Raw genomic sequence first — 204,403 nt, 5'->3', positions numbered from 1 at the left:
GCTTCGGGATCACCTCTTCTGGACCGTGCTTCTTACCCTTCGGCATCCTTCTACCTCCTCAAAGGTCATGTCCTCGACGCCCGGGATTATCCCAAACGGCGTGGACTTATTTGAAGGGGCTGGGTCAATGAGATCAACGGCGAATTCGTATGGGCGGATTCAGCGGGCAATGAGATCCACTTCTATGACTTCAGCAGCAGCACACCGGCAGGCAGGGAAGGCGCCTTCAAGTCGCTGGTCAGCCCTAGCGGGCTCGTGACGCAAGTCACGGCGTGGGCCACCGATGGAGCGATCCAAGAGATACGCCGCGAAGACGCCAGCTCCAATGAGGTTGAGTCTTGGCTCTACAGCTACCTGGGCTCCTCGGATCCAAATGAAGGCCTCCTGTCGAACGTCCAAATGAGGCAATCGGACGGCAGCGGCGGCTGGGATATCGTGAGACAAGTCAGCTACGAATACTACGAGAATGCAGAAGACTACGGGAACCTGGGCGACCTCAAGTTTGCGATAATCGAGGATGGTAGCAGCGTCGTCCTCGACACAAACTACTACCGGTATTACACGCCGGGAGAAGCCGGCGGTTACGTCCACGGGCTCAAGTACGTATTTGACGCTAAGTCGTACGCCCGCCTCACGGCCGACGTGGGCGACCCGACCCTCGCCAGCGACAGCCAGGTTAGCCCGTACGCGGAGCAGTACTTCGAGTACGACGAGTACACCAGGGCCACCTTGCACGCCATCCAGGGCGCTGGCGCAACGGCCTCGGGGGGAATCGGCGAGTACACCTACGAGTACACGGTCAACAGTGAGTTTTCTGACGACTTCAACGACTGGGCCTACAAGACGGTCGAGACCCTCCCTGGCGGCAACAAGAACACCTTCTACACCAACGCCAGTGGCGCTCCCCTACTCAAGGCCTTTGAAGACGTAAATGACTCTGGAAATCCCGGGCTCGAAGGCGAGGAGTGGCTGACATTCTACGAATACGACTCCGACGGACGCCAAGTCATGCAGGCAATGTCGTCGGCGGTGACCGACTACGAGATCGATGGCAATAACGACTTGGTAGTAACGCTCTCGTCTAGCACGGGCCTCATTCACTTGACCGAGTACTACACGAGCACTACCGCTACCGACACGACCTCTGGCGGCGTTGCCAGCTTCTTCAAGGCGAGTAAAGTGCAGCAGGGCACGAGCGGCACACCTGTCTTGGAGCAGGCTCAAGACTACTACGTCCAGACCGAAAGTGGACGGACGAACGTTGTTCTGGCCTCTGATGAGGTCTACCGCAACACCAATGGCACGGGCGCCGAAACGACAAGCTACGCCTACACCTGGTTCACGGACACCGTCGCGGTCGAGTCGATTGCCGTTTCCCTCCCGGTGGCGAGCGCATCGCAGAATGGCTCCGGTTCGGCGGACGTCACCACGGCGTACCTGGACGAGTATGGACGCACGGTGTGGACCAAAGACGCCGCTGGCTACCTCTCGTACACGGAGTACGATCCGGTCACGGGCGCCGTTGTCAAAATGATCGACGATGTCGACACTGCCAGCACAAGCGACTTCAGTGACTTGCCTAGCGGATGGCAGATCCCGACGGGGGGCGGCCTGCATCTTATTTCCACAATGGAAGTGGACGGGCTGGGTCGGACAATCAAGCTTGTTGACCCGGTCGGAAACGTCACGTACACCGTCTATGATGATGACGCCCATGAAGTTCGCGTCTACGAGGGCTGGGACGCTGCCTCCTCAAACACGACCAGCCCGATCCAAGTCTACCGAGAAGATCGTCCCGGCAGCTACACGGAATCACTCACCTATATCTGGGATGATGCGGGCGGCGTGCCTGTCGACATGCAGGCGCGTCCGACGGGCGCTGAGACGCTCTCCGATTCTCGTGCGACAATCCAGTCGCTGTCGCGGACCCTCTACAACGCCGCGGGGCAAGCGGTCGCGACGCGCGACTATTCCAGCCTCGATGGCGTTACCTACTCGGCGACTCCCGATCTAGGCGTGAAGGGCGCCAATTATCTGGAGTCAGAGGGCGCGTTTACTTCCCGCGGTTGGATGGTGTTGATCGCCGACGCAACAGGGACCAGCAATCACTTGTTCTACGATGCCCTGGGACGACTGGCGCAACGATGGAAAGGGACCGACGATGTGCCGACAACCGACTACAACGGTGACAGCACCCTTGACCGAGAGGACTTTCGCTACTGGGTAGAACAGAACCCGAACGCCGTAGAAGGCCCCGCGGGGACCTCCATGTATAAAGCGGCGCTCAACATCTACGACTTTGATCAGGCGGGGGGCGACTCGAATCAGACCGAAACACGGATCTATTTCGACAGCGGCGCCAACGACTTCTACACTACTTACTACGAATATGACTGGCGCAACCGCCTAACGGGTACGCTTGAGCCCGACTATGTGGCGACCGTGTTGACGCTGGACAACCTGGGCCGCACGACCGAGAGCCAGGTGTTTGGAGGCTCTTCGTACAGCTCCAACGCCATCGTCACAGGGGACCTGCGAGACCAGATGGAGTTCCTCTACGACCAGCAGGGCCGGCTCTACGAGTCACGCGACTACGAGGTCACCGTAAACTCCTCCACAGGCGCCGGAACAGCTGGCGACTACCTCCCGACAGATACCTGGTACGACCCGCGCGGTTATGTCGCCAAGACAGTTGTCGGCGCGGGCACCTTCCAGAAATCCAAGTACGATGGGGCCGGCCGGATGGCGGCCGCGTATGTCAGTTTCGATGCCGACGAAAACCAGACCGACTACTCCGCGGCGCTTAGCGTCGCTGGCGACACCGTTATCGAGCAAGCCGAAAACTGGTTTGATGGGAACGCGCGGATGGTTGCTGCGACAACTTTCAAGCGGCTGCCGACGGATTCGACATCAACGGGAGCATTGACCGCCCTCAACTCGTACGCGTCGACGACGGCAAACTGGTTCGACGATGCGGGACGAGTCACGCATCAAGTTGACTACGGGCGCCAAGATGTTGTGGGAGCGCAGGCGACTGATTTCTACGACGTCTACGGCGATCTCATCGACACCAACTCGAACAGGCTGCCGGACGTGGTAGAGTCTACCGCCCCGGAGCCCAACTCCTCCGACAACTACCTCGTCACCAAATCGGTTTACGACCCGCGTCTGAGTGACGCCGGCAGGATTGAGCGCCAGGTTGACAACCTCGGCCGCATCTTTGAAACGCAGTACGACCTCCTGGACCGTCCAATCCGCGAGATCCGGAACTACAACGACGGCGCCGTCGTTGAGACCGACACGCGGCAGGACATCACAACTGCGTACGAGTACGACACACTCGGACGCCTCGCTACGGTCACCGCCCTCAACGCCAAAGGGAGCGGCGGGGGCGTCGTCAGCCAAGCAACTCGCTACCTTTACGAGTCGCCCACCAATGCGTTCGTGCGGACGGGAGAGGTATCTGCCGATGCAACGGACGTGCTCACGCAGGATCAGAACACACTGGTGTGGTCGATCACTACCGATAACGGAGATCACGTCACCACGACCTACGACTGGCTGGACCGTGCGGTTACGGCCACCGACCAACGCGGCGTCGTCCACGCGTACAGCTACGACGCGGCCGGCCGCTTGTCCGACGACACCGTCACAGATCTGGGGATCGGCGGGGAAAACGTCGATGGCTCGATCCGCCGAATCGCCTACGCCTACGACGATCTCGGCCGTCAGCAGTCGATTACTAGCTACGGCGATACAAGTGGCACGCAGGTCGTCAATCAGATCGAGTACGCCTACGACGGCTGGGGGAACCTGATTGAAGAGTGGCAGGCTAACGACGGCGCTGTCAACACTTCCACAACGCCGAGCGTTTCCTACGTCTACGATGACGGCGCCAGCGCGGGCGTCGCAGCCCACTTAAGACTCACCGACTTAATCTATCCGAACGGCAGGACGGTTGAGTACGGGTACGGCAGCTCTGGTTCGATCGATGACGTGCTCTCACGCGTCGCAACGATCGGCGACGGGACCAACACGCACGCGGCGTACGAGTATCTCGGCTTGGACGCCCTGGCAAGCGAAGATTACGAGGAGCCAGAGGTCAAGCTCGACTACTCAGCAAGCAACTTCGATGCACTCGACCGATTCGGCCGGGTCGCTGATCAGGTCTGGAACGACTATGGTTCCACTCCGAGCGTGCTCGACGAATACAACTACACGTACGACCGCGCTGGAAACCGCACGGCCCGCGACAATGCCCTGCAGTCCTCTCTTGACCAAGCTTATGAGTATGACGACCTCGACCAACTCGTGTCGTTTGAGCGAGGCAGCGGCTACACGCAGGACTGGGGACACGACGCGCTGGGCAACTGGAGCAGCTTCGACGACGACGGGACCGTCCAGACCAGACAGAGCAACGCCGCCAATGAGATCACCTCCATCAGCGCCGGTGCCGCTACGCCCGCGTACGACCGCGCCGGGAACATGATCACCACTCCCAAACCTGGCAACGAGACTACCGGATTGACGCTGGAGTACGACGCATGGAACCGTATTGTGTCGGCCAGCGACGGAACGACAACCGTTACCTATGAGTACGATGGCCAGGACCGGCGGATCGAACGGGTCAGCGGTGGAACCGATGAGCATTTCTACTACGATGGCGAGCAGGTCGTCGAGACGCGACTGCCGGATGGCCAGAGTGTTCTTCAACCCCACCGGCAGTACGTCTGGTCACTGCGTTATATCGACTCGCCCATCCTGCGTGACAGCTATTCAGCCGGCGTGCTTGTGTCGGGGGACCGACTCTACTACCTGTCCGACGCCAACCACAATATCACGGCCGTTGTCAATGCTGCGGGCGTCGTCCAAGAACGCTACGACTACGATCCCTTCGGCAGGGTGACCATCTATGATGTCAACTGGGCGAACCCGACATCGACGTCGTCCGTTGGCAACACCCGATTCTTTGCCGGCCAGAGCCTGGACGTCACGACCGGCCTCGTCTACGCCCGAGCTCGGTGGTACAGCACGAGCATCGGAGGGTTTGTTTCCCGCGACCCGATGGGGTTTGCCGCGGGCGACATGAACCTGCACCGCTACGTCGGCAATAACTCGGTGATCTACGTTGATCCCTCGGGGTTGTACGGAATCGGCACTCGCAGTGCAATCGGCGGTCTGGCGGGGGCTTCATCCGGTCTCGCAGCAGGTTTTGCCGCCGGCGGAGTCATGGGGGGACCTCCGGGAGCCGCAGCTGGAGCCGTTGCCGGCGCCATTGGGGGAGGCCTCGCTGGCCTGCTGGCAGGAGCATTTGCCTCCCCCAAAGCATCCTTCGGCGACATTGCTGCAGAAGGGCTCATGGCAGGTTTGATTGAAGGGATCGTCGGGGGAGCATTTGCCGGCGCGTCGGCAGCGCGCGCCGCTGCCCGAGCAGGACACGCCCCCCCAAGCACTCGCGGCGGATTCTGCTTCGTCGCTGGCACCCCTGTTCTGCAGCACGCAGACGTGGGACGGTTAGCCGAGACCCACCTTGTGCAGGTGGAAAGCGGTACGTCACACAACTCATCGATGGTCTTGGCAGTTTCGGCGACAGTTATCGCAGTTGCCGGCGTAGGTCTACCCGAATTGCACAGTCGCAAGCCAGAGAAAACTAACTCAAGCAGCAAAGCTCGCCGCCGTCAGAATTCCAGGAAGGCCCCCTTAAGGCCACAAAGTGCTGAAGCAATGGCAGAGCCGTCGAATATGCCAACCTCCGAGCGAGTTGAAGAAACTGGAGTAATAGTTCCAGGATTTAAACCGGGCTGCATTGCGTCTGAAAAGTCGTCGCTGCTTAGCCGGGCTCGCATTAAGGTTGTGTGGTTGACCTGCTGGCTATTGCTTGCTGGATTCTTCGCAATACCGTGCTTCTTCGCCGGTGATCCCGAACCAGCTATTGAGCCAACACCGGTCGCCGCATCAGTCGCAGAAACGACTGCTCCTATCGAGCAGATACAGGTTGGCGATCGAGTTACAGGCGTTTACTCGGCCGATGAGCTTGCAGGTCACACTCAGGTCGACCCCACAACGTGGCGGAAAGTACGGCTTAAGGCTGAAAGCCGTTGGGAAGATGGCACAGTCGACTTGGTGCATGTTTCGACGTTGCAGCCACCTGCCTGGGTCTCAGCACACTCGGCTGAAGTCGGCAATACCGTTCCATTGCCACTTGACCTCTTAGAGATGGGCCTTCCCGAGAATTTACAGGCCGTGGTAGTCGCCAACGAGCCCTGTCCACCAATAATGGACGGCCCTGGTCGGGTGGTATTGACTACGGTCGACCACCTCAACGACGACCTCTACGAACTTACGTTTGCCGATCAAGATGGCAAGATTGAGTCCGTTCGCACAACCGGATCTCACAAGTTCTTTCGATCAAACGACGATGCGTGGGTGTCGGCACGCGAACTCCTGCGTGACGATTTCTTGGACGGTCCCGATGGCCAGCTCCAAGTACAGTCACTTGCGCAAGTTCCAGGAGTTCACCGTGTCTACAACATGGCCGTCGAGACTGACCATGTTTATCGGGTTTCGATGCTTGGAGCACTCGTGCATAACAATGGGTGTGCCCAGCCACGACCGGATCCTGTCACTGGGAAACCTCGCAAGCCTCCTGGATTTAAGGCCGATCCGTACAACAACGTGACAGCGAAACCAAGAACTGAAGGAAAATTCCTTGACGATGCGGAGCGATTTCTGGGCGATGGCTATACTACAGGCAAGGACGGTTCCCTCTATTCGGCTGACGGGATGCGGCGAGTTCGCTTTTCAAACAGCGACTTGGCAGGACACCCTCGAAGCCCCTATGCTTCAAGTCGTGGTCCACATGGACATTTTGAGTTCAATGGAGGGCGGAATATTCACATTCCGTTAGTACCATGAGAATCGAATGTAAAATACCCGACGATCATGTAACGAATGACATACGGTGGCTAGGTGCGGAGAAGGGGGATGGAGGCTATTTTCTATACCAGTACGTAAATTCAGAAGGACCGTGCAAATGGGATAGCTTTTACCAATCCCTCGAAGATCTCGCAATTGACTGCGAAGAGATATGGGGAATTGATCCTGCCACATGGAGCGATTTAGGACCGTTGAATGACTAATCGATCCGTGCCGCGAGGACGCAGCCGATCTCAAGGCCGCCGTGACTCTCTCAGGTGAAAGCTTGTATTGCCTTCACCAAGACAAGTGATAGCGACAAGGACAAGAGCCCCTCTCAGAACTGGACTTTGCCCGTGGCTTGGCTCTCGAACAGCGGATAGTCGATTACCGTTTGGCGTTGCAGTAAACCGCCAGCCACTGTGCTGACTGCCCCTCCCTGATTCATCCAATTCCTCAATGGCCATGCGACGCCTTGTCCGATCATTCTTCGTCGCCGCCAAGCCCATTGGTTCTCGCTGCAACATCGACTGCACCTACTGCTATTACTTACACAAGCAGGGCCTGCTTGCCGACGACTCCGCCAGCCCAATCACCGATGGGTTGCTAGAGGAATTTATTCGTCAACACGTTGCCGGTCAGGATACCGACATCATCGAGTTTACGTGGCACGGTGGAGAGCCCACGCTCTTGGGTCTCGACTTCTTCCGCAAGGTCATTCGGATACAAGCGAGGCATGCTGGCGACAAACACATCGAGAACGACCTGCAAACCAACGGCTTGCTGCTCGACGACGAATGGTGCGAGTTTCTGAAGGAGAACGAGTTCTTCGTCGGCCTTAGCATCGACGGGCCCAAGCATCTTCATGATCGCTACCGCGTCACGCGGGGCGGCGCCTCCACGTTCGACAAGGTGTACTCAGCAGCTCGCCTGCTTCAGCGGCATAACATACCGTTCAGCGCTTTGGCGGTCGTGAACGCCGTCAACGCCCGGCATCCCGAGGACGTCTACCGGTTCTTGACCGAAGATTTGGGCTGCCACTACATCCAGTGGAGCCCCTGCGTAGAGCCACGAGACTTTCATGCCGTGGCGCCGGGCCACTGGAATCAGGACTCCATGCCACCAGTTGGCTCTGAGGCAGCAAGGCCAGGCCGCTCGACCTCGGTCGTGACAGATTGGTCGGTGGACCCCGACGACTTCGGTGATTTCCTCTGCCGCACGTTCGATCTATGGCGTGAGAACGATCTTGGCAGAGTCTACGTGAACTGGTTCGAGTCGGCTGTCGGGCAATGGATGAACAAACCCGCCCAGCTCTGTACAATGGCTGAAACCTGCGGCAGATGCGTCGCGTTGGAGAAAGACGGCGCGGTTTACTCTTGCGACCATTTCGTCTACCCCGAGTACCAGATTGGAATGCTCAGCAAGGACGGGCCTCAATTGGCCGACATGGTCTACTCGCCAGAGCAGCGAAAGTTTGGCTGCAACAAACGCGACACACTGACGGACCACTGCAAGAAGTGCGACTACCGCTTCGCCTGCAACGGCGACTGCCCCAAGAACCGCTTCACCAAGAGCCCGGACGGCCAGCCGGGACTTAGCTATTTGTGCCCCGGATTGAAGCGGTTCTTCGCCCACGCGGATCCTCACCTCCGTCAGATCGCCGCCCAAATTCGACAGCTTGGCGATACATCCCATCTGGCTACTCCACTCCGTTGAAGAACTGACCGCGAAAGCAAGGTCTTCGTGCAGCGGTCAAGACACCGACCGCAGCTTTACGCTCATACAACCTATTGAAGATGCATTGACTTGCGCGGCGTGGGTTTGCGGTTGAGCTGCTGAAGTAGTGAGCACCATCGCTCGTTTGCTGTGGGACATGCTGAGGACAGACCACTGACTCGAGTAACCAAGGCTCAGCTGCGGTGGATCAGGACAAGGCAAGACCGCTGCTCAACGACGAATGCAGCAGCGGATTTTGATACTGAATGCAGCCGGGGAGGGCGTAACCTCCCTGGGCTTTCCGAGCACAGTTCAGTTCGCGTTGCACTGATAGTTGCACCGCAGGCCGGTTGCCGATGCCTTCTGTTGACGCGGGAAGTCAGCCACTTGCACGCAGCCTGACGCTTGCCCTACCTTAACTGCCCAATCTACGCGAGAGTGTCGGACCGACGCATCTTTGAACGGTCTTGCGGCATAAAGCTGATCAGTAGCTCTGACGCTCGAAGTCTTGCTCGTCTGCCATGACGAGGCACCAAGACATCCCGGTGTGAGGGATATAGAAGTAGTGTTCCTGTGTGAGTAGCCGCCGACCTTCATGTTCGGCCCAGGAGTATAGTGCCCCGTTCGCTTTTGACTCGCGGTATCCGCCCCCTGTTTGAGAATGCCGAACGAAGGACTGAAACTCCTTGCCTACCGCACGCTCACCGCGGCGAACTCCCCACACGCCCTGACTGCGCAGCGACTCGGAGGCCCAGCCGAAGAGGATCTCATCGCCGCGGGCCGCCACGGTCAGACACGGGAAGTCCGAGAGCTGTGTCCAGCGGACTAGCAGGCCCGTCAGCGAGACGCTGAACAGGTTGCGCACTTCCTTGATGCGTTCGATTGTCGGGAAGTTCTCGGCGTTTACAAACCGTCGCAGCAGCTGTTTGGGCATCAGCAGGCCCGCGGCGAACGCATCGGCCTCCTGCTCGATCTGACGGTCGGCCACGAACTCGGTGAAGGAGTCGTGCGCCCGACGGCTCGTCACCAAGCGCCTTCGGTGCTCTGGCAGGTAGAAGTGGCCTAATTCGTGAGCGACCGTGAACAAGACCTTCGAGTGGTGCTTGCCCTGATGCGGCCACCGATCGTAGCAAGTGTTGTAGGCGATCAAGAACCGGCGACCGAGGTAGCGTATCCTCCCATCAAACGCGTCGCCGAAGTCATCGCCCTCGGCATGGATCAGGCGGCGCTCCCGCCTCACCACGTCGAAGGGATCGATCGGCGGGGTATCGCACCCAAGAGCTTCGGCCACCGCTTCTCCCTCCAACGTTGCCCGCTCGCGCGCGGCGTGCGCCAAGCGCCATGGATTGCTACTTGGAACCGCCACGCTCGCCCCGTTCTTCGTTCGGACCAGTTTCGCCGTCTTCGCTGGGTTCTTCCATCGCCCGCTGCTCCATCTCCCGGAGCTTCGCTTCCAAATCCTCCGACAGCGGTTCACCTGGCGCGCGGAACATCTCAACGAACTCGTTAGCGGCCGCATCGTTCGTGTCGCACTCATAGGCCTCAGCTACCGGTTCTTCCCAGGCCATACGCCGCTTGCCGAGCACCTTCAAGAGAATCCGATCGGTTCGCTCTGCAGTGTCGTCTCCGCCAAGCGCTTCGAGCATCCGCTCGATCTCCGCATCGTTCTTCGGGTCGAAGCCAGCCGGCACAATCACTCGATGGCATAAGGCGTCTAGTCGCTCGCCTTGCTTGTTGTTGCTCATATCACCCTCACCAGAAGATCCACATTGTGCCCCTGTCTACGAAGCTCCGCCTCCACCGCGGACTTGGCGCGATGCTTGTACTGTCGAATCGTGCCCGCAGGGATCGGGACCCCGCCGTTATGCTCCTCTCCCAGCCGCTGTCCCAGCAGCCCGGCATCCAGCACGTAGTCACCGGCCTCCGCGTAGGCCACCAGCACCGCTTTGTGTAAAGGGTTCTTCAGCCCGTCGACGGCTTCTCGCACGTCACGCAGCAGCTTCTTGCTCGGAGCTGGCGCTACGTCCTCCGCAGCTAACTCCTCGCAGTAGGGCGGAGGGACGACAGCAAGCTGCTCGGTTTCCCACGCGACCTCCTTAGCTCGCATCGCGAGCCACCTCAGCCGTCCTTCGACGTAATCTAGCCCTACCCGTTCGGCGATCCGGTATAGGTACGGCCGCAGCGGCCGGTCAGGGTCGAAGTTCGCCCTCGCCTTCCAGAGCCTGCGCACCGCTTCGGCCACTATGTCCTCAGCGTCGGCCGCGAGGGAGGGGAAGCGACCGCGGATCGCCTCTTCAATTGGCGCCGTCAGCCGGATGAGGTCGGCCAGGCACGACTGGTCCCCTTCCAGGAGCCGTAGGGCGATATCGACCTCATCTGGCGGCTCTTCGACGGTTGGGTTCATAGGGAAGCCTCTGGTGACCGCGTGAACAATCGGCGGGGGCACCGACCTATACGAAGGGCCGTTACAGCCGGCCCGAAGTGGCGAAAGCTTCTGATTGTAACGGCGCTTCGTAGTAATAGGAGAGATAGGCTCTCGCCATCGTCGTACGCCCCACAGAGAAGAAGACCCATGTCCAAGGAAAACTGCGGCGGCTCGGCACGGCCCGCCATCTCGGACCCGAAAACCGTGCCCGTCAAACCCCACCATCGATCCCTGCCGGGCGATCAATGCCACGGACCCGGGAAGCCCGGCCCCAAGTCGGTCGCCGTGAAGGGCCGCAAACGCTCGAAACCCTAGCCCAGGGATTACCTATGTCGGTCAGCTACATCAAAGAATGGGTCAAATTCTGCCTCTGGGGACAGGCGGGCGGGCGGTGTGAGTATGAGGGCTGCAACCGCCCGCTCTACCGCGACGACGTCACCCAAGCAGAGTTCAACTCCGCGTACATCGCCCACATTGTCGCGGATCGGCCTGGAGGCCCCCGTGGAGACGCCATCCTTTCGGAGAAGCTCAAGGGGGAACTGGCCAATCTGATGCTGCTGTGCGCCGACCACCGTTTGGTCGACCGGGTGGATGTCGACGGGCACCCCGTCGATCGGCTCCGCGAGATGAAACGGCGGCACGAGGAGCGTCTTGAAATAGCCGGCGGTGTCGCCGAGGCGATGCAATCCCATATTCTCTTGTACGGCGCCCGGATCGGCGAGCACCAGGCGCCGCTCAGCTACGAAGAAGCCGCGGCTGCTCTCCTACCCGACCAGTACCCCGCGACGAGGCAACCCATCGCGTTTGGACTACGTAACAGTTCATTCGAGGACCGGGAAGAAGAGTACTGGACGCTGGAGGCGGAGCACCTCCGCCGCAGTTTCGCGGCGCAAGTCACCCCGCGCATCGCCAGCGACGAGATCCGTCGGCTTTCAGTGTTCGGCCTCGCGCCGATCCCACTCCTGGTGCTCCTCGGCAGGCTTCTCTCTGACATCCCACATGCCGAAGTGCGGCAGCGCCGCCGCGAGCCGCCGACTTGGGTCTGGAACGATCAGGCGTCTCCGGTGAACCACAGCGTCAGCCAGCGCTGCGCCGGAGTTTCTGGCCGCGTCGCGCTGCTACTGGAATTGTCGGCGCATATCCGTTCCGAACGCGCCCTCACGGTCGTTGGGGAGGACGCGGCCGTGTGGTCGCTGTCCCACGCAGCGCCCGGGAATGACTATATGCAATCCGCCGCCCACCTCCAGGACTTCCGCCGGGCCATTCGGTTGGCGTTCGAGCAGATAAAAAACGAACACGGAGAGGCGGCTGAACTGCACGTCTTCCCGGCGGTCCCAGTGTCGGCCGCCGTCGAAATGGGTCGCGTGTGGATGCCGAAGGCCGACCTACCCTTCCTCGTTTACGACCAGAATCGGTCCGTCGATGGCTTCCGGCCAGCGCTGCGGATCGCCCAAGAAAACTGAAAGGATTCCACAATGCCCGACAACCGGATGCTGATCGTTGACACGCTGCTAGTCGAGGTCGCCAGGGAACTTGACATCCCCCCCTCGAAGTACCGCGAAGCGGTGGAACGGTACGAAGCGGTCGGACGCTGGCTCGAAGAGGGGGAGTATCACGGCGCGACGGGAGAGACGCGCGTCTACCCACAGGGGTCGTTCCGGCTCGGCACGGTGGTCCGCCCGCTGCCGACCTACCAGTCCCCGGAGTACGACATTGATCTGGTCTGTGAACTCAAGATCCCGAAGGGGGCGACTTCGCCCTCCGTCGTCAAGCGGCTGGTTGGCGACCGCCTGAAGGCGCATGGCAAATATCGGGACATGCTCGACGCCGAGGGGAGACGTTGCTGGACGCTCACCTACGCCGAGGCGGACGGCGTAGGCTTCCATCTCGACGTGCTGCCGTGCGTTCCCGACCCGTCCTACCACGCCGGAGTCCAGCCGCGCCACAGCGAGCAATCGGTCGCGCTCACCAACCGCACCGCCGACGTTTACCGCTGGGGCGGCACGAACCCCGCAGGCTACGTCGATTGGTTCTTCGAGCGGCAACGCGAGGTATTTCTCGCGGTCGCGGCCCGCTCGCGGGCGTCGCTTCAGGCGCGCCACCCAGACCTATTCGCTCGCGTGGACGATGTCCCCGACCAGCTCGTGCGGACTCCGTTGCAACGGGCGATCCAGATTCTCAAACGACACCGTGACGTCCGCTTTGACGGCCGCGATGATGAGTGTGACAAACCGATCTCGATGATCATCTCGACGCTGGCAGCCAGCGGGTATCGGCAAGAACCCGACGTGTACTCGACGCTCGCGAGCTTCGTCCACAGGATGCGGGACTACCAGCAGTCCGGGGCGATCCGCTGCGACGCTGACCAGTGGGTAATTCCCAACCCGGTGAACCCAGAAGAGAATTTTGCCGATCGCTGGAACGAGCCGGGCAGCAACAAGGCGGAAGCGTTTTTCCAGTGGGTCGAATGGGTCCAAGAAGACATCGACGACCTCCTCAACGTCACGTCTCGCGGCGAACTTGAAACGAAGCTCCGGGGCGTCTTCGGCGACCGCCCGGGCAGCGCCGTGGCAAGCCGATACTCCGGCCCACTGCCGGGCGCCCAGCAGGCGCCGATCTCCGCGTTCGGCCGCGTGCCGCGTGCCTGGTTGCGCCTCGACGCCCCACACCGGCAGCCGCCAAAGTGGCGAATGCGACCGTTGGGTCACCGAGTCGAGATTCGCGCCCGCTACTTCCGGAACGGATTCCGCCCGACACGGTTTGGCAGCAACGGCGCGCCGCTCCCCAAGCGGGTTGACCTCGAATTCCAGGCGATCACTGACATCCCAAAGCCCTATGACGTTCACTGGCAGGTGGTGAATACCGGGAAAGAAGCAACAGCGGCCCAGCAGCTACGGGGGGATTTTTACCGCAGCGATGCCAGCGGCAGGAAGCGGCATGAATCGACGCAATACGCTGGAATGCACTGGGTCGAGTGCTTCGTTGTGAAAGGCGGCGTGTGCGTTGCTCGTAGCGGGGAGTTCGTCGTCAATATTGAGTGATTTGCATTCGAATTGATTTCCTGGGTGGCTATCAGGAATCAGACAGATCACACCAATACGATTCGTTGGGCTTTGAGTTACAGTTACGGCTATTTACTTTAACATCTATAGAATAGGAATATTGCAAGAAGGGCATGCCATGAACAGTCTAGACGCAAACGATCTTCTTCCTGGTGACGTGCTGCTCTACCGTGCATCGAATGCCTGGAAGAACGCGATGTCGGTGCTGATCCGCAAGCTGGATGGAACGGAAGTCAGTCATGCCGGGTTGTATCTTGGCGACGAGCAAGTTGGCGAGTCGCTCATTATGGGCAACCCAGGGCTGCACCCAAATCCGCTGCACTACAGCATTGCCGGTTGCGACTGGGTAGAGGTGCGTAGGCTAACCTCCACTCATGAGCTAGGTGCGGTTCTTACAGCGGCAAATAGGCGGCTTTCTGACGGGAGCCGCTACGGCTTCGACCAGATCTTGTTGGTCGCGGCAATCTGCGTAGCGCACAAGGTCAACCTCGGCGATGGCCTCCTTCGTAAGATCATTTACGGCGTGCTGCATAGAGCCAACGAGTTCATCCGTCTGATCAGTTCTGAGGGCCGCGAGCCGATGATCTGCTCAGAGTTTGTATACCGCGCGTACGACGAAGCTTTACTAGAGGACGATGATGTCTACTCCCTCGCAATCCTCTCGCAATCGAGGCGAGAGCCCCGGCGTCGTTGGGCCGGGCGGCGGATTCGGGAGCGGTTGTTTGCAGCTCGGCCGGAGACCGAGATTCCAACTATCGAACCGGGTAGCTTGTTCGCACGGATTCTGGATGAACCCGAAGGGCCAGGAGAGTTGCTTTATGCGACCGCGGCTCCCGTGGATGTGTCCGAAGCTGAGTTGGATGCGATGATCTACGAATGGACGGGAGAGCAGGTGCCCTTCATGGCCGGCTCGGCGGCTGGGAATGCTGTCGCGACGGCTAACGAGAAAGCACCAGAGGTCTCTGAAACCCAGGTGGAAGCATTGGCCCGAGAGTTTGTCTCGTCTATCGCCGACGCCCCATTCGTTGACAATGCTGACAGAGAGTTCCGCTGCACCGCGCCCTTGTCCGCTTCGCCAGCCCAGAAGGCCTTGGCCGTCATCGCTGACTACGTAACACCTGGCGATTTGCTAAATAGCCCAAGCCTTGAGACGATTGGTCGGTTGTATCCCTGATCTCCGTCGATGTGGATTCTGGCGACGAAATCCAGATTCCCAGTCGTTTTCAACCTCAGAGTTTTGTCCTCAAATACGCGCAGGACGTAAACTTCTGCGCACTTTTCCAACCACGGCGCTGGCGCCGGCGAATGCTTACTGCGTTGCCGACCTCCAGCTGTCCTGATAAAGGGGCGGGCGGCAGAAGCCCATGACGGCAACCCGAACACGTGGTGACCTCATGCTCGCAACAAGGGATGGGCGGCGATCCGAGTACCGCTGCCAGACAGCGTCAGCCAGTTCTTGTCTGCCTCTGACCGAGCAGCACGAACCGCACCGTGGCGACTCCTCTCACTTCTCTTTTTATCAATCCTTCCCTGCTTCCTTACACGACCGCCTTCGGTAGCCGCACCTCCGCCATGCCGTCAGGACGGCGCAGCCTGAGTTTCGGCTTCATCTCGGGCGTCACATGGGCGGCGCCCTCAATCCCGCGTTCGACACCGAGCCGCCGGTAGTCACTGGAAGTCCACTCCCGTAGCCACTGATCCGCGCTGGGCCTCACCACGATGGCATCCCGCTCTTCCTGCAGGGCGGTGACGACAACCTCTGCAACCTCGTTCGGCGCTATCCTCACCAGCTCAGCCCCCCTGGCGGTCGAGATGAATACTCCGTGCAGGCCGTTCTGTGGGTTCGTGGCCGGGAACTCGTAGAACTGCGAGGGCATAAGGGCGTCTTTGACGACGCGTTGCTCGGTCCGACTCTCAGCACCCAGCAACCTGGTGGAATCCGAGTGGTGCACCTCGATCGTCTCGTGTTGGCCAATGACCTTGGATGCCCACTCAGCGGACGCCTCCCCCGACATCCTAAGTAACGCAATATTGCTGCACTGAGCGACGACCTCGTTGGCGGTCTCCTTGCCCGCGACCAGCCGAAACCCATCGATATCTTGAAAGCTAAGCACCAGGGCGGCGCCGCGTGAGCGGCCCTTGACGGCAAGGCGGGCAAGCTTCCCGCTGTTGAGCACACCGCCAGCGAGACGCACTTCGTCGAGCCAGAGCCATGTCCTTCGGTTGGCAGAGTTTCCCTGGAGATCAATTTCCTCGGCGATGACGGTAAACATCAGTTGATTCACTACATCAAGTGAGGCTGATGCCGTCTCGTTGTCGCCCAGCAGCAGAATCGAGCTGCTTGATAGCCACTCCCGGAGGCTTATCTTGTGCTCACACCGCTGCCAGAGGGCGGCCACGGCCGAATAGTACCGCATCTTGCTGGCGACTGTGGACGCCACGGCGTAGCCGGTCCGGTCGTCGCCGAGGAAGCTCTCAATGACGCCCCTCCCCTGTCGATCTCGACTGAGCACACGCTCCATGGCGCTTCGGGTCGTAGCAGCGTTGACGAGATCGGCTAGCGTCCAGTCGCTTCCTGCGTGCCGCATGAAACTGGTAACAACGCCGTCGACGACCAGCCGGGCAGCGTCCGTAAAGTACCCGTTGGCGCCCCCTTGCTCTTGCTTGATGAGCGCCGCAGCCAGGTTTAGCGCCCTGGCAGGTGAGGTGATGTCTTTGCCGATGTCCCAGGCGACCGCCTTGGGCCAGTCGTTTCGCTTCTCGAAAGGGTTCAAGCTGTAGAGCGGGGCCGTGACTCCGATCCGCCTAAGATAGGCGGTCGACTCTCCCTTGGCGTCGTAGACGAGTGCCCGGTGGTCGCTGCCGGGCTTGATCCGCAACAGGGGCTCTCGCATCAAGAGCCGTTGCACCTGACTCTTGCCGCTGCCGGTGGTGCCGACCACCAGCGTGTGCTGCGTTGCGGCCGATTCGGGGAGATACGCGTTTCCCCAGCGAAGTCCGGTGCTCTTATCGCCTGCGACTTTTTGGGCGGGGTGTTTACTGCGGAGCAACCGGCCCCGGGAGTATGCCCTGATACGGAGTTTGCGGGCGATGGGCCGTGCGCCCAGGACGCTGACGGCCAGCCCCAGCACAAACAGTCCACTCACCCACTCCATCACTCTGGCTCCAGCACATACTCACTAGCCATCTCGTTCTGGCGGGACTCGTTCATCATCGCCGCCAGGCAATCGATCGACTCGACAGCCGAGAGATGCGAATAGACAAACGTCTTGTCTCGAGCACGGCTACCGGCCACGTAGCTGGTCTCGAGTGCTGTCATGACGTCGCCGGTTAGAAACAAAGTGTGCTCGGCAGTTTTTCCCTGGGAGCGGTGGATTGACTTGGCGTAGTCGAGCGTGACGCCAGCAAACTCCTCCGTGTCGATTTCGATTTCGAAGCCGCTCTCGAGCTTTACCCACAGGGTTCTTCCCGACGCTCCAACCACTTCGCCCCGCTCACCATTGCGAGCTCCTAAGAGCCGGTGGTTCCTGGTGATCGCCACCCGGTCGCCGAGTGAGAACTCCAGCCCATCCAGCTCCAATCGGTAGTCGCCAAGCTCTCCCCGCCGCCGCATGACTGCCTGCAAACGCCGGTTGAGATCTCGAACATCCTCGTTCATGCCGCAAAGCACCGCTACTTCCCCAAGCGGTACTGCTTCCTCAAACACAAATCGTTCCCAGTCGCCAACGAGTTTCTCCCGAGTCGACTCTGCCTCACGCTCGATTGCCACCTGGCCACGCCCGAAGAGTTCTCGGAGTGCGTCCTGCGCACGTCCCGAGCGCAGGTCTCGTACGACCTGCCTGGCGTAGGCATCTCGCTGCCTGACAATCTCACCGAGCTCGGTAGTGCCGATTGCTTCGCTGATAGCTCGAAACGGAGCGCCAGCGTCAACGGGTTGGAGCTGAAGCGCATCGCCCACCATCACGAGCTTGGCTTTAGCCTGATCGACGCGGCGCATGAGCTCGGCAAGCTGGCGGGTGCCGACCATGCCGGCTTCGTCCAGCACAACAACCGTTTCGTCGGTAAGCCTGGCGTAGCCGTGATTAAGATCGTAGAGCAGTTTGTGAAGATGAGTGGACTCGATGCCCGCACCTTCCTCCAGCCCTTTGGCGGCGTCGGCGGCAAGGGCTGTGCCGACCAGTGTATAGCCGGCTGACGAGAGCACCTCGCGCGTCACGCCCAGCATGTAGGTCTTGCCACTGCCGGCAATCCCGGTGATGGAAACGCAGTCACTGCCGGTGCAGATCGTCCGCACGGCTTCACGTTGGTCCCGCCTGAGGGTCGGGTAGCGAACCGCAACAGAGGCGACCTCGCTGAGCTCGACCGCGTGGTCGCTGCGGTGACTGATCGTCAGTGCTCGATTCAGTGTGTCTCTCTCTAGCTGGAGCATCTCCCTCGTGGTAAACGTCGCCAACCGGTCCTTGTCCTGAAGCCGCACAACCTCATGTGTGTTGCTGAGCGTCAGGTCGATGGCCTTCAGCACACCATCGATCCCTGGGCCAGTGGTCTGGGCCTCAATCGCGGCTCGCTCCATCAGCTCGTTCCGTGTGAATCTGGCTCGGTTCTGCATCACCATCGCAAGCGACTGCCTGGCCAGCTGCTCGGCTGTCTTTGCCGGCCGACGGTCGGAAAGCGATTGCGTCATCAGGGCATCCGCGTCGGCTCGCGACCAGCCATGCTCGTGGCCAAGCTCTAGCCAAGCCTTGCTTAGGGCCTGCCACGAGAACGTCTCCTTCTTTCGTCGGGTACTAAGATTTGCCTTCTCGGCCGCCCGGGCGCCAGACAGGCCGTGCGTTCGGAGCCATGCCTCAATCTCCGACCGACGCTTGCTCATGGCTTCAAGAAGTACGATGGGAACGCCCCGAATTTCAAACCAGCTTACCGGCTCCTTCTTGCCGGGCTTGATCGGTCGGTAGGTCTCGATTCCCCGTTCATTCCTTAAGAGAGCTGCCAGCTCGGCTCGAAACATCGAGCCTAGGGCAACCTTCTTTCTTCGTTCAAAGAGCGTTCGGGCATCCAGCGTTCCAGCCGTGCCGTCGCCGCGGATAACAACGTTGGCCAGAACACAGTGGTAGTGGACGTTGCAGTCGGGCGCCTCGCCCGGGATGGCCCTCGCCGTGTCGTGCTTGAAGATCGCGCCGATCAGCTTCCCTTCTTCGACCACGGCCCCGTTTCGCCCCCGGCGGGTCTTTCCGCACTCCGCCTGCACAAGCTCGAGCGTCCGCTGGAGGGCCTGCTCGGCAATCCGGTCTAGCTCGGCTCGTTTCTCGTCAGAAACCTGAGACCACAGAACCGAGTAGCTCTTGGGAACCGAGAACGTAAGATCGAAACCGGCTCGCCGCTTGAGCTGATCGCCGTTTCGCTGCTGCACCAGATCCGACTGCCCATCAGGTGACCTCCCTTCCAGAAGATGTGTGAACGAAGTCAGATCGATGTCGCCACTGAGCCCGAGTGCGGCGGCGCCTGCTCCAAACCAACGCCCTGGTCGCTTGCCGTCGTTAGAGTAGTAGTTTCCAACGATTCCTTCTTGCTCAGAGAGCGAGGCGTAGTAGGCCACGGCGTCGCCGCCTCCAATCTTGCTGATCGATAGCATCGCTAGTCGCCTCCGCTGACCAACGCGTCGCTAAAGTCTCGCCGCAACCGGATCGTCTCATCGAACACCGACTGCATCATCGACTTGAGGTCCAGGTACCGGTGATCGGTAAACGCCACACCGGCAATCCGGAGGTACTGGCTTGGGCGGATACCCGCCTTCAAACACTCCTCGGCGATCTTCTCGGCCTGTCCCCTGGTAAAGCGGATGGTGACTTTCTCGCACTGCTCAACTAACGACTTCTCGCTCCTCTTAGCCATCACGCCCTCCCCACTCTTGATCAAACCGGTCAAGGGCATCGACAAGCGCCTGCTGCACGAACTGCTTCTTGGCGACCTTGCTCCCTCTGGCCTCCATGTGAAGAAGCGCGACCTTCAGCCGGAAGCTCGTCTTGGTCGGGATGTCGACGCTGAGGGTGACGGCGTCCTCGGACGGCGGCGGGGTTGGCAACAGCTCCGAGGGGCTGCCAGGTTTATCGGGCTTCGTTCTCGAGGTCTTCTTGGTGGTGGTTTTCTTTCTCGCCATAGCAGTGAATACCACAGCCCAGGCCGCTACTCAAACACTCTCGCTCTCCCACTTCAGAGCTCGCTGCCGGTCCTGTGAGACACGCCAGCAGCCGACCACCGAGAAACTAAGGGACCACGGAAACCCAGAACCAAGGTTCCCTGGCTATTGGGATCCAACCTTGGGAATCGGAAACCAGGGTTGCCCGGAACCAAGGTTTGAGGGAAAGCCGCGCGGCGGCTTCCGGATCCCCACCAAAGACAAGAACACACCCGTGCATCTTCGAAGCGACAAGCCGGGCAAACGCGTGAGGGTTCGTGCTGGCGCCTGGGCATTCCTCGCGCGCCCGAAATGCCCAGTTACTGTCGCAGCTTGGACCTGCCGGCAACGGGCGGCTGTGCTCTTACTTGGGCGCCGGTCGACCTGCGCTCCCGTATTACTTGTGTCGCCTACGGCGACGACGGTGCAAGAAGATTTGCGTAGCGCAACCGATGCCGTAGTATCGGGGGATGGAACCTGACCACCACAGCACCGTATTCCTCGACATTGAGAGAGCCGGCAGAAAACGCACCTCCCCGATCATCGAGCTCGCCGCCATAGCGGTTGTGTCGGGAAGCTACCAGGAAATTGACCGATTAGAGACTAGGGTGCAGTTCTCGGCCAAGGATTCCGAGGTCCGGTTTTTGGGGCTCTCCAAGTTCCGCCCCTCGGTCTGGGAGCAGTACGCCATCCCAGAAGAAGACGCCATCAAGAAGCTTGCCCACTTCCTGAGAAAACACGCCACCGAAGAGTTCACCTCGAAGAATGGCAAGGCCTACCGGCTCGCCAAGATCGCCGGGCACAACGTCGAGTTTGACGCCGGGACTCTCAGGGCCTGGTTTCGACGCCACGGCGAGTTCTTTCCTGCTAAGCGAAGCGTTCTCGACACCCGACAGCTCAGTGAATGGTTCTTCTCGATGAACCACCAGACGATCGACCCGCCCGCTGACCACCGGCTTGAAACGCTCGCGGAGATCTTCTCCCTCAAGGCCCGGCCGACGCACACCGCACTCTCTGATGCGCTTGCTGCTGTGGAGCTTGCCCGCACCATCGCCCACTACACCCGCGTGGGCATTCGTGCCTCCGAGGCCGCATAGGGATTTTTTTGCTTAGCAGCGGCGCCTGTGGCCTACTAGATGAAACATGCGAGCAAGCAGGAGGAACGAACACCTATGGCACAGCGAAAAACAACCATCGGCGACATGATTCTGGTGGGGGCCGTCGCCTACCAGCTCTATTCAAGGATCTACTACGGTCAGGTCGAGTACTACGCCGAGATCGGCAGGCCCTACACCGATAAGGCTACCGGACGGACAAGCATCATCCCCCAGATGAAGGCGGTGGCAACTAGGGACTTCCTGGCGGCCGCCGAGCAGGCGGCGACGAAGCTTGAAGAGCTACGGGCCGCACAGTTCAAGCACGGGCTGGCCACCAACGCTCAAACCATCACGCCGATTAAAGTTGCCTCTTGCCCGCCGAGTGACTCCGAGCCGGACGATGTACAACAGCCGCTGTCTCTAAAGCTTGCCTGACACAGCTGCCCGCCCGCTGGGGCGCTCAGAGCCCGTCAAGGCTGACTCTGAGAGCCCATGCAGAGTGGAAGCTGACAAAGGTTCTGGGAGACTTCGCAAATGCTTCCCGTAGGGAAGAGAAAGCGAGTTCTCAAATGGCGAGTTTTAATCGCGTTGTGTTGTGTGGCAACTTGTGCTCCGATCCGGAGCTCCGCTTCACACCCCGAGAGAAGGCGGTTGTTGACACCAGTATCGCGGTCAACGAACGCTACAAGAAAGGCGACGAGTGGATCGAGACCACCACGTTTGTGGACCTGACCTTCTGGGGACGGACCGCCGAGGTGGTAGATCAGTATCTCAGGAAGGGCAGCAACATCCTTGTCGAGGGGAAGCTGCGATACGAATCCTGGGAGGATAACGATGGCAAGAAGCGGTCAAAGGTCAAGGTGGTCGTCGACCACATGACGATGCTCGGAAAGCCTCAGTCAGACTCGAGAGAGTCCGGCAGTCAAGAGGCCACCGAGCAGACAACGAGCGTTTAGGCCGCCGCCCATTCGGTGGACAGTGCTATCCCGATGTTTCTCAAGAAGGTTCCCGTGCCCATCCACTCTGCATCGGGCCTTCTCTGCTGTCGATGTCACCAAGAGATTGACGAGTCAAACAGTTTCTTAGTATCTGCTGCTTGCCATTGTCCTGCCGCCAGTCAATGGCGTAGCCATACTTAGGCGATGGCCGCCCTTGCATGTGATGAACGCGATTCAGCCAACTTGCTTGAAATGCAAAGAGGACTGTGTTAGTGGTTCCCGTACGACGTTCAAACTTCCAAGGAGGCACCAGTATGGCGACCACGAAACAATTCCGAATCTGGCTGTTGGCAGCCGCGACTCTCTCATGCTCTTGCGCGACCGCACACGCTGCTAGCCTAGAATGTCGACTGGCTCTTGAGGTCACGAACGTCCAAGGGCAAACCACCCGCGTCGCTGAGATTCCCGGGCCGCGGCTCCCACTGCAGGCAAACAAGCTCTCACTCGACGTCGTCTCATTAGGGGACGATGAACTATCCGGGTCGAGGTTCCCCGGAGTCGTTACAGCCGCGGTCGCGTTCAACCCGTCCGCTTCTCGCCGCCGCAACCCGTTGGATGTCGCCCTATCCTACTCAGCGGACGGCGACGGATCGCAGAATGGGCCGATACTCGCCAGCTCGGTCGGGAGGTTCTCGCTAGGACCAGACATTGCACTTACTTCGATGCTCCCAACCTTCCGCCCCGGCGTGACTGAGATTCAGATGCGATGCAGCGTATCCCGACGCAACAAGGCCTATCCGAGAAAACGGCCTGGCTAACTGTACGGCCGTTCTGCAAGGCAGCATCTTCAGTTGCACTCACATTCACTCCAGATCCAATCACCAACCCCCAACACAAGCTAGCACGATGCGAGCACTCACGCTATTGACGTCGCTCGGCCTTCTGACGCTTACGCCGTACTGCTCGGCGGGCGCGTTGGCGTTGAGCGGGCCACAGGCGCGTATCTTCATCACCGATCAGACCGACTTGGGCAATCTCTTGACCGTTGAAGCGAGAGTCTTGTTCGACGACACATTAGGGAGCTTTGGCATGCTGTTCAATGAATGGCAGCTGGGCGTGGAAGACAAGCAGATCCGCCTGGGCCCCAGCCGGCAGAGGGCTTATATGCTCGGCCTGACAGCTGGGAACTTTGACACAACTGTAGAACTGCAGAGGGACGCCTGGCACCACGTTGCGTGGACTTCCAATGGCGTCAGCGAGCACTGGTACATCAACGGCCAGCTCATCAGCAGTCGAGCACTGACCGGAACCAACGTCCGGGACAGCCCGCAGGGCCTTCCCAGGATTGGGAGCATAAGCAGAGATGATGCGCTGCAACCCGCCATGAACGGCTATGTCGATTGGCTACGCATCACCAAGAACAACCTCTACTCGGGCGACTCCTTCTTGCCGCCGGGTGACAATGTCTCGGCTGTTGGTGGCACCGTCCTTCTCTACAATTTCAATGACGTCGGGGCCGAATCGATCTCCAATGAGGCTGGCGCCGCACACCAGGGTACACTTGATAGTTTTGCTCAGATTGTCCCAAGTCCGAACGCGCCACCGCTGGGTGATCTGACTGGCGACGGACAGATTGGAGTCGCAGACATCTCGGCAATCACGTTGGCGATCAGGAATCCCGATGCATATAGTTTGATGTACCCGGGCGTGGATCGTGAACTCGTCGGCGACCTCAATAGCGATCACGTGCTCGACGAGCTCGACCGGGACGCCCTCGTCGGCTGGCTGGGAGTAGGGCACAAAGGTGACTACAATCTTGACGGACTGGTTGACACCTCGGATTACGTTGCGTGGCGGGCATCGTACGGCTCTTCCCTTGCGCTCGACGCCGACGGCAACCAAGACAGCTTTGTTGATGCTGCTGACTACACGGTCTGGCGAGACAATCCATTGTCGTTGACCGGGAGCCCACACGACATCCCGGAGCCTTGCTCGGCTTGCTTAGCATGCATTGTCGGTGTGGTGTTGTGCCGGCCACCTACTCGCCACGCCTTCTGCTCTGCAGCTTGGTAAATATAATGCAGGCGTATCGATCCCTCCACGGCGGGCTTCAGTGCACGAGCCCTCGGCGGTTGGTCGTCGACCGTTGAAAGGCCCGCATAGAGAACACCTCCCCTGCCGTCACATTCCTCGTGGGATAACTTAACTTTCGCCTAGTCACGCTGGCAGACCGTTCTCCGCCAGTGCCCGAGAAGCGCCGCCTCCAGGTACGTCGCGTAGTGCGGCATCGTCTCTGGCTTGGCGGTCCGGAGCGACTTTCCATAGGCAGAGCTGGCGGCAATCGCTTGCTCTCGAAATTGTTCGTAAGCCTCTTCGTCTAGCGACTGAATGAACGCGCCAAACCGTTTCCTCTCTCTTTGCATCGCACTATCCTCGCTGGCCTCTAGTCGCTCGGTCCGTTTTGCCTTGCGAGCGTCAGACGCCGCCGATGCTTGCCTCCTTTTCGCTACCGCTTCTGGTGAAACGTAGTCGTCTCGAAACTTGTACGCACTGTCCGCGACAATGCACTGGTGCAGCCATCCGGGGCCTACCTTCTCGCCACAATCACGCCGGTGGTCATAGTTGGCGATCGCCTGCCGAACTCGTTCCCTGTTGTCAGCGGTAACTAACTTTGCCGCCCCACTTACCCCACGGCGACGCAACTCGCCCACGAGCGGATCGCGAGGCTGCTGTTGCTCGGCGCCAATGGCGTGGTAAACGACCTCGGCCTGCTGGCCCCGGCCGACATACTCAGCCCGGCAGAACCCTTTTCGCTCCAGCTCGGTGTGAGCTTTCTTGAGCGTCGCCTTGATCTGGCCGTTGTGGTTCTTGTCGCTCATGCCGATCTTGTTGACCGCAAAATGCTTAAGCCCCATCCGGATACTCTTGTTGTGGTAGAACCGCTTGCCAAGGAAGCGGTAGGCGCGACGAGATATCGCGTGCTCAAGTCCAAGCAAGAAGTCGTAGTCAAGGTTTCGCAAGTTCCCCGCTTGAAAGCTCTCCCACATAAAGTCTCCCCAGACAAAGAACGCCTTCTCGGGAAGCCCCGTTTCACGGTCGCGGCCGCTTGACTGCCACCGGTCAAGGATCCCGACCACGTCTCGCACCGGCTTGCGTTTGCCCTTGTGCCAGTAGGCGCCCTCAGAGACCACCGAAACCGTTGAGTACCGGTCAAGAGCGCGGCGAAGTCTTGCGTAGGCAGGCCCGTCGGTACTCCACCGCATGGCCCGCAGAAACGATGCTGGTTCAAAGTCAACTCTCCGGCTATCAAACCCTGCGTCCTTAGTTGCCCGGAGGCACCCCATCAGCACCTCGTCATCTACTGAGGTGGGAAGCCCAAAGGGCGCCTGCCCAAGTACTGTGACCCGGCGAGCGGACCGCTCGCCGGTGCTCGGGTCGATGCCCTCGTCTTCAAAGACGAGTCGGTCAACGCCAGCAGGCGCCCGCTCGCCGATGGTGCTGAGCGGAAACTCAGCCAGATTCATCTCGTCCGAAATGATGTGAGTGTTTCTACTTGCTCGCACTTGCCTCCTAAATGTGGTTCTCTAGTTAGTCAAAAAGAGCTCTTCTAGATCTCTACTCTTTCTAGATCTCTAGATAAGGGCCTTCTAACCCCGCGAAGTCGCTGCCGAATCGGGGGCGTTTGGTCGGTCGTTTAACGACAAACCGTCGGTCAGATAACGATCGACTGTCGGTCGATTAACGGGGCAACTGTCGGTCAGTTAACGTCCCCTGTCGGTCGTTCAACGTTCCCGAACTGTCGGTCAGATAACGTCGTGGTCCTACCGACGCCAACCCACCGAGCCTCAACTGCTTTAACCGCCTTAAAGCTGACCATAGACCGGATTGAACTGTGGTGGCAAGAACTGATTGCTGGCGGGAACCTTGGCCAGCTCCACTCCCACGAGCTAGCCAGAGAGTTCGAGTGGCATCAGCCGATCCGCCGAGGCCCGCTGTTGCCTGCCACCGGAATTTCAGCGCCCATGAAGCTTCAATGCTCTCGATCTGGGCCGTCGCCTGTGTGGCCGCTAGTGAGCGATATCTTTCGAGCCTACCTCACCCCTAGGTCGACGATCGATCGTCTCGTCAGCGCGACGCCAGCGCCCTTCTCGCGCCGATGGTAATCGAGGCAATCCCTCACCAACTCACATTCTTCGTTGACCGCCGGTAAACTACGCGCGTTCGTGCTTGGGTAAGAAATCTCGCTGGCGCGCGCGTTCAAAACCAGCTGAGCACTTGGTCGCGAAAGTATCTTGCCAGTTTGTCAGAGGTCGTGCTAGCGTCGGTTCATGAACGAGAAAGTTAAGAACGAAAGTGGGCGCCCCTTCGTGATCGGCTTCTGCAACGGCAAGGGCGGGCCAGGAAAGACAACGCTCGCTCTGAACTCGGCGGTTGAGCTCTTTGACCAGGGCCGCAGCGTGGCGTTTATCGACGGAGAGGAAGGAGGGATCAACGCCGGGGCGTTGAATCGCTTCGAACCGCGGATTGAGATCCGGCGAGCTAAGACGGCGTTTGAGATCGACGACGCCATCCAGGAGCTAGCTCTTGAGCACGACATTATCCTGTTCGACGCCCCGGGTCAGACCTCGGGCGAGGAGGTCGCAACCATTTGCACGGTGGCGGACCTGGTTGTCGTGCCTATCAAGCTCTCGCTCAAGGACGTCCGAGGCAGCAACTCGGTGCTGCGGATGATCCGGCGGCTCCAACTGCGCCAGAACGGCCAGCCCGAATCGGTCATTGTGTTCAACGAGGTGCGACCGCTGGGGCAGGGGAGAAGAAGCCGGAGTGCGGTCAACTACCGGAGGCAGCTTGTCGAAGCCGGGTACCAGGTCGCCGAGGCAGAGCTTCGCTACTACGAGTGGCACCGGATGTGCGAGTTTGTAACTCGGAACCCCAATGCCAATCGGGTAAAGAGCAGCGACAAGTGTGCGATGGACATCGCAGCGTTTGTCTACGAAGTGATCGTGCAACGTCTAACGCAACCGGGGAAAGCAGCCAATGAGTAACAGTTCCGCCTACAATATCATGGGAGAGATTGACCCCGTTGAGAAACTTGACGACATCCAGTCTCGCCTTGAACAGCGACGCCTCGATCGCAACGCGAAAGCGAATGCCAAGCCTGCCTCGACGCAGGCTTCAGGTGTCGACGGGGACTCGAACAAGCCAACAGATTCAGAACCTGACAAAGAGGCGGCCGCCAAGAAGCGAGCCGCTGACGCCGCCAGGAAGCGCCGGGAGGAAGAGCTCCAAAGGCAAGAGCAGCGTCAGCAAGCACTTGCCGAGAGCCGTTGGGTAACCGCCGGCCACAAGGTTCGTGAGAAGCGGGTCGAACACCTCGAGCGGATCTTCTACCGGCTCAAATCTCAAGGTGAATTTACCGGGAACAAACAAGAGTTCTTTGACGAAGGGCTCGCAATGCTGGAGGAAAAGTACTCCTCAAGTATTGTGCCATCGAACTGAATCTTTGAGTCCAGCTTGAAGAGATTTCTTTCAAGCGTATCGCTTTCGATAGGTCAAGTATGCCAAGACTCCGATAACAGCAACTGGAATCGGAGACCTTGCTAGGATCTCTTCTGGATCCAAATACTCTTGAGAAAACCAACTCCAACGAGTACCCGAGGGAACACGACCAGGAGGAGGGGACGAGATAGTCCCCCTTTCTTGCAGTAGAAGCCATTCTCTGGCGCCGCATTGCTGAAACGCTGGCCACCAGCAGTCATGCCCAAACCCTGGTGTCTCAGTCAACGCGCATTGCCCACCGTGCGATTGGACCGAGTAGACTGTTCGTCGATCACCCGTAATAGGAACCGCGTTGTCGCGTTTGGAGTGGAAAGCCCAAATCGGGGTTTTGGAAAGTTCTTTCGCCGAACTGAAATCGCCTCCGCCGGACCCGAGAGGCAACACGGCGGCAAATCGCTCTGGGAAACGTTCCGCCAATTCCCACGCTGCACTACCACCGCTCGAGATACCTACTACGGAAATGCGATCAGGGTTTATCGGTTCACTCGCTGACACTTCATCAACGATCTCCATGACAGTTGTCAACACTTCCCCTTCAACCGTAGGGTCACCCACCCAAAAAGATCCTGCCGGGCACTGGGGAGCAAGCACGTAGAACGGGAACTCGCCGAGCTCGTCGGGATCCCAATACATAGTGTCATCCATATGGGCGACATGCGATCGATTGTCGTCGCCGGGCTCGGCCCCGTGGCCGTGGAGCCATAGAACCAGCGGGTAGTCCCTGTTATCGCCCTCCGACGTCCTTGGCGGGAACAGGCGGTAGGGCAGAACACGCTTTTCACCACGTGGGCCTCTGTACTCATGGTAGGCTGCCAGCCCCCACTCGATGCTCCATTTTTCTGCGGCATCGTCTGGGGCCGTCGCGAATGCGTCGCTCACTGCGATAAGGCAGACGAATGGGACCACCGATAGTTGACTGACTGGGCGCATGTAGTGATTTCCGGATACCTGGTTAGGCCAGCGCCTACGGAGAGTTGTCCGACGTGACAGTCAACGTGTCCCTCCGGTTCCCGAAGGCCCGGAACGCCTCCGATTCCACGCTATAGGAGATCGCTTGAACCGAGCCGTCACAGAAGAGCACATGCATCGAGTCTGGGTGGGCGCTGCCAAAAGGGATCCCCCCGGCTGTCGTTTCCTCCACCGACGTGTCGCGGCGTGGTTGATATCGGGTGCTGGCCGTCGTGTCGAGGTCATCGCCATTCCAGCAAGGCTGATCGTCGTTCCCGTTCCAGCCCGCCTTGTACGCCTCGATCGTGATCGGCTTCTCTCCAGCAAAAATGGTTTTGCTGAGGCCGTCAGTAACCTGCGCGAAAGAGAATGGATGGCGCTGGATAACAACCCCGGTCACGTCTTTAACCGAAACTTCTCTCCGGTCGCCGGCCGTCATAAAGTTGAAAAACCCGTCGCCCTTTTCTGCACTCTCGGGATTTGGGCCTTCGCTCCAGTAGACGAACGTGTCACCGACGTTTGCGGCGTAGTCCATCCGGGCGCACTTCTCCGACTTGGTCGCATTGTACCAGTGCATGTCGGGAGCACTCTCGTCGATGTCCGAGATGGGAGGGCCAACATTCGGCGTCGCCCGCGGGAGCCGTCGGGAGGGGCAGTAGAGAAGCTTGACAGGTGTGGCGGCCAATTCAGCGAGTGCGTCACGTTTAGCCTCGCCACGCAATCCTGCGCTGATATCATGCGCAGTCTGGTTCTCCATGTAGGGCAGGAGCTGGTACGCCCAGCTGCCAGGCTGTTTCTCTCCGTACCCGCGGTCGGGATCGCCAATCCACGCCCATCCCCACCCTGCGGTCGGCATCGCCGAGTGGGTATCGTGGTGCATCTGGACCGCCAGACCAAGCTGGCGCAGGTTGTTCTTGCAAGCCGCTCGTCGCGCGGCCTCCCGGGAAGACTCAACCGCCGGAAGAAGTAGCTGCACGAGCACCGCGATAATTGCAATCACGATGAGAACTTCTACGAGGCTGATCGCGTTTCGACATTTGGTGCCCATAGGTCGGTGCTCCCAAGAGTATTGGTTGATGCCCTGTGGCCGGCATCTGCCGAGCACCAACGAGGCAATATGATCGCTACCGGGCCGACTCGAACTGTTGCCCGGCTGGGACTAGCCGAACAGAACCGTCTCCGTAGGCAGTAACACAACCACCCGGGTGGGGGCCACCGAGTCCGACTGCATCGCCCCCGGAGTCGAGTGACGGCACCCCCTCAACGCTTCTCGCGAGATCTGAGCAACTTCCCACATAGGCGGAAAGCTGGTCCCCCTCGGCATTTCCATCCAGGTAGTGCGACGGAGAAACAGTCTTCTCCGCCACAAACACCGATTTGCTCAGACCTCGTTGGAGTTGGATCTCGCTAGCTATCACCTCAGAACGTTCGTGGGCGATCGTTGTGCTAACCGCGTAGTCCGTCTTCGCAACCGCCAATGGTGGGTCGGCGTTTTGCAGCTGCGGAGGGCCTGCGTAGGGATAGAGTGACGCGGGCCTTCGGCTCGGGCAGTGCAAGACATTGAGCGGAGACGCTAAGAGCGTTGAGGCGGCGAGGCGTTTGTCCTGTGCACTAGCGCCATGGCCCAGGTCTCGGACCTCTTGAGCCTCTAGGTAGACGAGCACATTGTAAATCCAGCCCCCGGGCTGCTTCGGCGAGTATCCTCGATCCGGATCTCCGACCCAGTCCGGGCCCCACCCCCCTGTGGGAAATGTCCCGTGAGTCTGCTCGTGCAATTTGATCGCCAGTGCGAGCTGTTTCAGGTTATTAGTGCAGGTGGAACGCCGAGCAGATTCGCGTGCCATCTGAACAGCTGGCAACAGCAACCCGACAAGCACTCCAATAATCGCCAGCACCACCAGCAATTCAACAAGGGTGAAGCCACTCTGCAGCCGCATTTGAGCGTGTGGGTTCCGCATGGCTAAGGCCCCAAACATTCTTTCATTGATACGGGCACAACTCTAGAACCCTCTTACGCCCTTCGGCAAGTTAAACGAAGTACGCGAAGATTTGCAATCAAAATCCGCCCACCATTTGCTGCCCCAATCAACCGCCACACTAGGCTACCTCGGTGAGGCACGCTCACTTTGCCACCTCAGCTTCAAGAGGGACCCGTTTGCGGTGCGTGAGCAGCCAGTCGAACAGCGAGCGATCGGAGTAGACATCGTCACAAATAGCGTGGCCCATTCCAGGGAGTATCGAGAGAGTGACTTCTCCACCGGCGTTGGTGACCGCCTCTGTCATTAGCGTAGTTTGTTCGAGAGGAACGACCTTGTCTTGATCGCCGTGGAACGCCCAGACCGGCGTTTGGGCCAAGCTCTCAGCTTCGTCTGGGTTGCCGCCGCCGCACAATGGAGCAAATGCGGCAAAGAGGTCTGGATAGGCGGCTGCCGCCTGCCACGTTCCGAATCCCCCCATGCTGTAGCCCGTGAGATAGATCTTCTCCCGTTCTATTTGGTGTTGTTCGACAACGTGCTCGACTAGAGACCGAACCATCTTTGGGTCAAAGGACTGATTTTGGGGGCATTGGGGCGAAGCCAATATAAATGGAAGTGGTTCGCCCTCTCGTGCCAATCGTGGGGGGCCTTCGCTCGCCACAAGATCGAGGTCCCTGCCTCGAAGCCCACTGCCATGCAAATAGACGACTAACGGCCAAGGCTGCCCTTCTGGGGAGTATGCGTCGGGGAGATAGAGCAGGTATTGCGTTCCAGTTGCGGATTGCTCATCCATGAAATGTTGCTCGACCTGCCAGCCGGCACGCGGCCGGTTCCGCCAGTCATTCACATACGGCCAAGCAATTTGAAGGAAGAGGCAAGCTAGCGAAGCTGCGAGCAAAATCTCGAGGACGGGAGTTTCTCGTCCAACTCTTGACCTTCGGCCGTCAGGCCCTTCACCAAGGCCCGGACTAACCTTCCCGTCTGGCGTTCGCAACGAAGCTTCCTTAAGCAATCCCATTAGTTCAGGCTGCTCGACGATCCACTAGGCGAAGCTGAATCAGAGGAGCCCGTCTAGCTGGTGGCCTAGATCGTCTGCTTCTTGCGAGCTTCTTGCATCCTCTCGAACAGCTCTCTCTGGCTCTTATCGTCGAGATCCTTCCAGTCGCCTCTTCGGACCCGCATCGCAAGCGGCCTCTTTCGACGACGAATTCTCTTGGAGCGTGGTTGAGCACGCCAACCAGCAACTAGTTCTGGTCCAAGCCGGATTCCAACTAACCCTAGAATGATCAAGCCGTTGAGAAGCAACCAAGCCGACCGGCTCCAATTGCGAGTATCTATGGCAAAAAGAAAGCTTCCCCAAAGCGAAGGGAAAAGCTGAAGCATGAGGGAGAGAATTGCCAGAACCAAGAGCAGCTCTAGTTTGCCGATGCCAGCTCGGGTGTCTCGGGCATTTCGACGGCGGTGTTGAAATGATGAAAACACTTCGTTTTTTTGTTGACGCCGCAATCTTGACTTTGTACACAGAGCATACGGTTCTTCGCAGCTCAAGTCAAGTTTGTTTTTCAGAGTCCGCTCGCCCTTGAGAGTGGTGGTCGGATTGCCCAACAGCACTCTTTCGCACACTCTCGATCCTCGACCCTGGTGAATGGCTACACGGGCTGCTTGATTCCCTTCCAAAATGTCCAGTGTGAGGCAGCCAGGACAATTGCTTCGAGACGAGCAAGAACAGCCCGACGAATCCGCAAGCGATAACATCGCGTCAGGCGTTAAATTTCGAGAGGTTTCACCAGCCATCGAGTTCATGTGCTGGGTGGTTGTGGCGTTAGCGCCGCTACTGCGGCTCGTGAACGGCCCACCGGTTACAGATGATCAAGCAGCCATCCAAGCAGCGCTCGTGATCCTTTCGGCATCGGGCGCTCTCGTGCTGAGATTGTACAACTGGTGGGTCAAGCCTCCGCAGGCCTAAACGAGGTTTTCGTGTATGCCTGAGTTCGCCGCCAGCAACCCTAACAAGGCGTTCCCAGATCGACTCCCATCGGTGTGGACGGCCGTCCGCGTGCCGGTTGGCGTTTTGCTGATTGCCTCTGCGCTTCTCAAGGCGACCTCGCCCTGGGAGTCGGTGTTGCTGGAGTCCGCGTACAACGTGCCCCAGTGGGCTATCTTGCTGGCTATTCAGGCAGAGATCGCCCTGGGGGCCGCCCTGCTATGGGGCGCCTGGCCCAGCCAGACGCGGCGAGCCGCCCAAGCCACGTTCTTGGTGTTCGCCGCGTTCTCTGCGTACCGAGCGATTATTGGCGCCGAGTCGTGCGGCTGCTTCGGCCTGATCAAGGTCAACCCGTGGTGGACGCTGGGACTAGATGTTGTTGTGTTGGGCGCACTAAACCTTGGCAGGCCGGAAACCGACCGTCGCCACCCGCGCGCGACCCGTCTCGCGGTTGTCAGCTACGCAGTTGTTGGCGGCCTATGCCTAGCGTTGGCAGTCTTGGTCGCCCCCAGCAAGGCTCATGCAAACCCGCTGCTGAAAGACATCGGCGGGATGACGCTGTTAGAACCGGAGGAGTGGGTCGGCCGGCCCTTCCCGCTAAGCGAGTTCATTGAACCGTCTCGCCAACTCGCTACCGGCGAGTGGGTTGTGCTGCTCTATCACCACGATTGCCCCAAGTGCCAAGCGGCCCGACCTAAGTACGAGGCGCTGGCTGCCCAGAACGCAGCTTCCGCAGGCCCGTTCGTGCTACTCGTCGAGATTCCGTCGTACGGCACGGACCAAGCGATGCCTAACCCTAACTATGCAAGGCTCACCGACCGCCGCGAGTGGTTCGTGCAGGCGCCAATCGAAATCACACTCCGCGATGGCGCCGTCACGAACGCCTCGCTTGATCTGCCAAGTATCCAGCATGCCATCCCCTGAACGAGTACAACCAGATGCGGAGGCGGGCACAACCCTGGCTGCAGCTTCGGTCTCGGTCATCGTGCCGGTCTACAACGAGTCCGGCAAGGTGGTCAAGGCTATCGATCGCCTGCTTGCGTTGGAGTGCGTGACTGAAGTTGTCGTCAGACGCGGACCCGGAGTACGCCCCGGAAGAGATCCCCCGGCTCGTCGAGCCACTGCTTCGATTGGAGGCGGACGTGCTCTACGGCACCCGGTTGGGGCGCGGCGACCGCCAGCAATCTCCCCGCGAACGCTTCTTTGCGAATCAGGCGCCGACTTGGTTCTCTAATCGATTCACGGGCCTGTCGCTCACCGACATGGGAACCGGCCACGAGGCGTTCCATAGCGAGTTGATCAATGAAGTGAATCTCTGTGACGATCGGCTTGGTTTTGAACCGGAGCTGACGACTAGGATGGCCAAGCTTGGCTGGCGGTTTGCGGAGCTCCCCGTGAGCGACACTCCGTGATTCTACGCATAGGGGAAGAAGATCGGCGGACGCGACGGGATTCGGGCGTTGAGGTGCATCGTGCCTTATCGGTACTGGAACTAGCATCAATCTTATGAGCAGCTTGCAAGCCAGCTTCCATTGCCTCGCCCAGCTACTCGATAAGCCGCGGATCGCATGGCGGGTGGTACTCGGGCTGCTGATAGTGCACACGGGCCTGTTGATGTACAGCGCCTTCGTGCACAGCCCCACGCTCAACGAGCCGGGACATTTAGTGGCCGGCCTCAGCCACTGGAAGTTCGGGCGGTTTGAACTGTATCGGGTCAACCCGCCACTCGTGCGAATGGTGGCCGCGCTTCCCGTAATCGCGGTGGGCTATGAAGAAGATTGGTCCGGGTTCTACGATGGCCCCGGCGCTAGGCCCGTGTTTGGCATGGGCGAGGACTTTGTCGCCGCCAACGGCCCGCGGACGTTGTACCTGACGATGATCGCCCGCTGGGCGTGTATCCCGTTTAGCTGGCTGGGCGCGATTGTCTGCTACCTGTGGGGGCGAGACCTCTACAGCCGATCCGCGGGACTGGTCGCCTGCTTTATCTGGTGCTTTGAGCCAAACATCCTCGCCCATGCGTCGCTAATCACCGCCGACGCCCACGCTACGGCGCTAGGTCTTGCCGCCTGTTACACGTTCTGGCGATGGCTCAAGAAGCCCACCTGGGTGCAGGCAGCGCTGACGGGCGTGGTGCTTGGACTGGCTGAGCTGGCCAAGACAACGCTTATACTGTTCTACCCGCTCTGGCCGCTGCTGTGGCTCGCCTACCGCTGGCAGGACCGCGCGGCCATGACCGCTAGGGCATGGGCTCGCGAGGCTGGCATGCTCGCGATTAGGATGGCAATCGGTCTGTACGTGGTGAACCTCGGCTACGGTTTCGAGGGCAGCTTTACCCAGCTCAACCAGTTTCAGTTCGTAAGCAACCTATTCACCGGCGAAGCCCCCCCGGCACCCGAGACCCGAATCTCAAACCCCGCCCCCACCACCCGCTTCTCCAACACCTGGGTCGGCGAGCTACCCGTCCCCGTTCCCAAGAACTACCTGCTCGGCATCGATATCCAACAAAAAGCGTTCGAGCGCAACGGCCGCCCCTCGTACCTGCGGGGCGAGTGGCGAAACAACGGATGGTGGTATTACTACCTGTACGCGGGACTTATCAAAGTCCCCGTAGCAGCGTTGCTGCTCGCGTTTCTCGCGGCAATGCTGTGGCTGAAACAGCGAGTAGCGCCGACTGCCGATAGGACACTGCCGAAAGCTCCCCGCGATGAACTGGTTCTGCTATTTCCAACGTTGCTCATCTTCTGCGTCGTAAGCTCTAAAACCGGCTTCAGCGAACACTTTCGTTATGCGTTACCGGCGTTTCCGTTCCTCTTTATTTGGATTGGGGGCATATTCCGCGACTCAGATCGTAATTCTCTTCACACAGAATTTGACAGAGCGAAAGAGTACGCTCTAATAACCTCACGTGCGGCCCGCCGCCTTCGAGTTCCGCTTCGATGGATCACACCCGCCGTGATGCTCGCCTGGCTCAGCGCGAGCAGCTTGTGGATTTATCCACACAGCCTGAGCTACTTCAACGAGACCGTTGGTGGACCACTGAATGGGGCGAAGCATTTACTTGGGAGCAACTTAGATTGGGGACAAGACTACTACTATCTCGAGAGCTGGTGTGTGACGAATCCCGATTTACGCTTGGACCTAACGGAGAATGCCGTAACCTATCACCCCGCCGACTGCTTCATAGCGATCAGTAACGCTACTTCCTATTCTCTGCTGTGCGATTTGAAGGATGTAGCCGTACTGCGTGTCTTGAATGCTTCCGCTATTACACGACTGAATATACTAAGTGAGACCGGTACAGAACCACGTAATCGCCGACGAGGTAGAGCGTTAAGGTCCCAAACTGGTTATGGCTTAACCGTGCTTGCGCCTTGGTCGGCTACAGGGGAATACGGGATCGCGGATTGAACTAGTACATTCCACGCAACATGTTGAGCGGCCCTCCCGCGCCACTTGTGTTGCTAATCTCCAACTTGGAATCCGAAACCCAGGCTACCTCGCAATTGGCAGGAAAGGGGTCCTGAGGTTCCTGCAAGGGCAACTACACGATTATCGCGAGCCTGACAGATGACGCGTGCTTGGGAGTCAACTGCGATTTTGGCGTTTGTTGTCGCCTTATGGAGCGGTTACGGACTCCTGCAGTCAGACAATGGGAATTCGCCTCAATTGCAGGGATTGCCCGCACAGACTTCAATACATTTGGGATCGCTAGATCCTGGTGCAACGTTATCCGAGACCTTATTCCTAAGGAATGGCTCTCAAAGCACGTTGCAAATCAGCACGATTCGAACGAGCTGCGGGTGCTCTGAAGCGACTGCGACCACAGACTCCGTCCTTCCTGGCCAACTACTCACCATTAAGTGTGCGTTTGATATCGGTCGAAGAAGAGGTCAATTCTCCACGTCGATACTGATCGACTACAAGGTGAGTGACAGAGTACCGCAGCAGAGAAGCTCAATCCTCGTTAGCGCCGACATCGAAGATGATTACGCATTCCAACCGCACGGTGCCATCGCCTTCAGCTCGCATTCGAAACAACGAAAAGTGCTTAGGATTGAATCACTGATCGGAACAGATGCACCAACTATCCTACGCTGCGAACCTCGCAATACGTGGATTAAGGCTGCTGTGCATCCCTCCAATCCGAATTTGCTCACAATCGAGTTTGATCCTAGCGATTGGCCCGGCACTCCGTCGCATTCGGGCGTTACCGTAGTCACCGACAACACGAGACAGCCCACCGCAGAATTGCCGGTTGAAATTCTTCACAACTGAATCCTAGGCAAGTCGCAGCTGCTGGTTCGGTCGACCAGCCTAACCAAGGGAGGCCAAACAAATGGCAACAACCTCTTATGGCAGAAAGAGCGGTTCTAACTTTCGATTGGCCTCCATCTGGATCACTGCATGCTGCACGCTTCAACCGTTGACAACCCTGGGGAATCCCAACTGCGACGGCACCTATCCAGCCCAATACACTGACTGCCCCGGAGCGGGGGGGAGGCGGCACTTGTGACTCTACAAACTATGACGAGCCTTCCTGCAATCAGGCTATTATCACTGTTATTTCGGGAGGAACGTGGGATTGCCTCTCTCCGGGCCCTGGTGAAGACAAGTGCACAGAGAAGTGTGAGAGAATTGGCCGCGTTACTTGTTATCAGTACTACAAATGCGTTTGGCAATCTGGACAGTGCGTGCAGGGATTGCCCCTCGTAGATCCGGTAACTGGCGTACCAGAGAAAGAGTATGAGGACGCTTACGGCGCCGTAGCGTGCACTAATCCATGCTCTTGAATTGCCGTCATATGCTGCGACTACATCGCCCAATGACGCCAACTCCGCCATATGCAGGATTCCCAGCTCGGCCGAGAGCCGGTGAACCACTAGTAATTTAGGAGATTCGCGTGCTTATTCGAACTGAACACTTTCAAAGAGCACTTTTGACAAGTCTTGCCACTTTACTTTTCCTAGCGACTCTGGCTGCACCGCTTGTATCTGCTCCCTGCTGTGACGGCACTAATCCGGCTCCGCTCGCTCCATGCGGAACGGCAGCTACCTGCTCGGGGTCGACCCCCGAAACCTGCTCGGGAGCAATGAATACCCGACAGCCCAGGCACAACTCGTGCGTCGGTGGAGGCGATATTACAACGGATAGGTGCGAAAACATAGGAAACGGGATTTGCGAGACTTGGTACAATTGCACTTGGACTGGAAATGGGTGCGGACAGGGTACGCCATTGATAAATCCAGCTACGGGCAAAGCGGTTGTCACTGGGACTGCAGTATACGCCACTGTTGAATGTGTAGACTGCACTGCCTAACTCAAGGCTGCGACAGCACTTTCTGCAATGAATTGCGATACGCCTTGCCCACGCAGGAAAGGTGTAATGCGTCGAATGAACTGATGACGATGATCGCTCGTTTTAGTTGCCGGGCGACGCACAAGTGCTGATCTGCTTCCACAGTGCTGACTTAAGACACTTCGCAAGAATCGATTGATGAGTAGCCCTGACTCCTCCAGGCCATTATCGTCGACACTCACGCGACTCGCCTGCAGAAACACAAGAGTGGTTGTGATGGCGAGTCAGTGCGATCTTCGCATGGGTGTTCTATCTGCCTTTCTCATGACCTGTATTGGGGCGTCCATTGCCCAATCAGATGCGATTGACGATTTAGTCGCATACCGAGACGAGTTGTACGAGTCAGGAACTGCATTAGTGGAAGTAAGGGACAGGCTCGATGAGAACTCGATTGTCTTTCAACACAGTGTTTTCTTCGATAAGAGTAGAATTCGTTTTGACACGCGTGCAACTTCTCCACTCATGGACGGCTGGGGCCCATGGGACCGAAAGGCACTGACAGATCAAGTCTTCTTGCATGACCCGGGACAGGAGTTGCTGGTGGAGCGAACGTCGGCGGAATCTGTAAATCAACCATTCCTCAATCAGTATATGTTCGACCCACGTGGGATCGGAACAACCCTCGACGGGGTCTATTCGTTGCGGGCGCGTTTCCCGTATCGCAACATTCGCGACTTCCTTGGCATCCCGAAGGTTGAGTTGTCTCCAAACGATGCGAGCAAGGACGGTAGTGTTAGGCATTATGAATTTGGAACCAAGGCGAATGGCCGGCTGACAATCACAATGGATGATAGATTCGACGGCCAGCTCACCCGAGTGGAGAGAACATGGCGTGCTGCTGGGCTCGATAAGCTGTCGCATGCCATTATTGAGACTTCTTATCAATCAGTGGTGGGCAATAACACCACGAGTTGGTTCCCCCTAAAGTCACACACGGTGGTGAGGTATGGTGATAAGATTACCCAAGACATGGAAATTGAAGTAAGTAGAGTGTCTTTAGGCAAAACTCCCCCCGAAGCGTTCACACTAGAGGGCTTCAACCTTCCTGAGGGGACACGCGTCGTTGATTCGACGTCAGGGCGAGCGACTGGCATGGTTTGGGAGGGTGGCACCTTACGGCGAATGAACTCAGATGACACTGGCGGGCGAGATGCCAGCGATGCCCTGGGCAGACCTGGCGAGACGCCTCAGCGCCACAAGGTACTTCTAGTCATTAACATCCTTGCTTGTGTCGTACTAACTTTATTGGCGATCATGAGAGCAAAGATGAAATTCTATCGATAGTTGACTCGGCTCTTATCGTACAGAAAGTGTTTTTGCCGTTACTTCATCTTACAGGAGCGACCTGTACTGCCACTGCCTGAAAGGTGTGGTTGAGCATTCCTAAACCTTGCGATCGAGGTGGATTCTCGAGAGGTTATCATCGGGGTTTATCGGTGGCACCAGCGTCCCGAGTGGGCACACTCACTGTTGGCAATAAGAACAGAAGGCGGCATTCCATTTGGCCTTGTCGAACAATCACTTGCCGGGCCGCTTAGAACGCCATTGGACAGGGTTTCATCTCCTCGCGACGGAGCGAACGTTGACAAGCTCCTGGGTGGCGGGCCGCGCGACTGGCAAGGAGTACAAGGTCAGGAGTTCGAAGGCTTACCACAAGTTGCTTGTCAGCCGCAGCGACGTGACGCTGTGGCTGGAAAAGGACGTGAGCCTCGGCTAGGAGCGTTAGAATGCCGAGATGCGGGGGGAGCCCCGTATACCTTCAGCGACGAGGCAATCCATTGCCTGCTGTCGCTGCACGAGATGTTTTCGCTGACCTACCGTTAAACCACAGGTATCGGACGATCGCTAGTGAAGCTGATGGGCGTTGGCATCGCGATCCCCGACTACACCAGCCTGCAGAAGCGGGCGGCGAACTCAGGCCTATCCGAGGTTCTCGTAATGCCTGAGTTCGCCGCCAGCAACCCTATCAAGGTTTTTGCCAATGAATCCTCATCGGCGTGGGCGACTGCCCGCGTGGCGGTTGGGATTCTGCTGATTACCTCAGCATTTGTAAAAGCGACATCGCCCGGGGAGTCGGCGCTGCTGGAGTCCGCGTACAGCGTGCCCCAGTGGGCTATCCTGCTAGCCGTCCAAGCAGAGACCGCCCTGGGCATAGCCCTGCTGTGGTACGCCTGGCCCCGCCAATCGCGACGAGCCACCCAGACTGTGCTGTTGGTGTTCTCCGCGTTCTTTGCGTACCGTGTGCTTGGCGGCGCCGAGTCATGCGGCTGCTTCGGCCTGATCAAGGTCACCCCTTGGTGGTCGGTCGGGCTCAACGTTGTTGTCTTAGGCGCGCTGACGCTTGTCAGGCCCGAAACCGAGTTTCGCCGCCCTCGCGCAATGCGTGTCGCGTTCGCCAGATACGTCGCGTTAGGCGGCCCGTGCCTCGCGTTGGTTGCCCCCAGTGGGGCGCAAGCAATCCCGCTGCTTAAAGACGTTGGCGGGATGACGTTACCAGAACCGAAGAAGTGGACTGGCCAGCCCTTCCCGCTAAGCGGATTTCTCGAGCCATCCTAACAATTTGCTGTGGGGGAGTCGGTGGTGCTACTCTATCGCCACGATAGCTCCAAGTGCGAATTAGCTCGCCCAAAGTACGAGGTGATTCGCGCCCAGAACGCGCCGTCGGCCTGCCCTTCAGTGCTGTTAGTGGAGGTTCGCCCTACGGCTCTGGCCACAACTTTCGACGCCGGAGGTACGCAAGGCTAACCCATGACCGCAAATGGTTCGTGCAGGCGCCGGTCGAATTCACTCTCCGCGATGGCGTCACAACGAACGCCTCGTTTGACAAGCCGAGCATCCAGAATGCCAGCCCTTAAACTAGTACAATCTGAAACAGAGACCGGCCCAACCGTCGCGACAGCTTCGGTCTCGGTCATAGTGCCGGTCTACAACGAGTCCGGCAAGGTGAACGAGGTGGTCAACCGCCTGCTTCCGCTCGATTGCGTGTCCGAAGTGCTCGTGATTGATGACGGGTCGAGCGATGGCGGCGTGTCGGCGGCGGCTGACCCCTCCGGTGATCGCCTGCGGGTGTTTCGTCACGAACAGAACCGAGGGAAAGGGGCTGCCATCCGCACAGGGCTAGCCAACTGCCGTGGCGACATCGTCGTGATCCAAGACGCAGACCTGGAGTACGCCCCGGAAGAGATCCCGCGGCTCGTCGAGCCACTGCTCCGATTGGAAGCGGACGTGGTCTACGGCACACGATTCGGGCTCGGCGACCGCCAGCAAACTCCACGCGAACGCTACTTGGCTAACTGGCTGCTGACCTGGCTCTCCAATCGCTTCACGGGCCTATCGCTCACGGATATGGAGACCGGCCACAAGGCGTTCCGCCGCGAATCGATCGACGAAATGAAGCTCTGTGAAGATCGGTTTGGTTTTGAACCAGAGCTGACGGCAAGGCTGGCCAAGCTCGGCTGCCGGATTGCGGAGCTCCCGGTGAGCTACACGCCGCGATCCTACGCCGAAGGGAAGAAGATCGGAGTGCGCGACGGGCTTCGGGCATTGTGGTGCATTGTGCGTTATCGGTATTGGAACTAACGGCAATCAATGAGCAGCCTGCTAACCAGCTTCCAGAGGCTCGGCCAGCTGGTTGACCAGCCGCGCGTCGCGGGGCGGGTGGTGGTCGGGCTGCTGGCGGTCCACACAAGCCTGCTGATGTACAGCGCGTACGTGCACAGCCCGACACTCAACGAGCCGGGGCACCTAGTCGCCGGCCTTAGCCACTGGAAGTTTGGTAGGTTTGAACTTTACCGCGTGAATCCGCCGCTGGTGCGGATGGCCGCCGCGTTGCCCGTGATGGCCGTGGGCTACGAAAGCGACTGGAGCGGGTTCTATGAAGGACCAGGTGCCCGCCCCGTCTTTGACATGGGCAAGGATTTTGTCGCTGCCAACGGTACACGGACGTTCTTCCTGACGATGATCGCCCGCTGGGCCTGCATACCGTTCAGCTGGCTGGGCGCCGTCGTCTGTTATCTGTGGGGACGCGACCTTTACGGCCGAACCGCGGGACTCATCGCGTGCCTAATTTGGTGCTTCGAGCCCAACATCCTGGCCCACGCATCGCTAATTACCGCCGACGCGCATGCTACCGCATTGGGGCTGGCGGCCTGCTACACGTTCTGGCGATGGCTCAAGACGCCCACCTGGGCACAAGCAGCACTGACCGGCGTCGTACTCGGGCTCGCGGAACTGGCCAAGACCACGCTGATCCTCTTCTACCCCCTCTGGCCGATGCTGTGGCTCGCCTACCGCTGGCAAGACCGGGCAACCATGACGCCTCACACGTGGGGCCGCGAAGCGGGCATGTTGGTCTTGCGGATGGCGATTGGACTGTACGTGGTGAACCTCGGCTACGGATTCGACGAGAGTTTCATGCGGCTCAAAGAGTTCCACTTTGTGAGCAAACTGTTCACCGGCGAAGCCCCTCCGGACTCCGAGACCCGAGAACCGAAACACGAGTTCACCAACCGCTTCGCCAGCACTTGGCTCGCCGACCTACCAGTCCCGTTCCCCAAGAACTACTTGCTGGGCATCGACACTCAGCAGAAGGATTTTGAGAGTTATGGTCGGCCTTCGTACTTGCGAGGGGAATGGAGGGACCGCGGGTGGTGGCACTACTATCTGTACGCAGGCCTCATCAAAGTGCCCCTGGGCTTGCTGACGTTAGGGGGAGCCTGCATTTTACTGTCGCTTTGGGGAGTTCATCCTGCCCCCGCTCGCGACTCTCTGCTTTTGTTGACACCTGCGATAGTCGTCCTTTGCGTCGTGAGCTCGAAGACTGGCTTCAGCGAACACTTCCGGTACGTGCTGCCTGCTTTCCCCTACGCATTTATATGGATCAGCGGAGTTATTACTGCTTACGGCTCCCGAATCTTTGAGAGAAAACTTGACAAATCGAACCAAGCCGCTCGAATAGAGGGCAATGCGGTTAGCCGGGCCGACACTTGCGTGGGCTCGGTTGTTTCCACTGGGCTGCTCGTCTGGTTGAGCTCTAGCAGCTTATGGATCTACCCGCACAGTTTGAGTTACTTTAACGAGTCGATTGGTGGGCCGCTGAATGGGGCAGAGCACTTGCTCGGAAGCAGCGTCGATTGGGGGCAAGACCTTAGGTATGTATATTGGGACGCGTGCTCGATAGACGCAAGCTCGCGCCTTAGCGTCGGACGCCTTGGAAGCTTAAGGACGCCTGGACTTTTTCGTTGCCCGTGTCACCAAACCCCCGCCCCTTTAGAGGCACAGGCGGGGCAGTACTGTAGTGTCTACTATATACACGGTGGAGGCTGGGACCCCTGGTGCAGCTCCAATGCATCCCAGCTACGCGAACTCCTAGAGCAACAAGAAAGTGCCCTAAATCGCAAACGAGTTAGCTATACCGTTGTCTACCCTCTTCTTCAATCCAACTCCAAGTAAGTGTGCCGCATACTATGTGAGCGTTGTTGAGGCGCCGGAATGTTGTCGCATCGTATATCTTCCCAAAGGAGCTCTGTTCATGTCCGTGAACTCCCTATTCGTACTCTTGGCTGTCAGCTCGGCTTTGCTAGCCGGACAGTTGTCGCCTTCTCTGAGTCCGGCTCAGGCTCTCCCGAAGGCTGCACAAGCCCTAATTCAAGGTGGGACTTCAAACTGTTATGCGAAGGACACCGACGACACGGCATGCGATGGCGATGAATCGTGCGTCTACCACGAGTTCGGCCCCGAAAGCCCTTGCGCGGCCGGTGGTCCGTGCAACTTCCACACCCAACATTCAGGCATTGACAAGGCCTACTGCAAAGCGGTCGGGACAGGCAAGAAGTGGTGCACACCATCCATTCCAGAGACTTGCACCAGAACTCGATCTTGCGCAGAGGACGAAGGTGGCGCATGCACAGAACACTGCACTTCTTGGACGGACAACGAGGTTCCTACTGATGTCTTTCTTTACACATCTTGCCCCACCGGCTAGTTACTCCAACGCAGCAAACCTTGCGACGGTGCCAACGGCGACCTCGAACTCACCTCCGTCCATGCGCGCGTGGTCGTGCGGCAGCGTCTCCGAGAACTACAGATCGTTGTCCCAATCAAGCTATGCCTGCGTTTATCCCACTCCAACGGTTGAAGGGGCTAGATCCTGTTTCAACCTGGCAGGAGTTTCGACAACGCTGATGACCTAAGGCTTTGAGTTGCGCCTGAGTGGGACCGCCGTGGAAGGGTGTCTCGTGGATGCACAATGCAAGTATCCGAGGCTTGGCATTCAGCTGTCACATCCCAGGCTTCATCGCCTTATTTGAATTGAAAAGAATCGTCGAGCTCGTTGCTTCGGGAGCAAGCGAGCACTACGCATCGTTAGTACTACCGCTATTACCCTGTGAGCTTAGCCGCCAGGGCGGCACACCAGGGACGCCGCGCTAGAAGCTCCGGAGAGCGAGTCCGTATCTCCATTCCTGGCTTGGCCAGGCAACGCCCCATCTGAGTCAACCACCCGGCGAATACGGCTCGCCTGCTGGCAATTGCCGCGTAGACGACTGCGACCACACTCCCCAAGGCTCTAGCAGATGAAAAACCCCAGGTCGATAATCTTCCACACTTATCTGAACTATCATCACGATCTATTTCAGGCACTCTTCGCAATTGCGACGCTCGTCACCGCATTCTCAAACGCCGCGAGTGCAGCCAACGGGGGGGATGAACTTCCGAGCGCGGGTGCGATTATGGACAAGGTTGAATCACGCTTCCCACTTGTCGACAACCTCCAAGCCGACATAAGGTGGCGCTACACCGAACTGGATAAGCCAGTTGAGGTCTATACCCAAAGACTATGGTCTGACTCGTTGGGCCGGTTTCGGTCCCGAGTCACCAAATCCATTGAAGGGATCGCACAAGAGCTTCGCACATACGACGATATTTTCGACGGAGGCACGAGTTACTTGTCTACCTTCCGTGCGGATGTACCGCACCATGGGGTCATTGGCGTAGACAGCAATGGGGATGAGCCGGCAGGAGAAATGGGGCTGCTAAGTACGGCAATTTACAATGGCAAGGGGGCGGATGGGCAAGATCTAGTGATGACCAGACTGCCCAACGCCATTGATTGGTGCTCTGACAGTGCGCGGAAGTGCTTTGATAAAGCTATACGGAACGGCGCTGAAGCCACTGTAACCGAGTCACATAACAAAGACTTGAGCTGCCGAGAGTATGTGATCGAGTTCACCTCAAAAGGCGTCGGTTCCTCCAAGGGCTACAATATCCGGTTCTCAGTTGCACCGGATAGGGGATACTTAGTTACAGGCTTTCATCGGCGAGCCCTGGGCAATGGTACGGATATTCACCAAGACCTCACTAAGTTGAAGAAGACTGGGGGGGTTTGGATGCCATACGGAAGCCGGTCACGAACCGTGAACTCAGCGAGCTCCAAGGAGTGGTTCCGGTGGGAAGCCGACTTTCAAAACCTTGTCGTCAACTCCCCGATACTTGATGACGACACTTTCTCGTTTATCGGAGCCCCGGGCTCCGTCGTCTTTGACCACCGGTACGATGTGCGATACCGCGTGCCACCTAGTGGCGTACGCACCGACCAGCTTGCTGCGGTTGCCCTTCGCGTATCAGAAAATGACCCGTCAATGCCGCCGTTAACACATAATCCGTTTCCACATGGACTTGAAATAAACTCAAATGCTGATTCAGAAGCCGGGAATCGACCAAACCATACTCTTGTGGCCATCAACGTCGCAGTAATAGTACTGCTACTAGTAGCATTAGTCTATAGATTGCAGAACTAGGTACAGATCGGATCGCAATGCCAGATCGATCGATAGCCCACTATTGACCAGGCAGCTTCCGTACGCATTCAATCGTTTCAGGAGAGGGCCTGCGTGAACTTGTTGGTATCCTTGGTGCAACTCGTGGGAGCAATCACGATCCCTCTCTGCGCTCCTGTTGCCTTGAGAGCAAACGAGGAGAGATTTGCAGAGAGCCATCCAGACCAATCTTGCGGGCAACAATGCCTTGCATTAATCGCTGGCAGACTGGGCCGCGACCTGCCTCTCAAGAAAATCGTTTCCATTTGCCCCTCAGGTCCTCAGGGCGCGAGCATTGCAGCTCTGAGCAAGTGCGCAGATACCGCTGGACTTCACAGTCTTGCAATCGCGCTGCCAGCGGATCGCGTTAAACTCATTGGAACCCCGGCGATACTTCATCTTCAGAATGACCTTGGTGGGCATTTCGTTGCAGTCTTCCCGAGCCGTCACAAAGGAGACCTTCACTGCTGGGATCCAAGGACAGATTCCATGGAGGTGATATCGACGTTGCCAAGGTCTTTCACCGGCGCCGCGCTTCTGATTTCAGACAGCAAAGTCAGCATTGCAGACTTTACACAACGCGCCGATACTCTGTCACTAACCTTATGGTCAGCCGCCGGGATACTGCTCCTTTGGCGCGTTCTCCCGCTCGGCATTTGTCGCGGTCTTGAGCTGGCACGCCCCAATCGTCAGCCTGCGGCGGTTCTAGCATCGCTGTCTTGCGCGATTGGCGTAAGCGGCTGCACCATGGAAATTGGTAAGGAGATCGAATCGCAAGGCAGTGGCGAGAGGATCGACCTGAGCCAGCCGGTTGAGTCTAGTGACATCGATTTTGGTGAGGTGATTGCGGGAACGGCCGCTAATAGAGTAGGAAAGATTGCTTGCGACAATAACAGAACGTGGGTCGTTAAGAAAATCAAGACCAGCTGTGCCTGCACTGTTGCAGAGTTGGATACTGGATCTGAACTATCGCAAGCAAACGAGATTTGCTTCTCCATAAGCTTGAGGGACGCCACAACGCCAGGACGATTCGAGTCGACGATATTCGTACTACTCGAGAATGACCTAGGCGAGGCTAAAGCGTCGCAGTTTAGAGTATTCGGCAGAATCGTCAGACCTATCACGTCAGTTCCCAGTGTAGTTTCTCTAATCAATAAGAGTCACGCCTCGGCGGTGCTGCGATTCTCCAGCAAGTTCCGTGGAGCCAAGATCGCCAAGGTGGATTGTGATCATCCCTACATTACCGCGCGAGTAGCGGAGACGTCTCCCGACGCCGCCGAAATAGAAGCAAGCCTAGACCAGATGTGTCCAAGTGGCGACATTTATGGATCTATCACAGTGCACTTCTCTACCCCTGCATCGCCACCGCACTCGATAAGAGTAATTGGACGCAAAGAGTCACCATTTAGAGTAATGCCCCGACGACTACAGGTCACTAAACGCATCGGCTCGAGAACGGGGCAGATCTTGCGCAAACTTCAGGTGTCTCGAGAAGATGGAGCCCAGTTTAGTATTAGGCAAGCTCAAAAGCAGCCAGGAGTAGCATTGGTTGCAGATGAATCGCATGCCTCAAATAAATCTATGCACAACCTTGTTGTTGTGATTGACCCGTCTGCTTCGGTACAGCAGAGGCATCTAGTACTTGCATGCGACGACACAAATGACGCTTGCATAATTGTGCCAATTGTTTTTGAGAAGTGATTTGCTGAAGGTTTGCGGTAACTCCTCACCCACCTGCAGCAACGCCACTGGCGCGATAGTCCACGACTTTCGGACAGCAGCTGTTCAACGACTGTTGCAAGTAGGCTTCCCAGGCCGGCTGAAGTCGAGCGTCACGTTACTGAAGTACGACCACCAGACAAGCGAATTCAAGACGAACTCTGGCCCGTTGCCCGCGCGGATCGACCTTGGCGCGGCGCCACGCTGCTTGCGAACAGCCTCAAGCACCGCGGCCGCGTCGTCGCCGCTGAGTCCGTGATGGGCGCGGTGGGGGTTGTGGTACCCGAAGTAGTCCGCCAGCACCCGCCGCAAGTGGCCTTCGCCAAGTATGATCACGTGCTCCAAGGATTCCCGCCGTACCGAGCCCACAATTCGGTCGACGTACAGATTCTGCCTGGGACTGTGTGGAGCCGTGGTGCGACCTTCTATCCTGATCGCCGCGACTTCCACCGCCAGGCAAGCCTGTGGAACCAACGCGGCTCGACGGGTCCAGTAAAGTGCTCGTCCGAAGATCATAGAAAGCAGTGACTTGATAGCCGGCCAGTTGAGCTCTCCGGCGTACTTCGCGGGCCTGACCGCGGTCACTTGGCTACGTTCGAATGCGGCGCCCCCCGTACGCCTTCGCGTCATTGGGTTCTCTCGGCGTCGCATATGCTCCTAATTGTTGGAAGCGGGGCACCTGTTCAGTAGCGACCGCGAGAGTCTTCTGGTCTATTGGCGGTAAAGAATCCGGTACAGAATCGTGCGGCACAGTACGCAATTCTGGCCAAAAAGAGGAATACACTCGCGAGAGGGAGTAGTCGCAGTAGCGTTGTAAACTCTTCTACGACTGGTGCTTAGGAATACTCGGACGCGATTGCAACTCGCGATGGTCCTGACCTCATAATCCCTTGGTCGGGGGTTCGAGTCCCTCCCGGGCTATTTGCGTCTCAGCACGCACCGCTTCGCAGGCCGTCACTTAAGTCCGCAATTTGCAGGGGCTTGGGAGGTTCCTTTTGCAAGCTCTCCTCACACCGTCCCGAGTTGGGCCAGTCTCAGTCGCAAGCTCAAGGCGACCGCCCGCGTGAAGGTGGCGAGCGGACAAGTCCTGCAACTGCTGGCCGAGCCGCCCTTCGTGCCGCCGCCCACCCGGACGGCGACATCGGCAAGAGCCACCAGCTGCGGGCGTGGAACTACTGGATGATGAGCCAGCGGTCAGGCACGCTCTCGTACCAGGTGTTCGCGGCCGGGTTCTCGCTGGCGGTATTCCTGCTGTTCTACGTCGGCTGCGACCTGTACGGCTGGCGGATTGGCGTGCTCTGTACCTTCGGCGCCAACGCCCTGGCGGCCTACGTCCTGCACATGATGGTCGACCACTCGGTCAAGTCGTTCATGCCGCGCGACGCCCCTGAGTGGTACATGTGGGGCGGGCGCGCCGTGTTCATCGGCGCTACGTACCTGCTGGTCCGCAGCCTGGAACTGCGGGCCATATACCTGAAGCTGTAGCACGTATGCTTCGACACGCTGGCTACGCTCTGGCGCGTTGTAGGTGTTTCGCTGCGAAGTGCACCTATCGGCGAGCACTATTTGACTTTTCGTCTGGCAACGAAACCTGCGTCGGAGAGACAGAAACGTTATTGGGGCTCGGCATACGCGCGCCAAGCTCCTTGCGCCACTCGCGCAGCGCAGTGTGCATTGACTGCAACCGATCCGGGCACTCGTCGGCAAGGTTGTTTGCTTCACCGATGTCGTCGCGCAGATTGTACAGCTCAACGTCCGAGTCGTTCTCGTTCTCCCCAAACCACTCGATGAGTTTCCAATCTCCCATCCGCATCGCGCCGCCTGGACGTCCCCCCTGATTACCGTAGTGGGGGTAGTGCCAGTATGCAGGCGGGCGCTGACTCTCCTCCGCCGCTAGGGACCCGGCAAAGCTCACACTGTCGAGGCCCTCCGACTCTGGCACGTCTAGCTCCGCAAGCGTTAGAAGCGATCTGTAGAGATCGCAGCCGGTCACCACCCGTGATGAGACAGCGCCAGACACGGACTCACCGGGCGGGCGGACGATGAGAGGAACGCGAATGCCACCCTCGTAGAGCCAGCCCTTGCCCGCGCGGAGGGGCTTGTTCGTGGTCGGCCATCCTTGCTCTGCAGAGATGCCGATGTCCCCGGTCGCAAGCCCGCCGTTGTCGGACGTGAACACAACAATCGTGTTGTCCGCGACCCCAGCCTCTTGGATCGCGTTAAGCACAACCCCCACCGCCTGGTCCATGGCCTCCACCATTGCGGCGTAGACGGCGTGGTCTTGCCTCGCCCTCTCTGTGCCGTCGAGGGTCTGCACCATCTCGATTGCATCGGATCGGGAAAACTTCTGCTCATACTTCTCCAGGAGGTCTTTGCGGGCTACGAGTGGAACGTGGACGGAGTAGAAGGGGAGGTATACGAAGAACGGCTTGAAGCGACGAGCATGGATAAACTGCGCGGCCTCACTGGCGAGTCTGTCGGTGAGATACTCTCCCTCGGGGCCGTCGGAAAGCCTCGGGTTCGCGTAAGGAGAGTAGTACTGCTTCCCGCCAAAAGGCCCACCCTGGGACCACCCGCCAATATTCACGTCAAACCCTTGGTACTCTGGCCAGTGACGCTCCCCGCCCAGGTGCCACTTGCCGGCGTGCAGCGTCGCGTAGCCGGCGTCGTGCAATCGTTCGGCAAGCGTTATTTCCTCCAGCGGTAAGTTGCCGATGTAGGGCGCCGGCTTGAGCGGCGTGTCTCTCTTCCAGTTCTCTGGCTGAGGGTCGCCGATGTGAGCCGTTAGGCCAAGACGGGCGGGGTTCTTGCCCGTCATCAAACTAGCGCGGGACGGCGAGCACACGGGGCACGTCGCGTAGGCATCGGAGTAGCGAACGCCCGATGAGGCTAGCTGGTCAATGTGTGGCGTCTCGTAGGAGTCACTTCCATAGCACGCGAGGTCCTTCCAGCCGAGGTCGTCCGCCACAATTAACACGATGTTCGGCGGAGACGCTGCAATCGCCGCCGCGCCCGCCAAGACGGCTGAGACTGTAACCAGGGTTCGTAGAATCATCGCCGTTGAGCACGTATGTGGTTGAGAGTGAAGCCGGGGAGGACCACGCCGGACCCCGGCGTGGTCCGCTATTGGGGGCCTGGTGTGGGCTACCTCGACCTGCGCCGCTGTCCCACCAACGTTCCCGCGACCATCAATGACAGCAAGGCCGCTGCTGGTTCTGGGATGGCTGTTATGACCAGATTGTCGATGTACCGGTGGACAAACTGGTTGCTGCTGAAACTCACCGTCCCGAAGCTCGGGCCCCCTTGCACGGAGAAGGAGTAGGGGGACCCACCGTCGATACTTACAGCCCCATCGATCGTGTCTGCTGAACCGTAGGCGCCCGGCATTTGCGGAACGAAAGTCAACAGCACGGAATGTTCCGCGAGTGGGTCGCCGTAGTCGACCGGACCTTCGCTCCCCGTTGCTCCGAGGAACACCCCGTCCTCGAAGAACTGTGTGTTACCGGTGTTCCCGCCGACGCCTTGCTGGAACAGCAACGCGAATTCGGAATCTGACGTGTTGGCGGCGGAGCCGAAGGCGTTCACCGTGGGGTCAAAACCGAGCGCGACGCTGATGAAGCCTCCCCCCGATCCGCCCGCGCTGACAGGCGCGAACCTGCCAAAGTCAAAAGCGACGCTGAAGCCGTTGGGGGCCTGTGCAAGAGCGTCGTAGGTGGTCCGCCCAACGCCCTCGATGAGCGATGCCAGGTCACCGTCTGTCACGGCGTTTGCGCCGCCCCCTCTGCTTGGCCCAACCAACCACGCGGCGGAGTTCGAACCGCCCAGCGCGTTGTCGTTGGAGCCCCAGTCGGCGAAGTTGTTGGGGTCCGCGGGCTTGCCGTTTGGATCGCCGCTCCCTTCCACCCGGTTGAATGAATCGGAGAAGAGAACTCCTGCCTGGACGTCGGGTGCGGTAGACCAGAACGCCGCCGTAACGAGTGCAAACGCGATGAGGTGCTTCATTAGACTGTGACTCCCAAAGAGAAGAACATGGTGCAGAAGAGCCGAGTAGGATTCAGGGGCCGCGGCCTAGCGCCCGGGGACCGCCACAGAGGGCGGCAACCCCGACGAAGAGCAGCAACGAGGTGGGCTCCGGAACCTGGGATGCATCGAGGCCACCAAGCTGCGAGGCGCCGGCGGCATAGTTGTCGCGCCAGAGTTCGTAGTCGGCTTGAACCACTGTCCCACCGCCTGTCCCATTGCCATTGAGCACCGACGAGTCGCCCCCGAGGTTGTCGCGCCAGACCGTGTAGTCCGCGGCGTCGACGAGGTTGTCGTCGTTGAAGTCTCCCGGCAGGCCGGTCGCCGTGCCCAGCGCGGTAATGATTACATCATCGATGAACGCGCCGCCTGAATTCGACGACCAAGCCACATATCCGGCGAAGTTGGTCAAGACGTTCACCGTGTGGGTGGCCGCGGCAACGTCGGTCCCGTCAATCGACACGCTCACCGTGAGTTCGTCGCCTGTATCAAACCCATCCGGAGCCAGCACAGTGACGAGCGATGTGAACTCAGCGGCGCCGTCGCCGGTAACGAAGTCGATGTTCCCGGGCGGGTCGAGCTTGTCGCCGCCGAACTCGAAGACCTGCATTCGAAGGTCGGCGAAGTCTCCCCCCTGGTAGATGTAGGCGTGCTCGCCCGCGTCATTGCTCGTGACCGGAAGGAACGCGGCGCCGCCGCTGGTGGACGCGATCAGGGCGGGGTCGGTCCCGAGCGAGAAAGACAAGAATCCTCCGGATGACCGGCGCCCCTTGAACTCGACCGTGAATCCGCCGCCGGCCAGGACGTTCGGGTCCGTCGCTAGGTTGTAGTCGACCGCCGTCACTCCAAACCGAATCACCCCCTCGTTCTCACCATTTGCCGGGTCGTCGGTGTCCTGCACTGTCTGGTCGACTCCGCCGTCGGTCGGCGGCCTGCTAGGCGTCGTGATGTACTTCTGAGTGATTGTTCCGCCGAGGGCGTTGTCATTCTCGCCCCAGTCGCTGAACGTGTCCCCGTTGGATGGGTTCGCGTTCCCGGTCGTCCTTTCGAAAGTGTCCGACAACAGCACCAACGGCTGAGCGGACGATACCGGCGCAAGCAGCATGCATGTGCACAGCACAGTGAGTGGGCGATAGATGGAGAGGGTCATGGTGTACCTTGCTAAGTCCTGTTACGCGGTCTCAGAAGAGCCTGGGTGCGCCCACCTGCGGGCGCCCTGCTGCGCGCACACGCTGTTGGCGGCGGCGCCTAGGGTAGTCGGGATGGCTCGCCGTCGTCTCGAACCGCAAGCCGCTGATAGGTGGGATGGTCGATCGAGTCCACTACGAAGTGCACCGACGCGTCGCACATGCTGACAACGACTCCGCCGGCATGCCTGCTTCGAGCTGCCATGTGCATCAGACGTTCTTGCGTCGTAGGGCTGCACGGCAATCCAAGGTCCGGCTGATCGGCGCACGTCCCCCGATCCCCCTTCACGTTCTTGTCCTGCCCTGGGTAGGGCGTGGTAAGACCGTTTGGTGGAAGGTACGCGGTAACGTGGTACGAGCCCGGCAGGTGGTTCCAGATGCGGCCCCGACGGTCCACCGCCCCAGGGGCCGTCGGGGCTTGGAGCATCTCCAGCATGAGGAAGGTGTGAGACGTTCCGTCTGTGATCTGAGAGAGCTTTGCGCCGAAGTTGTAAGAAAAGGGCGCGCGTCGGCTACCGGGCCCAGACTCCCGCTCGGTAGCTGAGCTGTAAACGATGCTCATGGGAGCGTCAGCCGCGGCGCCAATCTCAAGCCGCTCGTCGTACTGATCGAAACCGAACAGCGACCCCCAGTTGACGCCGTAGTTGCCCTTGGCGTCGTCGAACTGGTCCGACGTAGCGCCGCCGCCGGCGGTTGTCGCCGTCATCCGCTGTCCCTGGTCGCTGGGGCACTGGTAGGTAGGCATCGGCGATCCCAGCGCTTCGAGCACCGGCACCGGCTGGTCGTCCCAGTCGAGCGCACGGTCGTACTGTGAGAACCGCGGCCCCTCTTCCAGGTAGCTCATGAGGAAGACAACGTTGGGAGTGAATCGGGGTCCCGGCGCCGAGTTGTTCTCGCTGGCTCGCCATTGGTTGCCAGGCGCCAGGCGGTTGTTGGTTGACTCGTAGTTCATGTGCGCCAACCCGAGCTGACGCATGTTGTTCATGCAGCTGCTGCGTCGTGCTGATTCTCTCGCAGCCTGGACGGCGGGGAGGAGCAGAGCGATCAGGACGCCGATGATAGCGATCACCACTAGCAGCTCGACCAGCGTAAATGCGTCGAATCGCTGGCTGCCAGCTTTCCCGCCCCGCTGTGGCGAGGACCAAAGGGTGGGGCGTCCGTGCTTGGCGAACGCCTCCGTACCGAGTTCGGCAAGAACCCGCGATCTGAAACACGCCTGCAGAGAGTCCATGTCCGCCAGCCCTGAGTAGTTCGAGGAGAAAACCGCAAGAAGAGGCGTCAGGAGCCCGTCCGCCTACTCCGCTGGAGTACTACTCCGCGTGGGCTAGGCGATCTAACACGAATATCAAGACAAAGCCGTTTTTCTTTGGTTTCGAGAATCCGTGTTAGATTTGGGCTCGCTAGTGGAGTCTAGGAATGAACCTCCTTGTCGACCACCAGCGTGGCTGGGGCGCCGACGCCCGAGAAACCGAAGAACGCAGGGGAAAATGGCGGGAAGCGGAAACCACGACGCGTTCGTTATGCAGATGATCGCCGTGCAGACGAGGCTGTACGCGTACGTGCTATCGCTGGTGCTCGATCGCGAAAGGGCGTCTGAGATACTGCAGCAAACGAACCTCGTCATGCTTGAGAAGGCCGGCGAGTTCGAAGAGGGAACCAACTTTTCCGCATGGGCGTATCGCGTCGCGTTCTACGAAGTCCTTGCCGACCGCCGCAAGCGGAGCCGAGAGAAGCACCTGTTTAATGACGAGCTGCTTGCACTTGTGGCGTCCCACTCGTCCACCATTGGCGACTCGTTAGACGATAGGTCCGTAGCGTTGGAAGACTGCCTCTCGTACCTTCCCGATAGGCACAGGCAGTTGATCACCCAGCGGTACCGGCCCGGCGGCAGTGTAGCTGCCCTCGCCGAATCCCTCCGCAAAACGCCTGCGGCCGTGTCGACGTTGCTCTACCGCATCCGGAGTGAGTTGCTCGAATGCACCCAAAAGAAACTCAGCCACGCGCGAAGTTGAATGGATAATCGAATCGAAATGCGGTCTGCGGTCCGGGTCCGTGCCTCGCAGGCGTGCGACGGCGTTTTAGATGACGACGGACGCCGCGAGCTTGCGGAACTCCTGTCCCGCGACGCCTCACTCGTGGAAGACTACGCCGCCTTCGTCGCAACGGACGCGTTGGTTGAGATCGCCACGGGCGTGCGGACTCTCGAGATGCCAGAGTCCGTCACGCCCCAAGGAGCGGCTCCGCGAGAAGAAAGGGCCAGCCGGGTGAAGAACGACATTGCTCGGCGAGGTCCGTCGCCTGGCTGGAGTTCGGCCCTCCGCGGGTTTCGCTCACAGTGGAAGCCCCTAGCTGTCGCCGCGACGCTTCTCCTAGGGGTCGTCGGGTGGCGCCTGACCCTGCCGTTCGCACACTTTGTAGCGGTTGACGACGCGCGTTGGGAGGGCGGCGAGACCTACGCAGTAGGCTCACAATTGGGACGCGGGTGGTTGACGCTTGAGCAGGGGAACGCACGTCTAACCTTCGAGAGTGGCGCTATGGTTTCGGTGCAGGGGCCCGCCAGGTTTCGCGCACGGTCCAGTAACGGCGCGGAGATCGAGTATGGCGTGGTGTCCGTCCGGACGCCCGAGAGTGCCTCGGGGTTTCGACTCAAAACTCCGGACTACACGGTCGTCGACATCGGCACCGGTTTCCGTGTGTCGGCAACCGAGTCGGGGGCCTCGCACCTTCACGTAACGGAGGGGCGGGTCGAGGTCTACCCGGGTGGGTCGCCTGAGCCGCTGCGTCTCTCAGCGGGGCAATTGGCGTCCGCAGCGGGTCCGGGAACGCCGCTATCGGTTGTGGACCGAGTCGACCCTGTCTGCAGCGAGAGCGCTGAATATGAGGCCGAACACCCGGCTTCCTTGGCCTACAACGCGTACGATCACGATGACCGCATCAAGGTATTCTTGGAAAGCTACCGCCGAGAGCTCAGCGGTGTCGTGAGACTCAACTGCACAGAGTCTGGTCGTCACAACCGGTTTGATGGCGTTGCCGCACGTTTAGAGCCAGGTGAGGTTGCGAGCACCTACCTAGTCCACTCCGCGCCCACAAGGCGTAGGCATATCGTAGAGGGCAAGATCACGTTCCCCGGTAGGATACTTGGCGTGGTCTGCAGCTCCGATGGGTTGAACGCCACAAACGAATCTCTCGGCGCCGGGTGGTCACTCCAGTGTGCGCACCCTGAGAGGGGACTCGAGTCGACGCCGAACCGCAATGGCGATTACATCTGGATAAGCCCGGACCGTCGATCCCTTTCCGTGGTTCTCAAGACAGAATCAATCGATCAACTGCGGGTGCTCGTGGCGGAGTAGCGCTACTCCTCGGCGGTGCGGACCCAGCGTAGACGTCTCCAATCGCCTACCCCCGGATTCTCCTTGCCGTGACTCGACTGCAGCGGGCACTACAGATTCTCTCTCTGTCCCTGGCGGCCTCGGGCGGTCTGGCTCACGCTTCGACTGGATGGGAAGCAGAATGGATCACGGCGGACACCCCGTCCGAGCCGAACTCCTGGCAATCCTTTCGCAGGAGCTTTACCCTCCCCGAGAAGCCCGGGCGCGCCGAGGCGAAGCTTGCCTGCGACTCGAAGTACTGGCTCTGGATAAACGGCAGGCTGGTTGTCTTCGAGGGTCAGCTCAAGCGTGGCCCAAGGCCGCAGGCTACCTACTTTGACCGTGTCGATATCGCAGAATACCTGCGTCGTGGCGAGAACTGCGTCGCCGTGCTTGTTGGGTACTTCGGCAAGGACGGCATGTCACATCAAGACAGCGGACAGTGTGGGCTCGTATTCCAGGCCCAGATTGACCATCGGCAGTTGTTCTCAGACGACAAGTGGAAAGCTGTCCGACACCCCGCCTACCAGCAAACCGATCCGCCTCACCCGAACTGGCGTCTCCCGGAGTCGAACCTTCGATTCGACGCGCGCCTTGACATGCAGGGCTGGACGGAAGGCCACTACGACGACTCCGAGTGGCCAAGCGCCAAGGCTCTAGGGACCCCGCCAGCTAATCCCTGGGGCGCGCTTGTTGAGCGTCCCGTCCCTCAGTGGCGATTCTCTGAGCCGCGGAACTACGAGAACGCCGATTCGTTCCCTAGCGTAAGCACCGGCGAGCCGATCATCGCGCAACTGCCATACAACGCCCAGGTCAATCCGATCTTGGACGTGGAGGGGAGTCAGGGCGACAAGATAAGGATACAGACGGACAACTACCGGGGCGGCAGCGAGCCGAATGTCCGCTCAGAGTATCTTGTGCGTGAAGGACGGCAGCATTACGAGTCGCTGGGGTGGATGAACGGTCACCGCGTCATCTACGAGGTCCCCAAGGGAACCAGGATCTACGGACTCAAATACCGTGAGACCGGCTACGACGCCAATCTTGCCGGCGCGTTTACATGCAGCAACCAGCGGCTCAACACACTGTGGAAAAAGTCGCAACGGACGCTCTATATCAACATGCGCGACACGTACTTCGACTGCCCCGACCGGGAAAGAGCCCAGTGGTGGGGTGACGTAACGCTTGAGCTCCAGCAGGCGTTCTACGCCCTCGACCGACGGAGCGACAGGCTCGGCAGCAAGGCGATCAGGGAGTTGGCTGCCTGGCAAGAGGAAGACGGAACGCTGTTCTCACCGGTCCCGGCCGGCAACTGGAACAAGGAGTTGCCTCTGCAGATGCTGGCGTCGGTGGGAAGGTACGGGTACTGGGAGTACTACCGCCACTCCGGAGACATCGACACCATCAGAGCCGTGTACCCATCGGTCAGGCGGTACTTGCAACTCTGGCAGCTTGGCGAAGATGGGCTCGTGATCCAGCGCAAAGGCGATTGGACCTGGGGCGACTGGGGCGCCAACAAGGATATGCCGCTGCTCTACAACGCCTGGTACTACCTCGCACTCGACGGACTGCAGCGGATGGCCAGCCTGCTCGGCGACCACAAAGCCGCGGCCGAGTGCGCGAAGAGCAAGGCGCGTCTGCATGCGGCGTTTCATAAGACGTTCTGGACTCCCCAAGGGTATCGATCCCCGGGGCACGCCGGTCCAACCGACGACCGCGGGAATGCCCTGGCTGTCGTGTCAGGCCTGGCGAGTCGAGCCAACACGGAAGTCCTCACTAAAGTGCTTGTCGAAGAACGGCACGCCAGCCCCTACATGGAAAAGTACGTTATTGAGGCGCTGTTTCATCTTGGAGAGGGCGACTCCGCGGTCTCCCGGTTGCTGGATCGGTACGGACCTATGATCGACAGCCCGATCACGACGCTCTGGGAGGGGTGGGGCGTGGGGGAAGCCGGGTACGGCGGTGGCAGCTACAACCACGCCTGGAGCGGCGGCCCGCTGACGCTGCTGTCGCAGTACGTAGCCGGCGTTGACCCGCTTGAGCCCGGTTACGCAACGGTACAGATATCACCGGTGCTCGCTTCTCTCTCCGATGTTGAGTGCATTGTTCCCTCGCCACGCGGCCGCATCGCGGTCTCCTTCAAAGACTCAGACCGGACCACCTCTGTCAGCGTCCGGCTTCCAGACGGAGTAACGGCCATGCTGCGATTGAACCGCGACTGGGTTGGCCTTGTTGACAGGGAAACGAGCGAGTCCCTCGAACCGCTCGCCGGTACGTCAATTGGCGGCGCTCGCATTCGGGACGTTGACGACAATCAGATCACCATTGAGATCGGCTCCGAGGGGTTGGAGGCAAACCTAGTCCGCGGGCCACGAGACTGATTGCCTGCACATACTTGATCACGCGTGAAGAACAGCGGTCCAGCGGTAAGAGATTTCTAGATGTGTAAGCCGCCTAGACCTCGAGAGTCCGTGGAAACATCCCAAACCCACGCGGCTGAATGTGGCAGACTGCTCGTGCGTCTGATTCTATCCGGCGCACAAGGATCTCGTCTGAATCGACGACTTCGTGGTGGATCTGTCGGCCGATGGCCACTTGCTTCGGATGCTGACTCTAGGCAACGCGTACCCACGGGAGTGGCTGGCACTTGACGTCACGAGGAGGCACATGCACGGCGACGCACTGCTGGCCCTCGAGAGAATCGACCCTCTGCTGAAGGTCCAAGTTTCCACTGTCGCACGCACCATTAAAGTCGCGAGATGAAGCAGCAGCTCGCCAATGACCCACTCGCGGACAGTTTCCTCGCTCGCCCCTCCCTTTAGGGGTACTAGGTTAACGTGTGACCCCCATTGGGTTCGCACGCCTTAGTCAGTCGGATGGAATTGAGCGACACTGGTGAGCCGACTCGAGCACCACTAGGATTTCGGTTCGCACCGCAGCGGGAAGCCCGGGCCAAGGTTGCACAACGGTCCTGAGATCAGGGTCCAACTCAGGACCGCCGAGTCTTGGTGCTGCGCCGGGCGCTGCGCGAGACCGCGCACCGCCATCTTTCCCGGCGTCTAGGAGGTTCGCGGATTGACCTCATAATCCCTTGGTCGGGGGTTCGAGTCCCTCCCGGGCTATTTGGGAAACGCCTGCAAGTGTCAATGCTCCCGCCACTCTGGCCGATATGCCGGGGTGAATGCGTGCATCCTGCGGTACGCCTGTCAGGTTCAAGCGGGACTGGTAGATGGCTGGATGCCCGTCCTGCGCAAGGCTTGGCCGATGGCGACTGGCGCCCCTACTAAGCTGAGTCTCACCGGACCATCTGCAAGTAGCCTCTGAGCGGATGCTTACATCGCCTTGAGGATGCCGGCGCGGCCGCCGAGCCCCGGGAGCCACTGGAGCGTCATGTCGTCTTCGAACGGCTTGGCGGCGTCGGCCGCTCGGCGGAGGAGGTCGCCGTTGGTGTAGAACACCGCGGGGACGATCAGGATGTTCTTGCGGTTCTGCTCACGAAGCTTGGCAAGCACACCCTCCAGTGCGTGGGCGCCGCCGAGGGTCGCGATCCGCACGCGGTGGAAGCGGCTCTGCGCGGTGAGCGGGTCGTTCTCTTCGAGGGCGAGCCAAGCCGCGCGGTCGCCTTCGTCGGCGTCGTCTGGCAGCAGCAGGACCGTTGTGCCGCCGAACGGACCGGGACAGGGGGGAAGAACCCCTTCGACGCTCGCCGCCGCGGGAGTAATCACCGTAGGCAAGAGGTCGGCGCCGGGGGCTACCGCCGGGGCTGGTGTCACGGTGACCCGCTCGCCCGCTTGCTCATTGAGCCAGTCGGCCTGGATACGCGCCCACAGGAACTCGCGCGGCGAGTCGGTGGTGACCGCGAGGACGCGGGCACGCGGGTGTGTCGGCGATTCGCGCGGGTCCAGCCCCAGGCTGGTAGCGATTTGCTTGTCCAGATCACCGCCGCGAAGCATGTGGTCTGGCTGGAGCGCCACGATGCTCGCGTCGACCTCTGCGTCGCGGTACTGGCTGATCTCGCCCTGCCACCAGTTCTTACTCTGCTGGTCGGCAACGACGGTCAGCGACCGCCGAGGAAGCGATCCCTCTGCGTAGAGCTGGGGGAGCACAAGAGGCAAGTCCTTCAACCGAGACGCGTGCCGAGGACGGACTGCGATGGCATCCAGCTGCATGGTGTCGCTGCGGGAAGCGAGCACGGCGGCTACCGTACCTCCGGCCCCCTCGCCCACCACGCAGACCCGCTCGGCGTCGACACTGAAGTGGCGGTTGAGGTAGGCCCAGATCTCTTCTACGCCGCCAGCCGCCGCGGCGACATCTTCGCTGAAAGAATCGGGCCAGAACCAGCGGCCGCCAAGGGCTCTGTCGGCGTCAACCGACTTGTAGGGGGGCTGAACAACGGCGATCATCGCCTGATCGCCGTACCGGTTCCGGCAGAAAGGCAGCACTTCCTTGGCGGACAGCCCTTCATCGGGAAGCCAGATCAGGAGCGGCGCCGATTCGGATTGGTCTTCGCGGTCTGGCCGGTGGAGGGCGTACTCCAGCTCCGCGCTCAGGCGGACCGAACGCACGCCTTCCTCAGCGTTCGACGCCCTGACCTCGACGTAGGCGATATAGTCGGCCAGCGGTAGGCCGTGATGAACGGCGGTTGTCGGAGATGGGGCGGGGGCGATCGCTACCGTCGTGACCTTTGCGTCTGGTTCACGGACTGCTGCCTGGTGCACGGCGCCCTCCCAGTAGGCCGAGTGGAAGCCTCCGTTGATGTGCAGCACCAGATGGTCAGGGTGGGACCGCAGGGCCTGAACGCAGGCGTCTCCCATCGCGTTGTCCCACAACGACTGAACGGAGAAGAGACGGTCCTCGGGGTTGGCCGTCATGCCCATCGCCGCGTGGCCGCGGGTGGCGTTGTCGACCCTGCGCCAGTAGTCGGGCGGGTTGGGGTGGAACTCGGCCGGGACGAGCCGACGCTGGTCGTCGGAGAGCGTCTCCGCGGCCGCGGCGCCCTGCGACGCGAACTGCCGGAGCAGCGACTTCGGGAAGTTTGATCCTACTATTGGCGCGCCTGCCTGCTTGGCGCGCTCAACGAGCGGCCGGTACGCCTCGTGGTAGTTATGCCAGAGCGCGGCCGCTCCGGCGAACTGCTGCTCGTCGATCCGGCCCGCCAGGTAGTCGTCGAGGCTTGGCTGATCGTCGCGGGTGAACATTTCCATGGCGAGGACCACCTTGCCACCCCTGCGGCGGAGCAGCTCCTCAAAGATGTGCAATTGCAGGCGGTGAGTGGTCTCGTCCGTGTGCGACTCGCCCACGAATACGATGTCGGCGTCCTGGACACGCTCAAGCATCGCCCCCATGGCGATCCGGTCTCCGGATCGGCCATCCCGGATCACTGTTGCGTCTTCAATGGGCGCCGCAGCCCACGGCGCCACAGACGGCTGCGAGAATGCCGTGCCGGCGCCAAGACCAACCACCAAGGCGATAGTGAAGAGCGCGGAGCGGTACGGTGTAAGTGGAATGTATGACATCAGGGCCTTTCGGCGGGCTGGCTGGGGTGCTCGTTGCCTCGTAGGTCGGTGGGGTCGCAGCCTGCCGCCCGTGCCTTCTCTTGTGGATAGGATTGCCCGCCCGTCTGCGGGGAACGTGGCAGATTGTTCAGGATTGACTGAGCTACCGGTTTTTTCAAGGAGAGTGCCTGAGCCTCGGGTTCGCCGTCAGGGCGGGATGGTGCGGCGCTGGGCTCCTACAGCACATGAGCTTCTTCGGCGGCATGCAGCCGGTGCTGGTGGTTCCGCGGTTAGCTTTGGCAGTGGGTTTGTTGACGGCGTTGCAGTTTGCGGCCCTAGTGGCGGTCGCCTCCGCGGTCAGCTTCTGGCGCACGCGTCCGTTGAGGGTCCTACAGAAGAGACGGAGCGCGCTCTAGTAGTGGCGCGGCGTTATCTCAACTAGACGTAGCTCTTGGCGCCCACCAAGCTACCGGGCATCCAGAGCCATCAGGTTGGCGGCACACACGGAGCCTCGTTTCAGAGCGATGACTCCGCCGACGCGATCAATCGCACTCTGCCGGTTGACATCGCCCGGCCCATCTAGCTATAGTTCGCCTTCGCTCGGTTGGCCACAACCTGTTGTGGTCTCGCAAGAGGGAACCCGGTGCAAGTCCGGGACTGCCCAGCAGCGGTGAGCGGGAACGAACGTCGCAACGATGGCACTGGCTCCGCCTGAGGAGCTGGGAAGCCGCGGCAAGTAGACGGTGAGGACTCTGAACGAGTCCCACCACGCCCGCGAGTCCGAAGACCTGCCGAACGGATACGCCTGGCAATGGTTGCCGGGTACTAATGCGTCCGAACCTTCTAGGGAAAGGCCGGTCGGTATGCTCTGTGCGCGTCTCTCGCTGAGGCGGCAGGAAGTCGCCGCCATCTAGCCCACCCGTGCGTCTATGACGCCCTGGGTGTGTTTCCTCCGTACGCCAGCCGCGGTCCGCTGCTGCGCGCTCGGCCGCCTATTGCCCGCAAGGTTCGCTCGCCCATCCCACGCGAGTAGGAGTCGTGCCGTGACCATTGCTGCCCAAACCGAACTCTCGATCCGTAAACGCGACGGCCGGACCGAGGCGTTTGACCCTCGACGAATCCACCAGGCGGTCACGGCGGCGATGCGCGCCGGGCAAGGGGCCTCGGCCGACGACCCGGTCGAGTCGGCCCTCGACGAGGCGGCGTCGCGTGTCGCGGCGGGAGTCGTTAGTGAGGTGGAGTTCGTCGCTTCCCGCGGCGACGGTTCGGTCGACGTCGAGCGGGTCCAGGACCTGGTGGAGTCGCAGCTGATGCAGGAGGGCGAGTTCCGGGTCGCCCGGCGGTACATCCTCTACCGTGAGCAGCGGTCTCGCGCACGGGCGTTGCGGGCCGAATCGGAGATCGGCGATCGCCGGACGGTGTCGATGCGGGCCGCGGGCGGCGACCTCCGTCCGGTCGACTTCCACGACCTGAAGCACCGGCTGTTTAGGGCGTGCCGCGGGCTCCCGGAGTGCTCCGCCAACGAGCTGCTCGGCGACACGGTCGCGACAATCTACGACGGGATCAGCGAGTCGGAACTGGAACGGGCGCTGGTCATGGCGGCCCGTCAACGCATCGAGCGGGACCCGGCGTACAGCCAGGCGGCCACGCGACTCTTGCTCGACATCGTCTACAAAGAGGCGTGGGGGCGGGTCCCCGAGCCCACCCACGATGCCCCGCTGCCGCTGTTCCCCGCCACCGAAGGGGAAGACGAGACCGCCACTTCGTTCCCAACAGTCTACCGGGGAGGGTTCAGCGGGTATCTCCGTGACGGCGCCGATGCGGGGCGTATCGACCCGCGGCTACTCGAGTTCGACCTGGATCGTCTCGCAGGCGCCATCCGCCCCGAGCGCGACCGCGACTTCCAGTACCTCGGCGTCCAGACGCTCTACGACCGCTACCTGCTGCACATCGATGGCCGCCGGATCGAAACGCCTCAGTACTTCTGGATGCGTGTGGCGATGGGCCTGGCTCTCAACGAGCAAGAACGTGAATCGCGGGCTATCGAGTTCTACGAGCTCCTCTCGACGTTCCGGTTCGTGAGCGCCACGCCGACGTTGTTCAACTCGGGCACGCTGCACCCGCAGCTCAGCTCCTGCTACCTCACCACGGTCGACGACGACCTGCAGCACATCTTCAAGTGTGTGCAGGACAACGCGATGCTCAGCAAGTGGGCCGGCGGGCTCGGGAACGACTGGACCCGCGTCCGCGCGACCGGCGCCCACATCCACGGCACCAACGGCAAGAGCCAAGGGGTGATCCCCTTCCTCAAGGTCGCCAACGACGGCGCCCTGGCCGTCAACCAAGGCGGCAAGCGCAAGGGCGCCATCTGCGCTTACCTTGAGCCTTGGCACCTCGACTTCGAGGAGTTCCTCGAGCTCCGCAAGAACACGGGCGACGACCGCCGCCGCACGCACGACATGAACACGGCCGCGTGGGTGCCGGACCTGTTCATGCGGCGGGTGCAGGAGAATGGAGAGTGGACGCTGTTCTCGCCGAACGACGTTCCCGACCTGCACGACCTGTACGGCGAAGCCTTCAAATCGCGGTACGAGCACTACGAGCAGCAGGCGGAACTCGGCGAGATCAAGCTGTTCCGCAGGGTCGAAGCGTCCAAGCTGTGGCGCAAGATGCTCTCGATGGTCTTCGAGACCGGCCACCCCTGGCTGACGTTCAAGGACCCTTCCAACCTACGCAGCCCGCAAGACCACTCCGGGGTAGTCCACAGCTCCAACCTGTGCACCGAGATCCTGCTCAACACCAGCAACGACGAGACCGCGGTCTGCAACCTCGGGTCGATCAACCTGGTGAAGCACACCGGGCGGGAAGGCGTCGATCGTGGGCTGCTGGCGGACACGATCCGCACCGCGGTGCGGATGCTCGACAACGTGATCGACATCAACTACTACCCGACCGCCGAGTCGGCGAACGCCAACCGCCGGCACCGCCCCGTCGGCCTCGGCCTGATGGGCTTCCAGGACGCCCTCTTCGTCCGTCGCATCCCGTACGGGTCGCAGCCGGCGGTCGAGTTCGCCGACGAAGTGGGCGAGCTGATCGGCTACCACGCCATCCTGGCGTCGGCCGAACTGGCGGCCGAGCGAGGCCGGTATGGCTCGTACCAAGGCTCGAAGTGGGACCGGGGGCTGCTGCCGATCGACACCATTGACGCCGTGCACTCGTCGCGCAACGAGGGGGAGCACGAGATGGACCGCACTTGCCGGCTCGGCTGGGCGCCCGTGCGGCAAGCGGTCGCCGCACATGGCATGCGGAACAGCAACGTGATGGCGATCGCCCCGACGGCGACCATCTCGAACATCGCCGGGTGCGCGCAGTCGATCGAGCCCACCTACCGCAACCTCTTCGCGAAGAGCAACCTGTCTGGCGACTTCACGATCGTCAACGCGTACCTGGTCGCCGACCTGAAGCGGCTGGAGCTGTGGGACGACCAGATGATCGACGAGCTCAAGCACCACGACGGAGAACTCGGCCCGATCGACCGGGTCCCGGAGGAGGTCAAACGGCTCTACCAGACGGCGTTCGCGGTCGACCCGCACTTCCTGATCGAGGCGAACAGCCGCCGCCAGAAGTGGATCGATATGGGGATCAGCTTCAATCTGTACCTCGCGAACCCGAGCGGCCCCGCGCTGAGCGACATGTACGCCAAGTGCTGGCGGAAGGGGCTCAAGACGACCTACTACCTGCGGTCGCTCGCCGCCACCCAGGTCGAGAAGTCGTCGATCGACGTCAACCGGCACGGGGTGCAGCCCAAGTGGATGAAGAGCCGTAGCTCGTCGAGCGAGATCGTCGTCCAGCGCGAGCCGACGCCCTCGGCCTGCAGCATCGACGACCCCGAGTGCGAGGCCTGCCAGTAGGCCTGCCGCGTCCATCGGCGCGGCAGGCTATCTTCACGCTACCCAGAACAACACCACTCTGCACAAGGAAGTCCCGACTATGTCCTGTTGCGACACCACGCCCTCCCAGCCGCACGACCTGTCCCGCCGCATCAACGCCGACGACAAGCGGCTGATCAACTGCAAGTCCGTCGACGTCAACCAGCTCTGCCCGATCAAGTACCAGTGGGCGTGGGAGCACTACGTCAACGGCTGCGCCAACCACTGGATGCCGACCGAGGTCCCGATGCAGCGCGACATCGAGCAGTGGCGCAGCAACGCCTTCACAGACGACGAACGCCGCGTTGTGATGCGGAACCTCGGCTTCTTCTCCACCGGCGAGTCGCTCGTTGGCAACAACATCGTGCTGGCGATCTTCCGGCACGTCACCAACCCTGAGGCGAGGCAGTACCTGCTCCGCCAGGCGTTCGAGGAGGCGATCCACACGCACACCTTCCAGTACGTGTGCGAGTCGCTCGGCCTCGACCAGCGTCAGGTCTTCAACATGTACCACGAGGTCGACTCGATCGCCGGCAAGGACGACTTCGTGATGTCGCTCACCGCCGACGTGATGGACGACGGTTTCCGCACCGACTCGCCCGAGAACATCCGGCGTTTCCTCAAGAACCTGATCGGCTTCTACGTAATCATGGAGGGGATCTTCTTCTACTCCGGCTTCGTGATGATCCTCTCGTTCCACCGCCGCAACCAACTGACCGGCATCGGCGAGCAGTTCCAGTACATCCTGCGGGACGAGTCGATCCACATGAACTTTGGGATCGACTTGATCAACGGCATCAAGTCCGAGAACCCCGGCGTCTGGACCGAGGGGTTTCAGCAAGAGGTGCTGGAGCTGATCGACAAAGCAGTCGGCTACGAGGTCCGCTACGCGGAAGACTGCCTGCCACGCGGCGTGCTGGGGCTCAACGCCGAGTCGTTCGACGACTACGTCAAGTACATCGCCGACCGCCGCTTGGAGCGGATCGGCCTGCCGCGGCAGTACAACACTCGCAACCCGTTCCCCTGGATGAGTGAGACGATCGACCTGGCAAAGGAGAAGAACTTCTTCGAGACCCGCGTCACAGAGTACCAGTCCTCCGGAGCGCTCCAGTGGTGAGGCCGTACTTCGCCGCCCCGTCTGTCTGCCACTTATGATTGGCGGGCGCTACGGTGTGCACGGCGCAGTCTTCATGGGCAATCGGGGCGAGCGTGTGGTCGCCGATGTGGTCCGAGGAGTGCTGCCGAGCCGCGATATCAGCGGTGTTGGCCTACGGGCCAGCCGCTAATTGAGATCGTCTCAACGACTCCCACCAAGAGGGCGGCGCGTCGGGCCGAGGCGACCAGAGGGACGCGGGCGCCGTTCGCTAGCCAAGCAGCAGCCGCGGCCCATGCTCAGCCCTGCCGCGATGGCCAACGTAAGCAGCGCCGGCGAGGTCGGTTCGGGGACTGGTGCGAGAGCGAGGTCGAGACTCGTGGCGACCGAGCTTCCGAAGTGGGTTCGCCAGGTCGTATACTGGGCGTCGCCAATTGGGCCTCCGTCAGGGTCGTTCGGCAACGTGCCCGCTCCGGCGCCCAGGTTGTCCCGCCACACGGTGTAGTCGGCGGCGTCGACGACGCCGTCGGAGTTGTAGTCGCCCGGGACGGTGGCCTCGGGGCCGAACTCGAGGTGCAGGATCGCGGTTGCGGACGGGCTGCGACTCAGGCCGGAGACATCGATACGGACCTCATCCTCGGTGAAGAGGATATCTTCCGGCGTCAGTCCGAACGTGCTTGAAGGATCGATGTTGACCCCGACGATCGGGGGCAGGTTGTCCGCCGCGTCGGAGAACACATAACCGTTGAAGTCGCGGGTCGAAAATCGCCCGCTGCCGGCATTCGAAAAATCAAACACAATCGAGTCGCTGCTAGTAATGTCGAAGCCAACGTCGACAGCCCGTAGCGACGAGGGCCCATTGGGCTCGAAGAACTGCAACCCGGCGATGTTGTCGAACTCGACTTGGTCGTCGACCACCTTATCCACCGTCTCGGAGAAGAACACATCGACTCCTCCCTGGTTGGTTACGAGCTGGAAGCGGAGCGACTTGCCGAAGAGCACTCCCGCCCGTGAGTAGGACACATCAAGGGCTTCGTAGATCTCACCAAGATTCGTCCCGAGGGGGTCGAGGTCGCCGCCGGTGATGCTGACCCGGTCGTAGGCGTTCTCCGAGACAAAGCCCAGGAAGCCGTCGTCGAACCCAGAGTAGAAGTCCTTGATGGCAATGTCGCCGTCGGGCGTTGATATCTTGATGCCCAGCCCCGAGGCGGCCCCGTCGAAGAACTGACCGAACGCGCGGATCGGCCGGTTGAACCTATGGTCGTAGCTGGCGTGATCGGTCAACGGGAAGAGTTCGCCGTGGAACTGGCCAGCGTCGATGAACGCGTCGTCGGCGACGCCGCTGTCAACTCCGGTGACCGCTATGCCGAAGTCGCCGTTAATCGGCAGCAGACCGTCTGAGGGCTGCATGTCGAAGACCGAGAGCCCGTCGAAGGTTTCTGTGGTGGGGGTCAGTCCGATGCCGCGGACCGCCGATTCCCAGGCGGCTTGATCGGTGAAGACGGTCAGCTGTGCGCTGGCGGCGCCGGCCATCGAGACGAACGCCGCCAGCATCGCCGCGACGCGTGCAGAATTGAATGCCATTGCTTCCCTACTTGGTTCCAGGATTCGCCGTCGCGTGGGCCGGCGGCGATTGAGATCTTAGTCCGCGGATGAGGCGCCAAGAAAGGAGCGGGACAGGCGATCCGAGCACGACGAATCCCCTGCCCCGCTCCCGACACAACTACCGGGGCCGGCGACGGCCCATGAGTCCGCCAACCGCCGACAGGCAGAGCACGGCCAGCGAGGACGGCTCGGGGATCGCCCGCGGCTCGCCGAAGATAAAGTCGTCCATCACCACCGAGTCGAACGCGTCGAGGCCGCCGACAATCGACACCCTTGCGACAACCGCCTCGTCGAACGACGCCCCGAGGAACGACATCCCGGCGTTGTCGCCCTCGAGCACCGACCGCGTGAGCAGCACGTTGTCGTAGGCGTCGTAGAAGGTCATGGTTGTGCTGTCCGGCGACTCGACGTCGGTGAACACCACACCAAGGCCGGTGGAGAGCGCGGGCGTGTCCGGGTTGGCCGGGTCGTAGAACCGCACGTCGAACGTGGCGCCGCCAATGGGGGTAAACAGGCGTTCGGCACTGAAGAACGTGAAGCCCGCGTCGAAGCCGAACTCAACCGGCTCGCCGCTCGCGGCGGTGCTGCTGAGCTCAAATCCGGTGGTGTCACCAGTCGGCAGGAACTCAATGCCGCGGGCGCGGGGGAACGTGTCGGCGTTGAAGAAGTCTCCGGGGAACGGATTCGGGTCGCTCACGGAGTCGGGGGCGGCGTCCCAGTTGACCTCGCGGCGGCCGCCCGGGTGGTTGACTGGCTCGGGGGCGTTGAGCTCGCCCAGATCGGCACGGAACGCGTCGACCGTGGCCTGGATGCTGGCGGCGTCGGGGCCGTTGACTTCGCGGATCAACTCGGCCGACGCCGTTGGGGTGGCGCCAACGGCGGCTGCCAAGGCGATCAGGGCTGCGGTTGGGTAGGTGCGCATCGTCATTCTCTTGCTCCTAGGGTGGTGTCCTTGGGACACTGGGGGCACGCTTGCGTGCCAGAGGGGGTGGGACTCGCTGCGTCTTGTTGGGCGAGCGTGCCTTCGAACTACAGGCCAATGTCACCGGCGAGCGGGCCCATTGCGGTGGTCGAGAATTTTCTCAGTTTCGGTTTCAACGCGGACCGCCGCAGCGGTGGCTACGGTGCACTGACCGAACCGACGGACGTTGCACGGCCGCAGGTGAGGAATAAAACTATTGGCTCGACCTGCGCGTTCCCTCTATGCTGGACGCGGCCTTCGCAGACTCGCCGGGGCCACCACGCCCGCCGACGACCTCCCCGTCCCTGCCGATGCCGCCGCTCTCCCGCGACGAATTCACCGAGCTCTACCTGGCCGCCCATCCGAAGCTGTGGACGGTGGCAGTGGCGGTGATTGGCGATCGCGACCTGGCCGAAGACGCCCTGCAGGACGCGGCGATCACGGGCCTCAAGAAGCTCGACTCCTACGAGCGGGGCACCAGTTTTGCCGCGTGGATGTCGCAGATCGTGCGGTTCACCTCGCTGAATTACCTCCGCAAGCGAGAAAAGCGGGATAGAACGTCCGACCCGGAACATATAGTAGAGGCGACGGCCGCCGATCCCCACGATCCGTCCACGCCCGCGGAGCCTGCATCGACCCACGCCGCAGGAGCGTTCGACCCCGACAAGCTAGGAATCGACGACCGACTGGCGGCAGCGCTTGTCACCCTGCCTGCGGACCGTCGAATCTGCCTGCTGCTGCGGATTGTGCAGGCGCTGTCGTATGACGAGATCGCTGAGATGCTCGACATACCCGCCTCTACCGCTATGAGCCACGTCCACCGCGCCAAGGCGGCCCTGAAGAATCAACTGTCGGCCGCCGCCCCGACCGAAGAGGGGGCTGCATGATCGACCCCCGCCAACAACACGACGACCTTGCGACCCGCTTGAGCGACGGGCTGCTGACACCCGAGGAGCAAGCCCAGATCGTCCAGCGTGCCGAACGAGACGCCGACCTGGCCCGCGCCCTCGAACAGGACGCGGAGGTCGACGCTGCGCTGCAGCGGGCGTTCGCCCCACCGCCGCCGGTTTTCCCGGTACTAGACGACGAGCCGCAGTCCAAGGCTACCCCGGCGGCCGACCCGGTCTCGCCGGCGACCGTCGAGCAGGAGCCCATCCAGGCTAAGCCACGTTCGCGGGGGCGGTTGGTCTGGTACGCCACTGCTGCGACCCTGGCGTGGGCCCTGTTCGGGTGGCAGTGGCTCTCCCGCCCCGGCGGGCCCGAGGTGGCGTTTGTCGAGCGTCCCTTGTCCGAGGTGTACGAAACCAGCATCCGAGAAGGTTTCCAGCCGTACTGGATCTGTGACGACGAGGCGGTCTTCGCCGAGACCTTCCGCCGCCGCCAGGGCGTGCCGCTGAAGCTCGGAGAGCTCCCCGAGGATCGCGTCATGGCCGGCCTGTCGTACCTCGGTGGGCTGAGCGACAGCTCGACCAGCATGCTCGCGCACGTCGACGGGAAGCCGGTGATCGTGGTGGTCGACCGGCTCAAGAACGACTGGCGCCCGCCCGTGGGGCACGATGAACAAACCGGCCTGAACGTGTTCCGCGTCGAACGCGCCGGCCTGGTGCTTTATGAGGTAACTCCGCTCGATGAGCCGATGCTGCTCCCCTACTTCCGGCCGCTCACTCCAGCCGGTGGGAGGGACAATGCCAACTAACCAACCGCGGCAGGCCGGATTCACGCTGGTCGAGTTGCTGGTCGTGATCGCCATTGTCGGCGTCCTGGCCGCGCTGCTTCTGCCAGCCGTGCAGGCGGCCCGCGAGGCGTCCCGACGGTCGTCCTGCAGCAACAACCTCCGGCAGCTTGGCCTGGCGATCGCCAACTACGAGTCCCGCAATCGCCGTTTCCCGGCCGGCCGCTGCGGCTGCGCAAAGAACCCGCTGGCGCCCTGGCCGGGCAACGTCTGCCAGCGGGTCAACGAGTCCGATCGGCTCAATGGGGCGAGCGGCCTGGTGTTCCTCCTGCCCGATCTCGAGGAGCAGTCCCACTTCGACGCGCTCGCGCCGGCCAACGGCGGCCTGTGGAACGACAACCTCAACGACCTCACCTGGTACAACACCGCGGGCGAAGGAAAGCTCGAAGCGCTCCGCCAGACGCCCGACCTAATGCGGTGCCCAACCTCCCAATCCGAGGCGTTGTGCGAGGTCTACCCGCCGACGCTCGTCGCAACCGGCGACTACGCGTTCTCGCAGGGGACCCTCGGGCCCGACGCCGAGCTGGCCCAGGCCATCTACAACAACGACGGCGTCTTCATGTACGCCCGCACCAGGCGGATAGCGGAGGTGACCGACGGGCTGTCCCACACGTTCTTTCTGGGCGAGGTGACCCACGCCGAGACCTGGGTCTCGACCAACGTGTGGACCTATGGACGGCACGGGGCAGACACGCTGCGCAGCACCCGCAACCCGCTCAACGAAACGCCGGGCGCGGGCGTGGTCCGCGAGCGGCGCAACGCCGCCTTCGGCAGCTGGCACAGCAGCGGCGCCAACTTCGCCTTCGGCGACGGGCACGTCGCCTTCGTGACCGACGGGCTCGACGCGGTCGTCTACAACGCCGCCGCGGCAATCGCCGACGGCACGCCGCTGGGGGACTTCTAACAGGGCAATCGCCTGTTGGCCCGGCATCCGGTGCTACGACTGTCCAAAGGTCCGAAGCCGGTTCCGCCCGTCCCCCGGCGGACTGCGCGGTTCGGCTAGACAGGCTCAGCGTCGGGCCAGAGGGTGACGGCGCGAAAACCAGCGAGCTGCTCGGCGTTCCCGACGGTTTGGTCGACGAGTTCGACTACCAGTACTGGTCGCACCAGGACGGTCAGCCGGTCAGCTCCGGCGCCGCCGCTCCGTTTCGGTTTCGCCGCTTGTCGCACCACCGCCATCGCTCGCGGTGCCCCCCCGATCTCTTACACGGTCGGCGTCGTAGCCTGGTGGCCGCCCGCGGCGCCTGCGGACTTCTGCTTCTGCTAGAATGGGGATTTACCGACTTTCCCACCCCGCGGCGGAGGCTCTCGCTCGATGAGGCGGTGGCTGAAGAGGCTGGTCATCCTTGTGCTTGTCCTGGGAGCGGGGTACGCCGCGTACCTGCCGGTCTCGGCAAAGATGCGCGAACAGTCCAAGCCCAAGTGGCGCACGGCCAAGGTGACCCAGGGGCGCATTGTGTACGATGTGCGGGCAACAGGGACCATCGAGCCGGTGCTCAAGGTGTCGATTGGGTCGTTCGTCTCAGGACCGATCACCGACCTCTACGCCGACTTCAATCAGGAGGTGCAACAGGGCGACCTGCTCGCCCGGATCGACCCGCGGCTGTTCGATGCGGCGGTGGCCCGCGACCAGGCTTCGCTGGACACGCGTCGGGCAGACGTGCAACGGGCCACAGCGCTCTACAAGCAGTCGGTGCGCAACGAGCAGCGGGCGGTCGCGCTGCGGGACGAGAACGAAGACTTCATCTCGCCGCGAGAGATGGACTCCTACCACTTTGAGCGGATGTCGCTTGAGGCCCAGCTGCGGGTCGCCAAGGCCGCGGTGAAACAGGCGGAGTCCGCGTTGGAGACCTCGCAGGCCAACCTGGCCTACACGGAGATCCGATCCCCCGTCGACGGAATGGTGATCAACCGATTGATCAACCAGGGGCAGACGCTCGCCGCCCAGTTCCAAACGCCCGAGCTGTTCCAAGTCGTGCCGGACATGGAGAAGAAGATGCACGTGATCGCCACGATCGACGAGGCCGACGTCGGCAGCATCCTGCAGGCCAAGGAGAACGGTCTGCCGGTGGAATTCAAGGTTTCGGCCTACCCGGACGACGCGTTCGAAGGCGAGATCGAACAGATCCGCAAGAACGCGACGACAACCGAGAACGTCGTGACCTATCCGGTGGTTGTCGCGGCGGCCAACCCCGAGCTGAAGCTGCTGCCGGGCATGACCGCCCAACTGTCGTTCCAGGTGGATGAACGCGAAGACGCGATACGGATCCCCAACGCCGCGTTACGCTTTTACCCACCGAACAAGTCGCTCGTGCGAGAGCAGGACCGCAAGCTGCTGGACGGCGCCGATGACGAAGAGGACAAGGACCTGGACGACGCCCACCTGACGGAGGCAGAGCGAGCCGAGCTGCTCGACAAGCGGAGCCGACGCCACGTCTGGGTGCAGGACGGCGAGTTCCTACGGGCGGCGCCGGTCAAGATTGGGCTCTCCAACTGGAAGTACACAGAACTCGTGGAAGGCGATCTGAAGATCGGCGACGAACTTGTTATAGGTCAACAGACGGGCGAGCAGCCGTAGCCAAGCAACTGTCTCCGCCGCTTGACGGGAGCGACTGATCACGTTCGGCGATCAATGAGAGTCTATGAACCTGCTGGTCACCATCCGGATCGCGCTGCGGGCGCTCGCCAAGAACAAGATGCGGGCGGCGCTGACCGTGCTAGGCATCGTTATCGGCATCGCGGCGGTGACGACCATGGTGTCGATCGGCCAGAGCGCCGGCCAGCTGTTTCAGGGGTTGGTGCAGTCGCTGGGGACCAACGTGATGTGGGTTACTCAGGGCAGCCGCAGCGTCGACGGCGTACGAACGCAGGGCGTGCCGACGCTGACCGCTGAAGACGCGCAGGCGATCAGCGAAGAGTGCCCTGCGGTGCTGGCCACATCGCCGCTGGTGTGGACCGGCGGGCAGGTGATCGTGGGGAACGTGAACTGGAATCCCAATGAGATGCTCGGCGTGGGCAGCCAGTACCTCACGGTGCGCAATTGGGAGTTGAGCCGCGGCGACTTCTTCTCAGAACAGGAGATACGCTCCGCCGCCAAGTCGTGCGTGATCGGGCACACGCTGGTCGCCAAGCTCTTTCAGACGGCCAACCCGATCGGCGAGGAAATCCGCGTCAAGAACATTCCGTTCCGCGTCGTAGGCGTGCTGGCTGCGAAGGGGTCGAACATGGTGGGGCAGGACCAAGACAACGTCCTGCTCATGCCGCACACCACGGTCCGCCGCCGGCTGCAGGGCTCGTCGTTCAACACGGTGGGGGCTGTGATGGTGTCAGCGCGGCGGCCCGACCTGATGGACCAGGCAGCGTTCGAGATCGGTCAGCTGCTGTACGAACGCCACCGTATCCCCCCGGGCGACCCCGCCGACTTTGAGATCCACTCCTCGCAGGAAGCCTCCGACTTCCTCAATACTCTGACCGGCTCGATGACGCTTCTGCTGGCGGCGATCGCGGCGATCTCGCTGCTCGTGGGCGGGATCGGCATCATGAACATCATGCTCGTGTCGGTCACCGAGCGGACCCGTGAGATTGGCATCCGCATGGCAGTTGGCGCCAGGGGACGCGACATACTACGGCAGTTCCTGGTCGAGTCAGTCATTCTGTCACTGCTCGGCGGGATTGTCGGCGTGGCGCTAGGCATCGGGGCGTCGGTCGGCGTAACAAAATTGATCAACGCCATCCTGAGCGGCGAAGACTGGCCGGTCGTGATCTCGCTCACGGCGGCGGGGGTCGCCCTGCTGTTCGCCGCCGCGGTAGGAGTCTTCTTCGGGTACTACCCGGCGCGGCGCGCGAGCCGACTCGACCCGATCGAAGCACTGCGTTACGAGTAGCCCGACACCCTCACGGTTCGGGCAGCACCCCGGCGGGCTGGAGCATCCGCGGTGCGGGCGACCGCGGCAGTTCTTCTGGCCAATCGTCCGGGAACGGCTCGGTCGGCGCGGGCGGGTCGAGCGGCGGCAGCACGTCGCGTTCCCGGCGCCTCAAGTCGCGTAGCGGCTCCAGCGGGTCGGCGAGGTCGAAGTACTCCTCCGAGGGCCTGTCGCCTTCTGGGTAGACGTTCTGGTTGTCGCTCGGCGGGTTCGCCCGCGGGTAGCACCTTCCGCTGCCCAGGCAGCCAAGCGGGCCGATCGACCGATACCGCTCTTCGTAGAAGAACACGGCGTGGGTTTCGAGGATGGTGCCCGTCTGCACCTGCAGATTCGCCAGCTCGATGTTGTACAGCGCCAGCAGGTCCGCTTCGGCGCTGACGGCGTCGCCCCACGACACGATCGCCTGCAGCACAACGATGTACTGCGTCAGCCCGCCCTGGTAGCGTGCGATCTGGAACTCGAGGTTCTTGCGCGCGGCGGCGCGGGTCTCGAGGGTGGCCCGGTACTGCTCGTAGAACTGGTCGAGGTTCTGGAGAGACTCCGCCAGGAAGAAGCTCGCCGACTGCAGCCCCTGGTCAAGGTTCGCGCGGTCACGCGCGATAATCAGCTCTTGCTGGCGCAGCTGCGCCCGCGCGGCCCTCAGGCCGATGGGGACCGAGAAGTTGATGCCGAGCGTCCAGCCCGTGTTCTCCCCCAGCGATGAGTAGACCCGATCCCCCACCGGCATCACGCCTTCCAGCCCGTTCCACCGGTAGTTCGCCACCGCGTTCAGCTGAGGCAGCGCGCCGTTGCGGGCCTGCAGCAGGCGTTGCTGATCGGCTTCCAGGATGAGCTTCAGCTCAATCAGGTCGGGCCGGTACTGCTCGGCCATGCCGAGCAGGTCCTCCCACCCGAACTGAACCTGCTCCGTCGAGGGCGGCGTGCTGGGCGTCACGCGACGCTGGAGCGTCACGGGCAACCGGAGGATGCTGCGGAGCGCTGTCTCGCGTCGCACGACCTCGGCCTTCGCCGCAATCAGCGCCGACCGGAAGCTCGCCAGCGATACCTTCGACTGCGCCACCTCGCCGGCGCTGAGCAGATCGGCGGCTTCCTGGGCCTCGGCGAGCTGGAGCGCGAACTCCAGCTGCGTCACCTGCTGCTGACGCGCCCACAGCACCGTGCGTGCGCTGACCAGCGACCAGTAGGCCTGGATCACATCAAACACCATGCCCTGCACGCTGCTCTTGTACTGGAAGTAGGAGCGCTCCACGTTGATCCGGGCGAGAACGATCGGCGCCTGGTTCACCGCGATCCCGCCGCCCTGCAGCAGCGGCTGCGTGTAGCTCAGGTCCAGCGCCGTGCTGTTAGACGGGTTGAGCGGCGCCGGCCCGGGGACGCGGGTCGTGTTGTCGGCCACGCCGAAGGTCCACACCCCGCCGGTGAGATTCGACTTGGAGAGCGCGAAGTCTAGGTCGTACGCGTCCGACTGCGAGCCCGCGATGAGCGTGCGTTGGGGATCACCGGGGTCGATCAGCGCGAAAGGGTTCTCCGTGCGGTTCCAGAAGTTGTCGACCGCGACCGTCGGGTCGAAGCGCCCCTGCGCGACGTCGATCTCCGCGTTGGAGATCGCGGCGTCGTAGATCGAGCGGCCGCTGGACACGGCGGCCACGCCGGCCAAAACGCGGACGATCTCCGAGTTGCTCAGCGAGGTGCGGATCGCTTCGTCGAGCGAGAGGTTCCAGACGGGCGCGTCCCACCGCGGGGCGGAGACCGTTGGCGGCGGGGGCGTGTCCGGCAGCGCCGCCCGCGGCAGCTGAGTGGGGTGGCGGACCCGCACCGTCCGCTGCTCCGGCTTGATCCAGGGCAGCAGCCCATCGCCCGAGCAGCGCGTCCCACCCGCTAGCAAGCAGCCCGCGGCGACGAGCAGGCCGAGAATGGGGCGGAGCGGGACCATGCCGTTGGTTTCGGCCCCGGGGCGCCGGCTGTATCAATTCTGACCGTGGTAGCGGCGCAGCTTAACTTTCCGACTCGTCAAAATGGCGCGATTGCAGGGAATGCATGGCCTCGGCGAAGTCTGACGTGTCGGTTGTGACCTCACCGTCGCGGAGCACAATCTTTCGGCGGGCGTTGCGCGCCACCTCGGGGTCGTGAGTCACGAGGATAACCGTGAGGTTTTTCTCGGCGTTGAGCGACGAGAACAGCTCGATCACCTCGCGGCTGGTCCGCGAGTCGAGGTTGCCGGTCGGCTCGTCCGCCAGCAAGATCGACGGGTGGTTCACCAGCGCCCTCGCGATCGCGACCCGCTGCTGCTGACCGCCGGAAAGCTGACTTGTGGTGTGGCCGGTGCGCTCGCCGAGTCCCACGCGAACGAGCTCCTCCTGCGCCCGCCGGTGTCGCTCGGCCGCCGGGATCGAGCGCGAGTAGAGCAGCGGCACCTCGACGTTCTCCAGCGCTGAGGTGCGGTTGAGCAGATTGAAGTTCTGGAACACGAAGCCGATCTGCTGGTTGCGGATGCGGGCCCGCTGGTCGCGGGACATGCGAACGATCTCCTGGCCGTCGAGCAGGTAGCTCCCACCTGTGGGCCGGTCGAGGCAGCCCAACGTGTTCATCAGCGTCGACTTCCCAGACCCCGACGGGCCGATCAACGCGACAAACTCGCCCTGCTCAATGTCGAGCGACGTCGGACGCAGGGCGTCGACCTTCACCTCGCCCAGGTCGTAGGTTCGTGAGATATCGCGTAGGCAGATAAGGGGCAAGTCGTCGGGCATGGCTGCGTCACGGTGGCTGCGGAGGCCCCTATGATAGCACGGCGGAGGCTGACTCGACTTGCGCGGGCGAGTGTACGGGACGCCTCCTCCGTCGGGGCGCGAACTCAGCGGCCCAGGAACACGGCGATTGGTTCGAGCGGCTCGTGGCTCTCGCAGATGAGTTTCGCGACCAGCAGGCAGGGGACCGCCAGGAAGATGCCGCCCACGCCCCAGCACCAACCGCCCAGGAAGATTGCCACCAGGATGACCACCGGGTTGAGGCTGACCGACTTGTGGAGCATCACGGGCGTTACCAGGTTGGCCTCGACGCCGTTGGCGATCAGGTAGACCGCCGGCGCGAGCAGCGCGTGGCCGAGCGTGCTGAACTCCGACGCGGCCACGACGAACACCACGCACGATCCGATGATCAGCCCGGCGAATGGGATGTAGTTGAGCAGCGCCGCCAGGCCGCCCCACAACAGCGGGTGCGGCATGCCCACCAGCCACAGCCCCAACGCGATGACCACCCCCAGCCCGAAATTGATCAGGGTAATCGTGCCGAGGTAGGTGGAGATCTTGTGCTCGATCTCCTTGACCAGCAGGACGGTGTCCCACTTCTCGCGCCAAGACTTCTTGACCTGCACGAGCTTCTCTAGGAACCGGTCGCCCGACGCCAGCAGGAAGAACAGCAGCGACAGGGTGATGCCTAGCGAGGTCACGAACCCGCCGGTGGTGTTGAGCAGCTGGCTGGTGAGCGCCGGCTGCTCGACGCGGACCGACACGGGCGGTTTGACCGCGCCGTCCTTCTCCGACATGGCGGTCAGTTCGGCGAGCTCCTGCCCGGCTTCCTGGATCACACCGAGCGGACCCTCGACGCCGCTTAGCTGCTCGCGCACATTGCGCAGGCTCTCGGGCGCCTGTTCCAGCCAGTGGTTGGCGGGCTCCCAGAGCAGGCGGGCGCCGACCAGCAGCACCACGGTGAAGGCGGAGAACACGATCACCGCCGAGGCGAAGGAGGGCAGGCCGGCGTTGGTGAGCCGCTTCCTGACTGGTTTCAGCACCAGGCTCATCAGCACGGCCATCGCCATCGGCAGCAGGATGGCGCGGGCGAAGTACAGCATGTGCACCACCGCCAGCATCAGGAGCAGCACCAGGCAGATCCTGATCCCGCGCAGGTTTTGAACCAGCCGGACCTGGGCCTCCCCCAGCTCGGGCGGCGGCGGCTGCTGCGGGGCCGTGTCTCGCCGTCTGATCGGTACGGGCGCCGAAGTTTCCCGACCGCCAGCGACCTCGGGGTCTTCGTGCATGTCGAGACCTCATCGACCAGGAACCACGGTTGCGGGGCGGCCCTACAGGTCCGCGAAATCCGTCCCAAGCCCCATCCGCGTGATTATAATCGCAAGCTAGTAGCCCCGCCGCCGGGCCGTGTCGGGCGGGGCGACGGAACCCACCGCGGCGGCCGCGATTCTACCGAACCACGCGGCCCGTTTGCCATAGCCGGAGCCTACCGATGCCGGAGCAGGACCAACTACGAATTGGCTGGGACGACCTCAAGAGCAAGGTCCGCGACGCGTGGTCACAGCTCGGCGAAGAAGACCTCAGCGCCTTTCAGGGCGACCTGCAGCAGCTGGTCGGCTGGATCCAGCAGCGGACCGGTCAGTCGGGCGAGGAGATCGCCAACTGCCTGGCCGGCCTGGACGAGCGGTTCCGTCCCGTGCTGAAGCAGTTCGCGAGCGCGGCACGGGAGTGCTACGACCACGCTTCGACCGCCTCGGCCGAAACGGTCGACCGGCTGCGCGAAGGGGTAGAAGTCCGGCGGGCCCGGGCGGAGTTGGCGGTCCGCAAGCACCCGATGGAGTCGGTGGCGGTGGCATTTGGCGCCGGCGTGGTCGCCGGCGCCTTGGTGGCGCTCGTCCTGCGATCGAAGTAACCGGGGATCAGGTCTGTGAGCAGCCCCAACCATTCCAGCCACGCCGACGCCGTTCCGCCCAACGGCGCCCCGCGGCCCGACGCCGACCAGATCCGGCAGCGGATGCTCCACCTGCGGGACGACCTGCAGCGTGAAGTGGCCGGCGTGTCGCGCGGCGTGCAGGACGCTGCGCACTGGCAGTTCTACGTCAAGAAGTTCCCCTTCGTATGCGTCGGCGCGGCGGTGCTGGCGGGGTTTGCGCTGGTTCCATCACGCCGCCCGGCGGCCGTGGTGGCGACCGACGACCAGATCAAGAGCCTCGCCGAGCAGGGTAAGCTGCACGTCATCTCCGACGCCCCGCCACAGAAAGAGGTCGGGCTGTCCCAGAAGGCGGCGCTCGCCCTCGGAACAATGCTCGCACGCGAAGGCGTGGCGTACCTGGGCAAGGTGATCTCCGCACAGACGCGCATCAACGACTAACCACCCCGTGTCCCCAACCGCTGGCATGACCCCGCCCCCAACCCAGAATCCGACCGCCACGGACGCCGCCCCCAAGCCGGCGCAGCAGCGCCTCAGCCAGCTGCAGGGCGCTGTTGGGCAATGGATTGGCCGCCAACCGCTGGTGGCGATCGGCGCCGGGGTTGTGATTGGCGCCGCTATCGGTTGGCTGGTGAAGCAGAAGAAGTGAATCACCAAGACAGCAACGACGACACCGGCGGCTCGAAGCCGCGGCTGGCGCAGACGCTGCTCGAGATGGGCGAGCTGCAGCTGATGCTGCTGCGCGCCGACGCGGCGGCGGCGACCAAGGCGAGCTACGCCGCGATCGTGATGGTCGCGGTCGCCGTGTGCCTGCTGATCGCCGCCGCGCCCGTGCTGCTGCTGGCAGCCGCGGCCTGGATCGAAGAAGGCTTCGGCCTGTCCCGGCCAGTCAGCCTGGCCGCCGCCGGCGGCGCGGCCGCGGTCGCCGCCACGTTGCTGCTGCTCGCCGCCCGCCGCGCCGCGGGGCGAGGTTTGTCCATGCTGTCACGCACCCTGGACGAGCTGGCCCAGAACCTTGAGAGTGTGAAGCGTGGGCTGGCCGACGCACGTGACGACGCGCCGCCCCCGAACTCCCCCCGTTAACCCCGTCCATCTGCCACAGGGTCCGCCATGCCCGGCAACCACACCGCCAACGACGCCACCCCCAAGCAGCCGGCCGCGTGCCCAGCCTCGACCTGTGACCTGCAGCCGGTCCCCGACCTGGTCGACTACCTCCGCGAGTACGCGCGGCAGAAGCCCGAGGTCGCCGCGGCGTGGTGCCTGGGCGTTGGCTTCGTGCTGGGCTGGAAGCTGAAGCCCTGGTAGCGGAACGTCGGCGCCCGCGGGCTACAGCTGCTCTGCCTCAAACGTGTTCCCGCCGAGCATGTCGCCGCTCTGCAGGCCCTTGTAGAACCAGCGGACGCGCTGCTCGGAGGTGCCGTGCGTGAACGACTCGGGGACGACATACCCCTGCGCCTGCCGCTGCAGGCGGTCGTCCCCGATCGCGGTGGCCGCGTCGATCGCCTCGCGGATGTCGCCCGGCTCGAGCACCTGCCATTTTTCCTGGGCGTGGTGCGCCCACACGCCGGCCAGGTAGTCCGCCTGCAGTTCGAGCCGCACCGACAGGCGGTTGTACTCGACCTCCGACAACCGCCGCCGCTGCGCCTGCACCTGCTCGGAGATGCCCAGCAAGTTCTGGACGTGGTGGCCGATCTCGTGCGCCACCACGTACGCCTGGGCGAAGTCGCCCGGGGCGTTGAACTTACGCTTCATCTCTTCGAAGAATGAGAGGTCGAGGTAGACGTTCCGGTCGAGCGGGCAGTAGAACGGGCCGGTGGCCGCGCTGGCGAACCCGCACGCCGACTGCACCTGGCCGGTGAACAGCACCAGCGTCGGCTTGGTGTACTCGGCGCCCTGCTCCCGGAACAGCGCGGTCCACACGTCCTCGGTGTCGGCCAGCACCACGCGGACGAAGCGGGCGGCCTCCTCTTCCTCAGGGCTGAGCTGCACATCGGCCGCCTGCTGCTGGGGCTGCCCGACGTCCAACTGCTCCATCACCTTGGCCGCCTGCTGAGGGTTGCCGCCAAGCAGCGTGATGGCGAGGACAATCAGCAGGCCGATCAGGCCGCCGCCGATGCCTACCGCCTTGGGGGACATCCTCCGCCGGTCCTCGACGTTGGTGCTCTCGCGACGTCCTTCGGTTCTCATGTATCAGCGCCTTCGTAGCGTTAGAGTTGGACTCGGATGGTCTGTTCCCGCCGCGCGTCCGGGTCGACAACGCGGAGCGAGACGACGCCGCGGGCCTTCCCGACCGCCGCGGCGAGGTCGTTGGGGTGGAGCAGGGGCGCGCCGTCGGCGCTGAGCAGGATCATGCCCGCCCGCACCCCCGCGCGGTCGGCCGGGCTGCCCGGCTCAACGCTTGCCACTTTGACGGCCGCCTCGGCGTCGTAGAAGGTCAACTGGCCGGCAATGCCGATCTTGCCGGGCTTGGTCGCCGGCGAGGTTGGCGTTGTCGTCGTGCTGGGCTCCGGCGTCCGCGGCTCGTCACGCGCCGACAAGCCCGCGCTCTCTACCTCAACCGGCACCTCACGCCCGGTGCGGATGTCGCGGACCATCAGCGTGAGCCGCTGAGGGCGACCGGGAAGCGCGTCGGCGAAGTCATCCACGCCACCGACCCGCGACTTCCCCACCGCGACAATCACATCAACGGGCTCAAACCCGGCCTGCGAAGCCGGCCCACCCTTGGTGACCGATGTCACCTCGACCGCGCGGCGAAGACCCGCTCTAGAATCCTTTACTTCTAGGCCCAGCGCTGTCCGCACGCGGTCGGCGGGAGATGCCGATCGAGGGGCTTTGGCGTCGTCTCCGGGGCCCGTTGTGTTGGCGGCGACGGCAGAACGCGACAACTCGACGGTCGCGGTGCGGCCGGTATTGACGTCGATTACGTTCAGCTCAACCTTGCCCGGGCCGGCGTCGAGATTCCGCACGTCGGCGGCCGAGGTGAGCGGCCGGCCGTTGATGCCGACGATGACGTCGCCCGGCTGGAAGCCGGCCTGCTGGCCGACGCCGCCCGGGCTGACCCGCACGACCTCCAGGCCCAGCCGCCCCCCGACGAGCTTCGCGCGGCAGTTCATCCCAAGCGCGTCCACGCTGGCGGGCGCCCTGCCGAGGCTGGGTCCCGACCGGGGGCCGCTCCCTCGGTCATCGCGGGTGGCCGATTCGAGCCCACCGCCCGCGGTGGTCCACGCGCCCGGCCCGGCCGAGCTTATCTTCGCCCGGGCCGCGCTGCCGGCGGCCGGCAGGTCGGCCAAGCCGAGGCGGTCAATCTGCACGTAGATGATGTCGCCGGGCGCGGGCGGCCGCGCGCCGCCCGCCGCGGCCGGGCCTTCCAACGCCACGCTGCGGACCTTGATCTCCGCCAGCCGGATGCCGTCGCCGCTCTCGAAGTACCGAGTGACCGATCCCTCCACCGCCAGCTCTTGGGCGTGGACGGTCGACAGCCGTGGTCCGGCGATCAGCAGCAGGCCCAACCAGACGTACAGCGGCGGCGCGAAACGGTGGCGTAGCGGCATGGCGGGCGGCCTCTCTCCGGACGGGGTGACGCGTCCATTATTGGGGCCGCGGGACTCGCCACGCAAGCACGCGACGCCCCTACCGACTCTGCACTGCCGACGCCTCTGCGCCCTCGATCAGGCTGATCGCTTCGCCGCCACCGGCGATCCCGGAGAACGTCAGCTCCGCGTTCTGCGGACCCTGCACCCGCACGGGCGTGGCGGTTCCGGCGCGCCAGCGGAAGTCGTCGACTGCCAGCCGCCGCGTGTTGTAGACGTGCAGCGCCGGGCCTTCGTCGCACAGCACTTCAACGCCCCGCAGTTCGACGCCGACAGCGTCCATGCAGACCATGCCGCGTTTGGCGGTGATCGAAACATTCTCCAGCAGGACGTCCTGCACCGGCATCTCTGGCAGCCCGGCGAGCAGCACCGCGCGCTCGGCGCCCCGGCAGGTGACGTCGCGGATCGAGATCTGGCGGAACCGCGGCGTGGTGTCGGTGACAGCAGGCGGCGCCGAGCCCGCGTTGCGCGTCACGAGCCCCTGCTTGTCGAGCGGAATGCCCGCCTCGTAGTGCATGTCGAACAGGATCGCCTGCTCGGCGATGTCGATCATGTTCACGTTCTGGATGTCGACATTCGTGACCAGGCCGCCCCGGTCACGCGCGCTCTTGAATCGCAGCCCCACGTCGGTGCCGATGAACGTGCAGTCGCGCACCCGGAGGTTGTTCATTCCGCCCAGCTCCTCGCTCCCGATCACGAAACCGCCGTGGCCGTGAAACACGGTGCAGTCCTTCACCAGCACGTTCTCCAGCGGCTTGCCGGGGTTCGACTTCATACACAAAGCGTCGTCGCCGACGTCAACCCGCGCGCCGATGATCTGGACGTTCTTGCACGAGTGCAGGTCGATGCCGTCGCCGTTCTGGGCGTACCAGAAGTTCAGCACCGTGACGCCGCGGATCGTGACATCCTCACAGTCCGAAACGTCCAGGCTGAACGACGGCGAGTTGCGGAACGTCGCGTTCTCGATCAGCACCCGCCGGCAGTCGTCCAGCCGCACCAACCGCGGGCGTTTGACTTTGGTGTGCTCCTCGGACGGCCACCAGATCTCTTCGTCGTCGGTCAGCACGCCGCCTTTGCTCAGCAGCTTCTTCCACTGCTTGTCGGTCATCTTGAATTCTTTGACCGGGCGCCAGTAGTCGCCCGCCCCTTCGAAGACGCCGGACCCCGTAATGGCGACGTTCTCGAGGTCGGCGCCCGAAATCAGGTGCGCCACCTTACCGTTGGGCGTCCGGTAGTGGTCGAGGTCGCCCGAGAACAGCACCACGGCGCCCTGCTCCACGTGCAGGTCGATGTTGCTCTCCAGCTCGATCGGACCCGTCTTCCAGACCCCGCGCGGCACAACCACCCGGCCGCCGCCCTGCGATGCGACCGACTTGATGGCCTTGGCGAACGCCTGGGTGTTGAGCGTTCGGCCGTCGGGCTTCGCGCCGAAGTCGGCGATGCTCACCCGGCCGCTGGGGATACTGACGGCCCGCACCTCCGGAAGCGTGAAGTCGGCCGCGCCCGCAGCCCAACCAAGGGTGGCGGGCAGGGTGGTCACGAGCAACGCAGCAAGCAGAGGGGCCTTCATGCCGGAGGGTCCTTTGGTGGATGAGGCGGTGGAGGAGAACCGGCCAGGACGACGCGCGCCCGCCCGGGCGTCGGGGACTAATTATGCACAAGTCCGGTGGAGAAGTCCGCGCGGCTGCAATCAGCGGCGGCGACTTTGCGAAGGGCCTGATCGGCCGATCGGGATCGCGCAAACAGGACCGATTTCCACCCCCGGTTTGCGAACCATCCGCCGGCGTGCTGCGTTGATAACCAAGAAAGGTCGCGCTCACCGCCAGGGAGGCGGTGTGAGGCAGCGCGGCCGGTCTCGCACCCCCGCCGCGGCCCCTCCGCTACCGGCACGCGCCGGTGGATACACGGCCACGCGGCCCACTGCAGGAACAGTAGACATGACAAATACAGCTACCCTTCGACGCCGCGCCGCCGCGGCCGGATTAACACTCTTACTAGCAGTCGGCGTTTCGCTCGGCGCCGCCGGCCGCCACGCCACGCAGGACAAGTCGACGACGCCCATCAACAGCGCGGACGTCGCGTCCGCCAAGAGCCTTTCCAACGCGTTCCGCGCCGCGTCCGACAAGGTGCTGCCAGCGGTCGTTGCGATCGAGAACCGACCCAAGCTCGCACAGTCGGGCATGCGTCAGGTCCCCGACATGTCCGACCGCTTCGGCGGCCGCAACCCGTTCCAAGGCACGCCGTTCGAAGACTTCTTCAAGGGCATGCCCGAAGGGCAGGTGAACCCTCAGTTCCGGCACCTGCCCAACGCGGGTCCGATGGGGATCGGCTCGGGCGTGATCATCGACCCGTCCGGCGTGATCCTGACCAACAACCACGTGGTTGAGGGCGGCGGCGAGGTCACCGTGCGGCTCAACGACGGACGCGAGTTCAAGGCCGCGTCGGTCGCCACCGACCCCAAGACCGACCTGGCTATCGTCCGCATCGAGGGCGCTAAGAACTTGGTCGCGGCCGAGCTGGCCGACAGCGACCAGGTGGAAGTTGGCGACTGGGTGCTCGCGCTCGGTCAGCCGTTCGGCCTGGAGAGCACGGTGACCGCCGGCATCGTCAGCGCCACCCACCGCGGCATCGGCATCACCGACCGCGAGAGCTTCATCCAGACCGACGCCGCCATCAACCCCGGCAACAGCGGCGGGCCGCTGGTCGACCTGGACGGCCGCATCGTCGGCATCAACACGGCAATCTCGTCCCGCTCGGGCGGCAACAACGGCATCGGCTTCGCCGTGCCCGCCAACCTGGCGAGCTGGGTGGTCAAGCAGCTCGAGACCGACGGCGTCGTGCACCGGGCGTACCTGGGCGTCGGCATCCAGCCGGTCACTCAGGAGATCGCCGGCCAGTTCGGCGTCCGCCCCCGCGAGGGCGTGGTCGTGACGCAAGTCTACCCCGACACGCCGGCCGCCAAGATGGGCCTCCGCGAGGGTGACGTCATCACGCACCTCGACGGCGAAGAGGTCGGCTCCGCCGGCGAGCTGCAGCTGCTGGTCGAGCAGACCGAGCTCGGCAAGACGCACCCGATGAAGGTCGTCCGGGACGGCAAGTCGCTCAAGCTCGCCTTCTCGCCCGAGGCCCAGCCCGAGAGCTTCGGCGCCCGGGTCGGCCAGCGGTCGAGCCAGCTAGAGTCGCCGCAGGCCAAGCCGTCCGCCCTCGGCATGGGTCTGGACAACCTCACCCCTGAGGTCGGCAAGCAGCTGGGGCTGACCGCCACCGAGGGCGTGGTGGTGACCGAGGTCGACAACGGCTCGCGGGCCGCCGAAGCGGGCATCCAGCCCGGCATGGTCATCCGCCAGATCAACCGCCAGGAAGTGCAGAACGCCGACGACGCCCGGCAGCTGCTCTCCGACGCCGACCCCGACGAAAGTGTGCTGCTGCTCGTGCAGACCGGCGCCGGGTCCCGGTTCGTAGTGATCGAGCGGTAGCTTCGGGGATACCCGCGGCCAACGATGATGTTCCTGAGAGACCGCAGCGGCGGGGGGATTCCTCCGCCGCTGCTTTTTTGCGCCCTACCGCATCCCGGACGCCGCTCTCCCGCTACGGCGCACTTCTCAACATCAATCCTCCACATTGACGATAGGGTTTGGTCCAGTTAGAGTGGTCATTTGGTGCGGCGAACCGGCCGCGTCGCGCTGCTTAGGCAGTGGATCACTCCCCTTCGGCGCCTGCGAAACAGCGACATACATCAATGAATGCTTTCTGGACTAAATCCCTCTGCGGCCTGGCCATCGTGATGCTGGCGACGCCGAGCTCGTTCGCGATGCTCGCGGTCGACTTCAACAAGACCAACACCGCCGCCAACACCCAAGCGGGATTCGTCGGTGTCGGCGTTGGCGGGGCGACCGTCACGGGTTCTAGTGTTGGATCCAGCGTGAACGTCAGCCTTGCCACCAACCCCGGTGGGGCCATCGACGACCGCGACCGCGACGCCGACAACGGCACCACCTCGCCCTCGCCGACAAATCTCTCCAAGGACTTCGTGTTCGGCGTTCGTGGACAGGGCTCAAACTACCTGGACGTGATCCTCTCGGGCGTCGACGCGGGAACCTACACGTTTACCGGGTATTTCCACGATTCGTTCCCGGCCAACGACAGCGTCCGCGACGCGACGATGGACGTCGATTTCCGTGAAGGGATCAACTCGTTCACCGATGCGTTCACCACCGCCCGCACCGACGACAGTATGTCGCCGATCGGCGAAGGGTCGTTCACCTTTACCTCAACCGGCGGCGACCTCACCTTCCGGATCGCGTCCGACAAGAATGGTCACCTGATCAACGGATTCACCCTCGCCGCGGTGCCCGAGGCCGGCGCTTTCCTGGTCTGGAGCGTGCTGAGCGGCGTTGCGGTTGTCCGGCACCGTCGCAAGCGGTCGGCCTAGTCGCCTTTCGACGACGAGCGAACCAACAAGAACGCAGCCGGGACTCCCCGGCTGCTTTTTTTGCAGGTGCTGGTTTCACAGCCGTGTGGGGAGTTCTCGATGGCGTGGCACAGAATCTTGCCAAACACCCCATCCTTCCAATTGACTGCGGTTATTCCTGTAACTAAAGTGGACCCTACATCTAGATAAACTGCTAGAAATATGCCGGGAGAGCCGCACGCTCCCCGTCGACTAAGCTGTTGCACCATTTGGAATCCAACATGAAGAGTCTGTTCAAGGCAAGCGTCTTCGCCGCTGCATGCACGCTGATTGGGGCCTCGAGCTCGTTCGCGATGCTGGCGGTCGACTTTGGCACCTCGACCTCCCCGGTCGAATCAGGCTTCACGGGCGTTAGCTCGGTCGGCCCCTCTGGCATCGGAAGCATCGGCGGCAGCCCGGTGAGCCTCAGCATCACGACCGGCACCACGCCTGGTACGTTTGGCACTGGCGACAAAGGTGGCCCGGACGCGCTCAACCGTGACTGGATCAAGTCCACCACCAGCAGCAACAGCGCCGGTGACTTCATCGACCTCGTGCTGTCGGGCGTTCCCGCCGGCAGCTACACGTTCACCGGGTTCTTCCACCTGACGGACCCCAGCACCGGCCAGTACGCGAATGCCGAAACGCTGGTAGCACTCGACGGCGCCCCCAAGCTGAGCGTCGTCCGGTCCGAAGGCACTGAGACCCCGGCATCCGGGTCGTTTAACTTCAGCACCGACGGCTCCGGCGACCTGACGTTCAGCGTCACCCTCGCCGACGCGAACAAGCGGCCGGTCCTGATCAACGGCTTCACCCTCGCCGCCGTGCCCGAGGCCGGCGCGTTCCTGGTCTGGAGCATGCTGAGCGGCGTCGCCGTGGTTCGCTACCGTGGCAAGCGGCGTGCTTAGAGACCCCAGCTGACTACCAACAAACGCGGCCGGCCTTGGCGCCGGCCGCGTTTTTTCTTGCGCTCTGGCTTGCGGCACGTACGACTAGAATTTGCCCCGAACTACGCCGCAACCAGCTCCCGAACGAATCGTCCTAGCCGATCCAGGACATTTGTTTGACCGCGGGAAAGCGCGTATCTATAGTAGGGTTTGACTTGTAAAAACAGGCGAATTGCACAGCCTGGCCAACCACAGATTCGACATCCATTGTAAGTATTGGCTCTACGGGAAATCAGCATGAATTCATTATCCAGGGCGTGCGTGTGTGGCCTTGCGATCGTACTGACGGCCACCACAAGCTCGCTCGCGATGCTCAAGGTGGATTTCAACGACGCGTCCGGGCCTTCGCCTACCTACTCGGACTGGACCGGCGTCACCCTCCCGGGGGCAACCGGCATCAACGCCGGATCGGTCGGGTCGAACATCCAGGTCATCCTGAACACCGATCAGGGGATCGCAGGCGTCGGCGCCGATGACCGCGACCGCGGCGCCGCCAACAGCCCGGCCCCCACAGCGCTGTCTCGTGACTTTATCTTCGGCATGGGCGGCACGGACTACCTGGAGGTGCTGGTCTCGAATGTGAATCCGGGCACGTACACGTTCACCGGCTACTTCCACGACACCAACCCGCCAGCCGCGCTCGTCAACAACGTCGAGACCGACGTCTACCTGAACGGCACGGAGATGATCAGCGACCTCGCCCGGTCGGATGGCAACGAGCCGATGAGCTCCGAGTCGTTCACCTTTACGACCGCCGGCGGCCCCCTCAGCTTCCGCGTGGTGGGCAGCCTGATCAGCAACGGCAACCTGACGGCGCACGTCATCAACGGCTTCACGATCGCCGCCGTCCCCGAGGCCGGCGCCTTCCTGGTCTGGAGCGTGCTTGGCGGCGTGGCGGTGGTTCGCTACCGCGGCAAGCGTCTGGCCTAGCCGGCGAGCCCTCAGAGTCTACGATCACCGAACGCGGCAGGAGCACTCCTGCCGCGTTCGTCGTATGTACGGGCAGAAAGTTCTTCCCGGTCGCCCTCCGACCCGGTCCGGCGTCCGGTGCCCAAGCCGGGGGGGCCCGCGGGTCAACCGCGTCAAATCCGACGCAACCCCACCCGCTGCCCCAAGAGTCTGGCGTCGCGGCCGACCAAACACTTGGGCCGGATTGCGGGCTGTGTACGATAGAGTCTGACGCTCCCCCATCCGCTCGGCCGCCGGCCAGAGCCCCCGCGCCCCGCCCCCCAGTTCTTGATCCCCATGCCCCGACGTCGTCGCCAGTCTGGCGTTTTCGGTTGGTTCGCCGACCTGTGGGCGTGGCTGCTGGACTTGCGCGACCGCGCCGGTAGTCGTATCGGCAGGCGAGCCAGGGACCTCAGCTACGGCTTGATCGACGTGCTGGGCAGCTTCGAGGGCCTGGAAAACGGCGTGCGTCGTGGCGTGATGCGGGTGCTGCGGCCGATCGGCCGGATGGCGCAGGCGACCGGGTTGGGCGACCTGTTCGCCTTCCTGTTCGAACTGCCCGGCCGCGTGCTTGGACGCGTGCGGTCGGTCGGGCGCTCAGCGGCGCGTCGGGTAGGCTTGGGGGGCGTGCTGGAATCGTTCGGCCGCTTCTTCGGGCTGCTGCTCACGCCGTTTACCGCCCTGGCCGGTTTCGCCTACGCGTGGGCCGTCACGCGCAACCGAAAAGACATGCTGCTGGCGATCCCAGCCGTGCTGATGCTCGCGCCGTTTGTGTACGTTGGCTTCTCGGCGTCGCTCCGCGGACCCGGGCCGGTCGCCGCGCGGTACCAGAAGGCGATGCGCGAGGCCCGGCAGGAGGGCGACCACCAGGTTGCGGAGCTCTACCGCGAGAAACTGGTGCAGCTGGGCGTCGACAACAGCCGCGCAGAGTACATCGAGGCGATCAAGCTGGTCGAAGAGGGCGACGTCGCCTCCGGCTACGAGGTGATGCAACGCCTGGCGCCGCCCGACATCCCGGGCTACGCCGCCGCCCACTACTGGATGGCGCTCCGCCTGCTCACCGGCGAGGACCTGGGAGAGGTCGAGGAGACGCCCCCTACTGAAGAGGGCAGGCTCACTCTGGCCGAGCGGCACCTTGACCGGATTGTCGAGCTGGGCGGCAACGCGCCGCAGGTCAGCATGCTGAGGGCGATTGTCTACGCCCGCACCGATCGACCGCAGCAGGCGAGCGACGTGCTCGAGCCCTACGCCGACCAGATCTTCGCCGCCGCCGCCATGCGGCTGCGGATGCTGGTGCGGCTGGGCGACGACGAGGCGGCCACCACTCAGGCGCAGGCCGTGCCGCGGCTGTTCGCTTCACTCGGCCTGCCGGCGAGCAAGCTATCGGCGGACGAGCACCGCAGCCGCGTCCTGGCCGCCACGCTGCTGAAAGATGAGCCGCAGAAAGAGCTGACGCTCATCGACTGGCAGCAGACGTTCCCGGACGACCCGCAGCCGAACCAGCTGCTCGCGCAGCTGACCCGCGAGCGTGTGCAGTCCACGCTCGACCAGCAGTCGTTCGACCCCGAGGCGCTCGTCGAGCGGCTCTGCCGCGCGGAGCGGCTCGGCAGCCCCCGCGCTTGGGTGGCGCTGCAGCTGCGGGACCTGATCGAGAACCGTGAGACCTCCGCCTCGTGCCGCGAGGCGTGGGCCGGTCTGCTGGGGTCGCCGGACGCCAGCGAGCCCCTGATCGAGCTCGCCGGCACCACCGCCGCGCTCCGCGGAGAGATCCTCCAGGCCCGCAAGGCGTTCCAGCGTCTGGCGGCGGACGGCGACGCGCCCGCCATTGTGTGGAACAACCTGGCCTGGACGCTGCTGCAGGAGCCCCGCCCGATCCCCAGCGCTGCGCTAGAAGCCATCGCCAAGGCGATCGAGCAGGAGCCCGACAGCCCGGTCTACCGCGAGACCCGCGGCCAGGCCGAGGTCATGCTGAAGCGGTGGCGGCCCGCGGTCGCAGACCTCAAGTACGCGCTCGAGGAGTTCCCCGACAACCAGCTGATCCACCTCGGGCTGGCGCGCTCCTACGAAGCGCTTGGTCAACGCCAGCTGGCCGCCGATCACTGGGAGCGTAGCGGGGGCCGGCGTCCCCCGAACCTGCTGCGAGAGCAGTAACCCCCCGCTTCGCGACAGCGGCAGGCTGCCCGCCTCGACCATTGGCGAAGCTGCCTGATGCTCGCGCCGCGGGGGTCTCACGCCCGTCTCCCGCCGGCCGCCGCCTCCGGCCCGGTCGTGTGCTAGTCTTTCGATGGCAGTTCGGGCACTGCGGCAGGGGCGATCTATGCACACCATCGCGGACACAGAATCCTTAAATCCGGTAGAACGCGCGGTCGTCGAGCTGGCGGCGGCCAACCGGGGCGCGTTCGAGGTCAGTTCGCGCTCGGACACCAAAGGCCCCGCCATCCGGGGGGGCAAGAAGAAGCTCTTCAAGCCGGACGACCTCGCCTACGCGAGGCGGTGCTGCGACGCGATCCCGCGGCTTATCGAGCTGCAGCTCGTGCGCCACGCGTCCGGCAAGAACGGCTACGAACTCACCAACTTCGGCTGGCAGCTCAGCCGTAAACTCAGCCAACAGTCCCGGGCGGCGAGCCTGGCAGGGAGCTCTATGTCGATCGACGTCACGCAGCCCATCACGTCCGCCAACACGCCTCAGCAAGAGGAGCGGCCGAATGCAACGCTGAACCTGGCGCCGGGCGAGTCGCTGCTTGACCAGCTCGAGGAACGCGTCGCGGAGGAGACCGCCGACGCCCAGCCGACGCCAGGCAACCAATCGCTGAGCATCCGCCCCGGTGAGCTGGCGCGGGAGATCCTCGGCGAGTCTGGCGGCGACCAGCCGCCGCAGGGGGGGGCGACGCTGAACCTGTCCTCCGAGGCGCCCTCAAGCGACAACGCGTCGCTCAGCTTCCGCCCCGGAGAGTCTGCCCGCGACCTGCTGCGCGAGTCGGACGCGGAACTGCCGCCGCGGGACGGCGCGACGCTCAACCTGTCCAGCGAAGACGACGTGTTCGACCAACTGCAGCAGAAGGTCGACGCCGCCACGGCCGAGGCCGACGCCAGCCCCAACATGACCGTGGCGCCGCCGCCCAAACCGGCCGCCCCAGCGGTGGGCGCCGACTCCGCGCCCACCTGGCGGACATCCAAGAGCAAAGACGCCGACCTGCTGTCGTCGCTGGGCCTGAACGAGGGCTTCCGCCCCGAAGAGCCGCGCACCCTGGAAGAAACCGGCCTCAGCATCGCCTTCATCGACGACCTGGTGCTGAAGGTGGTGCAGAACGCCGGCTCGATCTCGGGACGCGAGATCGCCGAGCACGTCTGCCTGCCGCTGGCCGTGCTGGAGGACCGGTTCGCCGAGATGCGCAAGCGGCGGACCATCACGCCGACCGCCTCGGCCATGCTGGGCGACCACGTTTACCAGCTCACCGACGAGGGCCGGCAGCGGGCCGCTGCCGCGATGCGCGAGTGCGCCTACGCCGGCGTCGCGCCCGTGCCGCTGGACGACTACGTCGACTCCGTGCAGGCGCAGACCATCCGCACCGAGAAGCCCAAGCGCCCGCAGCTGGAGAAGGCGTTCTCCGACATCAACGTCGAGCCGGAGATGCTGGCCCAGCTCGGCCCGGCCATCAGCGCCGGCAAGGGCATGTTCATCTACGGCCCGCCCGGCAACGGCAAGACCACCGTCGCGCAGCGGATCACCAAGTGCTTCGGCCAGAACATCCTGGTGCCGCACGCCATCGTCGAAGACGGCCAGATCATCAAGTTCTTCGACCCCTCCTGCCACGAGCCGGTGCAGTCCAAGGCCGGCAGCCTGCTCAAGGCGAGCGAGCACGACCGCCGCTGGGTCCGCATCCGCCGGCCGACGGTGGTGGTCGGCGGCGAGCTGACGATGGACAGCCTGGAGCTGAAGCACGACCACCTGAGCCACGTCAGCGAGGCCTCGCTGCAGCTCAAGAGCAACTGCGGCAGCCTGCTGATCGACGACTTCGGCCGCCAGCGCGTCAACCCGACCGAGCTGCTCAACCGCTGGATCATCCCGCTCGAGAACCGGATCGACTACCTCGGCCTGGCCAACGGCAAGAAGATCGAGGTGCCGTTCGAGCAGCTGATCATCTTCTCGACCAACCTCGACCCGACCGACCTGGCCGACGACGCGTTCCTCCGCCGGATCCCGTTCAAGATCGAGGTCGGCGCGCCCAGCCGCGACGAGTTCATCAAGCTGTTCGGCATCTTCGCCAAGAAGCTCAAGGTGGACTGCCCGCAGGAGTCGCTCGACTACCTGCTCGCCACGCACTACGACTCCTGCGACCGCCCGTTCCGCCGCTGCCAGGCGCGCGACCTGCTGGACCAGGTGGCGCACTACTGCGAGTACAACGAGCTGGAGCCCACGGCGGTTCCGGAGATCCTGGACCACGCGGTGAACAACTACTTCACCGTGATGGCCGACGAGTAGCGCGCCCGGCGCTGCGGCCGCAGAGTCGACCGCCCGTTTCGCTCGCCGCCCCCCCGCTCCGCGGGGGATCCTCTTGGTCACGGCGGCCACGTTGATTGGCCGCTACGCCTTGGGCGACGACAATCCCCCGGCAGAGCCGGGGGCTACGAGTCGAACCGCGAGCAAGCGGGTGCTCCGACGCTATGCCGAGTCCAATGACCGAAGGAGCGCTGGAGATTGCCTCGGTGTTTCACGCCGGTGCAGGTTACATCTGGGCTCAAATTCGCTGAGGTTGGGCACACCTCGGCAAGTTTCGTGGCTAGGCGTAACCAGCGCAGGACGATGTGGCTGAGGCAGGTTTGCAAGCTTTAGATGTGTCATTGAATCGGCCCGGCTCTAGGGGCTATTCGACCGTGTAGTTAATAGGGTTGTGTCCGTCCCACGCCATAGAGTTGCGAAACGCGTCTTCGAGTTTAGAGTACCATCCTGCGTCCACTCCCATGCTCAGGTGCTCACCCGCGATAGATAGCAATCCCCATGGGCATGACGGCCCAAATCCTTCTTCGCAGTAGGCAATGCAAGTGTTTGATGGAAGATGGTCAGCCACAATCCAACAGGGGTGCTTTGTTCTCTTTTCGCCATAATCCCAGTCTCTATACTCGCATCTCGGTTCTACTAGTAATGGTTTCAGTGAATTCAAGACGGCAGCATCTGAAATAGTGCCAAATTCCGATTCGAGCCTACTGCCAACTGAATTACTGTCCATGGGAAGTCCGAATACCAGAAGTCGTGTAAGTGACATCCGTTAGATCAATTAGACATACGAATGTTTGTTTGCGGCAGGGATGTATTCTAGCTCAGGCATTCAATCGGCGAACAATCCAAAAAGGCACAAGCGTGACACGCCGACGCGTACTTGGAGGCACACGGTAAACTACTGAGGTTGCCACAACCTCGGTCAGATTCAGGATCACCGAAAGTGCGCAGGAATCATCGTCCTGTGCAGATCCTCGCCGAAAGCGACTGCTAAGCGATCAGCTTGCACCCCGGCTCACGGCGTGCACGCCGAGGCAGGGCGTTGGTCAGTTCCTCGCCCCGATTCTCGTAGAAACCGGCCACCTTACGTGGTCCAATGAGGGGTGGCCTTTGGCGTTCTTTCTCGGCGGGGCGTGCTCACATCGGGCAGCGTCTGGGGTCGCTGCTGCGCGGTTGATTATTCTGTCCAGGGGCCGCAGGGTTTTGTCCGATTGGTCCGCTGCGCCGGCCGCGATCGGACAAAACCCCGTCGGCCTGCGCTGCTGCGACTCACGCAACCGGTTAATTTAAGAGCACTTAGGCCAATCGAGGGGAGGATTACGCCCTGAGTTTTGTCCACTCCGCTCGTGTTTTTGGACAAAACGAATCGGACGAAACGCCGGGCCGTAGCGGACGAGGGTCCGACAGGGACTGCTGACCCTTGCCCGAAGAACCGGGCGCCTGTGCACCGCGGGTCGTGGGCCACGCAATGGATGATAGAAGGAGCGCAGCGGTCCCTCGGCCGTGCGCTGGCCAACGCCGCAGCTAGACGGCGGTCTCGCACACGGTGGGCACGTCCTCGCACGGGTCGACGGCCGGGGGGCGGGACTCGGGGCGGGCCAGCGGCACGGCGAGGTCCTCGACGCGGCCGACTGGCGCCTGCCGGCGGTAGGCGCCGGCGTCCACGGCGGAGGTGTACAGCTCGGTCACCGCGTTGCAGGTGATGTAGCCAACCGGCAGGGCGTCTTCTACTACAACGAGGGTTTCGGTCTGGTGTTCGGAGAAGGCATTGAGCACGTCGCTCAGCGCGGCGCCAGCGGGGCAGGTCCAGAACTGATCGGTCACGAGGTCGGCGTCGTCCACGGCGGTCCGCGTCAGGGCCGACCGCTGGAGGAGCGGCAGGTTCACGACGCCCGTCACGGCGCCGTCGGCCCCGACAACCGGCACGCAGTCGGGCAGGGTCTGCTTCTGGTCGGCCGCGCGGCGCAGTTCGTCCAGGCGGGTCGGCAGGCGGTCCTGACCGATCGCCAGCGGCAGCGGCGCCATCACGTGCCGCGCCGCGACGCTCTGCAGCAGGGCGCCGTTCTCGACGCGGTCCCGCCAGGCGTCCAGCTCGGCCTCGACGGTCGCGACCTCCAGCACCCGCCCACCGCCGTAGCACGAGGCGTACTCCAACGCCGACTCCGCCCGCTGCAGCAGCTCGTCGGGCGGCAGGTCGGCGTCGCAGCGGGCGACCACCGCCGACAGCGAAGGCCGGGATCGCGTCTCGCGGGCGATGGTCTCGCTGGAAGAGAAGGCGCTGACCACCCGCTGCACCGCGGCCTGCGCGTCCTCGAGGCTGCCCCCACGGAACAGCACGCCAAACACGCCGGGCGCCGCCGTGGCTACTTCCGCCTCGGCGCCGAGCTGCTGGTGGACGCGGCGGCCCAGCGTGTTGAGCAGCCGGTGGGCCGCGTGCTGGCCGTGCTCGTGCACAATCACGTCAAAGAAGTCGACCGCCAGCAGCGCCAGGACAGCGTCCGACGAGTCGCCGCGGCCCAGCGCGGCGGTCAGTCCGCGGCGGGTGAGCATCCCGCCTCCGGGCTCAGCCACGGCCGCCTGCTGGAATCGCCGCTCGAACTCCAGCCGGCGGGCCGCGGTGCGGACCCGGGAGAGCAGCTCGCCCGAGTTGACCGGGTAGGCGATGACGTCGTCGACCAGGCCGAGCAACGCGTCATCTACCTGGGCGTGCTGGTCGGCGATCGCGATGCGGCACGAGTAGCCCGCGCCGCGGGGGCCGAGCGTGGCGAGGTCGTCGGCATCGGTCTCCCGCAGGTCGAGCAGCGTGACGCCGGGACGGGTGGACTGCTGCCAAGCCGCCTCTTCGCTCCAATCGGTCGAAGCGGTCGCGCGGTACCCGAAAACCGAGAGGGTCCAGGCCGTCTCCTTTAGGAATGCGGGGTCGGTGGAAACGATCGTGACGTCGATAGCGTTTGGTTCGGAAGCCACTGCTGCCTCGCAGATGAGAATGTGCGTGTACGGTCGCCAACGAAAACCTAGCATTCTTTTTCCCTTCGGCCCGACCGCTCCGCCGACCGCCGCCGTGTGAGCTAGGGTTTCGATGGGAAGTAGGGCAAACAGTAGGCACAGCCGGTCGCGACGCGTTGTCGTCGTGCGCTGGGGCGCTGCTTCCGACGCGATTCACAGGAACGGCGCCGATCAGCCCCGAGGCAGACACCCCGTGCTACCGAAGCTGAATTCCGATAGCGAGAACCGCCCCCGGTTCGAGTACTACCCGCCGGGCAGCTCGAAGCTCCGCACCGTGATGGTCGAGCAGACGCCGTTCATCATTGGGCGGGGCGAGAACTCGGGGCTGGAGATCAACTCCACCAGCGTGTCGCGCGAGCACGCGCAGCTCGAGCGGACCGCGGGCGGCTACCTGCTCCGCGACCTCGGCAGCACCAACGGCACCTGGATCAACGGCGCACGCATCACCGAACAAACCCTGCACGACGGCGACGCCGTGCGGATAGCGGACATCTGCCTGACGTTTGTCTGCTCGTCGCTGGGTCGGCTGCAGAGCATGGTCACCCAGCCGCTGGCCGCCGGGCCGGCGCCGGCAGACACCGCCTCGACCCCCGCGCGGGTCGCCGCGGCCCGCACGCTAAGCGAGTCGCTGCTGCGGGTGTCGCTGCCGCTGCGGCGGGAAGAGGTTCACGAGCTGCCGTTCCGCGACCTCGTCGCGGTGAAGGTCGGCGTTGACCAGCCGCACGCCGGGCTGCTGGAGTCGGTCGACTCGCCGGACCCTGGTTCGGTTGCGGCCCGCTTCCAGGACGTCGCGTGGCTGCTGGCCGCGCAGCAGTCCGCCGGCCGGGCGCCCGGCGCCTGCACGCTGCTCAAGCTGGAGCGGCGCGGGCGGCTGAACGGCCAGTGCGTGGCCGCCTTCCAGCAGGCGCAGCTGTCGCTGCCCGGACCCGGCGCGCTGGGCGTCAGCGTGCCGTGGGAGTGGGTCAACGACTCGCCCCAGGCGCTGCGGACGTGCGAGTCGCTCCGGTCGGTGGGGGCGAGGCTGTCGCTCGAGAACTTTTCTGGCGGCGCGCGGTGCGTCGAGTCGCTGGCCCCGGCCACGCCCGACTTCCTGACGCTCGCCCCCGAGGTGGTGCGGGACATCGCCACCAACCAGCGGCGGGCGCAGCGGCTAGAGATCGTGCAGGCCGCCTGCGAGGAGGCGGGCGTGCGGCTGGTGCTGCCGGGCGAGGCGTCCGCCGAGGACAGCCAGGCGGCTCAGGAGCTGGGCGTCACGTGCGGCGTGGCGGGATCGCTGGAGGCGCGTGAGTCGGCCTTCGCCAGCGAGCAGGCGTTGCTCTGATCGTGGCGGGCGGTAACTTATCGAGGGGAGCATCTGCATGGCGACACAGTGCGCGCCGAACATCGAGGTGCCGGAGGGCTACGCGCTGGCGGACCGGCTGGGCGCCGGCGGCTACGGCGAGGTCTGGAAGGCCACCGCCCCAGGCGGCGTCGAGAAGGCGATCAAGGTCGTGTTCGGCCACTGCGACGAGGAGCTGGCCGAACGCGAGTGCAAGGCGCTCGACCGGATCCGCAGCGTGCGGCACCCGTTCCTGCTGTCGATCGAACGCTACGAGGTGGTCAATCACCGGCTGGTGATCGTGACCGAGCTCGCCGACCGCAGCCTGGACGCGCGCTTCAAGGAGTGCCGCGCCGCCGGCGAGCAGGGCGTGCCGCGTGACGAGCTGATCAACTACCTGGCCGACGCGGCCGAGGCGCTGGACTGCCTGTCCGAACGCTACTCGCTGCAGCACCTGGACATCAAGCCGGAGAACCTGCTGCTGGTTGGCGATCACGTGAAGGTGGCCGACTTCGGCTTGGTGAAGGACATCGCGTCGCAGACGCTCAACTCGCTGATTGGCGGCATGACGCCGCTCTACTCGCCACCCGAACTCTACGACGACGAGCCCTCCCCCTTCAGCGACCAGTACAGCCTGGCGATTGTGTACCAGCACATGCTGACCGGCGAGGCGCCCTTCTCCGGCCGCACGCCCGCCCAGCTCGCCAAGCAGCACATGCAAGCGGCACCCATCCTGACGCCGCTCGACGAGCACGACCGCCAGGTGGTTGGCAGGGCGCTGTCCAAAGACCCGGCGCACAGGTTCGTCAGCTGCCGGCAGTTCATCGCCGCGCTGCGGGGTGAGGTTCCGGCGGGGGCGGCGCCGCCCGCCGCGCCGGCCCCTGTCCAACCGACGCCGGGTTCCTCGTCCACCGAAGAGACGAAGTCCGCCGCGTCGCTCAACACGGCGCCGATCGGCGACCGCAAGCCGCTGCCCGCCGCGCCGCCGCCAGCCGCCCTGCCGGCCGCGGCCAAGAGCAGCGCCCGACCCAGGACCAGTTTCCCGGCGGTCTCGCCCGACGTGATCGACCAAGCGCCGCCGCAAGGCGTCGGCCCGGCCGAGGCCATCTCGACGCCCACGCTGGTCGTTGGCCTGGGAGGAGTCGGGGGAGCGCTGCTGGCCGCGTTCGCCGAGCGTGCGGCGCCGCCGGGCGTCGCCTGCCTGGCGATTGACACCGACATGGACGCCCTCAAAGCGACCTGCCGCGCCGCGTCGGAAGAGGCCCTCGGCCGCGATGACCTGCTGCACACCCCGCTCCGCAGGCCGCGCGACTACCGCGACGACTCGCAAGACCTGCTGAAGTGGCTCAGCCGCCGCTGGCTGTACAACATCCCGCGATCGCTCACCACGCGCGGCTTCCGACCGCTGGGCAGGCTGGCGATGGTCGACCACGCCGAGCAGGTGCTCGAGGCGTTGTATGTTCGCCTGCAGCGGCTAGCGCAAGGAGCCGACGTCGATCCGGTGGAAGTCCAAGTGGTGCTGCTGGCCGGCGCGAGCGGCGCCACCGGCTCCGGCACGGCGATCGACATCGCACAGGCCGTGCGCTCGGTCGCCGCCGAGCTGGGCGTCGGCGTGCGGGTGCGTGGCGTGTTCGCCAGCACTTTCCGGCCCGAGTCGCAGGACTCGCTCGCGGCGTCCAACATGTACGCCTTGCTGGAAGAACTGCACCACGCGCAGCGGAGCGGCAACCGCGGCGAAGCGACGCCCAACGGCCCGGCCTCGTTCTACGAGCGAGACACTCCGCCCTTCGACGAGCTGCGGCTGGTCGACCTCCCCACCCGCAACGACGCCGCTGCCCGCCAGCGGGCGATCGCCAGCGTCGCGTCGCTGGTCCGTCTGGAGTCGACGCACAACGCCGTGCCGAATACGGCCTCTTCCCAATCCGGCAAGGGCGTTGCGTTCGCGCACCACCGCTGCCTGGACCTGGACGGAGTCCGCGAGGCGCTCGTGCTGCAGCACAACCTGCAGCGGGTCCGCGAGTTCTCCCGCTACTGCCTTAAGGCCGACAGCGGCCTGACCGACCCGGCCGCCGAGCCGTTCGGCCGGTACGCGAACTCACGGTTGGCGGGGCGGCTGCTGCAGTTGATCGAACCGCCGCCCGAGGGACTCGACGCGGCCAAGATGTCCGAGGCGGCGCGACTGCGGGCCGAGCGGCTGGAGTTGGCCGCCGCCTCCACTCGCGTGCTCGAGGCCTGCCTCCGCGACAACGGCGCCGACGAGGCCTCCGGGCAGCTCACCGGCGAGTTCGCGCCCGCCTACGGCGAGCTGCTGGAAGAGCTGGCCGAGGGCGTCGCCCGACATGAGGACGCCGAGCACTTCTGCGGCGAGTTCCTCCGCTCGCGACTCCCCGAGCGGCTCGCGGAGCGATCGGGAGGCGGCGCCGGCGAGCGCGTGCTGTCGGTCGTCCGGGAGTTCTTGGCGATGAAGCCGCCGCTCAACTGCGGGCACCACCGCGTCGCGTTGCTCGTGGGCGACTCCCCGTCTACGGACGCGTTGGCCCAGGCGGCGCCGCTCGCAGGCCCGCTGCCCGCGCCGGGCGCCGGCGACCAGTTGCTGCTGCTGGGCTCGGGGATCACTCCGCTGCAGCTCGGCGCACGGCTGGCCGAGAGCTTTGCCGACATCGAGGACGCCGCCAGCCGCCTGCACGCCCGCGACGACATCGAGTGGCCCGGCCTCCGCTAGGTCACTCCTCGGTCGAGATCGTGATCGTATCTCCCCGCGTCAGCGCGGGGTGGGGCAGGACGAAACCGTCCAGCTCGCGGCCGCCGCTCTCGACACGGACCACCCGGCGGCCTCCGCCCGCCTTGCGGATCGTGGCGGCGCTGTCGCCTAGCTGGATCTCTACCTTGTCGAACAGCGGCGCCGACACGACAAACTCGGGGTCGGCCGGCGAGAACGGGTAGAAGCCCATCGCGGCGAACACGTACCAGGCAGACATCTCACCGGCGTCGTCCATGCCGGCGTACGCCAGGCCCTCCGGGCCCATGCCGTAGAATTTCTGCATGATGTGGTCCAGCACCCGCTGAGACTTCTCCGGCTTGCCGATCAGTGTGTATAGGTACGGGTAGTTGTGGTCCGGCTGGTTGCCGTGGCAGTACTGGCCGAGGAAGACCGACATGTTGTACGCCTCGCGGCCGGTGAACGGCGTCGAGAACAGCTTGTCCAGCTTCTCCTCGAACGCCGCGGGCCCGCCGTACAGCGCAACCAGCCCGGGCACGTCGTGCGGGGCGAAGAACGTGGACTGCCAGGCGTTCGCCTCGCGGTACATGTACTCGTAGAACACCCGCTCCGGGTCGAACTCCTTGATCCATTCGCCGCTGGCCAGCCGTCCCCGCATGAAACCGGTCGACTCGTCAAACACGTTCTTGTAGGCGCCGGTCCGCTGCATCAGCAACCGCTGGTTGTCGGCGTCGCCGAGCGCCTCGGCGAGCCGCGCCACGGCGTAGTCGTCGTAGGCGTACTCCAGCGTCTTGGTGACTCCGGCGTTGGCGACGGTCTCCAGCACCGGGTCGGCCACGTCCTGCTCCGGCACGTAGCCTTTGTCGATGTAGGCCAGCACGTGCGGTCGCGTGCGGTTCTCCAGCGTGGCGTTCCGCAGCAGCAGCTCGTACGCCCGCTGCGCGTCGAACCCGCGGAGCCCGCGGAGGTACGCGCCGGCGATGAACGGCGCCGCGTGGTCGCCATGGAAGAAGGTCGGCATGAAGCCGGAGGGCTCGGCGCGGTAGATCATCGACCGGATCACGTCGCTCGTTACGCCGGGCGAGAGCATCTCCAGCAGCACCAGCTTGTTGCGGTAGTCGTCCCACAGAGAGGGCATCGTGTAGTAATCGAAGTCCAGGTTCTCGCGCTCCCCGCCGTGCCCGGCGAAGTCCTGGTTGACGTCGCTCCGCAGGGCGGGCCAGAGGAACGAGCGGTACAGGCACGAGTAGAACAGCCTCCGCTGCCGCTCCGTGCCGCCCTCCACACGGACCTTGCCGAGCAGCTTCTCCCACTCGGCGGAAGCCTCATCGCGGACCGCTTGGAACGACTTGTCGGCCACCTCGTGCTCGAGGTTCTGCCGGGCGTTCTCGACGCTAACGAACGAGAAGCCGATCCTAAGCTCCAGCGGGCCCGTGGCGTCCTGGAAGTGCACGACCGGCAGACGGCGGCGGCGTTCCTGCAGCGTTTCGATACGGTCGATCGGGTGGTTCGCCACGGCGTAGAAGTAGACGCTGTCGCCGGTCCGTTGGAAGCCGCTAAAGGCGTTGGGCCCATCCTGCTCGAGGTCCCACTCCCGCACGCGCTCGTTCGAACGCGACAGGTTGGCCAGCAGCCGCTTGCCCGCGTCCTCTTTGAAGGTGTAACGGTGCACCGCGCATCGCCGCGTGGAGGTGAGCTCGGCGTCAACGCCGTACCGCTCCAGGTACACCTGGTAGTAGCCCGGGTGCGCCGACTCGTTGTCGTGGCTGAACGGCGAGGCGTAGTCACGCGCGGTGTAGCCGGTGGTCGCCGGCAGCAGCGGCACGTGACACAGGTTCCAGTGCCCCTTGCTGGTGTGGGCGAATCCGTAGATGGTCCCATCCTCGTACTGGTACCCCGACCCGCTGCGGAACTGCGTGACCGGGGTCAGCTGGACCATCGCGTTGGGGACCGACGAGCCGGGGAACACCTCGCCGCCCCACACCCGGTGGGTCGGCTCGTAGCCGATGTCCTCCTTGTCCCACAGCGTAGTCGTGCCCAGCAGCGGGTTCACATAATCGACCAGCCGTTCCGGCGATGCGGCCAGGCACGGCCCAGCAAATAGCACAATAAGAACGGGAAGAGGCTTCATCAATACTCCTGGGGCGGGGCAGGGGAAGGCGGGAACAGCCGAATCGGCGTTTGGCGTCGCGGGCGCGGTCCGAACGAGTCGACCGGCGCACTTCTCACCAGGAAGGCGGGGAGTTTTGACCGGTTTGTTTTGTCCGAAAACACGCGCGAAGCGGACAAAACTCGGGACCTACTTCTCCTAGCCTTGCCGCAAGTGCTTTTTTCGAAACCGGTTAGGACGATCTCACCCGGAAGGGGCTGCTGGGTTTTGTCCCTTTTTGGGGAGCGGATCGGTCAGAACCGCCTCCTCGGGTCGGCCCGGTTCCTAGCGCACCGGCGCCTACTGCCTGACTGTGGGCAATTCCATTAGATCGCACGACCCGGCCGTTTTCCACCAAGAACCAGGGACAACCACCGAGTAGTGGCCCCTTACTGGACCGGCCTGAACAACCCCTTGGCGCAGCGGCGGCTTGAGTCAGAGCAGAGATGGAGCGCCGCCAAACTCGACGAAGCCTCACAGAAACGCGTTACTCAACATCTTCCGCGGCGACCGCCGCCTCGATGGCCGCGCGCAGGCGGGCCTCGTACTGGGCGCCGCCCCCCACAAACACGTTAGCGACGCGGCCGTCGCGGCCGATGACCACCGTCTGCGGGATGCCCGAAACCTGGTAACGCTGCGCGGCCACGCCGTCACGGTCTAAGGCGATGTGGGGCTTAAGCTGCAGGCGGTCGAGCGCGGCGGTAATCTCCTCGGCGCCCTCCTGCAGGTTCACCGCCACCACCTTAACGCCGCGGTCGGCGAAGTCCTCTCCCACCTGGTCCACGACCGGCATCACCTGCATGCATGGCCCGCACCAGCTGGCCCAGAAGTCGAGCACCAGCACCTCGCCCCGGTAGTCTTCGATCTGGAACTCCTTGCCGCCCTGGTCCGCGCCGACGCTGTAGAACGGCAGCTTGAGCGGCGGCGCCGGCTGGCCCACCAGCGGGAAGTTGGTGGACGCGTCGCCCGCCTCGGAGTCGGCGGCGTCACGCGGCGCGGGCGCGTTCTGCATCTTCCAACGCTGGTAAGAAAGCTCCGCCCGGGCCTGCTCGATGCGGTCGCCCAGCAGCAGCATGTCGATGCTGTCGACCGCGACGCTGCAGGCGGCCAGCACGTCGCTCTCGCCGATCAACAGCGTCTGCCCGCCCTTGCCCCGCTGGTTGTCGGCGGCCGGCTGCTCCTCGAGCCGATCGAGGTAGAACGTCAGGCGTACGCCGTCGCGTTGCACCGCCTGCACGCGGGGGCGGTCGCGCTGCGGCGGGGCGTCCTGGGCGTCCGCCCCGTCGGACGGATTGTCGGGCGGGTCGAGCCAGATGATGCGGGCGATCCGCGACCGTTCGAGCGTCGCCTCCTCGAGGCGGACCTCGACCACCGCGTGCTCGTCGGTCAGCGACCGTAGTCGGCAGCGGAGGTAGTCGCCCTTGGTCGACACCAGCAGGTGGGTGGGCGGGTCGTTCTCGCGAACGCGGGGCAGCGTGAGCAGCTTGTCCCGCTGCGCGCTGGTCATCCGCCCGTCGACGCCGTCGGTGACCAGCTCGATCGCCTTGACCCGGTTGTGCGGGGCGAAGTCGGAGTTGGAGTACGGCGAGCTGAAGTGGACCCCCTCGTCGTCGATCCGGTTGACCGTGCAGGGCAGCTTGTCCCCTACGCGGAGGTACATCACGGCGTCCTGTCGCTCGGGCGCCGCTGAGGGCTCCGCCGGCTGGAACGAGAACACCGACGCGATGGCGCCCAGCACGCCGCGTTGCCGCTGCTGCGGCGCGGGCGCGGCGGCGCCCATCGCCTGCGTCGTCGGCTTGGGCGGGGGCTCGCGGAACAGCAGCCGGCCGGAAACGTTGTCTAGGAGCGGCGCCGCGTTGCGACTCCCCTCGGGACGCCACATCAGGCACGACGCGTCGCCCCGATCGGCGTGATCTTCGGTCCCCGCCGACAGCACGCCGACGGAACGCGAGTCGTCCGTTTCGAGCCTGGGCAGCGACTTCCTCTTGGCCGCCGGCGCGCCGTCCTCGGGGAGAATGCTGGCCGAACGAACGGCGCGCACGTCCGCCAACGACACCACCAACTCCTCGTCTAGATTGGGGCTGGCTATCCGCAGCCGCTCCTGCTCGACGCCCCGCGCGGCGCCGGTGATCCTCAGCCCGTTGTGCAGGTTGACGCTCAGCACGGCGCCCCCCGGCGCCGCTTCTTCGGAATCTCCGCCTGGGAACACGATGCTCACCACCTCGTCCAGGGCGACTTCGGTCGCCTGCGGCTCGGTCGGGTCGACCTCGTCCTCACTGGCTTCGGCGTCGTTGTCCGACTCATCGCTGGCGGGCTCGTCGGCCGCCGGGGTAACAAGCAGGCGACCCTGCTCGGGTCGGTAGCCGGTCAGCTCACCGTGCACGGATTCGCCCGACTTGAGCGTCACGCGGGGCTGGTCGCCGCGGACGCTTGCCGGCGGGGCGCCGTTCCACGGGCTCACCGCCAGCCGGTCGAGGCGGATGTCGCCCTCTCGGTTGGTCAGCTTGATCCCGCTGCCGAACCGCACCGTGCGTCCCCCCACGCCAAGCTCGGCGAGCTGCTCGCCCGCGGGCGTGGTGACGGTCAGCCGGTTGGCGGTCTGGTCGAGGTACAGCCGGAGCTGGACCCGGCCCGCCCCCGGCGCCAACTCGCGCAGCGGCGCCAGGTCGGCCGCGGGGGCGCTCTCCTGCACGGCAACCAAGTGCCCGCCGACGGTCTCGATGCGGAAGGCCTCGGTCTGATCCTGCTTGCTCTCAGCCGGCGCGCCGGGAGCGTTGAGCGGTTGGGCCTCCTGCACCTTCTTCGGTTTCCCATCGCCGCCCTGGATCCAGACCTCGAATATGCCCAGGGCGGTGCTCGCGGCTTGCTTGGTGACGCCCAGCTCGAGCGAGAAGTCGGCGCCGCGTTTCCACGACAGCTCCACCTCGATCAACGCGCGGACCGGCAGCTTTACGTCTCGGCTGGCGGACGCGTGACTAGCCGAGGTAGACAGGCCGCCCACGGCGTACTGCCAGTCGCCCTCATCGCTGGGGTCCCAGGCGGAGAGCTGGTCTGGCCCGATGTAGAACTCGTTGGCGTTCTGCCCGCCATCGCCCTGAGCGGCGCGGACCAGCCCGCGGACACGGCCGCGGGGGATACGTAGCTGCTGCGGCGGGTCGGCGCCGTTGAGCGTCGCCGACACCGTGAACCACTCCGGCGAGAGGTCCACCAGGTCGCCCACCACGACATCGCCGCCGGACAGCTCAAACCGGAAAGCCCCTCGCGGCAGGACCGCGTCGCGGGGCGGGGGCAGCGTGGCGTACGCGACCGACTCCCAGCCGAACTCGAACGGCTCGCCCACGAACCCGGGCCGCCACCGGATGACGCCCGGGTCGCCGCCGTCGAGCCACTCGCCCTGGTAGTAGTCGCCGCCCGAGAGGGTCAGGACCCCGGTGGGTCCCGCAGCCGCAAGGGCGACCGGCGCGGAGGACAGGGTGGTCAGCAGGAGGCAGCGCAGGATTCGTGGCACGTCGGGTCACCGCTCGTAGATGGGGAGGAACCGGTAGTTGAGCGCCAAAGCCAAGAGCGACAGCTGGGTGCTGGTCTCCGGGCCGAGCTGCCCGGGGAAGGCGCCGTCGTCCCGCTGCGAGTCCTTGAGCCGCCGCACCAGCAGCTTGTTCCACTTCTCCCAGGCCTCGATGTCGCCCTGGAAGAGCGCCTGGGCCTCGTAGTAGTCGGTGTACTGCTGGTAGTGGCCGGCGCCGGTCTTCTCGAGGTTCTGCTTGAGGTGCTTGAGCGTGGCGTCGTACTCCGGCAGGTCCTTGCGCCGCGCGACCGAGTACACCAGCGTGGCGATTGAGATCCGGGCGAGCGACTCGTCGAACCCGGAGCCGAACCCTCCCGAGTAGCCCACCATGCCGTTCTCGCTGGTCATGTTCGAGAAGTACTCGATGGCGCTGTTGACGGCCTTGTCGGGCACCTCGATGCCGGCGTTCCGCGCGGCCAGCAGCCCCATCAGCACGGCGCCGCTGACGGAGGTGTCGGCGTCGTTGGCCTGGGGAGAGTACCGCCAGGCGGAGGTTGGGTTGCCCTGCTGCGAGGTCAGCGCGCCGCGCACCGCCAGCTCCAGCGCGGCGCCGATCGATCGCTTCTCGCCGCCGCCGGCGGGCCAGAGGTCGCGGTCGTCGACGGCGCCGTAGGCCTCGGCCAGGCCGAGCATGGCGAAGCCGTGGTGGTACATGCTGCCGCCGAAGTAGCCGGTGTTGGCGTCCTGCTGCTGGATCATGCTGCGCAGCGCGCGGCGGAGGTGCCCGCTGTACACGCCGAAGTTCGGGTCCTCGCCCGAGGCCAGCATCGCCATCACTGCCATGCCGGTCGTGCCGGCGCCCTGGTAGCTGCCTCCCCAGCCCCCCTGCTCGGTCTGCACGCCGGCCAGGTACTGCAGGCCCCGGTCGTACATCTCGCGGACGTCGCGCGGCACGGCCTCGCCGTGCATGGCCAGCGGCGGCTGCGAGAATGCCGGCGCAGTGCACACGGCGAGCGCCGCCGCGACGCACCACTGCCACGCGAGGCGTGGGTTGATTCGCGGAACGTTCATTCGTCGTCCTCCCTGTAGGGGCGGACCCCCTGGCTCTCCAGGTGGCTCTCGTAGCCCCGGCCCGTCTGCAGCGCGTTGGCGACCCCCTCACCGACCGGGCCCTCGAGCAACTCTACAATCTCATGCCGCCGCACGGTGCTCGCCTGGTGCATGATGTAGTACTGGTCGGTCTCGCCGAACCGGTTGGGCGGCAGCGTGGAGCCCTCGATCAGCCCGATCAGACCTTCCCGCTGACGCGTGGTGAGCGGCAGGTGCTCCTCAAGCATCATGACGTAGGCCTGGATCAGCGCCCGGTAGCGGTAGGCCCGCCGCTGGTTCTGCAGCCGGCGGTGCGCGGCGAGCTGCTCCGGGTCGAGCGTGCCGCGGGCCACCCGACTGACCAGCGAGTCGGCGCCGAACAACCCGGCCTGTGCGGCCTGCTGCAGCGGCTGGATCATCTGCCAGACCTCGTTGAACTCGTCCTGCCCCGGCTTGGTCTTGATGTAGTGATCCTTGACCTGGTTGTACCGCTGGAAATAGCGCTCGATCTCCATCTGGCCAGCCAGGCGGAGCTTGAGCTCCTGCGCCTCCGTCAGCGTGCACGACTGGCCGAGCTGCTCCAACGCGAGGTCGAGCTTGTTGCCGAATACGTCGCGCTGCCCCTCAACGGACTGCGCGGTCTGGAACACCCAGTTGTCGAACTGCTCTGGCTGGACGATCCAGTCGTTCTGCTGCTTCGGCTCCTCCACGATGTCGACCCAGCCGTCGTCCTCACCCCGTGCTGTCGGGGCAAGGACCACGGCGGTCAGCGCCAGCGCGATCGACCATCGGAGGCTGCTGATCATGCCTCGGCCCCCCCATCGGTTGACTGCGGGCGGGCGGCGTTGCCCCCCCGCGGCTGGTCCTGCTCAGGCCGCGGGTCCTGCGGCTCGAACGGCTGTACCTGCAGGCCGCCGTGCCCCATGAACCCGTTGTCGCCGAAGAACACCGGTCCGTGCCGCTGCGCGGCTTTCCAGACGCTCTTCTGGTTGGCGTTGAGGTGCGGCACGATCACTTTGTCGGGGAGCTGGGGCAGGTACTGCGGGCTCTGCAGCAGGCCGCGGACCGCCACCTCCCACGACTCTTGCCAGCTCTTCAAGAGTGACGCGTGAACCGCGTCCCGCTGCTCCTCGGTCAGGCTCAACTGCTTATCGATCGCGCTAACCAGGTTGGTGGCCGCGGCCTGGCGGCGGAACTCGCGGCGGTCGCGGGCGTCCTGTTTGTAGAGGGCGAGCTGGTCCTCCGTGAGGTGCTCGGCTATCGACTTGTCCAGCTCGTTGCGGACGGCGTCCCACGGCTCGGACTGGCCCTGCATCTGCGCCATGCCGTTGATGACAACAATGCCCCGGTTGATCTTGCCGGCCGCCATCTGCTTGGCATACTCGCGGACCGCCTTCTCCAGCGCCGCCTGCGAGCTCTCCAGCAGCTGCTCCTGCTGCTCGCGTGTCGGGTTGCAGACTTCGCGGAGGGCGTAGAGGTGGCCGCTCAGCTTCGACATGTAGATCGGCCGGTACTGCTGCAGCAGCGCCTTGGCCTGCGCGTTGAGTCCATCGTCGTCTTTGCCCTCGACGGGTTGCTCTTCTGCGGGCGCCGCCAGGGCGGGCGCCGCATAGACATCGAAATCCACGGCCCCTTCCAGGAAGAGAACGTCTTCTGCGTCGGCTCCCCGGCAGCAGGCGATCGCGAGCAGCACCGCCAGCACCCCGAGGCGCCGGTCGGTTGCGGTTGAGAGGGCTTGGATCATTGCACGCCCCCGGGGTTGTCGAGCCGGCTGAAGTACTCGTCAAGGCCGGCGCGGAACTCCGCGGGCAGCTGCGGGCCGGAGTCGCCACTGACCTGCGTGACGCCGCGGTCCTCGCGGACCTCCTGCTCGTTCACGCCCTGTCCGACCAGCGCCAGGGCCGGCGTGTCGGTATCGCCGCCGCCCCCGCCGCCGGGAGAGGAGCCTCCGCCACCCCCACCGCTCGGGTTGAGCTTCTTGGACCGCAGGAGCAGCTCGATCGCCTCGGTCTCGGCGGCGATGGCCAGGCTGCCGGTGTCGGGCTCGGCGAGGATGTCGGTCGCGTCGGCCATCACCATCGAGACGTTCAGCAGCAGCTTCAGCTCCTTGGAGAAGTGCTGCTGCGCGTCCTCCAGCTCGAGGATCCGCTCGCCGAGGGCCACCACCCGCTGCTCGAGCTCCATCTGCGTGATGCTCAGGCGGCTGGCCTCCTCGCCGTAGGCGGCTTCTTGGACGGCCGCGCGGGACTGCTCGGCGACGCGGGTCTCTTCCCGCAGGCCGATCTCGGCCTCGAGGATCCGCATTGCCTCGAGCACGATCGACGGCGGCAGGCTCTCCGGCGAGGCGCCGCCCGGGCACTCGCCGGAACAGGCGGGGTCAACCAGGTCATCGGCCCAGCGGTCGAGCGTGTCGGACCAGAACTCGCCCTGGGCGATCGCCAGCCCCTGCTTCTTGGGGATGTCGTCCGCCACGCGGCGGAGCCCCTGCAGCACCTCGGCCTCGCGCATCTCGTCGAGAACAAGCTTGAAGCGGGCCATGCGGCGGCGCTCGTAGTAGGCGTGCATGTCGTCCATGATGTACGAGACCTGCAGCTCGCTGTCGGCCTGCCGCTCACCGGCGTTCTTCAGGGCCTTGGTCGATTTCTCGCCGAACCGCTGCTTGATCATGCCGAACGTGTTGGGCAGATTGAGCCCCAGGTCGCCGGCGATCTGGTACTGCTCGCGCGAGGCGGCCTTGAGCCGCTTGACCAGCGTGCTGCCCTCAAGATTGGCGAGGATCTCGTTGAGCTCGTCGGCAATCTTGCTGAACTCGGCCAGCAGGTCGCGCTGCTCGGTGACGGCCTCCTCCATCTTTTGGCCGGCCGGGTTCTGCGCGGGCGGCGGGTCGCCTTTCTTCGGCGAACCGGCGACGGTGGTGACCGGCAAGGTCAGCTTGGCGCCGGAGTTCTTCTTTTTGTTCCCGCCCGCGGCGTCGTCCTGGCTGTCGCTGGGGCCGCGCTGGCTCGACTCCCGGTCCGCGATCGTCGGCGCCGCCGGCTTGGGCTTCGAGTCCGGGTCCATCTCCGCGGGCTTGCCGCCGGAAGAGTCGCGCGACTTGCCGGCGTGCGGCGCCGAGGGCTGCCCGCTGCTGGCGACCTTGGGCGCCTGCGACGACTCTTTCAGCAGGTCGGCGACCGACGGCATCCGGTTGGCCGAGATGTCGTCCAGCAGCTTGAGCATCTCCGCCCAGCGGTCGATGTGGCCGACGCCGATCTCTTGGTTGCGCGAGGCCTCGCGGACCAGCTCGGCGCCGGCGGCGGTGAGCCGGCGCAGCCGGCGGCCGTTGGCCTGCTCGGCCGCGGCCTGCTTGTTGATCCTCTGCCGGGCGTCGTCCTGGTCGAGCTGGTCGGCGGCCAGTGCTCGGAGGGCGCGGTTCTCCTCGTACAGCTGCATCTCGCGGTCGCGGACCTCCAGCGCCTGGCGGTGCCACTTGCTGAGCTGCTCGGTGATCCAGATCGCGTGCTGATCGGCCGTCAGCACGTACAGCACGTGCGGCGGCGAGTACACGCGGCCCCGCTCGGGGAAGTAGTCCTCCGTGAACGCCCGAACCTCCAGCGGCTGCGGCGTGATGCCGAGCGACTTAGCCGAGAACACGCCCTGGGCGTCGAGCGTCTCGGCGTGGTGGTCGCCGGCGGCGAGCAGGCGCTCACCGTGGACCGGTTCGCCGCGGGACATCGGCAGGCTGGTCCACTGGAAGCCGACCCGCTGCACGCCGAAGTCGTCCCGCGCACGGACGGTAAAGTTTAGGAGCTCCGACTCCAGCACCACCTCCTGGGTTGGCAGGTTGTCGACGATCAGCGCCGGAGGCTCGTCGGCCAACGCCGAGACCGTGAGCTGCAGCGGGTCGGCGCCCGACAGGCCGAGCTCATCCACCCACGCCAGCTCCGTCTGACGCGACTCGTCGACCAGCATCTCCGGGACGCTGAACGACGCGTCGCGCGGCTCGCGGGCTGCGCCGTCGACGGTGGCCGACTTGAGCGCGCGGCTGGCGACCGCGTCCACGCTCAGGCGGCTGCCCCTGACGAGCGATATCGCGCCGCCGCGGATCTCCTTCTCGATCGGCTCGTCGCGGCCCAGGTAGTCGGGCAGTTTGACGTGGGCGGTGAGCCCCGTCAGCTCCGGCCGTACGGTCGGCTTGACCCATACGCGGTGGGTGGCGTCGCCCACGCGGACGCGCATCTGGTCCTCGCCGATCTGCGGCGGCAGCGCCAGCTCGTACCGGTCGTCCGCCAGCGACGCGCTGACCGGCCGCTGCTTGCCGATGCGGGCCTCGGCCGACTCGGGGCGCCACTCCGTGGCCTTCGTGAGCGCGACATCGAGCTGGAACGGCTCGCCGTGCGCAACGACCAGCTCGGCCGGCAGCGGCTTCACCGCGGTGAACGTGTAGCGGGCCGTGCCGCCCCAGGGCTGCAGGAACCGCGCCCAGGCGTTGCGGGCGGCGGCCGGGTAGGACGCCAGCAGGCCGATCGCGACCGCCGCGAACAACGCCGCCAGCCCGCCCCACAACACCCGCCGCGACGGCGGCGTGGCCTGGGCAAAGTCGCTCCGCGCAGCGTCCTCGGCGGTCTGCTGGATGGCGGCGCCGACCAGCCGGTGCGAGCGGTGCTGCTCCGCGCGGTTCTCGGCCAGCTCGATCACCCCCAGCAGCTGATCGCCCAGGCGTGGGAGCCGGCGGCTGAGCAGCCGCGAGAGCTGAGCCGGCGTCCGCCGCCGCCACACCCAGCGGTGCAGGAACCACGGCAGCACCGCGCAACCGGCCAGCGCAGCGGCGAACACCGCCGCCCGCACCGCGGCCGGGGTGTCGAACAGGCGGTCGAGGACAAACACCGCGGCGTAGGCGCAGCCCACGGCGAACAGCGCGATGGCGGCCGCCTCGGTGAGCTTCAGCGCCCAGACCCGCCGGCGGTAGTCTCGCAGCTGCGTCGCGAGCGAATCAGGGACGACCAGTTTGTCATCATCCGTGTTCATGATTGTCGCCGCTTGTTAGGTTGCCTTGGGAAAATCCGTAATCGTCATCAGATCAGCCCCACCGCTTTCCGCAAGACCCAGAACACGCCGAGCAGGGTCACGATCGCCGCGGCGACCAACGGGTTGCTCCAGAGCTGCAGCCGGCGGATCGTGGGGGGCGGCTCGGGCAGGGCCGTGAGCCGCCGGATCGCGTCCTCGGCCTTGTCGATCGCAATGGTCTTGCCGCGGCTGACGCGGGCGATCTCTTCGAGCACCTCGATGCGGGCGGGCTGGCCGATCTTCTCCGCCAGGTCCCCCTGCACGTAGAACGAGGCCTCGAGCACGGCGCCGGTCTGCTTGGCGCTGAGCGTGACCTGGTGCTTGCCGGGTTCGGCGCTGGTGAAGCGCCCGCTGAACGCGCCCCACTCGCCGCCGGTGGACTGAAACCGCACGGTCTTGGCCTTGCCGGAGGGGGCCGTGATCCGCGCGACCACTTCGCCTTCGGCCAGCGGCTCGCCCGAGTTGTCCATCACATTGGCGTTAATGGTTAACGTCTGCCGCAGCTGCGGCTGGTCCGGCGAGTAGTACAGCCGCATGGTCTCGCCGCGGGCCATGTTCCGCTGGTACGCCATCCACCGCACCACCTGGCCCCAGAACCGGTAGTGGTACTTGTCCTCCACGCCCTTGCGCCACCGCCAGGCGCCGTCGGTGCCCATGAACAGCACCTTGCCGGCGCCGAAGGTGCGGGTGGCGAGCAGCGGCAGCCGGCCGTACTGGTTGGAGGCCGACTCGTGCACGCACAGCACCTCGCTGCCCGGCCGGGCGCGGAGCACCGGTGCGTACCACTGGAAGCCGGGCAGGCCGGCCCAGATCTCGGCGTTCTCGTCGCGGGTATCGGCCAGCTTGGTCAGCAGGCTGCGGCGGCCGGTCTCGGTAAGCTGGAAGTGGTTGGGCGTGCGCGACCCCCAGCCGTCGGGCTGCGTGGGATCGAGCTGCACCGGGTACAGGTCGGCAAGCTCGGTGTCCAGCAGGCTGATCTGCCGGCCCTGCCAGCCGGGCATCACGACCAGGCCGCTCGCCTGGTGCTCCACGAGGCCCTTGATCAGCCGGCACTGCTCGGTGGTGAGCTGATCGGCCGAGCAGCCGACGTCGCCCAGGAACACCACGTCAAACTGCGCGAGCTCGTCGAGCCCGGAGGGGAACTCCTTGATGTAGTCGGCATTGCCGCCACCTTGTTTCGTTAGGCCGGGGTGGAACAGCAGGCACGACACCTCGACGCCCGGGTCGCGGGACAGGGCGTTGCGAAGGTAGCGGTACTCCCACCGCGGGTAGGACTCGACCACCAGCACGCGGAGCTTCTCCTCGCGGATCGCGATCGGGGCCGACGCCTGGTTGTTGGTGAGGATCTGCTCGTCGCCGTGGTCGGGGATCGTGACCGTCAGCGTGTAGTCGCCGGTCTGCTCGGGCTTCCAGACGATGGTGTCGGTCGAGCGGCTCATGGCGCCGATCCGCACCTGCTTGTCGATTGTCTGACCGGAGGAGGTCTTGAGCTGCACGCTGGCCAGGTAGTCCTGCGGCAGCGAGCTGTCGATGGTGATCGGGATCCGCACCTGCTTCCCAGCGATGCCGAAGGTGGGCGCGTCGAGGCTCACCAGCTCCACATCGGGCAGCCGCGTGGGGCTGCCGATCGGGATCGTGAACACGGGCGTTTCGCGCAGCCGCAGCCGCGTGGCGGCGTCGACCGGCGGGGCGCCGGCGTTCCAGTCGCCGTCGGACACCAGCACCACCGCCCGCAGCTGGTCGTGCTGCGTGACGGCGTCGGCCAGCGGCGCGTGCAGGTCGCTGGAAGTCTGGCCCGTGGCGGACGAGAACGGCGTCAGCACCACATTGTACTGCGAGGTCAGGTCGGACCAGAACTGGGCGTCGGTGAGCGACTCGATGCTCTCGGCGCGGGTCGCCGGCTGGCCGGGGCGGTCGGCGGCGACCACGTCGCGGGTCTGCATGCTGACCGAGTCGTCCCACAGCACGGCCACGGTCGGCTTGCTGTCGGGCCGGAACTCCTCGATCCACTCCGGCTGGTTGAACAGGATGGCCGCGGCGATCACCAGGCCTAGGCGGAGCAGCTCCAGCAGCGCGATCGATCGGCGGCCGCCGCTGCGGCGCCAGGCGAGGAAGCCGAACGCAGCGGTCGCCGCGACCGACAGCACGGCCAGCGCGATGGTCACCGGCCCGGTCTGGAACAGCAGGGAGCTGGTAGAGCTCATGCGACCTCCTCCAGCGCCGGCTTGGCGGCGGTTGGCGGCGCCTTGACCGCGGACACGAACTGCGAGCTCGGCTTCGTGACCCGCGGCAGGCAGAGCCCGGCCTCGATGGTCAGGGCCAACATCATCGCGCCCAGGAACAGCCGCCAGATCTCGTGCACCAGCTGGTTGTCGCCGCCCGGTTGCGTGTCGACCTGGTCGAAGTCTAGCCCGGCAAACAGCCGCTCAACATCGCCCTCGGCGAGCGGGACCGGGTGGTCCTCCGCGAGCGGCCGGTTGATGGCGGTCAGCTTGTCGCCCGCGGCGTAGACGCCCTGGTGGTGGCGGTAGGCGGTTGAGAGGACCTCCTCGCCGGCAGGCGATGCGTCGCCCGCCACGCGGCGCCAGTCCTCGCCCGCGGCGGGCAGGGCGGGGCCGGCCGGCTGGCTGCGGGTGTCGCCGAGCACGCGGAGCCCCTCGGCGATGGCCCGCTGCATCGCCACGTACAGCACCACGCCATCGGCGGCGAGCGTGGAGTCCGTCGGCGCGGTGGAGGTCGCCAGGAAATAGACGCCGCCCGCATCCGTGGGCGCCCGCGCCAGCAGTGGCGCGCCGCCCGGAAGGCTCGCCAGTGTGCTGCACTCGCCCTCGAGCGAGCAGTACCGCGCCACCTTCCAGCGTCCGACCGGCAGGGCGGCGCCGCTCTGGGTGTTGGCGAGCAGGTCGTGATCGCCCCGCCAGTTGTCGGGCGTCAGCGGCTGGGGCGGCTGGCGCCAGGCCTGCCACCGCACGCCGAATAGCTGCTCGCCCGCTGGGTCGGTTGGCGGCAGCAGCACGAGCTGGCCGCCGCGCTGGACGAAGCGGGTGAGCTGGGCGGCGGTCTTGCCGGTTGGGATCTCCGCCGCCCAGACCACCAGCGCCAGCTCCTCCCAGGCGAGCGTCTGCAGGGAGTCCGGCGGGAAGACCTCGGCCTCGGCCAGGGCCGCGTTGGGGGAGATCGATGCCGCCAGCGTCAGCGGACGCACCTCGTCGGCGTTGTCGGCCACCACTACCGTGCGGCGGACGGGCGGCTCGTCGAACACGAAGTACGCGCTGTCGTCGGCCGGGTTGGCGTCGGCCGGCAGGCTCACGCGTCCCCAACCGCGCTGCGTGTCGCCGGCCAGCGGGATGCGGTGGTCCTTGAGCTCGAAGTTGGCGCCGACCAGCTCGATCTGCATCTGGGTGCGGGCGCCGTCGATCTCGAACTGCAGCGGCAGGCTGACCGGCGGCAGCTCGCCGGTCCCCGACGCGTCACGGGTGACGACCGCCGACAGCAGCAGCTCGGCGCCGCCGGCGGCCTCGACGCGTCGGGCGTCGGTGACGCGGACCGCTAGGTTCGCCGCGGCGGCGTTGGCGGTCGAGTCGTCGGCGTAGTTCAGCAGGTGGAACCGCACCTCCTGAGGGAACTCGACCAACGCGTCTCGCAAGGATGCCCACCGCCCGTTGTCCCGTTGCCAGTCGTTCTCACTGAGGTCCGACGCGATCCACACTTCGGTGCGGCCCGGGTTGTTGGTTTTGATGTAATCGTAGAGCGTCTGCATCATGGCCGGCAGGTCGGCCGATGAACTGACGCCGGTCGCGTCGGGCGACTCGAGCAACGCCACCGGTGACTCGAGCTCTTGTGGAGCCGCGGTCGCGCTGTCGATCAGCACCCAGCGGTTGGAGCCCAGCGTGCCGAGCGCGTCGGCCAGCTGGCGGCGGGCCGAGTCGAGCTTCGAGACCCCGTTGGTCTGCGCCTGCATGCTGGGCGACCGGTCCAGCAGCACCACCGTGGTGTCCGCCTTGCCGCCGGCGGTCAGCGCCAGCCAGCCGCTGGCCAGCGGGCGGCTGATGGCCACGATCAGACCCACGATCGCCAGCACCCGCATCGCCATGATCAGCCACTGCCGGATGCGGGCGAAGCCGCGCGACATCTGGTTGGCCGACAGCAGGAACTGCATCGCGCCCCACTCCACCGTGCGGTACCGACGCTGGTTCACCAGGTGGATCAGGATCGGCAGGCCGGCGATCGGCAGGGCCCACAGCAGCCATGGCTGGAGGAAGCTCATCTGGCGCCGGCCCTCTGCGTGCGTTGCACCAGGAACCGCATCAACGCCTGCTCGTACGGCTGGTCGACGCGCACGGCGTGGTAGTCGACGCCCGTTTCGAGCACGGTGGTCTTGAGCCCGGTCAGGTAGGCGGTGAGCGCCTTGTGGTAGCGGTCGGCGATCTCGGTCGGCTCCGCCAGGATGCTGGTCCCGCCCTCCATGTCGACAAACCGCATCGGCCGATTGAAGTCGAAGTCCAGCTCCTGCTGGTCCAGCAGGTGGAACACGGCGAGGTCGTGGTTGCGGAACCGCAGGTGCTCGAAGCACTCGCGCAGCTCGCCCGGCTCGACAAACAGGTCGGAGATCACCACCACCAGCGCCCGCTGGCGGATGGTCTCGGCCAGCTCGTGCAGCACGGGCACGAGCCTGGTTCCGCCGGCGGGGCGGATCTGCTCCAGCGTGTCGAACACGTGCCGCAGGTGCGCCGGGTTGCGGCGGGCGGGCACGTCGGTCACCACCTTGTCCGACACGCAGCTCAGGCCGACCGCGTCGCCCTGCTGAACTGCCAGGTAGCCGAGCGTCCCGGCCAGCCGGCGGGCGTAGTCAATCTTGCTGAGCCCGCCGTTCTGGTGCGACCCGAACCGCATCGACCCGCTGGTGTCGACCACCAGGCAGCAGCGGAGGTTGGTGTCGGCCTCAAACTCCTTGACGTACTCCCTGCCGGTCCGCCCCAGCGCGCGCCAGTGCAGCCGGCGGAGGTCGTCGCCGGGGACGTACTTGCGGTACTCGGCGAACTCGACGCTCGCACCGCGGTGGGGGCTGCGGTGCTTGCCGGAGACATTCCCCTGCATCGCGCGGCGGGCCATGAGCGGCACGCCCGCCAGCCGCGCCAGCACGGCGGGCTCCAGGAACGATCGCGATTGGTCGTCGGCGGGCATAGAACCGTGGAGGTCCTGGGACGCGGGGGCTATCGGTCGGTGTCGGCTTCCTCAACGAGCCGGCGGACGACGCTCTTGGCGTCGAGCCCCTCGGCCTGGGCCGCAAACGTGGTGATGACGCGGTGCGTCAGCACGGGCGCGGCCACCTCCTCCACGTCCTCCAGCCGCACCATGTAGCTGCCGTTCAGGGCGGCCCGTGCCTTGGCGCCGAGGATCAGGTTCTGCACCGCGCGGGGGCCGGCGCCCCAGGCGACCAGCGGCTTCAACCACTCGGGCGCGTCGGGGTGGTTGGGACGCGTCCGCCGCACTAGCCGCGCGGCATAGGTGTAGATGTGGTCGGGCACTGGGATCCGCCGCACCAGATCTTGGTGACGGATGATCTCAGCGGCGTCCATCAGGTGGTCCAGCGTCGGGAGCGCGTCGCCGGTGGTGCTGCGCGCGATATCGATCTCTTCCTGCTCGCTGGACGGGTAGTCGAGCTCGATCAGGAACATGAACCGGTCGAGCTGCGCCTCGGGCAACGGGTAGGTGCCCTCCTGCTCGACCGGGTTCTGAGTGGCCAGCACCAAGAACGGGGCGTCGAGGGTGAAGGTCTTGCCGACCGCGGTGACGCGTCCCTCCTGCATCGCCTCGAGCATGGCGGCCTGCGTCTTCGGCGGGGCGCGGTTGATCTCGTCGGCCAACACAACATTGGCGAACACCGGACCGTGCACGAATTCGAAGGTGCGGCGGCCGTCGCCCGTGTCCTGCAGGATGTCCGTGCCGGTGATGTCCATCGGCATCAGGTCGGGCGTGAACTGGATGCGGCTGAAGCGGAGCGACATGGTCTCCGCGAGCTTGCTGACCAGGAGCGTCTTGGCCAAGCCCGGCACGCCCATCAACAGTGAGTGCCCGCGGGCGAACAGGCAGACCGCCAAGAGCTCGATCACGTCACGCTGGCCAACGATCACCCTGCCCAGCTCCTCGCGCAGGCGGCTGTAGGCTTCGCGCAGGTGGTCGACGCCCTGGACGTCGTCCTCGCTCAGCGTGTGCGGAGCGGAGTTGCTCACCGAGGCCGGATCGTACATCTGAGTCATAGGGCAGGACCGGGAGGAAGGAGGGTGAGGTGTGTCCGCGGGGGTAGAGGCGGGCCCTGGCCTGCGACCGGGCAGTCGTCAGCGTTGCGCGCCACGCAGCTCCTTGCGCCGGATGGCTGGCGCCGGCCGGGCATGCCCCCTGTATAGACGATTCGAAGCCGACTTTCACTCTAATAATTAAGAGAAGACCGGCCGCTACCTTGCTTCGTTTGCCAGGCTCCTCTTATTCGCCAGCCGACCCAAAATCTGGTCCGCCGGATCGCGGTTCTCGGGAGTTTTTGCAAGCAAGTGTCACGGAGAAAGTACTGGGCATACGCACCGTGGATCGAGAAGCCTCCCCCTCGGCCGCAGCGCGGATAGGGTTCAGACGCACCCCAGCAGCCGACGGTTCTCAGCCGGCCGAAAGAAACAACGAAAAAGCCCCGACGCCCCTCTCGAACGGGGGGGACGTCAGTCCAACTGCTTGCAGAACCGTCCGACGCTGATCGACAGCGCCACCAGGCAGCACACCGTCAGCCCGACAACCGATGGCAGCAGGTCCAGCAGCCCTGCGCCGCGGAGGATCACACCGCGGAGGACCTCGATAGAGAAGGTCACCGGGATCGCAAACGACAGCCAGTAGATCGGCAGCTATCGGCATCCATCCACGGGGGAACTCCTGACAGCCGGATCCCCGGTGCGCGGGCTGCACTTGTTCAGCGACAGTCACTGCGACGACAGTTGCAACGCACCCGCCGACAGGCGATTCGCCCCCAAACACGTTGCGTCCGGCCCCTTGTCACGCGGCGCGGCGCAGCCGGCCGATCGTCGACGCCCGCACCCGTTTGAACTCGCGTTGGAGCTTCTGGCGGTAGAACTCGTACCCGAGCGGCAGCACGCCCTCGGGCCGCTCGGGGCGCCAGTCGCGCCACTCGGTGCGTCGGACCGCGCGGTAGAAGTCCTTGCGGAAAGGGTGGTCGCAGAAGTAGTGCCACGGCTTCGTGGGCGAGCAGTAGTGCACGATCCACGGGTCGCGACGCAGGTTGCGGAACGCTTCCTCACCCAGCGGGCTCTCCCGCCAGGAGGGGTAGGCGAAGGCACCGGCGGTCTGGTTCCAGCGGGGGTCGAGCGCCCGCCACTGGTCGGACAGCACCACGTTCAATCCGTACTGGTCCCACCACAGCACATGGTCGCGGTTCGCCTCCAGGCAGTCGAACACCCGGCCGCCAACGTCCTCGCGCCGCCAGCGGGCGGCGTCGATCACCAGCAGGCCCGAATTAAAATACATCGCCTCGGGCCGCAGGCCTAGCTCGCGGTAATTGGCGACCGGCCGCGCCGCCGACAGGTAGGGGTGGCGGCGGGGATAGTCGGCGGTAGCGAGCTCGCTGTCGATCCAGGGGGCCGTCATCTCCTGCACGGCGAGCGCCAGGTCGTCCCCCAGTGGCTCCGCGTACAGCTCTGTCAGGTCGCGGCGGATAAGCATGTCCGCGTCGAAGTAGATCAGCTTGCCAATGTCCCCAGGCAGGCACTCGGGGAGCATGAGGCGGAGGTAGCAGGTCGTGCTCACATGATCGCTGACCGGGAGGTGCTCTACTGCGCCGATGTCCGGGTCGACCCACTCAATGCAGACGCGTGGGTCTTGCCATGACGCCTCCAGGCGGTCGCGGGTTTCCGGGGAAAGGCCGCCGTCGATAATAAACAGACGCAGCCGCGCGTCGGCGCTGAGCGAGTCGATCGCCGACCGCACCGTGACGGCCAGCGGCAGGGCGTAGCCCTCGTCGGCGCCGGTGGCGGCGACCACTTCGTTGTTGGTAGCGCTGAGCATGGTGGTTGTCCTCGGTGCGGTTCGGCTTGATGGTCGCGTCACGCGGCGGCCCTGGCGGGCGGAACAGATGAGGCGGCTGGCGCGACGCCCCGCGGTGGGGCGGGCAGGTTGTCGTTGCCGGACCACCCCTTGGTCGCGGCGTAGCGCGCAGCCTTCAGCAGGTAACCGATACGCCCGGGCCGCAGACGCCAGGCCTGCAGGTACAGCGGCGCCGCCCGCGAGCGGGTGGCCGAGGGGTCCGCCTGAGTGTGGTTCTTGGCGTGCATCATCGCGGACACCGCGTACGACGCGGCCACGGCGCGGCGGGCCTGCCGGTCGCTGCCGCCGGGCATGTCGAGGTGCCAGCTGGAGAGTGTCGCGTACTCCTCGATGGTGCCGGCGATCTTTTGGGTTGTGGCGCCCTGGTGGCTCTTGCGGTACAGGCAGTGCACGCCGCCCACGCAGCGGAAACGCTTGGCGAGCTTGGCCGCGCGGAGCATGAAGTCCGCGTCCTCGCAGAAGCGGAAGTCGGTGCGCCACGCCCCCACGTCCTCGATCACGCTCCTCCGCACCACGGTAGCCGAGGGGGTCACGAAGCTGCGTCCCAGCAGCGAGTGCGGGAACCGGTTGACCTCGTCGTGATTGGGGCCCCAGAAGCCCAGCATGTGGTCGGTGCCGTCCTCGAACATCGCGGCGGCCGAGTACGCGACGTCGTCGCCCGAGTCGTTGAGCGCCGACACGCAGGCGTGCAGGTGGCTGGGCAGCCACCGGTCGTCGCAGTCGAGGAACGCCACGAACTGGCCGGCGGCGAGCTCGAAGCACCGGTTCCGGGTGTATGCGGCGCCGCGGGACTCGGAGTTTCGCTGGAAGTGAACGCGGTGGCCCGGGTGGGCGTCGGCGAACCCACGCACGATCGACTCGGTCTCGCCATGCGAGCCGTCCTCGATCACCAGCACCTCCCAGCGGTCGTACTGCTGCGCGGCGATCGAATCGAGCGCCGCACCGATGTACGCGTCGCCGTTGCGGGTCGGAATAACAACCGACACCAACCCCTCAACCGACGGGGACTCAAAGTGTAGCGTGTCCACGGTATCTCCCGTTTGCGTCTTGCGGCTAGAGGACCCAGACGGTGCCGCCTAGGCGGCTGGGGCCGCCGCACTCGTCGACAATCTGGATCACACCCGGGAACTTGTCGCAGTAGTCGTGGCCCGCGATGATCTTGGCCCCGACGCGCTGCGCCCACTCAATGTCCTTCTTGGTCTCGACGTAGTCGTGCATGGCGTCGAGGAACACCATGGCCGGCGCGGGGCCGTCGTACTCCTCGAAGTACTTGTTCTTGTCCTCGCGGAGCTGCTGAACGTCGCCGGACTCGATCAGGTAGTAGAGCACCTGCCGGGCCAGGTCGTGCTGGACATCGGGCAGCAGCCCCCAGGGGTTCCAGCAGTAGTTGTCGACCGTGATGATCTTCTGCTCCGGCGCCTTGGCCAACGCCATGTGCGTCGCGGTGACGCCCAGGAGGGTGCCGATCTCGATGATTGGGCCGGGGTGCTGGCGCGACTCGCGGGTCAGCGTCTTGATCAGCTCGACGCCCTCCGGCTCGACCGTGCAGTCCAGCGGGTGGAAGCCCTGGATGCCGGCCATAACCTGCGGCGCGGGAGGCGGCGCTACGGCGGGCGCCGTGGCGCTGATCCGCCGGCGCAGCTGCCGGAACGGTCGGACACACTCCCGCACAATCTTCTGTGGCGGGGTGAGGGTAGCGCTTGTTGAGACGCTCATTCGGAGTTCCTTTCCTTGGCGTATCGCCGCGTGTCAGGCCGCGTGCAGCGTGCCCATGTCAACCTCCACCGCTCGGCCCGATTCCATCCGGACCACCCGCGTGGCAAGCGACAGCGTGCTCTCACGGTGGGTGATAAAAACAATTGTTCGGTCATGCCCGTACTCGGCGAGCGCCTCGTGGATCTGGCGCTCGCTGTCCACGTCGATCTGGCTGGTCGCCTCGTCCAGGATCAGCACCTCCGCGTCCCGCAGGAACGCGCGGGCGAGCGCCAGACGCTGCCGCTGGCCGCCGCTCAGGCGGCGCCCGTCGGTGCCGATCACGGTCTGGTAGCCCTCGGGCATCTCGCTGATGAACTCGTGGGCGCGCGCCATCCTGGCCGCGGCGACGACCTCCTCGTCGGTGGCGTCCCACCGCCCGTAGCGGATGTTGTGCATCACGCTCTCGTTGAACAGCTCCGCCTTCTGGCCGACCACCGCGAACCGTGACCGCAGGTCGGCCAGCGCGAACAGCCTAGTCGTGCAGCCGTTGATCAGCACGTCGCCGCCGGTCACGTCGTAGAAGCGGCAGATCAGGTTCACCAGCGTGCTCTTGCCCGACCCGTTCACCCCGACGATGGCGATCCGGTCGCGGTCGTGGATGGTCAGGTTCACGCCCCGCAGCACCTCGGTGCTTCCGTCGTAGCTGAACACGGCGTCGCGGAACTCGATGGTCTTGATCCGCCCCACCTGCCGGGGCTCGCCCTCGGGGTCGCGGATCCAGTGGTCCCGCTCTAGCAGCGGGTAGATGATGTTGGCGGCGGCCATGCCGCTGTTGATGCCGGCGATAACGCGGGACAGCTTCCGAAGCGGGTCCGCGGCGCCGATCAGGAACCCCAGGAAGACCGTGACCGCCGGGACGCTAAGCGGCGCCGAGGTCATCGGGATCCCGAAGATCGAGGTCTCCTGGTTGAGCACCAGGTACGAAGAAGTCAGTAGGCCGGTGCACAGCATGCCGATCCCGAGCAGCTCGGTCAGCGGGCTGGCGAGCGCCGCGTAGAACCTTGCGACCAACGCGATCTTCTGCATCTCGCCGGTGGAAGCGTGGAACCGGTCGCGCTCGAAGGGCTCCATCGTGTTCGACTGGACCGCTTGGTGCGACCCCAGCACGTCGAGCGCGATGTGGTAGAAACCGAGCGAGCGGTCGAGCATCTTCGTCGACAGGCCGCGCACCTGACGGTTGAGCCAGTAGATCAGGCAGGCGGCGAGCGGCGCCAGCAGCAGCGACGCCAGCGTCAGCCGCCACGAGATCATCATCGCGCCCACTAGGCACGACACGATCCTCAATGGCTCGTTCACGGCGCCGCTGAACACGCTGGTGATCCCGTGCGCAAGCATGTCGGCGGTGTGGGTGATGTGCGCCTGCACGCCGCTGATCCCGTAGGCCTGAAAGCTCGCCGGGTCGAGTTCCAGCGCCTTGTTGAACACGCGGCTGCGGATGTCCCGCACGATGCTCTCGGACACCCACCCCACCAGGATCGCGTTGGCCAGCACCAGCGCCACCCGGAGCAGCGTGCCCAGGAAAACCAACGCGACCACCCAGGCAATGGTTTCGAAGGGCTTGTTTGGCAGCCAGGCCGCGACGTTGTCGCGGACCCACTCGGCCGACGCGACCGACGCGCGGTTAACCTCGACCTCGACCCCCAGCTTGTCCGCCTGCAGGCGCAGCGCTGGGCGTTCTGCGGCGGGCGCCTGCTGCAGCTGCACTTCCACAGCGGCGAGCTGCTCCGAGTTCTCCGCCAACGCCCGCTCGGCCTCGGCTAGAGCCTCCAGGTTCCACTGCTGGGCGGACTTGCCGCTTAGGGTGGTCTCGATCAGGGGGAAGAGCGCCGCGATGTTGGCGCCCCACAGCGCGGCCACCAGCAGCGAGCAGGCGAATGCCCCCACTAGGTACGGCCACAGCCGCCCGCCTTCTTTCAAAGCCTGCAGGAAGTACTTCATCGGGCAGCAGCGGGAGAGCCGGATCGCGGTAGGAGAGCGGTGGGACGGCCGGGAATGTTCCAGAACTCGCCGCTGGCGTCAACGCCGCCTGGCGGCAATCTGCAAGCGTCCGCAACGAGCGCCCGCCAAGACGCCCCACCTATCGGTCTTACCGCCCTGCCAACAAAAACAGCGGCCCGCCTAAGGCGGGCCGCTGGGTTGGATCTCAGGGAGCTCGGCCGCGAGGCCAGCGGTGCTAGCTCTCGGGGATGACCTCGCCGTCCTGGCGGTTGGCCTGGAACCGGTGGGCGTCGGGGTCGATGTTGTACGAGACCGTCTGCACCGAGCCGTCGCAGAACACCATGTTCAGGCCGCCGGCGTGGGGGCTGCCGAAGGCGACGAGCGGCCTAACGGCGCTGTCGCCACTCGGCGAATCCTGGGCCGGTTGCCAGTCGGCATCAACCGAACCGGAGTAGAAACTGGTGATTCCCGGCCTCCAGGCAGTGCGTTGATTGTCCCACTCGTAGCCCGCGTACATTGACTGATTGTCGCCATAGCGACCGTTGTTCGACACGATATCGTTGCCGTCGTAAGCGTCGCTGGGGACGTACTTTTCGCCCACCAAGTAGGTGTGCGAGGTGCCATCAGACACCTGCCGCAGCTTGGTCTCGCTGTGGTACCCGATCACGCCCGACTGGAAGTTGTCGTTAGGCGAGGTTCCCCCGCGGCGAGCTGCGATCTCTGGGCTTGTTGTGTTCGGCCAGTCGAAGCCCGACGCCGCTGCCAATGAGGTCGGGGCGGGGATATTGTTGCCCGAGAAACCGTCCACCGCATGCTTCTGCGAGTCCCCGCTGTTGCCCGCGTAATCGCCAAGCGCGACGGTCTTGCCGCTGATGAATGTAAATTCGGGCGCCAGCGAACCGGACTGAACGCCGATCGCGACCGTGCGACGACTTGGGCAGTTGAAGACGTCGATCGGGGTTGCGATCAGCTGAGTGATGGCGTCACGCCACTGCTGAGAACCAACGGTTGTGTTCTTGCCCAGATCGCGGAGCGAGTTCTCTTCTAGGTAGCTGAACACGCTGTAGTACCAGCTGCCCGGCTGATCTTTTCCATAGCCCCGCGTTGGATCGGCGTAGAACTTTCCGCCCCAGCCCCCGGACGGGAAGTACTTGTGCGTGTCAACGTGAAGAATCGACGCGAGGCCGATCTGCTTTAGCTGGTTCTTACACTGCGTCCGACGGGCCGCCTCGCGGGCCGCCTGCACGGCAGGCAGCAGCAGAGCGATCAACACGCCGATGATCGCGATCACCACCAGCAGTTCGACGAGGGTGAATGCCGGCCTGAACCGCTGGTTGACTGATGAGTTGATAGATTGGCGAGGCATAGCAGACAGCTTTCTTGCTCCGGATAAATGCGTGACCCGCGGGACACGTGAACGAACCTCCGCCCGAACTCTGTAGTGTCAAACTAACCCGCCGGGGAGAGAATCAGCAAGACAATAGTTCGTAAGCATTTCTCACTTTCGCGCACACACCAAAAGCCGTCTAGCCCCTGTTGATTCGTCGTTCGGCGTCCCGAATCGAGCCTGCAGGGAACCGAAAACAAACCGCACGGGCGCTCGCCTGAGCGCCCGTGCGGGCGAGTGCAAAAACTAAGGCAGCCGAACGGTTAGCGGACGCGACGACGCACCGCCGCCAGGCAACCGCCGATTGCGACCAGCAGGCCGGTCGCCGGCTCCGGCACGTCGATCGACGACACCACGACGTTGTCGAAGATGCCGAAAGTCAGGTCGGGACGCGAAGTCACCGACGAGAATAGGTCCGCGTAGTACAGGCCGATATTGCCATCGGACGTGTAGGGCTGGTCGATTCGGACGATCTCACGACGCGTACCGTCGGGCTTCTCCAGCGTCACGATGGCCCTGCCCGCGTCGACATTCGTGTTGATCTCGAAGGTCACCCATTGGAAGCCGGGGCTGCCTGCGGTTCCGGGCGGGAACGAAAGTTGGAGCTGGCTCCCCGGAGGAGCGACCCCGGGCAGGAAATTGGCGTAGTGGCCCACAAACCCATTGCGGCTGCCGCCGGTCATGTCCTCGTTGGCGAGGAACGAGCCGTCCGCGAACGCGCGCCAGTCGCTGCCGGAGCCGCCATCGTTGGTGGCGATGATCTGCGCGCCAACGCCGATATCGGCGGAGGTGTCGTCGTAGCCCACGCCGCCGCCGATGAACTCGGTGGTGCCGGCGGAGCCGCCATTGATCCGCTCGTCAACGTCGTAGTTGGTCCAAGTGTCAAAACGCAGCTGGTACGAGCCCGAGAAGCTCTGGCCCGTCGGGTAGAGGGTGAAACCCGCCGCGGCAGCCGAGCCGCTGTCGGTGTTGGCGACCGCCTTCACTCCCGAAGTGGCGGTGTCGCCTCCCTGGCTGTTCGGCGCCTCAGGGATTCCGTCGGCGCTGTAGTCGTAGCCGAAGGTGGCGGCGTGGTCGCCATCACCGAACGAGTTGATGCCCCAGCCGGCCCCGCTCGCTAGCTCGTCTCGGAACAACTCGGCCGCGTCCGCCGGGGCCGCCAAAAAAAAGGTCAGCGACGCCAGAGTCGCAAACCTCAGCGATGTGCTCATCATTAGAAACTCTCCCAAAAAAGACTTAACAAGGAAGTACGCCTGCAAAGGTGAAGCCTTATCTCCGTCGTTTGATCCCCATCAGCGACGACACCAGCAGCAGCACGGCGGCCGCCGGCTCGGGGGCGACGCCGGTCCCGGCGGCCGCGGACGACGAAGCGCCGTAGTTGTCGCGCCAGACGTCGTAGTCGCCCGAGTCGATGACCCCATTGCCGTTGCCGTCGGCGCCGTCGCCGGTGGCGACGCTGTCGCCCAGCGTGTCGCGCCAGTTGGTGTAGTCGGCGGCGTCCACGACGCCGTCGTTGTTGTAGTCGCCCGCTAGGCCTACCCCGGGCTCGGTCACGATGAACGAGCCGTCAGAGCCGGTGATCGCCAGCGTGTTGCCTCCCGGGCTGAACACCTGCAGCAGCTCCGAGATGTTGTTCGTCACGTAGACGTTGCCGGCGGCGTCCAACGAGATAGGCGCCCGGACATGCCGCGACAGCTGCCCTTCGATGTCGATCGACTCGATGTTGGTGATGAAGTCGTCGCTGGTGTCGCCGGGGGTGCCGTTGTCGTCGACATCGATGACGGGCAGGCCGTTCTCGTCGAGCGGGATCACCAGGATGCCGCCGCCGCCAACGACGCTGCCGGCACCCAGGAACGGGTTATTGCCGTCGCCGCCATCGATATCGTCGTCGGTAAACTGCTCGGCCAGGTGCACGTACATCTTCGAGCCGTCCGGCGCGATGGTCAGCGACCCGAACGAACGGAAGATGTCCTGGATTCCGCCGCCCAGCTCCTCCACGTTCGAGTTGTTGCCGTCCAGGTCATTGTCGATGGACCACTGCTTCGACGCGAACTCGATGGTCGGGCTCATGCCGTCGACGCCGTCCGGTGTGACGATGATCAGCGACGACTCGTTGCCGTGGGTGCGGGACTGCGTGAGGTAGAACTTGTTGAACTGCGGCTCGTAGTGGGCGTCGTGGTAGATGCCGTCGACGCTGATGCTGAACCAGAGCGCCTCGTCGACGTCGATCGCTGTGGATGCGATCTCTAGGGCCGGCGCGCCGTCGTAGTTGGTCTGCGATCCGGCGTCCCACCGCCACACGCTGTAGGCGTCGTCCGAAGAGGTGAACGAATCGCCGTCGATATCAAGGTCCTCGTCAACGCCCCAGATTGTCAGGTCGACGCCAACCGTGCCTGTGACCATCGGCTTCGACTGAATCGAGCCGTGAACCTCCTCGTTGTTGCCATTGAGGAACAGGCCGGCCGCCCGGTCGCCGTCCTCGAACCGCAGCACCAACCCGCCGTTCACCAAGTTAGGGTCGGCGTACTTGAATCCGCCGTGCTGATCGGAAAAGTCCGACGCGATCAGGTTGCCAGAGTCGTCCAGCGCGATCTGCCAGGGAGACGAGCCCCCATTGTTGGCGGTCGACCAGCCCGTCGGGAGCTTGGCGAGCGACGCGTCGTTCGCGTTGGTCTGGGCGGCGAAGTTGTTGGCCAGATCCACACTAATCAGGTCTGCCGACAACGAGTAGATGCCCTCGCCCATCGCCCGTTGGGTGACGTTGGGGATCTCGGCGACCGGCAGGGGGTGCGAGATGTAAACAGTGCCGAAGTAAGGACTCGATGGGTCCTGGTTCACTACGACGCCGTTGGGGCGGAAGTAGTAGGTGTGCAGGTTGCTGGCGTCCGATAGCTCGGTCCACGCCTTCGGGGCGTCCTTAGCGACCTGAATCTCGAAGTCATTGAAACCGGTCATGTCGAACGTGTGGCGACCGGCCGCGGGGCTGCTGAGCGAGACCGGGTTGGCGCCGTCGCGGAGAATCGTGATCGAGTCCGCCGACTCGTTCAGGACGAACTCCCAGCTGTTGCCCGACGTATTGCGTACTTGGGAAGCGTAGGGGACCGCGAGCACCGCGGTAGAAGAAAGCAGCAGGACCAGCGCCGCGTTGGCTGTTAAGAGTCGCGCACAAACCATGTGATACTTTTCCAGGTTGGTCGAAGGTGCTGTCATGAGGCGTTACGCAAACTGCGGCAATGGCGGTAGATAATTCGCAGATTGCCCATACGTTGGTTCAAGTTAACAGCTCCGCCAGAATCTCTTGAACGCATTTGCGTACCGTTTTCGCTCAACCGCGCAGCGGACGGCTGTTGCGCGGAACTCCGCAGCGTTCCGGACGGCAAGCGGGCTCGGCCAAGGTGGTTGACCGCAATCAGCGGAAGCTTCGCCGTAGGAGCGCTCCGCCGCAAATTGGCCCACTCTTTTAACCGCACACATGCGGCTAAACGCGACCCTCCGCAGTTGAGAACCGGCTCGCCCAAGACGACTCAAAGCAGGTCGAACTATTGAGCATCACAAGACGCGTGGCCAGACAACCGTGAGCCGACGCAGTGGTCGTTGCTGGTTCTGCATCGACGGGTCGTCGCCTCCGGGCAATACGACCGACGCGTCGACTTGAGGTTCGTCTTTACTACTCATTAGTTCGCGTTGGTTGTGCAGCAGCAGTTGCTGGGGCTCCGAAAGTATCGGAGCGGGCGGTCGCTCCGCAGGTTGGTCCGACCGCCCGTCGAGTGTGGCGCTGGCGTCGGGTTGGTTGGCTCTGGAAAACAGGGCGAACGCGGCGTCGGCAGTCTCTGACAGCGGTGCCTCACGCGGATTCCTTTCAGCCGGTTGGAAGGCCGGCGCCGCCACGGGGGCCTGCGTCGCGGTCGCGCCGTAATTTCTCCGCCAGAGGGCCAGGTCGGGCTGATCAACTACTCCGCTATGGTCGCCGTCCGCCGAGAGGTCGTCGGTCGAGCCGAGCGTGTCCCTCCACACCGTGTAGTCCGCCGCATCGACCGCGCCGTCGTGGTTGTAGTCGCCCTCGAGCTCTCCTCCGAAGAACAACGGCGGCGTGGGCGGCGTGTCCATCCCCGCGCCCAAGAAGTAGCTGGGGTGCGGCGGCTGATTGTAGTAGATGTTCTGGGTCGCGACCTGCTGCCGGTACTGCGAGTCGTGCATGAGCGTCGGGACCCGCATGCTCGCTGCGATCGTGGTGGACCAGATCTCCAGTGCCGAGTTGTCGCTGCGGCGCCAGATGACCTCCTCGCGCCAGTCGCCCAGTATGTCGGCGGACAAGGCTGGGGTCGCCTTGGTGCCGTTGTTGCTCGACAGCCCGGCGGTGCTGTTGATGCCCGAGTTGGCGAACGAGACAAGGTTTTGCCGGCCCGGGCTGGCCCAGTCGTACCGCCACTTGGAGATCGTCGTGCCGTCGAGCAGTTCGCGGAGCGGGTCGGCGTCCCACCAGACGGCAAAGTTGTACTGGATGTTGGCGGGCGCGGGGTAGATGGCGCCCTGCTGCACGTTGTAGATGGTCGGCGTGCCGTTGACCGAGTCGTTGATCGAAGCCCAGAACTCGAAACCGGGGTAGTTGGGGTCGATGTCGAACGCCACCCCGCGGCCAACGTCGCCCGTGGCGGGGATGCCGTAGAGCAGCTGGCCGGTCATCGCGTCGCGGTAGTCGCCGCCGGCGTCGCCGTACTCGCCGGGGTTCTCGTGGGGCTCGAAGATCTCCAGTCCGGGGTTGTCCGGGTCCATGTCCGCGACGTGCAGCGCGTCGCCGTGGCCGCGGCCGGTGCTGTACAGCCCGGCCCCGTCGTGGTCGACGACCATCGCGCCCCACACCACCTCGTCGAAACCATCGCCGTCCACATCGGCTACGCTGACCGCCTGGTTACCCTGGCCGACGTACTCCGGGTTCGTGTCGCGTCCGGTCCCCTCGGTCGCGGTGAAGGTCCACCGGTCGGTGAGCTGACTGTTGCGCCAGTCCCACGCGACCAACTCGGTCTTCGACCGTCCGGCCTGCCCGTGGTAGATGCCGCGGCCGGTGACCAGGCTGGGCCGCTGGCCGTCGAGGTACGCGACTGTGTACTTGTGTGTGGTGGACCGGTGCCCGTAGCTGTCGCCCCAATCGGTGACGTCGCCGCGGGCGGGCTGGAGCGGCGTGGTGGCGAGCACGCCGCCCGTGAGCCCGTCGAAGACCGTGAGGAACTCCGGGCCCGTGGTGACCCAGCCGTCCGGGTTCCGCCAGTCGGCGTCGGGGTCGCCGAGCACCTCGCCCGTCCCGGAGACCGTGCCGTCGGACGTGTTCATCGCGACCTCGGCGCGGCCGTCGCCGTCGAAGTCGTAGACGATAAACTGCAGCGAGCTGGCGATGGTCTTGAGGTTGGGCCCCACGTCGATCCGCCACAGGAGCGCGCCGTCCAGGTCGTACGCGTCGACGTACATGTTGGCCGACAGCTCAAACAGGTCGGCGGGCTCGCCGTTCCACTTGACGATCACCTCGTAGTCGCCGTCACCGTCGAGGTCGCCGACGCTGGCGTCGTTCGCCGTGTAGTAATGGGTGACCCCGTCGGAAGTGGTGACCGGGTCGGGGATCTGCAGCGGGATCGTCAAGTGCTGCTCGATCTCGGCGTTCGCGGGCACGAGGTACGTCTTGCTGGCGGGCAGTTCGACCCCATCCACCACCGGCCGGACGTAATACGCGTTGGAGGTCGCAAGATTGGCCGAGGCGTCTACGAAGTCGGTCGTTTGGGTCAGCGGGAACGCGTTGAGCTTTACGCCGCCGGCCCGCGTGGCGCGGTACACGTTGAACGCGACGTCGGCCGGGTCGTCCCCCAACAGCCGCCACCCGAGGTACACCTCGCCGGACGAACGCCGCAACGCCACCAGCCCCCGGTCCAGCTTCTCCGCCTGCCGCGGCAGGACAACCGGATCCTCCGGGTAGGGGTCGTCGATGGGGTCGTCTTCAAACTCGAGCACCAGCTGGGGTCGGAGCGCCTCGTCCGTCGCCTCGCGTGACGTGTAGCCCCAGCCGCGCACCGCGTCGGTGTCGACGTGGGTGACGAAGGTCGCCAGACCGCCATCCGCCGCGCGCGACTGCAGGAACGCCACGAGGTCCGGGCCGGTGACCTCCTGCGCGGCGCCGTCGGCGTTCACGACGCTCTCGAACACCCCCGCGCCGCTCTCCTGGTCCAGGTTGAACAGCCGCGTCAGGTCCAGTGCGCCGCCCGCGTACTCGCCGCCCGGGTTCCCCTCGGCGAGCGTCGCCTCGCTCCAATCCTGCGGCGTGTTGCCGGCCCGCGCGGTGAGGCCGTACACGTCGAACCGGTCGGTGACGATGGTGTCGTTGCGGCTGGCGCCGGTCTTGTACAGCCTGAGCGTCGCGGCGGTCAGGGAGTCGAGCGAGAGACCCGACAGGTCGAACCGGACGTACGCCGCGTAGTCGCCAGTGGAGCTGTTGGCCAACACGTCCAGCACTTCCGCGGCCCCGGCATTGGCGCCCGCCCGCGTGTAGGTGTCGGCGTTTGACGTGAGCGTCGTGACGCTGAGGACCCGGCGCTCTTCGAGCCGTTCGATCCGCAGACGCCGGGCGCGATGATTAATCAAGACGGTTCTCTACTCACAGACGAGCGGCGGGAGCGTGCGGTCCGCTGCAACAAACAACTGCTAGCCCTTCATGATAGCTGCCGCCCTTCTGCCGGTAACTTCGTTGGCTGCAAGTGGTTGTCGAACACCCGCAATCACGCCCTGAATAAACCGCACCCTATCCACGCCACACGCCCGTGCAATCAAAGTAGCCCGCAGCCACCTCAATCGTTAGATTGCGGCGCCGCCCCATTCATCGCTCGAGGCGGAGCCCCGCACCCCGCCGCCCCGCCGATGCTCTGCCGATCGCTCGCCACGCTGCTGCTCCTCGCCACATCCGCGGCCGCCGGGCCGTACAGCGAGCTGTTCGTGTTCGGCGACAGTCTCTCCGACACCGGCAACACCAGCTACTACACCACCGACGGGCCCTGGGCGTGGCTGGCGCCAGACACGCCGGGCGACGCCTACTGGCAGGGGCGTTTCTCCAACGGGCCGGTGTTCACCGAGTGGCTCGCCGAGGGGCTGGGCCTAGGCCCCCTGACCTCCGACACGTTCGGCGGCAACAACTTTGCGTACGGCGGCGCGTACACCTCGGGGTCGCCGCTGGGGCAGAACCTCTTTGTCGACGACCTCGACGACCAGATCGAGACCTTCCTCGGCGCCCGCACCCCGACCGCGACCTCGCTGGCCACGGTGCTGATCGGCGCCAACAACTTCCACCTCGGCGAGCAGACCAATGTCAGTGTGCCCGCGGCCCACGTGGGCGCCGCGTTGGCCGACCTGGCGGCGGCGGGCGTGCAGAACTTTCTGGTGCTCAACCTGCCGTGGCTCGGCCTGACCCCCGCCCACCAGGACGAGGCCGCCGAGTGGAACCAGCGGTCGATCGACTACAACGCCGAGCTGGCCGCCACCTACGACGCGTTCGAGGCGTCCCACTCCGGCGCTGCGCTCTTCCGGCTCGACCTGGCCGGGCTGCTCAACGATCTCATCGCCAACGCCGCGACACGCGGGTTGGTGAACGTCACCGATCAGGCGGCGCCCGGCCTGTCGCCGGGCGACAGCGGCTACGACCTTTCGCGGGTCGTCGACGACCCGGACACGTACCTTTTCTGGGACGGCCTGCACCCGACCGCCGCCGTGCACCGCCTGCTGGGGTACGCCGCGGTGAGCGCGGTGCTGCCGACCGGCGACTACAACCGAGATGGACAGGTCACCGCCGCGGACTACGAGGTGTGGCGCGCGTCGTACGGGTCGACCACCGACCTGTACGCCGACGGCGACTTCAACGGCCGGGTCGACGCCGCCGACTACACCCTGTGGCGCGACGCCCTGGGCGCCGCGCCGGCGACCGCCGCCGCGCCCGAGCCCACCGCCGCCGCACTCGCGGCAGCGTGCGCCCTGCTGGCCACCGTGCGGCGCCTAATCTGAGCGCCCACTAGAAGAATTTTGTCCCTTTTGGCGCTATCGATCCTTAGGGACAAAAGTCGGGCCCCACGACAGGCGCCGACATGCGTTTCGCCCTTGCATAGCAGTATTTCCTGTCATCTGCTGCTCCCAGCAGATCCGACTTTTGTCCACCCTTGCGCGTCAATAAGGACAAAAGTCGGAGCCCCACCAACCACCAACCACCAACCACCATTCGACCACACCGGGTGGCCGGTTTCAGCAACGAAATCACTGGAACGTGAGCGTGCCTAATCCGCTAGGCAGCCGGAGCTGGCGCCCCACCGGTGGCAGCCCCTGCATCACTCTTCGTACACCCGCGCCATGGCCGCCGGGGCGGACGGCGCCAGGTAGGTGCGGCGTGCGACCTGCCGGGGCGCCTCGGCCGAGTCGCCGCTCGGGGCGTACAGGCTCAGGCCCTGCCGGCGTCCCACGGCACGCAGGTCGTGCAGCAGCTGCTCGATCTCCAGGTGCACCTGCTGCGTCTGGCTAATGACCAACGCTTGGGCGGCCAGCAACGGACGCACCTCCGCCTCGCCGCCGCCGTTCTCGGCCCAGGTCTCCGCAGCGATCGTCGATACGATCGTGTCGAGCAAACCGTCGACGGGACCTCCGTACCGACCAGCTCGCAGCGAACGCTCCACCGCCAGGAAGTCGCCGATCGGATAGACCCGTGTCACGAGTTTGGTCTCGGCCTCTTCCTCGGTGGTGATTACGAGCAGCTCGTTGCGGAAGCACCACGAGAGCTCAAGCTGGGCGAGCCCCTCCTCCAGGAACGCCCGCAGGGTCACCTCACGCATCGACGTGGTGAGCGGCTCGTCGGCCCCGATGCCGAGGTCGTCGAGGGCCGTCTCGTCGATCATCACACGTACGCCGAGCTGGCGCGACAGCGACGCCGCCACATGCTCGAGCGGCGTGTCGTTGACTTCCACCGTGACCCGTTCGGCCAGCAACTGGTGCAGCCCGCTCCAGTCGACATCGGAGGCCGCGGGGGTCGGCGCCTCTGCCCAGAGCGAGGTCGGCGGCGTTCCCATCAGTGCTAGCGCCATTGCGGTCAGCAGGTTAGCGTAAGGTTTCATGTTGCGCCGGCTACAAGGTAGGAGAAAGAGGGTGGGCAGTGCTGCAGTGAGGCGGCTAGGGCGTGTGGTCGGTTCGCCGCGTGGCGAACAAACTATTGCCGCGACGCAATAGTCCGACCGGTTCCGGTAGAATACCCCACGCGTCGACGCTTTTCCCACCGACCTCCCGCTCCGGAGCGACCGCCTTGACCCGCACCCGCCCTCGTACTGTGTGTCTCCCGCTGCTCTGCGCAGCCGCCGCCTGGCTGGCGGCCGCGCCGGCCCCGTCCGTGGAGCTGCCGATGAAGCGGGTTGTGGCGTTCAACTCGGGCGTGGCGTTCTTCGAGTACGCAGGGACCGTCACCGGCGACCAGACCATGACGCTGTCGTTCGACGCCCGCGACATCAACGACGTGCTCAAGAGCCTGGTGCTGCTGGACCTGGACGGCGGCCACGCGTCGGCCGTCACGTACGACAACCGCGAGCCGATCGCCCGCTCGCTCGAGGCGCTGAGCGTCGACCTCCGCGCAAACGCGGGGCTGGCGGACCTGCTGCGTCAGCTGCGTGGCCACATCATCCAGCTCGCCGACGAGAAGCAGACCCGCGGACGCATCGTCAGCGTCGAGCGTCGCCGCGTGCCCGGCGGCGACGAGCCGCTTGAGCAGGACGTCCTGCTGCTGAGCGTCAAGGGCGTTTTGCGGACCTATGCCGTCGAGGGTCTGCCGGGGCTGCGGCTGGCGGACGAGCAGCTCAACGCCGACTTCCAGCGCGCGCTCGAGCTGCTCGCGATGCGCAGCAGCTCGGAGACCAAGCAGGTGACCATCGACTTCCGCGGCGAGGGCGAGCGTCGCGTGCGGGTTGGTTTGATCCAGGAGTTCCCCGTCTGGAAAACCAGCTACCGCCTGGTGCTGGACGACGACGACAAGCCGCTGCTGCAGGGCTGGGCGATGGTGGAGAACACCAGCAACGCCAAGTGGGAAGGCGTCGACCTGGCGCTGGTCAGCGGGCGGCCGATCTCTTTCCAGATGGACTTGTACGAGCCGCTCTACGTCCGTCGCCCTATGGTCAAGGCCGAGCAGTTCGCCGGGCTCGTCCCGCGCGTGCACCAGGGCGCGTTCGACTCCGACCCGTTCGCCGACGCCGACGCCGACCCCTTTGACGCCCGTCAGCTCGACATGCCGGCGAGACAGCGGGGCGGCGGAGGATTCGGTGGCGGCGGGTTTGGTGGCGGGGGCGGCGCCTTCGGGGGCAGCGCCGGGGTCAACCTGCCCGAGGAACGGGACCTGTCACGCGGCATGCAGTCCTCCCAGCAGACCGCCGCTGTCGGCGGCGAGGTTGGAGAGTTGTTCCGCTACCAGATCGCGACGCCGGTCACCCTCGATCCGGAGCACTCGACGATGCTGCCGATCGTCAACAGCCAGGTCCAGGGGGAGCGGCTATCGATCTACAACGCCGCCGTGCACAGCGTGCACCCGCTCCGCGGGCTGCGGCTGACCAACTCGACCGACCTGCACCTGGCGGCCGGTCCGATCACGGTGTTCGACGGCGGCGAGTACGCGGGCGACGCGCGGCTGGGCGACGTGCCTGCCGGCGAGCAGCGGCTGCTAAGCTACGCGGTTGACCAGGAGTGCGAGGTGACCACCCGCCAGCTCGACGCGGTCCAAACGTTGGTCGACGCCCGCATCGTGGGCGGGGCGATCGTGCTGAAGCACCGCACGGCCCGCGACCACGTCTACGCGGTGAAGAACGCCGCCGACAAGCCGCGGACCGTGCTGATCGAGCACCCCGTCGACCCGCTGTGGGAGGTGACCATGCCGGCCAAGGCGGCGGAGACCACCCGCGACTGGCGACGCTTCGAGCTGTCGGTCCCCGCGGGCGAGACCGACACCCTGCGGGTCGGTGAACGGAGCGTCAGCGAGCACTCGGTGGCGTTGTCGTCGATCAACGATCGGCTGCTTGCAACCCTGTTGGCCGACGACGCGGTAGGTCACGAAGTCAAGCAAACGCTACGCGAGTTTGCCCAGCGTCGGCGCGAGCTCGCCGCGGCCCAGGCCGCGTTGGCGGCCACCACCGGCCGTCTGACCAACATCGCTTTGGAGCACAACCGCATCCGCAAGAACATGCAGACGCTCGACAAGACCAGCCAGCTCTACCGCCGGTACGAGGAGAAGCTGGGCGCCCAGGAGACCGAGATCGAGCGGCTGCAAACCACCTCCCGCGAGCAGCAATCGCGGATCAACGAGTTGAAGCAGCAGCCGAACTGAGCGGCCCCGCCGCTACAGCGTGAACCGGCTGACCTTGCTCTCCAGCCGCTCGGAGGTCTGCTGCAGGCTCTCGCACCGCGCGGAGATCAGGCGGCTCCCCTCGGACGACTCCTCGGACGCCTGGGCGACGCTCTCCGTGGCGGCGGACACCTCGCCGGCCATCTGGTTCTGCTGCTCCGCCAGAGTCGAGACCTGCTCGATCTGCCCGTGCAGGCTCTGGATCCCTTCGATGATGCGGGCGAGCTGCTCGGCCACGGCGCGGCTGTGCGACACGCTGTCGGCCACCGCGCGGGACGAGGCCTCGAGCATGCCGCCGATGGTGGCGGCCGACTGGTTGCAGCGCTGGGCCAGCAGCTTGACCTCCTCCGCCACTACGGCGAAGCCCTTGCCGGCGTCGCCGGCGCGGGCCGCCTCGATGGTGGCGTTGAGCGCCAGCAGGCTGGTCTGGTCGGCGTTCTCGACTATCTCGGCCAGGCCGACCTGGATCCGCGCGGCCTCGGCCTCGAGCTGCGCCATCGACTCGTTGGAGGCCCGCACGGTCGCCTCTCCGGCCGCGGCGACCTCGCCCGACTCGACCGCCGACCGGACGAGCTGCTGGGTGTTGGCGCGGACCTGCTCGATGCTCTGCAGCAGGCCGCGGGTGGTGTCTCGGATCATCTCGACCGCGGCCCGCTGGCCGTCCATGCGGCTCGAGACCCGTTGCGACTCGGCGCCCGCCTCGGCGGTCTCGCTGCGCACGACGCCCGCCTCGACGGTGATGTCGGAGATCAGCCCGCGGAGCTCGCCGAACATCGAGTCGACCGCGTCGCGGAGGTCGCAGAGCTGGACGATCTCCTGGTCGTCGCCGGCGGCGGTGGTCAGGTCGCCGGCCGCGCCCCGGTTGAGCCGGGCGCGGAGCTGGGCCACGTCGTTGTGCAGGGCGTCGGTGGTCTGCTGCATCCGCGCCGACGCGACGGCGCCGTCCCGCATGACGCGCAGGTTCTGGGCGGTGACCAGCAGCAGCACGGCGTCCTCGAAGACCACCCAGCAGGCGTGCTCGATCGCCAGCCACAGCGACGGCGAGCCGATCCCGAAGATCGAGAACGGCATCAGCAACCCGCGGCCGACGTGGTCCACGGCCGCCACCAAGGTGGCGATCAGAATAGTCCAGGGGTCGCGGTAAGCGGCCAGGAACGCCAGCGAGACAAACACGTGGAAGTGGGCCTCGCTGCGGCCGCCCATCAGGTGGATCAGCAGCGCCGAGACCATCAGCTGGCTGGCGGCGAACACGTACCGCGTCAGCCGCTGGCCGGGGCGTAGGAAGCCGAGCGTCGCGGGCCCCAGCGTGATCAGACCGCCCAGGATCAACGCGGTCCACACGTGCGTGTGCACCCAGGACTGCGCGCCCTGCCACGCGTGCGACGAGTAGTAGAACGCCGTGGCGATCAGGCCCGCGTACTGCAGCACCATCAGCCAGGAGAACAGCCGGTCGGCGTCGCGACGGCAGCCGTTGAGTTGTTGGTCGTAGAGGCTCTGCTCGAGGTCGTTCATATCTCTTTAGCTCTGCCAGCAAGTCGTTGTAGTTGCGGCGCACTACCGCGGGTCCCTAGCCCTCCAAGCGGCATCCGAAGACAGGAAAGGTGTGCACACCGGTCGGCGGGTCACCGGACTCCGAGAGCAGCCGATCGACGGTCTGCCGGCCCTCGTTGGCGCCCTCGTGGCCCCGTCCGGCCGTGATGCCGCCCGAGAAGCGCAGGCGGCCGTTTGCGTCGTATACCAGGCACTGGCCCGAGGTCGCTGCGTCGAAGCTCCGGCAGACCTTTCCGCCGGGGTCCCACGCGGCGTCGAGCAGCGGGTGCTGCTGGACCATGTCGACGGTTGGGCTCGCCCGCCACTCGGCGTCCGCCCCCTCGGGCTGCCAGAACACGACCGTGGCGCGCAGCGCGTGGGCCTCGACCACGTGGGTCAGCTCGGCGATGCTCGCCCGCGTGCACGAGCAGCGGGGGTGCGCAAACAGCAACACACGCGCCCGGCCCGCGGCCCCCTCAAGCGTGCCATCGCGCCAGGTCTGCGGTCCGTCGGCGAGCTCCCCCGCCCGGGCGCCGTAGGTGTGGAGGTACCCGAACCCAATCAGCACGAGGGAGGCCCAGGCGCCGACGATCAGCACTTCGTTTCGTTTTCTCGCGGCACGCTGCTTCACGCGACCTATTCTCGACCGAGGAGTCTTCTTTCTCGCCCCGGTTTACTGCTGGCGACACGCCGTCCGGGGTCCTGGCCCGCACTCTCTGGCGGGGCCTAGACAAAATTAGGTCACCCACATCGCCGTGGTGGTTTCTGCTCGGCAGAAAGCTGCAGCCTGCCGCAAACCGCCGGTTGCCTGAGTCGGGCGGCGGAACAGCCGGTCCAGCCCGCGCGAAGCGCAGCAGAAAAGGCGCCCGCCCGCCGGGGTCCGGGGAAACTCGGACCGCCGGCAGACGGGGCGCCACCCAACTCATCTCAACAGGCGCCGCGCGTCACCGCCAGGTGAGCACGCGGAACACCCCATCGCCGTTGCGGATCCGCTCGGGCATGCTAAGCAACCGGTCGCGGTAGACGCTCAGCAGCACGGCCGCCGTGAAGAACGACGCCCCGCCAACCATCATGTACACCGCGACGCTCTGCAGCCGGTCCGGCACGTCGATCAGCATCACCAGGCTCACCAGGTACGCGGCGAGCGACGCGGCGCCGACCAGTGTGGTCGAGCGGACGCGGCACAACACGCCGGCGCCCAGCAGCCCGAGGCCGACCCCCAGCACGCCGATCTCGTGGATCATCACCCACGCCCAGTGCGCGTGCTCGGCGTCAAACCGGTTGGAAATCAGCCCAAACACCAGCGGCCCCGCGGCGAGCACGCTCCCCGCGAACAGGTTGAACGTCACCGCGCCGCTGGGGCTGTCGGTCTCGCGGCGCCAGCCGAGGTGGCCCGCCACCAGCAGCAGCCCGCCGCAGGCGGCCAGCAGCAGCTCGACCCGCTGGCCGAACGTCAGCAGCGAGAGCGAGTTGACCACCAGCACGCCGAACAACGCGTGGCAGCCCGCCAGCGTGAACAACGCCCGACGCGGCGCCGACGTGCGGGCCATCGCCCCGGCGAGCACCGCCACGGCGGACTGGCCAACCATCAGCCCGGCCAGCTCCCACACGGTCTCGCCGGCGGCGAGGCGGTTGAACGTGAGCAGCACCCCCGCCACGCCGCCCAGGCCGGTCAGCAGGTAGCCGATAAGCTCGAGGCCCGAGTGCGAAGAGGGCTTGCCGTCGGCCGGCGCGGCGCTCAGCAGCCGCCCGCCCGCCAGGCAGACCAGCCCCATCACGCTGCCGGCCAGCATCGGCGCGTAGGTCACCAGACCCGCTACCAGCAGCCACTGCCAGGCCGCGGCCCACGCCGACACCGCCGCGATTGCAGGCGCAACTGCGTTGCCGCGTCGCCGGTCGTCGCGGGCCATCGAGGCGAGCGCGAACAGCCCGGCGGTTTCCGCGAAGAACAATCCGATCATCAGTCGCGACCCGGCCGCGGCGCCCGCCGGCAGCAGACCCAGCACGACCGCTGAGGCCAGAACCAGCAGCGTCGCGCCGGCCACCTGCGCCGCCTGCCGCCACGCGGACCGCGCGTAGGCGTCGGTTGCTCGGCCGGCGGCAAGGTGCACCGCCACCGGCGCCGCCGCCAGCAGGGCCAGCATCGTAGCCATGGTCCCGACGCCCGCCAGCATCAGCCCGCCGGCGCCAGCCAGCACCGCGGCGACGGCCGCCGTCTCGAGCGCGAAGGACGCGCCGGCGTGACGGCCCCGTTTGAACTGCATCACCCAGGTGGCGGTCGACGTGCCCGCCACGGCCAGCATTGCGCCGACGTACCAGGCGTCGATCTCGAACGCCGGCAGCACGCCCGGCTGGAACACGCCCCGCACAAACTGCGCGGCGCCCAGCAGCAGCGCGGCCAGCGAGAACAGGTTGGCCATCACGCCGGTCGCGGCGCCGATCTGGTCCACCGCGGCGCCGGCGTTCGGCTCGGCGTCGGGGTCAGCGTCGGCGCGACGCAGCCGCAGCGCGGCGCCGGTCGCGGCGTTGGCCGCCAAAGCGGTCGACGCCAGCACCACCACCAGCAGCTGCTCGGTGAGCGGCTGGGCGACCAGGTCCAATGCGATCACCTCGCACCACAGCAACGCCACGATCCCCGAGTACGCGTAGCGGGCGCCGCCCTGATGGTTGAACAGCGAGTAGAAGTAGGTGTAGGCGCCGACCAGCGCCAGCCCCAACGCCATCAGCTTGACCTTCGCCACCGCCGCCACGTCGGGCGCCTCGAACAGGCCGAGCTCGGCGAACACCGGGTCGTAGAGCCGGCCGACGAGCCGACCCACCAGCAGCACCGCCAGCCCAACCGCCATCACCACGTGCCCGGACTGGAAGAACGCCAGGCCGAAGCGCTGGCGGCTAAAGGGCCCGTCGCCGGGGGCGAAAAGCCGCTCGGCGTGCACGCACGCCACGCCGATCACCACCAGCAGCGCCGACGGCGAGATGATCTCCCACAGGCGGTCGACCCGCTGGTCCGCTAGGAACAGCAGGCCGGTCATCGTCACGCCGCCCACCAGCGCGTACACGAACGCCGGGTCCTTCAGCAGCCTGGCGATGCCGGCGTACAGCGCGCAGATGGCCAAAGCGGGCGCCCACAGGTGGCCCCCGTCCTTCAGCGTGATCAGGCCCTGCGCGTCGTAGAACCAGAGGTTGAGCGGCATCACCAGGCAGGCCAGCAGCGTCACCGCCCGGCCCGCGGTTTGGTAGGGCGTGCGCAGCACGACCGCGGCGCCAGCGGCCAGGGCGGCCAGGTTCGCGCCGCCCAGCAGCGAGGCCACCACCAGCTTGTTCTCGAACACGCCGACCGACCACAGCCAAACCACCAGGCCGATCACCAGCAGGCCGCCGCCGCAGCTCATCAGCGCGTACAGGCTGCGTGGGTCGAGCAGCATCTCGGCCCAGCCCCGTTTGACGGGCGCCTCCTTCGGCGCCTGCGGCGTGGACGGCGGAGGCGGCTCGTACGGACGCCCAGCGCGGGCCGCTGTGATCCTCCGCTCCACATCCCCCACCATCAGCCCGGCGGCGCCCGGCGAGATCCGCTTCGCCCCGTGCTGGCGGCGGATCTCCCGTTTGAGGAACGAGAGCACCTGAAGCTGGGCGACAACCTCTGGGCCGCGGTTCGTGGCGGGGCCTTCGATCGACAGCAGCTCGCTGTAGTCGGTCGTTGGGTCGAGCCTCTGACGCCAGGCGTCGTAATCCTCGCGGACCAGCTGCAGTTGCTGTTCGTCCAGCAGCCCGTCCTCACGCCAGGCTGCAAATCTCTCTTCCGCGGCGTCGATTGCCGACAGCAGGTCGGCGGCGTTCGCACTCATGATGGTTCCCCTCAAGCAATGAAATGGAGTTGGGCCGCCCGCCGCCTGCTCCGGCAACTTTCCGCGCGAGCAGCGTGGGCACTCGCGTGCAAAGCAATGCCGGCGCCAACCGGCCAGCCCAGCTGCAAACGCCTGATACCGTGATACTTACGGCCGAAGCCGAAAACTTAGCTCTTCAGGTGACCGCACCCCGCGTGTACAACGGATGAATGCAGGCAGACATTCAATGACACCCCGACCCTCCTCGCCATGCCCTTCCTGTCCGCCGATGAACGCCAGTTCCTGGAACCCCTCGCCCGCCTGGCGTACTGCAACCCGTTTACTCCCGAGCGGCTCGAGCTCGAGCAGGCGGCGCTGGGCGACCAGTACGAGGTCGAGGAGCATGTCGCCTGGAGCCGCACCGCTCCCGAGCACACCGAGCGGCCGAATGTTGCGCGGCTGACAAAGCGCGCCGACGAGCTCTCCACCGCGCTCCGCGGCCGCCTGGCGGACGGCCGGTCGGCTACTTCCGACGAGCTGCGGCTGTACGAGGACCTGGTGATCTACGCGCTGTACTACCGCTGGATCGCCACGCTCTCGCCCGCCGGTGTCGGCGGTCACAAGTCGGCGGTGGCGTCGGCCTGGGAATCGTTCAGCAAGGAGTACCAGCACTTCCACCGCGTGCCCGGCCTGCCGGCGCCCGAGTCGACTCCCGAGCACCTGTTCGCGTGCCTGCTGCAGGTGCGGCGGGCGTTCCGCGGCATCTTCGACTGCATCCTGGGCGGGTCGATGCCGGCGGCGCGGCTGCGCGCGATGGTGTGGCAGTCGATCTTCACGCACGACATGCGCCGCTACCGCCGCGTGCTTTACGACCGCATGGCCGACCTGTCGACGCTGGTCACCGGGCCTTCGGGGACCGGCAAGGAGCTGGTCGCACGGGCGATCGCGCAGTCGCAGTTTGTCGCCTTCGACCCCAAGACACGCAGCCTGCGTGGCAAGCCGGACCAAGGGTTTGTGGCGCTCAACCTGTCGGCCTTATCGCCGACGCTGATCGAGTCGGAGCTGTTCGGCCACTGCCGCGGCGCGTTCACCGGCGCCGCCGGCGAGCGTTCGGGCTGGCTGGAGGGCTGCCCGCCGCACGGCGCCGTATTCCTCGATGAGATCGGCGAGCTCGACCCGGCCGTGCAGGTCAAGCTGCTCCGCGTGCTGCAGAACCGCACCTTCTGCCGGCTGGGCGAGTCGGCCGAGCGGACCTTCGTCGGCAAGGTGATCGCCGCGACCAACCGCGACCTGGCGGCGGAGATGCACGCCGGCAGGTTCCGGCAGGACCTGTACTACCGCCTGTGCTCGGACCGCATCGAGACGCCGTCGCTCCGCGAGCAGGTGAACGACCGGCCCGAGGCGCTGGCCAGCCTCGTGACGCTGATCTCCGAGCGGGTCGCCGGCCCCGAGGCGGAGCAGCTCGCCGCGGAGGTGCAGCAGTGGATCGCGGACCACCTGCCGCCCGACTACCCGTGGCCGGGCAACATCCGCGAGCTGGAGCAGTGCGTCCGCAACGTGCTTGTCCGGCGGGAGTATGCCCCACGCCCCAACCACCAGACGCGCAGGCCCGAGCTGCCGGGGTGGCTGGCCGGCGCCGACGCCGGCGAGCTGACCGCCGACGAGCTGCTCCGCCGCTACTGCACTGCGGTCTACGCGCGTCTCGACAACTACGAGCAAACCGCCAAACGGCTCGGCCTCGACCGCCGCACCGTGCGGAGCAAGATCGACCAGGACCTGCTAGCAGAGCTTCGGGCCGGCGCGGGCGACTGACCGCGCCGTCACAGCCGGCAACACCAGCACATCCCCACGTCTGGCCTACGGGTTGTGGCCATCGTTGCACCGCTAGCTCATACTGACGGGAGTCCCTCCGACTCCCCCCTCCTTAGTCCCACCGCATGGACCGCCCCCCCATTCATCTCCGCGTGCTCGACGGGCTGCGCGAGGCCGGCGCCCGCGTGGTCGACGTGCGCGAGTGGGTCGCCGAGAAGTGGGACCACGCGTTCGGCACGTTCTTTGATTCGCTGCTCGGCGTGTTCGACAGCTTTGAGTCGCTCGAGTCAGGCGTGGCGCGGCTGGTGCAGATCGTGTTCTGGCCGATCACCGCGACCGCACGCCTGCTGAGGATCGACCGACTACTGGGGTTCTTGATCCATCTTCCGGCGCTGATCGCCTGGGGCGTCTTCGCCGGGCTGATGCGCGCCGCCGAACTGGTGCACATGGACGGTGTGCTGCAGCGGGTCGCCGATTTCATGTACTGGCTGACCACGCCGGTGCGGGCGGTCTTCTCGTTCGTGCACGCCTGGGGCGCCACCCGCAGTGCGCGCGACCTTGCGCTGGCGACCCCGGCGCTGCTGATGCTGCTGCCATTCGCGTACGTGGCGATAGCCGGCAAGGTGCAGGGCCACGGCACAATCGCCGAGCGGTACCGCGAAGCGGTCCGCGATGCCGACGAGCAGGGCGACTACGAGGTCGCCGACCTGATGCGCCGCAAGCTCGAGCAGCTTGGCGTCAGCACGAACCGCAGCGACTACATCGCCGCCGCCCGGCTGGAAGAGCAGGGCGACATGGCCGGCGCCTACCAGAAGATGAAGGGCCTGGCGCCCGCCGACGCGCCCGGGTTCATGCCCGCCCAATACTGGATCGTTCAGAAGCTGCTCGCCAACGAACTCACCAAGGCCGAGGAACCGGAGCTCGCCGACCCCAATCGGCGGCTGGAACTGGCGCTCGAGCGGCTGAATCAGGTCTCCGCCGCGACCGGCCAGAGCGAGGCCCTCGCCCTCACGCGGGCGTACATCCTGGTTGAGCAGGGTCACCCAGACCAGGCGCTCGAGGCAATCGGATCGTACGGTTCGGCGTCATTCCCGGCCGCGGCGATGCGGCTACGCATCCTGGCCAAGTCTGGCCGGCAGCGGGACGCGACCGAGCAGGCGCGGCTGGTGCTCCGGCTGTTCGATGAGCACCAACCGGCCGAGCCCTCCGCGGACGACCATCGCTCCCGGGCGCTGGCCGCGGCCGTTGCTGGGGAAGACCAGCACGCCGAGCAGGCTCTGCTGGATCTGGTCGCTATCGAGCCCGATGACCCGCAGGCGCGCCAGCAGCTTAGCGTGGTCAGTATGCGGCTTGCCCAGCGCACGCTGGGGTCCGACTCGTTCAACGGCCGGCGGCTCGCTGAGCGGGTGGTCCGCGCTCAGCGTCTGGGCGCCCCGCCCGAGGCGGTCGCCTCGGCGCTGCAGTCGATCGTCGCTCAGCGGCGGCGGTCCGACGCGCACCGCGAGGCGTGGAACGAGCTGCTGGCCGCCCCCGATGCGGGCGCCGAGCTGATCCACGCCGCCGGCACCATCGCCGCGTCGGCCGGCGAGATCACCCAGGCCCGCAAGGCGTTCCGCCAGCTCACCGACGCGGGCGACGCCCCGCCGGTGGTGTGGAACAACCTGGCCTGGGCCTTGTCCCAGGAGCCCCGCCCCGAGTACGCCGAGGCGCTGGTGGCGGTCAACCACGCCCTGGCGGCCGAGCCCAACAACCCCCGCTTCCGCGAGACCCGCGGGCAGGCCTACCTGCACCTCAAGCGTTGGCGCGAAGCGCTCGACGACCTTGAGCACTCGCTGAACGCGATGCCGGACTCTCCGGGCGTGCACGCCGGCCTTGCGACCGCCTACGAGGCGGTCGGCGAGACGCAGCTTGCCGATATCCACCGCCTGCACGGCGCCAAGTAACCACTCCTTCCTCCTCCGCACTCCACTCCGCCATGCGCCCTCTTAGCCGAGCCAGCCTCTTAACCCTCCTTGTCGTCGCCGCTTCGGCCGCGTTCCCACTCCAGGCGAATGCGGCACTTCAACCCGACGAGGTCGCCGTGATCGTCGCCCGGGGGAACCGGGAGTCCGAGGGACTGGCCAAGTACTACTGCCGCGAGCGTGGGGTGCCGGCCGCCAACCTCTGTGAGGTCGACGTCCCCTCGACCGAGGCGATGGAGCGTGAGCACTGGCGGTGGGCCGTGCGGCCTGAGATCCAGAAGTGGCTCAAGGAGAACGACCCGGATCGCAAGATCCGCTGCCTGGTTACGACCTGGGGCGTGCCGCTGAAGGTCAAGCCCGCCAAGCCGGACGAGGCGGCCGCGCGGTACCTGGCGCACCTGCAAGGCGAGCGCGCCGGACGCATCGAGAAGCTGAACGAGGTCGCCGCCGAGCTCGACAAGCTCGGCGCCGACCCGTCGCAGGACGGCGGCGCCTCCGCGCTGCTCGAGGGGATGGGCGGCGGCGACTCGCTGAAGCAGCTCGAGCAGCGGCTCGAGGCGTCGCTCCAGGCGGCCCAGGCGCGGCTGGCCGGCCAGACGGGCGAGGCGGGCGTCGCCGACAAGACGAAGCTGCAGCAGCTCGCCGCGCTGACCGCCGGCGCCGGTGTGCTGTTGCAGAGCATGGGCCAACAGCTACAGCAGCTGGCGCAGGGAGATCAGACGCCGCCGCTGCAGGCGGTACAGCAGTTCAACCTGCTGCGGGGCAGGGCGTCCGGCTTCGCCGAGATCAAGACGCTGCTCGACCAGCGGGCCCCGAGCTACGAACGCGACGAGCTGGCCCTGACGGTCGTGCAGCAGAACACCGGCCTGCTGGGCGCGGTCAAGTGGCTCGACGAGGCGATCAGCACAGCGGAGAAAAACGAAACGGGCTCGTCGCTGGACAGCGAGCTGAGCCTGATCTACTGGCCCGAAGACTACCAGCTGCTGCGCTGGCAGCCCAACTACCTCCGCACGACGTTCGACGGGTCGCAGCTCCGCGAGACCTTCCCCACGATGATGGTCGCCCGGCTCGACGGCCCCGACCTGAAGACCGCCAAGCGGCTGATCGACGACGCGATCGCCGTTGAGAAGGCGGGCGGCCTGCAGGGCAAGGCGTACTTCGACGCGCGGGGCCTGGCCGAACGGGAAGGGCCGCCGCTAGAGACCGGCAGCTACCCGGACTACGACCGCGCGCTGCTGGTCACCGCCGAGGGGATGAAGACCGTCACCAACGAAGCGGGCGAGCCGAGATTCGAGGTCGTGCTGAACGAAGCGCCAGAGCTGTTCGGCCCCGGCGACTGCCCCGACGCTGCGCTGTACTGCGGCTGGTACAGCCTGGGGAAGTACGTCGACGCGTTCGATTGGCGGAAGGGCGCAGTCGCGTACCACCTCGCGTCCGCGGAGGCCCGCACTCTGCATGAAGAGAATGCGAAAACGTGGTGCAAGAGCTTGCTTGAGGATGGCGTCTGCGCTACGGTGGGTCCTGTCTACGAACCCTACCTGGTCGCCTTCCCCCGCCCGAACGAGTTCTTCGCCCTGTTGACCAAGAGCGACCTGACGCTGGTCGAGGTCTACTACCGGACGAAGCCGTTCAACAGCTGGATGATGGTGCTGGTGGGGGACCCGTTGTATCAGGCGCAACCTCCGAGGTAATCACTCGCACGCTTTCGTTCGTGCTGCGGCCGTATCGAGAGCAATTGAGCTGATCTACCGAATAGAGACTGGTCTACCACTCGCAATGAAATCTACACTCGCCTGCGCCACTGCGGCCTTCGCTCTGGTACTTGCCGGATTGGCTACGCCCGCAAGTGCAATCTTGGTTGTCGACTTCCGGAATCCGACAGGTGACGACTCAGGCACCTTGGGGGAGTTAATGGACCTAGAGTCTAGCGGTACTTTTTTGGTGCCTGATGGCAGTGGACTAACTGTCACTATCGAGAGCATCTCAGTCGTCGAAGGTGCGTCACGTGTGAACGGGAATAACTCTAGCTTTGGGGTCGAGAGCTTAGATCGAGCAGAGGACGATTCCGATCAATTCGATTCCTCACTGCTAGAATCACTCACACTTTCATTCAATCGCGCGGTGAGTATCTCGCGTCTGGACTTCGTTGGCTTTTCTGGGAGCGACTCATTCGACTTCTACGGCACGTCCATCGACGTGAATGACCTTATCGGCGACCAGGAGTATGATCTGTCCTCGATGCCGATGGTGCTCGCCGCGAACCAGGCGTTCACCATGAAAGCCACGACTGGCAGCGTTGGCTTACAGGACATCACCCTCGCCGCCATCCCCGAGCCAACCGCGTTCCTGTTCGGCGCCCTCGTCGCCGGCTGCGTCGGGATGGCAGCCACCCGCCAGAGACCCGCACGGTCGTCCGCAACAGCGTCGGCGGAGCCGCTCTCGTAGCCTTCCGGACGACGCTGGCAGTGCTGAATAGGCCGGATTTTCGCAGAATCCTGCCTTTCTTGTCTTGCGTCGTCCAACCCGCCAAGCGAATATGAAGTCACTCTGTATGCCTTCCGCGCGGGCCCTCCAGCCCAGGCATTCGGTTTCCAGAACCGCCTACCTCGATAAGACCACTCTGTAATGAATAAGTTCCTGCTTGGCTTCGTCGCGGCGCCGCTGCTTGCTGCCCAGGTCGCCCACGCCGACCTGGTGCCGTTCTCGCTGACATCCGGTGGGACCGTATCGGGCGCTTCCTACACGAAGACCGAATCGCACAGCTCTGGCGGCGTCTCGTTCGACGCGACGCTGACCGTGCTGGGATCGAACTCGATCGACCAGAAACCCGGCGGCGCGATCGCGGGCCTGGGGATCGTGGGTAACGGCCCCAACGCGGTGTCGAACGGCGAGGCCCTCTACTTCACCATGACGGTGTCGAACATCGTCGGGGGCGACGTGTTCTTCGACGGGTTCTCACAGATCGACCTCGATGTTTCCACTGGGACTGGCGCGCTGAGCAACGACTTCAGCTTCGGCAGCACCGGCGATAACTTCCACACCATCACGACCGCATCGGACGTGGTGAGCATGAGCGGCGCCCCGCCGCAGAGCTTCTTCGCGATCGCCGCTCCGAACGAAGGTGCGGGCAGCGCGTTCCGCGTGCGGAGCATCACGGGCTCGTTCAGCGTGCTCAACATTGCCGCCGTGCCCGAACCGACCGCGTTCCTGTTCGGCAGCCTGGTTGCCGGCGGTGTAGGGATGGTGGTCGCCCGCCGGCGTCCGGCCCGCAAAGACGCCTAACAAGGGTCCGCAACTCGAACGACCAAGGCCGCCTCAGCCCTCCGCTGAGGCGGCTTTTTTTGTACCGGTTAACAGGCCAACCCAGCCCTTCTTCGCGGTGATCACCGCAGCGGTTGGTCGCATGGATATCCGCAACGCTACGCATCGCGATGGCGGCTGAGGGTGCGGTTAATCCAACCGCCACAGGCGGCAGTGCATGCTCGCCAGATTCCGATTGGGAGGGCTGTTCCATCCAACGCCTGACGAAGGCGAAAATATCGCCCAGAACTGCGTGCAGACCGTTTGTGCGCTACGCCGCAGCTGGTTACAAAGGATAGATCGGGCGCTCCGGACAACGGCCGCCACGACCCCGCCGACGCACCTCCTGCCCCACACCTTCCGCAGCCGCCTCTATGACTTCTCTCGTGAGTTCGCAGCAGGGACAGTTTGACCCCGTGCCGAACGACCAATTCGGCCCCGGCCCGAGCTCCCAGGCCCCGCAGTCCACCGACCTGTTGGCGCTCGCGTGGCGCGGCCGGTGGCTGATCCTGCTGGGGGTGCTGATCGGCGGCACGGCGTCGTGGGTTTACCTGCAGCGGGTCACCCCGCTGTTCCTCAGCCAATCGCGGATCTACGTCGAGCGTTCGCTCCCGAACCTGCTCGGCGCCGAGTACCAGGTGGGGCGATCCAACTCGTACCTGTTCACACAGGCGGAGCTGATCCGCTCGACCGGAGTGCTGGCGGCCGTCGCGGAGAGCCCCGAGGCGGCGAGCATGGAAACCTTCCGCGGCGTCGAGAACCGCGTCGCGATGCTGTACGAGGCGTTGTCGGTCGGAGTCGGCCAGGACGACGAGATCATCAACGTCGGACTGGAGCTGCCCAACCGGTTCGAGGCCGCCCAGCTGGTGAACGCCATCGTCGACGCCTACATCACCCAGTACGCCGAGAAGCGCCGGAACGACACCGTCGAGGTGCTCAAGATCCTGCGCAGCGAGCAGGAGCGTCGCGACGCGGCCCTGGCCGAGGCCCGTCAGGACCTGACCGCCTTCCGCGAGGCCAACCCGGAGCTGTCGGTGCAGGTCGACAACCAGGACGTGGCGAGCGACCGGTTCAGCAGACTGATGAACGAGCTGAACCAGACCGAGTTGGAGCAGCTCACCGCCAAGGCGGAGTACGAGCGCGTGAAGCAGATGGCGGCGTCGCCCTCGCTGCGTCCCATGCTGCTCGACACCGCGCTGGACGCGTTCGGCAGCAAGTCCGACCTCGACCGCGACCTCGAGCGGCTCCGCAACCAGGCGCAGGACCTGGAGCTCGCTTTGATGACCGAGCAGAGCAAGTGGGGCGACGAGTACCCAACCGTCAAGTCGATCCAGCGTTCGCTTGACCAGGCCGAGCAGCGCATCGTCCAGAAAGAAGCGGACATCGCCAAGAGCAAAGAGATGGCGCTCAAGGCCTACGCCTTTGACATCAAGGAACGCTACGAGTTCCAGACCAACAAGCTGAACGAGCTGCGCAGCCGCTACCAGGAGCAGTTCGAGGAGGCCAAGGAGTCCAGCGCCAACTCGCTGAAGCTGATGTCGCTGCAGGAGGCCTACGAGCGGGCCGTGTCGCAGGCCGATGTGGTCGAGCAGCGGATCAAGGAGCTCGACCTGACCACGCAGGCCCCGGTCAACGTGAGCATCATCGAGACCGCCTCGGTCGCGCCCGACCCGAGCTACCCCAGCCGGCCGAAGTTCCTGGGCGCCGGCGTGATGCTCGGCGCGCTGTGCGGCTTCGGCATCGCCTGGCTCCGTGACATGCTCGACCACCGCCTCAAGTCGGTGGACGAGATCCAGGAGGTGCTGCAGCTGCAGGTGTTCGGCGCCATGAAGCGTCAGATGGGCCGCCTGGGACGCGAGGAGCTGGGCAAGCTGGTGCACCTCCAGCCCCGCTCAACCTCCGCCGAGGCGTTCCGCACGCTCCGCACCGCGGTCCACTTCGGCCTAGCCGGCGACGACTGCAAGGTGCTGGTCGTGACCAGCCCCTCGCCCGGCGACGGCAAGTCCGTGATCGCCAGCAACCTGGCGATCGCCACCGACCAGGCCGACCGCCGTGTGCTGCTGATCGACGCCGACATGCGTAAGCCAACCCAGCACTCGATCTTCGGCGTCGACTCGAAGCAGGGCCTGTCGACTATGCTGCGGGAGCGGCGCCCGGTAGAGGACTTCATCATCCCCAACGCGTTGGGATCGCTCGACTTCCTCCCGGCCGGCCCCTCGCCCAGCAACCCGCTGGAGCTGCTCAACAACGACTACCTGATCGAGGTGCTCGAGCGGCTCAAGGCGCGCTACGACCGCATCATCATCGACTCGCCGCCCGTGATGCCGGTGGCCGACTCGCGGGTGATCGCCGCCATGAGCGACGCCGTGCTGCTGGTGCTCCGGGCGGAGAAGTCCACCCGCAGCCTCAGCCTGGCCGCCCGCAACGAACTGTGGCGTGTCCGCACGCAGCGGCTGGGCGTGGTGGTCAACGCGGTGCCGCAGTCGCGCGGCAGCTCGTACGGCTACGGCTACGCCTACGGCGGGTACGGGGCCTACGGCGAGATCGCCTACGGGCACGAAGAAGACGCCACCCTCAGCAGCCGCAAGAAGCGGCTGATCAAGTCCCGACCGGCGCCGGCGGAGAGCGCAACGGTGGTCGAGCAGACCTGATCCGCTCGGCATGGACCCCAACGACGCGCTGCCACAGTGGCTGCCCGAACAGCGGACGAGGCTGGCGGACTCCGACTGCCGCCGGATCGTTGACGTGCACTGCCACTGCCTGCCCGGGCTGGACGACGGTCCCGACTCGCTCGAAGACTCGATGAGGCTGTTGTCCGCACTGGCGCGCGACGGCTTCACCACGATTGTTGCGACGCCGCACCAGCTCGGCCCCTACGACCGCCGCAACCCGGCCGGGCGGGTGCGTGAGCTTATCGACGAGGTAGCGTACGAGGCGGCCTGCAGGGGCATCCCAATCGAGCTGCGGCCCGGCGCCGACGTGCGGATCGACGAGCGGCTGCTCGATCTGCTCGACGCAGGCGAGCTGCTGACGGTGGCGGACCAGGGCCGGCACCTGCTGCTCGAGCTGCCGCACGAGCAGTTCCTCGACCCATCTCCTCTCTTCCTTCCGCTCGCCGAGCGGGGCGTGCAGACCGTGATGACCCACCCCGAACGACACCGCTACCTACGCCGCAACCTGAGCACCGTCGAGCGGTGGGTCGACCAGGGGGCGTTGATCCAGGTCACCGCCGGGAGCCTGGTGGGTGACTTCGGCGAGGGCGCCTACAACGCGGCCTGGGAGCTGGTGGGCTGGGGGCTGTGCCACGTGGTGGCGACCGACGCCCACGACGACCAGCGCCGCCCGCCCCGCATGAACGCCGCGATCACCGCGCTCCGTGAGCAGGCGCCCGAGTGGGCGGTGCAGCGGATGGTGCACGAGAACCCCCACCACATGCTTGTTGGCGACTGGGTCACCGCCGGACAGATCAGAGAGGACGGGTCCTAGCCCATGCCCAGACGCCACCACCAATCCATCGCGGGCGGACTGCTCGGCGTGCTCGACGAGTTCGTGCCGGCCGGCAGGCTCAGCAAGGCCCTGCTGCTGCTGATGGCCGTGCTGCTGTTCTTCGAGACCATCGCCTACGGCGCTGTCGAGGCCTGGAGCGAGCTCGCCGCGCTGACGCTGAGCGGTCTGATCGTGGCGGTACTGCTGGTGCGGCATGCGCTGGACCGTGACAGCCGCGCGCCGACCACCTGGCTGTGGGTCCCGCTTGGTCTGTTCGTCGCGCTCGCGGTGCTCCAGGCGGCGCCCCTTCCTGCAGGCTGGTCCGGCGCGCTGGCGCCAGGGACGCTGGCCCGCAAGCAGGAGCTGCTGGGGATCGGCGAGCTGGCGTCGTCATCGCTGTCGTACTACCCCCGCGAGACCTGGCGACTCGCACGCATGATGCTGGTCGGCGGCGCGCTGTTCGCCGCCGCGATCACGCTGGGCCGGGAGCGCGGCGGCGTCCGGCGGCTGCTGGCGTTGGTGTTTGTCGTGGGCGCCGGCGAGGCCGCCTTCGCAATCATCCAGATCATCGCCCAGGCCGACTGGGCCTACGAGGCCGCGGGCCGCCCGCCGCGGCCGGCCGCGACCGCCGGCACGTTCCTGAACTACAGCAACTTCAGCCAGTTCATCAACCTGGCGATCGGCGCCGGCCTGGGCCTGCTGCTCGTCCGGACCGAACACCGCAGACGGCTGACCGGCCGGAACGCCGGCTGGGAGGACTTCTGGCGCACCGAGGGTTGGATCGTCTGCGGGCTCGCGGCCTGCTGCCTGTCGGTGTTCACGTCGATGAGCCGCAACGGCGTGCTGTCGATGGTCGTCGCCGGCGGCTGCTTCCTGGTCCTGCTGCAGCGGCGCCGGTCGTCGAGCGCCCAGGCGTGGGCGCTGGTCGCAGTGCCGGTGTCGGTGTTCGTCGGTCTGTGCGTGGTGGGGTTCGACCTGGTCTACGATCGGCTGGGGACCCTTTCGGAGGGCAGGTACTTCACCGACCGCTGGCAGCTGACCCTCGACACGCTCCGCGCATGGCAGGACCACCCGGTGTGGGGCATCGGCCTCAACGCGCACGAGTACGCGTTCTCCGGCTACGACACCACCGGCGCCCTGGCCATCGCCCAGACCGCCGACAACGACTACGCCCAATTGCTGGAAGAAACCGGCGTGGTCGGCGCTGCGCTGGTCGCTGCGGCGATCGGGATCGTCGCGTGGATGATCCACAAGCTCACGACGGACCGCGCCGCCTCCGCCTCGCTGGCCGCGTTTGGGGTGGCGTACGCGCTGATCGCGGTCGCGATCCACTCCTGGTCGGACTTTGGTCAGCGGATCCCCGCGGTCTTCTCGCTTACGGCGATCCTGGTTGGCGTGCTGGTCGCGGCCGACCACCAGCGCCGCATCAGGCAATCCGATGCTTCCCCGACACCACAGCCAACGACCGGGCAGAGGAAGACCCAGGGGCTCATCGCGGCCGGCCTGCTGCTGCCCGCCTGGGGTGTGTCGCTCGCGGTCGCGTACATGGCCGCTCAGGCGGAGGAGTCGTGGGCCGGCGCGTATTACCAGGAGCGAGTAATCGCCGCGAAGGACTGGCAGGGCTCCGTCGACGAGTACCGGTTCCTGCTAGAGTCTGCCGAGTCCGCGGCCGCGCTGGAATCCAACAACGTCCGCTACGCGTACCGGCTGAACCTGTACCGCTGGCAGGCCATGCTGTGGGCGGGCGGCGGCGCCAGCCCCGACACCTCGGACCCGGAGTTCGTTAAGGTCACCGCGGCCGTGGCGGACGCGCTGGCGCGGTCGCGCGAGCTCTGCCCCACCTTCGGCCCGGCGTACACCCTCGAGGGGCAGCTGCGGTACTTCATCCTGCAGGACGCCGAAGCAGGGAGGCGTCAGATCCTGCTCGGCGCCGAGCTGGCGCCGCAGGATCCGACCGCGTTGTTCAACGCCGGGTTCGTCTACGCGCAGGAGGGCGACCTCGAGCGGGCCTACCCGCTAATGGAGCGGCTGGTAGCGCTCCGCGAGTCGTACTTCCCTCAGGCGGCGCGGGAACTGGTCGTGACGCTCGGCGCCCCCGAGTCGGCCGAGTCGCTGTGCGGCGACTCGTACAGGCGGCTCGAGGCCCTGGCCGAGCTGTACGAAGAGCAGGGTGGATCGCTGGCCGAGCGAGCCGATCCGCTGCGCACACGCGCCATCGAACAGCTCGAGGCGCGGGTCCAGAACGGCGAGGCCACGCCGGCGGAACTGGCCCGCGTGGCCCAAGCCTCGTACGATCTGGGCGACGCGACGCGGGCTATCCAGCTGCTCCGCCGAGCGCTGGCCGCCGACTACAACAACATCCCGCTCAGGATGCGGCTGGCCGGCTGGCTGAGCGACGACGGCCGGCACGACCAGGCCCTGCACGAGGCGAAGATCTGCCTGCGTCTGAAACCGGGCGACGCCCGCGCCAAGCAGCTCGTAAACCGGTTCTACGACCTCGCCAACAGCCGGCCCCAGCCCGCCAGCTAGCCGCACTCATAGCGGTTCTAGAGGGCCCTCAAGTCCGCTCTCGCGGCGTCTAGCAACTGTCGCCGGAACGGGTGCGCCTCCTCGCCACCTGCTAGCACACGCCGTGGGCGCCGGCATCGCCGGCAGCCGGCAAAGTTTCCCTAACCCACACGGTGCGCACAGTCGATACAGCCGTTACAGGCACGCGTTGCGTGCGGATAACGCCCTACCATTCATCTGCTGTGTTGACCCATGAAGCGACCCACGGCTACTGCAAGCATCCTGTTGCTGTGCTGCTGCACGGGCTGCCTTTCGGTCTGCAACAACGCGTACAGGACGCTGATCAAGGAACCCAAGGAGTTCAGCTGGCGCAAGGACCGCTGCGAGAGCCGCACCCTGTACGCCTCGTGGGCGGCCGGGGCGTGGGCCGAGCAGCGTTCCAACGGCACGCCTTGCCAGTCGGCCGACTTCGCGTTGGGCTTCCAGGACGGGTTTGTGGAGTACTGCTACGCCGGCGGCTCGGGCGAGCCGCCGCCCATCCCTCCTCGGCCCTACTGGAACTCGCTTAACCGGGTCGCCCCGCTGGACAAGAGCGCGTACGAGTGGTTCGACGGCTACCGACTTGGCGCCCGGGTCGCTCGCACGGGCGGCTACCGTGACCAGGCCGTGGTGCCGGCGTCCGCCAGCCTCTGCTCCAAGGGCGGCGGCATCCACAACGGCGAAGCCTGCCCGTGCTCTACGGGCGAGCCGGCTTACGCACCGCAGCCGGCGCCCCACGCGGAGCCCGTCCCGGCGCCCGCACCCGTTTCCGACGGGCAGGCCAAGCCGGACGACCTGATGCTTCCGGCGCTCACCGACCCGGCCCACGAGGCCGCCGGCAACGGCGCGACCGCCGCCCTCTACGAGGCGATCATGCCGGCCAAGACGTCGCCGATCGGCCCGCCGCGGCCCTCGGCGTCTCCCGTGGCCGCGCCACAGGCCGTCCCTAGCACGGCGCAGCGTCAAGCTGTGAACCCGCGGGGCGCCGCGTCGGCCCAGGCGACATCGCCACGCTTCGGTAACGAGTTCCTACGCTGATATCCAATGGCGCGCCGCCGCCACCGTCGAGGCACAACCAATATGTCCGCCGCTCCCAACCACCTCCGCCGATCGATCAGCCCAATGCGTGCGTGCATGCTGCTGGCGGGCGCCGTCTGCTTACTTCACGCGGGCTGCGCCGCGGTGACCAACCCTACGGCCAACGGCATCCCGGTCCACGCGCTGCCCGAGGAGTTGCTGGCAGAGTCGAAGGAGGGGTTCACGCCGATCGACCTGACGCTGCTCCGCGTGCCGCCGCCGGCGGTCTACCAGCTGGACGTGGGCGACACGCTCGGCGTTTACGTGGAGGGCGTGGTCGGCAACGCCGAGACGCCGCCGCCGGTTAACATACCGGACTCCACCGAGAAGGCGCCATCTATCGGCTACCCCTTCCCGGTCCGCGACGATGGCAACGTCTCCCTACCGTTGGTCGGCAACGTCCACGTGAAGGGGATGACGATCGAGCAGGCCGAGGCGGCCGTTGTCGACGCCTACCTCAGCCAGAAGATCCTCCAGCCAAACGACTACCGCATCATCGTGTCGCTCTTGCGTCCGCGCACCGTCAGGGTGGTCGTGGTCCGAGAGGACGCCCGGGCGCGGTCGGTCACCTTCCAGAACAACGCCCTGGTAGGGATCGGGGGGAACTCCACAACAATCGGCGGCGAGCAGAAGCCGTCCGGCGAGATTGTCGAGCTGCCCGCCTACCAGAACGACCTGCTCAACGCGCTGGCTCGCACCGGCGGGCTGCCAAACTCCGACAACAGCCGCGACGTGATCATCTACCGCGGCGAATGGCACGGCGACGGCATGGCCGAGGCGCCATGCCGTCCACTATGCCCCAGCGACGACCCGCTCATCGACGGGCAGCGGATCATCCGGATCCCGCTGCGGACAAAGAACTGCGAGTCCGTGCAGGTGCCGCGGGAGGACGTCGTGCTGCACGAGGGAGACATCGTGGTCGTGCGTGGCCGCGACTACGAGACCTACTACACCGGCGGCATCCTCCCGTCGGGCGAGCACCAGCTGCCCTTCAACCGGGACCTCACCGTGGTCGAAGCGGTGCTCAGGGCACGCGGTCAGCTCCTCTCCGGCGGCCTCACGACGAGCAACCTCAACGGCGGGTCCGTGCTGGCCGGCATGGGCAACCCTTCGCCGAGCCTGCTCGCAGTGCTCCGCAAGACGCCGGGGCAGCAGCAGGTGATGATCCGCATTGACCTCAACGAGGCGATCCGCGACCCGCGGCTGAACATCGTGGTGCAGGCAGAAGACGTGCTGCTGATGCAGGAGAACACCGACGAAGCGTTCGCCCGGTACTTCAAGGATCAGGTGCAGTTTGACTTCTTCTTCCGCCTGCTGAACCGCAACGACGCTCAGGGCGGCGCCAGCCTGATCGCCCCGTAGCGACAAGGCGCGGATCGGCACCGTGGGCTCAGCGTTCAGCGTAGCGACAACAAAAAAGGACGCCGTGGAATCCACGGCGTCCTTTTGTTTGTAATCGCGTTGAGCGTCGGCCGGCTACGACCCGAAGGGCGGGCGTGGCGGCGGCGAGTACGGGCTGCGGTAGGGCAGCGGCTTCTGCGGCCGGCCGGTCGCGGAGACCGGGTTGTCGATCGGCTGCGGCGAGGCGGTGACCGATCCGGTGCCCGACCCGTCCGTGTCGCGAGAGAAAGAACCACGCAGTCCGGTCGACACCGACGGGCTGCGGAAAACGTCAAGCCAGCTCGAGCTGCTGCCGGGGCGGCTGATCGAGAACGGATTGAAAAACTGGCTGCGGCCGGCGTTGTCGGCTCGGGCCTCCGCGGCGACGCCCAGCGCCAGCACAGCGGCGGCAATGAGTGCCGTGGGGAAAGTCTTCATGAAGATTACCTGAGTTGCTTCTTTTCTGCCTGTCGCTTCCGGCTGGCAAACCAGCTCTTCCGCTCTACTCTAGCCTAGTTCCGCCGCCGGGCCGCCACAAGTCCGGCGCCGGCTACCAGCAGCAGGGCCGCGGCCGGCTCGGGCACCGGCTTCGCGTTGGTGGTCTCGAAAACGTTGAAATTGTCGAAGTAGGCCGTGCCGGTCAGGCCCATGTAGTAGTCCGTGTTGTCAGCGGAAATCGCCGAGATGTTCGCGTCGGTGAACAGCGAGGTCACTCCGTCTACAAAGCCCTCGTCGAACTCGGCGCCGGTCAGCACCAGCGAACCGTCCACGGTGGCCCGGTAGGTCATCGAGTTGTAGTCGAGGATCAACTGATAGCTGTGCCACTCGTCGAAGCTGACCACGGTTCCCGTCGGGGTAAAGAAACCGCTGCCGGCTTCGCTGTACAGCACGTCGCCGGTCTGGGAGTCCACGCCCAGGTAGCCGATGCGCTTCTGCGTCGTCTCGTTGTCGTAGGCCGCCACGCCGAAGTACGGGCCGAACGGCGTCTGGGCGCCGCCGGTGGGGGCGTCCGCGAACTCAACCAGCATGTCCCACTCGATGCACACGTACGGGAAACCCGGGTCGGGGTAGCCCGACTGCTGGATCCCCCAGAACGCGTCCGGGCCGTCGCCCTTGTCCACCCGCACCGCCTGGCCGCCGTCGGCGAACACGGCCGACTGGACGGTGGCCGAGCTCCCGGCTCCGCCGCTCTTGGCCCACTGATCGGAGCCAAAACCGCCCGCGATCGAGGCAAACTGGCCGTCGAGCTGACCGGTGCCGTTGAAGGTCGTCGAATAGTCCGGGGACTCAAACCCCTCTCCGTCGACGATCGAGAATGTCGCTGCCTGAAGCGAACCAACGCTAAGCGCGACCACGACGGCCACCGGAGTGAACCAGTTGAATCCCCGAGACATTAGCGAACCCTTCTAGATGCTGAATCTTAGGTGCAATCAGGCCCGATCTGACGGTCCTGACATCGTTTTGAGGCTGCGCACGCGAATCCGCGCACTCCTCAAAACTAATCAGCACCTTCGGACTGGTCAACTGATTTCTCGGGTCGGCGCAAGCATCGCGATTCTCCCTTCGCGTAGAGCCCGCAGGCCGCTAACCTGCACCCTACGCCCCAAATGCTCGCTGCGGATTACCGCCCGAGTATACTGAGGGAATCACCTTTGACGTCAGCAGCCTAGCGCCCCGCCAGCGGCCCCCCGCTCCCAACCTCCCGCGACGAGACCCACCGTGTCGATTTGCCTAAGAGTAGTATGCGCCGTCGTCGTCTGCGGCTGCCTCGCCATCCGTGACGCGGTCGCCGCCACGACGATCGTCAACTCGGGAGGGTTCGAGGGCTACTCGCTCACAGACCTGGCCGGCCAGTCCAGCAACGCCGGCCCGTGGCTCCAGGCCCACACGCTCAGCGAGGGCGACCTCTCGACCGCGGTGGTTCAGGACTCGGTCTTCCACCCGTTCCCCGATGGCGGTTCCAAGGCGGTGCGGGTCGATCGCAAGGCGCAGGACGACGCGTACTGGGCTGTGCTGAACGAGTCCGATCCGCTCACCGACGGCGACCTGATCATCATCGAGTGGGACATGAAGGTGGAGCCGTCCGGCGTAATTGACGCGTTCGGCCCGTTCTTCGGGGTCCAGGCGATCGACGCGTCGCCATCGCCGCTGCTGCTCGGTTCTGTGGGCGTGGACTCCGCCACTGGAGAGATCCTCTACCAGGAGGCCGACACCGGAATCCTGACGCCCATCGACTCGGCGCTCGGCATCTCGGTCAACAACCAGTGGCGCCAGTTCCGTATGGCGATCGACTACACGAACCGGGCCTACCAGGTCGTCTACAACGGTCGGTTGATCCTCACCGAGCCCATTGTCGATGAGGGCGCCCTGGGATTCACCGACGCCGACATCACCGCCATCGCCGCCGGCGGCGACAGCGTCTCGCAGAACGCCGAAGGCACGGCGTACTTCGACAACTTTGTGGTCGTGAACCTGGCCCGCGTGCCGGGCGACTACGACATCGACGGCGACGTCGACGCCAACGACTACGCCGTGTGGCTCGACGAGTTTGGGAAGTCGACCATCTCGGGAACGGGGGCCGACGGCAACGGCGACGGCGTCGTCGACGCCGCCGACTACACCGTGTGGCGCGACAACTACCTCCCGGCACCGTCGGCTGGACCTTCCGCCGCGCCGGAGCCCACGGCGCTGGCCCTGCTGGGCATCGGCGTGGCGTACGCCTGCCGGCGGCGGTTCCGCTAGCCGGTCCCAGCCACCTGCCTGCACTTGAAGTCTACGCCCGCACGCGGCGCCGCCCTAACACGCCGCACAGCACGCTCACCAGCCCGCCGAACAGAAAGCCGCTGGGCTCGGGGACCGCGGCCAGCGCGGTGGAGAACCTCGCACTGACGGCACCAGCCAAGTGACGGTTGCCGTTAAAGACCGGCCCGGCGACCGAGTAGAAATCGGTGAACCCGGTAGACGGCAGGTTGACCTCACCTTCCCCATCCACCGCAACCGGCGTCGCGCTGTTCGGTACAGCCAGCGTGGGCGACACAAAGATCTCGGCGCCGCTCTGCACGTTGCTGTAGCTGATCGACGAGAAACCCAAGAAGTCGATGTCGCCTCCCGAGACGTTGTCGACGATCAGCGAGAACCGCAGGTGCTCGCCATTTGATATCAGGAAGGTTTGATCCAGCCCTCTGATGCCGAAACCGGACGTGCCAGGATCGCTGAAGCCGGTGATTGCGCTGCTTCCCTGCACGGTCAGCGTGGCGTCGAACGTCACGCCGTCGATGGCCAACCCACTCTTTGTCGACACAAACCGCGTGCCGTTGTCTTGCAGTGAGCCCGCGCTGAGCAGGAGGGGAAAACTCTCGACTAGATCTGCCCGACTAAGTCCCTGCGTGGCGAGCAGGAACGATAGCGCAACAGGAAACAGAGCTACGTGCTTCATCTCGAGGACCTGACTGAATAGATGGATAAGATCCCCCTCCTGGGTTCTCGATGAGGCTGAGCGGTCGGCCGCACAGCGGTTCCATCTAAAACAGCGGCCCGCCGCAGATCAACAATAAAGTGGCAAATAAAGGCGCATCACTACAAGAAAAGTCTAGCGACCTGCTTTCGAGAGCCTGACGCGCCGACTACTCCGCGAGCCCCAGCTCGACGACCACCGGGTAGTGGTCCGACGGGACCTGGCCGTTGATCTTGTCGGCCACCACGCGGGCCGATTTGACGCGCCACTCGGGGCTGACGAGCACCCAGTCGATGAACGGACCATCCGCGCTGCCGCGGAAGCCGTGGAAGGTGGCCGGGCGGGGGCCGCTGGCGTTCGCCAACCGCCATGCGTCACGCAGCCCGGTCTGGTCGGAGGCAAGCCGCCGCAGCGCCGCGTTCTTCGGGTCGGCATTGAGGTCGCCCATCACCACCGCCGGGGCGTGCGGCTGGTCGCGCTCGGCGAGGTGCGCGGCGATCGCGGCGGCGCTCTTCTCCCGCGACTCTTGCGACTGATGGTCCCAGTGCGTGTTAATAACGTGCACCCGCTGGCCGGAATCCTTGTCCTGCAGCTCGGCCCAGGTGTAAACGCGCGGCAGCTTGCCTCGCCACGTGATCGAACCGGGCCGCGCGGGCTGGTCGCTCAGCCAGCGCGTTCCCGAATCGATCACGTCGAAGCGCGAACGCCGCAGCAGGATGGCCGAGTGCTCGCCCTTGCGTCGCCCGTCGTCACGCCCCACGCCGACCGACTCGTACTGGGGGAGCTGCTCGCCAAGGTAGTCGAGCTGGAAAGCGAGCGCTTCTTGCACGCCCACGATGTCGGCGTCGGCGCGGCGGATCGTCTCGACCACGGCCTCGCGGCGGTTGGGCCAGGAGTGCTCGCCATCGTTTGCGGAGCCGTAACGGATGTTGAAGGTCATCGCCTTCAAGGTGGGCTCATCCGCCGCCGCGTGCAGGGAGCAGGCGGCGAACAGGGCAAACACGAAGCAGGCGGTTAGGGCGCGCATCAGCAGGGGCTCCGCGGGTTTCTCGGGGGATGAACCACGAGTCTAGCGGTGCAGCGAGCAGCTGCCAGAGTCGCACTCCGTTTTGCCCGCGATCAGGTAGCGGTGGCGGGAGATCCAGCGGTAGACGGGCCGTGCAATGAGCATCATGCCCGGCAGGTACATCACCGGCATCAGCCACCACAGGCGGCGGAGCCGGTAGGTGAGGTAGCGGAACGCCTCGGGGCCCCAGTGTCGGCGGCCCTGGCGGTCGATCAGGCACATCTCTTCCAGCAGCCGCTCCTTCGGCAGGTCGGGCCAGCGGCGGGCGACCTCGGGGTCGTGCAGCGAAATGTACGAAAGCTTGTCCTGGCAGTCCCACCACTGCAGCCGCTCAACCTGGGCGCGGCAGAAGTTGCAGTGCCCGTCGTAGATCACCACCTCCGACTCGGGGCGGTCGGCAGGCGACGGGAGCGTGCTGGCTTCCGGTTTCGCGTCCGCGGCGGGTGGGGCAGGGGGCGCCTGGAGCTCGCTCATGAAACCACAGATTTGGGAGGGGGATGGGCTACACGATTCTACCCCACGCCTTCGGACGGGCGAGCCGCTCCTGCCGGTGGCGGCGGATTGCGGCTGCCTGGGCCCCAGCTAGCGATCGATGGCTACCCTTAGCTCGGGCTCGCCAGGCGTGCCTTCTCTGTCGTCACACGCGAATGTTGTAGAAAACGGCCAGGCCGCGCGGTCCAATGGAGGGTGCTCACTTGTATACACCGCCGCCTGCCGGCGGGCGTGTCGCCCAGAGAGAGGAATGAGGCGCGGAACAAGCGGTTTGCTCGCCATTGCTCCATCGGACGCGATCGTACTGTCCGATTGGTGCGCCAGAAACGGACAAAACCCCCGACGGCCCTTACCGAGCCTTTTGACGCAATGGCCTAATTCAAAAGCACTTAGGAACTAACCGGGCGGCAATATGCTCCGAGTTTTGTCCCCTCCGCGCGTGTTCTTGGACAAAACGAATCGGACAAAACCCTGCCGGGTCGCCACCGATGGAGGGCAGATTGCGTTGCGGGCTTGCAACGGGTGTGACGTCTAGAGAGATGAGAAGCGCTCGGGCCGGGAAGAACGGTCCCGTCGGGCTCGAATAATCGTGATTATCCGGTCCCCAGCGGGGCGGCCGGGCGTTGAATACCGGTGCCCCCCACACTTCGGGCCCGTATAATCGACCGCTGGAATCGATCGCCACTAGGAGCGAAGGTCTGATGGACACTCTGCACGCCCAGGTCAAAGCCGCCCACCGCCGGCTGGTCATTGAACAGTTTGTTGGCCGGCTGGTGTGGTGCCTGTTCGGCACGCTGCTGATCGCGGCCGCGGCGATCGCCGCCCCAAAGCTGGTGGTGATGGAGGATCTGCCCTCGTACTGGGCGCAGGCCTGGCTGATCGGCGCCGGGGCAGCAGGGCTGATCGCCGCCGGGGTGTGGACCGCGGTGCGGCGGCGGAGCTCGCTCGAGGCGGCCATCGAGATCGACCGGCGGTTCGGGCTGCGCGAGCGGGTGGCGAGCAGTTTGTCGCTCCCCGAGGACGCGCTCGACACGCAGGCGGGCCGCGCGCTGGTGAACGACGCCCTGCACAGCGTCAGCCGGATCGAGGTGGGCGAGAAGTTCCACGTGCGGCCGACGCGGGCGGCCTGGCTGCCGCTGGCGCCCGCGGTGCTGGCGTTCTGCCTGATGGCGTTCGTTGGCAACAAGACGGCGCTTAGCACCACCAACCAACCGATCTCGCCCGAGGCGCAGAAAGAGCAGACCAAGAAGTCGATCGAGGACCTCCGCAAGAAGCTCGAGGAGCAGAAGAAGGACGCCGAGAAGAAGGGCCTGGAGGACAAGACCGGCGTGCTCAAACAGGTCATGGAGGGGACCAAGAACCTGGACAACAAGGACCTGTCCGACCGGAAGAAGTCGACGGTCAAGCTCAACGAGCTGTCCAAGCAGCTCGAGCAGCGGCGTCAGCAGCTGGGCGACAAGAACGCGCTGCAGAAGCAGCTCGAGTCGATGAAGGACATCGGCGCCGGCCCCGCCGAGAAGGCTGCCAAGGCGATGCAGCAGGGCGACTGGAAGAAGGCGATCGAAGAGATCAAGAAGATGCAGGACCAGCTCGCCAAGGGAGAGATGGACCCCGAGCAGGCCAAGCAGCTCGCCAAGCAGCTCGATCAGATGCAGAAGAAGCTGCAGGCCGCCGCCGACGCGCACAAGCAGAAGATGGAGGACCTCAAGAAGCAGATCGCCCAGCAGAAGCAGCAGGGCAACCAGCAGCAGGCCGCCCAGCTTCAGCAGCAGCTCAACAAGATGCAGCAGAACCAGCCGCAGATGCAGCAGCTCCAGCAGATGGCGCAGCAGATGCAGCAGGCGCAGCAGGCCATGCAGGAGGGCGACCAGCAGCAGGCCGCCCAGGCCATGCGGCAGCTCGCCCAGCAGATGCAGCAGATGCAGCAGATGGACGCCGAGATGGAGATGCTCGACGGCGCCATGCAGCAGATCGAGATCGCCAAGCAGCAGATGGGCTGCCAGCAGTGCCAGGGCATGGGCTGCGAGGCCTGCCAGGGGATGGGGCAGGGCATGGGCCAAGGGATGGGCCAGGGGCAAGGAGAGAAACCCGGCATGGGGATGGGCAAGGGGCAGGGCAGGGGCCCGCGTCCCGACGAGGAGAACCCCACTAACCTCCGCGACACGCGCGTCAAGCACGACCCCAAGAACGGCGCGTCGATCATCACCGGCGAGGTTGAGGGCCCCAACATCAAGGGCGACGTGATGCAGTCGGTCAAGGACGACCTGTCCAGCGGCGTCGCGCAAGAAGCCGAGGCGCTGAACGAAGAACGGCTACCCCGGCCGCAGCGCGACCACGCGCAGGAGTTCTTCAGCAAGATCCGCGAGGACCTGTAGCCCTCACTCCGGTGCGCCTGACAGCACACCGGTCGAGTGGCCCGCCGGGTCGGCCCTACTTATACTGAGGGTCGACACGCCCCGCTGCTGACACCTCGACCGACTCCCCCGATGGCGACCCCGGTGACACTTCCCCCCACAGGATGGTTGTGCGCGTGCATCGCGCTGCTAACACTCGCCGGCGGCGCCGCGCAGGCCGCCCCGGACGATTCCGCTGAGCCCGCCGCGGCCGAGCCCGCCGTCCGCGCCCCAGCGGATGAAGAAGTCGCCGCCGCCCGCGGGGAGCTCTCCGCGGTGCTCAACCGACTAGAACGGCGGATGGGCGCCGGCAGCCCAAACGCCGAGGCGTGGAAGCGGTACCTGCAGTGGGACGCGCTGAGCCGCTTCGCCAGCGGCGAGCCCGACGCGCAGCTAACCAACCTGCAGCTCTCGATCGACCGGCTCACGTCCGGCGAACCGGGGCTGGAGCTGGACGAGTTCCAAGGCGTCGCGACCGCGGCGCAGCGGCTGTTCGACCTGCTGCTGATCGGCACGCTGCCCGACGCCGAGTCGTTCGCCGCTACCCAGGCCACGCAGCTCGACAGCCTGCTCGCCGAGCAGCCGCAGCTGCTTGACCCGCGGGCGAGCTTCGCGGCCGAGCAGCGGCTGGACTTCTTCCGCGGCGCCCCCGGCGGCGGGCGGCGGGCGGAGCGGCTCGCACGCCGCTTCGGCGAGCCCAACCTGTTCCTGGACGCCTCGGAAGAACTGCTCGCCCGGCTGGCCCGCCGGCCCGTCCACAACGTCGGCCCGGTGCGCGAGGTGATCCTCGGCACACGCGTGACAGGCACGGGCGACACGCACGGCTCGCTGAGCGTCGCGACGGTCGCGTCCGCAGACTCGGCGCGGCTGCGGGTCTCGATGACCGGCGCCACGAGTTCCCAGACGGTCGGCGTGAACGGGCCGGCCGTGATCCACAGCGACGGCACGACCACCTTCGCCGGCAGCAAGCTGGTGGAGATCACGCGGGAGGACTTCTCCGCCGCGCGGTCCGTGTTCGACGCCACGACCCACACCTGCACCACCGGCATCTACAAGAAGGGGGGCGGCTTCGGCGAGCGGATCGTCAGGGCGGTCGCCAAGCGGCGTGTGGCCGAGCAGAAGCCGCAGGCAGACCGGATCGCCGGCGACCGCGCGGAGCTGCGGCTGCAGTCGGAGTTCGACCGGCAGGTGGAGCAGGAGCTGGGGGTCGCGCGCCGCAACTTCGAACGGGAGTTCCTCGCGCCGCTCAAGCGGCGGCACGCCGAGCCACGCCGGCTGGACTTCCGCACCAGCGATGACCGGCTGCACGTCGGCATGCTGCAGGCGACGCGCGGGCAGCTCGCCGCCCCCGACGCGCCCCCCACGGCGCCGGCGGACGACCTCTCGCTGCGGCTGCACCAGTCGGCGGCCAACAACCTGGCGTCCGCCATCCTCAGCGGCGCGACGCTGTCGCGCGACTCGGCCGACGAGCCGACGAAGCTGAACGTGCCCGTGCCGGACTGGGCCAAGAAGCTGGCCCGTCAGTCCGCGCAGGATACCGAGCAGGCGACGCCCGCTGAGTTCAAGCCGTGGCGGCTCACGTTCCGCCGCAACCGCCCGATCTCGTTCCGGTTCAGTGAGGACGAGGTCGAGGTGATCATCCACGCGGCCCGCGTCGAAGCCGGCGGCGACGAGTTCCGCGGCTGGGACATCATCCTGCTGTTCGAGCCGGCCGAGGCAGACGGCCGCACCGTGCTGGCACGGAAGGGCGAGGTGGACGCGCTGCCCACCGCGTTCGACCCGCGCCGCGGCGGCCGACTCAACTCACGGCAGGTAGGGTTCCGCAACAACCTCAAGGCGCAGCTCAACAAGCAACGCGACGGCGAGGAGGGCCTGCCCGAGATCGTCGAACTGGGGCCGATCGAGCTGCGGGACGGCCGCGGAGAACTGACGGCCAACCGGCTCAGCTCCACGGCCGGCTGGCTGGCGCTCACTTGGCTGGCCCACTGACGCCTGCTAGCCGGCGACGATGGCCGCCCGCCGCGACTCGACCAATTCCAACAACGCCTTCTGGGGGTCGGCGAACTTTTTGAGGCCTTCCTCCATGAGCGTCCGCTCCAGGTGCTCGAAGTCGACCTCGCGGTCGATCTCGGCCAGCACCTCGTCGGGCGGGAGCTGGTCTACCTTGCGGGTGAAGGTCTGGTCGCTGTTCTGCACGGCCTCGTTGGTGGCCGGCGGGTTGGTCTGGATGTCGCTGCCGGCGAGCGCGTCGACGTACTTCCAGGGCGGGTCCTCCGGCTTCTTCGTGCCGGTGCTGGCGAAGATGATCTCCTGGTCGAGCTTGGTCGGCTTGTCGGCCCAGAACTCCTGGTTCTTCTGCCACAGCCGCTTGGCGTTGACGATGCCGACCTCGCCCTGCGCGGCCGGCGAGAGTCCGGCGGCGTGCTGCTCGGTATAAACATCGATCCGCGAAACAAAGATGCTGTACACGCTCTTGAACGCGTCGAGCGAGCCCAGCCGCTGCGCGCCCCGCCAGGCGGCGTCCCGCGCCTCCTCGTACTGGCGCTCGCTGAAGATCAGCGTCACGTTGAGCGTCACGCCGGCCGCGGCCAGCTCCTCGATGGCCGCCAGCCCGGCGGGCGTGGCGGGGATCTTGATCATGCGGTTCTGGCAGCCGGCGGACCATTGCTTGCCGAGCTTGATGTAGCGGGCCGTACGCTCTTCGGTGGAGAGCGGGCAGTCGGTCGCCTCGAGCAGCGGGTCGAGCTCGAAGCTGACCCAGCCGTCGTTGCCGCGGGTCTGCTGCCAGACGGGGAGGAACTCGGCCTGGGCGTCCCGGACGATCTGGTCGGTGAGCCGCCAGGCGGCGACCTCGTCGTCCGCGTCGGCGTCGGCCAGCAGCTTGCCGAGCTGCTCGTCGAAGGCGCCGGTCTTGATGAGGGAGGAGATGATGATCGGGTTGCTCGTGGCCCCGGTCGCCCCCAGCTGACGGTTCTCCTTCACCAGTTGCGGGTCGACCGAGTCGAGCCAAAGCTTGGTGCCGGACTGGATCAGAGATTTGATGGGGGTGGTCATGCTGGCTCCCTGGAATTGATGACGGCCCGCGGGCGGTGCTGGCGCCAGGCAAGCCTTGCCGGATGCGCCGGTTGTCGCGGTTCCTCGGATTCTAGCGGTAATTCCTGAACTAGGGCCTGCCGGAGGTCGATGAACAGTCGCAGGCAGACGGAAGTATCCGCCTGCCTCTGGGGGGAAATCAGCTCCCCGCCCGCCGCTGTTCGCCAGGCCCGCCTGCGACCAGTGTAGCCGGTGCGGGGACAAGCGAGGAGGTCCGACAGGTGACCAACACCAAAGGCGTTGCAAGACTGCTTTCACTGATCTCGATGTCCCTGCTGTTGGCGGCGGGGGCGGCCCGAGCGGAAGAGACTCCGCCGCTGCCGACCGAGTTCTACGAGGAGGTGCCCCAAGGCGAGGCGCCCAGCATCGAGAGCTACGTGCACAGCGAGTCCTCGATCAGCGGGATCACCTCCGATGCGCTGAACCTCTGCAACACGCCGGCGGTCCCGGAGAGCTCCGGCACCTGGCTTCGTCGCGGGTGGTGGTCGGCCGAGATCGACGCGATCATCTGGGTCCGCAAGTGGGACCGGCAGAACGCCATCATGGGCGTCGACGACACGCCGTCGCTCCGCACGCTGCGTCTCAACCGCACGTCCCCGACGGAGGCGTCCGCCCGGCTGAACCTGACGCGGTTCCTGTTCCGCGACGCCAACAACCGCGACCACCGGTTTGAGTTCAACGTGATGGGCGGCGGCGAGCTGGTCGAGACCTGCCACCTCGACTCCGTGGACCCGAACTCCATCTCCGTGCCGTTCACCGTCGACAAGGCGGCCGACGCCAGCTTCGACGGAGCATCGAGCATGGACATCACCTACGCCAGCCGGCTGAACTCGTTCGAGCTGAACTACACGGTCACCAGCCGCATGGACCGCGACCGCATGGAGCTGCAGCCCGACGGCCGCTGGGTGCGTCGCGCCAACCCGGGCCTCACCTACCACGGCCTGGCCGGCCTGCGGTACCTGGACCTGACCGAGAACGTGTTCTGGACGGCCGACGACATCATCAATGTGTCCGGGCCGGTCGCGTTCACCGGCGAGAACGGCCTTTACAAGGTCGAGACCAGCAACGACCTCATCACCTTTCAGGTCGGCGGCGGGTGCACCTACGACGCCGACCGCTGGAGCCTGACCTGCTTCACCCGGGGCGGACTCTCGCTGAACGACGCCAAGGCGAACGCCCTCTTGAGCTACACCGACCCGGTCACCGGCGACGTCCGCACCGACGTCGGCTTCAACAACAGCGAACGCATGGGCTCCATGCCCCTGGTGCTGCAGGGCGGGATCCTGGGACGCTACCACCTGCGGCCGAACGTGAGCATCCGGGCGGGCTACGAGTTCCTGTACATAACCGCCATGGCGCTGGCGCCCCACCAGGTGAACTTCACGCCGAACGATGGCAAGGTTGGCACCACCGCCAGCCCGTTCATGCACGGCCTGACGCTGGGCGGCGAGTTCTACTGGTAGACCTCGCCGGTTAGGCTGAATTCGCAGCCGGCGCCGGGATTCGGGAGGGCGCTTGCGGCGTAGACTCCCGCGGTGGAAAGGCTTAGGCTGGTAGTCTGCATCGCCCCGCCCGTCAGGCGGGGCAGCGCCCCTACCGCCTCGCCTGGTTCCATGCCGCAAGAATCGTTTCTCGCCCGCCGCACCCTCGGAGTATCCAACTGGCTCGTCATCGCCGTTGTGACCTGCTTCGTGCTGGGCTTTATCCCGCGCGGCGTGAAGCAGTCGATCCTGACCAACAACAACAACGCGGCCGACTGGCTGCCTGCTAGCTACCCCGAGTCGAAGGACCTCATCTGGTTCCGCGACCACTTCATCAGCGCCCAGTTTGTGCTGGTGAGCTGGGACGGCTGCACCCTCGGCGACAACGACAAGCTACGGCTGCTGGCCACCAAGCTGCGCGCCGCCCGCGCGAAGGGGCAGCCGCAGTTCTCCAAGGTGATCACCGGCCCCGAGATGGTCGAGACGCTCACCCAGGAGCCCGCCCGCCTGCCGCAGCACGCGGCGGTCAAGCGGCTGGAGGGCGCGCTGATCGGCCCGGCCAAGACCGGCCCCGACGGCGAGCCCCTTCCGGACGAGCAGCGGACCACCTGCCTGATCGCCTACCTGTCGCCCTACTCACAGGACGGCAACCGCAACATGCGGGCCGCGGTCCTCGAGGTCCAGCGGATCGCCGCCGAGGAGTGCGGCATCAAGCCCGAGCAGCTTCACCTCGGCGGCCCGCCGGTCGACAACATCACGATCGACATCGAGGGCGAGAAGACGCTGCAGCGGCTCGCCATCCTCTCCGGCGTGGTGGGCCTGACCCTGGCCTACTGGTTCTTCCGCAGCGTCTCGACCACGCTGGCGGTGTTCATCGTCGCCGGCCTCAGCGCGGGCGCCAGCCTGGCGGGCGTCTACTACTACAGCGTGGTGTGGGAGCGTTGGCTGATGGGCATGGACCGGGCCCATATCGGCACCGTGGACGCCATCCTGCTCTCGATGCCCGCGGTGGTGTACGTGCTGGGACTGGCGGGCGCGATCCACCTGGTCAACTACTACCGCGACGAGCGCGATGAGCACGGCGTCCGTGGCGCCGTCGAGCGTGCGGTCCGCATCGGCTGGGGCCCCTGTGCGCTGGCGGCGTTCACCACCGCGGTCGGACTCGGCTCGCTCGCCGGCAGCGACATCATCCCGATCATGAAGTTCGGCGGGTTCACCGCGCTCGGCGTGCTGGTGACGGTCGGCATCCTGTTTACCGTGCTGCCGGTGTTCCTCCACGTGGCGCCGCCCAAACTCCGCGGCGACGACCACCCCGACGCCACCGGCCACAGCGGCGTCCTGCCGGCGTGGGCGCACCGCTATGTCGCCTTTGTCACAACCCGACACGGGCTGGTCACCACCGGCTGCCTGTTGATGATGGCCGGCCTGGCGCTCGGCCTGCCCCAGATCAAGACGTCCGTCCAGCTGCTCAAGCTGCTTGATGAGGACGTCGACCTTATCCACGACTACGCTTGGCTCGAGGAGCACCTCGGCAACCTCGTGCCGATGGAAGTCGTCGTTGCGCTGACGCCCGAGCAGCTCCGCACCGCTGATGAGAAGACCGTGAGCGACTCGGGCGAGTACCGCATGTCGATGTACGAGCGGATGCACATGGCCCAGCGGCTGGAACGCCGCGTCGAGCAGCTCGGCGAGGTGAGCCGCGCTCTCTCCGCGGCCTCCTTCGGTCCGGAAGAGTCGCAGGGCGGCGGCATCTTCAACAGCCGCGCCGTGTCCACTACTAGCCGGATCCTCGACGAGAACCGCGATCAGCTCCGCGAGTACATGCGGACCGAGATCTCGCCCGACGGCGAAGAGCCCCGCGAGCTGTGGCGGGTCAGCGCGCGGGTCGCGGCGCTTAAGGACATCGACTACGGCCAGTTTGTCGACGACCTCCGCGGCGCCGTCGAGCCGGTGCTGACCACCTACCGCCTCCGCAACCGTATCGTCAAGCAGCTGCATGACAGCGGCAAGGGGCTGCGACGGGCGAAGGTCTTCCTGGCGTACTCCGGGGGCGACCAGCAGTCGATCGCCCCCGACTCGCCGGCCGGCATGCTGCGGGACGTGCTCGACGAGACCGGCCCCGGAGTCAGCCGCAACGGCATCATCCTGGGCGGCGTCAACCTCGATCAGCTCGCGAAGCTGGACGAGCCAACCCGCACCGCTAACCTGCAGGCGCTCGCCGCGCAGGACGTGGTCGTCGCCCCAACCGCCGCCGCCGCGGCGAAGCTCGCCGAGCTCGCGCCCGCATTGGCGGTCATCGCCCCCGATCCTCCCCTTGAGCCGGGCCAGCCCCACCCCAGCCCGGCGTTCGACAAGCACGCGTCGCTGCAGGCGGTGTACTCCGGCATCGTCCCGCTGGTGTACAAGACCCAGCGCGAGCTGCTCCGCAGCCTGCGTGAGAGCATCGGCTGGGCGACCCTGCTGATCGCCGGCGTGATGATGGCCCTGTTCCGCAACGTCGCCGGCGGGTTGGTGTCGATGATTCCCAACGTGTTCCCGATCGTGATCGTGTTCGGCGCGATCGGCTGGCTGGGGATCAAGGTGGACATCGGCATCATGATGACCGCCAGCGTGGCGTTGGGGGTCGCTGTAGACGACACCATCCACTTCCTCACCTGGTTCCGCCGTGGCATCCGCGACGGCCTCGACCGCCAGACCGCCACCCGCGTCGCCTTCGAGCGCTGCGGCGTGGCGATGACGCAGACCACCCTGATCGCCGGGCTCGGCCTGTCGGTCTTTGCGACCAGCACCTTCACGCCGACGCAGCAGTTCGGCACGCTGATGATCACCATCCTGACCGCCGCGCTGGTGGGCGACCTGGTCATGCTGCCGGCGCTGCTGTGCGGGCCGCTGGGGTGGTTCTTCGCGCCCAAGGCGGCGGCCGTGCCGCCGCCCGGCGGGCCGGCAGAGCTGGCTGGCGTACCCTCGCAACAGCCCTCGGCGGCCTACGAGCCGGAGCCGGTCCCCACGGCCGTGGACCCGGCGCCCGCGGGCGACAACGCGCCGCACTCAGCGGAGCCCGTTGACCCTCCGGCGCGCAATCCCGACGAATCGCAGCTCTCACCGGCCAACGCCGCGCTCCGCAGCAAGCTGCAGAACCTGCGGCGGCGGGTGCCCCCCAACTAGCCAGACCCGCCATGTCCCGCCGCAACCTCACGCTGCTGCTGTGCGCTGTCGTCGCCTGCTTCGCCTGCCACCTGCGGGGCGGGGTCAGCCCCGAGTCGCGGTACGTGGCGCAGGCGTACAGCAACATCAGCAACTGGGCGCTCGAGCCGCCGCCGCGGCAGGCGTTGGTCGACGGCGCGATGCGCGGCATGGTGGGCGTGCTCAACCAGCAGGGCGACGTCCACTCGCAGTACATCGGCCCGACCCGCGCGCAGCCGTTCATGGACGAGATGCGACAGGAGTTCGGCGGCATCGGCGTGCGGATCCGCCTCACCGGCGACCCGCCCCGGCTGCTGCTGGTCGGCATGCCCGAGCCCGACTCGCCCGCCGCGCTGGCCGGCGTGCAGCCCAACGACCACGTGCTGGCGATCGACTCTGAGCCCACCGCCGGCATGTCGATGGCCCAGATCATCCGCCGGATGCGCGGCCCCACCGGCGAGCCGATCGTGCTCCGCGTGCTGCACGACGGTGAGACCGAGCCCGTCGACCTGCACATCGTGCGCGACCGCATCAACGTCGCGTCCGTGATTGGCGACCGCCGCTTGTCGGACGGGTCTTGGCGTTACCGCCTGGACGACGACCCCCGCATCGCGTACCTGCGGCTGATCAACTTCGGCTCCAAGACCGTTTCGGAACTGACCGCCACGCTCGACGGGCTCCAGACGCTCGGCATGGAGGCCCTCGTGCTGGACGTGCGCGAGAACCCGGGCGGCGCGCTCGACGCGGCGATCGGCGTCAGTGACCTGTTCCTGCCCGCCGGCGCCCCGATCGTCGAGACCCGCCGCCGCGAGGGCCTGGTGGAGGACTCGTACGAGGCGACCGGCAGCGGATCGCAGCAGGGGCTGCCCGTGGTGGTGCTGGTCAACGAGAACTCCGCCAGCGCCAGCGAGATCGTGGCGGCCTGCCTGCAGGACGACGGCCGCGCCCAAGTCGGGGGGCAGCGGTCGTTCGGCAAGGGCACCGTGCAGCGGCTCTTCCCGACCGAGTCGGGCAAGAGCTACTTGAAGCTCACCACCAGCAGCTACTGGCGTCCCAGCGGCGCCAACATCCACCGCCTGTCCGACGCCAAGGAGTCCGACAGCTGGGGCGTGAGCCCCGACCCGGAACTGGCCGTCAAACTGACCGAGGACCAACACCGCGAGTGGCTCCGCTGGCGCGAGCGACGCGACCTCACCGTGTTCGATGTGGAAACCGGCGAGGTGCTGTCGACCCCGCAGATCGTGTACGCCCCGGAAGACCCCGAGGCCGAGCCGCCGGAGGTCGACCCACTCTATGAGGACGAGGCGCTCCTCCGAGCCGTCCAGCACCTGCAGAACCAGCTCGACGCGGGGGCCTAGCTTGTCCCACGAGCATGCCCACCAGCACGCCGTCCGGTCGTCGTTCAACCTGGGCATGGCGTTCGGGCTGAACGTGCTGTTCACGCTGCTCGAGATCGCCGGCGGGCTGTACACCAACAGCGTCGCGATCCTGTCGGACGCGCTGCACGACGCCGGCGACTGCCTGTCGCTGGGCCTCGCGTGGCGGCTGCAGAAGCTGTCCGGCAAGCAGGCCGACGCCAAGTTCACGTACGGGTACCAGCGGTTCTCCAACCTCGGCGCGCTCATTACCGGCCTGGTGCTGATCGTGGGGCTCGGCTTTGTCGCGGTCAGCGCCGTCAGCCGCCTGCGGAACCCCGCCGAGGTCAACGCGCACGGCATGGTGGTGTTCGCCGTAGTGGGCGTGCTGATGAACGGGTTCGCCGCGTGGAAGCTGCACGGCGGCCACTCGATGAACGAACGGGTCGCCACCTGGCACCTGCTGGAGGACACGCTCGGCTGGATCGCGGTGCTGGTGGGCGGCATCGTGATGTCCGTCTGGGACCTGCCCATCATCGACCCGCTGCTGGCCATCCTGATCTCGCTATTCGTGCTGTACAACGTCTTCCGCAACCTCAAGCAGGTGGTGCTGGTGTTCCTGCAGATCGCCCCGGCCGAGCTCGAAGCCGACGCGCTACAGAGCAAGCTGCTAGCCCTGCCCGGCGTGGTGGCGGCGCACCACACCCACGCCTGGACGCTCGACGGCGAGAGCCACGTCGTGACCACGCACGTGGTGCTCAACGCAGCCAGCACCCGCGCGGACATCCTCCGCGTGAAGCAGGGAGTGCACGACCTGCTCGCCGAGCACGACGTCGCCCACGTGGCGATCGACGTCGAGCTCGAGGGCGAAGCCTGCCCGTGCGGCGACTAGCTAGCGGTCCGCCACGCGCCTTGGTGAACGACCGCGACCCACCGGCCCGCTAGCGGACCACGACCGCCAATCCCACCCCAACCCCCGCAGCTTCACGTGCGGGTGAAACGCTTTGTAAGGAAGGTGCTGCGGCGGCCCGACGGCAGCCCGCCCGAAGCCATTGGCTAACGACGCGGGCGCCGCGTTCCAACCGACCACCAGCAATCGACTTGCGTATCTGCCAACGGAGAAACCGAAGTTTCTTCGCCGCTAGCACCAGGTCTTTGGCACGGGTCGTGCAATATGGCTTTCTCGACTGACGCGATGGGGGCGGAGGTCAAGCCGGCGGCTCGGATCACTGAGGCCCACCACGGGCCCATCCAACTGCCGGCCGATCACAGGAGCGACACGGCGGGCCGTCCTTTGGGAGGGCCGGCCCGCCACGCGGCAAACTTGTCTTGCGCCGCCGCGTGAGTCGCCCCGGTCAAACCAGCAGCGGCTGAGGTTCCGCCTTCAAGGCCTAACCCAGTCAGGCTTGAGCAACACAAGGCCGCTGTTCCCTTTTCAAATCACAACGCGCTTGGCTCAGCCGGCGCTAACCATCCATTCGGAATTCTGAGGAGTGTTGCTATGGTCGCTGAGAAGACAATTCGCTGTGCGGTCGTGTGTGTGGACGCCGAAATGACTGGCATGAACGTGCCGGATCAATCTCGCTTCCGTCCCAGCGACCTCGTCCCGTGGGCCGACCCGTACATCGCGTCGCTTGTCCGCAAGCTGCAACGCGAGGTCCGCGAGGAACGCGAAGCGATCAGCTCCGCCAACGAAGCCGCCCCGTGCGACCTGCCGCTCGGTCGCTGGGAGCCTCTCGACTGGGAAGGGGAAGCCAGCTCGGCAGTGCTGGACTTCTAACCCGCCCCGGACCGATTGCCCACGTTCACCCCTCCTCCGCCGCCCCCGACACGCGGGCGGCGACCAGCGGCCGCAGCTCTGCGGCGATGAAGAACGAGCCGGTCACGCACACTAGGCCATGCGGGCCGGCCGCGGCCAGGGCCTTCTCCAACGCCTCGCGGGGCGTTGCGGCCAGGCCGATGTCGGCGCCGCGGTCCGGGGGGACCGCGGCGCGGTACTCCGCGGCCAGGTCCTCGGGCGCCACGGCCCGGGGGTTCTCCAGGTACCGCGTGATAATCGCTTGATCAAACACCGGGGCCAGCGCCGCGCAAATGGCGCGGGTGTCTTTGTCTCGACTGGCGGCTAGCACCAGGATTCCCTTACCACCCCAGTCGAGTTCAGCGAGCGCCTCGGTCAGAGCTCTGGCCGAGGCCTCGTTGTGCGCGGTGTCCACCACCACGGTCGGTTGGCCGCGGAACAGCTCCACCCGCCCCGGCAGCTGCAGCCCGGCCAGCCCCTCGCGGCAGGCGTCCGCGGGGATTGACCAACCCTGGTCCCGCAGCTCCGCCACCACCGCCAGCGCCACCGCCGCGTTCTGCGCCTGGTGCCGGCCCCGCGGGCCGAGCGTCTGCGGCGCCTGCTCCGCGCGGCGGCCGCCGTCGGCTCGCCAGAACGAAAACTTTGGCGAACCGCCCTCGGTTTCGTACTCGAATCCAAAATCTTTGCCGACCTCGATCAGCCGGCAGCCGAGCTGCCGCGCCGCGTCGGCGATTACCCGCCGCGGCTCCTCCTGCGTCACGCCGGAGATCAGCGGCACGCCCGGCTTGGCGATGCCCGCCTTCTCGCCGGCGATCTTGCCGAGCGTGTCGCCCAGCTGCTTGGTGTGGTCCAGGCTGATGCTGGTGATCACCGTCACCAGCGGCAGGCAGACGTTGGTCGAGTCGAGCCGGCCCCCCAGGCCGACCTCCAGCACCACCGCGTCGCACTGCCGGTCGGCGAAGTGCACCAGCGCCATCGCCGTGGCCAGGTCGAAGAACGTCGGCCCGTCGGCGGGGTCCTCGCACTCGGCGTCCATCGCCTCGGCCACCGGGCGGATCCGCTCGACCAGCCCGACCAGGTCCGCGGCGGGGCAGGGCGCCCCGTCCACGGCGATCCGCTCCTCGAACCGCTCCAGGTGGGGCGAGCTGTACACGCCGGTCCGGTAGCCCGCCGCGGTCAGCATCGCCGCGGTCATCTTGGCGGTCGACCCCTTCCCCTTGGTGCCCGCGATGTGCACGATCCGCATCCCGGCGTCGGGCGAGCCGAGCCGCGTGAGCAGCTGCCGCATGCGGTCCAGCTTGAGCTGCCGCTCCTGGTACGGGATCACCGCCACCCGCTCGTAGTTGATGCGGCTCAGCAGCCAATCGATCGCCGCGTCGCGGCGGGTAGCAAGGGCGACAGGTTCCATAACGCACACAGCAGACACACGGCAGCGGACCGAAAACCGGCCCCTATTAGAACGGCCCACGCCCCGCCCGCCAGCCGCCCAGCGGTCGGGGACTTTTGTCCCGTTCTGGCGCATCGATTTTTAGGGACAAAAGTCGGGCCGGACCACTTACCCCTAGATCCATTCTACCCTTGTATAGCAGTGTCTGTGGTTTAAAGCGGGCTTTCTCGGTGGCGACTTTTGTCCCGGCGGTACGCGTGATAGGGACAAAAGTCGGGTCTCGGGTCTCGGGTCTCGGGTCTCGGGCGTGGAACGTTGGGGAGGCCTCTATTGGACCGCGCGGGGTGGCCGGTTTCTACTGAATACTGTGCTGAAACCAAGCCATGCTGTAGCGGCTTGTTACCCTGAATTGGGAGCCACTAACGAGGCTATCCCGTGAATCGCACGATGGGGGAATAACCTCCTCTGTTCGAGAAGAACCGTGTGGGGATCAGCAGCAGTCCGATCGCTCCCATCCCTCCTGTAATACAATCATGCCGGCGCACTCCAAACGCCCCGTCGCCTTGCTCCTCCTCGCGTTAGTGGTGTTTGTCTATTGTAGTTCCTACTTGGCGCTCTCGCGTCGAGGAACGGCCGCGGCCAGTCGGCAAGGATTCGATGGTCTCTACTTTGCGGCGCTCGAGAACAGTTCCGCCTGGCGCCGGACGAACTTCGGGCTTGTCCGCTTCTACTACCCACTCATCTTGATTGACGTCGCTCTTGGAACTAGCCCACCAATCGGCTGTGAACCGATGTGGAAGTTGTCCGCTTCTACTGAGTGTCCCTTTCTCTGCAAGGAATTCTTGGAGCGTTGCGCTGCAACGGGTACGGTCACTCGACAGCAGTCGCGTTTATCCCAAGTCGTTGCTTAGCCTTTCCGCCGAGAGCCTGCCACCATTTCAAGCTTACCAAGCACCCTCTGGCGGTGGCTGCCGATCACCGTCCTGGTAGCAGTGGCGGTGTGGGGGCCGTTCCGGTTTACGAGTTCGGCGGTCTGCTCCCACTGCGGCAGCATTCGCTACACGGTCGAGCGGCAGTTCCCCTTCACCACCGTTCCCTACTGGAGATCGCGCTCGATTGAATCCACGCCACTCAGCGACAGCGTGGGCGGCCTGCTGACCTCACGCGACCACACCTGGCAGTTCGCCCACGGCGGAGGCAACGGCGTTCGGTGCGCGCTAGGGGAGGGCCGCAGCCTTCTGCAGTGCACCGACTCGGCGCTGCTGATCGGCTTCCTTGAGGCGACCAAGCAGCACAGCGGGGCGGACGCAGCCAGGCACTACTTGAACCTCGCTTTGGATCCCACCCATTCCGAAGCTTTCATGCTATGGCTGGCCGTCTCCGGGTTCCAACCGGATACTCACCGCGATCCTGCCGCGTACGCCGCGTGGTTCCAGGCAGCCGTGCCTCAGGCGCCCGAATTCGGCAACTTCCCGCTGCTGCCCGCGGACCAGCACGAATCGTCAACTGCGGGGTGACAACTACTCAGCAGGTGGCATTCGAAGCGGTCTTGGGGGGCGGCGATCTCAGTTTCCGCCTTTTCGGGGCAAGAGTGGGCGCCGCTACACGAACTAGGGAAGGTCGCGGAGCCCCAAAGTCGGAATCCATGCCACACCAGCCCAACAACCGCTTTGCTCCCCGCCGCTGGACGCTGCTCACCTGGTTGGCGGTGCTGATCTGGGCGTGGCAGGGGGTGGTGTTCAATATCCCCGCCTTTGAGTCCCGCACCGTCGACCCCGCAACCGGCGCGTGGTCGGATCCGATCCGCTACCAGTCGCTGACTGAGTTGCCCTACCCGGTCGGCTGGCCCCTTGCCTATGTGAGGCCGGACGACCTGTCGGCGGCGTTGGCAAAGCCCTGGCCGGTGGGCGCCCCGCCGCCCGTACCTGGGCCCTCGACCGTCCACCCGCTGGCGCTGGCCACGAATGCTGTGTTGATCGCCGGCGCCATCGCGGCGCTCGTCTACTGCCTGCAGAAGTCGGCCTACCGCTACGGGATGGGGACCATGGCGGCGGTCCTTTCCGCCGTGCCGCTCTACTACGTTGGCGGGCGGCTGGCGGGGCTGATCGGTGGGCCTACCGCGATTCACTGGTGGTCGATCGCTGTCTACTTCTCGCCCGTGCCGCTGGCGATCATTGCGTGGCGCTGGTCGGCCAGCAAACCGGCGTCGCCCAACGAGTTCTACGCGCCGTCCGCCCAGCGGCAGGAGTAGATCATCTCCGGATCCGGCTTGATCACTTCCCAGTTGAGGATCGACCCCCGCTGGATCACCGACTTGCGGCTCGGCTCGACCAGTGACGCGTGGGCGTGCTTGCGGTCCTTGTATTTGACCACGTGGAAGTCCTTGTAGCCCTTCTCGGTCGGGAGCAGGATCCACGCGGCGGCCAGCTCAGGGTCGCCGTCGACCTCATACCGCCACCATTCCCGGTCGCTGAACCAGCGGTCCTGCGCGTCGCCCTGGACAATCGTCTCAACGACCAGGTGGACGGTCTCGCCGACTGCGACGCGGCTGAAGTCGAGCTGCACTTCCCACAGGAACCGCTCACGGCCGCCATAGGCGGCGAGCGGCGAGCGGCGGACCACCGGGCTCAGCTCGCGGTTGCGGCACCGCACCTGCACCTCCTGCGTGTTCCATAGCGACTGCAGCCGCAGCGAGGTGGGGCCGACCATGTCAGCTACTTTGCGGACCGACACGTGCCGGCAGACGTAGACGCGTGCGTCGCCGGGGCCGGCGGTGCGCCAGTTTCGCAGGTCGACGATCCGGGCGTCCGACAGCATGTCCAGCCCGTGGTCGGCGAAGATCGGGAGCGGCTGGTCGGCGGTCTCGAAGTCGACTGGCGCCCACGGCTCGACCGGGCCAAACTCTAGCAGCGAAAGCAGTTGATCGTAGTCGTGCCGCGACTGCGTGATGGCGCCCGATAGCATCGCGTTCACCTGCACGTGATGGTGCCACGACCAGACGGCCCAGGGGATCACGCCGAGCAGCACCAACAGCACCGGTATGTACAAGTGGGTCACCCAGTCGCGTGGGGCGATCAGCAGGCTCAGGTAACGCCGCCGCGACGAGTCCTGCAGCTTGCGGGCCTCGAGCGTGGAGTAGCTTGGCGGGGCGCCGGCCCTGCCCGCCGCCGGGGCGGCCTCCGCGGCGCGCGCCGCCGCCAACGGCGTCGGGTCCCAGGGCTGCTGGCGTTCCGAGTGGGCGGCTCCGTCCGGCGCGTGATCGGACCACGACTGACGCGCAACGCAGTAGCCGTGCCGGAGCAGACCGCTGATCTCGCGGTCGCTGAAGCGGTCCATGTCGGTGCGGATGTGGCCCACCTGCTGCTGCACGTCGGGGTGCGGCGCAGTGGGGTCCAGCTCCGGCGCCACCCGCCGTGTGATCGGCGAGAAGATCACGCCGGTCGCGTTGCGGAAGTGCTCCTGCTCGAGCTGCCAGACCCGATCCATCAGGATGTCCGAGGACCGCATCGCGGTGCCCAGCAGGCCGCCCATCCGTTCGTTGCTCGAGACCTGGATCTTCTTGCCGGCGTCGCTCGCGAGGATCGCGTCGAATGGCCGGTCGCGGGGCCGGAGGATCTCCTTGCCAGCCGCCCGCTCGAACGCGATCGCCAGCAGATCGAGGTTGCGGAGTTGGGCGTCGCGCGATGCGCCGCCGGAGCCGGCAAACCGGGGGCCAACAGCCGCCCCAGTGGGCGGATCGGCGCCAGCGGCGAGTCGGCCGGCGTCCGAGTCGCCCCCTCCGCCGGCGGCGCAGCCGGCGCCGCTGTAGATCAGCTCCTGCAGCGTCAGGTCGAGGTGCAACTCGCGTGAAGCGACCAGCCGCCGCAGGCCATTGGTGAATCGGCCCGGCTCCTCGACGTGCGTATCAACCGACAGCTGGCCGCCGATCTCGACCAGTCGACGCAGTGGGGTCGCCTCCTCCGCGCGGGCGGCCTGCCGCCACGCCTGCATCGCCTCGCCGACGTCGAGAAAGTCCTCCTCATGCAGCGACTCGCGGAGCCGGTTGTTGAGGTGGTCGTACATGCGGATGCCGAGGTTGTCGTATACGCCGCCGTCGGTGAAGAACTGTGTCTGGAACTCGCCAGGCGTCGCGCCGACGGTCTCGGCGGTTAGCTCCAGCGGCGGGAAGAACCCGGGGAACGCCGACGATGCGGCCACGGCCATCGGCACGGTCGCCAGGCCGACCTCGTGCAGCCGCATGATAGATCGGCCGCCCGCGCCGCGTTCCTCCATCAGCAGGCCGTCACGTGTGAATGAGCTCAGCCCGCCGCCGCTGAGGTTGGTGCACAGTATGTGCAGCTCCGGCGATCGGGGGAGCTGGTGCAGGCAGGTGTCGCCGAACAGCCGCCGGCGGTAATGCCGTTCGAGCAGCATGGTGCGAGTAAGCCGCCGCTTGGGCTTCATCCCGACCATCCGCAAAGCGGCGCCGCCGGCTAGCGTGAACGGGTAGCGGCGGAGGATCCGGTTCCGCACGTCGAGCTGGACGAAGTCAACCAGCTCGTTCGCCGCGGCGTCGAAGTCTTTCTCGTCGCCGCAGTAGCGGTCCCAGTTAAGCGCGAGGTGCGCGGCCAGCACACTGCCGCCGGAAACGGACGTGATGTGCGACACCGACGTAAGCAGGCCCGCGTCGCGCAGCCAGCGAACCATCCCGAGGTGATAGAGGGTGGCCCGGAAGCCCCCGCCCGAGAGGGCCAATCCAATCCGCATCCTTGCATCCCCCGAGGAAGGCTGTGCCGACCGACCCGTCCGGCCGCTGGCCTCCTGCCAGCAGACGCGTCGCGACGTGGTCTTCGATCCGGAGAATGGTAAATCAGCCCCTATGCAACCACCAACAGCACTTACGGTTAACACGCGGGCGCCGGGTCGAGTTTGGCTGGAGTGAAACCCCCGTCGCCGCAGATTTTGTTGCTTGCCGGGCGAATCCTGCTACCATAGCATCCATGACTTTGTACACAATAAGCGTATTGGCGGGGTCAACCTGGGCCCGGCGTGTTGGCGTGGCGGTGCTGGGCATGGCCCTAACCGCGGGCGGTGCTGCGGCGCAGCCGGCCGGAGCGTCGGAGGCCGCTTCGAGGGCGCTCCCATCGCGGGGCAACCCGATCATCGGCGACGGCAGCTACTTCGCCGCCGACGCGGCGCCGCTGTCGGCGGACGGCAAGCTCTACATCTACTTCGGACACGACGAGGCCGAGCCGTGGCAGGGCGGCTTCGTGATGTCGGAGTACGGCGTGCTGGAGATCGGCGACCCGACTTCCGGCGAGTGGACGCTGCACGAGGCGAACCTCAAGCCGGGCAAGGTGTTCGACTGGGCGACCGGCCAGAGCGCCTACGCCGGGCACGCCACCCGCGGCCCCGACGGTCGGTTCTACTGGTACACGCCGGTGCAGTGGAAGAACCGCGACGTGGCCAACCGGATGGCGATTGGCGTCGCGGTGTCGGACAGCCCGGTCGGGCCGTGGGAGGACGCCATCGGCAAACCGCTGCTGACCTGGCTCGATGTGTTCGGCGACTCGCGCCGTGGGCAGGAGGTGATCGACCCGCACGTGTTCACCGACGACGACGGGACCGTCTACCTGTACTGGGGCTCGTGGTACGTTGCGCGGGTGGTGAAGCTGGCGCCTTCGATGACCGCCACCGAGGGCGAGATCAAGCGGCTGGCCGGCCTCGACGCGTTCTTCGAGGCGCCCTGGGTATTCAAGCGCGACGGCGTGTACTACATGCTGTACGACTGGAAGCGGGGCGGCTCCAAGTGGACGCCGTCCAACTACCAGGCGGCGATCGGCTACGCGACCGCGGAGTCGCCCCTGGGGCCGTGGGAGTTCCAAGACATCATCCTCAGCGGCACGTCGTCGACCACCGTGCACCCGTCGATGGTCGAGCACGACGGCCGCTGGTGGGTCACCTACCACACGAAGGACTCCGCGGGCGGCGGGCACTTCCGCCGGTCGGTCGCGATCGACGAGGCGCACTGGGACGGCGCAAAGATCCTGCCCGTCAAGCAGACGTGGGCCGACGACCCGGCGTTGCGCCTCACCAACAACGTGGCCCGCGAGGCGGAGGTGTCGGCGTCGTTCACCGAGCAGCCGCCGATGACGCTCGCCGCCCTGAACGACGGCCGCCCGGAGACGGTGCGGCTGCCGCCGGACACCTGGGGCAACTACCGCGGCAACACCAACAAAGAAGAGACCGACTGGATCCAGTACCAGTGGGACACGCCGGTGCGGATCGACGGCGTCGGCATCCAGTTCCACCGCGACCCCAACTGGATCCGCCCACCGGCCAAGTGGCGTCTGGAGTACCGGGACGACTCGGGCGAGTGGCAAGCCGTTGAAGCCGATAACTACCCAACGGAGGTCGACGCCTGGAACAAGGTCACGTTCGCGCCGGTCACGACCACCGCGCTGCGGGCGACCTTTTGGGGCCGCCCCAGCGGGGACTTCTTCCACTCGGTGGCGGCATCCGAGTGGGAGGTGTACGCCGTGCAGGCCGATGAGCTGCCGCGCGTGAACGTCACCACCAGTGTCGGCGAGTCGCCCGAGCTGCCCGCCACCGTTGAGCTAGCCACCGGACCAGCCGGCGCCCGCGAGGTCCCCGTCGTGTGGCGCGAGGTCGACCCACAGCAGTACAAGACGGCTGGAAAGTTTACGGTCGAGGGCAGGGCGGTCGGCCAGGCCGCTGGCTACGTGGAAGCCGACGTTTTAGTGAGTGAGTAGCCGAACCGGGCCGCTCGCGGGTTAGCCGTGGCGCCGCTCGACGCGTCTAGCCGACGGGGATGCCGTCGGCCTTGGCGATGACCACCACGCCGCTCTCGGTGACGGTGAAGCCGCGGCGGCGGTCGGCCTCCAGGTCGTAGCCGATCTCGAGGCCCGGCGGCACGTCGACCTCTTTGTCGATGATGGTGCGGCGGATCTTGCAGTTGCGGCCCACGTTGACGCCCGCGAACAGGATCGAGTCCTCCACCGTGGCGTAACTGTTGACCCGCGCGCCGGGGCCGACCACGCAGCGGTTCACGCAGCCGCCGGACAGGATGGCGCCGGGGCAGACGATGCTGTCGAGCGCCTCGCCGCGGCGGGGCCGCTCGCCCGCTTCGCTGTCGAACACGAACTTGGCGGGCGGCAGGTGCGGCTGGTAGGTGCGGATCGGCCAGTGCCGGTCGTACATGTTGAGCGGCGGGTCGACCGAGGTCAGCTCCATGTTGGCCTCGAAGTAGGCGTCGATCGTGCCGACGTCCCGCCAGTAGGCCTGCGACTTGCGGTTCTCGTCCAGGAACGGGTACGCGAACACCCGCCGGTTGTCGATGATCGACGGGATAATGTTCTTGCCGAAGTCGTGCGCGCTGTCCGGCAGCGTGGCGTCCTTGCAGAGCTCGTCGAACAGGAACGGCGCGTTGAACACGTAGATGCCCATCGACGCCAGGCAGGTGTCGGGCTGGCCGGGCACGGTCTTGGGGTTGGGCGACTTCTCGACGAAGCCCCGCACGCGGTTCTCCGGGTCGACCTCCATCACCCCGAAGCTGCGGGCCTCCTCGACCGTGACGTTCAGTGCGCCGATGGTGAGGTCGGCCTTTTTCTCGACGTGCGCCGCGACCATCTTGGCGTAGTCCATCTTGTAGATGTGGTCGCCGGCCAGGATCAGCACGTGCTCCGGGCGCTCCTTCTCCAGCGTGTAGATGTTCTGGTACACGGCGTCGGCGGTGCCCTGGTACCACTTCTCGTCGATGCGCTGCTGCGGCGGCACGACGTCGATGTACTCGCCCAGCTCGCGGCACAGGAAGCTCCGCCACCCGAGCGTGACGTGGCGGTCCAGGCTCATCGCCTTGTACTGCGTGAGCACCATGATCTTGCGGATGCCGCTGTTCAGGCAGTTGGACAGCGCGAAGTCGATGATCCGGTACCCCCCGCCGAAGGGGACCGCGGGCTTCGCCCGGTCTCGCGTGAGCGGCTCGAGCCGAGAGCCCTTCCCGCCCGCCAACACCACCGCCAGGACATCCTTCATCGCGCCACACTCCGTTCTGATGTGCTACCCAGGAAGGCCGCGTAAGTCATTCATTCTACCGGGGTTAATAATTCGGCTGAATAGTGGCCGCCGCTCCACGGCAAGCCGCCGGCGGGCGTTCTGCATGCGGGACGGGCGGAATCACAAGACGCCCGACGCGACTAACCCGCACGATCCGGCGGCCGCGCCGTCGGGGCGCGGCCCGGTCTTCAACAGAAATGAGCCTGCTCTACATCATTTCGTCATATTCCGCGGGCATACTCACTCCCGTGGAAGCCAAACCACCGCACTCCCAGGCCGGCGTCGATTCACCCGATGCCCACCACCCGCAATCGGCGACCGGCCTTCTTTTACCCATAGTTGCGTTGGCCGCGTCCGCTTGTGCAAGCAGCGGCCCGCACGAATCGAGACGAGGAACCGAGAGAATGCCCGCAGGTGTGACCGCCGACGACGAACTCGCGTTGATGGACCAAGAAGACCGCCGCATCGACTACCTGCCGACGTCGCGTGAGATCTCTCAGGCGTGCGCCCGGATCCGCTCGCGGTGGAGCCTCAACGAGCAGCGCCGCCGGTACGTCGGCGAGCTGGTGCCCGAGGACCCGACGCAGGACTGGCGCCCGCCGGTGATCGACACCTCGGCATTCCGCCTGGCGATGTCGCCCGGCCGCGAGCAGGCCTAGCGGCCGCCGCGCCGATCGCGCCGCCATCGGGACGCGGCGCGCTGCACTCCCCCGCAGCAGAATCTTCCATCGGCGCCTTGCGCGAACCTCGGCGACCGGCCCGCAACGGCTCTCCTCCCGCACTTCTTCTCTCTCCTGCGCACGGCGCACCGTGTTGTCGCGCATAATTCGCCGGGATCGGCCTGTTGCGTTGGTAGGGCCCCGCCGGCATTGCTAAACTCGGCGCAGCCAGGCGGGCTAGCGGCGCCGCGACCGGTCCCCCTCTGGGCGGCAGCGGCGCCACACGCAATGCCTTTCCCTCGAGGAGACTGCGCGTACCATGCGTATCGCATCGACTGCTCCTGTGCGGCGTTTCCACGGCGCCCGTTACGCAAGCCGCCCCGGCTTCACGCTCGTCGAACTGCTGGTGGTGATCGCGATCATCGGCGTGCTGATCGCGCTGCTCCTGCCAGCGGTGCAGGCGGCCCGCGAGTCGGCCCGCCGGCTGCAGTGCACCAACCACCTCAAGCAGCTGGTGCTGGCGATGCACAACTACGAGTCGGCGAAGGGGGAGATCCCGGCCGGCTCGCTGGGGACCTACCAGTCTTCGCCCGGGTACTGGTCCGCCCACGCGTTGATCCTGCCCTACATCGAAGAGGGCGGGCTGAGCGATTCGTTCATCATCGACGACGACTCCACCGAGGCCGACCCGTGGAGCGCCCACAACTACAGCGTGGCCCAGGCCGAGCCCGCCGCGATGCGGTGCCCCAGCGACCCCTGGGGGCGCGACCTCTTGGGCTCGGTCGTGCGGAGCGTGTCGACCGGCTGGACCAATTACCACGCCAACGCGGGCAGCTGGGTCAGGATCGGCAAGAAGTGGGACGGGGTCTTCGGCCCAGACCGCCAGGTGACCGCCAGCGGCACCTACCCGCGGCAGCGTCCGCTGGAGTTCCGCCAGATTACCGACGGCCTGAGCAAGACCGCCGCCTTCGGCGAGGTGCTCAACGGGCTGGCCACCACCGGCGAGGCGGCCGACCCCAAGCGGGACTGCTTCCTGGTCGCCGTCGCGCCGGACACCAGCGTGCCCGAGGCCCAGGCGGCCTTCAGCGCCCACAACTGGCAGACCATGCCCACGCCCACGTGGAGGTGGCGCGGGAATCCCTGGCACGAGGGGACCATGTGGCGGAACTGGTACAACCACCTGCTCACCCCCAACAGCACGTGCTGGCGGCAGGGGTCGAGCGAGGCGAGCTGGTGGGACCTGGTGTCGCCGCTCAGCAGCAACCACACCGGCGTGGTGAACGTCGCCTACTGCGACGGCAGCGTTCAAACCACCGCCGAAAACATCGACCCGGACGTGTGGGTCCAGGCCGGCACGCGGGCCGGCCCGCCAGAGTACCAGCCGAACTCGCGCCGCCGCGGCTAGCCTCTTACGGCCGGCACGCCTATCCCTCAGCCAAGCCCACCGACATGAAGCGAATCGTCCTCGCCCTGATCACCTGCGTTACGCTCTCGGCAGTCGGCTGCGGCGGCCCCGCGCCCATCGAGAAGACCCCCGAGGAGCTCGAGCAGGAACGGCTAGAGCAGCGGGAGCAGGCGATGAAGGAACGCGGCGAGGCGGGGTAGCTAACGTTCCGCGGCGTAGGCGGCCGCGCATGCCGCAATCAGCTCATCACTGCTTGGCAGGGCGCCGACCGGGCAACTATCGTCGGCGTGCCGCCGGCTGTCCGCTTCCAGCAACTTCAGCGTCGACTTTGCGCGTTCGGCGCGATCGGCCGGCTTGATGAGGGCGCCGGTCACACCCTCCTCGACCACCGCGGCGGCGCTGTCGCAGCGGTCGGCCACTACCGGGAGCTCGGCCGCTAACGCCTCGAGCAGCGTTAACGGCGGGTCCGCTGGCTGCCCGCTCTGCCACCACAGGTCGAAGTGTGGCAAGAGGTCGGGCAGGTCACCGCGGTCGCCCAGCAGCAGGGTGCGGTTCTCTTCGCACGCCAGCCGCGAGAACTCCTCAAGCGAGGCCCGCTGCGGGCCGTCGCCGACAATCACCAGCCACACGTCCGGCTGCACCACGCGGATCAGGTCGATCGCCCAGATCAACTCTTTGAGCCGGCTCGCGGGGACCAGCGGCGCGGCGGCGCCGATTAGGCGGGCGTGGGCCGGTAGCTCGGGCGGCCGGGCCATCGCTTCGCCGGTGGGCTGCAGAGGTTGAGTGGCCGCGGTCCAGGCGACCGGGGGCGTGAAGGGCAGAGTATTGCTTGTGAGCCAGCCAGCTAGCGGCTCGTCGTCGGAAGTGGTGCGGACCACGCGGCGGCCGCACCACGCGGCGTGCGTGGCCGCTTCGGCGCCCCACGCGTGGACCACATCGACGTTGAGCGAGCGGGCGAGTCGCCGCAGCGCGAGCGCCGCGATTGGGTCGCGGCGGAACCGCCGCCGCAGGTCGTGCACGCCGGCCGCCAGTGACCGCAGCCGCGGCGCCGCAGCGCCGGCCGCGCGGAACGCGGCGACGTGCTGCTCAAACTGGTCCCGCGGGAGCTGCTCGCACAGCAGAGCCACGCGTCGCGCGGCGTCGGCGCCCTGGAGGGTCGGCAGCAGGTGCAGCACGCGGGTGGGCATGGCGTTCCCCTACAGCCACAGGTGCAGCCGGTCGTCCAGCATGTCGGGCAGGCGTTTCTGCACCATCTTCTCCACCTGCTTCGGGTGGTAGCGGGTGCTCAGGTGGCTGGCGATCACCAGCTCGTTCTTGAACTTGTCGCGGCGGTCGACGAAGTCGTCCAGGTGCATGTGGCCAAACTTGTGGATCTTGTCCTTGCGGTGGTCGGGCGCGACGAAGGTCAGCTCGCAGATCAGCACCTTGGCCTCGAACATCGCGGGGCAGTTGTCCAGCCCCGGCGGCGAGCTGTCTCCCAGGTACGCGATCAGCGGCGTGCGAACCTCGCGCGTGATCTCCGTGCCGGCCTGCCGCAGGTCGCGGATCTCGTGGCCCTCCAGCCCGACGTACTCGTCCTTCAGCTTCTTGCGGCGGTCCCACACGACGAAGCCGATCGACGGCACCGTGTGCGTGGTGGCGGTCGTGGTGACGACCAGCTCGCGCGAGAGCTCGATCTCCTGGTCCGGCTGGATCGCGATCAGCTCCACGGGCATGCGGCCACGGTCCATGCGGCTGAACTGCTTGAGGATCTCGCGCACCGGGCCGATGACGCCCTCCGGCAGGTAGATCCGCGGCGGCTCCATCTTCATCATCCGCCGCCGCGACACGTACACCGGCAGCGCCGCGATGTGGTCCAGGTGGCCGTGCGACACAAACCAGTTCTCGGTGCCCATGAACGACCACGGCTGCGCGCCGAGGTCGAAGCCGAGGCTCAGCTCCGGCACCCGCCAGTAGGTCTGCACGGCGGCGCGGGAGTAGCCCTCGATGGTGAACCCACCGTGCTGGAGCGATTTAACAGGGACGTTGTTGACCATCAGCGGACGCGGGCGGTTCTCTGGGCGGCGGCGGAGGGGCGGGAAACGGGCCATTGTAGACGGCCCCGCTACCGATCGGCAGGGCCGCCGCGTCACAGGCCGAGCATCTTGGCCGTGACGTGCCAGTAGAGCCGCCCCGCGGAAAAAGGTTCGCCCGCCCCCGACGGCAGTTCCATCCGGATGGCCGCCACGGCGCCCTTGGCGAACCGCACGCCGGCGCCCCGGCCCCCCAGCAGCGAGAACGTCAGCAGCTCCATGTCCGGGTTGTGCCCCACCCAGCAGACGTCCGCGCCGCCGCACGCGGCGGTCCACTCCAAGAGCCCGGTGAAGTCGCCGCCGGGGGCCAGCGCGTCGTGTTCCTCGATCGGCGGCGAACCGGGCACGCCGCGGGCGATGATCTCGGCAGTCTGTGCGCAGCGTGTGTACGGGCTGGTGGCGATCCGCTCGGGCGCGAAGCCGCGGTCGACGAGCGTCTGCACCACGCGGGCGTAGCGTTCGGCGCCTTCGGGCGTTAGCTCGCGGAGCGAGTCGTCGGGCCACCGGGAGTCGCCGAACTCGCCGGCCCAGGCGTGGCGTGCTAGGTAGAGGAACATATCTGAATCAGGTTCGTGGGAGGAGGACAGGCGCTACTAAGGAACTGAACCACGAAGGCGCCAAGGCACAAAGGAGCAGAGTCATCCAGGCCTTGAAAAGTAGCTCAAGGGTTCGCTCCGCTCAGATCCCTTCGTGACTTGGTGTCTTCGTGGTGAATCTCGACTTTGCCTTCAACGATTCCGCCACAGCACCCGCTCATCGACTCTCAGCTTGGCACGGGCGTGCTCAATATCGGCGCGGTACCGCTTGGCGTCGACCGGGTAGCCGGCCGTTGGCTTGAGGCCCGCGACGTGCCGCGCCCAGTACTCGTTAAGCGCCTGCATCGACAGCTCGCGGAGGTACTTGGCGATCATCGACGCCAGCGCCGCCGGCAGGAAGCTCTCCCCCTTGGAGCGGAACGCAAACGTGACCCGCCGGTCGGCAGGCCCGCACGCGTAGCGGCTCACGGGCCGCGACTCGTGTTGGGTCTCGATCAGGTGTTCGGGGAAGTGGTGCTGTAGGAGCGCTGCGTAGCGGTTGCGTCCGCCGTGCTTGTCGAGCACGCAGTCGACCGGGCCGTCCGGCGCCAGGTCGTTGACTAGTTGGGCCAGCATGCCGATCGTGACGTGCGACAGCGCTGCTCCCTTGGTGCCGTGCTCCTCGGTCAGCTGGTTGAACTCCTCCGGGAACACCAGCCGGGCGCGGAGCGTGGGGAGCGCGACCTGGGCGGCACGGCAGCCGTCAGCAAGCATCGCTGCCGCGTCCGTCTGCTGCGTTGGCGACAGCGCAGTGGGCAGGACAGGGTCGAACGACTCGTGCCACGGCAGCCGACGACGGCGATCCCCCGGGTCGGCCTGCAGCACGCCGAGCAGGCCGCCGTAGCTAGCGGGCGCCGGTTGGGCGGCGGCGAACACCGCGCGTTCGAGCGCGGCGAGTCCGCCGCCCGGCTTGTACAGCAGCTTTGAGTCGGCGATCGCAATCCGTGGAGCCGCACCCCGCTTCGCGTCGGGCGACTGGCAGACCGTCGACGAGAGCAGATCGTACAATTCGCCGGCGTTGTCGGGCGCACGCCACGCGGTGGCGGCGACCGCCAGCGGCCCCAGGTTGGGCCCGTAGCCCGCCTCATCGACGCCAATCAACCATGCCATGGCGGAGAGTCTAGCAGATCACGCGGCCGCTTTCCGCGGGCTAGGGCATTTCAACGGCGGCCGCGACCGGCGCAGGCTCCGGCGTTGATGGCAGCGTCAGCAGGCCGTAGGCGTCCGGCGTGGCGTCGGCCACGGCGGCGCCGGTCCAGGGCGATGGCGGGCGGCCGGGCGACTGGCGCTCGACGCTGACCGCCCACGCGCCGGAGGGGGGCGTGTCGCACCCCAGCTCCTTCAGCGGCACGGCCGCCTCGACGGTCCAGGTGTTGTCGCCCATCTTGCTGGCGACGTACCACCGTGGGTCCCACGAGTCGTCGCCCCAGCAGGCGTCGTGCGTCCAGCCGCGGCAATCGACGGTCAACTCGAACGCGGTTTCGTAGTCGCGGTCCAGATCAAGCCGCACCGCCACGCGGTCGTAGCCACGCAGGTCCGCATCACGGGGACGCGCCGCGTCGCCAACCGGGTACGCGGCGCCGGGTAGCTTGTCGGCAACGATGGCAAGGTAGAGGAACTGGTCGTCTTGAGCGAACCGTATCCGCGCACCACCTGCGCCCGCGCCGGCGTCCGGCAACGCCTTCCAGCAGGGGTCGCTGAGATCGCCGTCGAGCAGCGGGCGTTCGGCGGCCACCGCCACCGCGAGCGTTGGCTTTCCCGGCGCGCCGTGCGGGTCGTTGAGCCACGACTCGGCCTGCACGCACCGCCGGAAATGCTCGGCGGACCCGCTCTTTCCGAGCGCCGTCAGCAGCAGGTCGCCGCGGTCGCGTTGGTCCTGCCGCCGCGCCGCCGCGGCCAATGCCAGACGTAGCCGCGGGTCGGAGAACATCACCGGGCGGGCCTGTTCGACATACTCCGACAGCGTCAGCGCGCGGCCCTGGTGCTCCGCCAGTGTCAGCTGCGGCGCCCACTCGTCCGGCTGCGCCGGCAGCCGCGACGACACGTTCGCCAACGGCGCCGACTTCTGCAGCGTTTCGTACGCGGCGCGGGCGTGGGTGGCGGTCTCGCTGCTGCTGTAGTAGCGCAGCATCCAGTCGAGTGCGTGCTCGGCCACCGCGTGGTCCGGGTAGCGGCGGGCGAGCAGGTAGAACGTGTCGGCCGCCAGCCGCGACTTGCCCGCCCGGCGGTACTCCCAGGCGAGGTCCAGGAGCTGCTGGGCGCCGGCGTCCGCGTCCAGGCCGCCAGTGAGCTGCAGCGTGCGGTTGGCCCACGTGCTGCCGCCGGCCGACTGCTCGAGCAGGGTGTTGAACTCCTGCTGCTTGGCGGCCTGCGCTTTGAGCGCGGCGAGCCCGGCCGTGTCGGGCTGCGTGTACGGGCGGCGGGCGTCGCCGCCGCGTTCAACGACCAGCCCGGCCAGCGGGTCGCCCGTCGAGGACGACGGTGCGAGTCCCCCCGCGAGCGAGGTCCAGCCGAGCCGTGCCGGGGGATCGCCCGGGGCGTTGGCGGTCAATCCGCGGAACGGCCTGGTCTGCTGCAGCAGGGAAGACCCGAGTTGCGGGTCGAAGTCCGAGGTCGAGATGCCCGCCTGGCTGGCCCGGCGGTGCGTCGCCAGACGCAGCACGCGTTTGGGCTTCCACGCGGCCAGGCCGAGCTGGTTGAGCTCGGGGTCGTCGGCGCCGGCGGCCGCCTTGAGCACGGCCGCCTCGACGAGCTGGCTCGCCCCGCGTTCGGCGGACGGCGTTGTCAGCACCACGTCGGGACGGAGCATAGCGAGCTGCAGGGCCAGACTCTTGGTGAGCCGGGCCGCAGGGTCGCTGTCGAGGTCTTGCTGAAGCCGCTGCTGCACCACTTCCGACTTGGCGTCGAGTGTGGAGCGCGGCAGCGCGAAGCCGGGCATCAGCCTGGCGTAGGCGGCGCCGCAGCCTGTGAGCGCCTCGTGGAGTCGGTTCTGTTGGCCTCCGCTGGCGCCCGGTTCGGCAAACACCGCCAGCCCGGCGGTGCGGTACCCTTCGGACGCGGCGAGCTTGGCGATCATCTCCAGCGGCATCGCCTCGGGCGTCGGCGCCACGACCACCACGGCGCAGCGGGACTTGCCCTGACGCTGGGCGCGCCAGTGCTGGCCGCCGTCGTCGGTAGCGAGGATGGCGCCCAGTTCGCCCACGGCCCAGCCGCGGCGGTCGTCGACAAAGGTGACGGCGTTGAGCGGCGTGCTGACGCCGGTCCGGCGCCAGGCCCAGGTCTCGCCGTTGTCCTCGGTCGACGCGATCAGCGTGCCGGGCGACCCGACCAGCCAGACGCGGCGGTCGCGGGCTTCGACGCCGCGCCACTGGATGGGCCCGTCGGCGGCCAGTTCGCGCCAGCTTTGGCCGGCGTCGTCTGTCGCGCGCAGGTGAGACGCCTCGCCGGCGACCCAGCCGCGCCCCTCTCGGTCGAGCGTTGCGCACAGGAAGCGGTCGGCGTGTGGTTGAGGCTCGTCGCCCAGCTCCACGATGGCGCCCTTCATCCGGCCGATCTGCCCGCGGCTGTCGAGCAGCAGCCCGACGCCGGGCGCCGGCAGCGACGCGGCGATCCAGTCGCAGGCGCGGTCGCTGTGCAGGGCCTCCCAGTGACGGCCGCCATCGCGGGTCTCGAACACACCAGACGGCGACGCGTGGCTCGACTCGCCGAACGCGACGCCGTGCGTGCGGCTGAAGAACCGCACGCCACGCAAACGCGGCAGCAGCGGGTCGTGCAGCACGCTCCAGGTGTAGCCGCCGTTGTCGGTGAACAGCACCACCCCGTGCGACGAGTGCGTGTACGGGGTCGTCACGCCGCCCACCGCCCAGCCGTGCTTGCGGTCAACGAACGATACCCCGTGCAGCGGGCACTCGACCGGCGTGGCCTGGCGACCCCAGCTGCGGCCGCCGTCGACCGTGCCGAGGATTACGCCGTGGTCTCCCACCGCCCACCCGCGTTGGTGGTCGATGAAGCACACGCCGCGAAGCGCGGCGTCCTCGGCGGCGACGGCGAACGGCGTTGGCTGGTCGGCCTGGACGGCGGGCGGACACACCAGGCTGGCGAGCGCCAGCAGCGTTGGCACAACGGATCGGTGGGAGGGCATCGGCAGCTTCCTTGCTATCCGGATGTAGGACAGGCGACGATTGTAAGGCCTCGCCCGGGGGGCGTTCTAGTCGGGATTGCCTTGGGCCGCGACGCGCCAGCACTGCTGGCGCCGCCCCGGCGGCCGCGAGCTACGCTTTAGCTGCCCGCCGCCCGGACCGATCCCCCACCACGGCCCCGACATGCCCCAGACCGCCAACCCCGCCATCGACAAGCTCGTCACGCAGGCGGGCAACCTCTACTCGCTGCCCTCGGTCGCCGTGGAGGTGCTCCAGCTCACCGAGCAACAGGATGTGGACGTCAAGCAGCTGCGGGACGCCATCGGACGCGACCCGGCGCTGTCCGCCAAGCTGCTGCGGGTGGTCAACAGCTCGCTGTTCGGCCTCAGCGGCGAGGTGGCGGACCTGAACCAGGCGCTCGCTCTGTTAGGCGTTGAACCGCTCAAGGTGCTGGTGCTCGGCTTCAGCCTGCCGGACGGCCTGTTCGCCCGGATGGCCGGCGAGCCGCTCAAACGCTACTGGACCACCTCGCTGACCCGCGCGGTCTGCGCCAAAAGCCTCGCCCCGCGGTTCGGTGGCGTCAGCCCCGACGTGGCGTTCCTGGCCGGCCTGCTCCGCGACATCGGCATGCTGGTCATGGTGCAGCAGCTCGGCGAGCCCTACCTGCGGTTCCTGACGCTGGCGGCCGACGCGCCCGAAGAACTTACGGAGCTCGAGCGGCAGTCGCTCGGCTTCGACCACACCCAGCTCACCGCGTCGCTGCTGCGTGAGTGGAAGCTGCCCGAAGCGCTGTGCGGGGCCGTCGACTTCGCCGCCGGCGACCCGCTGGCCACCGGCGACCCCGGCCTGCGGCCGGTGGTGATGCTGGCCGAGCGCCTGAGCCGGCTGGTGCTCGACCGCCGGCTCGACGCGTTGCCGGACCTGCTGGAGCTCGGCCACGCCGCGTGCGGCCTGACCAAGCAGCAGCTCAACGACATGCTCGAGCCGCTCCAGCAGCAGGTCGACCAGCTGGCCGCCGCGATGGCGGTGGAGCTGTCCGACGAGATCAACCTGGAGCAGCTGATCGCCGACGCGCACCGCCTGCTCTCCACCGCGTCGGAACAGTACGTGTGCGACGAGTTGACCGCCAGGTCCGACGACGAGGTCGCCGAGGCGCTGCTGGCCGAGACGCACGAGGTGCGGCTAGCGATGCGGTCGTTCCTCCGCGGCCGCGCGGCCGCGGGCGAACTGCTGCAGCGCGCCGAAGGAGCGCACCCGGCGCGGGCGCACTCCGCCCCCAAGCAGCCGGCCGACATGAGCGCAACCGCGCGGGCCCGTCTGCGCGACACGCTCGACAAGGTGGCCGCCCGTTGCCGCATCGAACGCCGCGAGCTGAGCGTCGCGCTGCTGCACACCGCGCGGCCGCCCCGCACCGAATCGGCGGACGCGGAGCGTGAGCTGCGGCAGGCGCTCGCCGCCGCGCAGGACCGCACCCAGCCGGAGCACGCCACGCGGCTCACCCTCGACGAGGTGCGGGTCGCGATCCTGATGCCGGGCGTCGACCGCCGCGACGCGGTCGCCTACTGCAATGCCGCGGTCGAGGCCGCTGCGCTCGGCGAGCACGTCCGCCTGCGGGCCGGCGTGGCCAGCGTCACGCTGGTGCCCAACCGGTTCGAGGTGGACCGCCTGATCGACGGCGCCGCGGGCTGCCTGAACGGCGCCCAGGTGGCCGGGTCGACTTCGGTAAAGAGCATCGAGGTCTACTAGGCGGCCACGGAACTGCCGCCCTACGGCCGCTGGCGCGGCTGTGATATCATCCGGCCTATGAGCAGCCCCTCCCCGCCCGACCCCGCCGACGCCGGCCTGCCGGCAGAGGCCCCCGCCCCGGCGCCCAAGCCCGCTGCGCCACAGGACGAGCTCGAGCTGAGCACGGGGGGCCGCGAGATGCGGCTCTCGGACATCGACTCCAGCGTCCGCGCCGACCCGCCGTACCGCGACTTCCGCCGCGGCGTGCGGCTGCCGATCCTGCTGTTCATCGCGACCTGCCTGTCGACCTTCTGGGTCGGCGCCGCGAACTGGAACCCGACCGCTCCGCAGTACCTCGGCACCTACGAGCAGATCTGGGCCACGATCACCGGAAACTGGCATCAGGGCGTCTACTACATGCTGGCGGTGCTGGCCATCCTGCTGACGCACGAGATGGGCCACTTCCTCATGACGCTGCGGCACCGCATCCCGGCCAGCTACCCGCTGTGCATCCCGGTGCCGATCAACCCCATCGGCACGATGGGCGCCGTAATCAGCATGGACGGCCTGCGGGCCAACCGGAAGGAGATCTTCGACATCGGTCTGGCCGGGCCGCTGGCAGGGCTGGCGGTCGCGATCCCTATCCTGTGGATCGGCGTCGGGCAGCTCGACCTGAGCAAGCCCCCGCAGCCCGATGAGGTCGAGCTGTACAACCCGGTGATCGTGCGCTGGATGATCGAGGCGCGGCACCCCGAGTGGGCGGCCAAGAGCTCCTGGGTCGCCATCTCGCAGCTGGCGGGCAATCCGCTGTTCATGGCCGGCTGGGTCGGCATGCTGGTGACCGGGCTTAACATGCTGCCGGTCAGCCAGCTCGACGGCGGCCACACCATCCACGGCCTGTTCGGCGACGAGTCCTACAAGATCGCCCGCGGGTTCACGGTGGTCGCGATCATGTACGTGGTCTGGAACATCGACCAGGCGTCCATCTGGACCATCATGCTGATCCTGGTGATCCTGCTGGGCATCCACCACCCGCCCACCTCCGACGACAGCATCGAGCTGGACGACCGCCGCTGGATCATCGGCATGGCGTCGCTTTCGATCCCGATCCTCTGCTTCCCGCTCCTGGGGATTAAGACCTAACTGAGGCTGTGCGGCCGATCGCAATACGGTAGACTCCCGGGCGCGGGAACCACGCACCGCACGGAAGCCGCCATGCCGTCCCGCCTCAGAAGCCTGCCCACACCGCGTTTCAGCCTCAAGAGCCTGCTGGTGCTCATGCTGGGCGTCGCGGTCGGCTACTCGCTCAACCTCTACACGCTGCGGCTGTTAGTCGGGCCGGGCAGCGAGTCGGCGATGACCGCGCTGCCAACCTACGTCATCGAGCCGCCCGACGTTGTGGCAATCACCCTGCTGGACCAATCCGCGGAGTTGGCCCCGCTCGAGGGCGAACGCCTGGTCGGCCCCGACGGCCGCATCAGCCTGGGCGAGCTGGGCGGCGTCGCGATCAGCGGGCTCACAATCGAGGAGGCCCGGGCGGCGATCGAGAAGAAGCTGGCGGACAACGGGCACAAGGTCAGGCTCATCCTCGACGTGCACGCCTACAACAGCAAGAAGTACCTTGTGATCACCAAGAACGGCGCCGGCGGCGACAGCATCACCCAGCTGCCGATCACCGGCAACGACACCGTGCTGGACGCGATGGCCAGTGTTGGCGGCGTGAAGAACTACAGCAACACCGCGATCTACATCTCGCGGCCCTCGGCAAGGCCGAACGGCGTCGCGCAGGTGCTGCCGGTCAACTACCACGAGGTGGTGCAGGGCGTCACCCGCACCAACTACCAGCTGCTGCCGGGCGATCGGCTGTTCATCGAGCCGAAGCTGCCTACTGCCGCGCAGCCCAAACCCTTGAGTGGCGTGCAGGCGATCCCGATTCCCGTGGACGCCGAGCGGCGAGGCCGCTCGGCATAACCCGCGTCTGCACCGCGGCGTTTACGCCTACCCTGCCTTCGCGACCGCCGCCTTGGCTTGCTTCTCTTGTTCGGCGGAGAGCTCCGGGTTCGGCGTGGCGTCCCCCTCCTCGCGGCCAAGCAGCCAGCGGATGCCGCCCAGCAGCGAAGCCTGGTACTTCTCGTTGTCCCACACGTCCTCGCGGTGGCCCAGGCTCATGTGCATGGCGCGGCCGTCGCCGTACTCCTTCACCCACAGCACGGGCACGTGGTACGGCTTCTTGAGGTCGGTCTTCTCCATGTTCAGGCTCATCAGCACGCGGACCTTCTCCGGCTGCCAGTTCTTGAACTGGTAGATCTCGTCGGTGATGACGAACTCCTCACCCCACGGCTTGGCGGCCGGGTGGTCCTGGTCGTGCACGCTGATGGTGACCGTGGTGTTCGAGCCCCACGGGTGCCCGTTGAACGAGCCGCCGATCATGTCCCAGTACGGTTTGTAGTCTTCGTAGGTGTCGGCCGCGGAGTGCACGCCCAGGAAGCCGTGCCCCTTCTGCTTCAGCCAGTCATTGAGGAACCAGTCGAGCGTCTCTTTGGGGATCGGCAGGATGCGTGACTTGTCGTTCATCGTGCCGGTGGTGAAGAACGCCACGATGTCGTAGTTCTTGATCAGCTCCGGCTTGAAGTCCCGCTGGACGTCCTGCGTGCAGTCGACGCGGAACTCGCCGCTCTCCACGCCCAGCTGCTTGAGCGCCCGCTCAGCGTGCGACAGGTCCGACGCCTTGCGCGTGACGGTCGGGTGCTTGAAGCCGCCGCTCTGCGTGACGAACAGGATGCGCGCCGGGCGGTCCTGCGACGAATCGCCCTCTTCGGCGGCGGCCGCCGGCTGAGCGACGAGCGCCGCCAGCAACGCGATAGAGAACCCAACGACAACAAGGCGGGAGCGGAGATGCATGCGTGATCCTGAGCAGGTGTGCGGGATTAGGGGTCCGGTATTATGACCTACCCGCCGGATCGATTTCCAGCGATTAATGCCACGGGGCCCCGCGTGCTACAATCGCCGGCGACGACGCCCCTCGATCGGAGAAACAACGTGCCCGACTCCCCCGCCGAGAACCCATTCCAGAGCCCCGCCGTGGGAGCCGAAGACCAGTCGCTGATCAACACGGGCGTGGCGTCGAGCCTCCGCGCGACGCGCCCTTGGGTGCTGTTCCTGGCGATCCTGGGCGTGGTGGGCATCGGCTTCATGGTCTTAGGCACCCTGGGCATGGCCGCGGCCGTCGCGCTGGGCGGGCCGGGCCTGCCGTCGGGGATGGCGATCACCCTGCTGCTGTTCTACCTGGGCCTGATCGCGTGCTACCTCTTCCCGGTGGTGTACCTGTTCAGGTTCGCTAGCCGGATCCAGCGGTTCCTGGCGGCCGGAACGGCGGGCACGCTGCAGGACGCGCTGGCGGTTCAGAAGTCGGTCTGGAAGAGCCTCGGCATCGCCGTGATCGCGGGCTTCGTGATGTCCATCGCCTACATGGCGACCATGGTCGTGGGCATCTCGGCGACGGCGCCCAACTTCCAGAACCAGAACGGCGTTGCCGTGCCGATGCCCGTCGAGTAACGGACGGACTCAGAAGCTGTCGGCCTGCACGTAGGCGTCGATCAGGGCCTGGTCGCCCTCCTTGCCGCCGATGCTCTTGCCGTGCTCCATGCCCATCACGCCTTCGAAGCCCTTCTCGTAGATGTGCTTGAACACGTTCTTGTAGTTGATCTCGCCGGTGCCGGGTTCCTTGCGGCCCGGGTTGTCGCCGCACTGGAAGTACCCGATCTCGCTGTACGCGCGGTCGATGTTGGGGATCAGGTTCCCCTCCTGGATCTGCTGGTGGTAGATGTCGAACAGGATCTTGCACGCCGGGCTATCGACGGCGCGGCAGATGTTGAACGCCTGGGGCGTCTCGCGGAGGAACAGGCCCGGGTGGTTCGCCCACCAGTTGAGCGGCTCGAGCACCATCACCAGCCCGTGCGGCTCGAGGATCTCTGAGCAGCGTTTTAGCAGCTCGATGCAGTTGGCGGTCTGGTAGCCCTCCTCCAGGTGGTTGTCGTACGCGCCCGGCACGACGGTCATCCACTTGGCGTTGACCCGCTTGGCGACCTCGACGCTCTCGGTAATCTCCTTGAGCACCTGCTCCTTCATGCCCTGGTCGTCGCTGGTGAACGACTTCTTGCCGAACGAGCCGATGCCGTACGCCACGAACACGCCCATGGTCATGCCGAGCCGGTCCATCGCCTTGGCGACCCGCTCCTGCTCGTCCGCGGACTTCATCTTTGCTTCGTTCCACTCCCAGGCGGTGAAGCCCTGGTCGGCGGCAAACTCGAGCTGCGCGACTTGATCCCGACCGGCCAGGTTGTCGAACAGCGTGAAGTGCGGCGCGTACTTCAGGTGGAAGCGGCGTTTGGGCTCGGCGGCCTGCTGGGCCGACGTGGTCCCGGCGGCGGCGGCGATCCCCGCGGCGGCGGCGGTGGTCAGGAAGTCACGGCGTTGCATGTTAGAGAACCTTGCAGGGGTGGATCTGGGGCGGGCGGCTCGGCCCCCATTCTAGCAGGCCAGGAAGCGCCGTGCCTCAGGCGCGAATCATGCGGCAAAGCCGCAACGCTAACTGTGCCCCGAGAGTCACTCACCGATCGGAGTGCCCCAGCGACTTGTCCGGCGCGATCGCGTCGCGGACCCGCTGCTTCAGCACCTTGATCTCGGGGAACCCGCCGTCGTGCTCGCGGGACCAGACCCGCTGATCCCCGACCGAGATCTCGAACACCCCGCCCTCGCCCGGGACAAGCGTCACGCCGCCCAGCTCCTGCTCGAAGGTAGACAGCAGCTCCTGGGCCATCCAAGCCGCCCGCAGCATCCACCGGCAGCCGGTGCAGTAGGTGATCTGGATCGTCGGTTTCATGCTGCTTGGGGCCTGTTAGAGGAGCGTTCATTAGCGGGCGCCGCGTTGATCAATTATTGCGCCGCTTCTCCCCGTTTTGGCAGCCCTATTGCTATACTGCGGCAGACCTTCCGCGCCCCCTGATTCGATCGTCGTCCCATCATGGCCAGAATCCGCTTCCCGATGCCCTCCCGCCCCCGCCAGTCCGGCGGGTACGGCCGCCGCAGCAGCCGGCCGATGTTTGGCAGCAGCTTCAAGATGCGGCTGCTGATCGCGGCCGGGCTGGCGATCTTCGCGCTGATCTCGTACTACGGCAGCCCCGGCGACAAGAACCAGATCACCGGCGAGGTGGAGCGCGTGGCGCTAGCTGACGAGCGGCAGGAAATGGCCCTCGGCGCCCAGGCGGCGCCGGAGATGATCCAGCAGCACCGCGGCGTCAGCCGTGACGGCGCCGCGGTCGACCGGGTCCACCGGATGGGCGTCCGCCTGCTGCGGGGATTGGAGGAGTACATGGACAAGCTCTCGCAAGAAAAGGGCGTCGAGCTCCACAACCCGTACCAGTTCAACTTCACGCTGCTGGCCGACCCGCAGACCGTCAACGCGTTCGCGCTGCCCGGCGGCCAGGTGTTCATCACCGAGGCGCTCTACCGCCGCCTGGACACCGAGGGCGAGCTGGCGGGCGTGCTGGGGCACGAGATCGGCCATGTGATCGAGCGGCACGGCAACAAGCGGATGGCCCAGCAGAAGCTGTTCGCCGGCCTGGCCGCGGCGGGCGGCGTCGCCGGCGGCGACGTCAACAGCCAGCGGATGTCGCAGATGATCGCCCAGATGGTCAGCATGAGCTACGGCCGCGAGGACGAGCTGGAGAGCGACCGCTGGGGCGTCCGGCTGTGCGCCGAAGCGGGCTACGACCCGCACGCCATGATCGGTCTGATGGAGGTGCTCGACGAGGCCGGCGGCGGGGGCGGCCCGCCCGAGATGCTCAGCACCCACCCCAAACCGGCCAACCGCGTGAAGTACATCAAAGAGGTCATCGACCTGGAGTTCCCCAACGGCGTGCCCGAGAACCTGCTTCCGTAGCCCGCATGTTGGCCTTCGGCCAATTCCTAGCGATCGCGTTCTGCCGCCACGTCGCTTGGACGCCCACCGCAAATCTGTCACGATGGCGGGATGAACATCTCTCCTGAAACGACGCGCGTCGGCTGGATCGGAACCGGCGTGATGGGCCTCAGCATGGCCGGCCACCTGCAGGCGGCGGGCTACCGGCTAACGGTCAGCAACCGCACCAAGAAGAAGGCCCAGCCGTTGCTGGACGCCGGCGCCGAGTGGGCCGACTCGCCCTACGCGGTCGCCGAGCGGAGCGACGTCACGTTCACGATTGTCGGCTACCCGGCCGACGTCCGCGCGGTGGCGCTCGGCGACGATGGCGCGTTGGCAGGCGCCAGCAGCGGCGCCGTGCTGGTCGACATGACCACCAGCGAGCCGTCGCTGGCCGAGGAGATCGCCCACCGCGCCGCGGACAAGGGCGTGGTGAGCATCGACGCCCCCGTGTCCGGCGGCGATGTGGGCGCCAAGAACGGCGCGCTGTCGATCATGATCGGCGGCGACGAGCACACGGTCGCCGCCCTCAACCCGCTGTGGGAGCTGATGGGCGCCAAGTACGTCCGCCAGGGCGGCCCCGGCGCCGGGCAGCACACCAAGTGCGTCAACCAGACGCTGGTCGCCGGCCAGATGATCAGCGTCTGCGAGGCGCTGCTGTACGCCGCCAAGGCGGGCCTCGACCCGACCACGGTGCTCGAGTCGGTCGGCTCCGGCGCGGCGGGCAGCTGGTCGCTGACGAACCTGGGCCCCCGCATTATCGACGGCAACTTCGCGCCCGGCTTCTACATCGAGCACTTCCTCAAGGACATGCGGATCGTGCTGGAGGAGGCCCGCCGCATGAACCTCAGCCTCCCCGGCCTGGCGCTGTGCGACCAGCTCTACCGAGCCGCCGCCGCCCAGGGCCACGCCCGCGACGGAACCCACGCCCTGATGCTGGCGCTTGCGAAGGTGAACGGGGTGGAGTGGGAGGCGGAGTAAGAGGGCGGAGAGTCTTGTTTCCTAAACAGTAACTTCAGACGACAACATGGCGCGCAGTAGTGTCATTCCTGAGTCGCATCTGTTGCTGTTTCGGGATCAACACGTCTTGTTACTCCTCCGACAAAACACCGGCTATGAAGATGGAAAGTACAGCGTCGTCGCTGGCCACGTGGAACCTGGCGAGACGGCGCGGCATGGCATGGTGCGTGAAGCAGCCGAGGAAGCGGGACTGACGATAGCCGAGACCAACTTGCGTTTGTGCCACGTGGTTCATCGCAAAGCTGCCGAGGAGCGGGTGTCGTTCTTCTTCACTGCCGATGAGTGGTCAGGCGAGCCAGTCAATCGAGAGCCTCATAAGTGCCGCCAACTCTCTTGGTTCAGCGTTGAGGCACTGCCTGAAAACATGGTCCCATATGTCCGCCAAGCTATTCAGGGAACGCTCAGCGCGAGTGCGTATTCCGAGTACGGCTGGACCTAAGGAGAATGGTCATAGTCAGGCTCTAACAGCGGATGGTGGCGGCGGCGCTCCCACAAGGGAAGCCCCCGCGAAGTACCGACCGTTTCACGACATCCGTCGGGGGCTTCCGCTATCGCGGAGCGCCCCCGGCGCCCGGATAGCTCACACCCGTCAACCTCTCCTCAAGGCGCCAGTATGAGACCCAACCTCATCTACTTCGGCGGGATCCTGATCGGCCTCGGTCTTGGCGTG

The 204,403-nt window shown here is 65.5% G+C and carries 146 protein-coding genes and 1 riboswitch; of the genes, 79 read left to right on the top strand and 67 right to left on the bottom strand.

Translation table 11 applies throughout. From position 1 onward, the window contains the following. Window positions 1-255 precede the first annotated feature (255 nt). Both KOR34_RS10500 and KOR34_RS10495 read left to right on the top strand, forming a co-directional pair. On the top strand, window positions 256-6,915 hold the full coding sequence (locus KOR34_RS10500) for an RHS repeat domain-containing protein (RefSeq protein WP_146564541.1): 6,660 nt from the start codon (window positions 256-258) through the stop codon (window positions 6,913-6,915). A gap of 459 nt (window positions 6,916-7,374) precedes the next feature. Further along, window positions 7,375-8,631, top strand: a complete 1,257-nt coding sequence (locus KOR34_RS10495) for an anaerobic sulfatase maturase (RefSeq protein WP_197531313.1) — start codon at window positions 7,375-7,377, stop codon at window positions 8,629-8,631. Window positions 8,632-9,115: 484 nt separating this feature from the next. Here the strand turns inward: KOR34_RS10495 and KOR34_RS10490 are convergent, their stop codons facing one another. Genes KOR34_RS10490 through KOR34_RS10480 form a run of 3 tightly spaced genes read right to left on the bottom strand, consistent with a single transcriptional unit; the run spans window position 9,116 to window position 11,035 of the window. Further along, complete coding sequence (locus KOR34_RS10490) at window positions 9,116-9,967, bottom strand: ImmA/IrrE family metallo-endopeptidase (protein WP_146564539.1); 852 nt, start codon at window positions 9,965-9,967, stop codon at window positions 9,116-9,118. 13 nt (window positions 9,968-9,980) lie between these two features. Next, window positions 9,981-10,376, bottom strand: coding sequence for a hypothetical protein (locus KOR34_RS10485; RefSeq protein WP_146564538.1), 396 nt, complete (start codon window positions 10,374-10,376; stop codon window positions 9,981-9,983). Next, window positions 10,373-11,035 carry an RNA polymerase sigma factor gene (locus KOR34_RS10480; RefSeq protein ID WP_197531312.1) on the bottom strand — a complete coding sequence of 221 codons (663 nt, stop codon included), beginning with the start codon at window positions 11,033-11,035 and terminating at the stop codon, window positions 10,373-10,375. Before KOR34_RS10480 ends, KOR34_RS10485 begins: the two co-directional genes overlap by 4 nt. A 350-nt stretch (window positions 11,036-11,385) precedes the next feature. Between KOR34_RS10480 and KOR34_RS10475 the strand changes: the two genes are divergently transcribed. From KOR34_RS10475 to KOR34_RS10465, 3 genes are all read left to right on the top strand, one after another. Further along, window positions 11,386-12,519 carry an SAVED domain-containing protein gene (locus KOR34_RS10475; RefSeq protein ID WP_146564536.1) on the top strand — a complete coding sequence of 378 codons (1,134 nt, stop codon included), beginning with the start codon at window positions 11,386-11,388 and terminating at the stop codon, window positions 12,517-12,519. A 12-nt stretch (window positions 12,520-12,531) separates the two neighbouring features. Next, on the top strand, window positions 12,532-14,097 hold the full coding sequence (locus tag KOR34_RS10470; RefSeq protein ID WP_146564535.1) for a nucleotidyltransferase: 1,566 nt from the start codon (window positions 12,532-12,534) through the stop codon (window positions 14,095-14,097). A 139-nt stretch (window positions 14,098-14,236) separates the two neighbouring features. After that, a complete protein-coding gene (locus KOR34_RS10465; RefSeq protein ID WP_146564534.1) occupies window positions 14,237-15,292 on the top strand; it encodes a hypothetical protein in 1,056 nt (351 codons plus the stop codon). A gap of 364 nt (window positions 15,293-15,656) precedes the next feature. Here KOR34_RS10465 and KOR34_RS10460 read toward each other — a convergent pair whose 3' ends face one another. The 4 genes from KOR34_RS10460 to KOR34_RS10445 are packed head-to-tail and all read right to left on the bottom strand — an operon-like array spanning window position 15,657 to window position 20,275. Next, the gene (locus tag KOR34_RS10460; RefSeq protein WP_146564533.1) at window positions 15,657-17,273 is read right to left on the bottom strand and encodes a type IV secretion system DNA-binding domain-containing protein; all 1,617 of its coding nucleotides are present in this window, start codon (window positions 17,271-17,273) and stop codon (window positions 15,657-15,659) included. Then, entirely contained in the window at window positions 17,273-19,750 is a 2,478-nt protein-coding gene (mobF, locus tag KOR34_RS10455) for a MobF family relaxase (protein WP_146564532.1), read from the bottom strand. The genes KOR34_RS10460 and mobF overlap by 1 nt, the downstream gene beginning before the upstream one ends. A gap of 2 nt (window positions 19,751-19,752) precedes the next feature. Further along, window positions 19,753-20,010 (bottom strand): hypothetical protein, encoded by a 258-nt coding sequence (locus KOR34_RS10450; RefSeq protein WP_146564531.1) that lies wholly within the window; start codon window positions 20,008-20,010, stop codon window positions 19,753-19,755. Next, window positions 20,003-20,275: a hypothetical protein gene (locus KOR34_RS10445; protein ID WP_146564530.1), complete on the bottom strand. Its 273-nt coding sequence runs from the start codon at window positions 20,273-20,275 to the stop codon at window positions 20,003-20,005. The genes KOR34_RS10450 and KOR34_RS10445 overlap by 8 nt, the downstream gene beginning before the upstream one ends. 488 nt (window positions 20,276-20,763) lie before the next feature. Here KOR34_RS10445 and KOR34_RS10440 point away from each other — a divergent pair, with 488 nt between their 5' ends. From KOR34_RS10440 to KOR34_RS10425, 4 genes are all read left to right on the top strand, one after another. Further along, window positions 20,764-21,390 carry a 3'-5' exonuclease gene (locus KOR34_RS10440; protein ID WP_146564529.1) on the top strand — a complete coding sequence of 209 codons (627 nt, stop codon included), beginning with the start codon at window positions 20,764-20,766 and terminating at the stop codon, window positions 21,388-21,390. A 75-nt stretch (window positions 21,391-21,465) separates the two neighbouring features. Then, on the top strand, window positions 21,466-21,825 hold the full coding sequence (locus tag KOR34_RS10435; protein ID WP_146564528.1) for a hypothetical protein: 360 nt from the start codon (window positions 21,466-21,468) through the stop codon (window positions 21,823-21,825). Between the two features lie 134 nt (window positions 21,826-21,959). Next, on the top strand, window positions 21,960-22,346 hold the full coding sequence (gene ssb, locus KOR34_RS10430) for a single-stranded DNA-binding protein (protein WP_146564527.1): 387 nt from the start codon (window positions 21,960-21,962) through the stop codon (window positions 22,344-22,346). A gap of 888 nt (window positions 22,347-23,234) precedes the next feature. Then, window positions 23,235-24,401, top strand: coding sequence for a LamG domain-containing protein (locus KOR34_RS10425; protein ID WP_146564526.1), 1,167 nt, complete (start codon window positions 23,235-23,237; stop codon window positions 24,399-24,401). A gap of 140 nt (window positions 24,402-24,541) precedes the next feature. On the opposite strand, the gene KOR34_RS10420 is transcribed toward KOR34_RS10425, so the two are convergent. Continuing rightward, the gene (locus tag KOR34_RS10420; RefSeq protein WP_146564525.1) at window positions 24,542-25,852 is read right to left on the bottom strand and encodes a replication initiator protein A; all 1,311 of its coding nucleotides are present in this window, start codon (window positions 25,850-25,852) and stop codon (window positions 24,542-24,544) included. 804 nt (window positions 25,853-26,656) lie between these two features. On the opposite strand from KOR34_RS10420, the gene KOR34_RS10415 reads away from it, so the two are divergent. Together KOR34_RS10415 and KOR34_RS10410 are read left to right on the top strand one after the other, a co-directional pair. Next, window positions 26,657-27,373, top strand: coding sequence for a ParA family protein (locus KOR34_RS10415; protein ID WP_146564524.1), 717 nt, complete (start codon window positions 26,657-26,659; stop codon window positions 27,371-27,373). Further along, window positions 27,366-27,827: a hypothetical protein gene (locus tag KOR34_RS10410; protein WP_146564523.1), complete on the top strand. Its 462-nt coding sequence runs from the start codon at window positions 27,366-27,368 to the stop codon at window positions 27,825-27,827. The genes KOR34_RS10415 and KOR34_RS10410 overlap by 8 nt, the downstream gene beginning before the upstream one ends. A 1,024-nt stretch (window positions 27,828-28,851) precedes the next feature. On the opposite strand, the gene KOR34_RS10400 is transcribed toward KOR34_RS10410, so the two are convergent. The 3 genes from KOR34_RS10400 to KOR34_RS10390 form a co-directional block, all read right to left on the bottom strand. Beyond that, the gene (locus KOR34_RS10400; protein WP_146564521.1) at window positions 28,852-29,883 is read right to left on the bottom strand and encodes a DUF1559 family PulG-like putative transporter; all 1,032 of its coding nucleotides are present in this window, start codon (window positions 29,881-29,883) and stop codon (window positions 28,852-28,854) included. Between the two features lie 76 nt (window positions 29,884-29,959). Further along, entirely contained in the window at window positions 29,960-30,772 is an 813-nt protein-coding gene (locus tag KOR34_RS10395; protein WP_197531311.1) for a DUF1559 family PulG-like putative transporter, read from the bottom strand. 184 nt (window positions 30,773-30,956) lie between these two features. Further along, a complete protein-coding gene (locus KOR34_RS10390; RefSeq protein ID WP_197531310.1) occupies window positions 30,957-31,604 on the bottom strand; it encodes a carboxylesterase family protein in 648 nt (215 codons plus the stop codon). Window positions 31,605-32,792: 1,188 nt separating this feature from the next. Here KOR34_RS10390 and KOR34_RS10380 point away from each other — a divergent pair. The 11 genes from KOR34_RS10380 to KOR34_RS10335 all read left to right on the top strand — a co-directional run bounded on the left by KOR34_RS10380 (window position 32,793) and on the right by KOR34_RS10335 (window position 47,666). Then, entirely contained in the window at window positions 32,793-33,719 is a 927-nt protein-coding gene (locus tag KOR34_RS10380; RefSeq protein ID WP_146564517.1) for a MauE/DoxX family redox-associated membrane protein, read from the top strand. Window positions 33,720-33,937: 218 nt separating this feature from the next. Continuing rightward, window positions 33,938-34,207 (top strand): hypothetical protein, encoded by a 270-nt coding sequence (locus KOR34_RS10375; protein ID WP_146564516.1) that lies wholly within the window; start codon window positions 33,938-33,940, stop codon window positions 34,205-34,207. A 94-nt stretch (window positions 34,208-34,301) separates the two neighbouring features. After that, a complete protein-coding gene (locus KOR34_RS10370; protein ID WP_146564515.1) occupies window positions 34,302-36,203 on the top strand; it encodes an ArnT family glycosyltransferase in 1,902 nt (633 codons plus the stop codon). Between the two features lie 159 nt (window positions 36,204-36,362). Next, window positions 36,363-37,070: a DUF1573 domain-containing protein gene (locus KOR34_RS27490; protein ID WP_146564514.1), complete on the top strand. Its 708-nt coding sequence runs from the start codon at window positions 36,363-36,365 to the stop codon at window positions 37,068-37,070. A gap of 1,297 nt (window positions 37,071-38,367) precedes the next feature. After that, window positions 38,368-39,435, top strand: a complete 1,068-nt coding sequence (locus KOR34_RS10360; RefSeq protein WP_146564513.1) for a hypothetical protein — start codon at window positions 38,368-38,370, stop codon at window positions 39,433-39,435. A 298-nt stretch (window positions 39,436-39,733) separates the two neighbouring features. Next, complete coding sequence (locus tag KOR34_RS27320) at window positions 39,734-39,868, top strand: hypothetical protein (protein ID WP_261342645.1); 135 nt, start codon at window positions 39,734-39,736, stop codon at window positions 39,866-39,868. Window positions 39,869-40,008: 140 nt separating this feature from the next. Continuing rightward, entirely contained in the window at window positions 40,009-40,707 is a 699-nt protein-coding gene (locus KOR34_RS10355; RefSeq protein WP_390620785.1) for a MauE/DoxX family redox-associated membrane protein, read from the top strand. Window positions 40,708-40,992: 285 nt separating this feature from the next. Then, the gene (locus KOR34_RS10350; RefSeq protein WP_146564511.1) at window positions 40,993-41,730 is read left to right on the top strand and encodes a glycosyltransferase family 2 protein; all 738 of its coding nucleotides are present in this window, start codon (window positions 40,993-40,995) and stop codon (window positions 41,728-41,730) included. A 9-nt stretch (window positions 41,731-41,739) separates the two neighbouring features. After that, entirely contained in the window at window positions 41,740-43,602 is a 1,863-nt protein-coding gene (locus tag KOR34_RS10345; protein WP_146564510.1) for an ArnT family glycosyltransferase, read from the top strand. A 1,121-nt stretch (window positions 43,603-44,723) separates the two neighbouring features. Beyond that, complete coding sequence (locus tag KOR34_RS10340) at window positions 44,724-45,947, top strand: hypothetical protein (protein ID WP_146564509.1); 1,224 nt, start codon at window positions 44,724-44,726, stop codon at window positions 45,945-45,947. A 93-nt stretch (window positions 45,948-46,040) separates the two neighbouring features. Continuing rightward, window positions 46,041-47,666 (top strand): cysteine peptidase family C39 domain-containing protein, encoded by a 1,626-nt coding sequence (locus tag KOR34_RS10335; RefSeq protein WP_146564508.1) that lies wholly within the window; start codon window positions 46,041-46,043, stop codon window positions 47,664-47,666. An 84-nt stretch (window positions 47,667-47,750) separates the two neighbouring features. On the opposite strand, the gene KOR34_RS27485 is transcribed toward KOR34_RS10335, so the two are convergent. Beyond that, complete coding sequence (locus KOR34_RS27485; RefSeq protein ID WP_197531309.1) at window positions 47,751-48,200, bottom strand: integrase core domain-containing protein; 450 nt, start codon at window positions 48,198-48,200, stop codon at window positions 47,751-47,753. 507 nt (window positions 48,201-48,707) lie between these two features. Here KOR34_RS27485 and KOR34_RS10325 point away from each other — a divergent pair. Continuing rightward, window positions 48,708-49,169: a hypothetical protein gene (locus tag KOR34_RS10325; RefSeq protein ID WP_146564507.1), complete on the top strand. Its 462-nt coding sequence runs from the start codon at window positions 48,708-48,710 to the stop codon at window positions 49,167-49,169. 64 nt (window positions 49,170-49,233) lie between these two features. Here KOR34_RS10325 and KOR34_RS10320 read toward each other — a convergent pair whose 3' ends face one another. From KOR34_RS10320 to KOR34_RS10305, 4 genes are all read right to left on the bottom strand, one after another. After that, window positions 49,234-50,739, bottom strand: a complete 1,506-nt coding sequence (locus KOR34_RS10320) for a sulfatase (RefSeq protein ID WP_146564506.1) — start codon at window positions 50,737-50,739, stop codon at window positions 49,234-49,236. Between the two features lie 89 nt (window positions 50,740-50,828). Beyond that, entirely contained in the window at window positions 50,829-51,686 is an 858-nt protein-coding gene (locus KOR34_RS10315; RefSeq protein ID WP_146564505.1) for a hypothetical protein, read from the bottom strand. A 52-nt stretch (window positions 51,687-51,738) separates the two neighbouring features. Further along, a complete protein-coding gene (locus KOR34_RS10310) occupies window positions 51,739-52,854 on the bottom strand; it encodes a hypothetical protein (protein WP_146564504.1) in 1,116 nt (371 codons plus the stop codon). Between the two features lie 98 nt (window positions 52,855-52,952). Then, window positions 52,953-54,122 (bottom strand): DUF1559 domain-containing protein, encoded by a 1,170-nt coding sequence (locus KOR34_RS10305; protein WP_146564503.1) that lies wholly within the window; start codon window positions 54,120-54,122, stop codon window positions 52,953-52,955. 289 nt (window positions 54,123-54,411) lie between these two features. On the opposite strand from KOR34_RS10305, the gene KOR34_RS10300 reads away from it, so the two are divergent. From KOR34_RS10300 to KOR34_RS10290, 3 genes are all read left to right on the top strand, one after another. Beyond that, entirely contained in the window at window positions 54,412-54,903 is a 492-nt protein-coding gene (locus tag KOR34_RS10300; RefSeq protein ID WP_197531308.1) for a sigma-70 family RNA polymerase sigma factor, read from the top strand. Further along, the gene (locus KOR34_RS10295) at window positions 54,904-56,241 is read left to right on the top strand and encodes a FecR domain-containing protein (protein ID WP_146564501.1); all 1,338 of its coding nucleotides are present in this window, start codon (window positions 54,904-54,906) and stop codon (window positions 56,239-56,241) included. Between the two features lie 68 nt (window positions 56,242-56,309). Then, the gene (locus tag KOR34_RS10290) at window positions 56,310-58,640 is read left to right on the top strand and encodes an alpha-L-rhamnosidase-related protein (RefSeq protein WP_146564500.1); all 2,331 of its coding nucleotides are present in this window, start codon (window positions 56,310-56,312) and stop codon (window positions 58,638-58,640) included. Window positions 58,641-59,591: 951 nt separating this feature from the next. Here KOR34_RS10290 and KOR34_RS10285 read toward each other — a convergent pair. Next, a complete protein-coding gene (locus KOR34_RS10285; RefSeq protein ID WP_228714569.1) occupies window positions 59,592-61,604 on the bottom strand; it encodes a ChaN family lipoprotein in 2,013 nt (670 codons plus the stop codon). Between the two features lie 734 nt (window positions 61,605-62,338). Continuing rightward, window positions 62,339-62,564, top strand: a riboswitch (cobalamin riboswitch). A gap of 233 nt (window positions 62,565-62,797) precedes the next feature. On the opposite strand from KOR34_RS10285, the gene KOR34_RS10280 reads away from it, so the two are divergent. After that, window positions 62,798-65,665: a ribonucleoside-diphosphate reductase subunit alpha gene (locus KOR34_RS10280; protein ID WP_261342644.1), complete on the top strand. Its 2,868-nt coding sequence runs from the start codon at window positions 62,798-62,800 to the stop codon at window positions 65,663-65,665. A 13-nt stretch (window positions 65,666-65,678) separates the two neighbouring features. Beyond that, entirely contained in the window at window positions 65,679-66,800 is a 1,122-nt protein-coding gene (locus KOR34_RS10275) for a ribonucleotide-diphosphate reductase subunit beta (RefSeq protein WP_315852859.1), read from the top strand. 180 nt (window positions 66,801-66,980) lie between these two features. On the opposite strand, the gene KOR34_RS10270 is transcribed toward KOR34_RS10275, so the two are convergent. Next, a complete protein-coding gene (locus KOR34_RS10270) occupies window positions 66,981-68,360 on the bottom strand; it encodes a hypothetical protein (protein ID WP_146564496.1) in 1,380 nt (459 codons plus the stop codon). A 139-nt stretch (window positions 68,361-68,499) separates the two neighbouring features. Next, window positions 68,500-69,309, bottom strand: coding sequence for a PEP-CTERM sorting domain-containing protein (locus tag KOR34_RS10265; RefSeq protein WP_146564495.1), 810 nt, complete (start codon window positions 69,307-69,309; stop codon window positions 68,500-68,502). Window positions 69,310-69,653: 344 nt separating this feature from the next. On the opposite strand from KOR34_RS10265, the gene KOR34_RS10260 reads away from it, so the two are divergent. From KOR34_RS10260 to KOR34_RS10240, 5 genes are all read left to right on the top strand, one after another. Further along, a complete protein-coding gene (locus KOR34_RS10260) occupies window positions 69,654-70,229 on the top strand; it encodes an RNA polymerase sigma factor (RefSeq protein ID WP_197531307.1) in 576 nt (191 codons plus the stop codon). Beyond that, the gene (locus tag KOR34_RS10255; protein WP_146564493.1) at window positions 70,226-71,038 is read left to right on the top strand and encodes a hypothetical protein; all 813 of its coding nucleotides are present in this window, start codon (window positions 70,226-70,228) and stop codon (window positions 71,036-71,038) included. Before KOR34_RS10260 ends, KOR34_RS10255 begins: the two co-directional genes overlap by 4 nt. Next, window positions 71,028-71,978 carry a DUF1559 domain-containing protein gene (locus KOR34_RS10250; protein ID WP_197531306.1) on the top strand — a complete coding sequence of 317 codons (951 nt, stop codon included), beginning with the start codon at window positions 71,028-71,030 and terminating at the stop codon, window positions 71,976-71,978. The genes KOR34_RS10255 and KOR34_RS10250 overlap by 11 nt, the downstream gene beginning before the upstream one ends. A 411-nt stretch (window positions 71,979-72,389) precedes the next feature. Next, window positions 72,390-73,652 carry an efflux RND transporter periplasmic adaptor subunit gene (locus tag KOR34_RS10245; protein WP_146564491.1) on the top strand — a complete coding sequence of 421 codons (1,263 nt, stop codon included), beginning with the start codon at window positions 72,390-72,392 and terminating at the stop codon, window positions 73,650-73,652. A 64-nt stretch (window positions 73,653-73,716) separates the two neighbouring features. Beyond that, entirely contained in the window at window positions 73,717-74,958 is a 1,242-nt protein-coding gene (locus tag KOR34_RS10240) for an ABC transporter permease (protein ID WP_146564490.1), read from the top strand. 10 nt (window positions 74,959-74,968) lie between these two features. Here KOR34_RS10240 and KOR34_RS10235 read toward each other — a convergent pair whose 3' ends face one another. The 3 genes from KOR34_RS10235 to KOR34_RS10225 all read right to left on the bottom strand — a co-directional run bounded on the left by KOR34_RS10235 (window position 74,969) and on the right by KOR34_RS10225 (window position 79,030). Continuing rightward, window positions 74,969-76,930, bottom strand: coding sequence for a TolC family protein (locus tag KOR34_RS10235; RefSeq protein WP_146564489.1), 1,962 nt, complete (start codon window positions 76,928-76,930; stop codon window positions 74,969-74,971). A gap of 61 nt (window positions 76,931-76,991) precedes the next feature. Next, window positions 76,992-77,744 (bottom strand): ABC transporter ATP-binding protein, encoded by a 753-nt coding sequence (locus tag KOR34_RS10230; RefSeq protein WP_146564488.1) that lies wholly within the window; start codon window positions 77,742-77,744, stop codon window positions 76,992-76,994. Between the two features lie 104 nt (window positions 77,745-77,848). Then, the gene (locus tag KOR34_RS10225) at window positions 77,849-79,030 is read right to left on the bottom strand and encodes an AI-2E family transporter (protein ID WP_146564487.1); all 1,182 of its coding nucleotides are present in this window, start codon (window positions 79,028-79,030) and stop codon (window positions 77,849-77,851) included. A gap of 203 nt (window positions 79,031-79,233) precedes the next feature. On the opposite strand from KOR34_RS10225, the gene KOR34_RS10220 reads away from it, so the two are divergent. The 5 genes from KOR34_RS10220 to KOR34_RS10205 are packed head-to-tail and all read left to right on the top strand — an operon-like array spanning window position 79,234 to window position 80,976. Further along, entirely contained in the window at window positions 79,234-79,653 is a 420-nt protein-coding gene (locus tag KOR34_RS10220) for a hypothetical protein (RefSeq protein WP_146564486.1), read from the top strand. A 15-nt stretch (window positions 79,654-79,668) separates the two neighbouring features. Next, window positions 79,669-80,112: a hypothetical protein gene (locus KOR34_RS10215; protein ID WP_146564485.1), complete on the top strand. Its 444-nt coding sequence runs from the start codon at window positions 79,669-79,671 to the stop codon at window positions 80,110-80,112. A 7-nt stretch (window positions 80,113-80,119) separates the two neighbouring features. Continuing rightward, window positions 80,120-80,320 (top strand): hypothetical protein, encoded by a 201-nt coding sequence (locus KOR34_RS26630; RefSeq protein WP_197531305.1) that lies wholly within the window; start codon window positions 80,120-80,122, stop codon window positions 80,318-80,320. Then, entirely contained in the window at window positions 80,317-80,754 is a 438-nt protein-coding gene (locus tag KOR34_RS10210) for a phage holin family protein (RefSeq protein WP_197531304.1), read from the top strand. The genes KOR34_RS26630 and KOR34_RS10210 overlap by 4 nt, the downstream gene beginning before the upstream one ends. Before the next feature lie 27 nt (window positions 80,755-80,781). After that, complete coding sequence (locus tag KOR34_RS10205; protein ID WP_146564483.1) at window positions 80,782-80,976, top strand: hypothetical protein; 195 nt, start codon at window positions 80,782-80,784, stop codon at window positions 80,974-80,976. 21 nt (window positions 80,977-80,997) lie between these two features. Here the strand turns inward: KOR34_RS10205 and ypfJ are convergent, their stop codons facing one another. The 3 genes from ypfJ to KOR34_RS10190 form a co-directional block, all read right to left on the bottom strand. Next, a complete protein-coding gene (ypfJ, locus tag KOR34_RS10200) occupies window positions 80,998-81,858 on the bottom strand; it encodes a KPN_02809 family neutral zinc metallopeptidase (protein ID WP_146564482.1) in 861 nt (286 codons plus the stop codon). 20 nt (window positions 81,859-81,878) lie between these two features. After that, entirely contained in the window at window positions 81,879-83,222 is a 1,344-nt protein-coding gene (locus KOR34_RS10195) for a PDZ domain-containing protein (protein ID WP_146564481.1), read from the bottom strand. A gap of 79 nt (window positions 83,223-83,301) precedes the next feature. Then, window positions 83,302-84,831 carry a glycoside hydrolase family 28 protein gene (locus KOR34_RS10190; protein ID WP_146564480.1) on the bottom strand — a complete coding sequence of 510 codons (1,530 nt, stop codon included), beginning with the start codon at window positions 84,829-84,831 and terminating at the stop codon, window positions 83,302-83,304. A gap of 367 nt (window positions 84,832-85,198) precedes the next feature. On the opposite strand from KOR34_RS10190, the gene KOR34_RS10185 reads away from it, so the two are divergent. The 6 genes from KOR34_RS10185 to KOR34_RS27120 all read left to right on the top strand — a co-directional run bounded on the left by KOR34_RS10185 (window position 85,199) and on the right by KOR34_RS27120 (window position 94,089). Beyond that, complete coding sequence (locus KOR34_RS10185; protein WP_197531303.1) at window positions 85,199-86,737, top strand: Do family serine endopeptidase; 1,539 nt, start codon at window positions 85,199-85,201, stop codon at window positions 86,735-86,737. Between the two features lie 263 nt (window positions 86,738-87,000). Next, window positions 87,001-87,693 carry a hypothetical protein gene (locus KOR34_RS10180; RefSeq protein WP_146564478.1) on the top strand — a complete coding sequence of 231 codons (693 nt, stop codon included), beginning with the start codon at window positions 87,001-87,003 and terminating at the stop codon, window positions 87,691-87,693. Window positions 87,694-87,953: 260 nt separating this feature from the next. After that, window positions 87,954-88,619: a hypothetical protein gene (locus KOR34_RS10175; protein WP_146564477.1), complete on the top strand. Its 666-nt coding sequence runs from the start codon at window positions 87,954-87,956 to the stop codon at window positions 88,617-88,619. 276 nt (window positions 88,620-88,895) lie between these two features. Further along, window positions 88,896-89,588 carry a hypothetical protein gene (locus KOR34_RS10170; protein ID WP_146564476.1) on the top strand — a complete coding sequence of 231 codons (693 nt, stop codon included), beginning with the start codon at window positions 88,896-88,898 and terminating at the stop codon, window positions 89,586-89,588. 315 nt (window positions 89,589-89,903) lie between these two features. Next, window positions 89,904-91,757, top strand: a complete 1,854-nt coding sequence (locus KOR34_RS10165) for a hypothetical protein (protein ID WP_146564475.1) — start codon at window positions 89,904-89,906, stop codon at window positions 91,755-91,757. Between the two features lie 166 nt (window positions 91,758-91,923). Next, window positions 91,924-94,089 carry a hypothetical protein gene (locus tag KOR34_RS27120; RefSeq protein ID WP_228714568.1) on the top strand — a complete coding sequence of 722 codons (2,166 nt, stop codon included), beginning with the start codon at window positions 91,924-91,926 and terminating at the stop codon, window positions 94,087-94,089. Between the two features lie 1,539 nt (window positions 94,090-95,628). Here the strand turns inward: KOR34_RS27120 and KOR34_RS10155 are convergent. Then, entirely contained in the window at window positions 95,629-97,071 is a 1,443-nt protein-coding gene (locus tag KOR34_RS10155) for a diguanylate cyclase (RefSeq protein WP_146564474.1), read from the bottom strand. A gap of 232 nt (window positions 97,072-97,303) precedes the next feature. Here KOR34_RS10155 and KOR34_RS10150 point away from each other — a divergent pair, with 232 nt between their 5' ends. Both KOR34_RS10150 and KOR34_RS10145 read left to right on the top strand, forming a co-directional pair. Further along, complete coding sequence (locus KOR34_RS10150) at window positions 97,304-98,431, top strand: FHA domain-containing protein (RefSeq protein ID WP_197531302.1); 1,128 nt, start codon at window positions 97,304-97,306, stop codon at window positions 98,429-98,431. Between the two features lie 37 nt (window positions 98,432-98,468). Continuing rightward, window positions 98,469-101,150 carry a protein kinase domain-containing protein gene (locus tag KOR34_RS10145; protein ID WP_146564472.1) on the top strand — a complete coding sequence of 894 codons (2,682 nt, stop codon included), beginning with the start codon at window positions 98,469-98,471 and terminating at the stop codon, window positions 101,148-101,150. Between the two features lies 1 nt (window position 101,151). Here the strand turns inward: KOR34_RS10145 and KOR34_RS10140 are convergent, their stop codons facing one another. The 19 genes from KOR34_RS10140 to KOR34_RS10055 all read right to left on the bottom strand — a co-directional run bounded on the left by KOR34_RS10140 (window position 101,152) and on the right by KOR34_RS10055 (window position 132,743). After that, window positions 101,152-103,278: a GH92 family glycosyl hydrolase gene (locus KOR34_RS10140; protein ID WP_146564471.1), complete on the bottom strand. Its 2,127-nt coding sequence runs from the start codon at window positions 103,276-103,278 to the stop codon at window positions 101,152-101,154. A gap of 505 nt (window positions 103,279-103,783) precedes the next feature. Further along, window positions 103,784-106,804, bottom strand: a complete 3,021-nt coding sequence (locus KOR34_RS10135) for a TlpA disulfide reductase family protein (RefSeq protein WP_146564470.1) — start codon at window positions 106,802-106,804, stop codon at window positions 103,784-103,786. A gap of 6 nt (window positions 106,805-106,810) precedes the next feature. After that, window positions 106,811-107,872: a squalene--hopene cyclase gene (locus KOR34_RS10130; RefSeq protein ID WP_197531301.1), complete on the bottom strand. Its 1,062-nt coding sequence runs from the start codon at window positions 107,870-107,872 to the stop codon at window positions 106,811-106,813. Next, on the bottom strand, window positions 107,869-108,696 hold the full coding sequence (locus KOR34_RS10125; RefSeq protein WP_146564469.1) for a hypothetical protein: 828 nt from the start codon (window positions 108,694-108,696) through the stop codon (window positions 107,869-107,871). The genes KOR34_RS10130 and KOR34_RS10125 overlap by 4 nt, the downstream gene beginning before the upstream one ends. After that, window positions 108,693-109,634 (bottom strand): hypothetical protein, encoded by a 942-nt coding sequence (locus KOR34_RS10120; protein ID WP_146564468.1) that lies wholly within the window; start codon window positions 109,632-109,634, stop codon window positions 108,693-108,695. The genes KOR34_RS10125 and KOR34_RS10120 overlap by 4 nt, the downstream gene beginning before the upstream one ends. Further along, window positions 109,631-112,897 carry a hypothetical protein gene (locus KOR34_RS10115; protein WP_146564467.1) on the bottom strand — a complete coding sequence of 1,089 codons (3,267 nt, stop codon included), beginning with the start codon at window positions 112,895-112,897 and terminating at the stop codon, window positions 109,631-109,633. Before KOR34_RS10115 ends, KOR34_RS10120 begins: the two co-directional genes overlap by 4 nt. A 47-nt stretch (window positions 112,898-112,944) precedes the next feature. Then, window positions 112,945-115,140 (bottom strand): hypothetical protein, encoded by a 2,196-nt coding sequence (locus tag KOR34_RS10110; protein ID WP_146564466.1) that lies wholly within the window; start codon window positions 115,138-115,140, stop codon window positions 112,945-112,947. Next, window positions 115,137-117,203: a BatA domain-containing protein gene (locus tag KOR34_RS10105; protein ID WP_146564465.1), complete on the bottom strand. Its 2,067-nt coding sequence runs from the start codon at window positions 117,201-117,203 to the stop codon at window positions 115,137-115,139. Before KOR34_RS10105 ends, KOR34_RS10110 begins: the two co-directional genes overlap by 4 nt. Then, a complete protein-coding gene (locus KOR34_RS10100) occupies window positions 117,200-118,120 on the bottom strand; it encodes a DUF58 domain-containing protein (RefSeq protein WP_146564464.1) in 921 nt (306 codons plus the stop codon). The genes KOR34_RS10105 and KOR34_RS10100 overlap by 4 nt, the downstream gene beginning before the upstream one ends. Before the next feature lie 29 nt (window positions 118,121-118,149). After that, window positions 118,150-119,196, bottom strand: a complete 1,047-nt coding sequence (locus KOR34_RS10095) for an AAA family ATPase (protein WP_146564463.1) — start codon at window positions 119,194-119,196, stop codon at window positions 118,150-118,152. 450 nt (window positions 119,197-119,646) lie between these two features. After that, window positions 119,647-119,793: a hypothetical protein gene (locus tag KOR34_RS26625; RefSeq protein ID WP_197531300.1), complete on the bottom strand. Its 147-nt coding sequence runs from the start codon at window positions 119,791-119,793 to the stop codon at window positions 119,647-119,649. Between the two features lie 181 nt (window positions 119,794-119,974). Beyond that, complete coding sequence (locus KOR34_RS10090) at window positions 119,975-121,000, bottom strand: glycosyltransferase family 8 protein (RefSeq protein WP_146564462.1); 1,026 nt, start codon at window positions 120,998-121,000, stop codon at window positions 119,975-119,977. Window positions 121,001-121,038: 38 nt separating this feature from the next. Further along, on the bottom strand, window positions 121,039-122,067 hold the full coding sequence (locus KOR34_RS10085) for a glycosyltransferase family 2 protein (RefSeq protein ID WP_146564461.1): 1,029 nt from the start codon (window positions 122,065-122,067) through the stop codon (window positions 121,039-121,041). A 25-nt stretch (window positions 122,068-122,092) separates the two neighbouring features. Then, on the bottom strand, window positions 122,093-122,755 hold the full coding sequence (locus tag KOR34_RS10080; protein ID WP_146564460.1) for a hypothetical protein: 663 nt from the start codon (window positions 122,753-122,755) through the stop codon (window positions 122,093-122,095). Between the two features lie 33 nt (window positions 122,756-122,788). Further along, window positions 122,789-124,732, bottom strand: a complete 1,944-nt coding sequence (locus KOR34_RS10075; protein ID WP_146564459.1) for an ABC transporter ATP-binding protein — start codon at window positions 124,730-124,732, stop codon at window positions 122,789-122,791. A 235-nt stretch (window positions 124,733-124,967) separates the two neighbouring features. Next, complete coding sequence (locus KOR34_RS10070; RefSeq protein ID WP_146565939.1) at window positions 124,968-126,098, bottom strand: DUF1559 family PulG-like putative transporter; 1,131 nt, start codon at window positions 126,096-126,098, stop codon at window positions 124,968-124,970. Window positions 126,099-126,382: 284 nt separating this feature from the next. Continuing rightward, a complete protein-coding gene (locus KOR34_RS10065) occupies window positions 126,383-127,330 on the bottom strand; it encodes a PEP-CTERM sorting domain-containing protein (protein WP_197531299.1) in 948 nt (315 codons plus the stop codon). Between the two features lie 58 nt (window positions 127,331-127,388). Then, window positions 127,389-129,329: a hypothetical protein gene (locus KOR34_RS10060; protein ID WP_146564457.1), complete on the bottom strand. Its 1,941-nt coding sequence runs from the start codon at window positions 129,327-129,329 to the stop codon at window positions 127,389-127,391. 339 nt (window positions 129,330-129,668) lie between these two features. Then, window positions 129,669-132,743, bottom strand: coding sequence for a rhamnogalacturonan lyase family protein (locus KOR34_RS10055; protein ID WP_146564456.1), 3,075 nt, complete (start codon window positions 132,741-132,743; stop codon window positions 129,669-129,671). Between the two features lie 273 nt (window positions 132,744-133,016). Between KOR34_RS10055 and KOR34_RS10050 the strand changes: the two genes are divergently transcribed. After that, the gene (locus KOR34_RS10050) at window positions 133,017-134,150 is read left to right on the top strand and encodes an SGNH/GDSL hydrolase family protein (RefSeq protein ID WP_197531298.1); all 1,134 of its coding nucleotides are present in this window, start codon (window positions 133,017-133,019) and stop codon (window positions 134,148-134,150) included. Window positions 134,151-134,467: 317 nt separating this feature from the next. Here the strand turns inward: KOR34_RS10050 and KOR34_RS10045 are convergent, their stop codons facing one another. Further along, window positions 134,468-135,244, bottom strand: a complete 777-nt coding sequence (locus KOR34_RS10045; RefSeq protein WP_146564454.1) for a hypothetical protein — start codon at window positions 135,242-135,244, stop codon at window positions 134,468-134,470. A gap of 209 nt (window positions 135,245-135,453) precedes the next feature. Between KOR34_RS10045 and KOR34_RS10040 the strand changes: the two genes are divergently transcribed. Then, complete coding sequence (locus tag KOR34_RS10040) at window positions 135,454-137,487, top strand: DUF4139 domain-containing protein (protein ID WP_146564453.1); 2,034 nt, start codon at window positions 135,454-135,456, stop codon at window positions 137,485-137,487. A 12-nt stretch (window positions 137,488-137,499) separates the two neighbouring features. Here the strand turns inward: KOR34_RS10040 and KOR34_RS10035 are convergent, their stop codons facing one another. From KOR34_RS10035 to KOR34_RS10025, 3 genes are all read right to left on the bottom strand, one after another. Then, a complete protein-coding gene (locus KOR34_RS10035) occupies window positions 137,500-139,017 on the bottom strand; it encodes a methyl-accepting chemotaxis protein (RefSeq protein ID WP_146564452.1) in 1,518 nt (505 codons plus the stop codon). 55 nt (window positions 139,018-139,072) lie between these two features. Then, window positions 139,073-139,666 (bottom strand): RedB protein, encoded by a 594-nt coding sequence (locus KOR34_RS10030; RefSeq protein ID WP_146564451.1) that lies wholly within the window; start codon window positions 139,664-139,666, stop codon window positions 139,073-139,075. Between the two features lie 313 nt (window positions 139,667-139,979). After that, window positions 139,980-142,880, bottom strand: a complete 2,901-nt coding sequence (locus KOR34_RS10025; protein WP_146564450.1) for a hypothetical protein — start codon at window positions 142,878-142,880, stop codon at window positions 139,980-139,982. A gap of 249 nt (window positions 142,881-143,129) precedes the next feature. On the opposite strand from KOR34_RS10025, the gene KOR34_RS10020 reads away from it, so the two are divergent. The 10 genes from KOR34_RS10020 to KOR34_RS09975 all read left to right on the top strand — a co-directional run bounded on the left by KOR34_RS10020 (window position 143,130) and on the right by KOR34_RS09975 (window position 158,404). Beyond that, window positions 143,130-144,671: a sigma 54-interacting transcriptional regulator gene (locus KOR34_RS10020; protein ID WP_146564449.1), complete on the top strand. Its 1,542-nt coding sequence runs from the start codon at window positions 143,130-143,132 to the stop codon at window positions 144,669-144,671. 125 nt (window positions 144,672-144,796) lie between these two features. After that, a complete protein-coding gene (locus KOR34_RS10015; protein WP_146564448.1) occupies window positions 144,797-146,614 on the top strand; it encodes a hypothetical protein in 1,818 nt (605 codons plus the stop codon). 137 nt (window positions 146,615-146,751) lie between these two features. Then, window positions 146,752-148,323, top strand: coding sequence for a TIGR03790 family protein (locus tag KOR34_RS10010; protein WP_197531297.1), 1,572 nt, complete (start codon window positions 146,752-146,754; stop codon window positions 148,321-148,323). Window positions 148,324-148,753: 430 nt separating this feature from the next. Then, a complete protein-coding gene (locus tag KOR34_RS10005) occupies window positions 148,754-149,077 on the top strand; it encodes a hypothetical protein (RefSeq protein ID WP_146564446.1) in 324 nt (107 codons plus the stop codon). A 180-nt stretch (window positions 149,078-149,257) separates the two neighbouring features. Next, the gene (locus KOR34_RS10000) at window positions 149,258-149,914 is read left to right on the top strand and encodes a hypothetical protein (RefSeq protein WP_146564445.1); all 657 of its coding nucleotides are present in this window, start codon (window positions 149,258-149,260) and stop codon (window positions 149,912-149,914) included. A 434-nt stretch (window positions 149,915-150,348) separates the two neighbouring features. Continuing rightward, entirely contained in the window at window positions 150,349-152,583 is a 2,235-nt protein-coding gene (locus KOR34_RS09995; RefSeq protein ID WP_197531296.1) for a GumC family protein, read from the top strand. Window positions 152,584-152,593: 10 nt separating this feature from the next. Continuing rightward, window positions 152,594-153,418 (top strand): tyrosine-protein phosphatase, encoded by an 825-nt coding sequence (locus KOR34_RS09990; protein ID WP_146564443.1) that lies wholly within the window; start codon window positions 152,594-152,596, stop codon window positions 153,416-153,418. A gap of 3 nt (window positions 153,419-153,421) precedes the next feature. Beyond that, window positions 153,422-155,947, top strand: a complete 2,526-nt coding sequence (locus tag KOR34_RS09985) for an O-antigen ligase family protein (RefSeq protein WP_146564442.1) — start codon at window positions 153,422-153,424, stop codon at window positions 155,945-155,947. 231 nt (window positions 155,948-156,178) lie between these two features. Then, on the top strand, window positions 156,179-157,003 hold the full coding sequence (locus tag KOR34_RS09980) for a hypothetical protein (RefSeq protein ID WP_146564441.1): 825 nt from the start codon (window positions 156,179-156,181) through the stop codon (window positions 157,001-157,003). A 42-nt stretch (window positions 157,004-157,045) separates the two neighbouring features. Beyond that, window positions 157,046-158,404, top strand: coding sequence for a polysaccharide biosynthesis/export family protein (locus tag KOR34_RS09975; protein ID WP_197531295.1), 1,359 nt, complete (start codon window positions 157,046-157,048; stop codon window positions 158,402-158,404). 114 nt (window positions 158,405-158,518) lie between these two features. Here the strand turns inward: KOR34_RS09975 and KOR34_RS09970 are convergent, their stop codons facing one another. Further along, window positions 158,519-158,860: a hypothetical protein gene (locus tag KOR34_RS09970; RefSeq protein WP_146564439.1), complete on the bottom strand. Its 342-nt coding sequence runs from the start codon at window positions 158,858-158,860 to the stop codon at window positions 158,519-158,521. Window positions 158,861-158,934: 74 nt separating this feature from the next. Then, entirely contained in the window at window positions 158,935-159,816 is an 882-nt protein-coding gene (locus tag KOR34_RS26620) for a PEP-CTERM sorting domain-containing protein (RefSeq protein WP_197531294.1), read from the bottom strand. A gap of 325 nt (window positions 159,817-160,141) precedes the next feature. Between KOR34_RS26620 and KOR34_RS09960 the strand changes: the two genes are divergently transcribed. Next, window positions 160,142-161,164: a PEP-CTERM sorting domain-containing protein gene (locus tag KOR34_RS09960; protein ID WP_146564438.1), complete on the top strand. Its 1,023-nt coding sequence runs from the start codon at window positions 160,142-160,144 to the stop codon at window positions 161,162-161,164. A 31-nt stretch (window positions 161,165-161,195) separates the two neighbouring features. On the opposite strand, the gene KOR34_RS09955 is transcribed toward KOR34_RS09960, so the two are convergent. From KOR34_RS09955 to KOR34_RS09945, 3 genes are all read right to left on the bottom strand, one after another. Beyond that, window positions 161,196-161,858 (bottom strand): hypothetical protein, encoded by a 663-nt coding sequence (locus KOR34_RS09955; protein WP_146564437.1) that lies wholly within the window; start codon window positions 161,856-161,858, stop codon window positions 161,196-161,198. 187 nt (window positions 161,859-162,045) lie between these two features. Further along, window positions 162,046-162,903 (bottom strand): endonuclease/exonuclease/phosphatase family protein, encoded by an 858-nt coding sequence (locus KOR34_RS09950; RefSeq protein WP_146564436.1) that lies wholly within the window; start codon window positions 162,901-162,903, stop codon window positions 162,046-162,048. A gap of 42 nt (window positions 162,904-162,945) precedes the next feature. Further along, a complete protein-coding gene (locus KOR34_RS09945; protein WP_146564435.1) occupies window positions 162,946-163,416 on the bottom strand; it encodes a thiol-disulfide oxidoreductase DCC family protein in 471 nt (156 codons plus the stop codon). A 719-nt stretch (window positions 163,417-164,135) separates the two neighbouring features. Between KOR34_RS09945 and KOR34_RS09940 the strand changes: the two genes are divergently transcribed. Together KOR34_RS09940 and KOR34_RS09935 are read left to right on the top strand one after the other, a co-directional pair. Beyond that, the gene (locus KOR34_RS09940) at window positions 164,136-165,809 is read left to right on the top strand and encodes a hypothetical protein (protein ID WP_146564434.1); all 1,674 of its coding nucleotides are present in this window, start codon (window positions 164,136-164,138) and stop codon (window positions 165,807-165,809) included. A 123-nt stretch (window positions 165,810-165,932) separates the two neighbouring features. Next, the gene (locus KOR34_RS09935) at window positions 165,933-167,816 is read left to right on the top strand and encodes a hypothetical protein (RefSeq protein WP_228714567.1); all 1,884 of its coding nucleotides are present in this window, start codon (window positions 165,933-165,935) and stop codon (window positions 167,814-167,816) included. Between the two features lie 6 nt (window positions 167,817-167,822). On the opposite strand, the gene KOR34_RS09930 is transcribed toward KOR34_RS09935, so the two are convergent. Beyond that, window positions 167,823-168,881 carry a transaldolase family protein gene (locus KOR34_RS09930; protein WP_146564432.1) on the bottom strand — a complete coding sequence of 353 codons (1,059 nt, stop codon included), beginning with the start codon at window positions 168,879-168,881 and terminating at the stop codon, window positions 167,823-167,825. A 260-nt stretch (window positions 168,882-169,141) separates the two neighbouring features. Here KOR34_RS09930 and KOR34_RS09925 point away from each other — a divergent pair, with 260 nt between their 5' ends. After that, a complete protein-coding gene (locus KOR34_RS09925) occupies window positions 169,142-170,383 on the top strand; it encodes a hypothetical protein (protein ID WP_146564431.1) in 1,242 nt (413 codons plus the stop codon). Here KOR34_RS09925 and KOR34_RS26615 read toward each other — a convergent pair. Continuing rightward, entirely contained in the window at window positions 170,374-170,535 is a 162-nt protein-coding gene (locus KOR34_RS26615; protein ID WP_197531293.1) for a hypothetical protein, read from the bottom strand. The two genes, KOR34_RS09925 and KOR34_RS26615, sit on opposite strands and share 10 nt — an antisense overlap. On the opposite strand from KOR34_RS26615, the gene KOR34_RS27115 reads away from it, so the two are divergent. The 4 genes from KOR34_RS27115 (at window position 170,534) to KOR34_RS09905 (ending at window position 176,719) form a co-directional block, all read left to right on the top strand. Then, window positions 170,534-173,566, top strand: coding sequence for an efflux RND transporter permease subunit (locus KOR34_RS27115; RefSeq protein ID WP_228714566.1), 3,033 nt, complete (start codon window positions 170,534-170,536; stop codon window positions 173,564-173,566). The two genes, KOR34_RS26615 and KOR34_RS27115, sit on opposite strands and share 2 nt — an antisense overlap. Window positions 173,567-173,577: 11 nt before the next feature. Next, window positions 173,578-174,942, top strand: coding sequence for a S41 family peptidase (locus KOR34_RS09915; protein ID WP_146564430.1), 1,365 nt, complete (start codon window positions 173,578-173,580; stop codon window positions 174,940-174,942). A gap of 1 nt (window position 174,943) precedes the next feature. Further along, window positions 174,944-175,831 (top strand): cation diffusion facilitator family transporter, encoded by an 888-nt coding sequence (locus tag KOR34_RS09910; RefSeq protein ID WP_197531292.1) that lies wholly within the window; start codon window positions 174,944-174,946, stop codon window positions 175,829-175,831. Between the two features lie 609 nt (window positions 175,832-176,440). Further along, window positions 176,441-176,719 (top strand): hypothetical protein, encoded by a 279-nt coding sequence (locus KOR34_RS09905; protein ID WP_146564428.1) that lies wholly within the window; start codon window positions 176,441-176,443, stop codon window positions 176,717-176,719. A gap of 25 nt (window positions 176,720-176,744) precedes the next feature. Here the strand turns inward: KOR34_RS09905 and KOR34_RS09900 are convergent, their stop codons facing one another. Further along, window positions 176,745-178,145: a bifunctional folylpolyglutamate synthase/dihydrofolate synthase gene (locus tag KOR34_RS09900; RefSeq protein ID WP_146564427.1), complete on the bottom strand. Its 1,401-nt coding sequence runs from the start codon at window positions 178,143-178,145 to the stop codon at window positions 176,745-176,747. Window positions 178,146-179,116: 971 nt separating this feature from the next. Between KOR34_RS09900 and KOR34_RS09895 the strand changes: the two genes are divergently transcribed. Next, window positions 179,117-179,641, top strand: a complete 525-nt coding sequence (locus tag KOR34_RS09895; protein WP_146564426.1) for a hypothetical protein — start codon at window positions 179,117-179,119, stop codon at window positions 179,639-179,641. A gap of 128 nt (window positions 179,642-179,769) precedes the next feature. Then, a complete protein-coding gene (locus tag KOR34_RS09890; protein ID WP_146564425.1) occupies window positions 179,770-180,375 on the top strand; it encodes a hypothetical protein in 606 nt (201 codons plus the stop codon). On the opposite strand, the gene KOR34_RS09885 is transcribed toward KOR34_RS09890, so the two are convergent. After that, window positions 180,345-182,870, bottom strand: coding sequence for a patatin-like phospholipase family protein (locus tag KOR34_RS09885; RefSeq protein ID WP_146564424.1), 2,526 nt, complete (start codon window positions 182,868-182,870; stop codon window positions 180,345-180,347). The two genes, KOR34_RS09890 and KOR34_RS09885, sit on opposite strands and share 31 nt — an antisense overlap. A gap of 233 nt (window positions 182,871-183,103) precedes the next feature. On the opposite strand from KOR34_RS09885, the gene KOR34_RS09880 reads away from it, so the two are divergent. Further along, window positions 183,104-184,876, top strand: a complete 1,773-nt coding sequence (locus tag KOR34_RS09880) for a family 43 glycosylhydrolase (RefSeq protein ID WP_146564423.1) — start codon at window positions 183,104-183,106, stop codon at window positions 184,874-184,876. Between the two features lie 46 nt (window positions 184,877-184,922). Here the strand turns inward: KOR34_RS09880 and glgC are convergent, their stop codons facing one another. Continuing rightward, window positions 184,923-186,158: a glucose-1-phosphate adenylyltransferase gene (gene glgC, locus KOR34_RS09875; RefSeq protein ID WP_146564422.1), complete on the bottom strand. Its 1,236-nt coding sequence runs from the start codon at window positions 186,156-186,158 to the stop codon at window positions 184,923-184,925. A gap of 425 nt (window positions 186,159-186,583) precedes the next feature. Here glgC and KOR34_RS09870 point away from each other — a divergent pair, with 425 nt between their 5' ends. The 3 genes from KOR34_RS09870 to KOR34_RS26610 all read left to right on the top strand — a co-directional run bounded on the left by KOR34_RS09870 (window position 186,584) and on the right by KOR34_RS26610 (window position 188,443). Further along, the gene (locus tag KOR34_RS09870) at window positions 186,584-186,838 is read left to right on the top strand and encodes a hypothetical protein (RefSeq protein ID WP_146564421.1); all 255 of its coding nucleotides are present in this window, start codon (window positions 186,584-186,586) and stop codon (window positions 186,836-186,838) included. A 319-nt stretch (window positions 186,839-187,157) separates the two neighbouring features. Further along, window positions 187,158-188,243: a DUF1559 domain-containing protein gene (locus tag KOR34_RS09865; RefSeq protein ID WP_146564420.1), complete on the top strand. Its 1,086-nt coding sequence runs from the start codon at window positions 187,158-187,160 to the stop codon at window positions 188,241-188,243. A 44-nt stretch (window positions 188,244-188,287) separates the two neighbouring features. Then, entirely contained in the window at window positions 188,288-188,443 is a 156-nt protein-coding gene (locus tag KOR34_RS26610) for a hypothetical protein (RefSeq protein WP_197531291.1), read from the top strand. Here the strand turns inward: KOR34_RS26610 and KOR34_RS09860 are convergent, their stop codons facing one another. The 5 genes from KOR34_RS09860 to KOR34_RS09840 form a co-directional block, all read right to left on the bottom strand. Then, on the bottom strand, window positions 188,444-189,430 hold the full coding sequence (locus KOR34_RS09860; RefSeq protein WP_146564419.1) for a glycosyltransferase: 987 nt from the start codon (window positions 189,428-189,430) through the stop codon (window positions 188,444-188,446). A gap of 9 nt (window positions 189,431-189,439) precedes the next feature. Further along, entirely contained in the window at window positions 189,440-190,279 is an 840-nt protein-coding gene (locus tag KOR34_RS09855) for an MBL fold metallo-hydrolase (protein ID WP_146565933.1), read from the bottom strand. A 92-nt stretch (window positions 190,280-190,371) separates the two neighbouring features. Continuing rightward, window positions 190,372-190,872 carry a SixA phosphatase family protein gene (locus tag KOR34_RS09850; RefSeq protein ID WP_146564418.1) on the bottom strand — a complete coding sequence of 167 codons (501 nt, stop codon included), beginning with the start codon at window positions 190,870-190,872 and terminating at the stop codon, window positions 190,372-190,374. 171 nt (window positions 190,873-191,043) lie between these two features. After that, window positions 191,044-192,000: a hypothetical protein gene (locus tag KOR34_RS09845; protein WP_146564417.1), complete on the bottom strand. Its 957-nt coding sequence runs from the start codon at window positions 191,998-192,000 to the stop codon at window positions 191,044-191,046. A 40-nt stretch (window positions 192,001-192,040) separates the two neighbouring features. Then, window positions 192,041-195,031 (bottom strand): YCF48-related protein, encoded by a 2,991-nt coding sequence (locus KOR34_RS09840; RefSeq protein ID WP_146564416.1) that lies wholly within the window; start codon window positions 195,029-195,031, stop codon window positions 192,041-192,043. A gap of 181 nt (window positions 195,032-195,212) precedes the next feature. On the opposite strand from KOR34_RS09840, the gene KOR34_RS09835 reads away from it, so the two are divergent. The 3 genes from KOR34_RS09835 (at window position 195,213) to KOR34_RS09825 (ending at window position 198,725) form a co-directional block, all read left to right on the top strand. Continuing rightward, window positions 195,213-196,775 carry an HDOD domain-containing protein gene (locus tag KOR34_RS09835; RefSeq protein WP_146564415.1) on the top strand — a complete coding sequence of 521 codons (1,563 nt, stop codon included), beginning with the start codon at window positions 195,213-195,215 and terminating at the stop codon, window positions 196,773-196,775. 57 nt (window positions 196,776-196,832) lie between these two features. Then, entirely contained in the window at window positions 196,833-197,897 is a 1,065-nt protein-coding gene (locus tag KOR34_RS09830; protein WP_146564414.1) for a site-2 protease family protein, read from the top strand. 72 nt (window positions 197,898-197,969) lie between these two features. Further along, window positions 197,970-198,725 (top strand): polysaccharide biosynthesis/export family protein, encoded by a 756-nt coding sequence (locus KOR34_RS09825; protein WP_146564413.1) that lies wholly within the window; start codon window positions 197,970-197,972, stop codon window positions 198,723-198,725. Window positions 198,726-198,752: 27 nt separating this feature from the next. Here KOR34_RS09825 and KOR34_RS09820 read toward each other — a convergent pair whose 3' ends face one another. Then, entirely contained in the window at window positions 198,753-199,655 is a 903-nt protein-coding gene (locus KOR34_RS09820) for a ThuA domain-containing protein (RefSeq protein ID WP_146564412.1), read from the bottom strand. A gap of 138 nt (window positions 199,656-199,793) precedes the next feature. Here KOR34_RS09820 and KOR34_RS09815 point away from each other — a divergent pair, with 138 nt between their 5' ends. Beyond that, window positions 199,794-200,309 (top strand): hypothetical protein, encoded by a 516-nt coding sequence (locus tag KOR34_RS09815; RefSeq protein WP_146564411.1) that lies wholly within the window; start codon window positions 199,794-199,796, stop codon window positions 200,307-200,309. Window positions 200,310-200,318: 9 nt separating this feature from the next. Here the strand turns inward: KOR34_RS09815 and KOR34_RS09810 are convergent, their stop codons facing one another. Together KOR34_RS09810 and KOR34_RS09805 are read right to left on the bottom strand one after the other, a co-directional pair. Continuing rightward, window positions 200,319-201,233, bottom strand: a complete 915-nt coding sequence (locus KOR34_RS09810; protein WP_146564410.1) for a hydroxypyruvate isomerase family protein — start codon at window positions 201,231-201,233, stop codon at window positions 200,319-200,321. A gap of 130 nt (window positions 201,234-201,363) precedes the next feature. Continuing rightward, window positions 201,364-201,636, bottom strand: coding sequence for a SelT/SelW/SelH family protein (locus KOR34_RS09805; protein WP_146564409.1), 273 nt, complete (start codon window positions 201,634-201,636; stop codon window positions 201,364-201,366). 162 nt (window positions 201,637-201,798) lie between these two features. Here KOR34_RS09805 and KOR34_RS09800 point away from each other — a divergent pair, with 162 nt between their 5' ends. The 3 genes from KOR34_RS09800 to KOR34_RS09790 all read left to right on the top strand — a co-directional run bounded on the left by KOR34_RS09800 (window position 201,799) and on the right by KOR34_RS09790 (window position 204,172). Next, window positions 201,799-202,695, top strand: a complete 897-nt coding sequence (locus KOR34_RS09800) for a M48 family metalloprotease (protein WP_228714565.1) — start codon at window positions 201,799-201,801, stop codon at window positions 202,693-202,695. 90 nt (window positions 202,696-202,785) lie between these two features. Further along, complete coding sequence (locus KOR34_RS09795) at window positions 202,786-203,694, top strand: NAD(P)-dependent oxidoreductase (RefSeq protein ID WP_146564408.1); 909 nt, start codon at window positions 202,786-202,788, stop codon at window positions 203,692-203,694. 46 nt (window positions 203,695-203,740) lie between these two features. After that, window positions 203,741-204,172, top strand: coding sequence for an NUDIX hydrolase (locus KOR34_RS09790; RefSeq protein ID WP_146564407.1), 432 nt, complete (start codon window positions 203,741-203,743; stop codon window positions 204,170-204,172). Window positions 204,173-204,403: the final 231 nt, after the last annotated feature.

It is taken from the genome of Posidoniimonas corsicana (genome assembly GCF_007859765.1).
GTDB classification, from domain to species: domain Bacteria; phylum Planctomycetota; class Planctomycetia; order Pirellulales; family Lacipirellulaceae; genus Posidoniimonas; species Posidoniimonas corsicana.
Note: the sequence above shows the minus strand (reverse complement) of the source record. Positions and strands in the feature narration are given on the sequence as shown.

What these genes read in the sequence shown, in the direction of transcription:
- KOR34_RS10495 (WP_197531313.1), top strand. Translation starts at nt 7,375, where the DNA reads ATGGCCATGCGACGCCTTGTCCGATCATTCTTCGTCGCCGCCAAGCCC.
- KOR34_RS10485 (WP_146564538.1), bottom strand. Translation starts at nt 10,376, where the DNA reads ATGAGCAACAACAAGCAAGGCGAGCGACTAGACGCCTTATGCCATCGA.
- KOR34_RS10480 (WP_197531312.1), bottom strand. Translation starts at nt 11,035, where the DNA reads ATGAACCCAACCGTCGAAGAGCCGCCAGATGAGGTCGATATCGCCCTA.
- KOR34_RS10475 (WP_146564536.1), top strand. Translation starts at nt 11,386, where the DNA reads ATGTCGGTCAGCTACATCAAAGAATGGGTCAAATTCTGCCTCTGGGGA.
- KOR34_RS10470 (WP_146564535.1), top strand. Translation starts at nt 12,532, where the DNA reads ATGCCCGACAACCGGATGCTGATCGTTGACACGCTGCTAGTCGAGGTC.
- KOR34_RS10465 (WP_146564534.1), top strand. Translation starts at nt 14,237, where the DNA reads ATGAACAGTCTAGACGCAAACGATCTTCTTCCTGGTGACGTGCTGCTC.
- KOR34_RS10460 (WP_146564533.1), bottom strand. Translation starts at nt 17,273, where the DNA reads ATGGAGTGGGTGAGTGGACTGTTTGTGCTGGGGCTGGCCGTCAGCGTC.
- mobF (WP_146564532.1), bottom strand. Translation starts at nt 19,750, where the DNA reads ATGCTATCGATCAGCAAGATTGGAGGCGGCGACGCCGTGGCCTACTAC.
- KOR34_RS10450 (WP_146564531.1), bottom strand. Translation starts at nt 20,010, where the DNA reads ATGGCTAAGAGGAGCGAGAAGTCGTTAGTTGAGCAGTGCGAGAAAGTC.
- KOR34_RS10445 (WP_146564530.1), bottom strand. Translation starts at nt 20,275, where the DNA reads ATGGCGAGAAAGAAAACCACCACCAAGAAGACCTCGAGAACGAAGCCC.
- KOR34_RS10440 (WP_146564529.1), top strand. Translation starts at nt 20,764, where the DNA reads ATGGAACCTGACCACCACAGCACCGTATTCCTCGACATTGAGAGAGCC.
- KOR34_RS10435 (WP_146564528.1), top strand. Translation starts at nt 21,466, where the DNA reads ATGGCACAGCGAAAAACAACCATCGGCGACATGATTCTGGTGGGGGCC.
- ssb (WP_146564527.1), top strand. Translation starts at nt 21,960, where the DNA reads ATGGCGAGTTTTAATCGCGTTGTGTTGTGTGGCAACTTGTGCTCCGAT.
- KOR34_RS10425 (WP_146564526.1), top strand. Translation starts at nt 23,235, where the DNA reads ATGCGAGCACTCACGCTATTGACGTCGCTCGGCCTTCTGACGCTTACG.
- KOR34_RS10420 (WP_146564525.1), bottom strand. Translation starts at nt 25,852, where the DNA reads ATGAATCTGGCTGAGTTTCCGCTCAGCACCATCGGCGAGCGGGCGCCT.
- KOR34_RS10415 (WP_146564524.1), top strand. Translation starts at nt 26,657, where the DNA reads ATGAACGAGAAAGTTAAGAACGAAAGTGGGCGCCCCTTCGTGATCGGC.
- KOR34_RS10410 (WP_146564523.1), top strand. Translation starts at nt 27,366, where the DNA reads ATGAGTAACAGTTCCGCCTACAATATCATGGGAGAGATTGACCCCGTT.
- KOR34_RS10400 (WP_146564521.1), bottom strand. Translation starts at nt 29,883, where the DNA reads ATGGGCACCAAATGTCGAAACGCGATCAGCCTCGTAGAAGTTCTCATC.
- KOR34_RS10395 (WP_197531311.1), bottom strand. Translation starts at nt 30,772, where the DNA reads ATGCGGCTGCAGAGTGGCTTCACCCTTGTTGAATTGCTGGTGGTGCTG.
- KOR34_RS10390 (WP_197531310.1), bottom strand. Translation starts at nt 31,604, where the DNA reads ATGGATGAGCAATCCGCAACTGGAACGCAATACCTGCTCTATCTCCCC.
- KOR34_RS10380 (WP_146564517.1), top strand. Translation starts at nt 32,793, where the DNA reads ATGCCTGAGTTCGCCGCCAGCAACCCTAACAAGGCGTTCCCAGATCGA.
- KOR34_RS10370 (WP_146564515.1), top strand. Translation starts at nt 34,302, where the DNA reads ATGAGCAGCTTGCAAGCCAGCTTCCATTGCCTCGCCCAGCTACTCGAT.
- KOR34_RS27490 (WP_146564514.1), top strand. Translation starts at nt 36,363, where the DNA reads ATGACGCGTGCTTGGGAGTCAACTGCGATTTTGGCGTTTGTTGTCGCC.
- KOR34_RS10360 (WP_146564513.1), top strand. Translation starts at nt 38,368, where the DNA reads ATGGCGAGTCAGTGCGATCTTCGCATGGGTGTTCTATCTGCCTTTCTC.
- KOR34_RS10355 (WP_390620785.1), top strand. Translation starts at nt 40,009, where the DNA reads ATGGGCGTTGGCATCGCGATCCCCGACTACACCAGCCTGCAGAAGCGG.
- KOR34_RS10350 (WP_146564511.1), top strand. Translation starts at nt 40,993, where the DNA reads ATGCCAGCCCTTAAACTAGTACAATCTGAAACAGAGACCGGCCCAACC.
- KOR34_RS10345 (WP_146564510.1), top strand. Translation starts at nt 41,740, where the DNA reads ATGAGCAGCCTGCTAACCAGCTTCCAGAGGCTCGGCCAGCTGGTTGAC.
- KOR34_RS10340 (WP_146564509.1), top strand. Translation starts at nt 44,724, where the DNA reads ATGAAAAACCCCAGGTCGATAATCTTCCACACTTATCTGAACTATCAT.
- KOR34_RS27485 (WP_197531309.1), bottom strand. Translation starts at nt 48,200, where the DNA reads ATGATCTTCGGACGAGCACTTTACTGGACCCGTCGAGCCGCGTTGGTT.
- KOR34_RS10320 (WP_146564506.1), bottom strand. Translation starts at nt 50,739, where the DNA reads ATGATTCTACGAACCCTGGTTACAGTCTCAGCCGTCTTGGCGGGCGCG.
- KOR34_RS10315 (WP_146564505.1), bottom strand. Translation starts at nt 51,686, where the DNA reads ATGAAGCACCTCATCGCGTTTGCACTCGTTACGGCGGCGTTCTGGTCT.
- KOR34_RS10310 (WP_146564504.1), bottom strand. Translation starts at nt 52,854, where the DNA reads ATGACCCTCTCCATCTATCGCCCACTCACTGTGCTGTGCACATGCATG.
- KOR34_RS10305 (WP_146564503.1), bottom strand. Translation starts at nt 54,122, where the DNA reads ATGGACTCTCTGCAGGCGTGTTTCAGATCGCGGGTTCTTGCCGAACTC.
- KOR34_RS10300 (WP_197531308.1), top strand. Translation starts at nt 54,412, where the DNA reads ATGCAGATGATCGCCGTGCAGACGAGGCTGTACGCGTACGTGCTATCG.
- KOR34_RS10295 (WP_146564501.1), top strand. Translation starts at nt 54,904, where the DNA reads ATGGATAATCGAATCGAAATGCGGTCTGCGGTCCGGGTCCGTGCCTCG.
- KOR34_RS10285 (WP_228714569.1), bottom strand. Translation starts at nt 61,604, where the DNA reads ATGGGGGCGATGCTTGAGCGTGTCCAGGACGCCGACATCGTATTCGTG.
- KOR34_RS10270 (WP_146564496.1), bottom strand. Translation starts at nt 68,360, where the DNA reads ATGGCATTCAATTCTGCACGCGTCGCGGCGATGCTGGCGGCGTTCGTC.
- KOR34_RS10265 (WP_146564495.1), bottom strand. Translation starts at nt 69,309, where the DNA reads ATGACGATGCGCACCTACCCAACCGCAGCCCTGATCGCCTTGGCAGCC.
- KOR34_RS10260 (WP_197531307.1), top strand. Translation starts at nt 69,654, where the DNA reads ATGCCGCCGCTCTCCCGCGACGAATTCACCGAGCTCTACCTGGCCGCC.
- KOR34_RS10255 (WP_146564493.1), top strand. Translation starts at nt 70,226, where the DNA reads ATGATCGACCCCCGCCAACAACACGACGACCTTGCGACCCGCTTGAGC.
- KOR34_RS10250 (WP_197531306.1), top strand. Translation starts at nt 71,028, where the DNA reads ATGCCAACTAACCAACCGCGGCAGGCCGGATTCACGCTGGTCGAGTTG.
- KOR34_RS10245 (WP_146564491.1), top strand. Translation starts at nt 72,390, where the DNA reads ATGAGGCGGTGGCTGAAGAGGCTGGTCATCCTTGTGCTTGTCCTGGGA.
- KOR34_RS10240 (WP_146564490.1), top strand. Translation starts at nt 73,717, where the DNA reads ATGAACCTGCTGGTCACCATCCGGATCGCGCTGCGGGCGCTCGCCAAG.
- KOR34_RS10235 (WP_146564489.1), bottom strand. Translation starts at nt 76,930, where the DNA reads ATGGTCCCGCTCCGCCCCATTCTCGGCCTGCTCGTCGCCGCGGGCTGC.
- KOR34_RS10230 (WP_146564488.1), bottom strand. Translation starts at nt 77,744, where the DNA reads ATGCCCGACGACTTGCCCCTTATCTGCCTACGCGATATCTCACGAACC.
- KOR34_RS10225 (WP_146564487.1), bottom strand. Translation starts at nt 79,030, where the DNA reads ATGCACGAAGACCCCGAGGTCGCTGGCGGTCGGGAAACTTCGGCGCCC.
- KOR34_RS10220 (WP_146564486.1), top strand. Translation starts at nt 79,234, where the DNA reads ATGCCGGAGCAGGACCAACTACGAATTGGCTGGGACGACCTCAAGAGC.
- KOR34_RS10205 (WP_146564483.1), top strand. Translation starts at nt 80,782, where the DNA reads ATGCCCGGCAACCACACCGCCAACGACGCCACCCCCAAGCAGCCGGCC.
- ypfJ (WP_146564482.1), bottom strand. Translation starts at nt 81,858, where the DNA reads ATGAGAACCGAAGGACGTCGCGAGAGCACCAACGTCGAGGACCGGCGG.
- KOR34_RS10195 (WP_146564481.1), bottom strand. Translation starts at nt 83,222, where the DNA reads ATGCCGCTACGCCACCGTTTCGCGCCGCCGCTGTACGTCTGGTTGGGC.
- KOR34_RS10190 (WP_146564480.1), bottom strand. Translation starts at nt 84,831, where the DNA reads ATGAAGGCCCCTCTGCTTGCTGCGTTGCTCGTGACCACCCTGCCCGCC.
- KOR34_RS10185 (WP_197531303.1), top strand. Translation starts at nt 85,199, where the DNA reads ATGACAAATACAGCTACCCTTCGACGCCGCGCCGCCGCGGCCGGATTA.
- KOR34_RS10180 (WP_146564478.1), top strand. Translation starts at nt 87,001, where the DNA reads ATGAATGCTTTCTGGACTAAATCCCTCTGCGGCCTGGCCATCGTGATG.
- KOR34_RS10175 (WP_146564477.1), top strand. Translation starts at nt 87,954, where the DNA reads ATGAAGAGTCTGTTCAAGGCAAGCGTCTTCGCCGCTGCATGCACGCTG.
- KOR34_RS10170 (WP_146564476.1), top strand. Translation starts at nt 88,896, where the DNA reads ATGAATTCATTATCCAGGGCGTGCGTGTGTGGCCTTGCGATCGTACTG.
- KOR34_RS10165 (WP_146564475.1), top strand. Translation starts at nt 89,904, where the DNA reads ATGCCCCGACGTCGTCGCCAGTCTGGCGTTTTCGGTTGGTTCGCCGAC.
- KOR34_RS27120 (WP_228714568.1), top strand. Translation starts at nt 91,924, where the DNA reads ATGCACACCATCGCGGACACAGAATCCTTAAATCCGGTAGAACGCGCG.
- KOR34_RS10145 (WP_146564472.1), top strand. Translation starts at nt 98,469, where the DNA reads ATGGCGACACAGTGCGCGCCGAACATCGAGGTGCCGGAGGGCTACGCG.
- KOR34_RS10140 (WP_146564471.1), bottom strand. Translation starts at nt 103,278, where the DNA reads ATGAAGCCTCTTCCCGTTCTTATTGTGCTATTTGCTGGGCCGTGCCTG.
- KOR34_RS10130 (WP_197531301.1), bottom strand. Translation starts at nt 107,872, where the DNA reads ATGAACGTTCCGCGAATCAACCCACGCCTCGCGTGGCAGTGGTGCGTC.
- KOR34_RS10125 (WP_146564469.1), bottom strand. Translation starts at nt 108,696, where the DNA reads ATGATCAGCAGCCTCCGATGGTCGATCGCGCTGGCGCTGACCGCCGTG.
- KOR34_RS10120 (WP_146564468.1), bottom strand. Translation starts at nt 109,634, where the DNA reads ATGATCCAAGCCCTCTCAACCGCAACCGACCGGCGCCTCGGGGTGCTG.
- KOR34_RS10115 (WP_146564467.1), bottom strand. Translation starts at nt 112,897, where the DNA reads ATGAACACGGATGATGACAAACTGGTCGTCCCTGATTCGCTCGCGACG.
- KOR34_RS10110 (WP_146564466.1), bottom strand. Translation starts at nt 115,140, where the DNA reads ATGAGCTCTACCAGCTCCCTGCTGTTCCAGACCGGGCCGGTGACCATC.
- KOR34_RS10105 (WP_146564465.1), bottom strand. Translation starts at nt 117,203, where the DNA reads ATGAGCTTCCTCCAGCCATGGCTGCTGTGGGCCCTGCCGATCGCCGGC.
- KOR34_RS10100 (WP_146564464.1), bottom strand. Translation starts at nt 118,120, where the DNA reads ATGCCCGCCGACGACCAATCGCGATCGTTCCTGGAGCCCGCCGTGCTG.
- KOR34_RS10095 (WP_146564463.1), bottom strand. Translation starts at nt 119,196, where the DNA reads ATGACTCAGATGTACGATCCGGCCTCGGTGAGCAACTCCGCTCCGCAC.
- KOR34_RS10090 (WP_146564462.1), bottom strand. Translation starts at nt 121,000, where the DNA reads ATGCTCAGCGCTACCAACAACGAAGTGGTCGCCGCCACCGGCGCCGAC.
- KOR34_RS10080 (WP_146564460.1), bottom strand. Translation starts at nt 122,755, where the DNA reads ATGAGCGTCTCAACAAGCGCTACCCTCACCCCGCCACAGAAGATTGTG.
- KOR34_RS10075 (WP_146564459.1), bottom strand. Translation starts at nt 124,732, where the DNA reads ATGAAGTACTTCCTGCAGGCTTTGAAAGAAGGCGGGCGGCTGTGGCCG.
- KOR34_RS10070 (WP_146565939.1), bottom strand. Translation starts at nt 126,098, where the DNA reads ATGCCTCGCCAATCTATCAACTCATCAGTCAACCAGCGGTTCAGGCCG.
- KOR34_RS10065 (WP_197531299.1), bottom strand. Translation starts at nt 127,330, where the DNA reads ATGAGCACATCGCTGAGGTTTGCGACTCTGGCGTCGCTGACCTTTTTT.
- KOR34_RS10060 (WP_146564457.1), bottom strand. Translation starts at nt 129,329, where the DNA reads ATGACAGCACCTTCGACCAACCTGGAAAAGTATCACATGGTTTGTGCG.
- KOR34_RS10050 (WP_197531298.1), top strand. Translation starts at nt 133,017, where the DNA reads ATGCTCTGCCGATCGCTCGCCACGCTGCTGCTCCTCGCCACATCCGCG.
- KOR34_RS10045 (WP_146564454.1), bottom strand. Translation starts at nt 135,244, where the DNA reads ATGAAACCTTACGCTAACCTGCTGACCGCAATGGCGCTAGCACTGATG.
- KOR34_RS10035 (WP_146564452.1), bottom strand. Translation starts at nt 139,017, where the DNA reads ATGAACGACCTCGAGCAGAGCCTCTACGACCAACAACTCAACGGCTGC.
- KOR34_RS10025 (WP_146564450.1), bottom strand. Translation starts at nt 142,880, where the DNA reads ATGAGTGCGAACGCCGCCGACCTGCTGTCGGCAATCGACGCCGCGGAA.
- KOR34_RS10020 (WP_146564449.1), top strand. Translation starts at nt 143,130, where the DNA reads ATGCCCTTCCTGTCCGCCGATGAACGCCAGTTCCTGGAACCCCTCGCC.
- KOR34_RS10015 (WP_146564448.1), top strand. Translation starts at nt 144,797, where the DNA reads ATGGACCGCCCCCCCATTCATCTCCGCGTGCTCGACGGGCTGCGCGAG.
- KOR34_RS10000 (WP_146564445.1), top strand. Translation starts at nt 149,258, where the DNA reads ATGAATAAGTTCCTGCTTGGCTTCGTCGCGGCGCCGCTGCTTGCTGCC.
- KOR34_RS09990 (WP_146564443.1), top strand. Translation starts at nt 152,594, where the DNA reads ATGGACCCCAACGACGCGCTGCCACAGTGGCTGCCCGAACAGCGGACG.
- KOR34_RS09985 (WP_146564442.1), top strand. Translation starts at nt 153,422, where the DNA reads ATGCCCAGACGCCACCACCAATCCATCGCGGGCGGACTGCTCGGCGTG.
- KOR34_RS09980 (WP_146564441.1), top strand. Translation starts at nt 156,179, where the DNA reads ATGAAGCGACCCACGGCTACTGCAAGCATCCTGTTGCTGTGCTGCTGC.
- KOR34_RS09975 (WP_197531295.1), top strand. Translation starts at nt 157,046, where the DNA reads ATGTCCGCCGCTCCCAACCACCTCCGCCGATCGATCAGCCCAATGCGT.
- KOR34_RS09970 (WP_146564439.1), bottom strand. Translation starts at nt 158,860, where the DNA reads ATGAAGACTTTCCCCACGGCACTCATTGCCGCCGCTGTGCTGGCGCTG.
- KOR34_RS26620 (WP_197531294.1), bottom strand. Translation starts at nt 159,816, where the DNA reads ATGTCTCGGGGATTCAACTGGTTCACTCCGGTGGCCGTCGTGGTCGCG.
- KOR34_RS09955 (WP_146564437.1), bottom strand. Translation starts at nt 161,858, where the DNA reads ATGAAGCACGTAGCTCTGTTTCCTGTTGCGCTATCGTTCCTGCTCGCC.
- KOR34_RS09950 (WP_146564436.1), bottom strand. Translation starts at nt 162,903, where the DNA reads ATGCGCGCCCTAACCGCCTGCTTCGTGTTTGCCCTGTTCGCCGCCTGC.
- KOR34_RS09945 (WP_146564435.1), bottom strand. Translation starts at nt 163,416, where the DNA reads ATGAGCGAGCTCCAGGCGCCCCCTGCCCCACCCGCCGCGGACGCGAAA.
- KOR34_RS09940 (WP_146564434.1), top strand. Translation starts at nt 164,136, where the DNA reads ATGGACACTCTGCACGCCCAGGTCAAAGCCGCCCACCGCCGGCTGGTC.
- KOR34_RS09930 (WP_146564432.1), bottom strand. Translation starts at nt 168,881, where the DNA reads ATGACCACCCCCATCAAATCTCTGATCCAGTCCGGCACCAAGCTTTGG.
- KOR34_RS27115 (WP_228714566.1), top strand. Translation starts at nt 170,534, where the DNA reads ATGCCGCAAGAATCGTTTCTCGCCCGCCGCACCCTCGGAGTATCCAAC.
- KOR34_RS26615 (WP_197531293.1), bottom strand. Translation starts at nt 170,535, where the DNA reads ATGGAACCAGGCGAGGCGGTAGGGGCGCTGCCCCGCCTGACGGGCGGG.
- KOR34_RS09915 (WP_146564430.1), top strand. Translation starts at nt 173,578, where the DNA reads ATGTCCCGCCGCAACCTCACGCTGCTGCTGTGCGCTGTCGTCGCCTGC.
- KOR34_RS09905 (WP_146564428.1), top strand. Translation starts at nt 176,441, where the DNA reads ATGGTCGCTGAGAAGACAATTCGCTGTGCGGTCGTGTGTGTGGACGCC.
- KOR34_RS09900 (WP_146564427.1), bottom strand. Translation starts at nt 178,145, where the DNA reads ATGGAACCTGTCGCCCTTGCTACCCGCCGCGACGCGGCGATCGATTGG.
- KOR34_RS09890 (WP_146564425.1), top strand. Translation starts at nt 179,770, where the DNA reads ATGCCACACCAGCCCAACAACCGCTTTGCTCCCCGCCGCTGGACGCTG.
- KOR34_RS09885 (WP_146564424.1), bottom strand. Translation starts at nt 182,870, where the DNA reads ATGCGGATTGGATTGGCCCTCTCGGGCGGGGGCTTCCGGGCCACCCTC.
- KOR34_RS09880 (WP_146564423.1), top strand. Translation starts at nt 183,104, where the DNA reads ATGACTTTGTACACAATAAGCGTATTGGCGGGGTCAACCTGGGCCCGG.
- glgC (WP_146564422.1), bottom strand. Translation starts at nt 186,158, where the DNA reads ATGAAGGATGTCCTGGCGGTGGTGTTGGCGGGCGGGAAGGGCTCTCGG.
- KOR34_RS09870 (WP_146564421.1), top strand. Translation starts at nt 186,584, where the DNA reads ATGCCCGCAGGTGTGACCGCCGACGACGAACTCGCGTTGATGGACCAA.
- KOR34_RS09865 (WP_146564420.1), top strand. Translation starts at nt 187,158, where the DNA reads ATGCGTATCGCATCGACTGCTCCTGTGCGGCGTTTCCACGGCGCCCGT.
- KOR34_RS26610 (WP_197531291.1), top strand. Translation starts at nt 188,288, where the DNA reads ATGAAGCGAATCGTCCTCGCCCTGATCACCTGCGTTACGCTCTCGGCA.
- KOR34_RS09860 (WP_146564419.1), bottom strand. Translation starts at nt 189,430, where the DNA reads ATGCCCACCCGCGTGCTGCACCTGCTGCCGACCCTCCAGGGCGCCGAC.
- KOR34_RS09855 (WP_146565933.1), bottom strand. Translation starts at nt 190,279, where the DNA reads ATGGTCAACAACGTCCCTGTTAAATCGCTCCAGCACGGTGGGTTCACC.
- KOR34_RS09850 (WP_146564418.1), bottom strand. Translation starts at nt 190,872, where the DNA reads ATGTTCCTCTACCTAGCACGCCACGCCTGGGCCGGCGAGTTCGGCGAC.
- KOR34_RS09845 (WP_146564417.1), bottom strand. Translation starts at nt 192,000, where the DNA reads ATGGCATGGTTGATTGGCGTCGATGAGGCGGGCTACGGGCCCAACCTG.
- KOR34_RS09840 (WP_146564416.1), bottom strand. Translation starts at nt 195,031, where the DNA reads ATGCCCTCCCACCGATCCGTTGTGCCAACGCTGCTGGCGCTCGCCAGC.
- KOR34_RS09835 (WP_146564415.1), top strand. Translation starts at nt 195,213, where the DNA reads ATGCCCCAGACCGCCAACCCCGCCATCGACAAGCTCGTCACGCAGGCG.
- KOR34_RS09830 (WP_146564414.1), top strand. Translation starts at nt 196,833, where the DNA reads ATGAGCAGCCCCTCCCCGCCCGACCCCGCCGACGCCGGCCTGCCGGCA.
- KOR34_RS09825 (WP_146564413.1), top strand. Translation starts at nt 197,970, where the DNA reads ATGCCGTCCCGCCTCAGAAGCCTGCCCACACCGCGTTTCAGCCTCAAG.
- KOR34_RS09820 (WP_146564412.1), bottom strand. Translation starts at nt 199,655, where the DNA reads ATGCATCTCCGCTCCCGCCTTGTTGTCGTTGGGTTCTCTATCGCGTTG.
- KOR34_RS09810 (WP_146564410.1), bottom strand. Translation starts at nt 201,233, where the DNA reads ATGCAACGCCGTGACTTCCTGACCACCGCCGCCGCCGCGGGGATCGCC.
- KOR34_RS09805 (WP_146564409.1), bottom strand. Translation starts at nt 201,636, where the DNA reads ATGAAACCGACGATCCAGATCACCTACTGCACCGGCTGCCGGTGGATG.
- KOR34_RS09800 (WP_228714565.1), top strand. Translation starts at nt 201,799, where the DNA reads ATGCCCTCCCGCCCCCGCCAGTCCGGCGGGTACGGCCGCCGCAGCAGC.
- KOR34_RS09795 (WP_146564408.1), top strand. Translation starts at nt 202,786, where the DNA reads ATGAACATCTCTCCTGAAACGACGCGCGTCGGCTGGATCGGAACCGGC.
- KOR34_RS09790 (WP_146564407.1), top strand. Translation starts at nt 203,741, where the DNA reads ATGGCGCGCAGTAGTGTCATTCCTGAGTCGCATCTGTTGCTGTTTCGG.